Annotated in this window: 219 protein-coding genes, 1 tRNA gene and 4 pseudogenes (2 of these 224 only partly in view); 129 read left to right on the top strand and 95 right to left on the bottom strand. The window is 62.6% G+C overall.

The window, feature by feature from the left end; translation table 11 throughout:
* Window positions 1-474: the beginning of a phospholipase D-like domain-containing protein gene (locus tag AC0L26_RS14875; protein WP_473633188.1), read on the bottom strand. The gene continues 1233 nt to the left of window position 1, outside the view; the window shows 474 of its 1707 coding nt (coding positions 1-474); its start codon is at window positions 472-474; the stop codon falls past the left edge of the window.
* A 345-nt stretch (window positions 475-819) separates the two neighbouring features.
* On the opposite strand from AC0L26_RS14875, the gene AC0L26_RS14870 reads away from it, so the two are divergent.
* The gene (locus tag AC0L26_RS14870; protein ID WP_473633187.1) at window positions 820-1746 is read left to right on the top strand and encodes an ABC transporter ATP-binding protein; all 927 of its coding nucleotides are present in this window, start codon (window positions 820-822) and stop codon (window positions 1744-1746) included.
* Window positions 1743-2504 carry an ABC transporter permease gene (locus tag AC0L26_RS14865; protein ID WP_352927598.1) on the top strand — a complete coding sequence of 254 codons (762 nt, stop codon included), beginning with the start codon at window positions 1743-1745 and terminating at the stop codon, window positions 2502-2504. The genes AC0L26_RS14870 and AC0L26_RS14865 overlap by 4 nt, the downstream gene beginning before the upstream one ends.
* A gap of 100 nt (window positions 2505-2604) precedes the next feature.
* On the opposite strand, the gene AC0L26_RS14860 is transcribed toward AC0L26_RS14865, so the two are convergent.
* Together AC0L26_RS14860 and AC0L26_RS14855 are read right to left on the bottom strand one after the other, a co-directional pair.
* A complete protein-coding gene (locus AC0L26_RS14860) occupies window positions 2605-3642 on the bottom strand; it encodes a phosphatidylglycerol lysyltransferase domain-containing protein (protein WP_473633186.1) in 1038 nt (345 codons plus the stop codon).
* A 282-nt stretch (window positions 3643-3924) separates the two neighbouring features.
* Window positions 3925-5931: a PhoX family protein gene (locus AC0L26_RS14855; protein WP_473633185.1), complete on the bottom strand. Its 2007-nt coding sequence runs from the start codon at window positions 5929-5931 to the stop codon at window positions 3925-3927.
* Window positions 5932-6135: 204 nt separating this feature from the next.
* On the opposite strand from AC0L26_RS14855, the gene AC0L26_RS14850 reads away from it, so the two are divergent.
* From AC0L26_RS14850 to AC0L26_RS14830, 5 genes are all read left to right on the top strand, one after another.
* Window positions 6136-6474 (top strand): hypothetical protein, encoded by a 339-nt coding sequence (locus tag AC0L26_RS14850; RefSeq protein ID WP_473633184.1) that lies wholly within the window; start codon window positions 6136-6138, stop codon window positions 6472-6474.
* Window positions 6475-6486: 12 nt separating this feature from the next.
* Complete coding sequence (locus tag AC0L26_RS14845) at window positions 6487-7185, top strand: phosphatase PAP2 family protein (RefSeq protein WP_473633183.1); 699 nt, start codon at window positions 6487-6489, stop codon at window positions 7183-7185.
* 179 nt (window positions 7186-7364) lie between these two features.
* The gene (locus tag AC0L26_RS14840; protein WP_473633182.1) at window positions 7365-7634 is read left to right on the top strand and encodes a helix-turn-helix domain-containing protein; all 270 of its coding nucleotides are present in this window, start codon (window positions 7365-7367) and stop codon (window positions 7632-7634) included.
* A gap of 117 nt (window positions 7635-7751) precedes the next feature.
* The gene (locus AC0L26_RS14835) at window positions 7752-9482 is read left to right on the top strand and encodes a SulP family inorganic anion transporter (protein WP_473633181.1); all 1731 of its coding nucleotides are present in this window, start codon (window positions 7752-7754) and stop codon (window positions 9480-9482) included.
* Window positions 9483-9700: 218 nt separating this feature from the next.
* The gene (locus tag AC0L26_RS14830; RefSeq protein ID WP_352927576.1) at window positions 9701-11077 is read left to right on the top strand and encodes an adenylate/guanylate cyclase domain-containing protein; all 1377 of its coding nucleotides are present in this window, start codon (window positions 9701-9703) and stop codon (window positions 11075-11077) included.
* An 83-nt stretch (window positions 11078-11160) separates the two neighbouring features.
* On the opposite strand, the gene AC0L26_RS14825 is transcribed toward AC0L26_RS14830, so the two are convergent.
* The 3 genes from AC0L26_RS14825 to AC0L26_RS14815 form a co-directional block, all read right to left on the bottom strand.
* The gene (locus AC0L26_RS14825) at window positions 11161-11667 is read right to left on the bottom strand and encodes a hypothetical protein (protein WP_473633180.1); all 507 of its coding nucleotides are present in this window, start codon (window positions 11665-11667) and stop codon (window positions 11161-11163) included.
* 117 nt (window positions 11668-11784) lie between these two features.
* Window positions 11785-12732 (bottom strand): CHAD domain-containing protein, encoded by a 948-nt coding sequence (locus AC0L26_RS14820; RefSeq protein ID WP_473633179.1) that lies wholly within the window; start codon window positions 12730-12732, stop codon window positions 11785-11787.
* Window positions 12729-13202 (bottom strand): CYTH domain-containing protein, encoded by a 474-nt coding sequence (locus tag AC0L26_RS14815; protein ID WP_473633178.1) that lies wholly within the window; start codon window positions 13200-13202, stop codon window positions 12729-12731. The genes AC0L26_RS14820 and AC0L26_RS14815 overlap by 4 nt, the downstream gene beginning before the upstream one ends.
* Window positions 13203-13293: 91 nt before the next feature.
* On the opposite strand from AC0L26_RS14815, the gene AC0L26_RS14810 reads away from it, so the two are divergent.
* Genes AC0L26_RS14810 through AC0L26_RS14795 form a run of 4 tightly spaced genes read left to right on the top strand, consistent with a single transcriptional unit; the run spans window position 13294 to window position 16989 of the window.
* Window positions 13294-13977 carry a CerR family C-terminal domain-containing protein gene (locus tag AC0L26_RS14810; RefSeq protein ID WP_473633177.1) on the top strand — a complete coding sequence of 228 codons (684 nt, stop codon included), beginning with the start codon at window positions 13294-13296 and terminating at the stop codon, window positions 13975-13977.
* Window positions 13974-14927: an HlyD family secretion protein gene (locus AC0L26_RS14805; RefSeq protein ID WP_473633176.1), complete on the top strand. Its 954-nt coding sequence runs from the start codon at window positions 13974-13976 to the stop codon at window positions 14925-14927. The genes AC0L26_RS14810 and AC0L26_RS14805 overlap by 4 nt, the downstream gene beginning before the upstream one ends.
* A complete protein-coding gene (locus tag AC0L26_RS14800; RefSeq protein WP_473633175.1) occupies window positions 14924-15844 on the top strand; it encodes an ABC transporter ATP-binding protein in 921 nt (306 codons plus the stop codon). Before AC0L26_RS14805 ends, AC0L26_RS14800 begins: the two co-directional genes overlap by 4 nt.
* An 8-nt stretch (window positions 15845-15852) precedes the next feature.
* A complete protein-coding gene (locus tag AC0L26_RS14795; protein ID WP_473633221.1) occupies window positions 15853-16989 on the top strand; it encodes an ABC transporter permease in 1137 nt (378 codons plus the stop codon).
* Between the two features lie 75 nt (window positions 16990-17064).
* On the opposite strand, the gene AC0L26_RS14790 is transcribed toward AC0L26_RS14795, so the two are convergent.
* From AC0L26_RS14790 to AC0L26_RS14780, 3 genes are all read right to left on the bottom strand, one after another.
* On the bottom strand, window positions 17065-17718 hold the full coding sequence (locus AC0L26_RS14790; protein WP_473633174.1) for a glutathione S-transferase family protein: 654 nt from the start codon (window positions 17716-17718) through the stop codon (window positions 17065-17067).
* A 96-nt stretch (window positions 17719-17814) separates the two neighbouring features.
* The gene (locus AC0L26_RS14785) at window positions 17815-18792 is read right to left on the bottom strand and encodes a threonine ammonia-lyase (RefSeq protein WP_473633173.1); all 978 of its coding nucleotides are present in this window, start codon (window positions 18790-18792) and stop codon (window positions 17815-17817) included.
* Window positions 18793-19260: 468 nt separating this feature from the next.
* Window positions 19261-19584 (bottom strand): hypothetical protein, encoded by a 324-nt coding sequence (locus AC0L26_RS14780; RefSeq protein ID WP_352927550.1) that lies wholly within the window; start codon window positions 19582-19584, stop codon window positions 19261-19263.
* 191 nt (window positions 19585-19775) lie between these two features.
* Here AC0L26_RS14780 and mbfA point away from each other — a divergent pair, with 191 nt between their 5' ends.
* On the top strand, window positions 19776-20759 hold the full coding sequence (mbfA, locus tag AC0L26_RS14775) for an iron exporter MbfA (RefSeq protein ID WP_473633172.1): 984 nt from the start codon (window positions 19776-19778) through the stop codon (window positions 20757-20759).
* 5 nt (window positions 20760-20764) lie between these two features.
* Here mbfA and AC0L26_RS14770 read toward each other — a convergent pair whose 3' ends face one another.
* The 3 genes from AC0L26_RS14770 to AC0L26_RS14760 form a co-directional block, all read right to left on the bottom strand.
* Window positions 20765-21109: an antibiotic biosynthesis monooxygenase family protein gene (locus tag AC0L26_RS14770; RefSeq protein ID WP_473633171.1), complete on the bottom strand. Its 345-nt coding sequence runs from the start codon at window positions 21107-21109 to the stop codon at window positions 20765-20767.
* Window positions 21106-21438 (bottom strand): NIPSNAP family protein, encoded by a 333-nt coding sequence (locus AC0L26_RS14765; protein ID WP_473633170.1) that lies wholly within the window; start codon window positions 21436-21438, stop codon window positions 21106-21108. Before AC0L26_RS14765 ends, AC0L26_RS14770 begins: the two co-directional genes overlap by 4 nt.
* 98 nt (window positions 21439-21536) lie before the next feature.
* Complete coding sequence (locus AC0L26_RS14760; protein ID WP_473633169.1) at window positions 21537-21764, bottom strand: DUF1127 domain-containing protein; 228 nt, start codon at window positions 21762-21764, stop codon at window positions 21537-21539.
* 68 nt (window positions 21765-21832) lie between these two features.
* On the opposite strand from AC0L26_RS14760, the gene AC0L26_RS14755 reads away from it, so the two are divergent.
* The gene (locus tag AC0L26_RS14755; protein WP_473633168.1) at window positions 21833-22507 is read left to right on the top strand and encodes an ArsR/SmtB family transcription factor; all 675 of its coding nucleotides are present in this window, start codon (window positions 21833-21835) and stop codon (window positions 22505-22507) included.
* Between the two features lie 8 nt (window positions 22508-22515).
* Here AC0L26_RS14755 and ligD read toward each other — a convergent pair.
* A pseudogene (ligD, locus tag AC0L26_RS14750) lies at window positions 22516-23600 on the bottom strand (DNA ligase D); the annotation flags it as partial.
* 53 nt (window positions 23601-23653) lie between these two features.
* Complete coding sequence (locus AC0L26_RS14745) at window positions 23654-24160, bottom strand: YciE/YciF ferroxidase family protein (protein WP_126036350.1); 507 nt, start codon at window positions 24158-24160, stop codon at window positions 23654-23656.
* 406 nt (window positions 24161-24566) lie between these two features.
* Between AC0L26_RS14745 and AC0L26_RS14740 the strand changes: the two genes are divergently transcribed.
* Complete coding sequence (locus AC0L26_RS14740) at window positions 24567-24713, top strand: hypothetical protein (protein WP_473633167.1); 147 nt, start codon at window positions 24567-24569, stop codon at window positions 24711-24713.
* Between the two features lie 212 nt (window positions 24714-24925).
* Window positions 24926-25369: a thiol-disulfide oxidoreductase DCC family protein gene (locus AC0L26_RS14735; RefSeq protein WP_473633166.1), complete on the top strand. Its 444-nt coding sequence runs from the start codon at window positions 24926-24928 to the stop codon at window positions 25367-25369.
* Window positions 25370-25433: 64 nt separating this feature from the next.
* Here the strand turns inward: AC0L26_RS14735 and AC0L26_RS14730 are convergent, their stop codons facing one another.
* From AC0L26_RS14730 to AC0L26_RS14720, 3 genes are all read right to left on the bottom strand, one after another.
* On the bottom strand, window positions 25434-25811 hold the full coding sequence (locus tag AC0L26_RS14730) for a DUF1850 domain-containing protein (protein WP_473633165.1): 378 nt from the start codon (window positions 25809-25811) through the stop codon (window positions 25434-25436).
* Window positions 25808-27898, bottom strand: coding sequence for a TRAP transporter permease (locus tag AC0L26_RS14725; protein WP_473633164.1), 2091 nt, complete (start codon window positions 27896-27898; stop codon window positions 25808-25810). Before AC0L26_RS14725 ends, AC0L26_RS14730 begins: the two co-directional genes overlap by 4 nt.
* 187 nt (window positions 27899-28085) lie before the next feature.
* A complete protein-coding gene (locus AC0L26_RS14720; RefSeq protein WP_473633163.1) occupies window positions 28086-29045 on the bottom strand; it encodes a TAXI family TRAP transporter solute-binding subunit in 960 nt (319 codons plus the stop codon).
* A 254-nt stretch (window positions 29046-29299) separates the two neighbouring features.
* Between AC0L26_RS14720 and AC0L26_RS14715 the strand changes: the two genes are divergently transcribed.
* Window positions 29300-29653 carry a YciI family protein gene (locus AC0L26_RS14715; protein WP_473633162.1) on the top strand — a complete coding sequence of 118 codons (354 nt, stop codon included), beginning with the start codon at window positions 29300-29302 and terminating at the stop codon, window positions 29651-29653.
* Window positions 29653-30909 (top strand): RNA polymerase sigma factor, encoded by a 1257-nt coding sequence (locus AC0L26_RS14710; RefSeq protein ID WP_473633161.1) that lies wholly within the window; start codon window positions 29653-29655, stop codon window positions 30907-30909. Before AC0L26_RS14715 ends, AC0L26_RS14710 begins: the two co-directional genes overlap by 1 nt.
* Window positions 30910-30924: 15 nt before the next feature.
* On the opposite strand, the gene AC0L26_RS14705 is transcribed toward AC0L26_RS14710, so the two are convergent.
* The 6 genes from AC0L26_RS14705 to hrcA all read right to left on the bottom strand — a co-directional run bounded on the left by AC0L26_RS14705 (window position 30925) and on the right by hrcA (window position 36477).
* Window positions 30925-31551, bottom strand: coding sequence for a glutathione S-transferase family protein (locus tag AC0L26_RS14705; RefSeq protein WP_473633160.1), 627 nt, complete (start codon window positions 31549-31551; stop codon window positions 30925-30927).
* A gap of 167 nt (window positions 31552-31718) precedes the next feature.
* Window positions 31719-32699 (bottom strand): cysteine synthase A, encoded by a 981-nt coding sequence (cysK, locus tag AC0L26_RS14700; RefSeq protein ID WP_473633159.1) that lies wholly within the window; start codon window positions 32697-32699, stop codon window positions 31719-31721.
* Window positions 32700-32870: 171 nt separating this feature from the next.
* Window positions 32871-33488, bottom strand: coding sequence for a LysE family translocator (locus tag AC0L26_RS14695; RefSeq protein ID WP_352927511.1), 618 nt, complete (start codon window positions 33486-33488; stop codon window positions 32871-32873).
* 136 nt (window positions 33489-33624) lie between these two features.
* Window positions 33625-34980, bottom strand: a complete 1356-nt coding sequence (locus AC0L26_RS14690) for a PQQ-dependent sugar dehydrogenase (protein WP_473633158.1) — start codon at window positions 34978-34980, stop codon at window positions 33625-33627.
* 103 nt (window positions 34981-35083) lie between these two features.
* A complete protein-coding gene (locus AC0L26_RS14685; protein WP_029347942.1) occupies window positions 35084-35281 on the bottom strand; it encodes a hypothetical protein in 198 nt (65 codons plus the stop codon).
* Window positions 35282-35379: 98 nt separating this feature from the next.
* Window positions 35380-36477 carry a heat-inducible transcriptional repressor HrcA gene (gene hrcA / locus AC0L26_RS14680; RefSeq protein WP_352927502.1) on the bottom strand — a complete coding sequence of 366 codons (1098 nt, stop codon included), beginning with the start codon at window positions 36475-36477 and terminating at the stop codon, window positions 35380-35382.
* 134 nt (window positions 36478-36611) lie between these two features.
* On the opposite strand from hrcA, the gene rph reads away from it, so the two are divergent.
* From rph to hemW, 4 genes are read left to right on the top strand one after another with little or no spacing between them, the layout of a single operon-like run.
* A complete protein-coding gene (gene rph / locus AC0L26_RS14675; RefSeq protein ID WP_352927500.1) occupies window positions 36612-37328 on the top strand; it encodes a ribonuclease PH in 717 nt (238 codons plus the stop codon).
* Between the two features lie 13 nt (window positions 37329-37341).
* Window positions 37342-37752 (top strand): VOC family protein, encoded by a 411-nt coding sequence (locus AC0L26_RS14670; protein ID WP_473633157.1) that lies wholly within the window; start codon window positions 37342-37344, stop codon window positions 37750-37752.
* On the top strand, window positions 37752-38414 hold the full coding sequence (rdgB, locus tag AC0L26_RS14665) for an RdgB/HAM1 family non-canonical purine NTP pyrophosphatase (protein WP_473633156.1): 663 nt from the start codon (window positions 37752-37754) through the stop codon (window positions 38412-38414). Before AC0L26_RS14670 ends, rdgB begins: the two co-directional genes overlap by 1 nt.
* On the top strand, window positions 38411-39574 hold the full coding sequence (hemW, locus tag AC0L26_RS14660) for a radical SAM family heme chaperone HemW (protein ID WP_473633155.1): 1164 nt from the start codon (window positions 38411-38413) through the stop codon (window positions 39572-39574). The genes rdgB and hemW overlap by 4 nt, the downstream gene beginning before the upstream one ends.
* Window positions 39575-39848: 274 nt before the next feature.
* Here the strand turns inward: hemW and AC0L26_RS14655 are convergent, their stop codons facing one another.
* Entirely contained in the window at window positions 39849-40754 is a 906-nt protein-coding gene (locus tag AC0L26_RS14655) for an FHA domain-containing protein (protein ID WP_473633154.1), read from the bottom strand.
* A gap of 96 nt (window positions 40755-40850) precedes the next feature.
* Between AC0L26_RS14655 and AC0L26_RS14650 the strand changes: the two are divergent.
* Window positions 40851-41153 (top strand): annotated as a pseudogene (locus tag AC0L26_RS14650) (low molecular weight protein tyrosine phosphatase family protein).
* Window positions 41154-41474: 321 nt separating this feature from the next.
* Here AC0L26_RS14650 and AC0L26_RS14645 read toward each other — a convergent pair.
* Window positions 41475-41672 carry a hypothetical protein gene (locus AC0L26_RS14645; protein WP_473633153.1) on the bottom strand — a complete coding sequence of 66 codons (198 nt, stop codon included), beginning with the start codon at window positions 41670-41672 and terminating at the stop codon, window positions 41475-41477.
* 158 nt (window positions 41673-41830) lie between these two features.
* Here AC0L26_RS14645 and rsmI point away from each other — a divergent pair, with 158 nt between their 5' ends.
* Both rsmI and AC0L26_RS14635 read left to right on the top strand, forming a co-directional pair.
* Window positions 41831-42772 carry a 16S rRNA (cytidine(1402)-2'-O)-methyltransferase gene (gene rsmI, locus AC0L26_RS14640; RefSeq protein WP_473633152.1) on the top strand — a complete coding sequence of 314 codons (942 nt, stop codon included), beginning with the start codon at window positions 41831-41833 and terminating at the stop codon, window positions 42770-42772.
* Entirely contained in the window at window positions 42765-43142 is a 378-nt protein-coding gene (locus tag AC0L26_RS14635) for a YraN family protein (protein ID WP_095484733.1), read from the top strand. The genes rsmI and AC0L26_RS14635 overlap by 8 nt, the downstream gene beginning before the upstream one ends.
* Before the next feature lie 54 nt (window positions 43143-43196).
* On the opposite strand, the gene AC0L26_RS14630 is transcribed toward AC0L26_RS14635, so the two are convergent.
* Window positions 43197-44003, bottom strand: coding sequence for an undecaprenyl-diphosphate phosphatase (locus AC0L26_RS14630; RefSeq protein WP_473633151.1), 807 nt, complete (start codon window positions 44001-44003; stop codon window positions 43197-43199).
* Window positions 44004-44166: 163 nt separating this feature from the next.
* On the opposite strand from AC0L26_RS14630, the gene AC0L26_RS14625 reads away from it, so the two are divergent.
* From AC0L26_RS14625 to mepA, 4 genes are all read left to right on the top strand, one after another.
* Window positions 44167-44859 (top strand): glutathione S-transferase family protein, encoded by a 693-nt coding sequence (locus tag AC0L26_RS14625; RefSeq protein WP_352927473.1) that lies wholly within the window; start codon window positions 44167-44169, stop codon window positions 44857-44859.
* A complete protein-coding gene (gene queG / locus AC0L26_RS14620) occupies window positions 44840-46000 on the top strand; it encodes a tRNA epoxyqueuosine(34) reductase QueG (RefSeq protein ID WP_473633150.1) in 1161 nt (386 codons plus the stop codon). Before AC0L26_RS14625 ends, queG begins: the two co-directional genes overlap by 20 nt.
* Window positions 45997-46905: an SDR family oxidoreductase gene (locus tag AC0L26_RS14615; protein WP_473633149.1), complete on the top strand. Its 909-nt coding sequence runs from the start codon at window positions 45997-45999 to the stop codon at window positions 46903-46905. The genes queG and AC0L26_RS14615 overlap by 4 nt, the downstream gene beginning before the upstream one ends.
* A gap of 137 nt (window positions 46906-47042) precedes the next feature.
* A complete protein-coding gene (mepA, locus tag AC0L26_RS14610; RefSeq protein ID WP_473633148.1) occupies window positions 47043-48137 on the top strand; it encodes a penicillin-insensitive murein endopeptidase in 1095 nt (364 codons plus the stop codon).
* A 110-nt stretch (window positions 48138-48247) separates the two neighbouring features.
* Here the strand turns inward: mepA and gshB are convergent, their stop codons facing one another.
* The gene (gene gshB, locus AC0L26_RS14605) at window positions 48248-49189 is read right to left on the bottom strand and encodes a glutathione synthase (protein WP_473633147.1); all 942 of its coding nucleotides are present in this window, start codon (window positions 49187-49189) and stop codon (window positions 48248-48250) included.
* Between the two features lie 309 nt (window positions 49190-49498).
* On the opposite strand from gshB, the gene AC0L26_RS14600 reads away from it, so the two are divergent.
* The 12 genes from AC0L26_RS14600 (at window position 49499) to AC0L26_RS14545 (ending at window position 60383) form a co-directional block, all read left to right on the top strand.
* Complete coding sequence (locus tag AC0L26_RS14600) at window positions 49499-50266, top strand: SDR family NAD(P)-dependent oxidoreductase (RefSeq protein WP_473633146.1); 768 nt, start codon at window positions 49499-49501, stop codon at window positions 50264-50266.
* A complete protein-coding gene (locus tag AC0L26_RS14595) occupies window positions 50263-51222 on the top strand; it encodes a 2-dehydro-3-deoxygalactonokinase (protein ID WP_473633145.1) in 960 nt (319 codons plus the stop codon). The genes AC0L26_RS14600 and AC0L26_RS14595 overlap by 4 nt, the downstream gene beginning before the upstream one ends.
* On the top strand, window positions 51219-51860 hold the full coding sequence (locus AC0L26_RS14590) for a 2-dehydro-3-deoxy-6-phosphogalactonate aldolase (protein ID WP_473633144.1): 642 nt from the start codon (window positions 51219-51221) through the stop codon (window positions 51858-51860). Before AC0L26_RS14595 ends, AC0L26_RS14590 begins: the two co-directional genes overlap by 4 nt.
* The gene (locus AC0L26_RS14585; protein ID WP_473633143.1) at window positions 51857-52738 is read left to right on the top strand and encodes an SMP-30/gluconolactonase/LRE family protein; all 882 of its coding nucleotides are present in this window, start codon (window positions 51857-51859) and stop codon (window positions 52736-52738) included. Before AC0L26_RS14590 ends, AC0L26_RS14585 begins: the two co-directional genes overlap by 4 nt.
* A 108-nt stretch (window positions 52739-52846) precedes the next feature.
* On the top strand, window positions 52847-53917 hold the full coding sequence (locus AC0L26_RS14580; RefSeq protein WP_473633142.1) for a D-alanine--D-alanine ligase family protein: 1071 nt from the start codon (window positions 52847-52849) through the stop codon (window positions 53915-53917).
* A gap of 112 nt (window positions 53918-54029) precedes the next feature.
* A complete protein-coding gene (locus tag AC0L26_RS14575; protein WP_473633141.1) occupies window positions 54030-54698 on the top strand; it encodes a helix-turn-helix domain-containing protein in 669 nt (222 codons plus the stop codon).
* Between the two features lie 29 nt (window positions 54699-54727).
* Window positions 54728-55798, top strand: coding sequence for an extracellular solute-binding protein (locus tag AC0L26_RS14570; RefSeq protein WP_473633140.1), 1071 nt, complete (start codon window positions 54728-54730; stop codon window positions 55796-55798).
* A 10-nt stretch (window positions 55799-55808) separates the two neighbouring features.
* The gene (locus tag AC0L26_RS14565) at window positions 55809-56699 is read left to right on the top strand and encodes an ABC transporter permease (protein WP_354490057.1); all 891 of its coding nucleotides are present in this window, start codon (window positions 55809-55811) and stop codon (window positions 56697-56699) included.
* Window positions 56699-57484, top strand: coding sequence for an ABC transporter permease (locus AC0L26_RS14560; RefSeq protein WP_473633139.1), 786 nt, complete (start codon window positions 56699-56701; stop codon window positions 57482-57484). Before AC0L26_RS14565 ends, AC0L26_RS14560 begins: the two co-directional genes overlap by 1 nt.
* Before the next feature lies 1 nt (window position 57485).
* Window positions 57486-58595 carry an ABC transporter ATP-binding protein gene (locus tag AC0L26_RS14555; RefSeq protein ID WP_473633138.1) on the top strand — a complete coding sequence of 370 codons (1110 nt, stop codon included), beginning with the start codon at window positions 57486-57488 and terminating at the stop codon, window positions 58593-58595.
* 23 nt (window positions 58596-58618) lie between these two features.
* A complete protein-coding gene (locus AC0L26_RS14550) occupies window positions 58619-60004 on the top strand; it encodes an NAD(P)/FAD-dependent oxidoreductase (RefSeq protein ID WP_473633137.1) in 1386 nt (461 codons plus the stop codon).
* 25 nt (window positions 60005-60029) lie between these two features.
* Window positions 60030-60383 carry a cupin domain-containing protein gene (locus tag AC0L26_RS14545; RefSeq protein ID WP_473633136.1) on the top strand — a complete coding sequence of 118 codons (354 nt, stop codon included), beginning with the start codon at window positions 60030-60032 and terminating at the stop codon, window positions 60381-60383.
* Between the two features lie 67 nt (window positions 60384-60450).
* Here the strand turns inward: AC0L26_RS14545 and AC0L26_RS14540 are convergent, their stop codons facing one another.
* The 7 genes from AC0L26_RS14540 to AC0L26_RS14510 all read right to left on the bottom strand — a co-directional run bounded on the left by AC0L26_RS14540 (window position 60451) and on the right by AC0L26_RS14510 (window position 68119).
* Window positions 60451-60738 (bottom strand): DUF1330 domain-containing protein, encoded by a 288-nt coding sequence (locus tag AC0L26_RS14540; RefSeq protein ID WP_473633135.1) that lies wholly within the window; start codon window positions 60736-60738, stop codon window positions 60451-60453.
* 29 nt (window positions 60739-60767) lie between these two features.
* The gene (gene pyrF / locus AC0L26_RS14535) at window positions 60768-61451 is read right to left on the bottom strand and encodes an orotidine-5'-phosphate decarboxylase (RefSeq protein WP_473633220.1); all 684 of its coding nucleotides are present in this window, start codon (window positions 61449-61451) and stop codon (window positions 60768-60770) included.
* A gap of 20 nt (window positions 61452-61471) precedes the next feature.
* Complete coding sequence (locus AC0L26_RS14530; RefSeq protein WP_473633134.1) at window positions 61472-62068, bottom strand: NADPH-dependent FMN reductase; 597 nt, start codon at window positions 62066-62068, stop codon at window positions 61472-61474.
* A gap of 288 nt (window positions 62069-62356) precedes the next feature.
* Complete coding sequence (gene pmtA, locus AC0L26_RS14525) at window positions 62357-62962, bottom strand: phospholipid N-methyltransferase PmtA (protein WP_473633133.1); 606 nt, start codon at window positions 62960-62962, stop codon at window positions 62357-62359.
* A gap of 141 nt (window positions 62963-63103) precedes the next feature.
* Window positions 63104-64234, bottom strand: a complete 1131-nt coding sequence (dnaJ, locus tag AC0L26_RS14520) for a molecular chaperone DnaJ (protein ID WP_473633132.1) — start codon at window positions 64232-64234, stop codon at window positions 63104-63106.
* 212 nt (window positions 64235-64446) lie between these two features.
* Window positions 64447-66363 carry a molecular chaperone DnaK gene (dnaK, locus tag AC0L26_RS14515; protein ID WP_352927420.1) on the bottom strand — a complete coding sequence of 639 codons (1917 nt, stop codon included), beginning with the start codon at window positions 66361-66363 and terminating at the stop codon, window positions 64447-64449.
* Window positions 66364-66724: 361 nt separating this feature from the next.
* The gene (locus AC0L26_RS14510) at window positions 66725-68119 is read right to left on the bottom strand and encodes a GGDEF domain-containing protein (protein ID WP_473633131.1); all 1395 of its coding nucleotides are present in this window, start codon (window positions 68117-68119) and stop codon (window positions 66725-66727) included.
* 64 nt (window positions 68120-68183) lie between these two features.
* Between AC0L26_RS14510 and rpe the strand changes: the two genes are divergently transcribed.
* The 3 genes from rpe (at window position 68184) to AC0L26_RS14495 (ending at window position 71896) form a co-directional block, all read left to right on the top strand.
* Window positions 68184-68861 carry a ribulose-phosphate 3-epimerase gene (gene rpe, locus AC0L26_RS14505; RefSeq protein WP_473633130.1) on the top strand — a complete coding sequence of 226 codons (678 nt, stop codon included), beginning with the start codon at window positions 68184-68186 and terminating at the stop codon, window positions 68859-68861.
* 138 nt (window positions 68862-68999) lie between these two features.
* Window positions 69000-70373 (top strand): malonyl-CoA decarboxylase, encoded by a 1374-nt coding sequence (locus tag AC0L26_RS14500; protein WP_473633129.1) that lies wholly within the window; start codon window positions 69000-69002, stop codon window positions 70371-70373.
* Entirely contained in the window at window positions 70370-71896 is a 1527-nt protein-coding gene (locus AC0L26_RS14495; protein WP_473633128.1) for a malonate--CoA ligase, read from the top strand. The genes AC0L26_RS14500 and AC0L26_RS14495 overlap by 4 nt, the downstream gene beginning before the upstream one ends.
* Before the next feature lie 15 nt (window positions 71897-71911).
* Here the strand turns inward: AC0L26_RS14495 and nagA are convergent, their stop codons facing one another.
* Genes nagA through AC0L26_RS14475 form a run of 4 tightly spaced genes read right to left on the bottom strand, consistent with a single transcriptional unit; the run spans window position 71912 to window position 75766 of the window.
* Entirely contained in the window at window positions 71912-73081 is a 1170-nt protein-coding gene (nagA, locus tag AC0L26_RS14490; RefSeq protein WP_473633127.1) for an N-acetylglucosamine-6-phosphate deacetylase, read from the bottom strand.
* Window positions 73078-74109: an SIS domain-containing protein gene (locus AC0L26_RS14485; protein WP_473633126.1), complete on the bottom strand. Its 1032-nt coding sequence runs from the start codon at window positions 74107-74109 to the stop codon at window positions 73078-73080. Before AC0L26_RS14485 ends, nagA begins: the two co-directional genes overlap by 4 nt.
* Window positions 74106-74888: a GntR family transcriptional regulator gene (locus tag AC0L26_RS14480; RefSeq protein ID WP_473633125.1), complete on the bottom strand. Its 783-nt coding sequence runs from the start codon at window positions 74886-74888 to the stop codon at window positions 74106-74108. The genes AC0L26_RS14485 and AC0L26_RS14480 overlap by 4 nt, the downstream gene beginning before the upstream one ends.
* Window positions 74885-75766, bottom strand: coding sequence for a glucosamine kinase nucleotide-binding domain-containing protein (locus tag AC0L26_RS14475; RefSeq protein ID WP_473633124.1), 882 nt, complete (start codon window positions 75764-75766; stop codon window positions 74885-74887). Before AC0L26_RS14475 ends, AC0L26_RS14480 begins: the two co-directional genes overlap by 4 nt.
* 142 nt (window positions 75767-75908) lie before the next feature.
* On the opposite strand from AC0L26_RS14475, the gene AC0L26_RS14470 reads away from it, so the two are divergent.
* From AC0L26_RS14470 to AC0L26_RS14440, 7 genes are all read left to right on the top strand, one after another.
* Window positions 75909-76340: a hypothetical protein gene (locus AC0L26_RS14470; protein WP_473633123.1), complete on the top strand. Its 432-nt coding sequence runs from the start codon at window positions 75909-75911 to the stop codon at window positions 76338-76340.
* A 2-nt stretch (window positions 76341-76342) separates the two neighbouring features.
* Window positions 76343-77602 (top strand): ABC transporter substrate-binding protein, encoded by a 1260-nt coding sequence (locus AC0L26_RS14465; protein WP_473633122.1) that lies wholly within the window; start codon window positions 76343-76345, stop codon window positions 77600-77602.
* A gap of 241 nt (window positions 77603-77843) precedes the next feature.
* Complete coding sequence (locus tag AC0L26_RS14460) at window positions 77844-78767, top strand: carbohydrate ABC transporter permease (RefSeq protein ID WP_473633121.1); 924 nt, start codon at window positions 77844-77846, stop codon at window positions 78765-78767.
* Window positions 78768-78777: 10 nt separating this feature from the next.
* On the top strand, window positions 78778-79617 hold the full coding sequence (locus tag AC0L26_RS14455; RefSeq protein ID WP_354490026.1) for a carbohydrate ABC transporter permease: 840 nt from the start codon (window positions 78778-78780) through the stop codon (window positions 79615-79617).
* On the top strand, window positions 79614-80081 hold the full coding sequence (locus AC0L26_RS14450; protein WP_473633120.1) for a DUF4304 domain-containing protein: 468 nt from the start codon (window positions 79614-79616) through the stop codon (window positions 80079-80081). The genes AC0L26_RS14455 and AC0L26_RS14450 overlap by 4 nt, the downstream gene beginning before the upstream one ends.
* Window position 80082: 1 nt before the next feature.
* On the top strand, window positions 80083-81138 hold the full coding sequence (locus tag AC0L26_RS14445; protein WP_473633119.1) for a Gfo/Idh/MocA family protein: 1056 nt from the start codon (window positions 80083-80085) through the stop codon (window positions 81136-81138).
* Between the two features lie 31 nt (window positions 81139-81169).
* The gene (locus tag AC0L26_RS14440) at window positions 81170-82168 is read left to right on the top strand and encodes an ABC transporter ATP-binding protein (RefSeq protein ID WP_473633118.1); all 999 of its coding nucleotides are present in this window, start codon (window positions 81170-81172) and stop codon (window positions 82166-82168) included.
* 209 nt (window positions 82169-82377) lie between these two features.
* Here AC0L26_RS14440 and AC0L26_RS14435 read toward each other — a convergent pair whose 3' ends face one another.
* The 5 genes from AC0L26_RS14435 to AC0L26_RS14415 all read right to left on the bottom strand — a co-directional run bounded on the left by AC0L26_RS14435 (window position 82378) and on the right by AC0L26_RS14415 (window position 88600).
* The gene (locus AC0L26_RS14435) at window positions 82378-83223 is read right to left on the bottom strand and encodes a fumarylacetoacetate hydrolase family protein (RefSeq protein ID WP_473633117.1); all 846 of its coding nucleotides are present in this window, start codon (window positions 83221-83223) and stop codon (window positions 82378-82380) included.
* A 31-nt stretch (window positions 83224-83254) separates the two neighbouring features.
* The gene (locus AC0L26_RS14430) at window positions 83255-83986 is read right to left on the bottom strand and encodes an SDR family oxidoreductase (RefSeq protein WP_473633116.1); all 732 of its coding nucleotides are present in this window, start codon (window positions 83984-83986) and stop codon (window positions 83255-83257) included.
* A 187-nt stretch (window positions 83987-84173) separates the two neighbouring features.
* Window positions 84174-86546 carry an aldehyde dehydrogenase family protein gene (locus tag AC0L26_RS14425; RefSeq protein ID WP_473633115.1) on the bottom strand — a complete coding sequence of 791 codons (2373 nt, stop codon included), beginning with the start codon at window positions 86544-86546 and terminating at the stop codon, window positions 84174-84176.
* Window positions 86547-86560: 14 nt separating this feature from the next.
* Window positions 86561-87610, bottom strand: a complete 1050-nt coding sequence (gene deoC / locus AC0L26_RS14420; RefSeq protein WP_473633114.1) for a deoxyribose-phosphate aldolase — start codon at window positions 87608-87610, stop codon at window positions 86561-86563.
* 162 nt (window positions 87611-87772) lie between these two features.
* Window positions 87773-88600, bottom strand: coding sequence for a ferredoxin--NADP reductase (locus AC0L26_RS14415; protein WP_473633113.1), 828 nt, complete (start codon window positions 88598-88600; stop codon window positions 87773-87775).
* A 220-nt stretch (window positions 88601-88820) separates the two neighbouring features.
* Between AC0L26_RS14415 and AC0L26_RS14410 the strand changes: the two genes are divergently transcribed.
* The 4 genes from AC0L26_RS14410 to AC0L26_RS14395 all read left to right on the top strand — a co-directional run bounded on the left by AC0L26_RS14410 (window position 88821) and on the right by AC0L26_RS14395 (window position 94696).
* Entirely contained in the window at window positions 88821-90905 is a 2085-nt protein-coding gene (locus tag AC0L26_RS14410; protein ID WP_473633112.1) for a hydantoinase/oxoprolinase family protein, read from the top strand.
* 1 nt (window position 90906) lies between these two features.
* The gene (locus tag AC0L26_RS14405) at window positions 90907-92649 is read left to right on the top strand and encodes a hydantoinase B/oxoprolinase family protein (protein WP_473633111.1); all 1743 of its coding nucleotides are present in this window, start codon (window positions 90907-90909) and stop codon (window positions 92647-92649) included.
* 88 nt (window positions 92650-92737) lie between these two features.
* Window positions 92738-93514: an ABC transporter substrate-binding protein gene (locus tag AC0L26_RS14400; RefSeq protein ID WP_473633110.1), complete on the top strand. Its 777-nt coding sequence runs from the start codon at window positions 92738-92740 to the stop codon at window positions 93512-93514.
* Between the two features lie 66 nt (window positions 93515-93580).
* Entirely contained in the window at window positions 93581-94696 is a 1116-nt protein-coding gene (locus tag AC0L26_RS14395; protein WP_473633109.1) for an aminomethyl transferase family protein, read from the top strand.
* 261 nt (window positions 94697-94957) lie between these two features.
* Here the strand turns inward: AC0L26_RS14395 and AC0L26_RS14390 are convergent, their stop codons facing one another.
* The 3 genes from AC0L26_RS14390 to AC0L26_RS14380 form a co-directional block, all read right to left on the bottom strand.
* Window positions 94958-95614, bottom strand: a complete 657-nt coding sequence (locus AC0L26_RS14390; protein WP_473633108.1) for a methionine ABC transporter permease — start codon at window positions 95612-95614, stop codon at window positions 94958-94960.
* A complete protein-coding gene (locus AC0L26_RS14385; protein ID WP_473633107.1) occupies window positions 95595-96683 on the bottom strand; it encodes a methionine ABC transporter ATP-binding protein in 1089 nt (362 codons plus the stop codon). Before AC0L26_RS14385 ends, AC0L26_RS14390 begins: the two co-directional genes overlap by 20 nt.
* Before the next feature lie 97 nt (window positions 96684-96780).
* Window positions 96781-97635, bottom strand: a complete 855-nt coding sequence (locus tag AC0L26_RS14380; RefSeq protein WP_473633106.1) for a MetQ/NlpA family lipoprotein — start codon at window positions 97633-97635, stop codon at window positions 96781-96783.
* Between the two features lie 543 nt (window positions 97636-98178).
* Here AC0L26_RS14380 and AC0L26_RS14375 point away from each other — a divergent pair.
* Window positions 98179-98520 (top strand): hypothetical protein, encoded by a 342-nt coding sequence (locus AC0L26_RS14375; protein ID WP_473633105.1) that lies wholly within the window; start codon window positions 98179-98181, stop codon window positions 98518-98520.
* Window positions 98521-98681: 161 nt separating this feature from the next.
* Here AC0L26_RS14375 and AC0L26_RS14370 read toward each other — a convergent pair whose 3' ends face one another.
* Window positions 98682-98915, bottom strand: coding sequence for a hypothetical protein (locus tag AC0L26_RS14370; RefSeq protein WP_473633219.1), 234 nt, complete (start codon window positions 98913-98915; stop codon window positions 98682-98684).
* A 498-nt stretch (window positions 98916-99413) separates the two neighbouring features.
* On the opposite strand from AC0L26_RS14370, the gene AC0L26_RS14365 reads away from it, so the two are divergent.
* From AC0L26_RS14365 to AC0L26_RS14335, 7 genes are all read left to right on the top strand, one after another.
* Window positions 99414-101780, top strand: a complete 2367-nt coding sequence (locus AC0L26_RS14365) for a type I restriction-modification system subunit M (protein WP_473633104.1) — start codon at window positions 99414-99416, stop codon at window positions 101778-101780.
* Between the two features lie 80 nt (window positions 101781-101860).
* Complete coding sequence (locus AC0L26_RS14360) at window positions 101861-102676, top strand: restriction endonuclease subunit S domain-containing protein (RefSeq protein WP_473633103.1); 816 nt, start codon at window positions 101861-101863, stop codon at window positions 102674-102676.
* 293 nt (window positions 102677-102969) lie between these two features.
* Entirely contained in the window at window positions 102970-103158 is a 189-nt protein-coding gene (locus AC0L26_RS14355) for a restriction endonuclease subunit S (protein ID WP_473633102.1), read from the top strand.
* Window positions 103145-106552 (top strand): type I restriction endonuclease subunit R, encoded by a 3408-nt coding sequence (locus tag AC0L26_RS14350; RefSeq protein ID WP_473633101.1) that lies wholly within the window; start codon window positions 103145-103147, stop codon window positions 106550-106552. The genes AC0L26_RS14355 and AC0L26_RS14350 overlap by 14 nt, the downstream gene beginning before the upstream one ends.
* A complete protein-coding gene (locus AC0L26_RS14345; RefSeq protein ID WP_473633100.1) occupies window positions 106549-107241 on the top strand; it encodes a hypothetical protein in 693 nt (230 codons plus the stop codon). The genes AC0L26_RS14350 and AC0L26_RS14345 overlap by 4 nt, the downstream gene beginning before the upstream one ends.
* A 469-nt stretch (window positions 107242-107710) precedes the next feature.
* A complete protein-coding gene (locus tag AC0L26_RS14340) occupies window positions 107711-109006 on the top strand; it encodes a tyrosine-type recombinase/integrase (protein ID WP_473633099.1) in 1296 nt (431 codons plus the stop codon).
* Between the two features lie 245 nt (window positions 109007-109251).
* Window positions 109252-110994 carry a lipase family protein gene (locus tag AC0L26_RS14335; protein ID WP_473633098.1) on the top strand — a complete coding sequence of 581 codons (1743 nt, stop codon included), beginning with the start codon at window positions 109252-109254 and terminating at the stop codon, window positions 110992-110994.
* 4 nt (window positions 110995-110998) lie between these two features.
* On the opposite strand, the pseudogene AC0L26_RS14330 reads toward AC0L26_RS14335, so the two are convergent.
* Window positions 110999-111689: pseudogene (locus AC0L26_RS14330) on the bottom strand (IS110 family RNA-guided transposase); the annotation flags it as partial.
* Between the two features lie 489 nt (window positions 111690-112178).
* Here AC0L26_RS14330 and AC0L26_RS14325 point away from each other — a divergent pair.
* The 20 genes from AC0L26_RS14325 (at window position 112179) to AC0L26_RS14230 (ending at window position 138748) form a co-directional block, all read left to right on the top strand.
* Window positions 112179-112496, top strand: coding sequence for a hypothetical protein (locus AC0L26_RS14325; protein ID WP_473633097.1), 318 nt, complete (start codon window positions 112179-112181; stop codon window positions 112494-112496).
* Between the two features lie 30 nt (window positions 112497-112526).
* Window positions 112527-114098 carry a phage tail sheath family protein gene (locus AC0L26_RS14320; protein WP_473633096.1) on the top strand — a complete coding sequence of 524 codons (1572 nt, stop codon included), beginning with the start codon at window positions 112527-112529 and terminating at the stop codon, window positions 114096-114098.
* Between the two features lie 9 nt (window positions 114099-114107).
* Window positions 114108-114635 (top strand): phage tail protein, encoded by a 528-nt coding sequence (locus AC0L26_RS14315; RefSeq protein WP_473633095.1) that lies wholly within the window; start codon window positions 114108-114110, stop codon window positions 114633-114635.
* Window positions 114635-115333 carry a hypothetical protein gene (locus AC0L26_RS14310; RefSeq protein WP_473633094.1) on the top strand — a complete coding sequence of 233 codons (699 nt, stop codon included), beginning with the start codon at window positions 114635-114637 and terminating at the stop codon, window positions 115331-115333. Before AC0L26_RS14315 ends, AC0L26_RS14310 begins: the two co-directional genes overlap by 1 nt.
* 62 nt (window positions 115334-115395) lie before the next feature.
* Complete coding sequence (locus AC0L26_RS14305) at window positions 115396-116142, top strand: hypothetical protein (RefSeq protein ID WP_473633093.1); 747 nt, start codon at window positions 115396-115398, stop codon at window positions 116140-116142.
* Between the two features lie 7 nt (window positions 116143-116149).
* Window positions 116150-117385, top strand: a complete 1236-nt coding sequence (locus AC0L26_RS14300; RefSeq protein ID WP_473633092.1) for a Pvc16 family protein — start codon at window positions 116150-116152, stop codon at window positions 117383-117385.
* Window positions 117382-119307 (top strand): ATP-binding protein, encoded by a 1926-nt coding sequence (locus AC0L26_RS14295; RefSeq protein ID WP_473633091.1) that lies wholly within the window; start codon window positions 117382-117384, stop codon window positions 119305-119307. Before AC0L26_RS14300 ends, AC0L26_RS14295 begins: the two co-directional genes overlap by 4 nt.
* Window positions 119300-119497, top strand: coding sequence for a hypothetical protein (locus tag AC0L26_RS14290; protein WP_473633090.1), 198 nt, complete (start codon window positions 119300-119302; stop codon window positions 119495-119497). The genes AC0L26_RS14295 and AC0L26_RS14290 overlap by 8 nt, the downstream gene beginning before the upstream one ends.
* Window positions 119494-122700, top strand: a complete 3207-nt coding sequence (locus AC0L26_RS14285; protein ID WP_473633089.1) for an eCIS core domain-containing protein — start codon at window positions 119494-119496, stop codon at window positions 122698-122700. The genes AC0L26_RS14290 and AC0L26_RS14285 overlap by 4 nt, the downstream gene beginning before the upstream one ends.
* Before the next feature lie 48 nt (window positions 122701-122748).
* A complete protein-coding gene (locus tag AC0L26_RS14280; protein ID WP_473633088.1) occupies window positions 122749-123408 on the top strand; it encodes a hypothetical protein in 660 nt (219 codons plus the stop codon).
* Window positions 123409-123422: 14 nt separating this feature from the next.
* Window positions 123423-123728 (top strand): tail protein X, encoded by a 306-nt coding sequence (locus tag AC0L26_RS14275; protein ID WP_473633087.1) that lies wholly within the window; start codon window positions 123423-123425, stop codon window positions 123726-123728.
* Window positions 123725-124873: a hypothetical protein gene (locus AC0L26_RS14270; protein ID WP_473633086.1), complete on the top strand. Its 1149-nt coding sequence runs from the start codon at window positions 123725-123727 to the stop codon at window positions 124871-124873. Before AC0L26_RS14275 ends, AC0L26_RS14270 begins: the two co-directional genes overlap by 4 nt.
* 2 nt (window positions 124874-124875) lie before the next feature.
* On the top strand, window positions 124876-125385 hold the full coding sequence (locus AC0L26_RS14265) for a phage baseplate assembly protein V (protein WP_473633085.1): 510 nt from the start codon (window positions 124876-124878) through the stop codon (window positions 125383-125385).
* A 7-nt stretch (window positions 125386-125392) separates the two neighbouring features.
* Entirely contained in the window at window positions 125393-125728 is a 336-nt protein-coding gene (locus tag AC0L26_RS14260) for a hypothetical protein (protein ID WP_473633084.1), read from the top strand.
* Window positions 125725-126084, top strand: coding sequence for a GPW/gp25 family protein (locus AC0L26_RS14255; RefSeq protein WP_473633083.1), 360 nt, complete (start codon window positions 125725-125727; stop codon window positions 126082-126084). The genes AC0L26_RS14260 and AC0L26_RS14255 overlap by 4 nt, the downstream gene beginning before the upstream one ends.
* Window positions 126085-126086: 2 nt before the next feature.
* Entirely contained in the window at window positions 126087-128630 is a 2544-nt protein-coding gene (locus AC0L26_RS14250) for a putative baseplate assembly protein (RefSeq protein WP_473633082.1), read from the top strand.
* Window positions 128627-131662, top strand: a complete 3036-nt coding sequence (locus AC0L26_RS14245; protein WP_473633081.1) for a putative baseplate assembly protein — start codon at window positions 128627-128629, stop codon at window positions 131660-131662. Before AC0L26_RS14250 ends, AC0L26_RS14245 begins: the two co-directional genes overlap by 4 nt.
* Complete coding sequence (locus AC0L26_RS14240; protein ID WP_473633080.1) at window positions 131655-133913, top strand: hypothetical protein; 2259 nt, start codon at window positions 131655-131657, stop codon at window positions 133911-133913. The genes AC0L26_RS14245 and AC0L26_RS14240 overlap by 8 nt, the downstream gene beginning before the upstream one ends.
* A gap of 9 nt (window positions 133914-133922) precedes the next feature.
* The gene (locus tag AC0L26_RS14235; RefSeq protein WP_473633079.1) at window positions 133923-137834 is read left to right on the top strand and encodes a DUF6519 domain-containing protein; all 3912 of its coding nucleotides are present in this window, start codon (window positions 133923-133925) and stop codon (window positions 137832-137834) included.
* 26 nt (window positions 137835-137860) lie between these two features.
* On the top strand, window positions 137861-138748 hold the full coding sequence (locus tag AC0L26_RS14230) for a hypothetical protein (RefSeq protein ID WP_473633078.1): 888 nt from the start codon (window positions 137861-137863) through the stop codon (window positions 138746-138748).
* Window positions 138749-139104: 356 nt separating this feature from the next.
* On the opposite strand, the gene AC0L26_RS14225 is transcribed toward AC0L26_RS14230, so the two are convergent.
* Window positions 139105-139752 carry a hypothetical protein gene (locus AC0L26_RS14225; protein ID WP_473633077.1) on the bottom strand — a complete coding sequence of 216 codons (648 nt, stop codon included), beginning with the start codon at window positions 139750-139752 and terminating at the stop codon, window positions 139105-139107.
* Between the two features lie 350 nt (window positions 139753-140102).
* Window positions 140103-140225 carry a hypothetical protein gene (locus AC0L26_RS14220; RefSeq protein WP_473633076.1) on the bottom strand — a complete coding sequence of 41 codons (123 nt, stop codon included), beginning with the start codon at window positions 140223-140225 and terminating at the stop codon, window positions 140103-140105.
* An 886-nt stretch (window positions 140226-141111) separates the two neighbouring features.
* Between AC0L26_RS14220 and AC0L26_RS14215 the strand changes: the two genes are divergently transcribed.
* Window positions 141112-142359 carry a tyrosine-type recombinase/integrase gene (locus tag AC0L26_RS14215; RefSeq protein ID WP_473633075.1) on the top strand — a complete coding sequence of 416 codons (1248 nt, stop codon included), beginning with the start codon at window positions 141112-141114 and terminating at the stop codon, window positions 142357-142359.
* Window positions 142360-142764: 405 nt separating this feature from the next.
* On the opposite strand, the gene AC0L26_RS14210 is transcribed toward AC0L26_RS14215, so the two are convergent.
* The 20 genes from AC0L26_RS14210 to AC0L26_RS14115 form a co-directional block, all read right to left on the bottom strand.
* Window positions 142765-145299 carry an SPW repeat domain-containing protein gene (locus AC0L26_RS14210; RefSeq protein ID WP_473633074.1) on the bottom strand — a complete coding sequence of 845 codons (2535 nt, stop codon included), beginning with the start codon at window positions 145297-145299 and terminating at the stop codon, window positions 142765-142767.
* 37 nt (window positions 145300-145336) lie between these two features.
* Window positions 145337-145648, bottom strand: a complete 312-nt coding sequence (locus AC0L26_RS14205; protein ID WP_473633073.1) for a hypothetical protein — start codon at window positions 145646-145648, stop codon at window positions 145337-145339.
* A 50-nt stretch (window positions 145649-145698) separates the two neighbouring features.
* A complete protein-coding gene (locus tag AC0L26_RS14200; protein WP_473633072.1) occupies window positions 145699-146196 on the bottom strand; it encodes a hypothetical protein in 498 nt (165 codons plus the stop codon).
* Between the two features lie 100 nt (window positions 146197-146296).
* On the bottom strand, window positions 146297-147037 hold the full coding sequence (locus AC0L26_RS14195; protein ID WP_473633071.1) for a cytochrome c biogenesis CcdA family protein: 741 nt from the start codon (window positions 147035-147037) through the stop codon (window positions 146297-146299).
* Window positions 147038-147069: 32 nt separating this feature from the next.
* Entirely contained in the window at window positions 147070-147825 is a 756-nt protein-coding gene (locus AC0L26_RS14190) for a DsbA family protein (RefSeq protein WP_473633070.1), read from the bottom strand.
* Between the two features lie 67 nt (window positions 147826-147892).
* Entirely contained in the window at window positions 147893-148546 is a 654-nt protein-coding gene (locus AC0L26_RS14185) for an SCO family protein (RefSeq protein WP_473633218.1), read from the bottom strand.
* Between the two features lie 85 nt (window positions 148547-148631).
* Window positions 148632-148967 carry a hypothetical protein gene (locus AC0L26_RS14180; protein ID WP_473633069.1) on the bottom strand — a complete coding sequence of 112 codons (336 nt, stop codon included), beginning with the start codon at window positions 148965-148967 and terminating at the stop codon, window positions 148632-148634.
* A gap of 11 nt (window positions 148968-148978) precedes the next feature.
* Window positions 148979-149506, bottom strand: coding sequence for a TlpA family protein disulfide reductase (locus tag AC0L26_RS14175; protein WP_473633068.1), 528 nt, complete (start codon window positions 149504-149506; stop codon window positions 148979-148981).
* Complete coding sequence (locus AC0L26_RS14170; protein ID WP_473633067.1) at window positions 149503-150117, bottom strand: DsbE family thiol:disulfide interchange protein; 615 nt, start codon at window positions 150115-150117, stop codon at window positions 149503-149505. The genes AC0L26_RS14175 and AC0L26_RS14170 overlap by 4 nt, the downstream gene beginning before the upstream one ends.
* Window positions 150114-150281, bottom strand: coding sequence for a hypothetical protein (locus AC0L26_RS14165; RefSeq protein ID WP_473633066.1), 168 nt, complete (start codon window positions 150279-150281; stop codon window positions 150114-150116). Before AC0L26_RS14165 ends, AC0L26_RS14170 begins: the two co-directional genes overlap by 4 nt.
* 4 nt (window positions 150282-150285) lie before the next feature.
* Window positions 150286-150693, bottom strand: coding sequence for a DUF411 domain-containing protein (locus AC0L26_RS14160; RefSeq protein WP_473633217.1), 408 nt, complete (start codon window positions 150691-150693; stop codon window positions 150286-150288).
* Window positions 150694-150750: 57 nt separating this feature from the next.
* Window positions 150751-152211: a multicopper oxidase family protein gene (locus tag AC0L26_RS14155; RefSeq protein WP_473633065.1), complete on the bottom strand. Its 1461-nt coding sequence runs from the start codon at window positions 152209-152211 to the stop codon at window positions 150751-150753.
* A gap of 134 nt (window positions 152212-152345) precedes the next feature.
* Window positions 152346-152696: a hypothetical protein gene (locus tag AC0L26_RS14150; RefSeq protein ID WP_473633064.1), complete on the bottom strand. Its 351-nt coding sequence runs from the start codon at window positions 152694-152696 to the stop codon at window positions 152346-152348.
* A 159-nt stretch (window positions 152697-152855) separates the two neighbouring features.
* Entirely contained in the window at window positions 152856-156029 is a 3174-nt protein-coding gene (locus AC0L26_RS14145; RefSeq protein WP_473633063.1) for an efflux RND transporter permease subunit, read from the bottom strand.
* A complete protein-coding gene (locus AC0L26_RS14140; protein ID WP_473633062.1) occupies window positions 156026-157495 on the bottom strand; it encodes an efflux RND transporter periplasmic adaptor subunit in 1470 nt (489 codons plus the stop codon). Before AC0L26_RS14140 ends, AC0L26_RS14145 begins: the two co-directional genes overlap by 4 nt.
* Window positions 157492-157899, bottom strand: a complete 408-nt coding sequence (locus tag AC0L26_RS14135) for a FixH family protein (protein ID WP_473633061.1) — start codon at window positions 157897-157899, stop codon at window positions 157492-157494. The genes AC0L26_RS14140 and AC0L26_RS14135 overlap by 4 nt, the downstream gene beginning before the upstream one ends.
* A 1650-nt stretch (window positions 157900-159549) precedes the next feature.
* Window positions 159550-159750: an FAD-binding protein gene (locus tag AC0L26_RS14130; RefSeq protein WP_473633060.1), complete on the bottom strand. Its 201-nt coding sequence runs from the start codon at window positions 159748-159750 to the stop codon at window positions 159550-159552.
* A gap of 11 nt (window positions 159751-159761) precedes the next feature.
* On the bottom strand, window positions 159762-160325 hold the full coding sequence (locus tag AC0L26_RS14125) for a L,D-transpeptidase (protein ID WP_473633059.1): 564 nt from the start codon (window positions 160323-160325) through the stop codon (window positions 159762-159764).
* An 11-nt stretch (window positions 160326-160336) separates the two neighbouring features.
* A complete protein-coding gene (locus AC0L26_RS14120; RefSeq protein WP_473633058.1) occupies window positions 160337-161167 on the bottom strand; it encodes a peptidylprolyl isomerase in 831 nt (276 codons plus the stop codon).
* A gap of 91 nt (window positions 161168-161258) precedes the next feature.
* Window positions 161259-161885 carry a DsbA family protein gene (locus AC0L26_RS14115; protein WP_473633057.1) on the bottom strand — a complete coding sequence of 209 codons (627 nt, stop codon included), beginning with the start codon at window positions 161883-161885 and terminating at the stop codon, window positions 161259-161261.
* Window positions 161886-162046: 161 nt separating this feature from the next.
* Between AC0L26_RS14115 and AC0L26_RS14110 the strand changes: the two genes are divergently transcribed.
* The 4 genes from AC0L26_RS14110 to AC0L26_RS14095 all read left to right on the top strand — a co-directional run bounded on the left by AC0L26_RS14110 (window position 162047) and on the right by AC0L26_RS14095 (window position 164868).
* Window positions 162047-162778: a heparan-alpha-glucosaminide N-acetyltransferase gene (locus AC0L26_RS14110; protein ID WP_473633056.1), complete on the top strand. Its 732-nt coding sequence runs from the start codon at window positions 162047-162049 to the stop codon at window positions 162776-162778.
* A 236-nt stretch (window positions 162779-163014) separates the two neighbouring features.
* Entirely contained in the window at window positions 163015-163269 is a 255-nt protein-coding gene (locus AC0L26_RS14105; RefSeq protein ID WP_473633055.1) for a DUF6894 family protein, read from the top strand.
* A 143-nt stretch (window positions 163270-163412) separates the two neighbouring features.
* Entirely contained in the window at window positions 163413-164333 is a 921-nt protein-coding gene (locus tag AC0L26_RS14100; RefSeq protein WP_473633054.1) for a cation diffusion facilitator family transporter, read from the top strand.
* Between the two features lie 10 nt (window positions 164334-164343).
* The gene (locus AC0L26_RS14095; RefSeq protein WP_473633053.1) at window positions 164344-164868 is read left to right on the top strand and encodes a hypothetical protein; all 525 of its coding nucleotides are present in this window, start codon (window positions 164344-164346) and stop codon (window positions 164866-164868) included.
* A 52-nt stretch (window positions 164869-164920) separates the two neighbouring features.
* Here the strand turns inward: AC0L26_RS14095 and AC0L26_RS14090 are convergent, their stop codons facing one another.
* From AC0L26_RS14090 to AC0L26_RS14080, 3 genes are read right to left on the bottom strand one after another with little or no spacing between them, the layout of a single operon-like run.
* Complete coding sequence (locus AC0L26_RS14090) at window positions 164921-165370, bottom strand: c-type cytochrome (RefSeq protein WP_473633052.1); 450 nt, start codon at window positions 165368-165370, stop codon at window positions 164921-164923.
* Window positions 165371-165406: 36 nt separating this feature from the next.
* Window positions 165407-166582, bottom strand: coding sequence for a ZIP family metal transporter (locus tag AC0L26_RS14085; protein WP_473633216.1), 1176 nt, complete (start codon window positions 166580-166582; stop codon window positions 165407-165409).
* A 35-nt stretch (window positions 166583-166617) separates the two neighbouring features.
* Window positions 166618-167742, bottom strand: a complete 1125-nt coding sequence (locus AC0L26_RS14080) for a multicopper oxidase domain-containing protein (protein WP_473633215.1) — start codon at window positions 167740-167742, stop codon at window positions 166618-166620.
* A 189-nt stretch (window positions 167743-167931) separates the two neighbouring features.
* On the opposite strand from AC0L26_RS14080, the pseudogene mntR reads away from it, so the two are divergent.
* Window positions 167932-168404, top strand: a pseudogene (gene mntR / locus AC0L26_RS14075) (manganese-binding transcriptional regulator MntR).
* A 206-nt stretch (window positions 168405-168610) separates the two neighbouring features.
* Here mntR and AC0L26_RS14070 read toward each other — a convergent pair.
* Window positions 168611-169024, bottom strand: a complete 414-nt coding sequence (locus tag AC0L26_RS14070) for a MerR family transcriptional regulator (protein ID WP_473633051.1) — start codon at window positions 169022-169024, stop codon at window positions 168611-168613.
* Between the two features lie 280 nt (window positions 169025-169304).
* On the opposite strand from AC0L26_RS14070, the gene AC0L26_RS14065 reads away from it, so the two are divergent.
* The 3 genes from AC0L26_RS14065 to AC0L26_RS14055 all read left to right on the top strand — a co-directional run bounded on the left by AC0L26_RS14065 (window position 169305) and on the right by AC0L26_RS14055 (window position 170671).
* The gene (locus AC0L26_RS14065) at window positions 169305-169829 is read left to right on the top strand and encodes a copper chaperone PCu(A)C (RefSeq protein ID WP_473633049.1); all 525 of its coding nucleotides are present in this window, start codon (window positions 169305-169307) and stop codon (window positions 169827-169829) included.
* Window positions 169826-170281, top strand: coding sequence for an SCO family protein (locus AC0L26_RS14060; RefSeq protein ID WP_473633048.1), 456 nt, complete (start codon window positions 169826-169828; stop codon window positions 170279-170281). Before AC0L26_RS14065 ends, AC0L26_RS14060 begins: the two co-directional genes overlap by 4 nt.
* A gap of 153 nt (window positions 170282-170434) precedes the next feature.
* The gene (locus AC0L26_RS14055; protein WP_473633047.1) at window positions 170435-170671 is read left to right on the top strand and encodes a transglutaminase-like cysteine peptidase; all 237 of its coding nucleotides are present in this window, start codon (window positions 170435-170437) and stop codon (window positions 170669-170671) included.
* 279 nt (window positions 170672-170950) lie between these two features.
* Here the strand turns inward: AC0L26_RS14055 and AC0L26_RS14050 are convergent, their stop codons facing one another.
* Together AC0L26_RS14050 and lspA are read right to left on the bottom strand one after the other, a co-directional pair.
* Window positions 170951-171133, bottom strand: a complete 183-nt coding sequence (locus AC0L26_RS14050) for a hypothetical protein (protein ID WP_473633046.1) — start codon at window positions 171131-171133, stop codon at window positions 170951-170953.
* A 45-nt stretch (window positions 171134-171178) separates the two neighbouring features.
* Window positions 171179-171688, bottom strand: coding sequence for a signal peptidase II (gene lspA, locus AC0L26_RS14045; RefSeq protein ID WP_473633045.1), 510 nt, complete (start codon window positions 171686-171688; stop codon window positions 171179-171181).
* Between the two features lie 205 nt (window positions 171689-171893).
* Between lspA and AC0L26_RS14040 the strand changes: the two genes are divergently transcribed.
* The 3 genes from AC0L26_RS14040 to AC0L26_RS14030 all read left to right on the top strand — a co-directional run bounded on the left by AC0L26_RS14040 (window position 171894) and on the right by AC0L26_RS14030 (window position 174398).
* Window positions 171894-172886, top strand: a complete 993-nt coding sequence (locus tag AC0L26_RS14040) for a L,D-transpeptidase family protein (protein ID WP_473633214.1) — start codon at window positions 171894-171896, stop codon at window positions 172884-172886.
* A gap of 116 nt (window positions 172887-173002) precedes the next feature.
* Window positions 173003-173542 (top strand): hypothetical protein, encoded by a 540-nt coding sequence (locus AC0L26_RS14035; RefSeq protein ID WP_473633044.1) that lies wholly within the window; start codon window positions 173003-173005, stop codon window positions 173540-173542.
* Between the two features lie 238 nt (window positions 173543-173780).
* Entirely contained in the window at window positions 173781-174398 is a 618-nt protein-coding gene (locus tag AC0L26_RS14030) for a transglutaminase-like cysteine peptidase (RefSeq protein ID WP_425294139.1), read from the top strand.
* 15 nt (window positions 174399-174413) lie between these two features.
* On the opposite strand, the gene AC0L26_RS14025 is transcribed toward AC0L26_RS14030, so the two are convergent.
* From AC0L26_RS14025 to AC0L26_RS14015, 3 genes are all read right to left on the bottom strand, one after another.
* Entirely contained in the window at window positions 174414-175142 is a 729-nt protein-coding gene (locus tag AC0L26_RS14025; RefSeq protein ID WP_473633043.1) for a cytochrome c biogenesis CcdA family protein, read from the bottom strand.
* An 85-nt stretch (window positions 175143-175227) separates the two neighbouring features.
* On the bottom strand, window positions 175228-177483 hold the full coding sequence (locus tag AC0L26_RS14020) for a heavy metal translocating P-type ATPase (RefSeq protein WP_473633042.1): 2256 nt from the start codon (window positions 177481-177483) through the stop codon (window positions 175228-175230).
* A 492-nt stretch (window positions 177484-177975) separates the two neighbouring features.
* Window positions 177976-179001 (bottom strand): TraB/GumN family protein, encoded by a 1026-nt coding sequence (locus AC0L26_RS14015; RefSeq protein ID WP_473633041.1) that lies wholly within the window; start codon window positions 178999-179001, stop codon window positions 177976-177978.
* Window positions 179002-179137: 136 nt separating this feature from the next.
* Between AC0L26_RS14015 and AC0L26_RS14010 the strand changes: the two genes are divergently transcribed.
* Both AC0L26_RS14010 and AC0L26_RS14005 read left to right on the top strand, forming a co-directional pair.
* On the top strand, window positions 179138-179719 hold the full coding sequence (locus AC0L26_RS14010) for a Fur family transcriptional regulator (protein WP_473633213.1): 582 nt from the start codon (window positions 179138-179140) through the stop codon (window positions 179717-179719).
* A gap of 5 nt (window positions 179720-179724) precedes the next feature.
* Window positions 179725-180087, top strand: coding sequence for a hypothetical protein (locus tag AC0L26_RS14005; RefSeq protein ID WP_473633040.1), 363 nt, complete (start codon window positions 179725-179727; stop codon window positions 180085-180087).
* Window positions 180088-180107: 20 nt separating this feature from the next.
* Here the strand turns inward: AC0L26_RS14005 and AC0L26_RS14000 are convergent, their stop codons facing one another.
* A complete protein-coding gene (locus tag AC0L26_RS14000; RefSeq protein WP_473633039.1) occupies window positions 180108-182153 on the bottom strand; it encodes an NAD(+) synthase in 2046 nt (681 codons plus the stop codon).
* 363 nt (window positions 182154-182516) lie between these two features.
* Between AC0L26_RS14000 and AC0L26_RS13995 the strand changes: the two genes are divergently transcribed.
* Window positions 182517-184031, top strand: a complete 1515-nt coding sequence (locus tag AC0L26_RS13995; RefSeq protein WP_473633038.1) for an alkaline phosphatase family protein — start codon at window positions 182517-182519, stop codon at window positions 184029-184031.
* 144 nt (window positions 184032-184175) lie between these two features.
* Here the strand turns inward: AC0L26_RS13995 and AC0L26_RS13990 are convergent, their stop codons facing one another.
* Window positions 184176-185087, bottom strand: a complete 912-nt coding sequence (locus tag AC0L26_RS13990) for a LysR substrate-binding domain-containing protein (RefSeq protein ID WP_473633037.1) — start codon at window positions 185085-185087, stop codon at window positions 184176-184178.
* A gap of 98 nt (window positions 185088-185185) precedes the next feature.
* Between AC0L26_RS13990 and AC0L26_RS13985 the strand changes: the two genes are divergently transcribed.
* From AC0L26_RS13985 to AC0L26_RS13970, 4 genes are all read left to right on the top strand, one after another.
* On the top strand, window positions 185186-186418 hold the full coding sequence (locus AC0L26_RS13985; RefSeq protein ID WP_473633036.1) for a trans-sulfuration enzyme family protein: 1233 nt from the start codon (window positions 185186-185188) through the stop codon (window positions 186416-186418).
* Between the two features lies 1 nt (window position 186419).
* Window positions 186420-187442 carry an amino acid ABC transporter substrate-binding protein gene (locus tag AC0L26_RS13980; protein WP_473633035.1) on the top strand — a complete coding sequence of 341 codons (1023 nt, stop codon included), beginning with the start codon at window positions 186420-186422 and terminating at the stop codon, window positions 187440-187442.
* Between the two features lie 121 nt (window positions 187443-187563).
* Entirely contained in the window at window positions 187564-188616 is a 1053-nt protein-coding gene (locus AC0L26_RS13975) for an amino acid ABC transporter permease (protein ID WP_473633034.1), read from the top strand.
* Window positions 188613-189722 carry an amino acid ABC transporter permease gene (locus tag AC0L26_RS13970; protein ID WP_473633033.1) on the top strand — a complete coding sequence of 370 codons (1110 nt, stop codon included), beginning with the start codon at window positions 188613-188615 and terminating at the stop codon, window positions 189720-189722. Before AC0L26_RS13975 ends, AC0L26_RS13970 begins: the two co-directional genes overlap by 4 nt.
* A gap of 26 nt (window positions 189723-189748) precedes the next feature.
* Here AC0L26_RS13970 and AC0L26_RS13965 read toward each other — a convergent pair whose 3' ends face one another.
* Together AC0L26_RS13965 and AC0L26_RS13960 are read right to left on the bottom strand one after the other, a co-directional pair.
* On the bottom strand, window positions 189749-190645 hold the full coding sequence (locus AC0L26_RS13965; RefSeq protein ID WP_473633032.1) for a cation diffusion facilitator family transporter: 897 nt from the start codon (window positions 190643-190645) through the stop codon (window positions 189749-189751).
* Between the two features lie 220 nt (window positions 190646-190865).
* Window positions 190866-191813 (bottom strand): cytochrome c oxidase assembly protein, encoded by a 948-nt coding sequence (locus tag AC0L26_RS13960; RefSeq protein ID WP_473633031.1) that lies wholly within the window; start codon window positions 191811-191813, stop codon window positions 190866-190868.
* Window positions 191814-192410: 597 nt separating this feature from the next.
* Here AC0L26_RS13960 and AC0L26_RS13955 point away from each other — a divergent pair.
* Entirely contained in the window at window positions 192411-192764 is a 354-nt protein-coding gene (locus tag AC0L26_RS13955; protein ID WP_473633030.1) for a hypothetical protein, read from the top strand.
* A 344-nt stretch (window positions 192765-193108) separates the two neighbouring features.
* Here the strand turns inward: AC0L26_RS13955 and AC0L26_RS13950 are convergent.
* The 3 genes from AC0L26_RS13950 to AC0L26_RS13940 form a co-directional block, all read right to left on the bottom strand.
* A tRNA-Arg gene (locus tag AC0L26_RS13950) sits at window positions 193109-193185 on the bottom strand.
* A 202-nt stretch (window positions 193186-193387) separates the two neighbouring features.
* A complete protein-coding gene (locus tag AC0L26_RS13945; protein WP_473633029.1) occupies window positions 193388-194311 on the bottom strand; it encodes an HNH endonuclease in 924 nt (307 codons plus the stop codon).
* Between the two features lie 158 nt (window positions 194312-194469).
* Window positions 194470-195354 (bottom strand): D-alanyl-D-alanine carboxypeptidase family protein, encoded by an 885-nt coding sequence (locus AC0L26_RS13940; RefSeq protein WP_473633028.1) that lies wholly within the window; start codon window positions 195352-195354, stop codon window positions 194470-194472.
* Between the two features lie 238 nt (window positions 195355-195592).
* Here AC0L26_RS13940 and AC0L26_RS13935 point away from each other — a divergent pair, with 238 nt between their 5' ends.
* The 3 genes from AC0L26_RS13935 (at window position 195593) to AC0L26_RS13925 (ending at window position 199372) form a co-directional block, all read left to right on the top strand.
* Window positions 195593-197431 carry a methyl-accepting chemotaxis protein gene (locus AC0L26_RS13935; protein WP_473633027.1) on the top strand — a complete coding sequence of 613 codons (1839 nt, stop codon included), beginning with the start codon at window positions 195593-195595 and terminating at the stop codon, window positions 197429-197431.
* A 112-nt stretch (window positions 197432-197543) separates the two neighbouring features.
* Complete coding sequence (locus AC0L26_RS13930; protein ID WP_473633026.1) at window positions 197544-198653, top strand: hypothetical protein; 1110 nt, start codon at window positions 197544-197546, stop codon at window positions 198651-198653.
* Between the two features lie 98 nt (window positions 198654-198751).
* Window positions 198752-199372, top strand: coding sequence for a nucleoside triphosphate hydrolase (locus AC0L26_RS13925; RefSeq protein WP_473633025.1), 621 nt, complete (start codon window positions 198752-198754; stop codon window positions 199370-199372).
* Window positions 199373-199522: 150 nt separating this feature from the next.
* Here the strand turns inward: AC0L26_RS13925 and AC0L26_RS13920 are convergent, their stop codons facing one another.
* The 4 genes from AC0L26_RS13920 to AC0L26_RS13905 form a co-directional block, all read right to left on the bottom strand.
* Window positions 199523-199786: a hypothetical protein gene (locus tag AC0L26_RS13920; protein WP_473633024.1), complete on the bottom strand. Its 264-nt coding sequence runs from the start codon at window positions 199784-199786 to the stop codon at window positions 199523-199525.
* 94 nt (window positions 199787-199880) lie between these two features.
* A complete protein-coding gene (locus tag AC0L26_RS13915) occupies window positions 199881-200585 on the bottom strand; it encodes a glutathione S-transferase family protein (protein WP_473633023.1) in 705 nt (234 codons plus the stop codon).
* Between the two features lie 140 nt (window positions 200586-200725).
* Complete coding sequence (locus tag AC0L26_RS13910; protein ID WP_473633022.1) at window positions 200726-201934, bottom strand: beta-ketoacyl-[acyl-carrier-protein] synthase family protein; 1209 nt, start codon at window positions 201932-201934, stop codon at window positions 200726-200728.
* Window positions 201935-202192 (bottom strand): acyl carrier protein, encoded by a 258-nt coding sequence (locus AC0L26_RS13905; RefSeq protein WP_352927295.1) that lies wholly within the window; start codon window positions 202190-202192, stop codon window positions 201935-201937.
* Window positions 202193-202392: 200 nt separating this feature from the next.
* Here AC0L26_RS13905 and AC0L26_RS13900 point away from each other — a divergent pair, with 200 nt between their 5' ends.
* The 5 genes from AC0L26_RS13900 to AC0L26_RS13880 are packed head-to-tail and all read left to right on the top strand — an operon-like array spanning window position 202393 to window position 204816.
* Window positions 202393-203235, top strand: coding sequence for an urease accessory protein UreD (locus tag AC0L26_RS13900; RefSeq protein WP_473633212.1), 843 nt, complete (start codon window positions 202393-202395; stop codon window positions 203233-203235).
* Window positions 203236-203293: 58 nt separating this feature from the next.
* Complete coding sequence (locus AC0L26_RS13895) at window positions 203294-203596, top strand: urease subunit gamma (protein ID WP_473633021.1); 303 nt, start codon at window positions 203294-203296, stop codon at window positions 203594-203596.
* Window positions 203597-203619: 23 nt separating this feature from the next.
* Window positions 203620-203877 (top strand): DUF1272 domain-containing protein, encoded by a 258-nt coding sequence (locus AC0L26_RS13890; protein ID WP_473633020.1) that lies wholly within the window; start codon window positions 203620-203622, stop codon window positions 203875-203877.
* Window positions 203878-203908: 31 nt separating this feature from the next.
* Window positions 203909-204502, top strand: coding sequence for a HupE/UreJ family protein (locus AC0L26_RS13885; RefSeq protein WP_473633019.1), 594 nt, complete (start codon window positions 203909-203911; stop codon window positions 204500-204502).
* Between the two features lie 8 nt (window positions 204503-204510).
* Window positions 204511-204816, top strand: coding sequence for an urease subunit beta (locus AC0L26_RS13880; RefSeq protein WP_065011660.1), 306 nt, complete (start codon window positions 204511-204513; stop codon window positions 204814-204816).
* 26 nt (window positions 204817-204842) lie between these two features.
* Here AC0L26_RS13880 and AC0L26_RS13875 read toward each other — a convergent pair whose 3' ends face one another.
* Together AC0L26_RS13875 and AC0L26_RS13870 are read right to left on the bottom strand one after the other, a co-directional pair.
* A complete protein-coding gene (locus AC0L26_RS13875) occupies window positions 204843-205346 on the bottom strand; it encodes a hypothetical protein (protein WP_352927284.1) in 504 nt (167 codons plus the stop codon).
* Window positions 205347-205472: 126 nt separating this feature from the next.
* Entirely contained in the window at window positions 205473-205856 is a 384-nt protein-coding gene (locus AC0L26_RS13870) for a hypothetical protein (protein ID WP_473633018.1), read from the bottom strand.
* A 178-nt stretch (window positions 205857-206034) separates the two neighbouring features.
* On the opposite strand from AC0L26_RS13870, the gene ureC reads away from it, so the two are divergent.
* From ureC to AC0L26_RS13830, 8 genes are all read left to right on the top strand, one after another.
* On the top strand, window positions 206035-207744 hold the full coding sequence (gene ureC, locus AC0L26_RS13865; RefSeq protein WP_473633017.1) for an urease subunit alpha: 1710 nt from the start codon (window positions 206035-206037) through the stop codon (window positions 207742-207744).
* Between the two features lie 195 nt (window positions 207745-207939).
* On the top strand, window positions 207940-208428 hold the full coding sequence (locus tag AC0L26_RS13860) for a DUF29 domain-containing protein (RefSeq protein WP_473633016.1): 489 nt from the start codon (window positions 207940-207942) through the stop codon (window positions 208426-208428).
* Between the two features lie 58 nt (window positions 208429-208486).
* Entirely contained in the window at window positions 208487-209080 is a 594-nt protein-coding gene (locus AC0L26_RS13855) for a hypothetical protein (protein ID WP_473633015.1), read from the top strand.
* Window positions 209081-209235: 155 nt separating this feature from the next.
* Window positions 209236-209802, top strand: coding sequence for an urease accessory protein UreE (locus AC0L26_RS13850; protein WP_473633014.1), 567 nt, complete (start codon window positions 209236-209238; stop codon window positions 209800-209802).
* Window positions 209795-210466 carry an urease accessory protein UreF gene (locus AC0L26_RS13845; RefSeq protein ID WP_473633211.1) on the top strand — a complete coding sequence of 224 codons (672 nt, stop codon included), beginning with the start codon at window positions 209795-209797 and terminating at the stop codon, window positions 210464-210466. Before AC0L26_RS13850 ends, AC0L26_RS13845 begins: the two co-directional genes overlap by 8 nt.
* Window positions 210463-210903: a DUF3995 domain-containing protein gene (locus tag AC0L26_RS13840; RefSeq protein ID WP_473633013.1), complete on the top strand. Its 441-nt coding sequence runs from the start codon at window positions 210463-210465 to the stop codon at window positions 210901-210903. Before AC0L26_RS13845 ends, AC0L26_RS13840 begins: the two co-directional genes overlap by 4 nt.
* Window positions 210900-211541 carry an urease accessory protein UreG gene (gene ureG / locus AC0L26_RS13835; protein WP_473633012.1) on the top strand — a complete coding sequence of 214 codons (642 nt, stop codon included), beginning with the start codon at window positions 210900-210902 and terminating at the stop codon, window positions 211539-211541. The genes AC0L26_RS13840 and ureG overlap by 4 nt, the downstream gene beginning before the upstream one ends.
* An 85-nt stretch (window positions 211542-211626) precedes the next feature.
* Window positions 211627-212394, top strand: coding sequence for a class II aldolase and adducin N-terminal domain-containing protein (locus AC0L26_RS13830; RefSeq protein ID WP_473633011.1), 768 nt, complete (start codon window positions 211627-211629; stop codon window positions 212392-212394).
* A gap of 96 nt (window positions 212395-212490) precedes the next feature.
* On the opposite strand, the gene AC0L26_RS13825 is transcribed toward AC0L26_RS13830, so the two are convergent.
* On the bottom strand, window positions 212491-213123 hold the full coding sequence (locus AC0L26_RS13825; RefSeq protein WP_473633010.1) for an HAD family hydrolase: 633 nt from the start codon (window positions 213121-213123) through the stop codon (window positions 212491-212493).
* A gap of 209 nt (window positions 213124-213332) precedes the next feature.
* On the opposite strand from AC0L26_RS13825, the gene AC0L26_RS13820 reads away from it, so the two are divergent.
* Window positions 213333-214289, top strand: a complete 957-nt coding sequence (locus tag AC0L26_RS13820) for a sugar-binding transcriptional regulator (RefSeq protein ID WP_473633009.1) — start codon at window positions 213333-213335, stop codon at window positions 214287-214289.
* Between the two features lie 48 nt (window positions 214290-214337).
* Here the strand turns inward: AC0L26_RS13820 and AC0L26_RS13815 are convergent, their stop codons facing one another.
* Complete coding sequence (locus AC0L26_RS13815; RefSeq protein WP_473633008.1) at window positions 214338-214523, bottom strand: hypothetical protein; 186 nt, start codon at window positions 214521-214523, stop codon at window positions 214338-214340.
* Window positions 214524-214736: 213 nt separating this feature from the next.
* On the opposite strand from AC0L26_RS13815, the gene gcvA reads away from it, so the two are divergent.
* The 9 genes from gcvA to AC0L26_RS13770 all read left to right on the top strand — a co-directional run bounded on the left by gcvA (window position 214737) and on the right by AC0L26_RS13770 (window position 224632).
* Window positions 214737-215645, top strand: coding sequence for a transcriptional regulator GcvA (gcvA, locus tag AC0L26_RS13810; protein WP_473633007.1), 909 nt, complete (start codon window positions 214737-214739; stop codon window positions 215643-215645).
* 211 nt (window positions 215646-215856) lie between these two features.
* Window positions 215857-217167: an ABC transporter substrate-binding protein gene (locus AC0L26_RS13805; protein WP_473633006.1), complete on the top strand. Its 1311-nt coding sequence runs from the start codon at window positions 215857-215859 to the stop codon at window positions 217165-217167.
* Window positions 217168-217283: 116 nt separating this feature from the next.
* A complete protein-coding gene (locus tag AC0L26_RS13800; RefSeq protein WP_354489930.1) occupies window positions 217284-218156 on the top strand; it encodes a carbohydrate ABC transporter permease in 873 nt (290 codons plus the stop codon).
* Window positions 218157-218167: 11 nt separating this feature from the next.
* Window positions 218168-218992, top strand: a complete 825-nt coding sequence (locus AC0L26_RS13795; protein ID WP_354489928.1) for a carbohydrate ABC transporter permease — start codon at window positions 218168-218170, stop codon at window positions 218990-218992.
* A 50-nt stretch (window positions 218993-219042) separates the two neighbouring features.
* Entirely contained in the window at window positions 219043-220047 is a 1005-nt protein-coding gene (locus AC0L26_RS13790) for an ABC transporter ATP-binding protein (RefSeq protein ID WP_354489926.1), read from the top strand.
* Window positions 220044-220814 (top strand): L-iditol 2-dehydrogenase, encoded by a 771-nt coding sequence (locus AC0L26_RS13785; protein WP_473633005.1) that lies wholly within the window; start codon window positions 220044-220046, stop codon window positions 220812-220814. Before AC0L26_RS13790 ends, AC0L26_RS13785 begins: the two co-directional genes overlap by 4 nt.
* A gap of 72 nt (window positions 220815-220886) precedes the next feature.
* The gene (locus AC0L26_RS13780; protein WP_473633004.1) at window positions 220887-222365 is read left to right on the top strand and encodes a mannitol dehydrogenase family protein; all 1479 of its coding nucleotides are present in this window, start codon (window positions 220887-220889) and stop codon (window positions 222363-222365) included.
* On the top strand, window positions 222366-223049 hold the full coding sequence (locus tag AC0L26_RS13775; protein WP_354489920.1) for an HAD family hydrolase: 684 nt from the start codon (window positions 222366-222368) through the stop codon (window positions 223047-223049).
* Window positions 223046-224632, top strand: a complete 1587-nt coding sequence (locus AC0L26_RS13770; RefSeq protein ID WP_473633003.1) for an FGGY-family carbohydrate kinase — start codon at window positions 223046-223048, stop codon at window positions 224630-224632. Before AC0L26_RS13775 ends, AC0L26_RS13770 begins: the two co-directional genes overlap by 4 nt.
* A gap of 25 nt (window positions 224633-224657) precedes the next feature.
* Here the strand turns inward: AC0L26_RS13770 and AC0L26_RS13765 are convergent, their stop codons facing one another.
* Window positions 224658-225236: a histidine phosphatase family protein gene (locus AC0L26_RS13765; RefSeq protein WP_473633210.1), complete on the bottom strand. Its 579-nt coding sequence runs from the start codon at window positions 225234-225236 to the stop codon at window positions 224658-224660.
* 274 nt (window positions 225237-225510) lie between these two features.
* Between AC0L26_RS13765 and AC0L26_RS13760 the strand changes: the two genes are divergently transcribed.
* Window positions 225511-226726: the 5' portion of an MATE family efflux transporter gene (locus tag AC0L26_RS13760; RefSeq protein WP_352927222.1), read on the top strand. It continues 188 nt past the right edge of the window; only the first 1216 of its 1404 coding nucleotides appear in the window; it begins with the start codon at window positions 225511-225513; its stop codon lies beyond the right edge, outside the window.

Genomic DNA, 226726 nt, shown 5'->3' with positions numbered 1-226726 from the left:
CCCAAGCAGCGTATCGCCGGCTTGCGCGCTGTCTATGAAGCGGATCAGGGCCTCGTCGAGATCGCGGCTCAGCCAGTCGAGCGCCGCCTGGCGCTTGACCGGGTCGGTGATCTTGTCCGGCGCCTTGTTGTCGAACTGGCGCGCATAGGCCTGACTGCTTGCGACGCCACGATTGAAGAAGATGTCATGCTCGCCCTTGGTAAACAGCGGCTCGGTGCGGATGCCGATCTCCACCGGCGCTGCGCTGCGGTCGATATTCCGCGGTTTTCCCTTCAGCGGATGAAAAAAATAGCGATACTCGCGACCTGGTTTGGCGGTGAAGTCATCCCAGACGAAGCTCTGGATAGGCTGGTCATATGTACTGACGATCATATCCTGGCTGGGAAAGGGAATTACGGACGGAAACACCTTGAAACCGTACATGAAATAGCGCTCGTCTTCCCGCGGGTCGAAGCGCTCAACCGCAAAACCCAACAGGCCGGCCGTATCGGCCTGTCGGTAGTCGACAGCAAAAGAGACAGTGTTTGTGCCCGAGACAGCATATATTACATAGCCGTCTACTGAATTTGACCTGAAATGCACGAGAACCCCCTCTTGTTCATCGTTTTTACGGAACGCAGTGAAGTAGATACTACTATAGCATGGAATATGCTTTTATGGCGAAACGAGGCGTGCGACTGCGCGATTGCGGCAGGGGGAGATGCGTCTTCGCATGCCAATGTCCAGAACTGTCAGGAGTGCCATTGACTTCCGGCTGCGCGCACCGACATTCAGCGGATTAAAATCGACAATCCCCCTTTCAAGCAGCCGTTTTCAGCCATGCCATCCATCATTTCCATTTCCGGGGTCACCAAGACCTACGCCACCGGTTTCAAGGCGCTGAAGGAAATCAACCTCGATATCGAGCGCGGCGAGATTTTTGCGCTGCTCGGGCCGAACGGCGCTGGCAAGACGACGCTGATCTCGATCGTCTGCGGTATCGTCAACCGCTCGTCGGGCACGGTCACCGTGGACGGCCACGATATCGGCCGGGATTATCGGGCAGCGCGTAGCCTGATCGGGCTGGTGCCGCAGGAACTGACCATCGACGCGTTCGAGAGCGTATGGGCAACTGTCAGTTACAGCCGTGGCCTGTTCGGCAAGCCGGCCAACCCCGCCTTCGTCGAGAAGGTGCTGCGCGACCTGTCGTTGTGGGACAAGAAGGACGCCAAGGCGATCACCCTGTCCGGCGGCATGAAGCGGCGGCTAATGATCGCCAAAGCGCTATCGCACGAACCGAGGGTGCTATTTCTCGACGAGCCGACAGCCGGCGTCGACGTCGAGCTGCGCCAGGACATGTGGGCGATGGTGCGTCGGCTGCGCGAGGATGGCGTCACCATCATCCTGACCACGCACTATATCGAGGAAGCCGAGGCGATGGCCGACCGCGTCGGCGTCATCAACCGCGGCGAGATCGTGCTGGTCGAAGACAAGGCCGAACTGATGCGCACGCTTGGCCGCAAACGGCTGTTGCTGGAGCTGCGCAGCCCGCTTGCCACCATACCCGAAACGTTTTCGCGCTATGCGCTGGAGCTTTCGCCGAACGGTGACCAACTGACTTATACCTATGACAACCAGAGCGAACGGCCGGGCGTGGCCTCGTTGCTCCGCGACCTTGAGACTGCCGGCATCCAGTTCCGCGATATCGACACGCAAAACAGCTCGCTCGAGGAGATCTTCGTCAATCTGGTGAGGAAGGACGCATGAACCTGCGAGCAGTCTGGGCGATCTACAAGATGGAGATGGCGCGCGCCTTTCGGACCGTGCTGCAGAGCATCGTCTCGCCTGTCATCTCGACGTCGCTCTATTTCGTCGTCTTCGGCTCGGCCATCGGCTCGCGCATCACAGAGATCGACGGCATCAGCTACGGCGCTTTCATCGTGCCGGGGCTGATCATGTTGTCGCTGCTGACGCAGTCGATCTCCAACGCCTCCTTCGCCATCTACTTCCCGAAATTCGTCGGCTCGATCTACGAATTGCTGTCGGCGCCGGTATCCTATCTGGAAATCATCATTGCCTATGTCGGGGGTGCGGCGACCAAGTCGATCATACTCGGCCTGATCATCCTGGCGACCGCGGCGCTGTTCGTGCCGCTGACCATCGAGCATCCGTTCTGGATGCTCGCTTTCCTGGTGCTGACGGCGGTGACGTTCAGCCTGTTCGGGTTCATTATCGGCATCTGGGCGAAGAGCTTCGAGCAGCTGCAGCTGGTACCGCTGCTGATCATCACGCCGCTGACCTTTCTTGGCGGCAGCTTCTATTCGATCGATATGCTGCCCGGCATCTGGCGCACGGTGACGCTGTTCAATCCTGTCCTTTATCTGGTCAGCGGCTTTCGCTGGAGTTTCTACGGCAAGTCCGACGTCTCGATCGGCATCAGTCTCGGCATGACCGTCGTTTTCCTGCTTATCTGCATAGCGGTGGTCGCGTGGATATTCAGGACCGGCTACCGGCTGCGGAACTGACGGTCCCAACTTCGTCATCCCAGGTCTCCGCGGCGTTGCTTCGCTCCGCCCCAGGATGACGAAGGGAAAAGGCTTCGGTCAAGCCCGCTGTGTCGAGGACCTAGAGTGCCTTGATCAGGCGGAGCAATCCCAGCATCTCGATGAAAGTGCCCTTGCGGAAGGCGATGTAGGTCGGCTCCTCGATGCCGTGGAAGCGGCGTTTGAAAGCTGCCTGCCCCTGCAGGTTGAACTTGCTGCGGTTGATCCATGGCGAACCATAGGCGCGCTGGAAGGTGGTGCGCCAGAAGTCGCTTTCGGCAAATCCGCTGGGTCCGATGTCGACGAGCGGCGACAGGCCGAGCGTGACGACGGAGACGCCTTGCTCACGGAAGCGGTCGACTGCGAATTTGGTCAGGCCGATCTCGGCATGCGGCGTGGCGTCGACATGCTTGCGCTTGAACGAGGTGGTGTAGCCGATCACCTTACCGCCGCTGAACAGGGGATCGAAGTCGAGCAAGGCAACGAGATCGCCATCAGGGCCATGCAGGACGAAGCGGCGCATGTCGACGCCGAGATGATCATTGAAGGGGCGGTTGAGGAAGGCCATCTCCCATCGTTTGACGATGCGGTCCGCCCGCCAGTTCTGCGATAGCCGCTGGATCTCGTCGAGAAAGATGGTCCGCTTGTCCTCGGCAAAGGAAAATCCCTTTTTCAATAGCCAACGCTCGGAATAGCGCACGGTTTCGTTGCGCTTTCCGGAAAAATCATGGGCGGGCAGGACCAGCCGCGTATCCACGCCGAGACGGTTGACCTGATATCCGAGCCCGGCCAGCACGCACGCCGTCTGTTCGCCGATCTGCACGAACCACGGGTTATCGGCGGCCTCAACGAAACGCTTGATATAGTCGGGCCGATCGGGCGGATGGACCACTGGGTCGCCGAGCGCGAAATGGTGTTTCATTTTGGTGCCGAAGGCGATGTAGCCGTCAGCGTCACCGAAATAGGAAAGGTTGCGCTGGACGGCGGTCGAATAGGCGAGCGAAAAATTGCCGTGCTGGCGGACCAGCGCCAGGCGCTGGACATGCGTCAGCTCCCGCCGCTCTACCTTCGGCGCTGCGCCCTCGAGCAGGCGGTCGAAATGAATGCGCAAGGAGGCCATTGTCGAGATTCCGCGTCCCGCGCTTCACTACTGGGAGTACCCGCCAGCTCGCGGGCTTCGAATCAATCGCATTGGGCGGTCTGATTATCGATCATATCGCGCATGTGCCCTATAGAGCGCAACTGGGGTGGTGAACACCATGAAATGGTAGCAGCGAGAATTGAACGAAAGCCCAGAAATTGGGTATAAACTGGCAATTGGTCATAAAAATGAGGGGCTTCGGCCGAACCGAAACCCCTCCTTCACGATTTATCAGCGTGGACCCTTGGAGCGAGATGATCTCTAGACCGCGATCTTGCCACCGCCCTGCTTGGTGATGGCGACGACCGACGGCCGCACCGGCATATCGGGCTTGAAGTCGGGCCAGCGGGTCGACAGGTCCTCATAGTAAGAGGGGCGGCCAAACGGCTCCCAGTCTTCGCCGCCATCGGCCGGATGCTGAACTGCAACGAAGGCGGTCTGGTCGTCGGGCGTGAATAGCGGGCCGCACATTTCGGCGCCGATCGGCACGCGGAAGAACAGCTTTGACGTCGCCCGCGCCTCGCCTTCGGTGTCGACGGCCCACAGGCCGTCGGTGCGACCGGTCGCCTTCGGGCCCTGGCCGTCGGTCGAGACCCAGAGCCGGCCGGCCGCATCGATAGCGCAATTATCTGGCATGCCGAACCAGCCATTGGCGGTCGTTGCGGTCGAGAAGGTGGCACCGACTTCGGCCACCGAGGGATCGCCGCATTTCAACAGCACTTCCCACTTGCCCTTGGCAGCAGCGAAATCGCCACCGTCCTCGACGATCTCGATGATGTGGCCGAAGGCGTTTTCGGCGCGCGGGTTGGCGGCGTCGACCTGCTCGGCCTTGCGCTTCGAATTGTTGGTCAGCATGACGTAGACCTTGCCGGTCGTCGGGTTGGGCTGGATGTCTTCAGGGCGATCCATCTTGGTGGCGCCGAGAAGATCGGCGGCAAGCCTTGTCCCGATCAGCACGTCGGCCTGGCTGGCAAAACCGTTTTCGGCGGTCAACGGGCCCTGACCGTGAACCAGCGGCAGCCACTCAAGCGTGCCGTCCTCGGCGAATTTGGCAACGTAGAGCGTGCCGTCGTCGAGAAGATCCATGTTGGCGGCACGGTCCTCGGCGTTGAACGTGCCTGTGGTGACGAATTTGTAGACATAATCGAAGCGCTCGTCGTCGCCGAGATAGAAAACGACGCGGCCGTCCTTGGCGACGATCGATTCGGCACCCTCATGCTTGAAGCGGCCCATGGCAGTGCGCTTCTTCGGCACCGAATTTGGATCGTTGACGTCGACCTCAACGATCCAGCCAAAGCGGTTCGGCTCATTCGGCTCCTTGCCAAGGTCGAAACGGTCGTAATGCGCCGCCCACTCATAGGAGCCCTCGGGAATGCCCAGGCGCTTGTAGTTGGCTGCCTCCGGATGATCGGCCGGCAGTTCGCCGGAGAAATAGCCGTGGATGTTTTCCTCGGCCATGACATAGGTGCCCCAGGGCGTGACACCGCCGGCGCAATTGTTGACGGTGCCGATGACCTTGGTGCCGGTCGGGTCGGCATTGGTCTTGACGCGGTCGTGGCCGGCGACGGGACCTGACAGTGCGATCTCGGTCTTGGAGGTGATGCGGCGGTTGAGCTTGCCGTCGCGCACCACTTGCCATTTGCCCGATACCTTGCGGATCTCGACGACGGTGCCGCCATGCGCGGCCATCTCGACATCGACCTGTTCCTTGCTCAGCGGCGCCTGCTTGGCCTCGCCCTCGACGATGGTGACGAGACCCGGAAACATCAGATGCGGGTTGGTGTATTCGTGGTTGACCACCAGCAGGCCATGCTCGGCCGAACCGTCGAGCGGGATATAGCCGACATAGTCGTTGTTGTAGCCGAACTGTCTTTCCTGGGCCTGCGCCGACTGCTTTGTCGGATCGAATTCCGGCGAATCGGCAAACAGCGGATCGCCCCAGCGCAGCAGCACGTCGGCGTCATAACCCGGCGCGACATGATGCTTGTCGTCGACGCCTGCCTCGACCTCGTCGAACGTGAAGGCCGAGCCGGCGGCGGCGCGGGCATCGTCGGCAAGCATCAGTGCCAGCGGGCTGAGGGTGACGGCAATGGCGGTCGCCGCGAGCGATCCCTGCAGGAACCCACGGCGCGAGAAACGCGCGGCGATGATTTCGCCCATCGTCCCGTTGTCGGTGGGATTGGTTCCTGGCCCATCGTTTTCCTCGAGCAGGCTGGTGCGGAACTGGGCGTCGGTGGCGCGATGTTCAGTCGAGCGATGTTCGTTCATGGGGGCTTGCCTCTGGCTTCTTTGGGATGGCTGGAGCGTCTTGCTTGACTGACCGCTATCGCCAGCAGATCACAGTTTGATGACGTTGCCGGCCAATTCCAGTCCCGATTCCGTGTCGATGATCGGCCCCGCTTGACCGCGACCGACGCTTCGGAAACAAGATCTGCCGCAGGCACGGAAGCACCGCTTCGAGAGGGACAGAAAGTGAGTTTTTGGGGACTGGGGCAGCTCGGCATTTCGACGGTGATCTTCCTGCTGGCGGCGACGGCGGCCAAACAATGGGGGCTGGCGCCGAGCCTCGGCAAGATCATTCTGACCTTGGCGCTCTATTCGCTGGGCAATCTGATCATGCTGAGGCTGATCCGTGAATTCGGCATGTCGGTGTCGTTCAGCCTGTCGGCGGTGATCCAACTGGTATCGGTGAACGTGGTGGCACTGGTCTTCTTCGGCGAGCGCGTCAATGCGTTGCAGGCGACCGGGATCGTGCTCGCCGTCGCAGCGGTGGCGCTGATCACGCTCGGACCCTATCTGCAAAAATTGTAATTGCGAGGGCCGATGAAGAACACCACAACCAAGTTGCTCGGCTGGATCGAATTCCCGGTGCTGCTGGCCGGACTGGTCATTGCCGGTGGACTATGGGGGTTCGAGGAACTGATGGAGGTGGCGCGAGACACCACGCCGCACGCCTTCGACACGGAAATCCTGCTTGCCTTCCGTGAAGCGGGCCAACCCGACGATCCGATCGGACCGCCATGGCTGGAAGGGGCGATGCGCGACATCACCAGCCTCGGCAGCGCCAGTGTGCTCGTACTGATCACGGCTGCGGTGATCGTCTATCTGCTGCTGATCCACAGGCCGGGGCCGGCATTTCTCGTTTTCGTAGCGGTGGCGGGCGGGCAGGCCTTGTCGAGCACGCTGAAGCTCGGAATCGACCGGCCTCGCCCCGAGTTGGTCTCGCATCTCGCCGACGTGGCGACGCTTTCGTTTCCGAGTGGCCATGCGATGTTGTCGGCGGTGACATATTTGACGCTGGGCAGCATGGCGTCGCGCTTCCTGCCCGGGCGAACGACGAAGATCTATGTGCTGTCGCTGGCAGTGCTGACGACGGTGCTGGTCGGCATCAGCCGCGTCTATCTCGGCGTTCATTGGCCGTCCGACGTGCTGGCCGGCTGGTGCGCCGGCTTCGCCTGGGCGATGCTGTGCTGGCTGGCCGCATGGGCGCTACAGCGATGGCGCGGGCAGACCGACGCCTGAACGACGCTGCGGCTAATACTCCTCGAAATTTGCGACAGCCGAGGGCCTGCTTTCCCAGTTAGCGCGCAGGCTCCATGACCTGGGTGCGTGCATGTCTTACATATACATTTTGATGCTTGAAACATGACAATAACGGTATTATACGTAGAAATGCAGACTCAGGCGGGGGTTGTTAGCCGATGATCACTGCCGCGCAGATGCGCGCCGCAAGGGCGCTGGCCGGCATCGATCAGAAGACGCTTGCCGAGCGCGCCGGGGTTTCGCTTCCAACCATCCAGCGCATGGAAGCGAGCGACGGCGTGGTCAGGGGCGTGGTCGACACGCTGATGAAGGTCATCCAGGCCCTCGATGAGGCCGGCGTGGAACTGATCGGCGAGAATCAGGCCAGCGAGCGCGGCGGCAGGGGCGTGCGCCTCAAGCCGGTCGTGCCGAAGGGCCCGCCGGGCTGAGTCGGTAAAAGTCGCGACGGCGACCGCCGACAGTCCTGCCGACGATCTCGCCGCCTTGGTTTTTATGCATGTCGTTGCCCAGTTTGAGCGACCTGCATCAGGAGCGAAAGGCAGTCCATGGATCGAACCCGGCGGGCAATTCATCAACCGGCCCGAGGTCCGGCAAAGCCGACTTTTTCCGAACTGTTCACGCCGAAGCTGGTGACAGTGCTGCGCGAGGGCTACACAGCAGAGCACTTCAAGGCCGATGCCATTGCCGGGCTGACCGTGGCCATCGTGGCGCTGCCGCTGTCGATGGCGATCGCGGTCGCATCCGGCGTGACGCCGGAGCGCGGGCTCTACACGTCCATCATCGGCGGCTTCCTCGTCTCGGCGCTCGGCGGCAGCCGCTTCCAGATCGGCGGGCCGGCCGGTGCCTTCATCGTGCTGGTAGCGGCAACGGTGGCGCGGGTCGGTGTCGACGGATTGCTGCTGGCGACGATGATGGCCGGCATCTTCCTGCTCGCCATCGGCTATCTCAGGCTTGGCACCTACATCAAGTTCATTCCCTATCCGGTGACCGTTGGCTTCACCGCCGGCATCGCCATCACCATCTTCTCCGGCCAGATCGTCGAGCTGTTCGGGCTGAAGCTCGCCGGCAAAGAACCCGGACCGCTGGTGCCGAAGCTGATGGCGCTCAGTGAGGCGGCCGGTACGATCAATCTCGCCGCCACCTCCGTGGCCGTACTGACCATCGTCGCTATTGTCCTGATGAAGCGATGGCGGCCGAAATGGCCCGCCATGTTGATTGCCATCGGCCTTGCGTCGCTCGTCGTGGCGCTGTTTTCCCTGCCTGCCGAAACCATCGGCACGCGCTTCGGCGGCATCCCGCGCAGCCTGCAAATGCCGGCCTTTCCGCCGATCAGCGTCGACAAGGTAATCGACGTCCTGCCGGACGCCGTAGCCTTTGCGCTGCTCGGCGCGATCGAATCGCTGCTGTCGGCGGTTGTCGCCGATGGCATGACAGGAAGGCGGCACCGCTCCAATTGCGAACTCGTGGCGCAGGGCTTTGCCAACATCGCGTCGGCCCTGTTCGGCGGCATCTGCACCACCGGCACCATCGCTCGAACGGCGACCAACGTGCGGGCCGGCGCGCATGGACCGGTTTCGGGCATGATCCACTCGGTCCTCCTGCTTGCGCTGATGCTGGTGGCAGCGCCGCTGGCCAGCTACATCCCGCTTGCAGCCCTTGCCGGCGTGCTGGCGGTGGTGTGCTGGAACATGTTCGAGAAGCAGGCCTTCGCCACGTTGCTGCGCGCTTCGCGCGGCGACGCGCTGGTGCTGATGGCGACCTTCCTGATCGTCGTCTTCCGCGACCTCACCGAAGGCATCGTCGTCGGTTTCGCCCTGGGCTCGATCCTGTTCATCGATCGCATGGCCAAGAGCATTGCGGTCGAGCCGGACCAGAGATTGGTGCAGGACGATGTCGCCGACAAAACCGGTGCCGCCAACGCATATGATTCCAGTGAAGCCAGCGATACCGACACCGTCGTCTACCGTATTTCGGGCGCCTTTTTCTTTGGCGCCGCCTCGACCGTCGCCACGGTGCTGGACCGGATCGCCGACCAGCGCAAGAACTTCATCCTCGATTGCTCGGCCGTGCCGTTCTTCGATTCGACGGCAGCCAACGTCATCGAGGGCGCGGCCCACAAGGCGAGGGGCGCCGGCGTGCGCTTCATCATATCAGGCGCTTCGCCGCAGACACGTCGCATGCTGATCAACCACGGCGTCAAGCGGCCGCTGGTGACATACGCCGCCTCGATCAAGGACGCGCAGGCGCAACTGGCAGGGAAGCTGAAGACGGAGTAGCGACCAGGATTTTGCCGGTCAGTGGGTCATTTGTCAGTGCAAGGATGTCCGTCCGTTGCTTCAGTTTCCATCATGATCTTTTGTCCGGACATTTTTGCTCTTTGCAGCCACGCTCCAAAAATGAAACCACATTCATGGTAGAGTTCGCGCACTGATTTGCCAGTAGAGGGCGGGTTTGCCGAATGCGTGACACGTCCCCGTGAAATCGAAGTGATCCTATGCCGACCGCGCCAACACTTGAACTTCGCCGCTATTCGCGCCTGAAAAATTTGCGGGAGCGCGCAGAACGCCAGGGTGCTGCATTGCAGTTCTGGGCGCGTACGGCATCGCTCGCCGTGATCTCCTGCTTCTTTTCATCGATCAGCCGCTGGGATGCCTCGCTGCTCTTCGTGCTGGCGGGCCTCGTGCTGTTCCAGCTCGTCGGCCTGATCCAGTTTCTCTTCGCGCGCCGTCGCAACGCGCCATGGTGGATCGGTTACCTCGTGGGTACGCTGGACATCATTCTGTTGACCGTTCTGCTGGTAACGCCCAACCCGTTTTCCCTGGAGGTCGCGCCGGCCGCGATGCAACTGCGCGAGGGCAGCTTCAAATTCCTGCTGATTTTCGTATGCCTTGGCGCGCTGACCCTTTCGACACGATTGGCGCTCTATCTCGGCGCGCTCGCGGCCTTGACGTGGGCGATCGGGGTGGGGTGGGTGATTTTTCATGCGGGAACCGTCATTCCGGCGACGAACCTCTATTCGCTGCCGATGACAGAGCGACTGAACCTCTATCTCAATCCCAATTTCGTCGATACATTCGCGCAGGCGACCAACGTGTTGGTTGTGCTGATTATCGGCGCGATCATGGCGCTGGTCGTCTCTCGTTCCCGACATCTGTCGGAAGACTACGTCAAGGCAGAGCGCGCCCGCGCCAATCTTGCCCGGCATTTTTCGCCCAATGTCGTCGACCAGCTCGCCACGGATGACGAGCCCTTCGGCCCGGTCCGCCGGCAGGATATCGCGGTGCTGTTCGCCGACATCGTCGGCTTCACACACTATTCCGAGGATCATCCGGCCGAAGCAGTGTTCGAACTTCTGCGTCAGTTCCACCGTCGCATGGAGCAGGTCGTTTTCGACCACCACGGCACAGTCGATAACTATATCGGCGATTGCATCATGGCGACATTCGGGGTTCCGCAAGCCAGCCATGACGACGCGACTCGGGCCATCCAGTGCGCTGAAGCGATGATCGCCGCTCTCAAAGACTGGAATGTGCAGCGGGTGTCCAGGGGATACCCGCCGCTGGACGTTCGGATCGGTGCACAATATGGCGCAGTCGTCATCGGCGCGGTCGGCAGCGAGCGCAATCTGTCCTTCGCGGTGGTGGGCGACACCGTCAACGTCGCCAGCCGTTTGCAAGCGCTCTGCCGTGAGCTTCAGGCGAATATTTGCTTTGGGTCACGACTGATTGAGGCCGCGCAGGCGGAATCGCCCACGACACGGTTGAATGCGCGCGATCATGGACCGGTGAGCATCCGCGGCCGGGACGAGCCGGTCCATGTTTGGGTCGAACACAGAGCCGAAAACCAGGGCGCTGTTGCGGTCTCGGCGTGATATAGGCCGCCAGTGAAACGCCTGCACTTCGGCCGGATAGCGGCCGCGCCATAGGGGTATGTCATGACCCAGGCCGAAAGCCATCACGTGCCTGAGGTGATTGCTCCAGCCTTCGCGGCTGCGGCGTCTGTGCCTGCCTTGTCCTCCCAGGCCATCGCCCGGTAGTCGAAACCGTATTCCAGCGTCGGTTTGACGATGCGGAAGAAGGGCGACAGGTCGAAGTCGCGCGGCGTGTAGAGCGAGTGGTGGCGGATGTGCAGGATTTCCTTGCACGAATAGTTCGACTGGGCCGAGGCACGGCCGGGCGCCCGGGTGATCTCGGGCAGGATCGGATAGCGGATCTGGCCATAGGCCTCGGCGATCAGCGAGGAGCAGATGGCCCGGGTCGGGTCGCCGGAACCGAAAGCCAGCATGCGGCGGCGCCAGCGCACCGGTACCGGCGGTGTCGTCGACTGGGTCAGGTATTTGATCGCTGCCGAGATCTTCTGATTGCCCTCGATGAGCAGGATGTCGCCGGGCTCGAGCGTTCGGCGCAGCGTTTCGGCATCGGACGGCGTGTAAGGCTCGTAGCCCGACGATTCCTCCTGCAACCGGCCGACAAGCCAGCGGCCAAGTCGGTCCAGAGCGTGTCACCGGTCTCGATCATGCCAGACGGCGATTATCACAGGCCGGCGGCCTAGACCATGATCCCGAACTGAAGGACTGCGTCAGCCGGCGGCGCCGGGCGCGGTGGCGTCTTCGCGCGGCGCGGCCGCCAGATCGTCGCGCGCCTTGCGTGCGAGTTTCCTTGTCGAGCGCCTGGGGCTATCACCGAACAGATCGGCCGCCGCGGCGAGGCAGGTCTTTTTCAGGCTCTTCTCCGAGCGCTTCAACAGTTTGCCCAGGAGCCGGGTCTCTTGAGGAGAGCCGAGCGGCCGGTCGTCGGCATCGAGAAGTTCGCGCAGGACGAACAAATCATGCAGCTCGCCCAGTCTTTCACCCAATTCGTCGACTGCTTTACGCCGGGCCTTGATCGGCGTCGGCCACAGCCTTCCGAGCAGCGACAGATGCATACCGTGGGTCTTTGCCGCCTTGCGCAGATCATGGAAATCGTCGGCCTCACCGCGGGAGCCCGCCTTGTCCAGCGCCTTTCTGGCGCGACGCAGCGTGGTGCGGGCGCCTTCGGCAAGCACATCGGCGGCCTGTTCAGGCCGGTCGGGCAAGGCCAGCATATCGATCCGGTTGATTCCCTCCTCGCAAGCGGCAATCGCGGCAGCTACCGCAGCGTCGAGGCCGACACCGCCATGCAATTCGTTCTGGCGCGCGACGAGCGTCTCGCGCACGGCATCGAGGCCGCCGCCGGCGCTCTGCTCGGGAAAGCTTGCCGCCAGCCGGTCGATGGTTTCAACCAGCGCGGTCGCCTCGCGCGGACCGGCAAGCAGGGCCGCCACCTGTCGGTAGCACTGGTTCTCGGTCACGCAAAATGTTTCGTCTCCGGAACGGACCAGGCGTAGCAAAGCGCGTGCGTTCTTCAGCCGCTTGCGGCATTTGTGCAGCGCCTGCTCCGGCCGGTCATGCGCCGCGTCCAGATGGACGAGCGCCTTGCCGATCTCCTCGGCGAGAATGCGCCTGACCTCATCGGTCAGGGGCAGGCGCGGGTCGATGCGATAGCTCATGCGGCGATCTCCGGAATCCCCCCGAGGGCGAGCGACGCGTTATAGAACCTCTGCTCGCCGGTGACTTCGCGGCCGAGCCAGTCTGGCAGCATTTCATCCGGTACGTCCTCCGGCGTCTCGAGCTCGGCGACTACAAGACCGCTAAGCATCCCGCCGAAGACATCGACTTCGTAGAGATGGCCGCGATGCCTAACATGGTGGCGTGTCTTCTCGATGACATGTCCGATGGCGAAGGCCAGCATCTCTTCCGCCTCCGCCAGAGGGATTGGATATTCGAATTCGTCGCGTTCGCGGGCCTTGCTGCCGAATTTAAGCGTCAGCTTCGCCGAGGCGCCGTCGCTAATGCGCACGCGCACCGAGCGGTCAGGTGCGGCGGCGAGGTAGAACTGGCGAATGCGGATATCCGCCTCGGCCAGGTCCCGCCACTCATTGCCGGAGACCAGGAACTTGCGCTCAATTTCCTTGACCATGGCTTCGCACTAAAGCGCGTGCGGCAGGAGAAGGCAAGGTCGAGACAGTCAAAGGTTGACTTTAATCATTCGATTGATTAAACAGCTGATCATGAGCAAATCAACGAACTCCAAAAATCCGCGACGAGAGGCATCCCCCGCCGACATGACGCGTGCGGCACTTGTCCGCGCGGCGCTGAAACTGTTCGGACGCCAGGGCTTCGACGGCACCTCGACGCGCGAGATCGCGGCTGAGGCGAAGGCCAATATCGGCTCGATCGCCTATCATTTCGGCGGCAAGGAAGGGCTTCGTGCGGCAGCGGCCGATTATATCGTCGACACCATCCAGACCATTGCTGGTCAGGCGATCGGCAATCTGCAGGCACCAAACGACCCCGAAGCGGCGCGGGCACAACTCTTCACCGCGTTGGAGCGGATGGTGGCCTTCATCGTGGCAAGGCCGGAGGCCGGCGAGATCGTACAGTTCGTCCTGCGTGAGCTGTCGCATCCGACAGCGGCACTCGACCGCATCTATGACGGCGTGTTCGAGCCGACGCATCGCCGGCTCTGCCTGATCTGGGAGCAGGCAACGGGCGAGGCGGCCGAAAGCGAGCGCACCAAGCTCACGGTATTCACACTGATCGGCCAAGTCATCTACTTCCGCATCGGCCGCGAAGCGGTGATGCGCCGCATGGGCTGGCGCGGGATCGGCGACGCCGAGGCCGCTAAGGTGGTGACAGTGGTGACGGATAACCTTGGGGCCATATTGGCCGCCCGGAAGGATCGTAGGTCATGAGTTTCCTCTGCTCTCTGCCGCTCGCCGCCCTGCTTTTCAGCGCCTGCGCACCGGCGGCACCACTTGCCGTCGGCTATGTCGAGGGCGACTATGTGTTGCTCGCGCCGATCGAGGTGGCGCAGGTCGAGACGATTTCGGTCAAGCGCGGCGACCGCGTCACGCCGGGCACGCCGGTGGTGACGCTGGAAAGCGCCGACGCAAAGATCGCCGTCGCGCAGGCCGAAGCGGCACTTGCCCAGGCCCAGGCGCAACTTGCCGACTTGCAGGTCGGCAAGCGACCGGAAGAGATTGAGGTGCTCAAGGCGCAGGTCGACATGGCCAGGGCGCAGGCCGCCGACGCCAAACGCAGATACACCCGCGCCAACGATCTGTTCAAACGCGGCACCGGCACGCAGGCCGATTTCGACACCGCCTCGGCCACGCTGGAGACGGCCAACGCACAGGTCGGCCAGGCGGAAGCAAATCTCGCTGTCGGCGGCCTGCCGGCGCGGCCGGAGACGATCAAGGCCGCCGACAATCAGGTCAGGCAGGCGCAATCGGCGCTGGAGCAAGCGCGATGGCGGCTTTCGAAGCGCGTGCTGGCGGCGCCTTCGCCCGGCCGCGTCAACGATGTGATCCGCAATCCGGGCGACACGGCCGGCCCGACCGCGCCTGTCATTTCGATGCTTCCGGATGGCGCGGTGAAGCTCAGCGTCTATGTGCCGGAAAGCGCGTTCTCGTCGGTGAAAGTCGGTACGCTGCTTAATGTTCATTGCGATGGCTGCGGGCCGGACGTGAAGGCTCGCGTCAGATACGTGTCGCCGGACCCGGAATTCACGCCACCAGTGATCTACTCGCTGGAGACCCGGCAGAAGCTGGTCTATCTGTTCGAGGCGCGGCCGGAGGGCGACGCCAGCGCGCTGCAGCCGGGGCAGATCGTCGACGTCGATCTGGCGGATATCGGCAAATGAACGTCATCGACGTCCATGGCCTGGTCAAGCGCTTCGGCGACAAGACCGTCGTCGACCATGTAACGATGACGGTGGCAGAAGGAGAGATCGTCGGCTTCCTCGGCCCGAACGGCTCGGGCAAGACGACAACGATCCGTATCATGTGCGGCCTGCTGACGCCGGATGAGGGCGACGGCACGGTGCTCGGTTTCGACATCCGCACCGACAGTTTGAGTATCAAGCGCGAAGTCGGCTACATGACGCAGAAATTCTCGTTCTACGAGGATCTGACCATCGCCGAAAATCTCGAATTCGTAGCGCGGCTCTACCAGTTGAAACCGCTCGACGAGCATGTGGCTAGGACGCTTGCAGAACTCGGCCTGACCTCGCGCAAAGACCAGCTGGCCGGCACGCTCTCCGGCGGCTGGAAGCAGCGACTGGCGCTGGCCGCCTGCATCATGCACAAGCCCAGATTGCTGCTGCTCGACGAGCCGACGGCGGGCGTCGATCCGAAGGCGCGGCGCGAATTCTGGGACGAGATCCATCGGCTGGCGAGCGGCGGGCTGACCGTACTGGTCTCCACCCATTACATGGACGAGGCCGAGCGCTGCCACCGCATCAGCTACATCTCCTACGGCAAGATGCTGGCGTCAGGCACGGTCGAAGAGGTGGTCAGGAATGCTGGGCTGACGACCTTCGTCGTGCATGGCCCGCGGCTTGATCAGGTTGCTGCCGCACTCGGCGGCCGCTCCGGCGTCGACCAGGTGGCGCCGTTCGGCGCGACTCTGCATGTCGTCGGTTCCGACAAGAACGCGCTTCAGGCAGCCCTCGCCGACGTCGAGAAAGAGTACAAGGGCGTGACGGTGACGCCGGGCGAGACCAGCCTGGAGGATGTCTTCATCCAGTTCATGTCCGGCTCGAAGGACAATATGGGATGAAAAATGGGATAAACAGCGTCTTCTCCTTCGCCAGGCTCGGCGCGCTGCTGATCAAGGAATTCATCCAGATGCGGCGCGACCGCATTACCTTCGCCATGATGCTGGGCGTGCCGCTGATGCAGCTGGTGCTGTTCGGCTATGCCATCAACAACGATCCGAAGAGCCTGCCGGCGGCCTTGGTTACGATGAGCAGCGATCCTTACACGAGGGCGATGGTTTCGGCGCTGCAGACCACCGGCTACTACCGCTTCGACCATGTCGCGCAAAGTGCCGCCGAGGCGGAATTCCTGATGGCGCGTGGCGACGTCGCCTTCGTCGTCACCATCCCCGCCGATTTTGCCCGGAGGGTCGAGCGCGGCGACAGTCCGCAGATCCTGATCGAAGCGGACGCGACTGACCCGGCCGTCGCCAGCGGCGCCATCTCGACGCTCGGCACGGTCGCCAACCAGGCGCTGCTTCGGGCGCGCGGCATGCAGGAAACGGCAGCCGAGAACGCCAAGGGCCAGCTCGAAGTGGTGGTGCACCGGCGTTACAATCCGGAAGGCATCTCGCAATACAACATCGTGCCCGGCCTGCTCGGCGTCATCCTGCAGATGACGATGGTGATGATGACCTCGATCGCGCTGACGCGCGAGACCGAGCGCGGCACGATGGAGAACCTTCTGGCGATGCCGTCGAGCCCGCTTGAGATCATGCTGGGCAAGGTGCTGCCCTATCTGGTGGTCGGTGCCGTCCAAGTGGTGGTCGTGCTGGCGGCGGCCAAGCTTTTGTTTGGCGTTCCGTTCACCGGATCGATGTCGCTGCTGCTGACAGCGGTCCTGATCTTCGTGCTGGCGTTAGTGCTGCTCGGCTATACGATTTCGACGATCGCCCGCACGCAGATGCAGGCGCTGCAGCTTACCTTCTTCTTCTTCCTGCCGTCGATCCTGTTGTCCGGCTTCATGTTTCCCTATCGCGGCATGCCGGGCTGGGCCCAAATCTTCGGCGAGGTCCTGCCGTTGACGCATTTCCTGCGCATCATCCGCGCGGTGATGCTGAAAGGCGCCGACCTGCCGGCGATCGCAACAGAGATCGGCTGGCTGGTGGTGTTCGTGGCGCTGTTTGCCGGCGTGGCGCTGGTACGGTTCCGCCGGACGCTGGACTAACTCACGCAAAATGGCCGAGATGAGCGGAGTGAGGAGCTCCAACGCGAACGCGCAACGGCCGCGGGGATGCTCGGTTCATGCAGACTTGGCCTGAGCCGGAAACGGCGGCAATTCAGGCGCATCCAGTCCTTTGAAAGGATCGCGCCAGGCGTCGATTTCTTCGAACTGACGATACCAGCGGCTGACAGACGGATAATCAGCGAGCGGTAACCGGGCGACATCGTTGAAGGGCAGAAACGTCGCCATTCGAAAGTCGGCATAGGAAACCGAATTTTCGACCAGCCATTCTCGCTCGGAAAGCGCGGCCTCGAGTGTCGCAGCGGCCGTGCGGAAGTCCCTCAGCCCCTCCTCAACCCGCTCCTGATCGATCGGGCCGATCCCATACCGCTGTTTGGTCCCGCGTTCGAAATGCACGACGTCGCAAGCTCTTGCGAAATTCTCTTTGCCCCAACTGAGCCATCGGATCATCTCTGGCTCGTCGTCACCGGTGCGCCAGAAATCTGAATGCGCGTCGCGTGAAAGCCGGCAGGCTATGGCGTCGGCCTCCCAGAGGCTTTTTCCCGAGCCCACAAGTATGGGCAATGAAAGATTGGGATTTAGCGGGCGAAATCGCTCAGCTTGCCCTGGAGCGAAGGGGGAGGCGAATTCAAACTCGACCTTTGCGTTGAGATAACGTGCCACCGCGACCGCGAGGCGAGGATTGGGATTGCGGCTGAAGAACAGTTTCATTCCATGTCAGCCTTCGGATGGTACCGGTTCGACTGGACGCGCCAGGGGTGCGCTTTGAGACTTCGAATCGGCGCGTGACCCGGAATCGGCCGCCATCTAAGCTGCCGCCATGATCTCGGCATAGGTGCCGAAATCGACATTGCCGCCGGAGAGCACCACGACAACGCATTTGCCGGCAACGTCGATCCTGCCCGACGATAGCGCGGCCAGCCCGACGCAGCCGCCGGGCTCGACCACCAATTTGAGATGGGCCATGGCGTCGCGCATCGCCTGTGCCGCCGCTCTGTCGGAAACGGCAATGCCGCCGGCAAGATTCCTGCGGTTGATCTCGAAGGTGATCGCGCCCGGCTCGGTGGTGAGGAGCGCGTCGCAGATCGAAGTGTGGCCAGGTTCGATCGAAACCCGCGTACCTCTGGCCAGTGAACGACAGGTGTCGTCGAAATGCTCGGGTTCCACCGCCCAGACGGCCGTATCAGGCGAGGCATCCTTGACCGCAATGGAGATGCCGCTGCTCAAGCCACCGCCGCCGCAGGGAATGACGACGGCATCGAGGCTCACCCCAAGCGCTTTCGCCTGCGCCATCAGTTCGAGGCCGATCGTGCCTTGGCCGGCGATGATGGCCGGATCGTCGAATGGCGGGACCAGGACCATGCCCCGTTCCATGTAGGGGCGAACGACCGCCATGCGATCGTCGCGGAAGCGGTCGAACGGAACCACTTCCGCTCCCATTTTCCTGACATTGCCGACCTTCATTGCCGGGGCATCAGCAGGCATGGCGATGACCGCCTTGACGCCGAACATCGCCGCCGACGCGGCGACGCCTTGCGCGTGATTGCCCGACGAGAAGGCGACGACGCCACGGCCGCGTTCTTCCTCGGTGAGCGAAGACAATTTGTTGTAGGCGCCGCGAAACTTGAACGAGCCGGTGCGCTGCAGCGTCTCCGGCTTGAACAGGATCCTGGCGCCGAAGCGCTTGTTCAGTTCCGGCGATTCGATCAGCGTCGTTTCGACGATCAGGCCGGAAAGCCGCGTTGCTGCGGCGTGGATATCGGCGATGCCGGGAGGGGTGGTCATGGGTGAGGTCCTGCAGAAATGAATCACCTATGGTGCACGGAAAACCAGGCCGCGCACCACTGTAAAAATGTGACCGTTACAATTCGTGGATTGCGAGAAGAGCGTGGTGCCTTCATCAGCGCCCCCGACCTTTGCGATTTGCCTAAGCCTCCCCACCTTCGTCATCCCAGGGCGGAGCAGGAGCGAAGCGACGTCGCGGAGACCCTGGAATCCATGCCGCGACCTTTGTGGCGCGCTAAGCCGGACCAGAATCGAGCTTCTTCGCACCCGGCTGACAGCACGGGGCGATGACATGTTCCGCTGGGATGAAGGTGCACGCTTGGTGGATGGCAACGTCTCGTCGACAAGCGCCATTCTGAGCAGCCGCATTCTTCGGCTGATGCCACGGCATGGATCCTAGGGTCTGCGCTCCGCTTCGCGTTCGCTCCGCCCTAGGATGACGAAGGCATGGAGATCTTCGCCGACCGATCATCCCAAAAGCGTTCGTTGCCGTTTGGCGCCGCCCATCTTGCGCCAGTTGTTGAAGCGATGGGTGGCGGCGGCGAATGAGATCTTCATCTGCTGGGCAACCGAATAGCGCGATTTGCCCTCGTCGAACATACGGTAGCAGCACTCGACGCCCTCCTCGGTCAGCTTGCCGTCGGGAGCCTTGTTGTGCGGATTGGCCGGATCGAATTTTTCGACCTGCTGCTCGACTAGGCCTTTCAGCCGCTGCAGGTCGGCCTCGATATTGGCTATGAGGTCGAGAACGGGTTTCGGGTCAAATGCATGGGTGGGCTGCTTTGCCGGCATCAACGGTTTCCTTTTTTGGCTTAGATTCAGCTATATAGGTGAACATTCGCCAATAATGAAGAGGCACCAATAATGAAGAAGCGCAGGAGGATTCCCGGAACCAATAATTTGAGCGTTCAGCAGCGAACGAGATTGACCAAGCGCGCGCTGGACCCTAGTTTAGAATTATTCTAAACTAGGGTGATTTTCTCATGCTTTCGCGTGTTTTCGGTTTTGGCCGCCGTCCCTTCGAATCGCTCTCAGAGCAAGAGATCCTGGCGCTCGCCATCTCTTCGGAGGAAGATGACGGGCGTATCTATCGCGCCTATGCCGACGGGCTGGCGGAGAGCTTTCCGCATTCGGCCAAGGTGTTCGGGGAAATGGCCGAGGAGGAGGACGGCCATCGCGACTCGCTGATCGAGCTTCACCGCGAGCGTTTCGGCGAGCGAATTCCGCTGATTCGGCGTGAGCATGTGAAGGGCTATTACGAGCGCAAGCCCGACTGGCTGGTCAGGCCGCTCGGCATCGAGCATGTGCGCCAACAGGCCGAGTCGATGGAGCGGCAGGCGTACCTGTTCTACCTTGAGGCATCCAAACGTACCAGCGATGCCTCGACGCGAAAGCTGCTCGACGACCTGGCGGTGGCCGAACAGGGTCACGAGACGCTGGCGCAGCGGCTGGAGAAAAAGCATGTGCCGGGCGCCGTGAAGGACGAGGAAGCCGCAGCCGAGCAGCGCCAGTTCATCCTGACCTATGTGCAGCCGGGACTGGCCGGCCTGATGGACGGATCGGTGTCGACGCTGGCGCCGATCTTCGCCGCCGCCTTTGCCACCCACGACACGTTCCAGACCTTTCTGGTCGGGCTTGCTGCCTCGATCGGCGCCGGCATCTCGATGGGTTTCACCGAGGTGGCCTCCGACGACGGCAAATTATCGGGCCGTGGCTCGCCGGTGAAACGCGGATTGACCGTCGGCATCATGACGATGCTAGGCGGCCTCGGCCACGCGCTGCCCTACCTCATCCCGTTTTTCTGGACGGCGACGATTGTCGCTGCGGTCGTGGTGTTCTTCGAACTGTGGGCGATCGCCTTCGTGCAGAACCGCTACATGCAGACGCCGTTCTGGCGCGCCGCCTTCCAGGTGGTGCTGGGCGGCGCGCTGGTGTTTGCGGCTGGCGTGCTGATCGGGAATGCATAGCAACCCTACCCATTCACCACGCGGCTGTCCTGTGGCGCCTCTGCTCGTTCGGTCAGGCCATAGTCGCGCACGACATGGGCGATGCGCAAACGATAGTCGGCAAAGATGCCGCCTCGACCGGCTCTCTGCGCCCGCCTATGTTCCTCCGTGTTTCGCCAGGCCTTCACCGCCTCCTCGTCGCGCCAGAACGACAGCGACAGGATGCGGTTCGGATCGACAAGGCTCTGGAAGCGCTCGATCGACAGGAACCCGTCGATGCCATCGAGCAGCGGGCGCAGGTCGGCGGCGATAGCGAGATAGGCATCACGCTTGTCCGCTGCCGGCTCGACCTCGAAGATCACGGCAATCATAGTTTCACCAAAGGAGCGTGCGGCCCGGAAGCGAGCTTCAGGAACATGCGATCCTCCTTCAGTATGAATCTCTCACGCCGGGCGAACTCATAGTTCGCCTTGCCGGAGGGATCGGCGGCCAGCCTACTGCGGTAGCCTTCGTAAGCCGCCAGGCTGTCGATGTTGTAGGCGGCGTAGGCGGTAGTGGCCGAGCCCTCATGCGGCGCAAAATAGCCGATCAGGTCGGCGCCGCAGCGCGGAATCGCCTGGCCCCAGTTGCGGGCATATTCCTCGAACGCCGCCTTGCCGAATGGGTCGATCTCGTAACGGATGAAGCAGGTGATGGTCATCTTTTGTCTCCTTGCTGAATTTTGGTTTTGTTGCGGCGACAGTTCGAGCGGGTTCGAAACGTTCGGCGGATCGACGTGCTAGGCAAGTTCTCCGCTGGTCATGCTTCCCAGAAGGATTTCGCGCATTCGCGGCGAACGTCTTCCGGCGTCAGGCCAAGGTCGCGCAAAAGGTGCTCGTCAATCTCGGCGAGGTCGAGGCGTTGTAGATGGCGGTCATACCACTGCGCCAACAGCCGCAGGCGCAGCCGGCGTAAGGTCACGAACGGGAACGGCCGGCGGCCAAACCGGCCAGCGGATGCGGCGTCGGGAACGGTTCTTGCAGTCATCGTCGTCTCCTTGATCTCAGCGAAGGATAGTGGTTATCTGACGACAACGCTTCGATGAGGAACGAACTATGCGTGAAGGACCAGATATAGCCCGGATCGCCAGCCTGGTCGGCGATCCGGCGCGGGCAAACATGCTGACCGCGCTGATGGGCGGCACGGCATTGACGGCCAGCGAACTGGCGCTCGAGGCCGGCGTATCGCTGCCGACCGCCAGCTCGCATCTGTCGAAACTGATGGAGGGCGGTCTGCTGACACTGGCAAGCCAGGGGCGGCATCGCTATTACGGCCTCGCCGGGCCGCAGGTCGCAGGCATGATCGAGGCTATTACCGGCGTCGCCGCTGCGGTCGGGCCGCAGCGGGTGCGGCCGGGTCCGCGTGATGCGGCCATGCGCGTGGCGCGGATCTGCTACGACCACCTCGCCGGCGAGCAGGCGGTGGCGATGCTGGATCGTCTTGTCGCTCGACAAGTGCTCCTGCGCGATGACAAGGAGATCAGGCTTGGGCCGCCAGCCGCCTCGTTTTTTGCCGCGATTGGCATCGGCGTCGAGAGCAAGGCGCGGCGACCGGTGTGCCGGGCCTGCCTCGACTGGAGCGTGCGGCGCTCACACCTTGCCGGCACGCTGGGTGCGGCCATTCTCGACAAGATCCTGCTGGAAAAATGGGCGCGGCGCGAGAAAGACAGCCGCGCGGTGGTGTTTTCGCCGACGGGCAAGCAGGCGTTCGAGAAGGTGTTCCTCGGTTGAAAAACTGATCAGTCGCGCTTGAGCGGCTTGCCCTGCCTGAAAAAATCCGCCCAGGGATCGGCTTTCGCCAGCTGCTTCAGCGTCGTCTTGTCGCCGATCGGGAAAGCGTTCGGCGCCAGTCCGGCCTCGATCTCCGCCCAGGTCGCCGGCATTGATACGGTAGCGCCCTTTTTGGCTCGCGACGAATAGGGCGCCACTGTGGTCGAGCCACGACCGTTGCGCAGATAGTCGACGAAGACCTTGCCGGTGCGCGCCTTCTTCGACAGCGTCGCCGTGTAACGCTCGGGTGCCGCCTGCTCGAGGGCGAGGGCGAAATCATGGGCGAAGCCCTTCACCTCATCCCAATCGGCCGATGGTTTCAGCGGCACGACGACATGATAACCCTTGCCGCCCGATGTCTTGACGAAATTCGGCAAGGACAGCTCATCGAGCCGGCCGCGAATTTCGAGCGCCGCCGCGCGCACCGCTTTTACGTCGACACCTTCATCAGGGTCGAGATCGAAGATGATCTGGTCCGGCTTGTCCAGTTCGTCGATGGTGCAGCCCCAGATATGGATCTCGACCACGCCGAGCTGGACCAAGGCAGCGACACCGTCGAAATCGCGGATGAACAAGATCTCCTCGCCGTCGGTCGGATCCTTCATTCTGGCGATCTTGTCATGCATGCCGGCCGAGGCATGTTTCTGGAAAAAGCGTTGGCCGCCGACGCCGTCCGGCGCGCGCACCAGGCTGAGCGGCCGATCGACGACGAATTGTTGCATACGCGGCCAGACCAAAGCGTAGTGATCCAGTAGGCCCTGCTTCGAGATCGTCTCCTGCGGCCACAGAAGCTTGTCGGGATGAGAAAGCTTTACGACGGTTTTTGCCGCCCCCGTGGATTTGGCAGAGGTGAATTTCTCGCCCTTGCCGTCAGAAGACTTTGCATTGGTGTCGGCAGGCTTTGCCTTGGTGTCGGCCTTGCCTGCGGGCGCCTTCGGCTTTTGCTGCACGACTTCCTCCGCCGGTTTTTCCTCGCGCAATTCTGGAGCGAGGCGTGGCGTATTATACGGTTGGACGTCCAGCTACGGAACTCCACTTCGTCGACAAGGTCTGGCACCGCGAAAGCGAGGCACGCCGGATCGTCCGACGTTGCCTCGATCGAGAGGACTATTCGGCGGCCTGAAGGTTGACCTTGGCTTCCGCGATCTCGGTAAGCTTGCGGTCGGTCGCCTGCTCTTCCTTGATGTTGTTGGCCAGGACATTGGCGCAGTCGCTGCGGCCAAGCTGCTTGGCCCAGGCGATCAACGTGCCGTAACGGGTTATCTCATAGTGCTCGACCGCTTGCGCGGATGCGATCAGGGCGGCGTCTAGTACGTCCTTGTCGTCGATGTCGCCGCTGACTTCATCGGCTTCCTCGAGAATGCCGTCGATGGCCGGACAGTTGACCGTCTTGGCCTTCACGCCATGCAGTTCGAACACCTTCTCGACCCGCTCGATATGGCCTTTCGTCTGACCGAGGTGCTTCTCCAGCCCGGCTTTCAATTGCGGATCGGTCGCCTTGTCGATCATCTTCGGCAGCGATTTCTCGATCTGCTTTTCGGCGTAATAGATGTCGCGCAGCGTGTGGACGAAGAGATCGTCCAGCGTCTTGATGTCTTTCGAAAAGAAACCCATGGCTTTGCCTTTCCATTGTTCTTGCTGTGTTGGGGTTCCGGCGGCGGTTCCGCACGGAAGCCGCTGTCTGCTGGAGCCGAGTTGGTGCGGCTCTTGGCGTCAACGTGCGGCTATCGGACGGGTTCCTGACTTTCCCTGGCAAGCACGGAAATTTCGCGGCGCCGGCCAAGGTTGAAACAGAACCGCGTCGGAGCGACATCCAAACGAAACATATGTGATGCAAAAGTCACATCGACCGAAATGCCGACGAACTGCATGGAAAGACCCCGAATCAGCCGCATTCCGGCCATGAACCAAGGCATTTTCGACCAGATATTAACATCGTGTTCACCGACTATTCACGCCTCGACGCTATGATCCCCGCAATTCGGAAGGGACATCCGAAATCGGGACAGGGACAGGTAAAATGAACTTCTTGACGCACCTCTTCGGCTATGCTGCCGCCATCCGCGAATTCGTCGCGCCGACCTACCGGCCGGAGCGCTATTACATGCGCGGCCCAGGGCCCGCCTGCGCACGCCGCGGGAACACGCTCGGCATCAGTGCGCACTGATGACGACCATGGAAAGCCGTCATGACAGCCGGATCTGCAGGCCGGCCGCCGATCACCGTGCGACCACCTATCGCGCGGAGCGCCCTGCGCTCGCCGACAGGCGGCGTGCGACAACGCCAACGTCCTGAGATTCTGGGTTTTGAGATTCTGGGGCTTTGACCTCGCTGACGGCAAGCCTATGTGTCCTTTGACACCAAGCAGCCGGGACTCGCGTGATCACCCAGCCAGACCATCCTCCTGAAAAGCCAGCCTTCGACGCAAGCCATCCGTTGATCGTGTTCGACGGCGTTTGCGTGCTGTGCTCCGGCTTCGTGCGCATGGTTGTGAGGCTCGACCGCAAGCGCCGCTACCGCTTCGCCACGGCACAGTCGCCGCTTGGCGAAGCGCTGTTTCGAAAATACGGGCTGCGGACGGACAGCTACGAGACGAATCTGGCCCTCATCGAGGGCGCCGCCTTCACCCGCCTGGACAGTTTCATTGCCGTCATGGCCGAATTGGGCTGGCCGTGGCGGGCGGCGAGTTTTTTGCTCCTGCTGCCGCGACCGATCCGCGACTGGCTTTATGATCGCATCGCAAAGAACCGCTACGCGCTGTTCGGCAGGAAAGAGAGCTGCGAGATCCCCTCCGCCGAACTGAAAGAGCGGCTGATTGGCTAGCCCTCCAGGAATGCCCATCCTGCCCACGAGCGGGTTTGCACCCCTTCATCGGAACGATCATGCGCTATCGCGGCTGGCTCGAACCCTCGCACGGTTCCAGCACAATCGTGCCGCCTGCCGCCTTGCCCAGTTCGCGGCAGTCTTCAACCGTGCACAGTGTCCAGCCCTCGCCTGTGGCGCCGGATGCGGCGAGCACGAGGCGCGGCTGAGGGCCGGTCCGGGGTGCATAGGCCCACCAACCATTTCTCAGCACCGAGCCTTCCGGCGGCTCCATGCCGGCGCCCGATCCCTTGACCCGCGCCTCGGCTATTTGCAGGCCGGAAGGCAGCACGCTCCAGTCTTCCTGCCAATGCGTCTTTTCCACCGAATGCGTCCAGGACAGCGTGAAAGCGGCCACAGCGAGCGTCACCGCCTTGCCGGCGGCCAGAATACAGAGGCTCATGCGGACCCGATGGCCGACGCCTGCCGCGCGCGCCAATAGTGCCAGCCGATCCATATGAGAGCGAGCGCCCAACCGGCTTCGTCGGTGAGCGGCAGTGCGGCAACCAGTAGCGCGCCGGCCGCGAAGGCGACGAGACGTTCCCACCAGGCCATGCGCCGGGCGAGAAACCCGACAGCGGCCGCGCCCCACAGGACGATGCCCATGCAGGCCTTGGCGACGATATAGGCGACCTCGACGGGATAGCCGAACTGGGCGGCGATCGGACCGGCGTCCTGCAACATCAATGCCGGGGTGTAGACCGCCATGAACGGCACGACGAAACCGGCGATGGCAAGCTTGGTCGCCTGGATGCCGATCTTGAGGCCGCTCTCCTTAGCCATGGGCGCGGCAGCGAAGGCGGCCAGGGCCACCGGCGGTGTGAGATCGGCCATGATGCCGAAATAGAAAACGAACATGTGGCTGACCACCAGCGGCACGTCGAGCGCCAACAGGGCCGGTCCGGCCAGCGACGAGGTGATGATGTAGTTGGGAATCGTCGGGATGCCCATGCCGAGCACCAGGCAGGTCAGCATGGTCAGCAGCAGCGACAGGAACAGGTTGTTCTCGCCTATGGAGATGATCCAGCCGATGAAGGTGGAGGCGATACCGGTGAGCGTCAGCGTGCCGATGACGATGCCGACGATGGCACAGGCGATGCCGACCGGCAGCGCGTTCTTTGCGCCCTCGGCAAGCGAGTCTATGCATATCTGCAGCGTCTCGCGTCCGCCCTTGAAGGTGAAGCAGGCGACAACGAGCGCCGCGATCACAAGACTGAGGATATTGACGCCGAACTTCATGAAAGAGGCGGCGGCGAGCCCCAGCGCCAGCCAGAAGACGATGCGGAAGGCAAGCGGCCCGATCAGCGCCGCCAGCGGCGTGCCGAGGATGAGCACGATGGTCAGCGCCAGGCCCATGGTGCCGGCAAAGATCGGCGTATAGCCGGCAAACAGCAGATAGATGAGTGCCGCGAGCGGCAGCACCAGCGGCCAGTGTCTTCTCACCGCGTCCCAGGGATTGGGTAGGTCCGCCTTGGCCATGCCGTGCAAGTCGGCCTTGCCGGCTTCCAGATGCACCTGCCAGAAACAGGCGCCGAAATAGAGCAGCGCCGGGATGATCGCCGCCTTGACCACCTCGGCATAGGGGATGTTCAGCGTCTCGGCCATGATGAAGGCGACCGCGCCCATCACCGGCGGCATGATCTGGCCGCCCATCGACGAGGTCGCCTCGACGGCGCCGGCGAAAGCCGGGCGGAAGCCGAAGCGCTTCATCAGCGGGATGGTGAACTGGCCGCTGGCGACCACATTGGCGACGCCGGAGCCGGAAATGGTGCCCATCAGCGCCGAGGACAGAACACAGACCTGGGCCGGGCCGCCGCGCCACGAGCCGACCAGGCCAAGAGCGAAATCGTTGAACAGCGCGATCATGCCGGCGCGTTCGAGAAAGGCGGCGAAGACGACGAAGATGAAGATGTAGGCGGCCGAGACGTAGACCGGTGTGCCGTATATGCCTTCGGTGCCAAAGGCGAAGGTGTCGACGAGCTGGGCGAAGTCATAACCGCGATGGATGAAGGGCGGCGGCAGATGATTGCCGGCAAATGCGTAGGCGAGGAAGATCAAGGCGATCAGGGCAAGCGGCAGCCCCATCAGCCGCCGCGCCGCCTCGAAGACCAGCACGACCAGCACCGTGCCGACGATCAGGTCCGGCGTGGTGAGGAAGCCGGAGCGCCGGATGAGGTCGGCATAGAACACCCAATTGTAGAGGCCGGTGCCGAAGCCGAGCACGCCGAGCGCCCAGAACGCTGCTTTCGCCGGAACGCTTGTGGCGCGCAGATTGGCGATCAGGGCAAAGCCGAGCAGCAGCAAGAAACCGACATGCATGGCACGCACCACCTGGCTCGGCAGGCTGCCATAGGCGGCGATGTAGATCTGGAAGATGGAAAAGGCGATGGCGATGAGAAAGGCGGCCTTGCCAGCGAGCCCTTCGCCGAAGCCCGGCGGCAGTCCTTCGACCGGGGTTTCGGCGGTGGGGGAAGCTTCGGGATGGGTCATTGACGGGGCTCCTGGCGGGGCGCTCCCCTCCCCCTCGAGGGGAGGGTGCCGAGCGAAGCGAGGCGGATGGGGTCGCCTCAACTGCCTCGACCTTGACTGAGAAAGTTGGAGCGCGTCGCCGAGGACCCCACCCGTCCATCCGCCTTCGGCGGCTGTCCACCCTCCCCTCAAGGGGGAGGGGGACGGCTTACTTGATGAGCCCCTTCTCCTTGTAATACCGCTCGGCGCCTGGATGCAGCGGCACCGGCATGCCGTCGAGCGCCTTGGCCGGATCGATCGCCTTGGCTGCCGCGTGAGCCGCAGTGAGCTGGTCGAGATTTTCGAACAGCAGTTTGGTCATCTGATAGGCGGCCTCGTCGGAGACGTCGGCGCTGGTGATGAGGAAATTGCCGACGGCGGCGGTCGCGACGTCCTCGGCCTGGCCCTCGTAGGTGCCCTTGGGAATGGTCACCGAAAGATAGGGCGAACCGATCTTGGCGACGTCCGACGCCGGCACGGCAACGACGTTGATCGGCACCGAGGTCGCGAGGTCGCGGATCGAGGCGACGCCGAGGCCAGCCGATTGCAGCGTCGCGTCGAGCTGGCGGTTCTTGATCAGCTCGACCGATTCAGCGAAGGGCAGATACTCCACCCGTCCGAGGTCTTCATATTTCAGCCCGGCGGCGGCGAAGATGGCGCGGGCGTTGAGCTCGGTGCCGGAGGCCGGCGCGCCGACCGACAGGCTCTTGCCCTTGAGGTCGGCGAGCGTCTTAATGCCGGACTCCTTGCTGGCAACGATCTGGATGTAGTTGGGATAGATGGCGGCGATACCGCGCAGCTTGTCGAGCTTGCCGGGGTAGCCGGCTTCGGTGTTGCCCTCGGCGGCCAGCTTGACGGAATCGCCGAGCGCGAAGGCGATCTCGCCCTTGCCCTGCTGCAACAAATTTAGGTTCTCGACTGAAGCTTTCGTCGCCTGCACCTGGGTGCGGGCGCCTTCGATGCCCTTCCCATAGATTTCCGACAGCGCGACGCCGAGCGGATAATAGACGCCCGAAGTGCCACCGGTCAGCACGTTGATGAATTCCTGCGCCTTGGCCGACATCGCGCCTAGGCCAAGCGACAGCGCCAGCGCGCCGGCGGCAACAAACTTCGTCCTGAAATTGAGCATGTGATTTCCTCCCTGAAATATCTGCCGTACCGCCCTCTCCAGCACGAGCCGAAGCGAGTTTAGACAGCGGGCGGGAAATGCCAACCCGGTATTGTGCTGATTAGACGAACGGCTGAGTGATGCCGCAACGCATGGCCGCTTGCGCGGCATGCGATCGGAGCCGAAAGATTTTCGCAGAGCCTGTCGAAATCGCGCGAGGCCGCGCGACATACGTTCGGCTCGCAACGATGCGGCCTTCGAAAATGGAGAAGACCATGCGATACATGCTTTTGATCTACGTCAACGAAGCCGCGATGGCGGCAGCGCCGACCGACAAGAACTACGAGATCAGCGCGGCCTATGGCGCTTATACCGAGGCGTTGAAGAAGTCCGGCGCCTGGCTCGCCGGCGACCGGCTGAAGCCGACCCAGGCCGCCACTTCGGTGCGCATGGCCAACGGCAAGACCAACGTGCTCGACGGCCCGTATGCCGACACCAAGGAGCAGCTCGCCGGCTTCTACATGATCGAGGCTGAGGACGCCGATGCCGCGATCGCCTGGGCGGCGCGCTGCCCCGCCGCCAGCGCCGGCACGGTCGAGCTACGGCCGATCTGGGAACAGACCATGTGATGGAAAATGGCCTGGAGATGGCGCGGGCGGCGGCGGAAGCGGCCGCCCGGCAAAGCTACGGCAAGCTGGTCGCCTGGCTGGCCGCCCGCACGCGCGACGTCGCCAGCGCCGAGGACGCGCTGGCCGATGCCTTCGCGGCGGCTTTGGAGCGCTGGCCGCAGACCGGCGTGCCGAACCGGCCGGAAGCCTGGCTGCTGGGGGTGGCACGCCGGCGCCGGGTCGACGCGGTCAGACGACGGCTGACCGGGGAGGCCAGCCGCGACCATCTCAGGTTGATCGCCGAGGAGATGGAGGCACGCATGACCGACGACGACCTGCCCGACGAGCGGCTCAGGCTGATGTTTGCCTGCGCCCATCCGGCGATCGAGGCGAGCGTGCGCGCGCCGCTGATCCTGCAGACCATTTTGGGCTTCGATGCGGCGACGATCGCCTCGGCCTTCCTGGTGTCACCGGCAACGATGGGCCAGCGCTTGGTGCGCGCCAAAAGCCGCATCCGCGAGACCGGCATTCCGTTCCGGGTGCCTGAGAGAACCGAGCTTGGCGAGCGGCTGGACGCGGTGCTGGAAGCGATCTACGCCGCGTTCGCCGAAGGCTGGTCCGACCCGGCCGGCACCGAAACCCGACGCCGCAATCTCGCGACCGAAGGTATCTGGCTCGGCCGGCTGATAGCGTCGCTGATACCGGACGAGCCGGAAGCGCTCGGCCTGCTGGCGCTGATGCTGTTTGCCGAGGCGCGGCGGGGAGCCAGGCGCAGTACCAAAGGCGATTTCGTGCCGCTTGCAGAGCAGGATTGCCAGCTGTGGGATCGCACCCTCATCAATGAGGCGGAGACGCTGCTTTCCCACGCCGCCACCAAGGCGGTGATCGGCCGCTACCAGCTCGAAGCAGCGGTGCAGTCCGCCCATGCGGCGCGACGGCTGACCGGCCGCACCGACTGGATGGCGATCCGCGAACTCTACGACGCATTGCATTCGATCGCAGGCTCGCCGGTGGTTTCGATCAACCGCGCGGTGGCCATTGCCGAGGCCGACGGCGCCGCGGCGGGATTGAGCGCACTTGATGGGCTTGGCGACGACAAACGGCTGCATGACTATCAGCCTTATTGGGCCGCCCGTGCGGGCCTACTGGGCAGGCTCGGCAAAACCCGGGAAGCGACCGAAGCCTACGACCAGGCGATCGGCCTCGAACGCGATCCTGCCGTGCGCCGGTTCCTGCAGGAACGACGGGCTGGGCTCGGCCGCGTGGAAAAAGCCTGAGACGTGGCGGTCCGTTCAGGCAGGCCACATGGCGTGGGAGGCGTTCAGCTTCTTCATCACCGGATGCTCCCGCAACCCGGCCCACAGGCGTTCGATGTTTGGCCAGGCGCTGGGGACCTTTTCAATTTCGGGATGCCAGGCCACCAGCATGATGAGATAGATGTCGGCCAGCGAGAGCCGGTCGCCGACCAGCCAGTCACGGCGTTCGAGGGCAGCATCGAGAATGGCCAAGCCGCGATCCATTTCCGAGATCGCCGCCTGCTTGACGGCGTCCACCCCGTCTGGATCGGCCGTGTAGCGATGAGCATAGAAGAACCGCAGGTCAGCTTGATAGATGACCGACGACATGAACGTCATCCAGCGCAGGAAGTCGGCGCGATCAGGCGAGTTCGCTGCCGGCGCCAAGTTCGCTTCCGGGTGGCGCTCGGCAAGCAGGATGCAGATCGCCGCCGATTCGGTCATCGAGCTTCCGTCCGGCAAGACCAGGACCGGCACCTGGTTCAACGGGCTGATGTCGAGAAAGGCCTGGTCGGGCGAGGTCGACTTCGGAACGCCGATCTGGTCGAAAGGCACGCCCGCCAGTATCAGCGCCGCCTCGACGACAAAGCCGCCGGTGTTGGCACGGGTATAGAGTCTGTACATGAATTCCTCCGCCAGCCGGTGCAAAGCCGGCGACGATCTGAACGGAAGCGCCGCTTTACTCAAGCGCGCGGCAGCCGCCACAGGTATTTTTTCAGCGGTCCAGCGAACTGCGATGTAAACCCTGGGCGTTATCGTTGGAAGCTGTCGACACACGAAGTGTCGAGGACCTAAGCCCCCAGCCCCTCGAACAAGATCGTCGACAGATAGCGTTCGGCGAAGGATGGAATAACGACCACCAGGTTCTTGCCCTTGTTCTCCGGCCGCGAGCCGACGACGATCGCCGCCTGCAGGGCAGCACCCGAGGAGATGCCGACCGGGACGCCTTCGAGGCGGGCGACGAGCCGCGCATTGGCGACCGAATCCTCGTTGGAGACCTTGACGATCTCGTCATAGATCGTCGTGTCGAGGATCTTCGGCGCGAAGCCGGCGCCGATCCCCTGGATCTTGTGCGGGCCGGGCTGGCCGCCCGACAGCACCGGCGAGGCTTCCGGCTCGACGGCGACGACGTGCACGGAGGGCTTGCGCTGCTTCAGCACCTGGCCAACGCCGGTGATGGTACCGCCGGTGCCGATGCCGGCGACGAAGATGTCGACCTCGCCTTGGGTGTCGTTCCAGATTTCCTCGGCCGTGGTGCGGCGGTGGATTTCCGGATTGGCCGGATTTTCGAACTGCTGCGGAATGATGGCATCGGGCAGCGTCGCGGCCAGCTCGTCGGCCTTGGCGATAGCGCCCTTCATGCCTTTCGGCCCTTCGGTCAGCACCAGCTCGGCGCCGAGCAGCGCCAGCATCTTTCTGCGTTCGACCGACATCGTCTCCGGCATGGTCAGGATCAGCTTGTAGCCCTTGGCGGCAGCGGCAAAGGCGAGCGCGATGCCGGTGTTGCCCGAGGTTGGCTCGATCAGCGTGGTCCTGCCGGGCGCAATCCTGCCCGATGCCTCAAGCGCCTCGATCATCGAGACGCCGATGCGGTCCTTGACGGAGGCGATCGGGTTGAAGAATTCGAGCTTGGCCAGCAGATTGGCGACGACGCCCTTTTCATTGGCGAATTTGTCGAGCCGCACCAGCGGCGTGTCGCCGATCGTCTCGGTGATCGAATTGTAGATGCGGCCTCGGCCGGGCGCGTGCGCGGTGGTGGCGGGCTTGTTCATTGGTTTCGCTCCCAAGAGTTAGGCGGGCAAGAGTGAGGCAATTAAGTCTCGACCAGGCAGGATAAAGCCTTCGGCCGCGCAAGATAGTCTGCCGTTTGAAAATATCCGAGTAAGCCGCATGCCGAAAGCATCCTCGCCCCGGAAGAGCATTTCAGACGTGACCAAAGTGGGCTATTGCCGGGCGGCGATGGCAGCGGCCGCTCCGACCATGAAGCCGGCGGCGGTGCGGTTGAGCGCCCTCAGCGCGCGCGGCGACTTCAGGAGCCCACGCGCCTTGGCTGCCAGCGCCAGATAAGGCACCAGCACCACCAGCAGCACGACAACCGTCAGTGCGACGAGGATGGCGTAATCGGCCAGCGTGATGGTCTTCAGATCGACGATGGTCGGCGTGATGGCGAGATAGAAGATCATCGTCTTCGGATTGCCAAGCGTGACGGCGAGGCCGGCGATAAAGCTCGACACCAACCCGCCTCTGCCTTTCTTCGCCTCTACCGTTTCGGGCGTGATGCCGCTCGTCCAGAAGCGCCAGCCAAGGAAGGCGAGATAGGCTACGCCCAGCCATTTGATGGCCAGGAAGGCCACGCCGAAGGTCTGCGCGATGATGGCGAGGCCGAGCACCACGGCGGTCAGATAGGTGAGATCGCCGAGCATCAGCCCGAAAGACATGGCGAGCGCCGAGCGAAAGCCGGAACCAAGTGCACGCGCAATAAGCGCGGTGAGTCCAGGGCCAGGAATGGCGGCGGCAATGCCGAGAGCCGCGCTATAGGCAAGGAATCCGGTGAGAGTCATGATTTCGGCCCTAGCGCATGACCCCGAAAATCGGAATCGATTTCAAGTCGTGCCTTGTCGCACAAAGGCAGGCAGGCATGAATTCCCTGAGAGACGGATTCGATTGCACCAGCGGAGTGCCGGGCGACCTCGCCGATCAAGACGGACTTTTGCCGTAAGTGACGCGCCAGATGGAACCGCTGCCGTCCTCGGTGACAATCAGTGCGCCGTCCTTGGCCACTGCGACGCCGACCGGGCGGCCCCAAACCGCGTCATTGGAGACGACGAAGCCGGTCATGAAATCCTCATACTCGCCGGTCGGCTTGCCGTCCTTGAACATGAGCCGCACCACCTTGTAGCCTGTCCTAGTGCCGCGGTTCCACGAACCATGCAGGGTCACGAATGCGTCGCCCCGATAGTCGACCGGAAAGTTCTTGCCGTCGTAAAAGGCGATGTTGAGCGGCGCCGAATGCGCCTGCATCAGCACGTCGGGGATAGCGACCTTGCCGGCAAGGTCGGGGCGTTTGCCTCTGTGGCGCGGATCCTCATTGTCGCCGATATAATACCAGGGCCAGCCGTAGAAGGCGCCGCCCTTTATTTCAGTCGCAAATTCGAACGGCACGTTGTCGCCGAGCCCATCGCGCTCGTTGACGACGCACCAGAGCGCACCCGTCGCCGGCTGTACGGTCATGCCGGAGCAGTTACGCAGGCCGGTGGCGACGATCCCCCTGTTTTTGCCGTCGGGGTCGAACGCCAGCACATTGGCACGGCCTTCCTCCGAGCCCCAGATCGCTCCGAGCGGCTTTGCCTCAATCCACGCGTCGAGACCGCCATCCGGCTCAGCTCCGATCTTCTCGGCAGCATTCGAACCGGAACCGACCGACAGATAGAGCGTCTTGCCGTCCGCAGAGAAGGCGATGTCGCGGGTCAAGTGACCGTTCGAGGGAATGTTGGCGACGATGGTTTCCGGCTCGCCGGAGGCCTTCAGGTCGCCGTCCCGATAGGGGAAACGAACGATGCTGTTGCTGTTGGCGATGTAGACCCATTGCGGCTTGTCACCCGGCGGATAGAAGGCGATGCCGTAGGGGCGAGTGAGTTTCGTGGCGTAGGTCGATTTCTCGGCCGGTTTTGCGCTGTCCTCGGCGAGACGGTAAACCCGTATCTGGCCGGCTTTGCTGTTGGCGACGAACAGATCGCCATTCGGCGCAACACGGACGGCGCGCGGATTGTAGATGCCGGAGGCGATCATCTCGGCCGAGAAGCCCGGTGGCAGCAGTGGCCTGGCACCTTCGGGTATTTCGGCCCGGCCGGCGCCGTTCTTTACGGATTGGCTGACATTGGGCGCCGGCAGATCGTCTGGCCGGATCAGGCGTCGCACGCCCGGCCTGTCACCTTTCCAGCCGCCGAACGCGGCTTCGCCTTTCAGCACCTGTTGATCCGCTTGCTGGGCGAACGCTGCTGTCGCAAGAAACAAGGCGGCTGCAATGGCCGCAAAACCGCCAAATCGGATCAACCTGTCCTCCTAAACTTGGCTCCGATCCTGAGAAACCGGCTAGCTCGACGGTCGTTCCGGGTTGAGTGGTTCAGCACAAGCAAATCGCCGTTGGCTTTCGGGCTCAGTTTCCGGCCGCGTAGAAATCATCGTCGAGGCGTTTTTCCAACGCGACGAGATCGGCCGGCAGCGGCAGGCCCATGGCGCGCATTTCCCTCAGCTTTTCGCGCAGTTGCTCCTGCACTTCATGCTGATCCTCGGGCTGGTTGATCATTTGCTCGAGCAACAGGCTGATCTGGGCCTTGAATGATTCCAGCGCCATTTTTTCTCCTTGAGGTCCGGCCTAAGCGCATGCTGCGACGCGCCTGGGTTTTGTTTTATGCACGTCCCAAAACCGCTGCACTTTTGGGACGATATGCATTATCGCAGCATGCGGGAAATAAGCTGCGCGGTATAGTCGACCATCGGCACGATGCGGGCGTAGTTCAGACGGGTCGGGCCGATAACGCCGAGCGCCCCGATGACGCGGGCGTCCTTGTCGCGATAGGGCGCAACGACCAGCGACGAACCCGACAGCGAAAACAGCTTGTTCTCCGAGCCGATGAAGATGCGCACGCCCGACCCTTCTTCGGCAAGGTCGAGAAGCTGGATCAACCCGTCCTGTGTCTCCAGATCTTCGAACAAGTGCCGCAACAGCTCGATGTCGGCCTGGGCGGTGACGTTTTCCAGCAGATTGGCGCGGCCGCGCACGATGAGACGCGCCGGCAGGCCGCTCTCGGTGCCCGCCCAGACCGCGAGGCCCTTTTCGACCAGATCCTGCGACAGCGTGTCGAGGGCGGCCTTGGTCTCTTCCTTGAGGCGGGCGATCTCGATCCGCGCCTCGGCCAGCGTGCGGCCGCGGATGTGGGCATTGAGGAAGTTCGAGGCTTCATGCAATTGCGAGACGGTGACGCCGGCGGGCAGGTCGACGACGCGATTTTCGACGTCGCCGTTCTGCGACACCAGCACGGCCAGCGCCTTGGTCGGCTCGAGCTGGATGAATTCGATGTGCTTGAGCGCCACCTCGTTCTTGGCGGCAAGCACCAGGCCGGCGCCGCGCGACATGCCGGACAGCATCTGGCTGGCTTCGGTGAGCATGTGCTCCAGCGTCGCGCCCGAGCCGGAGGCGCGCACCTGCGCCTCGATGGTGCGGCGTTCCTCGTCGGAAAGATCGCCAAGCTCCATGAACGCATCGACGAAGAAGCGCAGGCCGGCCTGGGTCGGCAGCCGGCCGGCCGAGATATGCGGCGCGTAAATCAGGCCGAGATGCTCGAGATCGCTCATCACGTTGCGGATCGTGGCCGGCGACAGCGACGACGGCAGGATACGCGACAGGCTGCGTGAGCCGACCGGCTCTCCGTCCTTCAGATAGGAATCGACGATGCGCCGAAAGATGTCGCGCGAACGCATGTCGAGCGACTGGAGTGCGGGCGATTGAAGCAGGGGCGACTGCGAACTGGGATCGACTGCCTTGGTCATTCGGGCCAAAATCCTCCGGCCCAAAGATATAGACTTCGGCCGCGCCCGCGCAACCGGCCATTTTCCTTTGCGCCTTGCGCACCATGCGGCTACAAGCCGGCCACGATTCCGAAAAAGATAGGAAAAAAGCCTGAATGCGCCCTTCCAAACGCCAATTCGACGAAATGCGCGCCATCTCCTTCGAGCGCGGCGTCTCCAAGCACGCGGAAGGTTCGTGCCTGGTGAAGTTCGGCGACACGCATGTGCTGTGTACGGCCAGCCTTGAGGAAAAGGTGCCGGGCTGGATGCGCAATTCCGGCAAGGGCTGGGTGACGGCGGAATATGGCATGCTGCCGCGCTCGACCGGCGAACGCATGCGCCGCGAAGCTTCGTCCGGCAAGCAAGGCGGCCGCACGCTGGAAATCCAGCGGCTGATCGGCCGTTCCCTGCGTGCCGTGGTCGATCTGCAGGCGCTCGGCGAACAGCAGATCACCGTCGACTGCGACGTGATCCAAGCCGATGGCGGCACCCGCACCGCCTCGATCACCGGCGGCTGGGTGGCGCTTTATGACTGCCTGCGCTGGATGGAAGCCCGGCAGATGGCCAGCGTCGCCAAGGTGCTGAAGGACCATGTCGCGGCTATCTCCTGCGGCATCCATGACGGCCAGCCAGTCATCGACCTCGACTACCTCGAGGATTCCTCGGCCGGCACCGACGCCAATTTCGTCATGACCGGCAAGGGCGGCATCGTCGAGATCCAAGGCACCGCCGAGGGCGAGCCTTTCTCGGAAGAGCAATTCACGGCGCTGATGGAACTGGCCAAGAAGGGCATTGCGCGACTGGTCAGCCTGCAGCAGATGGCTGTAGCCTAGCGTCGGTTCCGTCATGACCCCTTCCGCCATCCTCGAATCAGCCCTCTACGTGACCGACCTCGATGCCGCGGAAAACTTCTATTCCGGCGTGCTCGGGCTCGATCTGCTCGGCAAGGTCGACGGCAGGCATCTTTTCTTCCGGTGCGGGGACGGCGTGCTGCTCATCTTCAACGCCGAGGCGACCAAGGTGCCGCCGGCGCCCGATGCCAGGCTGAAAGTGCCGCCGCACGGCGCTGTCGGCGACGGCCATCTGTGCTTTGCGGCAAGCGCGGACGAGATTCTCCGCTGGAAGGCGCATCTCGAGCAGAAGAAAATCGCTATCGAAAGCGAGTTCGAATGGCCGCAGGGCGGCCGCTCGATCTATATTCGCGACCCCTCCGGCAATTCAATCGAATTCGCCGAACCAAGAATCTGGGGCATTTGATGCAATCGTTTGATGGACATGAGATCGTCGTTGCCAGCCACAATGCCGGCAAGCTGCGCGAATTCGCCGATCTGATGGCGCCATTCGGCATAGATGCGAAGTCGGCCAAGGAGTACGGCCTGCCGGAGCCGGACGAGACCGGCACTACCTTCGAGGAGAACGCCTATATCAAGGCATTTGCCGCCGCCAAAGCGACAGGTCTGCCGGCATTGTCGGACGATTCCGGCCTGTGTGTCGATGCACTGGGCGGAGCGCCCGGCGTCTACACCGCCAACTGGGCCGAGGCGCCGGACGGGTCCCGCGACTTCGGCATGGCGATGCAGCGGGCGGAAGTGGCGTTGCAGGACGTCGGCGCGGTCGCGCCTGCGCAGCGCAAGGGTCGCTTCGTCGCCGTCATCTGCCTGGCCTTTCCCGACGGCGCGGCCGAATATTTCCGCGGCGAGGTCGAGGGCACGCTGGTGTGGCCGCCCCGCGGCGAACTCGGCTTCGGCTACGACCCGGTGTTCGTGCCGGACGGTTTCGAAAAGACCTTCGGCGAGATGACCGCAGAGGAAAAACATGGCTGGAAGCCCGGCCAGCCGACGGCGTTGTCGCACCGCGCCCGCGCTTTCCAGAAATTCGCGCAAGCCAGGCTGGATTTGGCACGATCGGGCGTGAAATGACCATGCTGCTCGACCGCAGCCCGGGCTTCGGCGTCTACATCCACTGGCCGTTCTGCGCAGCCAAGTGCCCCTATTGCGACTTCAACAGCCATGTCCGCCACCAGCCGATCGACCAGGAGCGTTTTGCGCACGCATTCGAGACCGAGCTTGCGACCATGCGCGACCGCACCGGACCACGCGAGGTGACCAGCATTTTTCTCGGCGGCGGCACGCCATCGCTGATGAAGCCGGAAACCGTGGCGGCCGTGCTGGACGCGGTGGCGAAGAACTGGACGGTGCCTGCCGGCATCGAGGTGACGCTGGAGGCCAACCCCTCCTCGGTCGAGGCCGAGCGCTTCCGCGGTTACCGGGCGGCGGGCGTCAACCGGGTGTCGCTCGGCGTGCAGGCGCTGAACGACAAGGATTTGCGCTTCCTCGGCCGGCTGCACAATGTCGACGAAGCGCTGCATGCGATCGGCCTGGCGCGTGACATCTTTCCGCGGCTGTCCTTCGACCTGATCTACGCGCGGCCCGGCCAGACACCGGAAGCGTGGCAGGCTGAGCTCGAGCAGGCGATCGGCCACGCCGCCGACCATCTGTCGCTCTATCAGCTGACCATCGAGGAAGGCACGCCGTTCCACGCGCTGCATGCGGCCAGGAAATTCGCCATTCCTGACAACGACCTTGCCGCCGACCTCTATGCGCTGACGCAGGAGATCACTGCCGCGCATGGGCTGCCTGCCTACGAGATTTCCAACCACGCCAGATCAGGTGCCGAAAGCCGGCACAATCTCACCTATTGGCGCTATGGCGAATATGTCGGCGTCGGTCCCGGCGCGCACGGCCGCTTCGTCGAAAACGGCCGCCGCGTGGTGACGATAGCCGAAAAGATGCCGGAGACCTGGGCCAATCTGGTCGAGGCCAAGGGCCATGGCGTCACCGGCGGCGAGATCCTGACGCGCTCGGAAGAGGCCGACGAGTTCCTGCTGATGGGGCTAAGGCTGGCCGAGGGCATCGATCTCTCGCGCTACGAAGCGTTTTCCGGCCGCGGCCTGTCGACCGCAAGGCTGTCGATGTTGCAGGGGGAAGGGCTGGTGGCGCCGATCGGCAATGCTCGCCTGCGTGCCACGCCAGCCGGCATGATCGTGCTTGATGCGGTGGTGGCGGACCTGGCGCGGTAGAGCATAGGCCAGGAGCTGTACTGTCATAGACAATTTATCGCTCACGCAAGGATGCTAGAAATTCGGCTTGCCCGACTACCAACGCAAGGCGCTTACCTTCCGCAGCGCTTAGCGGCGTTGAAACGCCCAGCGCCATCAGAAGCAGAAAAATGTCTGAAGATTTCTGAGCCCCATGGCTGCCCCTCTGTCCTAGCAAAAGCCTGGGCAGGAAAAGCATTGGTGTCAACATGTGTTAGGCGTGTGAGCGCGTTCGAAAATCTTACTGCTGGCGTGCCTATTTTAGGCTGAATACCTCGATCATCTCGGCGCGCCCTTTGACCTCGTGATAGCCGCAGGACTTGAAATAATGTCTACCTTCAGGCCAGTGCTCGACGAATTGGGCGCTGACCAACAGCGGTTTGTCCAGTTTTCGCGTCAATCCCTCAATACGAAAGGCCAAATTCACGGCATCGCCCAGCGCGGTGCTGATGCCTTTGCCCATAGCGCCGATAGCAACTTCACCCACATGAAGGCCAATGCGGCAGTCGAGTACGATATCTTGTTGTTCCCTGACCAGTACTCGGGTTGGCGACGTAGCCGCGTCTTCCGCAGCGCGGAGCGCCTGGGCAGCCTCAACCGCAGAGGCACAGACATCCGCTGCGGTCCCGTGCCAATAAGCAAATACACAATCACCGATGAATTTGTCGATCGAGGCACCGTAGTGCTTCAAAATCACATTGCAGTCCATATACCACTCGGCCAAGAGGGCCGCCACCTGTTCCGGGGATAGCCTTGCGCTAATTCCGGTAAACTCCTTCAAATCAGCAACGAACAGGGTGGCCGGCCGGCTCTTAAGGGCTGCCGGCTTGCCCCATTGAGTTTTTGTGTTCGCCGCTTGCGAATCTAGAACGGGGGCAGTCGTGCCCTGTTCGAAAAGAAAAATCGATTTGCCGAACTGGACGCGATCGCCGGTGTGCAGCACACGCGCGGTTGTGAGCGCCACGTCATTCACATAACTGCCATTGGCACTGCCGACATCAACAACCCAGTAGTTCGCGCCGTCGCGCCGGATCGTTGCATGCTGGCGCGAAACTTCCCCGTCTGCCAAGCGTATGGTGGCATTTTCGCCACGACCAATCAGGTTGAAATCTCCCAGCCTATAGGCCTCTCTGTTGCTCAGTGCGGTTAAAGTTGCTGACATAATCCTCTCCCGTACGCTCAAACGCGCACGCAGGTCCAATATTAACACGGAGCGTTACGAAACAGAGACTGGCGGCCCATCATACAAAAGGAGCTGGTGAAGAACGTCCTCTTCGTCTGCAGCCAGAACCGCTTGCGCAGCCCGACCGCGGAGCAGGTGTTTACTAGTCGAAGGATATCGAAATCGCATCGGCCGGCACCAGCCACGATGCTGACACCGTTGACGCACGAACTCGTTTCGTGGGCCGATATCATCTTCGTCATGGAAAGGCGCACCGCGCCAAAGGCCAGCCTGAGGAAGGCTCGCGTGATCTGCCTCGATATTCCGGACGACTATGAGTTTATGGGTCGGGGCCTGGTGCGTCTGCGGGAGGCGCGCGTCTCGAAATACCTCGGTTGAATAATGTGGTTGAGCGTTTCAACCCGCGCTTTCGTCATCCTCGGGTCTGCGCCGCGCCGCTTCGCTCCTCGCTTCACCCAGGATGACGAGGAGAGAAGTGTCTCGGCCACTCGAGGTTGCGATAGTCAAGCGTCGTGCTTGTGGCGGCGCTTGGCGTGCTCTTTCTCAGCGTCCGCTTCACCAGAGCGAGCCGGCTTGGCGTCGCCCTTGTCCCGGCGGGCGCGGTTTTGATCGCTTAGGGGATGTGACGGTGCTCCATTGCGGGAGCTTTTCGTTTCAAGGCGGGTGATGAAAATGTCGAAGCGATTGGGCATCGTCTGGTCAGTGCTCCATCGTGCTGCCGGTACCGGTCGAGGGCTCGATTTCCAGGCTGGTTGCCTTTGAAGGACGACGCTTTCGCGGCTTTTTGGCCAAGCTAACGCCTGCCTTGCCAGGCTGGCCCTTGTCCTTTCGCGCGGCAAAGCGCTTACGCCCTGCATAGTAGGGTTCGAAAACGTCCTGTATTTTGAGGCTGTCCATCCTGCTCCTCCCGAGATCAGGGGTAAATACGCCGGACACGGTTTCGTTCCGTACTATGGCAAAGGCATGGCGGCCGCTTCACTTCGGCACGGGTTTTGCAACTGCGCGACAGCCGTGCCAAACAGATCCAAATGCATGCAAGCAGCTTGAGGGCAGCGGTGACCGGCGACAAACGCAGCTATGTGATCGGCCAGACTGAGATGTCAGCCCGGCCGCTCGAGCCGGCGCTTTATCTGGTGGCGACGCCGATCGGCAATCTGGCCGACATCACGCTGCGGGCGCTGGAAACGCTGGCCGCCGCCGACATCGTCGCCTGCGAGGATACGCGGGTCAGCCGTGTGCTGCTCGACCGCTACGGCATCCGCCGCCGGACCACGGCCTATCACGAGCACAATGCCGGCGAGGCCGGGCCGAAGTTGATTGCAGCACTCGAAGCCGGGCAGAGCGTCGCGCTGATTTCGGACGCCGGCACGCCGCTGATTTCCGATCCCGGCTACCGGCTGGTCGGCGAGGCCCTCGACCAGGGCATTCGCGTCGTGCCGATCCCCGGCCCGTCGGCGCCGCTTGCGGCGCTGACGGCCTCCGGGCTGCCCTCCGACGCGTTTCTGTTTGCCGGCTTCCTGCCGGTGAAGACCGGGCAGCGGCTGACGCGGCTGGAAGCGCTGAAAACCGTGCCGGCGACGCTGATCTTCTTCGAATCGCCACGCCGGCTGGCCGATACGCTCAGCGCCATGGTCGAGGCGCTGGGTGGCACCCGCAAGGTTGCGATCGGCCGCGAACTGACCAAGACCTTCGAGGAAATGCGGACCGGCACCTTGCAGTCGCTTGCCGATCACTACGCGGCTGCCGACACGCCGAAGGGCGAAATCGTCATCTGCGTCGGCCCCTCGGAAGCAACGGCCGACGAGCCTGAAGACATCGACCGGCTTCTGCTTTCGCTTGCCGCCGAGATGCCGGCCTCCAAGGCGGCGGCGGAAGCCGCCAGGATGACCGGCGGTCAGAAACAGGCGCTTTACCGGCGGCTGCTCGAGCTCAAGGATGCCGGGGAGAACGGAGAGATCGGGAAAGAGGGTGACACCGGGAAAGACGGGGATGGCTGAACGCCCGGTCGCCAGCCGCCGGCAGGCCTATCGGCGCGGCCACCGCAGTGAGTGGCTGGCGGCGGCAGCATTGATGGTGAAAGGCTACCGGATCCTGGCGCGCCGCCACCGCACGCGGTTCGGCGAGATCGACCTGATCGCGCGCCGCGGCGATCTGGTGCTGTTCGTCGAAGTCAAGGCGCGCCGCACGCTGATGGAAGCGATGGAGGCTGTTCGCTACGAATCGGAGCGCCGCATCGAAAGCGCAGCCGACCTCTGGCTTTCGCGCCAATCCGATTATGGGAGATTATCGGCGCGCTTCGATATGGTGGCGGTGCTGCCCTGGCGATGGCCGGTGCATGTCGAGAATGTTTTTTACGGACGAAATTGACTGCTTTTCCCCCTTGTGGGGCGGGTCGACCCGCCGACAAGGGGCGGTAAGCGCTCACCCCCAGATAAACAGTGCAATCAGGCCGACGGTGCCGATGACCAGCCGCCACCAGCCGAACAGCGAGTAGCCGTGGCGCGAGACGTAGTTGAGCAGGAAGCGCACGACGATAAGCGCTGCGATGAAGGCCGCGATGAAACCGGTGGCGATGACCGGCAGGTCGGCGCTGGTCAGCACATTGCGGTTCTTGAAGAGGTCGAAGGCGAAGGCGCCGACCATAGTCGGCATGGCGAGGAAGAAGGAGAATTCCGCAGCCGCCCGCTTGTCGACGCCCAGAAGCAGCGCGCCGACGATCGTCGAGCCGGAGCGCGATGTGCCTGGGATCAGCGAAAGGCACTGGAACAACCCGATCTGCAGATAGAGCCTGAGCGGAAACCGTTCGACGTCATGGTAGAGCGGCTTCGGCTTGAGGCGATCCACCCACAGCAGGACCACGCCGCCGATGATCAGCATGATGCAGATCAGCCTCGGCGATTCAAACAGCACCGTCTTGATGAAGCCATGCGCCAGCGCGCCGATGACGGCCGCCGGCAGAAAAGCGACGAGGATGCCGAGGACGAAATGCCGCGTCGGCCGGTCACGCGGCAGATCGACCAACATCTGCCACAGACGATGGAAATAGACGCTGAGAATCGCCAGTATGGCGCCAAGCTGGATCAGGATCTCAAAGGCCTTGCCGGTCGAGTGGAAGCCAAGAAAATGGCCGGCAAGCAGGATATGGCCGGTCGACGAGACCGGAATGAACTCAGTCAGGCCCTCGATCATGCCGAGCAGCAGCGCTTCGACGATGGTCTGGCTTTCCATGGAAACCTCGGTGTTCGAGTGAGGGCTTGCAAAAGGGCTTGCTTGTCATGGCGCGGAACTCCTCCTATAGGTCGCAGCACCCTGACGGCCCTTTTGAATCGGGGCGGCCAAGACTTACCGGCGCAGCCGGCGATTTGCCAGTGCGCTCTATTATCGCGGGACCATGCTGACGCTTTTCCACCACCCGATGTTCGCCTCCTGCCGGTTCGTACGCCTCGCTTTCGGCGAATATGGCGAAGAGCTGGCGCTGATCGAGGAAAAGCCGTGGACGCGGCGCAAGGAGTTCTTGGCGCTGAACCCGGCCGGCACGCTGCCGATCCTGCTTGCCGAGGGCGACGTGCCGATCGTCGGCGCCATGGTCATCGGCGAATATCTCGACGAGACGCGCGGCGTGCTCAAGCGCGACAAGCGGCTGTTCGCCGAGGATCCGATGGGGCGCGCCGAAATCCGCCGACTGACCGACTGGTATCTCAACAAGGCCGATAGCGAGGTGACGCGGCATCTCGTGCGCGAGCGCGTGCTGAAGCCGGTCATGCCGGAAACGGCGGGCGGCGGTTCGCCCGATTCGGCGGCGATCCGTGCCGCGCGCGCCAATATCCGCCAGCACATGAAATATACCAACTGGCTGGCCGGCACACGCCATTGGCTGGCCGGCAGCAAAGTCACCTATGCCGACCTCGCTGCGGCGGCGGCGCTGTCTGTGCTCGACTATCTCGGCGAGATCGACTGGCGCGAACATGCTGCTGCGCGCGAATGGTATGCACGGGTGAAATCACGGCCATCGTTCCGGCCGCTTTTGTCCGACCGGGTGCGCGGCCTGTCGCCGGTGTCACATTATGCGGACCTCGATTTCTAAAGCGGAAAAACTGCGCGCGCTGATCGACCGCGAGGCACGGCGCGCCGGTTTCGATGCCGTTGCCGTTACCACTCCCGATGCCATCCCGCAGGCGCCGGCCCGACTTGCCGCATTCGTCGCCGACGGCTTTCACGGCTCGATGGGCTGGATCGCCGAGACGCTCGAACGCAGGGGCGAGCCGACAGCACTTTGGCCCGAGGTTCGCTCCATCATTGTGCTGGCCATGAACTATGGCCCCGACCACGACCCGCGCGCGGTCCTGGTGAAGCGTGACCGCGGCGCGATTTCCGTCTATGCGCAGAACCGCGATTACCACGACGTGATGAAGGGCCGGCTGAAAGAGATCGCCGGCAAGATCGTGGCCCGCACCGGCGGCGACGTAAAAGTGTTCGTCGACACCGCCCCGGTGATGGAAAAGCCGCTGGCAGAAGCCGCCGGCCTCGGCTGGCAAGGCAAGCACACCAATCTGGTCAGCCGCGAGCACGGCTCCTGGCTGTTCCTCGGCACCATCTTCATGACGGCCGAGCTTGCGGCCGATACGCCCGAGGACGACCATTGCGGCTCGTGCCGTGCCTGTCTCGACGTTTGCCCGACCGACGCTTTTCCCGCACCCTACCGGCTCGATGCGCGACGCTGTATCTCCTACCTCACTATCGAGAACAAGGGGCCGATCCCGCACGAGTTCCGGGAAAAGATCGGCAACCGCATCTATGGCTGCGACGACTGCCTCGCCGCCTGCCCGTGGAACAAGTTTGCCCGAACGGCGTCGGAGGCAAAGCTCGTCGCCCGCGCGGATCTGCGCGAGCCGGCGCTTGTCGATCTTTTGGCGCTCGACGACTCGGCTTTCCGGTCCTTCTTCACCGGTTCGCCGATCAAGCGCATCGGTCGCGACCGCTTCGTCCGCAATGTGCTGATTGCGGCCGGCAATTCCGGCGATGCCTCGCTCGGCAACGCCGTGCGTGCGCTGCTGGGCGATGCCTCGCCCCTCGTGCGCGGGGCGGCGGTATGGGCGCTGTCACGGCTTGTGCCTAAGATCGAATTAGCCAAACGTGCCACCGCTGCAGTGAAAGCGGAAAGCGACGAGGCCGTGCAACGCGAATGGCGCCTGGCGCTGGCAGATCAAATCGAGGCGCATGCATGAGCGAGAAGCAGATTTTCATTTTCGGCGCCGGTTATTCGGGGAGGGCATTCGCCCGCGCCAGCAAGGATGCCGCGACAACGGTCTTCGGCACGACGCGCTCGCCGGAGAAATTCGAAGCGTTGCGGCAAGCCGGAACCCAGCCGCTGCTTTTCGATGGCGCGCTGACGCCAGAAATTGGCGACGCGCTGGAGAAAACAACCCATCTCGTCGTCTCGGTGGCACCGGAGGAGGCCGGCGACCCGGTGCTGAATGCGGCGCGTGAGACGATCACGAGGAAGACGCCGGCTCTGAAATGGATCGCCTATCTCTCCACCGTTGGCGTCTATGGCGACCATGGCGGTGGCTGGGTGGATGAGACCGCCGAATGCCGGCCGGTGTCGAAGCGCTCGATGATGCGTGTCGCGGCCGAGCAAGATTGGCTGAAACTGGGTCGGGACATCGGCCGGCCGGTGGCGGTCCTGCGCCTTTCCGGCATTTACGGGCCGGGCCGCAATGCCCTGGTTAATCTGGAAAACGGCACTGCGCGGCGGCTGGTCAAGCCGGGCCAGGTGTTCAACCGCATTCATTGCGACGACATTGCCGGGGCGCTCTGGCAACTGATCGGAGACGATCGCGGCGGCATCTTCAACATCACCGACGATCTGCCGGCGCCGCCACAGGACGTCGTCGCCTACGCCGCGGGGCTGATGGGAATCGAGCCGCCACCCGAAATTCCGTTCGAGACCGCCCAACTTTCGCCCATGGCGCGGTCCTTCTATGGCGAGAACAAGCGTGTCGCCAACACAGCGATCAAGGCGGCCGGCTATCGCTTCGGCTTTCCCGACTACCGCTCGGCCTTCGACCAAATGTGGGCTGACGGCAACTGGCGCGACGGCGAGGCGCGCAGCCCGATGAAGCGGTCGTGATCGAAACTGCACGCTGGGCGTGATATGATTCGACTTAATTCGCAGAGGGGTTCTGCTTCATGAAAACGTTGAGGCAATCACTGCCCGGTGGAACGCTGCTGCTAAAGCGCGTCGCAACGCGCTTTAGATCTCTGTTTATGCATGTCGTTGTCCCAAAACCGCTGCGCACTTTTGGGCGACATGCACTAGCAGCGCTCGCCATTCTCGCCCTGGGGGGGCTTGCAGCGCGACCAGCAGCGGCCGAGGAGCTGGCAAAAAACCTGTTCGGCGCCAAAAAGTTGCCCGCCGTGGCTGCGCCGCAGTCGATCGGCTTTTATTCCAAGGGCTGCTTTGCAGGCGGCGTTGCTATTCCCCTAGACGGCCCGAAATGGGAGGTGATGCGGCCTTCGCGCAATCGCCGCTGGGGCCATCCGACGATGATCGCGCTGATCGAGAAACTGTCCCGCGACGCCGCGGCCGACGGCTGGCCTGGCCTGTTGGTCGGCGACATTTCGCAGCCGCGCGGCGGCCCGATGCTGACCGGCCATGCCTCGCACCAGATCGGCCTCGACGCCGACATCTGGCTGACGCCGATGCCCGACCGCAAGCTTTCGATCGACCAGCGCGAGAACATGAGCGCCACCTTGCTTGTCGATGAAAAAACGCACTTGGTGAAGGATGCGCTCTGGTTGCCGGCGCATGCCCGGCTCCTGAAGCGCGCGGCAAGCTACCCTGAAGTCGAGCGCATCCTGGTCAATCCCGGCATCAAGAAAAAGCTCTGCGACACGGTGAAAGGCGACCGCGCATGGCTGCGCAAGGTCAGGCCGTTCTGGGGGCATGACTATCATTTCCACATCCGCATCGGCTGCCAGCCCGGCTCGCCCAATTGCAAAGCGCAGGAAAACACGGCGCCCGGCGACGGCTGCGACCAGTCGCTGGCATGGTGGTTCACCGAGGAACCATGGCGCCCCAACAAGAACCCGGACAGGCCGAAAGCGCGCGACCTGATGACGATGGCGAGCCTGCCCGCGGCATGCCAGGCCGTGCTCGATGGGCCAGATCCGGCTTCGGCTGAAGCTGTCACCTATTATGGCGACGGCGTGCCGGTCGCGGCTGCGCCCGCTCTTACTGTGGCACCGGCACCGGCGCGGGCGTCCGCAACCGGCGCGGCAGCGCTTCCGGCCTCGATCAACGCCTTCGCGGCAACGCCCGAGATCGGCATTCCATTGCCACGGCCGCGGCCGGGGAACTGATCCGTCGAAGGCGCTCTCAACGCAGCAGGCGAAGGCAAGGACATTACGGGAAAGGTTGAAACGGCGGATGCAATGGTCCTGAACGCGGCCGTTTCCACAAGGAATGCACGCTACTTGCGCTTTCCCTCCACGCAATCCCAGAACAAGCTCGCTATATCAGCGCCCCCAAAACGCTGCACCTCGCGCACGCCGGTCGGCGAGGTCACGTTGATCTCGGTCATATAGTCGCCGATGACGTCGATGCCGACCAGGATAAAACCGCGCTCTTTCAGTGACGGGCCGATGCGGTCGCAGATCTCGCGCTCGCGCGCCGTCAGTTCGGTTTTTTCGGCGCGGCCGCCGACATGCATGTTGGAGCGTGAATCATGCTCGGCCGGCACCCTGTTGATGGCGCCGACCGGCTCGCCATCGATCAGGATGATGCGCTTGTCGCCCTTGCGCACGTCCTTCAGGTAGCGCTGCACGATGTAGGGCTCACGGAACATCTGGCCGAACATCTCGAGCAGCGAGGCGAGGTTGCGGTCGGCTTCGTGCAGGTGGAAGATGCCGGCACCGCCATTGCCGTAGAGCGGCTTGACGATGATGTCGCCGAACTCCTTGCGGAAGGCGGCGACCTCTTGGCTGTCCTTGGTGATCAGCGTCTCGGGCATCAGGTCGGGGAATTCAGTGACGAAGATCTTCTCCGGGCTGTTGCGCACCCAGGCCGGGTCGTTGACGACCAATGTCTTGGGATGGATGCGCTCGAGGATATGCGTGGTGGTGATGTAGTTCATATCGAACGGCGGATCCTGCCTGAGGAGGATGACGTCCATCTCCGACAGGTCGGTGCGCACCTTTTCGCCGAGCGAGTAGTGATTTCCCTTCTCGTCGCGGACCTGCATTTCCTCGATGCGGGCAAACACCTTGCCGTCGCGCAGCGACAGTCGGTCGGGCGTATAGTGGAACAACTGGTGGCTGCGGCGCTGCGCTTCCAGCGACAGCGCAAAAGTCGTGTCGCCGGCAATCGAGACGGTGGAGATATGATCCATCTGGACAGCGATTTTCAGAGGCATGGCGGATCTCCGGCGGGTCGGATGGCAGCTTTGCTTGCCTGTACAGGTTCCCCGGGCATCTGCCAATCGCAACGTTTGCATGCGCGGCAGCGTGTCGGAACGGTTCCTAAACGCTGCGGGCAGAATTGCGCAAATAGCCAGGCGTGGCGCCCCTCCGCCTCGGCGATCTGACGACCGGTCGCACTGCGGTTGCTGCGCAGCGTCTTTTTGTCAGACATAAGCCTGCCAAGTTGCTTTTCACCCTTGCTCCTCCGATCTGGCTGGATAGGATGCGCGCCGGTCGGACAGGGCCAGATCTGGAGAGAGAAAATGATGCCATCGGCGCGCTTTGCCGACCTTGAAGACGCTTCGGTGCTGATCACCGGCGGCGGTTCCGGCATTGGCGCCGCACTGACCGAAGGCTTTGTCCGCCAGGGGGCCAAAGTCGCCTTCATCGACATCGCCGACGGCCCGAGCCTGGCGCTGGCCGACCGTATCGAGAAGGATCTCGGCCGCCGGCCCCTCTATCTCAACACAGACATACGCGACATCGAGGCGCTGCGGGCTTCAGCCGCCAAGGCGGCCGAAGCGCATGGTGACGTCACCGTGCTGGTCAACAATGCAGCGCTTGACGATCGCCACGCGGTGGAAGACGTCACGGTGGAGTTCTGGGACAACAATCAGGCGATCAATCTGCGTCCGCATTTCTTCTCCGCCCAGGCGGTGGCGCCGGGAATGAAGCGCGCCGGCGGCGGTTCGATCATCAATTTCACGTCGACGTCGTTTCTGATCAACCATCCCGACATGCCGGCCTATACCGCCGCCAAGGCCGGTATCCTCGGCCTGACCAAGGGCCTTGCCGGCAAGCTCGGCGCCGACGGCATCCGCGTCAATGCGATCGCCCCCGGCTGGGTGATCACCGAACGGCAGAAGCAGCTCTGGGTTAGCGAACAGGCGCTCGCCGCCCACGTTGCCAAGCAATGCATCAAGCAGGTGATGCAGCCGGAAGACATTGTCGGCACGGTGCTGTTCCTGGCGTCGGACGCTTCGCGCATGCTGACGGCGCAGATGCTGATCGTCGACGGGGGCTTCCTGTGAGCCCAGGAATTCCGAGCAAGGCGCCTTCCGTCGCCGCTGTCGACTGGGGCACAACCCGTCTCCGGGTCTGGCTGGTCGATGACGCCGGAAAAGTCCTTGCCGAGCGTCGCGGTGACGATGGGCTGATCACCGCGCAAGCCGCCGGTTTCTCGACCGTTCTCGAAGGGCACCTGGCGGCGATGGGCGCGCCGGAAGCGATGCCCGTCATCATCTGCGGCATGGCCGGCTCGCGCCAGGGCTGGCTCGAGGCGCCCTATGTCACAGTGCCGGCGCCGATCGGCGCCATTCTGGCCGTTGCTACGCGCATTCCGGGCCAGCGCCGCGACATCCGCATCGTGCCGGGCCTTGCCCAGCGCCAGGCCGAGGCGCCCGACGTCATGCGCGGCGAGGAAACGCAGCTTGCCGGCGCTGGTTTGCCGGCAAAAGGTCGCCATCTCGTCTGCATGCCTGGTACCCACTCGAAATGGGTGCTGGTCGAGGACGGCGCCGTTGCAGGTTTTGGCACGTGGCCGACCGGCGAGCTGTTTTCGGTGCTGGCGGCGCATTCGATCCTGCGCCATACGCTGGGCGAGCAGCCTCAGCCGGTCGCATCGGGAAATCCGTTTTTCCGGCGCTGGTGCGAGCAAGCGCTTGCTGACGGCGGCGATGTCACATCGAGGCTGTTCTCGATCCGCGCCGCTGGCCTGCTGCAAGACTTGGAACCAGACGATGCCGCTGCTTGCCTGTCCGGCCTGCTGATCGGCGGCGAGATCGCCTCTGCCAGTCGCCGCTACGGGAAGGGCGCGGCGCCGGTCGTGCTGATCGCGTCTGGCGCGCTCGGCGCGCTCTATACTGAGGCGCTCGGCCTTGGTGGACTTGCGGTTCGGACTGTTGACGCCGACGAGGCAGTGCGTGCCGGCTTGATCGAGGCCGCGCGCGAAAATGGCATGATTGCCGGAAGCGGAGTTGCCGCGTGACCCAGACCGCACCGTTTCCGAAGCTTGGGCGCGGCCTTGTCGCCATCCTGCGCGGCCTCAAGCCAAGCGAGGCGGTGGCAATCGGCCAGGCGATCTTCGAGACCGGCATTGAAGCCATCGAAGTGCCGCTCAATTCGCCGGACCCGTTTGCCTCTATCGCCAGCATCGTCGAGGCGCTTCCATCGACAGCTCTGGTCGGAGCCGGGACTGTGCTGACAGCTACCGATGTTGACGGATTGCACAAAGCCGGCGGGCGGCTGCTGGTCAGCCCCAACATCGATGCCGATGTCATGGGCCGCGCGATGAGTTATGGCATGGTGACGATGCCCGGCGTGTTCACGCCGACCGAGGCTTTCCAGGCGATCAGGCTCGGCGCCTCGGCGCTGAAATTCTTCCCGGCCAGCGTGCTTGGCGCGGCCGGCATCGCAGCGATGCGTGCCGTCTTGCCTGATAAGACGCTGGTCGGCGCGGTCGGCGGCGTCTCGGAAAAGGACTTTGCCGGCTACAAGGCGGCCGGCGTCAGCGTTTTCGGCTTGGGATCCAGCCTGTTCAAGCCTGGTATGAGTGTCGATGAGGTGGCCGCGAACGCGCGGGCTGCCACAGTAGCCTGGGATGCGGCGTTTGGAGCGGCAGGATGAGGCAAGCCATCGTTTCGGTTTTTTCCGACCATGTCTGCCAGCTCGGCGAGGGACCGAGCTATGATGCAGCTACCGATACGCTCTACTGGTTCGACATCGTCAACGGCCAGCTTCTGGAAAAGCGCCTTTCCGGCGGCGCGGTCAAAATCCATGAGCTTGGCCAGATGGCCAGCGCGATCGCCATCATCGATGACAACAGACAGTTGATCGCCACCGAAACCGGCCTGCACGTCCGCGACGTGGCGACCGGCAAGATGACGCTGCACACGGCGATCGAGGCCGACAATCCGATCACCCGCTCGAACGATTCGCGCGTCCACCCCTGCGGCGCCTTCTGGGTTGGCACGATGGGCAAGGGCGAGGAAAAGGCCGCCGGCTCAATCTACTGGTTCTTCAAGGGGGAATTGCGCCGGCTTTATTCGGATATCACCGTGTCGAACTCGATCTGCTTTTCCGAGGATGGTACGGTCGCCCATTACACCGACACCAGCACCGGCCTTTTGATGCGTGTCGGTTGCGATCCGGCAACCGGGCTGCCGGTCGGCGAACCGAAGGTCTTCGTCGATCACCGCAAGGCCAAGGGTTACATCGACGGCTCGGTGCTTGATCGCGACGGCGTCCTATGGAACGCCTGCTGGGGCGGCGGCGTCATCGAAGCTTACGGACCTGACGGCAAGCTCGTCCGATCGGTCGCGATGCCGGTAACGCAGCCGTCTTGCCCGGCCTTTGTCGGCAGGAATGCCGACCGGCTGGCGGTCACCTCCGCCTGGTCGGGCAAAGATGAGAAACAGCGCCTGCTGGATCCGCAAGCCGGCATGACGTTTCTGCTCGACGTCGAGGTCAACGGCCGCTTCGAGCCGCGCGTGCTTATTGCTTGAGTACGTTTCCACTGTCGTGGAGGCGTCTGGCTGACGTCGGTTCAGCGAAAGCCTGATACACTGGCCATGCGATGGTAGGTGATCGCGCCGCTAGGAATTACCCATCCCATGCCAAGCCGCAAACCGAAGCTGATCCTCGTCTATGAGCCGGAAAAGGTCTGCATCGAGCGGCTGATCGCCGATGGCCACATGCCGGAGCGCGCCGCCGAAATCGCCTCCTATCTGGCGCAATCGAGCGACATCGCCCCTGAGTTCGATGCGCTGGCCGCAGCCTGCCTGACGCGCGGCCTGTCCTTCGCGCAGGTGCCGCTTGACGATGCCGCAGGTGCGCTCGCCGGCGAAGATCAGCAGGCCACGCTGGTGTGGACGCTGACCGACGGCGTCGCCTACTTCCGCGGTGGTGCGGCTCCGGCCCTGGCAAGGCTGAACGGCCTGAAGACGGTCGGCGCCGATGATGCGCTGTTTGCGCTCTGCCAGGACAAGTTCCGATCCGGTGCCGTGCTTGGCGCGCTCGGCCTGCCGGTACCGCAAGCCGGGCTGGCCCGCGACGGCCGCTGGCTGGTCGAACCGCCGCCTTCGCCAACCGGCTGGTTCGTTAAGCCGAACCGGCTCGGCGCCAAGATCGGCATCTGGCCGGATTCGCGCAGCAGCGATCTCGGCCATGCGCTGGAACTTAGCCGACGCGTCTTCGCCGACTATCGCGACGATGTCGTCGTGCAGCCCTATGTCGCCGGGCGCAATGCGCGCGCAAGTTTTCTGGGCCTTAAGCCGGACACTGGCGTCGAGGCGCTCGGCATCGCCTTTGTCGATTCGGGCGGCGATTTCCAAACCATGGCCGACAGCCTTGCGCTCTACGGCGACACCGGCGAGGCTGCGAGGGCCGCGGGAACATACACGGAGCCGGTGTTGCTGCCGATCGCCGCCAGTCAGCCGCGAGCCGACGCAGGCATCCGACGGATAGCGCAAAGGCTGATGGCCGGGCTCGGCTTGCGGGATGTATTTTCCATCGATTTCAGGGTCGAAGCCGACGACAGCGTCCATCTCATCGAGTTCGAGGTCTGCCCCGGCCTGCCCTGCTTCGATTTTCGCGCCTATTGCCGAACGCAATGGGAGATGGATCTCGCCGATGCGATGGCCGAGACCGCCGCGAGCCGTTTTAGCGGAATGGCCACGTCTTAAGCAGAAATCCTGCCTAACGCTGCCCCAGGGCTCCAGGATCGTATCGTATCTCGACAAATGGCTTGCGTTCCGCCATCTCACTTAATAGGGTGTTAAGTGAAGGAGGAGCTCGGTGAAAGTCGACTCTGCGACATCCCCGGACATGGCCGTGCTGGCAGCGGCGGATGCGGATAAGACAAAGCATGTCGGTGGGCGGATCAAGGCCATTCGCACGGCCCGACGCATTTCGCTTCGTCAGCTGGCTGACATGATCGGCACGACGGCGAGCTTCATCAGCCAGCTCGAGCGCAATCTGAGTGGAGCCAGCGCCAGCACCCTGATGCGGATCGCGGCTGCCCTGGACCTCGGCATCAACGACTTGTTTGAGCAGACCGAAGGTGGGTTCCACAAGGTGCTCACCAGAGCCGACCGGCCCCTGCTGCCGATCAGCCACGGCTGCCGAAAGACGTTGCTGTCGCGGCGGCCGATCCATGAATTCGAGGTTTATTCGGGTGATTTCGACGTCGGCGGCTCGACCGGCAATGACGCTTACACCCATGGCGGCAAGCACGAGATGTTCGTCGTCCTGAAGGGAACGGTCGAGCTGACGCTGGCGGACGAGCGCTTCGTCATGAACGAGGGCGACAGCATCGAGTACGCAACCTCGACGCCGCATCGCACGGTGAACATCGGCAAGACGCCGGCGCAGGTGCTCTGGATCATCGCGCCGCCGACCAGTGGCGCGGCGGAACTCAATCAATACACGTCCGGACAAGGCTCGCAGCCGGGCGCACAGAAGTAATGCGGGTGCACGTAAATGGGAGATAAAACATGAAGACCAAGATCGGACAGGCGGCCGCGCTCGGGCTGCTGATGATCACGACCGCAGCGCTTGCACAGAGCAAGCCTGTGGCGGGCGAGGTGGCCGAGGGCTCGCTGAAGGGCAAGACGCTTACCTTCGTCTCGTATGGAGGCATTTATCAGGACGGCCAGATCGCGGCGCTGAAAGAGTTCGTCGACAAATCAGGTGTGACGCTGCTCAGCGACGGACCAACCGAGATCTCGAAACTGCAGGCGCAGGTCGAGTCCGGCAATGTCACCTGGGACGTTGTCGATACCGGCGATTTCCCGCCCTACGTCTATTGCGGCAAGCTGTTCCAGAAGCTGGACTTCTCGAAGATCGATACGTCCAACATTCCACAGGGCCAGATCAGCGATTGCAGCGTGCCGGCCATGAACTATGGCGTGGTGCTGATGTACAACACCGAAAAGTACAAGGATAATCCGCCTAAGAGCTGGAAGGATTTCTTCGATATCGAGAAGTTCCCGGGCTCGCGCGCTCTGGAGGGCAGCGGCGATCTGTCCGGCGGCATGATCGAGCAGGCGCTGCTCGCAGCCGGTGGGTCGGTGGAAAGCATGACGGTTGCCGACATCGACAAGGCTATCGAGAAGGTGAAGTCGCTCGGTCCGGACACGATCTTCTGGAAGACCGGCGCCGATTCCCAGCAACTCGCCGAATCCGGCGAAGCCGACATGATCGCGATGTGGACCGGACGCGCCATGACCGCGGTGAAGAACGGCGCGGCGTACACGCCGGTGTGGCAGGACTGGCTGGTCGTGATGGACCAGATGACCATTCCGATGGGCGTCAAGGATCCCGACGCGGCGCATGCGCTGATCAACGCCTATGTCGGCAAGAGCGCGCAGGAGACGCTTGCAAAAACCACCTCGTATACCCCGATCCACAAGGACGCGAAGCCCGAAGTAGACGAGGTCACCGCGGCGTTCATGACCAACACGCCGGACAAGCTTAAGCTTGGCTATCAGCAGAACATCAAGTTCTGGGTGGAGAACTTCGAGGTCGCGAACGAAAAGTGGAACGCGTTGATGGCGGGCAACTAGGCCCATCCCTGTGGCAACGATAACAACAGACAGCCGGAACACTGGTCCGGCTGTCGCGGCAGGTGACCGGCGGCGCTGGTTTCGCGGACAGGCTTTTTGGCTCGTCGCGCCGGCGCTGCTGCTGCTCGTTGTCTGCCTGGGCCTGCCGCTCGCCATCGTGACCTTGCGGAGCTTTTCCGAGCCGCAATGGGGATGGCAGAACTACGCCTGGTTCTTCGGCACACCGGTCAACCTGACCGTCCTCCAGCGGACCTTCGCGATCTCCGCCTGGGTGACGCTGGTATGTCTCATCGCCGGCTATCCCTATGCCTATGTGATGACCGCAGTCGGACCCAAGATGCGGCTTATCCTGATCCTGTGCGTGCTGGTGCCGTTCTGGGTAAGCGGCGTGGTGCGCACCCTGGCATGGGTCATCCTTTTACAGGATTCCGGCGTGATCAACTCCGTCATCCGGGCAGTCGGCCTCAGCCCGGTCAAGCTGATCCGCACGCAGACCGGCGTGGTGATCGGCATGGCGCAGGTGCTGCTGCCGTTCATGATCCTGCCGCTCTATTCGGTGATGAAGACGATCGACCTGCGGCTCATGCAGGCGGCACGAAGCCTCGGCGCGAGCCCGGCGCGCGCCTTTGCCCAGGTTTACCTGCCGCTCTCGCTTCCAGGCGTCTATGCTGGCGCCATCATCGTGTTCATTCTGGCGCTCGGCTTCTACATCACCCCCGCGCTGCTCGGCGGTCCGCGTTCGACCATGCTTTCGACCCTGATCCAGAACCAGGTGCTCAGCCTGCTCAACTGGGGTCGCGGCGGTGCTATGGGGGTGGTGTTGCTGATCGCGACCTTCGTCCTGCTCGCGCTTGCAGCGCCGCTGTCGCGCCAACCGTACAAGACGGGATCGAGACGCTGATGAAACAGCCCGGTCGAATCCTGCTCGGTCTGTTCTGCCTGCTGGTCGCGGTCTGGCTGGTCGCGCCGACAATCGTCGTCGTGCCGATGTCGTTCAACGACAAGAAGTCGCTGGCCTTTCCACCATCCGGCTTTTCCTGGCAGTGGTACCAGAACTTTTTCACCAATCCCGAATGGTCGGCGAGCCTGATCGGTTCGCTCAAGGTTGCCGTCGTCACTGCGGTGTTCGCCACCGTCATCGGCACGCTGGCTGCATTCGGCCTCGATCGCATGAAAAGTCGCGTCAGCGGCGTGCTGCGTGCACTGCTGATCACGCCGATGGTCGTGCCGGGAGTGGTACTCGCTGTCGGAATCTATGCGGTCTATCTCGATACGCAACTGGTCGGCACCATGACCGGCTTCGTGCTGGCCCACACGATGCTCGCCGTCCCTTTCGTCATCATCGCCGTCTCCGCCAGCCTGGAAGTCTTCGACAAACGGCTGGAGACGGCTGCGGCCAGCCTCGGTGCGACCCGGCTGACGGCGTTCAGGACGGTGACCTTGCCGCTGATCGCGCCGGGCATCTTGTCGGGGCTGCTGTTTGCCTTCGTAACCTCGTTCGACGAGATCATCGTCGCGCTGTTCATCACCAGCCCTTACCTGAAGACACTGCCGGTCCAGATCTTCTCCAGCATCACCCGGGACGCCGACCCCACCGTAGCGGCGGTGGGCACGCTGCTCTTCATCGTGACGTCGCTGGTTATCGGGGCGGGGCTGCTGATCGGCTCGAGACAGGGAAAACGCTGACATGGCCTCACCATCGACACGCGGCGCAGCCATCGATCTCAAAGCCGTCTGCAAAAAATACGGCAGCTTCACCGCTCTCGACAGCGTTTCGCTGCACATCGAGCCGGGGGAGTTCATGACGCTGCTCGGGCCCAGCGGTTCGGGCAAGACGACCACGCTCAACGTCATCGCCGGCTTCACCGAGGTCAGCTCGGGTTCGCTTGATGTCGGCGGCAAGAGCGTCATCGGCGTACCGGCGCACAAACGCAATATCGGCGTGGTCTTCCAGCACTACGCGCTGTTTCCGCATATGACCGTGAGCAGGAACGTCGCATATCCGCTGACCTTGCGCGGCATCGCCAATCCCGATCGCGAGGCGCGGGTGCGCAAGGCGCTGGACATGGTGAAGATGGCGGATTTCGGCCACCGCTTCCCCAGCGAGCTCTCCGGCGGGCAGCAGCAGCGCGTCGCGCTGGCGCGCGCCATCGTATTCGACCCGCCGCTGCTGCTGATGGACGAGCCGCTCGGCGCGCTCGACAAGAAGCTGCGTGAATGGCTGCAGCTCGAGATCAAGCGGATCCACCGGGAATTGGGCACCACCTTCGTCTACGTCACGCACGACCAGGAGGAGGCCTTGGTGCTCTCGGACCGCATCGCCGTGTTCAACCAGGGACGCATCGAGCAGATCGGCAGCGGTCGCCAACTCTACGATGAGCCCGAGACCCTGTTCGTCGGCAAGTTCGTCGGCGACTCGACGATACTGCGTGGTGCAGCCTCCACCTCCGGCGGCGAGACCGCCATCGAAATAGCCGGACGGAAAGTGGCCGCCGCCAAACGCCTTCCAGACGGCGCCAAACCAGTGATGCTGCTGCGGCCGGAGAAGCTGAGCCTCGCCAGACGGGGGAAGGGCGGACAGGATCGAAACGTCCTGCCCGGTCGCATTGGCGAAGCCATCTATCTCGGCTCGGGCTCCAAATACGAGGTTGTGCTGGCAGATGCCTCCAAGGCGATCGTGCGCTCGACGCTGGATGCCGAGACCTTTGCCATCGGCGACGAGGTCGACCTGATATTTGCGGGCAGCGACGTGAAGCTGTTGGCGGACGACGAAAAGGCCGATTTCACGCTGACCTGAATCTTATCCTGGGAATAGCAATAATGGACGTGAAGAAGAACGGCGACGTGTCATTCTGGTATGCCGACATCGGCGGCGTGCCCGGCTACCGACCGCCGCTGCAAGGCGATATCGTGGCCGACATCTGCATCGTCGGGGCCGGCTACACCGGGCTTTGGACCGCTTACTATCTGAAGCAGGCAGCTCCGCACCTCAACATCGTCATCGTCGAGAAGGAGTTCGCCGGCTTCGGTGCTTCGGGACGCAATGGCGGCTGGCTGTCCGGCGGGTTCTCATGGTCGCGCGAAAAATACGAGGAGGCATCCTCGCGCCAAGGGGTAATCGCCATGCAGGCGGCAATGATGGGCACGGTGAACGAGGTCATATCGGTCGCGGAAGCCGAAGGTATCGACGCCGACATTCGCCGTACCGACGAACTGCTGGTCGCAACCAATGAGGCGCAGGAGCAGCGCGCCAAGGCGATGTATGCCCATGCCAGATCCTGGGAGCTGACCGACGAACGCGTCGGGTATATCGATGCAGCGGAGATGCGCCGGCGCATAGCGGTGCACAATGCCCGCGGCGCTTTCGTCATCAAGAAAGTTGCGCGGGTTCAGCCCGCAAAGCTGGTGCAGGGGCTCGCCAGGGCAGTGGAGCGCCTCGGTATCCAGATCTGTGAACAGACGACCGTGCTGTCGATCGAGAAAGGCAAGGTCGTAACCAATCGTGGCGTGGTGCGGGCCGAAAAGATCGTGCGGGCGACCGAAGGTTTCACCGCGGGCATTGCCGGCCACGAGAGACTTTGGCTGGCGCTCAACAGCGCCATCGTTGTCACCGAGCCTTTGTCCGAAAAGCTATGGAGCGAAATCGGCTGGGACGGCTACGAGGTGCTCGGCGACGCCGCGCACACATACTGCTACGCGCAGCGCACCCGGGAAGGACGCATTGCCATGGGCGGACGCGGGGTACCCTATCGTTTCGGCTCTAAGACCGACATTCGAGGCGTCACCCAGCAGGCGACGATCGACAAGCTGCACAAGACCCTGACGACGCTTCTGCCGCAGACCAAGGGGTTAAAGCTCGACCATGCGTGGTGTGGAACACTGGGCGTGCCGCGCGACTGGTGCACGACGGTGGGCTTCGACCGGCAGAGCGGAATAGGCTGGGCCGGCGGCTATGTCGGCCTCGGCGTCTCCACATCGAACCTCTCGGGACGCACATTGAGGGATCTGCTGCTGGGCAACGACACCGAGCTGACGCGGCTTCCCTGGGTCAATCGAACGGTGCGCAAATGGGAGCCGGAGCCGCTGCGCTGGTTGGGCGTTCATTCGATGTATCAGCTCTATCGCATTGCCGACGAGCGGGAAGCGAAGGGGCTGCCGCGGACATCGCGGCTGGCCGCCCTGGCCGATCGCATCACCGGCCACTGAACCGCATCACCTCAAGGACTCAGGAATGATCGACTTCAAGACCTTCGCCCACCTTGCGCATATCGACCTCGGCGAGCCCCAGCCGAAACCCACCTCGTTGGAAGGCGATCAGCTGGAAGCAGCCAACACCCTCTGGGCTTCGGATGACGGCAAGATCGAAGTTGGTGTCTGGGAATGTTCGCAGGGCCGGTTCACCGCACGCCGAGATACGAATTCCGAGATTTGCCACATCGTCTCAGGCCGCGTAACGCTGCACGGTCCCGACGGCGCGGCCAAGGATGTCGGACCCGGCGAATTGCTTGTCCTGCCGCTTGGCTGGGCTGGCGAATGGACCATCCACGAGAGGACGCGCAAGCTTTACATCCTGCATTCGGTCTGACCGCCGCGGGTGCACGCTCGCGTTCGTTTCTGATAAGACCACGCATACCACGGTGGTTGCCGCTTAACTAAACCCCTTCGACCAGCACGATCTCGCCGTCGGCCACTTTCTGGCGGATCGCGACGGCGCGCTGGTATTCGGGCGAGTGGTAGCAATCGTGCGCCGCAGCCAATGATGGAAACTCGATGATCACGTTGCGGTCGCGACCCGGCCCCTCGGCCTTTTCATGCGCGCCGCCACGTGCGAGAAATTTCGCGCCGAAGCGATCGAAGGCCGGTTTGGCGGCAGTGACATAGTCCTTGTAGCCTTCCGCATCGCGCACATCGACGCGGGCGATCCAGTATCCCTTGGGCATGCTTTTTCTCCGAAGTTGTTCTTGGGCCGCTATGCCGAGCGCATTTCGTCAAGAATTGCTTCCGCCACTGCCCGCCTGTCGGCGGCGCCGACGATCGGCCGGCCGACGACGAGATGGCTGGAGCCGTTGCGGATCGCTTGCGTCGGCGTGACGACGCGTTTCTGGTCGCCATGGTCGCTGCCCTTGGGCCGTATTCCCGGCGTGACGACGGCCATGTTGGGACCGACGATCCGGCGCACCGCTTCCGCTTCTTCGGCCGAGCAGACGATGCCGCCCATGCCGGCATGCAGCGCCTGCTCGGAGCGCCTTAGCACCAGCGTATGCGGGTCGTATTCATAGCCGGCGTCGATCACGTCCTGCTCGTCCATCGACGTCAACACGGTGACGCCAAGCAGGCAGAGATCGCTGCCCCTGGCGGCCTCGACGGCTGCCAACATCGTCTTCGGATAGGCATGGAGCGTCAGCATGGTCATGCCCATCCTGGCGATGGCCTCGACACCCTTGGCTACCGTGTTGTCGATGTCGAGCAGCTTCATGTCGAGGAAGATCCTGGTGCCGCCGCTGGCGAGCTCGCGGGCGAAATCGAGGCCGCCGGCGAAGGCGAGCTGATAGCCAATCTTGTAGAAGGAGACGATCCCGTCGAGCTCTCGCACCGTTCTCTCGGCTTCTTTCAGCGTCGGCACGTCGAGGCCGACGATCAGCCTGTCCTGCATGGTTTCGGCGCGTTCCTGGATCACGCCTCGATCCGGGTGGACAGCATGCGCGAGGTTTCGATCAGCGTGCGGCATAGGTGCTCCATCGCTCTGTGCAGTCTCTCGTCCCTGAAATTTCCGTCCTCGTCGAAGGCGTTGCCGCCCTCCGGCACCGAGCACTCCGGCGTCACCACCTCCATCTGGCAGCGCACCAAAACGGCGCGCAGATGGTTGATGCAGCGTACCCCGGCGAAGTGTCCTTTGGAAGATGAACAAAGGCCGGCGGGCTTGCCGGTGAACGGCCTGAACGACCGCCCGCCATCCTTGCGCACCCGGCTCACCCAGTCGATGCTGTTCTTGAGCAGCGGCGGGATGGAGCCGTTATATTCGGGCGTCGCGATCAGCAGCCCGTCATGAGCGGCGATCTGCCGGGCAAGCTTGATGGCGTTTTCGGGAACGCCCTTCTCCCTTTCCAGGTCCTCGTCCAGGATCGGCAGCGGATAGTCGGCAAGGGAGATGCGGGTCACCTCGGCGCCCTGCATGGCGAGTTCCTTCTGCGCCACATCGGCGGTTCTGCCGCTGTAGGCGCCAGCGCGGATCGAGCCCGCGAAGACGAGAATTTTCGGGATCACTGCCATTGGCCAACCTTGTCCCCGGACAGGTACAGCCAAGGATCGCTCAAATCAACGCCAACTTCGTCATCCCTGGGCGGAGCAGGAGCGAAGCTCCGTCGCGGAGACCCTGGGATCCATTCCGTGACCTTGGCCGTGGAGTGCCGCAGAGCAGAATTCTGCACCGCTGGGGTGCTCAGATGTCCCGGCATGGATCCTCGGGTCTGCGCTGCGTCGCTACGCTCCTTGCTCCGCCCGTGGATGACGAAGTGACGTGCGTTTCCACTAATCGCTGAACGGTCGTGCGCCGAGAAGCTAATGCGCCCCGCGCCGATAGATCCAAAGCTGCGTTGGCGGGATATTGCGGATGACGAAATGGAAATGCTCGACCGTGTAGTCGCCGCGGCCGGGCGGGATCGGCGACAGCGGGCCGTAGGTCAGCTGAACGATCGGGCGGCCTGTCGGGATGCGGTCGAGAAGGCTTTCGACATAGGCGATGCGCTGGGCGACCGGGAAATTGAGCAACGGCACGCCGGAGACGACCGAATCGAAGGTCAGGCCGCCCTTGTCGCCGAGCGTCGCGTCGAGATTGAAGGCGTCGCCCTCGATGACGTTGACGCCGGGATAGAGCCGGCGCAGATGGTGCACGAAATCGGTGGAATATTCGACCGCGTAGAGATTTTCAGGCCTTACGCCCCGGGCGAGGATGGCTCGGGTGATGACGCCGGTGCCGGGCCCAACTTCGAGCACTGGCAGGCCTGACGTCGGGTCGACGACGGAGGCCATCTTGCGGGCCGTGATGGAACTGGTTGGCACGATCGAACCGACCGCCTTCGGCTTGTCGATCCAGCCCTTGAAGAACTTCAGTTCGTCATCGAACTTTTCCGCCAGCGCTTTTCGCAGTCCGGGACCATGTGCCATGCAAGTTCTCCTGAACGCTCCCCCGAGAGGCTACTTAGCAGCTACAGGGTCCAAGGCAAGGCGGATGCCGGTATAAGATGTTGATGACGCTAGGGGAGCTTCCCCTAGATTGTACTCCACACTGATTGGCAAGAATAGGCGTCAGCGCTCGCCGAAGGTTTCGAAGAAGTCCTTCATGCGGGCGAAAAAGCCGCTCGACTGGGGCGAATTGTCCTTCGAGGAAAGCTGTTCGAACTCCTCCAGCAGCTCGCGCTGACGGCGGGACAGGTTCTGCGGCGTCTCGACCGCGGTCTGGATATAGAGGTCGCCGACATTGTGCTGGCGCAGCACCGGCATGCCCTTGCCCTTAAGGCGGAATTGGCGGCCGTTCTGGGTGCCTTCCGGTACCTTCACCTTCGTCTGGGTGCCGTCCAGTGTCGCCACCTCGAACGAACCGCCAAGCGCGGCGGTTGTCATCGAGATCGGCACCTTGCAGTAGAGATCGGCTCCGTCGCGCTGGAAGAATTCGTGCGGCTTGACCGCCAGGAAAATATAGAGATCGCCCGACGGACCGCCGCGCAGGCCGGCCTCGCCCTCATTGGCGAGGCGGATGCGGGTGCCGTCCTCGATACCGGCCGGGATGTTGACCGAGAGCGACCGCTCCTCGGTGACGCGGCCCTGACCGGCGCATTTCGGGCATGGCTCCTTAATGGTCTGGCCACGCCCCTGGCATTGCGGGCAGGTGCGCTCGATCGAGAAGAATCCTTGCGTGGCGCGCACCTTGCCGTGGCCGTTGCACATCGAGCAGGTGACGGGCTGAGTGCCGGGCTTGGCGCCGGTGCCGGAGCATTCCGTGCAGGAGATCGACGCCGGCACGTGAATCTGCGCCGTCTTGCCGGCGAATGCCTCCTCCAGCGTGATTTCCATATTGTAGCGCAGGTCGGCGCCGCGCTCGCGGCCACCTGAGGAGCGGCGCTGGCGCCCGCCCATCATATCGCCGAAAATATCCTCGAAGATATCGGCGAAGCCGCCGGCGCCGAAGCCTTGCGCGCCGCCATTCATCCCGCCCTGCTCGAAGGCGGCGTGGCCGAAACGGTCGTAGGCCGCGCGCTTCTGCGGATCCTTCAGCGTCTCGTAGGCCTCGTTGATTTCCTTGAACTTGTGCTCGCAGGAATGATCGCCGGGATTGCGATCGGGATGGAACTGCATGGCGAGCTTGCGGAAAGCGCTCTTGAGCTCCTTCTCGTCTGCCCCCTTTTGCACGCCCAACGTTTCGTAGAAATCAGCTTTCATCTTTTCCTGCAGTCCGGATATTCAACGTCTTGAAGCCTTGTTGCGTCGTTTGCCGGCACGCTGTTCCGATTTAGGTGCGATGAGGCCGCGATGCCAGTGTCGGCACGGGCTTGCTCGCATTTTTTCGATCAAGCCCGCACTTTTTCGGCCAGAGTTGCAAAAAAGCCCGGCTTTGCGCCGGGCTTTTCTGCCTCAACCTGCCGTCAGGCGGTTCAGGCCGACTTCTTCTTGTCGTCGTCCTCGTCGATTTCTTCGAAATCGGCGTCGACCACGTCGCTGTCCTTGGCGGCATCCGCCTTGGCGTCAGCCTCCGCGGCTTCCTTCTGCGAAGCTTCGTACATGGCCTGGCCGAGCTTCATCGAGGTTTCGGCGAGCGCCTGCGTCTTGGCCTCGATCTCGGTCGCGTCGTCGCCTTCGGCAGCGGTCTTCAGCGCCGCGATCGCATCTGATATCGCCGTGCGGTCGGCCTCGGAAACCTTCTCGCCATATTCCTTCAGCGACTTCTCCGAGGAATGGACCAGCGCCTCGGCCTGGTTGCGGGCCTCGACCAGCGCGCGCCGCTTCTTATCGGCCTCTGCATTGGCTTCGGCGTCCTTCACCATCTTCTCGATGTCGGCGTCCGAAAGGCCGCCAGACGCCTGGATGCGGATCTGGTGCTCCTTGCCGGTGCCCTTGTCCTTGGCCGAGACGTTGACGATGCCGTTGGCGTCGATGTCGAAAGTGACCTCGATCTGCGGCACGCCGCGCGGCGCCGGCGGAATGCCGACCAGGTCGAACTGGCCGAGCGCCTTGTTGTCGGCGGCCATTTCACGCTCGCCCTGGAAGACGCGGATGGTCACAGCCGACTGCGAATCCTCGGCCGTCGAGAACACCTGGCTCTTCTTAGTCGGGATCGTCGTGTTGCGCTCGATCAGGCGCGTGAACACGCCACCCAGCGTCTCGATACCGAGCGACAGCGGCGTCACGTCGAGCAACAGCACGTCCTTGACGTCGCCCTGCAGCACGCCGGCCTGGATGGCGGCGCCCAATGCGACGACCTCATCCGGATTGACGCCTTTATGCGGCTCCTTGCCGAAGAACTGCTTCACGATCTCCTGGATCTTAGGCATGCGGGTCATGCCGCCGACCAGGACGACCTCGTCGATTTCGCCGGCCTTCAGGCTGGCATCCTTGAGCGCGGCCTTACAGGGCTCGATCGTGCGCTGGACCAGATCCTCGACCAGGCTCTCGAACTTCGCACGCGTCAGCTTCAGCGTCAGGTGTTTGGGGCCGCTGGCATCGGCGGTGATGAAGGGCAGGTTGATCTCGGTCTGCGTGGTGGACGACAGCTCGATCTTGGCCTTTTCGGCCGCCTCCTTGAGGCGCTGAAGGGCGAGCTTGTCGTTGCGCAGGTCGATGCCCTGTTCCTTCTTGAACTCGGCCGCCAGATACTCGACCAGACGCATGTCGAAATCCTCGCCGCCGAGGAAGGTGTCGCCATTGGTCGACTTCACCTCGAAGACGCCGTCGCCGATCTCTAGCACCGAAATGTCGAACGTGCCGCCGCCAAGGTCATAGACGGCAATGGTCTTGCCTTCCTTCTTGTCGAGGCCGTAGGCAAGTGCGGCCGCGGTCGGCTCGTTGATGATGCGCAGCACTTCAAGGCCGGCGATCTTGCCGGCATCCTTGGTGGCCTGACGCTGGGCGTCGTTGAAATAGGCCGGAACGGTGATGACCGCCTTCTCGACCTTCTCGCCGAGATAGGCTTCCGCCGTTTCCTTCATCTTCTGCAGGATCATCGCCGAGATCTGGCTGGGCGACTGCTTCTTGCCGCCGGCCTCGACCCAGGCGTCGCCATTGTCGCCCTTGACGATCTTGTAGGGAACAAGCTTCTTGTCCTTGTCCGTCACCGGGTCGTCATAGCGGCGGCCGATCAGGCGCTTGACCGCGAAGATGGTGTTTTCAGGGTTGGTGACCGCCTGGCGCTTGGCCGGCTGGCCGACGAGGCGCTCGCCATCGCTGTTGATGGCGACGATGGAAGGGGTCGTGCGCGCGCCTTCCGCATTCTCGATGACCTTCGACTCCTTGCCGTCCATGATGGCGACGCAGGAATTGGTGGTCCCCAGATCGATACCGATTACTTTTGCCATTTTTCTAGTCTCTCCGCTAAGCAGGCTTCTCTGGACCCGTACAGGCGTTCCGACGAAAGCCCCTGTTCACAAGAAATTCCGCTTCGGCAACCGGCATTCCGGCGTCGAACGGCTTGGCGCGTATATAAGAACAGGCTGCGCGGCGCGCAAGCATTCTGCGCAAGGCGTCCAACATCCTTTTCTCGGGCCGGGCCGGGTGCTCTCCGGCGACGGCATGGCGAGTTCAGGCCGTGCAGCGTTTCCCGATGGACCTTTTCGCGTCCGTTCGCGGGCCGCGAACCCTCCAGTAGGGTTGGTGCGCAATAAGCCGCAACCTGCATGGCGGCACCCGAGACCCCGCCGGAGCGCTCCGGCGGGTTGTTCATCGCGCGTGATCGTCGAGTGCGGGTCGGCCGCCTTCGACCTTCAAACCCGAGAACTCATGGGCAATCGTTCGATTGCGTCCAGTCCGCTTCGCCTCGTAAAGCCTTGCATCGACCCGCTTGTACAGGTTCGCCCAGGCTTCGCTGGGTTTAAACGTTCCGACGCCGAAACTCGCGGTGAGCTGACCCACCCCCTTCAGCCCGGCAAAACTGTTCTCCTCTATGGCGATCCTTAGCCGTTCGGAGCATTCATAGGCTTCCTCGGAACTGGTATCTGGAAGGAACACCGCGAATTCCTCACCGCCCAGCCGGCCGACGATATCCCCTTTGCGCGCTGATTTGCGCAGCACGCGTCCGACCTCTCGCAGGACGCTGTCGCCGACGTCATGACCGTGGGTGTCGTTGATGCTCTTGAAATGGTCCAGGTCGCACAGGACGAGCGATGCGGCGCCTTTTCCGCTCTTTCGCTGATAGGCCGAGGCGCGCTCTTCGAACCCGCGCCGGTTCAGAACGCCGGTCAGCGGATCGACATCGCGCTCCCGTCGAAGATCGTCGATCACGTCGGCAACGGCGGCGGCGAGGATCGCCAGAGCGAGAGCCGCGCCGAGCACGGCAAGAGAAAGCTGAAGTGCCTGCCAAAACATCGAGTTCGCGAAGGCTGTTTTATCGGCGGGCGCCGAAAGCCCGATCGTCAACAAGGTCCGCGGAAAGAAATGCAGCGCAAAGGCCAGGAGAATCCAGAACAGCACCCTGTCGACGTACCGGCCTTCCGCAAGCGGCGAGAGTCGCACTGCGGCAATGAGCAGGATCATCCCGTACCCGAAATTCTGGATGTAGACGCGGGCAAGAAGGTTGCGATCGACGTAGAAGAAATACGCCAGCAGAAGCGTGAATCCGATCAGGATCGCCGCGTCCATTCTCAGGCCGAGCCTGGTCCCCGAGCGGAGCAGGATACCCTCGACCGCCGCGAGAACAGCCGATGTATAGAGAGCGCCGGACACGATTGCATTGGGTCCGGCCCCTGACGGCCAACCGAGAATTTGGGATATGGCGCCAAGAGCAAATAAAGCGCAGGCGCCCGCCAACACAAGGAGATAGCTTCGCTTTCGTTCGATGAGCCAGGCGCAGACGAAGGCAATCCCAAAGACAAACAATATTCCAGGGCTTATCAATGCGAGTGCGGTCCTGACGATCGCCCCGTCCATCAAATCAATGCTCCTGTTGCGCCGAGACGCGGCCCTTTGCATGGGTCTAGATCGCTGCCGGGGATACTCCGAAACCTTTATCCAATCTGATAAGAAAAGCCTCGGATTAGAATCGTCCGATTTCGTCGAGCTGGACGCCACGCTACGCCTTCGGCTGAACGTGGGGCAGCAACAGCGCCTTTCCGCCACGACGACTGGCCATTTTCGGGCCGATACGGTAGGGCGGGAACTGGCTCAAGAGCGGGAAGCGGACATGGCTCAAAAAACCCTGATCGCGCCATCGGTGCTGGCGTCGGATTTTTCGAAGCTAGGCGACGAGGTTGAGGCGGTGGCGGCGGCCGGCGCCGACTGGATCCACCTCGACGTCATGGACGGGCATTTTGTGCCCAACATCACCTTTGGCCCGCCGGTGATCAAGGCGATCCGCAACCGCACCAAAGCCTTCTTCGACTGCCATCTGATGATCGCGCCGGCCGATCCTTATCTGGAGGCTTTCGCCGAAGCTGGCTGCGACGGCATGACAGTACATGCCGAAGCTGGGCCGCATCTCGACCGTTCGCTGCAGACGATCAGGAGCCTCGGCAAAAAGGCGGGCGTGTCGCTCAATCCGGCGACGCCGGAAACGGCGATCGAATATGTGCTCGACCGGCTCGACCTGATCTTGATCATGACCGTCAATCCGGGTTTTGGCGGCCAGGCCTTCATTCCGGCGATTGTCGATAAGGTGAAGCGGGTGAAGGCGCTGATTGGCAACCGGCTGATCCGGATCGAGATCGACGGCGGTATCTCGCCGCAAACAGCACCTTTGGTCACCGCCGCCGGCGCCAGCGTATTGGTCGCCGGTGCGGCCATCTTCAAGGGCGACAGCGTCGAAGCCTATCGTGCGAATATCGAGGCGATCAGGACGGCGGCCGACCGGGCGGCCGGCTGACGCTGCTGGTGCCACGCGCTGTCCCTTCGGCCGGCCCGACGCCGGTGCGCTTGTGCTCACGACATGCGGTCCCATATTCTCTGTCTCCATCCTTTTGCCTCGGACCCTCCCGCAGGCGCCTCTTCGACGGTCGGATCGATGAACCGCAGCCCTTTCTTCGCTGATCTGCTGAACACCATCGCCGATCGCGGCCGGATGATGCTGAATCTCGTTCGAGGCGACGAGCCCGTCTCGGCCGACAGCCTGGCGCGTCTGTGCGCCCGCCTGCTTTCCAGCCAGGGCGAGGCATCGGGCGTCGCCTATGCCCGCGAAATCCTGGAGCGCTGGCGCACCCTCGATGCCGATGGAAGGCTGGCGTTCCTGCATGTGCTGCGCGACCGTTTCGGCACCGATCATGGCAGGCTTGCCGCCGCGGTGGATGCTTATCGCGACGCGCCTGACGATCGCTCGGCACTTGCCCTGCACGACGCCGCCGAGCCGGCCAGGCAGGAGCTGCTGCGCCGCCTGAACCTTTCGCCCGGCGGTATCGAGACGCTGGTGCGCATGCGCCAGGATCTGCTTGCCCGGCTGCCAACATCTCCCGACCTCGCCATCGTCGACGCCGACTTCACGCATCTCTTGTCGTCATGGTTCAATCGCGGCTTCCTGGTGCTGCGGCGGATCGACTGGTCGACGCCGGCCAACATCCTGGAAAAGATCATCCGCTACGAGGCTGTGCACGCGATCCACACCTGGGACGATCTGCGCCGCCGTATCGAGCCCGAGGACCGGCTCTGCTATGCGTTTTTCCATCCGCAACTCGGCGACGAGCCGCTGATCTTCGTCGAGGTCGCGCTCACCCGGGTGATGCCGACGACGATCGCCGAGCTGCTGGCCGACGAGCGGCCGCTGGTGCAACCACGGCAAGCCACGACGGCGGTGTTCTATTCCATCTCCAACTGCCAGGAGGGTTTGCGCGGCATCTCCTTCGGCAATTTTTTGATCAAGCAGGTGGTCGAGGATCTGCGCCGCGACCTTCCCGGCCTGACCGATTTCGTCACGCTGTCCCCGGTGCCGGGCTTTGCCCGCTGGCTGGCCGAGCAGACCGGTCCCTCCGCCACTGAGGCGAAGGACCTCGTCGCCAACGAGGGCTGGCATGCGGACGCTGCCGTGCACGAGCGCGTGGGGCACGCCCTGCTTCCTCTTGCGGCACAGTATTTCCTCGAGGCCCGCACCGCCTCCGGCAAGGTGATCGATCCGGTCGCCCGGTTTCATCTCGGCAATGGCGCACGGCTGGAACGCATCGACCTTTTCGGCGACCTGTCGCCCCGAGCCCTGCGTCAGGCGCATGGGCTGATGGTCAATTATCGCTACAAGCTCGACGACATCGAGAAGAACCACGAGCTGTTCGCCGCCAGGAACGATGTGGCGGCCGCGCCCGCCGTGCGCCGTCTGCTGCCGAAACCGGCGAGGCCGGCGGCGCCGCGGCTGCCGGTGCAACCTCAAGGGGATGGGGACGTGAGGGACATATGAGCAACCATTTGTTCGACGCTTTCCGCGCCCGCATGCCGGCGCCCGAGCATCTCCTGATGGAAACGGATGACGGGCGCTCGATCACCTATGGCGATATGCTGGCGCGGTCGGCGCAACTGGCCCACGCGCTGCTGCAACTAGGCGTCGAACCCGGCGACCGCGTCGCCGTCCAGGTCAAGAAGAGCCCGCAGGCGGTCCTGCTCTATCTCGCCTGCCTGCGCGCCGGTGCGGTCTTCCTACCGCTCAACACGGCCTACACACTGACCGAGCTTGAATACTTCTTCGGCGATGCCGAGCCGCGGCTGGTCGTCTGCGATCCGGCACGGGCAGCCGATATCGAGACCTTGGCGGGGGCATCGGGCGCTATCACAGTCACGCTCGGCGGCAATGGCGAAGGGTCGCTGATGGATCAGGCCTCGCAGCAGTCTTCGGACTTCCACGACGTGGCGCGCGGAGCGGACGATCTGGCGGCGATCCTCTATACGTCGGGAACGACTGGCCGCTCGAAGGGCGCCATGCTCAGCCATGAGAACCTCGCCTCAAATGCGCGCGTGCTGGTCGACCGCTGGCGCTTCACTGCCGCAGACGTCCTGATCCACGCGCTGCCGATCTTCCACACGCATGGCCTCTTCGTCGCTACCAACGTCGTGCTGATGGCCGGCGCCTCGATGCTGTTCGAAACCAAATTCGACCCCGCCCGCATCGTCTCGCTGCTGCCGCGCGCCACCGCGCTGATGGGCGTGCCGACCTTCTACGTGCGCCTGCTGCAGCAGGACGGCTTGAACCGCCAAGCGGCCAAAAACATCCGCCTGTTCGTTTCCGGCTCGGCGCCGCTGCTGGCTGAGACGCACAAGGCCTGGCGCGAGCGCGCCGGCCATTCGATCCTCGAGCGCTACGGCATGACCGAGACCAACATGAACACTTCGAATCCCTATGATGGCGAGCGGCGCGCCGGCACGGTCGGCTTTCCCTTGCCTGGCGTAGCGCTTCGTATCGCCGACCCCGAGAACGGCGAAACGCTTGCCAAGGGCGAGGTCGGCATGATCGAGGTGAAGGGCCCCAACGTCTTTGCCGGCTATTGGCGCATGCCGGAAAAGACCAAGGCGGAATTCCGTGACGACGGCTTCTTCATCACCGGGGATCTTGGCCTGATCGACACCGACGGCTATCTCCATATCGTCGGGCGCGGCAAGGATCTGATCATCTCCGGCGGCTACAACATCTATCCGAAGGAGGTCGAGAGTGAGATCGATGCGCTGCCCGGCATCGCCGAAAGCGCTGTGATCGGCGTTGCCCATCCGGATTTCGGCGAAGGCGTCACGGCGATCGTGGTGCGGACGCCGGCCTCGGCCGTCACCGCGGCCGATATTATCGGCGCTATCGCGGGGCGGATTGCCAAATACAAGCATCCAAAGCGGGTGATCTTCGTCGACGAGCTGCCGCGCAATACGATGGGCAAGGTGCAGAAGAACCTGCTGCGCGAAACCTACAAGGATCTCTACGCGCCGGCCAAAGCCGGCTGACGCAAGAGGTTGCACTCAGTTGGCGACGGCTCCGAAAACCTTGTCGCCTTCTATCCAGACGCCCTTGACGTCCAGTTCATCCGACAGCGCAACGATATCGGCGGCGGTGCCGTTGGCGAAGCGCCCAAGCCGATGCGCCTGGCCGATCGCCTGTGCCGGATAGAGCGAGGCCATACGCAGCGCTTCCGAAAGCTCCAACCCGACAATGCGGTGGACGAAGCGCACGGCGGCGATCATGTCGAGATCGGCGCCTGCCAACGTCCCGTCGGCAAGCGTCAGCCTGCCGTCCTTGCGGTAGATGGTGCGGCCGTTCAGCGTGAACGAGGTCATGTCGGTGCCGATCGTCGCCATGGCGTCGGTGACCAGGAAAATTTTTGCCGGACCCTGTTTGGCCCGTAAAGCGATGGCCATGGTGGCGGGATCGACATGGAAGCCGTCGGCGATGATGCCTGCAGACAATGTGCCCATATCGATGGCCGCGCCCGCCAACCCCGGCTCACGATTGCCGATCTGGCTCATGGCATTGAACAGATGGGTGACCATTGTTGCGCCGGCCTTAGTGAACGCGCGCGCCGTGGCATAGCCGGCATCGGAATGGCCGAGGCTGACGACGATCCCGGCCTCGACCAGCGCCGAAACGCGCGTAGGGTCGACGGATTCCGGCGCTATGGTTGTCAGCAGCACCGGCAGAGCTTTCCGCGCCGCGACCAGCATGGCCTGGTCGATATCCAGCATCGGACGGATCAATGCCGGATCGTGCGCGCCTTTGCGGGCGATCGACAGATGCGGGCCTTCGAGGTGCAGGCCCAGAAAGCCCGGCATCTTTTGCCGCGCGGCCTCAGTCCCCGCGGCAACCGTCGCGGCGGTGATGTCGGGCGTGTCGGTGATCAGCGTCGGCAGCAGCGCCGTCGTGCCGAACGGCGCGTGCGCCCGGCAAATGGTTTCGATCGAGGCGACATCGGGATGATCGTTCAGCATGACACCGCCGCCGCCATTGACCTGCAGGTCGACGAAGCCGGGAGCCAGCATGCCGCCGTCGGTCTCGATACGCTCAATACCGGACGGAATGGCGCCTGCCGGAACGATGGCTTCGACGAGACCGTCACGCACGACAAGGGCCGCATCGTCATGCCAGTCGTCGCCGTCGAATATACGGGCGCCAGTCAGGGCAAAACGGTCGCTCATAGGGTTTCCGTCACCTTGCGAAGATTGGGCGGCGTGTCCGGATCGAGGCCGCGATGGCGGGCAAAGGCCTCGACGAAGCCATAGAAGGACACGATCAGCGCCAGTGGGTCGGTCAGCGGATGGCCGGTGGCGACATGCGGCAGGTGCGCAGCATTTGTCGCTTTGTCCGAAGTCACAAAAACCGCTGCCCCCTTGGCCGCCAGGCTGTCGGCGGCTTCGGCAACCGAGGGCTCGGAAGCATCGCGGGCGGCCAGCGCCAGCACCGGAAAATCAGGTCCGACCAGCGCCAGCGGGCCATGCATGACTTCCGCAGCACTATAGGCCTCGGCGTGCATGGCGCAGGTTTCCTTGAATTTCAGCGCCGCCTCATTGGCGATCGCCGCGGACGGACCGCGGCCGAGGATGAACAGCGATTTCGGTGTCTCAAGGGCGCCGGCCAGCGCCATCCAGTCGCAGGCGATCGCCTTGCGGAAATGCTCCGGCAAGCGGGCGAGTGCCGCCAGAAGCGCATCGTCACCGGTGCAATGCGCCATCAACGCGAGGCCGGCGACCGCCGAATTGACGAAGGTCTTGGTCGCTGCGACGCTGCGCTCCGGCCCGGCCAGAATGTCGATCGCATAATCGGAGGCCCGAGCGAGCGGGGAATCGGCGGTGTTGGTGATAGCGACGGTCAGCGAACCGCCGGCTCTCGCGGCTTGCGCCATGGCGACGATGTCAGGGCTCTTGCCCGATTGCGAGATGGCGAGGCAGGCCGAGCCGCCCAGCTTGAGCTTGGCGCCATAGATCGAGGCGATCGATGGGCCGACGGAAGCAACGGCAAGGCCGGCGGTCAGCTCCACGGCGTATTTCATGAAGGTAGCAGCATGGTCGGACGAGCCGCGGGCGACGGTGACGATAAAATGCGGGTCGCGCTCGCGAATGCCGCGCCCGGCCTCGGTCAGCACGGCTGCCGAACCATCGAGCAGGCGCGCGGTCGCCTCCGGGATCTCCTCGATCTCGCGCCGCATATGAGTTTTGGTTGCGCTCATGGCCGGCCCTCTTCGCCCGGCCCGCTCAGCCGGAGTTCGGCGACGAAATCATAGGCGTCGCCCCTGTAGATGGAGCGGGTGAATTCGATCACCTTGCCGCTCGCCAGATAGGAAATACGCTCGATGTGCAGCCCGGCAATGCCCGGCGGCACTTCGAGCAGCTGCGCGTCTTCGCCACCGAGATTAGTGGCGGAAATACGCTGCACCGCACGCACCGGCCGTTTACCGGTCGCTTCCAGCGCCGCGTAGAGCGACGAACCGATCGCCGCCGGGTCCGGCAGCACGCTGGCAGACAGTGCCGCGCGTTCGATCGCCAGCGGCGTGTCGTTGGCGATGCGCAGGCGCGCCACGCGCGCCACCATCTCGTTTGACGACAGGCCGAGCACCATCATCTCGTCCGGCGAGGGCGCATAGAGGCCGCGGTCGAGCCAAGCCGAACGAACAGCCATGCCGCGCCGCGCCATGTCCTCGGTGAAGGATGTCAGCCGCGACAGCGACTGCTCGACACGTTCCATACGCGGCGCGACGAAGGTGCCGGAGCCATGGCGCTGGACGAGGATGCCGCCCTTGACCAGATCCTGCACCGCCTTGCGCACGGTGACGCGCGAAATGTCTGCCTTGCTGGCGATATCGCGCTCGGACGGCAACGCGTCGCCCGGTCCGATCAGGCCGCGATTGACCGCATCCTCGATGCTCTTCCTGAGCTGCAGATAGAGCGGTGCGCCGCTTTGCGAGGACTGTTTCAGCGTGGCGAAAATCTGGTCGGCCGCCTCGCTCATCGCGCTGCCTCCGCCGCGTTCGCGAAGATACGGACTGCCATCTGCACCGCGCCGCCCAGCGCGTCGTCGAGGGGCGGCTTCAACAGCGCCCGATAGCGCGCCGACAGGCGTGGTGCATAGAGCGGCGCCAGCCCGCCGAGCAGGCAGAGCGGATCGTCGCCGTGGAGATCCAGAACACCAAGTGCGGCCTCGACATCGGCGACTGCCTTGTCGAGGATCCAGTTGGCGACGGTGTCGCCTTTTTCGGCATGGTCGAAGACCTTGGGTGCGAAGCCGCCGAAATCGCCGGGTTTGGCATTGGTGGTGAACTCGACCACATCCTCGGGATTGTCGCGGAAGGTGGCGAGCATCGCCTGCGTCAGCGGCGAACCCTGACGGATGCCGTCATAGGCAAGCAGTGTCTGTTCGAGCAGGTCGCGGCCGATGCGGGCACCGCTGCCTTGGTCGCCGACCTGGAAACCCCAGCCGCCGATGGCGCGCGACTTGCCCTGCCTGCGTGCCATATAGGCGGTGCCGGTGCCGAGGATGGCCATGGCGCCGTCACCGGAGCCGACCGCGCCTTCGAGCGCGATCTCGGCATCGGTCTCGACACGGCTTTGGCTGAACGGCAGGATGGCTTCGAGCTGCTGCCTGTAGGTGCCGACATTGGCGCCGGCGAGGCCTAGGATGGCCGGGGTTTGCGGAATCAGTTCGGGATCTTGCCCGGCGTCGACAAAGGCCTGCCGCGCCGCGTCCACGATGTTGGTCCTGGCGCCGGTGAGATCAGTGCGAATATTGGCGGCGCCGCTCTTGGCGCGGCCGACGACGATGCCGTCCGCTGTCGCAAGGGCCGCCCTGCAGCTGGTGCCGCCGCCATCGATGCCAAGCACGAAATTCACGCGATTTCTCCTCGGGGTGGATAATACCAATAAAGTACCAATAGCCAAGGATTAATTTCCGTTTCAAAAAGATTGAGGCGTATTCTATTGAAAAATCAACGAATTCCGCTGGGGAAACGGTTCCAAAGGAAGGAACTCGTTAATGCATGTGGACAAGTGGTATTTTTTTGGTATTGTTTTACGGATTGGAGGAAAGTGGATGGCCGAAACGCGCACCGAAGCGCTTCACCAGAATGCCGAGGGGCTGGACATCCAAGCCCCGAACGTCATCCTTTCCTCTCTGGCCAACGCCCAGGTCGAGGCCGCCAAGGCCGCGCGGGGCGCCATTCCCGCCCTTGCCAAGGCAGCCGAGATCATCGCCATCCGGCTGAAGAGCGGCGGCAAGTTCGCCTATACACCAATGGTCAGCTCGGGCCTGATGGCGCTCATCGCCGCCGGTGCCGATGCGGCCGAGAAGATACTGGAAGGGACCAGCCAGAAGCTGCGCCCGGCCCTTTCCGCGATCGAGGGGAGCATGGGGCGCAATGCCTCTGTTCTCAAAACCGAACCTGAAAAAGGTCAACAGGGAGACTGAGCATGACAACGAAATTACTGGCGGCACTTCTTCTCGGCACCAGCATTCTCGGCTCAGCCGGAATGGCTTATGCCCAGGACGTAACGCTCAACATCGAAAGCTGGCGTGGCGACGACCTTGCCATCTGGAAGGACAAATTGATCCCGGCCTTCGAAGCCAAGAACCCGGGTATCAAGGTGGTGTTCGCGCCGTCGGCGCCGACCGAGTATGACGCCGCACTCGGTGCCAAGCTTGCCGCCGGCTCGGCGGGTGACCTGATCACCTGCCGCCCGTTTGACAAGTCGCTGGAGCTCTTCAAGAAGGGCAACCTCGCCGACATCTCGACGCTGCCTGGCATGGAGAATTTCTCCGACGTCGCCAAGGCCGCCTGGCAGACCGACGACGGCAAGTCGAGCTTCTGCGTGCCGATGGCTTCCGTCATCCACGGCTTCATCTACAACAAGGACGCCTTCGACCAGCTCGGCATCAAGGTGCCGACGACAAATGAGGAATTCTACGCCGCGCTCGACAAGATCAAGGCCGACGGCACCTACATCCCGATGGCGATGGGCACCAAGGATCTCTGGGAAGCCGCAACCATGGGCTACCAGAACATCGGCCCGAACTACTGGAAGGGCGAGGAAGGCCGTCTGGCGCTGATCAAGGGCGAGCAGAAGCTGACCGACCCCGAATGGGTCGCGCCCTTTGCCGAACTTGCCAAGTGGAAGCCTTATCTTGGTGACGGCTTCGAGGCACAGACCTATCCGGACAGCCAGAACCTGTTCACGCTCGGCCGCGCCGCCATCTACCCTGCCGGCTCGTGGGAAATCGGCCTGTTCAACACCCAGGCGCAGTTCAAGATGGGCGCATTCCCGCCGCCGGTGCAGAAGGCCGGCGACACCTGCTACATATCCGACCACACCGACATCGGCATGGGCCTCAATGCGGCGTCGAAGAATGCGGACGCCGCCAAGACCTTCCTGACCTGGGTCGCCTCGCCCGATTTCGCCACCATCTACGCCAACGCGCTGCCGGGCTTCTTCAGCCTGAACAACACCCCGGTGAAGATGGAAGACCCGCTGGCGCAGGAATTCGTCTCCTGGCGCGACAAGTGCAAGCCGACGATCCGCTCGACTTACCAGATCCTGTCGCGCGGCACGCCGAATCTCGAGAACGAGACCTGGGTCGAATCGGCCAACGTCATCAACGGCACCGTCACGCCGGAAGCTGCGGCCAAGAAGCTGCAGGACGGCCTCGACAGCTGGTATAAGCCGGCGAAGTAAGAGCCAAGGCGGAGCGCTGCGATCTCCCCCCTCGAGGGGGGAGATGTCGCCGAAGGCGACAGAGGGGGTTGGTGGAGGCAGGCTGCGACCTGATCGTTGCTGGAAAGCACGGTCGGGATCATGATGGCGCGCTGCCTTGGCCGACCCCATTCGCTTCGCGAGGCACCCTCCCCTTGAAGGAGGGAGGCGCCGCGCCTTTTGGCGGCAATTGCAAGAAACCTGATCGGCGGGGACCGAATTCATGGCCGCAGCACCGAAACGACCGTTCCGCTGGCATATCGTCGTCTTCCTGGCGCCGGCGCTACTGGTCTATACGGCGATCATGATCCTGCCGCTGGCCGGCACGCTGCAGCTCTCGCTGTTCCGCAACATCGATCAGGCTCAGGTCTTCGTTGGGTTCGAAAACTTCCGCAGGCTGTTCGGCGATCCGAACTGGTCGGTCAATTTCTGGAATGCACTGCGCAACAACGTCTGGTTCTTCGTCATCCACATGGTTGTGCAGAACCCGATCGGCGTCCTGCTGGCCGCACTTCTGTCCAGCCCGAGGCTGAGATTCTCCGCCTTCTACCGTACGGCGATCTTCGTGCCGACGATCCTGTCCTTCGTCATCGTCGGCTTCGCCTGGAAGCTGATCCTGTCGCCGCTATGGGGCGTGGCACCGAACCTGATGGATCTTGTCGGCCTCAAAAGCCTGTTCACGCCGTGGCTGGGCAAGGAGCAATATGCGCTGACGACGCTCAGCCTGATCTCGGTGTGGCAGTTCGTCGGCATTCCGATGATGCTGATCTATGCGGCATTGCTGTCCATCCCCGATGAGGTGATCGAGGCTGCCGAATGCGACGGCATATCCGGCATGTCGCAATTCTGGAAGATCAAGCTGCCGCTGATCCTGCCGTCGATCGGTATCATCTCGATCCTGACTTTTGTCGGCAATTTCAACGCCTTCGACCTGATCTACACCGCGCAAGGCGCACTTGCCGGACCGAACTATTCGACCGATATTCTCGGCACCTTCCTCTACCGCGCCTTCTTCGGCTTCCAGTTACAGGTCGGCGATCCCAACATGGGCGCGGCGATCGCCACGATGATGTTCCTGATCATCCTTGGCGGCGTCTGCATCTATCTCTTCCTCGTCCAGACGCGCCTGCGTCGCTACCAGTTCTGAGGCGCCAGACATGAGCACGGCAACCCGCTCCCTGCCCCGCACCATCGGCGCCCATGCGGTGCTGTTGACCTATACGGTGATTGCGCTGTTTCCGGTGATCATCGTCATCATGAATTCATTTAAATCCCGCGCCGGCATCTTTGGCGCGCCGCTAACGCCGCCGACGCCAAAAACCTTCGACCTGATCGGCTACACCACCGTGATCGGGCAGGGCGACTTCATCCACTATTTCCAGAACAGCCTCGTCGTCACCGTCGCCTCGCTGTTCTTCGTGCTGTTGTTCGGCGCCATGGCCGCTTTCGCGCTGTCGGAATACCGCTTTCGCGGTAACACGATGATGGGGCTTTATCTCGCGCTCGGCATCATGATCCCGATTCGCCTCGGCACCGTCGCCATCCTGCAATTGATGGTGGCGAGCGGGCTGGTCAATACGCTGACGGCGCTGATCCTGGTCTACACCGCACAAGGCCTGCCACTGGCGGTGTTCATCCTGTCGGAGTTCATGAAACAGGTGTCCGACGATTTGAAGAATGCCGGCCGCATCGATGGGCTGTCCGAATACACCATCTTCTTCCGGCTGGTGCTGCCGCTGGTACGGCCATCGATGGCAACCGTCGCCGTCTTCACCATGATCCCGATCTGGAACGATCTTTGGTTCCCGCTGATCCTGGCGCCGTCGGAAGAGACCAAGACGGTGACGCTCGGCGCCCAGCTGTTCCTTGGCCAGTTCGTCACCAACTGGAACGCGATCCTGGCGGCATTGTCGCTGGCGATCATGCCGGTGCTGATCCTCTACGTCATCTTCTCGCGGCAACTGATCCGCGGCATTACTTCGGGAGCGGTCAAGTGAACGAGGGGCGAGACATTGTCGTCCAGAGCCTTGCCGAGACGGCAAGCCGCTATGGATTTCGAGGAGTCCGCGCCACGAATTTCTACCGAGAGTGGCCAGAGACGATCTGCTTGCTCAACCTTCAGAAATCGTCCTGGGGACCACAGTTCTATCTCAACGCCGCCGTCTGGTTTACGAGGCTCGGGCCGGAGCGCCGGCCGAAAGAGCACAATTGTCACATCCGCTGGCGTGTCAATTCGGTGATGGAAGACGAGCAATCAAAGATGCTCACGCAGGCACTCAATCTTGAGTATCCGCTGCCGGTCGAACAACGGCTTTCGATCATCAAGGGCGGAGTCGACGCCTATGGCTTCCGGCTTTTGTCCCTCTGTGACAGCGAGGACGCAGCTTTGCGGGTCGCGCGAGAATGCGGGTCACACGTAATGGTGGCGCTCGCAGCCCGCAGGCAAGAAAAGGCAGATTGAAATGGCTGAACCCCTTCGCGTCGTCGTCGCCGGCCTCGGCAATATGGGCCGCAGCCACGCGCTGGCCTATCATACCAATCCGGGCTTCGACATCGCGGCGCTGATCAACCGCTCCGACGTGCCGCTGCCGGCCGGCCTTTCCGGCTATGATATCAGGCGCTCCTTCGACGAGGCGCTGCGCGACGAAAGACCCGATGTCGCCTGCATCGCCACCTATTCCGACAGCCATTCCGACTATGCGGTGAGGGCGTTCGAAGCAGGCTGCGATGTCTTCGTCGAAAAGCCGCTGGCGACGACGGTGGCGGATGCGAAACGTGTCGTCGCGGCGGCCAAGGCCAACGGCAAGAAACTGGTGATCGGCTACATCCTGCGCCATCATCCGTCCTGGATCAGGCTGATCGCCGAGGCGCGCAAGCTGGGCGGCCCTTACGTGTTCCGCATGAATCTCAACCAGCAATCCTCCGGCCATAGCTGGGAGACGCACAAGCAATTGATGCAGACGACGTCGCCGATCGTCGATTGCGGTGTCCACTATCTCGACGTGATGCTGCAGATCACCGACGCCAGACCGGTCGAGGTGCGCGGCATGGGGCTGCGGCTGACCGATGAGATCGCGCCCTCGATGTACAATTACGGCCATCTGCAAGTGCTGTTCGACGACGGGTCCGTCGGCTGGTACGAGGCCGGTTGGGGGCCGATGATTTCGGAGACCGCTTTCTTCGTGAAGGACGTGATCTCGCCCAAGGGCTGCGTGTCGATCGTCATGAAGGAAGGTGTTCGATCCGACGACATCGACACCCACACCAAGACCTCGACCATCCGCCTGCACAGTGCGGCAACCGGCGCGGACGGTAAGTTCGTCAAAGCGGATGAGATGCTGTCGATGGAGGGTGAGCCCGGCCATCAGGATCTTTGCGATCTCGAACAGGCTTTTCTGCTCAAGGCGATCCGCGAGGATCTCGACTTGACCCGCCATATGGACGACGCGGTGAAGTCGCTCGCCGTCTGCCTTGCCGCCGACGAGAGCGTTCGCAGCGGCGCCCCGATCAGACTCTAGACCAGTCAAACTCTAGAACAGGGACGAAGCCGTGGGCTCGCTGAACATCGAGAATGTGAAGAAGGCCTTTGGGCCGGTCGAGGTGCTGAAAGGCATCAACCTCGAAGTGACCGATGGCGAATTCGTCGTCTTCGTCGGCCCCTCCGGCTGCGGCAAGTCGACCCTGCTCAGGGTCATCGCCGGATTGGAAGATTCGACCTCGGGGCGTGTGGTGATTGACGGCGCGGACGTCTCCGCAACGCCGCCGGCCAAACGCGGCATCGCCATGGTCTTCCAGACCTATGCGCTCTACCCGCATCTGACGGTGAAGAACAATATGGGCCTCGGCCTCAAGCAGGCGGGCACGCCGGCGGCCGAGATCGACCGCCGCATCGGCATCGCCTCGTCGATGCTGTCGCTGGAGCCTTATCTCCAGAGGCGGCCGGCCGAGCTGTCCGGCGGCCAGCGCCAGCGCGTCGCCATCGGCCGAGCCGTGGTGCGCGAGCCCAAGCTTTTTCTGTTCGACGAGCCGCTGTCCAACCTTGATGCAGCACTCCGCGTCAACACCAGGCTGGAGATTGCGCAACTGCATCGTCGGCTGAAGGCGACGATGATCTATGTCACCCACGACCAGGTCGAGGCGATGACGCTGGCCGACAAGATCGTCGTGCTCAACGCCGGGAAGATCGAGCAGATCGGCGGACCGATGGAACTCTACAATTCGCCGGCAAATGAGTTCGTCGCCGGCTTCATCGGCTCGCCGAAGATGAATTTCGTCGATGGTGCCAGGCTTGGTGAGACGGCCAAGACCATCGGCGTCCGGCCTGAGCATCTGACTGTCGATCCGAAATCCGGCGCCTGGAAAGGCACGGTCGTCCATGCCGAGCATCTCGGTGCCGACACCAATCTTTATCTCGATTGCGAAAAAGCCGGGCTGATCACCGTGCGCATCTTCGGCGTCTATAATGCCGAACCCGGTGCTACGCTTTATGCGACGCCGGATCCGGCAAGGACGTACCGGTTCGGGGCGGATGGCAGGGTGCTGAAGTAGCTTCGCGGCAAAGGTCGGTACTGCCCCTCATTGCCCTGCTGGGCATTCTCCCCGTTTACGGGGAGAAAGAGCTGGCCCCCGGCCTCGGAGCTCTTCCTGCACCGTTGGCGATTGGCGAAATAGTTGATGACGGCGTCCTTCTCCCCGTTCACGGGGAGAAGATGGCGGTAGCCAGATGAGGGGCTGCGCGAACCGTCGAGAATGAACTCTTATACGTCAGCCTTGAACGTCTGCTTCTGCTGACCGAGTCCCTCGATGCCGAGTTCGACGATATCGCCGGCCTTCAGGAACACTGGCGGCTTCATGCCCAGGCCGACGCCGGGCGGCGTGCCGGTCGAGATGATGTCGCCCGGATGCAGCGACATGAACTGGCTGAGATAGGAAACGAGATAGGCGACACCATAGACCATGGTCTTGGTCGAGCCGTTCTGCATCGTCTTGCCGTTGACCTTCAGCCACATCGGGATGTTCTGCGGGTCCTTCACCTCGTCCTTGGTCACCAACCATGGGCCGATCGGCCCGAACGTGTCGCAGGACTTGCCCTTGGTCCACTGGCCCTGTCGCTCGGCCTGGAAGGCGCGCTCGGAGACGTCATGCGCGACGCAGTAGCCGGCGACATAGTCCAGCGCCTCGGCCTCGGTGACATATTTCGCGGTCTTGCCGATGACCACGCCAAGCTCGACTTCCCAGTCGGTTTTGACCGAGCCGCGTGGAATCAGCACGTCGTCATCAGGTCCAACAATGGCCGAGCTTGCCTTCATGAAGATGATCGGCTCCGGCGGCACGGTGGCGCCGGTTTCGGCGGCATGATCGGAATAGTTCAGGCCGATGCAGATGAATTTGCCGGTGCCGGCGACGCAGGCGCCGATGCGCGGCTTGCCGGAAACCGCCGGAAGCGATTTCGGATCGAGCTTCGACAATGTCTCGAGCGATGCCGGATCGAGCGCCTTGCCGGCAATGTCGGTGACATGGGCGGAGAGATCACGGATCGTCCCGTCCGCGTCGAGCATGCCGGGGCGTTCGCTCCCCACTTCGCCATAGCGCAGCAGTTTCATTCATTTTCTCCTGATTGCGGCCGGAGGCCTCTTAAATCGACCAGCCACCGTCGATATTATAAGCCTGCCCCGACGTATAGGTGGCGCCGGCCAGATAGACGGCGAGATCGGCGATTTCCTCGGGTGTGCCGAGGCGGCCCATCGGCTGGCGGGCGATGAAGGCGGCGCGGGCCGCCTCGTAGTCGCCCTGCGCATGCATGCGGTCCTGCAGCGACGGGCTTTCGACCGTGCCGGGGCAGATGGCATTGCAGCGTATGCCCTTGCCGACATAGTCGGCGGCAACCGATTTGGTCAGGCCGATGACGGCAGCCTTGGTCACCCCGTAGACGAAACGGTTCGGCACGCCCTTGGTCGAACTGGCCAGCGACGCCATGTTGATGATCGAGCCGTCGCCGCGCTCAAGCATGCCGGGCAGCACGGCGCGGATGGTGCGGATCATAGAGCGGACATTGAGATCGTACGCAAAGTCGAGATCGCCGTCCTTCATCTCGAGGATCGAGCCGGAATGGACGAAGCCGGCGCAGTTGAACAGCACGTCGACGGCGCCGATCTCGGCGAAGCCGGCTTTCACCGCGTCGTCGTTCAGCACGTCGAGCTTGCGGGCCTTGATCCCGGGCGTCTTGCCAAGTTCGGCGAGCATCACCTCGTTGATGTCGGTGGCATGAACGACGGCGCCTGCCTTGGCGAAAGCCAGAGCGCTCGCTCGGCCGATGCCTTGTGCCGCCGCCGTGACGACAACGATCTTGCCTGCCAGATCCGCCATGCTTTTCTCCTCTGTGGCCGCCCGGTTTTTACCGGCACGCGGCCAGGGCGCAATGTGCCAGATAGGCACTACCATGCCGCCTGTATCGCCGTTCGCTTAGGGGCAAATGTTTTTTCTCGGTAAAGAACATCATTTCTGCCGTCAAGCCCGAACGCGTCTCGTCCGACACCGCGCCAAAGGCGACCGTTCAATCGCCGTAGGGCACCCAGACGTTCTTGACCTCCACGGCGCGGCGCAGGAAGGCATCGCCGGCGGCCTCGACCGACGCCCAGTCGAGGCTGCGGCCGTTGCCGGTCCAGACGCGCTTGAGATTGCCGATCGAGTCAGCTTCGGCCTTGGCGCAGGTCTCGGCATCGGCGAACACCCAGAGCCCGTCGACGTCGTCATGCTTTGCCAGCACGCCGGTGAGTTCGGCGCTGCGGCCGGTGACGATGTTGATGGCGCCAGCCGGAACGTCGGAATATTCGATGACCTGATAGAGATCGGTGGCGAGCAGGGGGTACCGTTCCGAAGCCACCGCGACCACGGTGTTGCCCATGGCGAGAGCCGGCGCCACCAGCGAGATCAGGCCGAGCAGGGGCGCATTGTCGGATGCCACGATGCCGACGACGCCGACGGGCTCGTGCAGCGCCAGCGTGACTGCGCGGGCCGGCGGCTGATGCACGCGTCCCTCGAATTTGTCGGCTAGGCCGGCATAGAGAAACAGCCGCTCGATCGACAGCTCGACCTCTTCGCGCGCGGCCTTGGCGGTGGCGCCGGTCAGCTCAGTGATGCGCGCGGCAAACCCGTCGGAACGGCCTGACAGATTTTCGGCCAGATAATAAAGCACCTGGCTGCGGTTGTAGGCGGTCGCCTCCGGCCAGCCCTTGCAGGCGCGTGCAGCCGAGACGGCGTCGCGGATATCCTTGCGGCTGCCGAGACCGACCTCACCGGCAAGCTTGCCCTTGGCGGTGGCCACAGCGATCGAATAATTGCCGTCCGGCCTGACCTGCTTGCCGCCAATGAACAGCTTTGCCGTGCGGTCAATGCCATCGCTTTCGACCTGCTCGATCAGCTGGGCCGATGACGTTGCCGCCTTGATGACGGGGCCGAGCGGCAGTTTTGCCGAGAGATATTCGAACATGCCCTCGCGCCCGCCTTCGCGGCCAAAACCGCTTTCGCGGTAGCCACCAAAGCCGCAGGCGGCATCGAACATGTTGGTGCCGTTGATCCAGACCACGCCGGCCTTCAATTGCGGTGCGACGTGCAGCGCAAGATTGACGTTCTCGCTCCACACCGAGGCTGCCAGCCCGTAGCGCGTGTTGTTGGCAAGCTCGACCGCTTCCTCAGTGTTGCGGAAACTCATGGTCGCCAGCACCGGCCCGAACACCTCTTCCTGCGCCAGGATGTTAGCCGGCGAAACGCCTGTCGCCAGTGTCGGCAGGTGATAATAGCCGGAGGACGGCAGCGCCACGTCAGGTTGCCAGCAGACGGCGCCCTGCTTGGCGCCTTCGGCGACCAGACCCTTGACCCGATCGAGCTGGGTCGAGTCGACCAATGGCCCGATATCGGTGTTCTTGTCGAGTGGACTACCGACGCGCAACCGGCTCATCCGCGTCTTGACCTTGGCGATGAAGGCGTCGGCGATGCCTTCCTGCACCAAAAGGCGCGAGCCGGCACAGCAGACCTGGCCCTGGTTGAACCAGATGCCGTCGACCAGTCCTTCGACGGCGCTGTCGAGATCGGCATCCTCGAACACGACGAAGGCCGACTTGCCGCCAAGTTCCAGCGATAGTTTCTTGCCCGACCCGACAGTGGCCTTGCGGATGATCTTGCCGACCTCGGACGAACCGGTGAAGGCGATCTTCTGGATGCCGGGATGGTTGACGATTGCCGCGCCGGCCTCCGGCCCGCCCTGGACGATGTTGACGACGCCCTTCGGCACGCCCGATCGTTCACAGATCTCGGCGAACAGGATGGCGGTGAGCGGCGTGAACTCCGCCGGCTTAAGCACCACAGTACAGCCGGCGGCGAGCGCCGGCGCGATCTTCCATGCCAGCATCAAAAGCGGGAAGTTCCACGGGATGATCTGGCCGACGACGCCGACGCCCTTTTGGCCGGGGAAATCCCTGTCCAGCGCCTGCGCCCAGCCGGCATGGTGGATGAAATGGCGGATGGCCAGCGGCACGTCGATGTCGCGGCTTTCGCGGATCGGCTTGCCGTTGTCGATTGTCTCAAGCACCGCGAACAGGCGCTGGTGGCGCTGCATGGCACGGCCGATGGCGTAGAGCACTTTGGCTCGGCTATAGCCTGATCTGGCGCTCCATTTCGGCAGCGCTTTGGCCGCGGCCGAAACCGCTGCGTCGATATCGGCGGCACTCGCATCCGAGACCTTGGCCAGCAATTTTCCCGAAGACGGGTCGCTGGTGTCGAAAGTCTTGCCGCCTGCTGCTGCCTTCCAGTCGCCGCCGATGAACAGGGCTTTGGAGAAGTCGCGCGCGGCAAGCCAGGCATCGGCCTCGTTGCGGGCTTCCGGCGCCGGACCGTAGTCCATGGCGTGATAGCGTTCGAGAATATTCATGGAGCGCTCCGAAATCACGCCATCGCGTGGCGATGATTGGCCGAATAGTGGCCGGTCAGATGGTGCTCGAGCTGGCGCTCTATGTCGGTCAACAGGCTCGACGCGCCGAAGCGGAACAGTTCCGGCTCCAGCCATGGCCGGCCAAGCTCTTCCTTCATCAGCACCAGCCAGTCGAGCGAAGCCTTGGCGGTGGAAATGCCGCCGGCCGGCTTGAAACCGATGAGATAGCCGGTTTCCTCGAAATAGGCGCGGATGGCGCGTACCATGGCAAGGCCGACGGGCAATGTCGCGTTGACGCTTTCCTTGCCGGTCGAGGTCTTGATGAAGTCCGCGCCCGCCATCATCGCCACCATCGAGGCGAGCATGACGTTGCGCAGCGTGGCGAGGTCACCGGTGCCGAGGATGACCTTCAGATGCGCCTCGCCGCAGGCAGCGCGCATTGAGACGATCTCGTTATAGAGTTCCTGCCATTTCGCCGCGAAGACCAGCCCGCGCGGAATGACGACGTCGATCTCGTCGGCGCCGTCGCTCACCGAGGCTTCGATCTCCTGCAGGCGCGTCGAAAGCGGGGTGAGGCCGTGCGGAAACGCGGTGGATACGGCGGCGACATGGATGCCGGTGCCGCGCAGCGCCTCGACGGCGGTGGCGATGAAGGGGTGATAGACGCAGACCGCCGCCGGGCGGATCTTTTCACCAGCAATGCCGAGGCCTTCGACGATATCGCGGCGGAACGGATTGACCGCCTTGGCGCAGAGCCGGCGCACGCGCTCTTCGGTGTCGTTCGAGTTCAGCGTGGTCAGATCCATGCAGGCGACGGCGCGCAGCAGCCAGGCGGCCTGGTTATCGGCCTTGATCGAGCGTCGTTTGGTCAGACTGGCGACGCGCCGTTCCAGCGCCGAGCGGTTGACGCTGCGCATCGATTCCATGAAGCCGAGATCAAGCTTCATGCCGGGATTGCGGGCAATGCCGTGTGCTTGCGACGCCGGCGCGTTGGCGGCGGTGCGCGCCGGCAGCGGCGTGATCTTGGAAGGTCCGAGATCGGCTTCGCGGATTGTGCTGCTCATCTCCTGCCCTTTCACTCTATGACTTGTGCCGAAGATAGACCGTGAAGCAGCGCTTCACGAGTCCTTCAGGCGGTCATAGCGGAAAAAGGCTGCGAAAGCAGCTGATTTTGACCGCATGGTCAAAATCATGTTTGAATGCAGCGAACGCTGATTGTGGGCGCCTCAGCCGACGAAGGCGCGCTCGACGACGAAACTCGACGGATGGCTCAGCGAGCCTTCGTGGAAGCCGAGGCTTTCGGCCAGTTCCTTGACGTCCTTGAGCATATGCATCGAGCCGCAGATCATGATGCGGTCGGTCTCCGGGTCGAGCTTGTCGATGCCGAGATCGGTATAGAATTTGCCCGAGCCGATCAGCGCGGTGATGCGGCCCATGCGCTCGGAAGTTTCGCGCGTCGTCGAATTGTAGAGGGTGACGCGTCCACCGGTCAGCTCGCCGATCAGCGGATCGTTCTCCAGCGCCGCGACCAGCTCCTGGCCGTAGGTGAGTTCGGCGATGTCGCGGCAGGTGTGGGTCAGGATCACCTGCTCGAACTTCTCATAGGTATCGGGATCGCGCAGCAGGCTGGCGAAGGGCGCGATGCCGGTGCCGGTCGAGATCATGAACAGACGCTTGGCCGGGGTCAGCGCGTCGACCACCAGCGTGCCGGTCGACTTCTGCCGCATGATGACGGTGTCGCCGATCTGGATTTTCTGCAGCTGCGAGGTCAGCGGGCCGTCCGGCACCTTGATCGAGAAGAATTCCAGTTCGTCGTCCCAGGACGGGCTGGCGATCGAATAGGCGCGAAACACTGGCTTCTCGGCATTGGGCAGGCCGATCATGACGAACTCGCCGGAGCGGAAACGCAGCGACTGCGGCCGGGTGATGCGGAACGAGAACAGCCGGTCGGTGTAGTGCTTCACCGAGACCACGGTTTCGGCGTAAACATTGGCCGGTATCGGGAACTGCAACGGCCGGGCGCCAGCGGTGTTGAGCGCGGATGTGGTGTTCATCAAACCTAACCTTCTGGCCCAACCCGAGGTGCTGACGCCAAACCTTCTCCTGCGCGCCCGAACCGATCAGGTTCCGGCGTGCCGTTTGCACACTGCGAAGCGGTAAGCTCTTGTGTCCGGAATTTATTAGTATACAAATGATATTTGCGTCAAGACGCTGGCGTAAAACGCCTTTCCAAACTGAGACATGTAAGCAGTCCTGGCATTTCGGGTTTCGGCAATGAAAGAGAATTTTTCGGCGCAGGCGCAGGATTCCCTGGGCAGCGTCGTCGCCGGCATCGATGTCGGCGGAACCTTTACCGACCTGCTTCTGATCGACGGCCGAGACGGTGGCCGGGTGCATATCGCCAAGACCCCGACCACTATCGACAACCAGGCCTTCGGCGTCGTTTCGGCGCTTGGCGCCACCGGCTTTCCCATCGACGGCATCGACCTCATCGTGCATGGCACGACGACCACCACCAACGCGGTGCTGGAGCGCCGGCTGGCCAAAACCGGCATGATCACCACGCGCGGCTTTCGCGATGTCATCGAGCTTGGCCGGCGGACACGGCCGCAAGCCTATGGCATGACGGGCAGCTTCGTCCCGATTATTCCACGCAATTTGCGGCTCGAAGTATCGGAGCGCGTCGAAGCCTCGGGCGCGGTGCGCATTCCGCTCGACGAAGCCGAGATGCGCGCAGCGGTTTCGCAGTTGATCGCCGCCGGCTGCGAATCCCTCGTCATCCATTTCCTGCATTCCTACGCCAATCCGGGGCATGAGCGGCGCGCCGCCGAGATCGCCGCCGAGCTTTGGCCGAACGGTTACATCACGACGGGGCACGCGCTGCTGTCGGAAGCGCGCGAATTCGAGCGCGGCGTCACCGCCTCGGTCAACGCCTCGGTGCAGCCGATCCTCGAGCGCTATGTCGAGCGGCTGCGCAAGGAACTGGCGGCCAAGGGTTACGCCCGCGACTTCCTGATCATGAACGGCAATGGCGGCATGATCTCGGCGCGTTTCGTCACGCGTGAGTCGGCCAAGACCGTCATGTCCGGTCCCGCGTCCGGCGTCATCGCCGCGGCCTATACGGGAAAACGCGCCGGCTTCGAAAACCTAGTCACCTACGATATGGGCGGCACCTCGACCGACGTCGCGCTGATCCGCAATGCCGAACCGGCGGTGTCGAACGAGATCGAGATCGAATATGCAATGCCGATCCATGTGCCGATGGTGGCGGTGCATACGGTCGGCGCCGGCGGCGGCTCGATCGCCCGCGTCGATGCGGCAGGCCTGATCCAGATCGGCCCGGAAAGTGCCGGCGCCAATCCCGGCCCGATCTGCTACGGGCGCGACGGCGGCGAGCCGACCATCACCGACGCCAATCTGGTGCTGGGCCGGCTGGCGCCGAAAAAGCTGCTGGCGGTCGAAAATCCCGTCACCGTCGAGCACGTTACCGGCATATTCGAGGACCGGATCGGCCGACCTACCGGCCTGTCCGGCGTCGAGGCGGCGGGAGCGGTGCTGCGACTAGGCAACCTGAAGATGGCCGGCGCCATCCGCATGGTCTCGGTGTCGCGCGGCCACGACCCGCGCGATTTCGCGCTGTTCGCCTTCGGCGGCGCCGGGCCGCTGCATGCGACCGCACTGGCGCGCGAGCTCGGCCTGCCCAAAGTGCTGGTGCCGGCGCGGCCCGGCATCACCAATGCGCTCGGCTGCGTCGTCGCCGATCTCAGGCACGATTTCGTAAACACGGTCAACCAGCCGGTAGCGAGGCTCGACGAATCCCAGCTTCACGCTATATTGGAACGGCACCGAAACGAAGGCGAGGAACTGATTGGCAAGGAAGCGGTGAAGCCGGAGACGATCCGCGTCACGCATTCGGCCGACATGCAGTTCGTCGGCCAAACCCACATCATCAACGTGCCGCTGCCGTCGTCCGCGGTGACACGCGACGTGCTGCAGCAACTGTTCGAAAAGGCCTATTTCGCCCGCTTCAAGGTCGAACTGCCGGAAATCCGCGCCAATCTGGTCAACCTCAACACCTCGGTGACCGGCGTGCGACCGGCGATCGATCTGTCCCGGCTGATCGACCCGGCTGGCCGCGCCAAGACGCTCGATGAGGCACGGCGCGAGATCCGGCCAGTATGGTACGCCGGTACGTGGCACGACACGCCGGTCTACGTCAGGGAAGAACTGCCGCTCGGCGCCGTCATCGAAGGGCCGGCGATCCTCGAACAGATGGATGCCACCACCGTGCTGGAACCCGGCGATCGGGCGCGATCGGACGCCGACGGCAACATCATCATCGACATCGGTGAGGCCTGAGATGGAAAAGCTCGACGCCATCACGCTCTCGGTCATCCAGGCGGCGCTGCAGCAGGTCTGCGACGAGATGGACCTGACCTTCTCGCGCGCTGCCTTCTCGCCTGTCATTGCCGAGGCCAACGACCGCTCCGACGGCATCTATTCGGCGGTCGATGGCTCGCTGATCGCGCAGGGCAGCCAGGGCCTGCCGGTGTTCGTCGGCGTCATGCAGTATTCGACCAGGACGGTGATCGAGATGATCGCCGACGGACGCTGCCTGCCGCCCGAGCCGGGCGACATCTACATCGTCAACGACCCCTATCTCGGCGGCACCCATCTGATGGATGTACGCTTCGCCATGCCGGTCTACCGGGACGGAAGGATCTTCTGCTGGCTGTCGAACACCGGCCACTGGCCCGACATCGGCGGCTCGGTGCCAGGCGGCTTTTCCGCCTCGGCGACGGCAGTCGAACAGGAAGGGCTGCGGCTGCCGCCGGTGAAACTGTTCAAGAAGGGCGTTCTCGATCCCGAGATCTACGCCATCATCTGCTCGAACATCCGTGTCGCCGACCAGCGCATCGGCGACATCAGGGCGCAGGCGGCAGCACTGCTGATCGGGCAGGACCGTCTCAACGGAATCCTGGATCGTTACGGTAACGAAACGGCTGTCGAAGCGATCGCTGAGCTGCGCCGTCGCGCCGCCGAACAGATGCGCGCAAACATCGCGGCCATCCCCGATGGCGTCTACCACTCCAAGGCCTTCGTCGATTCCGACGGGGTGGTGAACGAACCACTGACCATCGCGCTTGCTGTGGAGAAACAGGGCGACACGCTCAGTTTCGATTTCTCAGGCTCGTCAAAGCCCTGCGCCGGGCCGATGAACAGCGTGCTGGCGACGACCTTGTCCTCGGTCTATCTCGCCATGCGCCATATTTTCCCCGACGTGCCGATCAGCGCCGGCGCCTTCGAGCCGCTTGATGTCAAGCGGCCGGTAGGCACCTTCCTCGACGCAAAATATCCGCGACCGGTGTCGGGCTGCGCGGCCGAGGTTTCGCAGCGCATCGCCGAGGCGGTGTTCGCGGCGATGGTGCAGGCCCTGCCGGACAAGGTGACGGCGGCTCCCGCCGGCTCAAGCGGCAATTTCGCGCTGGGCGGCAACGATCCGGCGCGCGGCCGCGATTACGTCATGTACCAGATCTCCGGCGGCGGCTATGGCGGCAATGCCGACCATGACGGCTTGACCAATGGCTGCTCGACTATCGGTATCTCCAAGTCGCCGCCGGTCGAGATCATGGAGCAGGCGTTCCCGGTGCTCTACCGGCATTATGCCTTGCGCGAAGGCTCGGGCGGCGCCGGCAAGCATCGCGGCGGCTTTGGCCTCGCCTATGAGGTCGAGATCCTGCGCGGCGATGCCCGCGCCTCCTTCGTCATGGATCATGGCCGCTTCGGCCCGCAAGGCGCACTCGGCGGCAAGGACGGCGCAGTCAACACGGTGACCGTGTTCCGCGACGGCGAGGAACATGTGCCTGCGCATCTCTCCAAGGAGCAGGACATCGCGCTGAAGGCCGGCGACCGTGTGCGCGTCGGCACGCCTGGCGGTGGCGGCTATGGCGATCCCTTGCAGCGCGACCCGGAACTGGTGCTGAGGGATGTCGCCCTGGGCTATTACACGCCCGAGGAAGCCAGCGAGAAATTCGGTGTCGCCCTGTCGGCAGACGGGCGGGCGATCGACCGGCCAGCCACGACAAGGACGCGCGCCGGCTAACGCCGTGATCGCCGCAGCGCATGTCGTTTCCGTCTCCGCGGGGGGTGCAAAACCCCGTAGACTTGCCCCTATCAACGGAGATTGGATCATGCGCCTTTTCGGTCGTTTCGTGCTTGCCGCGTCCGTCGCCATAATTGCCGCCACGGGTGCTGCCTCTGCCCAGGACAAGAAACTCAGGCTCGGCACTGAAGGCGCCTATCCGCCCTTCAACTATGCCAATGCCGACGGCACGCTGGGCGGCTTCGACATCGATCTCGGTACAGCGCTTTGTGCCGAGATGAAGACCGAATGCGAGTTCGTCGTGCAGGATTTCGACGGCTCGATCCCGGCACTGCAGGCCGGCAAGTTCGACGCCATCATCAACATCACCATAACGCCGGAGCGGGCCGAGAAGGTCGATTTCACCCACAAATACTACCAGACGCCGCCGGCCATCGCGGTGCCGAAGGATTCGACCGTCACAGGCACTTCGCCCGAGGATCTGAAAGGCAAGGCGCTGGGCGTGCAAAGCGCTACGATCCACCAGAATTTCGCCGAGCAGAAATACGCGGGCTCGACCATCAAGCCCTATCCGACCGGCGACGACGCCCGCACCGACATGGTCAACGGCCGCCTCGACGCGGTGATGGACGGCTCTATCCTGCTGACCGAATGGCTCAAGAAGCCCGAAGGCGCCTGCTGCAAATTGCTCGGCACCTTGGCTCCCGACCCGGCCATCCATGGCCCGGGCGTCGGCATCGCGCTGCAGAAGGGCAACAAGGAGCTGGCCGACAAACTCGATGCGGCGATCGACGCGCTGCGCGCCAACGGCAAATACAAGGAAATCAACGACAAGTATTTCGCCTTCGACGTCTACGGCAGCTGAGACCGACGACAAACGCCTTCGGCAGCGCTGTCCGGCGCTGCCGTTTTCGTGAAGATGGAGACTTTCTTGGCCGAACGGCGTTCCCCTTTTTATAGCAGCATCATCGGATTGGGTGCGACGATGGGCCGGGTCGGCGGCGATTTCATTTCGGCCAAATATTACTCCGGCATTGCCGACGAGCATCTGAACACCCGCGAAAGTGTCGGTGTCCAGGACCTCAGCACCATGGGCAAGATGGACATCAAGGGGCCGGACGCCGAGGCCCTGGTCAACCACGTCATCGTCAACGATGCCGCTGCCATGCGACCGGGCCAGGTGCGCTATTCGACCATCTGCCGCGAGGACGGCGGCATCATGGACGACCTCACGGTGTTCAGGCTCGGGCCCGAGCATTTCATGCTGGTGACCGGATCGGTCAATCGCCAGAAGATGCTGCCCTGGCTGCTGCATCACGCCGAGGGCCGAAACGCCTATGTCACCGACATCACCGCGGCCATCGCCTTCCCGACGATACAGGGGCCGCGCTCGCGCGAGTTTTTGAAGGTGCTGGTGCAGGACGCCGATCTGGATGGCTTGAAACGCTGGTCGTTCACCACAGCGCGCATCGGCGAGACGAAGCTGCTGATCTCACGCACCGGCGTGACCGGCGAGCTCGGTTTCGAGCTGTTCGTGCCGGCCGACGAGGCGACCTCCGTCTGGGATGCGCTGATGCGGACGGGGGCGGACTTCGGCCTGAAACCCTATGGCGTGCTGGCGATGTTCACGCTTGGTCTGGAAAAAGCCTATCCCGCGCATGGCATCGACATGGATGAAAGCCGCACACCGTTCCATGTCGGGCTCGACCGCTGGATCAAGTTCGACAAGGGCGACTTCGTCGGCCGCGAGGCGCTGCTCAAGGTCCGCGACACAGGCGTCGGCGAGCGCTGGACCGGGCTGATCGTCGAAGGCGGCACGCCGGCCGCTGCGAATGCGCGGGTTCTGGCCGATGGCGAAGACGCCGGCGTCGTCACCTACAGCGACCACGGCTATTCCCTGGGCAAGGTGCTGGCGACCGCGCATCTGCGGCTGCCATTCACGCAGATCGGAACGGAACTCAGCATCGACATCGACGGCACGCCGACACGCGCGGTGGTGTCGACGATGCCGTTCTTCGATCCGGAAGGGGTAAGATTGCGAGCCTAGACGCTTCGACCATTGGCGATTTGCTGAAGCACCCGTCACTTCGTCATCCACGGGCGGAGCAAGGAGCGAAGCGACGCAGCGCAGACCCGAGGATCCATGCCGCGACTCTAACGCGTCACCACCATGCAGAATTCTGCTCCGCTGCGCACGTCACCCCGCGTCACGGCATGGATACCAGGGTCTCCGCGACGCCGCTTCGCGGCTGCTCCGCCCTGGTATGACGAAATTCGGGAGGCCTCCGATCCCATATGTTCAGCCGGCTCACCCCCTGTGATCCAGCCTGGCCACCAGCCGGTCGCCGGCCCACTGGATGCCGCAGACCAGGATGATCAGCACGATGACCACGGCGACCATGACTGACGTCTCGAAGCGCTGGTAGCCGTAGCGGATTGCGAGGTCGCCTAGCCCGCCAGCACCGATGGCACCGGCCATTGCCGAGGCGCCGATCAGCGTCACCAGCGTCACCGTGAAGCCGGCGACGATGCCGGGCAGGGCTTCCGGTACCAGCACCTCGCGGATGATCGTCCAGCGGTTGCCGCCCATGGCGCGCGCCGCTTCGATCAGCCCGTGGTCGACCTCGCGCAGCGACACTTCGGCGATGCGTGCATAGTAGGGCGTGGCCGCGATCGACAGCGGCACGATGGCAGCCCAGGTGCCGATCGAGGTGCCGACGATCAGCCGCGTCACCGGGATCAGCGCCACCAGCAGGATGATGAACGGCACCGAGCGGAAGCCGTTGATGACAGCGCCGAGGATGCGATTCACCCAAAGGCTTTCGGCGATGCCGCCACGGTCGGTGGCAACCAGCGCCAGGCCGAGCGGCAGGCCGAACACCAGCGAAATGAATCCGGACGCGCCGGTCATCAGGATCGTCTCCCAGATCGAACGAAGCAAGAGCTCAAACAGAATTGGCGACATGGCCAAGCACCTCCACCCGCGCCTCGCGAGCCTTCAGACACGCGATCACTTGTTCAAGATGATTTACATCGGCAGCCGGCACGGCCAGGAACAGCGTGCCGACAGGCTGCCGCTGGACATGGTCGATGCCGCCATGAACGAGGCGGAATGAGCCGGGAACCGCTGCGGCAAGGTCGGACAGCAGCGGGCCGCGCGCCGCCTCACCCGCCACGTCGATTTTCAGGATCGCCTCCGTGCCGGCGCCCTGCGTTAGCCGGCTTGCGATCTCCGCAGGCAATTGCGGCCGGATGCCGCTAAGCAGGCTCTGTGTGATCGCCGACTTCGGATCGGCAAAAACCGACCACACCGGTCCTTCCTCGACGATGCGGCCGGCATCGATCACCGCGACGCGGTCGGCGATCGAGCGGATCACCTCCATCTCATGGGTGATCAGCAGAATGGTCAGGCCGAGCTGCCGGTTAATGTCCTTCAAAAGCGCAAGGATCGAGCGGGTCGTCTCCGGGTCCAGCGCCGAGGTGGCTTCGTCCGAGAGCAGCAGCGCGGGACGGGAGGCAAGCGCCCTGGCAATGCCGACGCGCTGCTTCTGGCCGCCCGACAGCGATGCCGGATAGGCTTTGGCCTTCTCCGACAGGCCGACGAGCTCGAGCAGCTCGGTCGCGCGCGCCAGGCGTTCGGCCCTGGGGCGGCCTTCGATCTTGAGCGGCAGCGCCACATTGTCCTCGACGGTCTTGGCCGAAAGCAGGTTGAAATGCTGGAAGATCATGCCGATGCGCCGCCTGAGCGGCTGCAATTCGCGCTCGCCGAGCCGGCTGATCTCGCGGCCTTCGATGAAGACCTGGCCGGAATCCGGCCGCTCCAGACCGTTAAGGCAGCGGATCAGCGTCGACTTGCCGGCGCCGCTGCGGCCGATGATGCCGAGGATTTCGCCCTTGCGCACAGCGAGCGACACGCCGTCGAGCGCCGGCGTCGCGCCGAAGCGGCGCTTCAGCGCGGTGATCTGCACGACATCGTCCGGCCGCTCCGGGGTGCCGACCGGTAGCTCGGCAGTTGCGGGGAAATGCTGGTTCATGGCCTTCCTGTTTCGGCGGTCCGTAAAATAGGATTGCGGCCCGCGCGTTGGGCGCGGACCGCTTTTCATATCCGGGACGCCCCGGATCCATATCTTATCAATAGGCGCTGGTGCCGGTGCCCTTGTAGACCTTGTCGAACTCGGCCTTTACCGCCTCGTTCTGATAGGAAGCCACCAGCGTCTTCACCCAGGGCTCGTTCTCGCTGCCGGCCTTCACCGCGATGAAGTTGCGATACGGATTGTCGGCGATCGGCTCCTGCGCGATGCGGTTTTCGGGGGTCAGGCCGCTTTTCAGCGCCCAATCCGTGTTGACCACCGCCGCGTCGAGGTCTTCCACCGAACGTCCGACGATGCCGGCGTCGAGCTCCTTGATGACCAGTTTCTTCGGGTTGGCGGCGATGTCGGCCGTTGTCGTCAGGATGCCGGTGCCGTCGTTCAGCTTGATCAGGCCTTCGTTCTGCAGGACGCGCAGCGCCCGGCCTTCATTGGACGGGTCGTTCGGCACGCCGATGACGGCGCCCTCGGGCAGGTCGGCGACCGCACTGTGTTTCTTGGAATAAAGGCCGATCGGCCAGACGCCGGTATAGCCGACGGGGACGATGTGATAGCCCTGCGTCTTGATCTGACTGTCGAGATAGGGCTTGTGCTGGAAGGCGTTGGCGTCGATTTCGCCACGCTGCAGCGCCTCGTTGGGCTGGGTGTAGTCGTTGAACACCACGGTCTCGATCGTCAGCCCCTTCTCTGCCGCCTGCGCGGTGACGACGCGCCATACGTCTTCATCCTCGCCGCTGATGATGCCGACCTTGATCGCCTTCTTGTCCTCGGCAAAGGCCGAACTGGGGGCAGCCAAACCGGCAATTGCGACAGCGGAAGCGAAAAGTAATGCAAGACCTGTGCGGCGATTTATAGTTGCCGAAAAGGACGATAGCAAAGTGTTGGTATTCCCGATCATGATGAATCCCGTCCATTGTTTAATCATGCTGGCTAGGCGAAGTGCGAAGCCTTGTTCACAGCATCGGGGATGCTGGCCGTCGGATCAAAGAACCGCGTTTCTCGCCTGATGCGAAGCCGGGAATATTCTCTCAAAGATTCTGCCATTGCGAGCACAGCGGCGCTTACCGCGTGCATCGTCTAGGCGCGGCACGCCATCCGCCGAGCTCGCAGCCATGGAAGCTTGGTTCCTCGCCCCCATGAAATGGGGGAGAGGTGGCTCGGCGAAGCCGAGACGGAGAGGGGGAGCGCCATATGCGATTGCCCTGCCCATCCCTCCATGACCGGACCGAGACGTTCGGACGCCCGCGTTTGACGTTGATCGTGCGAGCAAACTCTCCCGCGCATCCCGAATTTCGGCGGCACCCTCTGATCTCGTGCCGTTTCAGCCTGGATGCACTGGCTGTTTGCCACTTTTCGTCCGCGCCGGCGGCGGACAGTTGCCAACGGAACCTCTGCACAGTTGAGGCGTTCGAACCGCAAGAGCTGCACAGGGTCACAGGCAATGGCTCAGAAAGCAAAGATAACGACAGGCACCACCGACAGGCCGCGCAACGAAACCATAGGCCAATCCGGCGAAGGCCTGCCCGACGACAGCAGCACGCCGCTTGAAGCCGACGAGGCGGCGGTCGCCCGGTTGCGAGACAAGCTGCAAGGCAAACCCGAGCAAGTTGGCGAAGCCCCCGAGCAATTCGGCGAACTCAATGCCGACGAAGTCCCGCCAGGCACTGCTGGCGCGGGCGAGAATATCTGTCGCCGCTGCGCCGGGTCAGGCATGATCGACGGCCGCACCTGCCCCGAATGCGGCGGAACCGGAAAGGTGATCACACCGATCGGCGGCGGCTGAGGCGATCAGGGCAGCGATCGCGTTTCCTGGCAATTTCGGTCACTGAAGCGTCAAGCGGTCTGCGCCGATGGCCGAAAAAAGCAAAACCCGCAAATGTATGACTCAAGCCCCGACTGACCCGCTACCGCCTGCCCGTTTCCATCCAGGCTCCCCTGTCAGGATTAGATCGCCGGCACCCACTTCCAGAACACGCCCTCCATCCGTTCGGGGTAGTGCTTGAACTCGCATTCGAAGCGCCACCCGTAAGCCTTGGCCGCCGCCAGCGCTGCCGGGCTGACCGGGTTCATGCCCGTTCCCGGCGCGAACCAGTCTTCCAGCAAGTCGTCGGGCACGTAGGCGCCGATCCTCAAAGGCAGCTTTTCGAGGACGACATCCATTTCCTCAGGTACGGACAGTGGGGGTCTCCCTTCGAGTACTAGCCAAGAAAAAGTCATTCATAGCCGATTGGGTTCCAGACAAGGGCTGAGTGGAAGGGTGCCTTGGGGGCCGGGACTGGATTCGACGTCCGGCTTTATGGGATGTGGTCTAAAATGGAGGATCGGCAGCAAGGTCACGAGCTGCATATGAGCTAGCGGCACTAAACGACCGATGTGAGCCGTTTGCTGCCTGTCCGCTGTTGGCCTAATCGCCCTCATAACATGGGCCCCAATGTCGAAGATCGACTGCCGCATTTCAGGCAAAGCATCTGCACCTTGGGGCGCGGTCCCGCGGCACTCTGACGTCGAGACGGTTGAGTCGTTACAGCTAGCTGCGGCCGCTACCTCTGTCGGCGAAGCGGGTTGCGCCCGGTTGCGTAATCGGATGTGTCTGGACCAGAATTTTGAATGAGTCGCGCGCACGTATGTCGGATCGGCTGATGACATCGGCGCAGTCGATGGACTAGTAAGGCAACTATGAATGTAAGCAGCTTTATCTGGAACATCGCGGACGATGTGCTTCGCGGTGTCTATACTCGCGGTAAGTACCGAGACATTATCCTGCCCATGACGGTGATCCGCCGTTTGGACGCGGTATTGGAGCCGACAAAGGCTGCCGTTCTTGCCAAGAAAGCTGAGTTGGATGCTCTTAGCTTGCCGCGGGAAGCGCAGGAGCCAGCGCTAAGCCGAGCGGCCGCACAGGCATTCCACAACGGATCGCCGTTCACGCTGAAGCAACTGCTATCGCGGCCGAACCCGGCCACACAGCGCGCCGACTTCGAAAGCTATTTAGACGGGTTCTCGGGGAACGTCCGAGAAATCATCGAGCAGTTTGGCTTCCGCAAGCAGCTCGACAAGCTGGAGCAGGCGGGCATCCTTCACGCCCTGCTGGAAAAGTTCTGCGACGAACGGGTGAACTTGTCGCCGTTACCCGTCCGCGACCACGATGGCCGCATTCGCCTGCCCGCGATGGACAACCACGCCATGGGCACGCTGTTCGAGGAACTGCTACGCAAGTTCAACGAAGAGAACAACGAAGAAGCCGGCGAGCACTTCACGCCCCGCGACATCATCGAGCTGATGGCCGAATTGGTCTTCCGGCCAGTGGCTGACAGGGTCGGCGACAGCACCTACCTGCTGTATGATGACGCCTGCGGAACCGGCGGGATGCTGACCGTTGGCGAGGCGAAGTTGGCCCGCCTAGCTGCCAAAGCCGGCAAGTCGGCGGAAATCCATCTCTACGGCCAGGAAAGCAATCCTGAGACCTACGCCATCTGTAAGGCCGACCTGCTGATCAAGGGAGAGGGTGCAGAGGCGCGCAACATAGCGCCTAACTCCACTCTGTCCGCCGACGCGCACGGCCGCCAGGGGCTTCGCTTTGATTTCATGATGGCCAACCCGCCCTTCGGAAAAACATGGAAGGTCGACCTCGCCGCGATGGGCGGTAAGGCCGGCGCGCTCGATCCGCGCTTCGTGGTCAAGCATCCCGGTCTCGAAGGCGATGACAAACGCCTGCGCCTGTTCCCGCGGGTGTCTGACGGGCAATTACTGTTTCTGGTCAACAAGCTCAGCAAGATGAAGGACACGCCGCTGGGCAGCCGCATCGCCGACATTCACAATGGCTCGGCGCTATTCACCGGCGAGGCGGGATCGGGCGAAAGCAATGTCCGCCGCTGGATCATCGAAAATGACTGGCTAGAGGCGATCGTCGCTCTGCCGCTCAACATCTTCTACAACACCGGCATCGCCACCTACATCTGGGTATTGAGCAACCGCAAGGGCGACCATCGCAAGGGCAAGGTACAGCTGATCGACGCCACCAAACTGTTCCGGCCGCTTCGCCGCAATCTCGGCAAGCGCAATTGCGAGATGACCACTGGGCATATCCAGGCGGTGCTCGACGCCTATGAGGCGATGGAGCCGAGCGATACGTCGATCGTGCTGCCCAATTCGTCCTTCGGCTATTGGAAGATCGTGGTCGAACGGCCGCTGCGGCTGCGCGCGCGATTTACGCGCGAATCGGTGGAAGCGCTGCGCTTCCAGAGCGGGCACCGTGCCGTGCGCGAGGCGCTGTATGCTGAGTTCGGCGACGCGCTGCTTGATAATTTCGCTAGCGTTGCGGACCGGCTGAAGGTCCATCTCGATCCGCCGGAGGCTGAGATCGAGGAGGTCGCCGAGGATGAGGAACAGGCGAGCGCGGACGGCGAGGACGCCGCCCCCGAGGCGGAGGATGCGACGCCCAAGCTGCCGCGCAAGACGGTGAAGAAGCTGCTCGACGCCGGAACCTGGGTGCGCGATCGCCGCCTGCACCGCGCCGCCGAGCGGTTGATGGCGGTCATTGGCGATGCCGAGTATGACGACTACGCCGCGTTCGAGTTGAAAGTGGTGGCGGCAATCAGGGCGGAGAAGCTCGCGCTGAAACCTGCCGAGGCGCGGCTGATCGCGCGGACGATGAGCTGGCGCGCGCCCGACGCCAAGCCGATCGTCAAAACGGTGTCGAAAAGGGCTGCCGATCCGCGCGGCGGGCTGTTCGAGGCCACCATTAGGGGCAAGGCGGCGGTCGTCGCCTATGAGCCCGACAAGGCGCTGTCGGATACCGAAATCGTCGCGTTTGATGAGCCCAGCGGGATCGAGGCGTTCTTCGAGCGTGAGGTGCTGCCGCACGCGCCCGACGCCTGGATCGATCGGGACAAGACAAAGATCGGCTATGAAATCTCGTTCTCGCGGCATTTCTACAAACCAAAGCCCCCGCGCCCGCTCGCGGAGATCAAGTCCGAGATCGACGCACTGGAGCGCCAGACCCAGGCGCTGCTCGACGCCGTGCTTGTCGAGACCCACGTATGAGCGCGGCGCTAAGGCCTTACCCGGAGTATCGGGATAGTGGCGCCGATTGGCTGGGGCGAGTGCCGGCGCATTGGGAGGTGGTGCGTTCCAAGCGCGTCTTTCGTGAGGTCGATGACCGGGGAGGCGACGGGACGCAACCTCACCTTGCAATGAGCCAAAAGTTCGGCCTGGTCCCGAGCGCTGACCTCACCACTAAACACCTGCGATCCGCCTCTTATGCAGGCGCAAAGCAGTGCCTTCCCGGCGACATCGTTCTGAACCGGCTCAAAGCGCATCTTGGCGTGTTCGCGCGGGCTAACCATAGGGGTGTCGTCAGTCCAGACTACACGGTGCTGCGATCAGACGGCGACGTGGAACCGCGCTACTTCGAGTACACCTACCGCTCCACGGCGTTCCGAGGGGAGTTGCGTAAGTCCGTAAAAGGAATCGTGGAAGGCTTCTGGCGCCTCTACTCCGCCGATCTTGGCCGACTAATGGTGCCCGCGCCCCCGCCCGACGAGCAGCGGAGGATCGCGGATTTCCTCGACGCCTACACCGCCCAGGTCCACCGCCTCGTCGCCACCAAGCGCCGCATTGTCGCGGCGCTGATCGAGCGGAAGCAAGCGATCATCGAAGAGCTCTTAGGAGCCGGTGTGAGCCAAAGTTCGGCAACCGTCCGCCATCCTGTTGTCGGTGACATGCCAGCGCATTGGCGTGTGGCACGATTGAAAGACTGGTGCGAAGTCAACGCGCACACGCTGCCTGAGAGCACGGCGGGCGATTACACTTTCGATTATTTCGACATCTCCGTCGTCGGAACTGGCGTGTTGACCGGCGAGCCGCAGCCGATGACATTCGCCGTCGCGCCGTCGCGCCGTCGCGAGCGCGTCGACGGCTTGCTCCGAACGACATTCTGATCTCGACCGTCCGTACATACCTCAAAGCCATCTACTTCTTTCAGGGCTGGCCTCGTGGTGCGATTGCGTCGACCGGGTTTGCGGTCCTGACGTCCAAAGCCGGAGTTGTTCCCGAACTTATGGCTTATGCGTTGATGACGCCGCGATTTATTAATGTTGTCATTTCGCGGTCTGTCGGGGTGGCATACCCAGCGATTGCTGAAACTCGACTATCGGCGCTTCACCTTCCGCTTCCGCTTGAGGAGTCCGAACAATACTTGATCCTGAATGCGATCAAATCAGATACAAGACTAGTGGACGAAGCTATTGACAAGGAGCGCAGCCAGATCGACCTCATCCTCGAATACCGCGATAGCCTTATTTCTGCCGTCGTGACGGGGCGGCTCGATGTGTGCGAAGCCGCAATCCCCACCGTCGAGGGCTACGATCTGCCCGACGACGACGACGACGACATGGAGGACGTGCTCGATGCGCTCGACTAACGTGAGCGAGGGTGGGCTGGAAGCGCTGATCGTAGCCGCGCTGACGGGCAAGGAGGTCCCAGTCGCCACCGCCCTGACGGGTGTGGCGGAGGAGCCCGCGCCATTCACTGGCCCCGACGACTATATCGAGGGCCATCGCGACGACTATGACCGAGTCCATGCTCTCGACCTTGTTCAGCTCATCGCCTTCATTCGCGCCACCCAGGCGGCGCTGGTTGGCCCGCTGTCTCTCGATGTCAACAGTCCGAACCGCCGCGCCTTCCTCGCCCGCATCCGTGACGAGATCAGCAATCGCGGCGTCATCGATGTGCTGCGATCGGGCATTCGCCATGGCCCGCATGCAATAACACTTTATTTCCCGCTGCCCTCACCCGGCAACCCACAGGCCGCCACGCGATTTGCGCAGAACCACTTTTCGATCACGCGCCAGCTCGGCTATTCGCTCGACGCCGCGCGCCGCGCGCTCGACCTTGCCCTGTTCGTCAACGGGCTACCGCTCGCCACCTTCGAGCTGAAGAACACACTGACCGGCCAGACCGCCGCCCACGCCGAGGCGCAATACAAGACTGACCGTGATCCAAGGGAACTGATCTTCCGCCCCACCCGCTGTGCAGTCCACTTCGCGATGGACGACCGCGAGGTGCGGATGTGCACCGCGCTCGCCGGCCAGAAAAGCTGGTTCCTGCCGTTCAACAAGGGTTGCAACGATGGTGCTGGCAACCCGCCCAATCTGGACGGCATCCGCACCGACTATCTTTGGCGCGAGATACTAGCCAAGCGCAGCCTATCCGACATTATCGAAAACTTCGCTGGGATTGTCGAGGAGCGCGACGCGCGTGGCCGGATCACTGCTCGCAAGCCGATCTTCCCGCGCTACCATCAGCTAGACGTGGTGCGCGCGCTCTGCGCCGACGCTACGACGAACGGCGCGGGGCGGCATTACCTGATTCAGCATTCGGCTGGGTCAGGCAAGTCGAACTCGATCGCCTGGACAGTGCACAAGCTTGTCGGGCTGGAGGTGGATGGGACCTCGGTGTTCGACACGGTGATCGTTGTCACCGATCGCCAGGTGCTCGACAAAAATCTCAAGGACACCATAGGGGGGTTCGCCCAGACAGCCCGGCTGATGGGCCATGCCGAACGATCGGGGGACCTGCGCGGTTTCATCGAGAGCGGGAAGAAGGTCGTCGTCACCACCGTCCAGAAGTTCCCCTTCATTCTCGACGACATCGGCTCGGTCCATCGCGGCAGGCGCTTCGCCATCGTCATTGACGAGGCGCATTCGAGCCAGGGCGGGCGCGCGGCAGGTGCGCTGAACACCGCGCTTGGCGGCGCCGAAATCGATGACCAGGCGACGACAGAGGACCGCATCCTCGCTGTCATCGAAGGCCGCAGGATGCTCGATAATGCGAGCTATCTCGCTTTCACCGCCACGCCAAAAAACAAGACGCTGGAGTTGTTCGGCGAACGCCATGAGCAGGACGGCGAGGTGAAGCATCGCCCGTTCCACCTCTACTCGATGAAGCAGGCCATTGATGAAGGCTTCATCCTCGACGTGCTGACACATTACACACCGGTTTCGAGCTGGTATCGCCTCGCCAAGACAGCGGAGGACGATCCCGACGTCGATGTTTCGCGCACGCTGAAAACGCTGCGTCGCTACGTGGAAGGCCACGACCACGCCATCGCCACCAAGGTGGGGATCATTATCGATCATTTTCTCGACCAGGTGATTGCGCGCAAGAAAGTCAGCGGAGAGGCGCGCGCAATGGTGGCCACCGATGGCATCGAACGGGCGATAGATTATTGGCGAGCGATCAACGCCGCGCTCGCAAAACGCGGCTCGCCCTACAAGGCGATCATCGCCTTTTCCGGCGCCGTCGACGACGCCGGCGAACAGCGGACCGAGGCGTCATTCAACGGCTTTCCGAGTAGCGAGCTGGAGGACAAGTTCGACGCCGACCCGTATCGCTTCCTCGTCGTCGCCGACAAATATCTGACCGGGTTCGACCAGCCCAAGCTGTTCGCGATGTATGTCGACAAAGCGCTGGCGGGCGTAAAAGCGGTGCAGGCCTTGTCGCGACTGAACCGCGCCCGACCCGGCAAGAGCGAGCCAGTGGTGCTCGACTTCCGCAATGATCTGGCTGTGATTGAGGCCGCGTTCTCCGACTTCTATCGTGCCACGATTCTTTCGGGCGAAACTAATCCTAATAAGCTGCATGATCTAAAACGCATGCTCGACGATGCCGGAGTCTATACCGTCCAGGATATTGAAACAGTCGTCTCGCTGTTCCTTGCCGCCGCGCCGCGTGATCGGCTGGACCCCGTTCTCGATGCCTGTTCCGCGCAATACGACGTGCTGACCGAGGACGAGCAGATAGCCTTCAAGGGTGCGGCCAAAACCTTCGTCCGCACTTACGCGTTTCTCGGCGCGATCCTTCCCTATGCAGTTCCGGATTGGGAAAAACTCTCGACGTTTCTGTCGTTGCTTATCCCGAAGCTGCCCAGCCCGAAGAGTGACGACACGCCGCTCGATGTACTCGAAACGATCGACATGGACAGCTACCGAGTCGAGATCGAGGCAGCGATGGAGATAGCCCTGAATGACGCCGACGCTGAGATTGAACCTGTGCCGACCGGTGCGGCCGGCGGTCGTCTTGAACCGGAAATGGATCAACTGAGCTCTGTCGTCCGTGAGTTCAACGAACGCTTCGGTGCGACTGAGTTTCGCGACCAGGATCGTGTCACCCGCTTCCTCTTTGAGCAGCTTCCCGAGAAGATCGGCGCAAACGGCCGCGTGCAGAACGCGTTGCGCAATAGCGACACCCAGAATGCGCGCATCGAGCACGATCGTGCTGTCGACGATGAGCTGCTCGGTAGCCTCGCCGACCATACGGATCTCTATGCCTTGTATAACACGGACAGAGCATTCAAAGCTTGGCTGCAAGAACGCCTGTTCACTGCGGCGAGATCTGCACAAGTTAAGCCTTCGCTGACGATCGATGATATCAGGCGGCAGATCGCCGGAGGGTGGCCGGGAGCACCAGCAGGCCGAATCTCGCAGGACATTCTCGATCAGATGAGCCGGATGCCCGAGGTAGCATTACATCGTTTCACTATCGCGGACCTTCTGTCAGTGGCGCGGCATGACAAAGCCGATGAAGACTTTCTCGCTGCACTCGCGATTCTGACGAGCACCAATGTCGGCGCGCTGAATGCAAAGGCGCAGTTTCGTGACGGTGGCAGAATGATACCGCTGGGTGCAAGCGAAATTTCAGAGGCACTACGCGGAAGATTTAGGCACCCTCGCACCGGCGCGCTGCTAAGTGAGGCCGGCGAAATGATATATCCCTACTTCGAACCCTCAAGCCGCTTACTGGAGGCTCTTCAGTGATGGAGCCGTCCTATACACTTCGAGAGCTACAGTTGCTGGCGAGTGGCAGCGTTCCCTTACAGATTTCGCTTGCGCTAATTTTCGCGGAGAAAGCCGAGGACATCCTCGCTCAGGTTGACACTGCGATCGATCATATCGCTCAAGATTTCGCCCGGACGCCCAAAGAGAGGCAAGGGCGCTCGGAGGACAGTCTTACGATGGACGTTGTTACCTCGCTTCGTAACATGGGGTTCCAAGCCTCCCATGATACCACCGTTGGCGGTCACTGTGATATTGTCGTCGAGGGACGCAACAATTTCCTTTGGCTTGGCGAAGCCAAGATTCACAGTAGCTATGACTGGTTACTTCAGGGCTTCAACCAACTCGATAGTCGCTATGCCACAGCATCTAAATATCAAGATCATGGCGGTTTGATAGTCTACTGCTACCACGGCAGAGTGGACAGAATCATGGACGAGTGGGCGGTTCGACTCAAGCAGGCACGCCCAGACGTGGATGTGAAAGATCGTGCACACGAGGAGCTTTTCTTTACCTCAGCGCATCGCCATAGCCGAACGGGAAGGCCTTATCGCGTGAGGCACGTTCCAATCGCGCTTCAATGGACGCCGGCCTCCAAAGACCCAGCGGTGAGAAACGTCAGCCCGGTACGCTATCCATCCTCACGGCGGGGCGTCAGGCAATCTTCGTGAATGAAGGGCAGCTCTCAGGGACGCCAACTGACACGCTGATTGTCCGAGTCCGGCGCTTAGCGGTCGTCCAACGACGAACATGCGAGCTCTGCCTTGGGTCCAAATACGTCATTCGACCGTAAGCGATTCGGACTTTTTCACCGCCGATCGCCGCCGTAGGCTTTTTTCGCCTTCTGGTTATTTCCCGCCCTTCGCACAGGTGTAGTTCCGGCGGCGACTGGCGGCAATTTTCGGTGTTGGCGTGGTGGAATGTGGCAGAACTGGCGCACCCGACAGGATTCGAACCTGTGACCTCTGCCTTCGGAGTGCAAATTCCTCGCACCGAAGTGAGCCGCCGAAAACTCGCTATGGCGCTAAAACATCTATTTTAACAATAACTTGTTGAAGTTTTGGCTGATCGGTTGTACGCTACATTGCTCCATCATCAGCTTCGATCTGGTGAGTATGTGGTGAGCAAAGGATCGGGGCTGTGCCGAAGCTGACCAAGACCGTCGTCGATAAGGCTGTCCCACGGGAGAAGCAGTTCACCATCTGGTGCAGCGAACTCAAGGGCTTCGGCATCTTCGTCCAGTCGAGTGGGACGCGAACCTATTTCGTCGACTATCGCAACGTCCACGGTGTCCGCAAACGCATGACCATTGGGCGGCATGGACCGCTCACCGTCGAGCAGGCGCGCAAGCTGGCCATGGCAGAGCTCGGCGGTGTCGTGAGAGGCAGGGATCCTGCTGACGATCGAGCAACACGGCGTCGATCGATCACAATCAGCGAGCTGTGTGAAGACTATCTTGCAGCAGCCGAGAAAGGTTTGGTGCTCGGCAAGGGAAATCGCCCAAAAAAAGTGAGCACCCTTTACACTGACCGGGGACGGATCAACCGGCACATCGTTCCGCTGCTTGGCTCGATGCGCGTTGTCGATCTCAGCAAGGCCGATATCAACCGCTTCCTGAGAGACGTCGCGGGCGGCAAAACCGCCAAGGTCGAGAAGACCGGCAAGCGCGGCAAGTCGATCGTGAAGGGCGGGGCAGGTACCGCGGCACGCACGACCGGCTTGCTCAGCGGCATCATCTCCTTCGCTGTCGACCAAGGCATCATCGAGACCAATCCGGTGCATGGCGTAAAGCGCCCTGCGGATGCGCGTCGCCGTCGTCGGCTTGCACCCGAAGATTATGGACGGCTCGGCCGTGCGCTAGCAGAAGCCCGAGCGGAGGAAGAGACACCGCAACTGATCGATGCGGTCTGGCTACTTGCCCTCACCGGCTGCCGGTTGGGGGAGATCATCCACCTCAAGCACGCCGAAGTGGATCGGGCAGGCGGGTGTTTCCGACTGGAAGACAGCAAGGAGGGAGCATCGCTGCGGCCGATCGGACGAACGGTCTTGGACTATCTCGCAACCATTGAGACAGTGGAAGACTGCCCGACCGTGCTCGCCCCTGCGCGCGGCGGGCAGGTGTTTGGCGGAATGGCAAGAGGCTGGAAGCGGATTGTAAAGAAGGCGAAACTCAAGGACGTGACGCCGCATACCCTGCGGCATTCCTTCGCCTCGGTAGCCGGAGAGCTCGGGTATACCGAACCGACAATCGCAGCGATGTTGGGTCACGCAGCGGGCTCAATCACCAGCCGGTACATTCATCATCTCGACAGGGTCTTGATCTCGGCGGCCGACAACGTCGCAGCAACAATCCATGCGATGATGGTCGTTCAGTCGGAAGAGGCGCAACCAGATTCAGGCGCTTTGGGTTCCAGGACGGTAGCCGAAGGTCTTTGAAGGCAATCGACTGATCGCGGCCGAGAGTCGATGTTACTATCGACACGACAGAGGTCAGCCGTGCGCCAGTTCCTGACATTTGGCTGGACGCAGACAAACGTAGTGCGTCACTGCAAAGCCGACTTTCTCCCCAGACTTGATGCATGACGTGGCCTAGGAGATCACCTACAATCGGAAGGCAGACCTAATGCAACTGCTCGGTGGCCCTCACCTGGATCGAAGGTAACGGATTTCTAGGCAAATAGATGAGCGAGAAAATAACCGGTCCACGCGTAAGGCATGTGGTCACGCTGGTACATGGCATCCGCGACCATGCACTTTGGCACGATGAGATCCGCACTGAACTTGAGAAGAATGGGTATCAAGTCGAGCTGACGAACTATGGACGCTTCGGGCCGTTTGCGTTTCTGTCGCCATTCAAAAGTGCTCGCCGACGGGCCCGCGAAGAGGTCGAAAGACAACTTAACGTCGTCTTTCGAGATAATCCCGGGGCACAGATAAGCGTGATCGCGCACAGCTTCGGGACGTACTTAATTTCGGAAATCCTGCGATTGCGCTCCGATCTCAGTTTTCATCGGATCATCTTTGCAGGCAGTGTGTTAAAGAGGCAGGTGCCATTTGAGGACTACAGCACACGATTTACGCCCAAAATCCTCAATGAGGTAGGCGACCGAGATCCATGGCCTGCCTTTGCCCAGAGCCTATCCTGGACATATGGTGCCGGCGGTACGGTTGGAATCCGGACTCCCCTCGTTAGAGACAGATTCCACGCGAACGCGGGACATAATTTCTATCTCAACAGATTGTTCTGCCGACAGTACTGGCTCCCCTTTCTCAGTGAGGGCAAGATCAAGTCGCCGAAGGAAGTGGCGGAAGGCCCCACCTTCTGGGTCAGGCTACTGTTAATATTTCAGCTGAAATATCTCGTTCCGTTGTTGGTCGCGAGTATCGCTTTCCTCGAGCCGATAGGGGCAATCTGGGCGGGAGCAACCCAGAGAATATCACAGTATCTAGGCGAAGATGATCGGGACCACACAGAACAGCAAGCGAATATCAGTGAACCAACTGCTTCAAGGCAATTAGCACATTTTGCTGGCACGATTGCGCTAAAGTCCCCGCGGGAATCCGTCGTCGCCACTCTTGGACCGCCGAAGGTTCGTGTGACGCCACAAACCTATTGGGCGCCCATGAATGATGGCCGCGAACCGACTGAAGAAGACCACGAGTTCTTTAGAATAGAAGCACAGAAGGTCGGAGTGGTTGCTGAACTATACGCTTTTCCAGATTTTATCGCAGAGATAGACTACATTAACAATGTCGTCGTCCAGTACGCAGTTATGCTAAGAAAGCCGATCGAAATTGATTTAACCATCTTTCCCGATCTGCATTGGTTTCCGCTTGAGACCGGACAGCCGGCGGCTAAGATAGGCTCTGGATACTTCTCTGATTTCTGGCCGAATCAATGCTGGAGGATTGATGGCACTAGCTCGACGTCGGACGCCTGGATTACCGTCTCGTGCGAAGCATCCAAATTCTCGGATTGGACGGAATTGCGCTTGGGCTGGCAACTCGGAGGCGCAGAACTTTCCTCTCCTGCCAATACTCTTTTCGAATCGGAGGCAAACCTCGGAAAATATGAGGGGCGCATCGGGATAAATTTGCTTGACCAGACTGAAAGTGTAGTCGTTGATTGCGACGGTTCTGCGATTGCGCCTCTTTACTCTATTGAACAGGCTGCCGCCGAACTCGACAAGTTGCTCAAGTCATCTGCTGCAATAGAGGACGACGCTACCAATTCCGCGCTTCTCTGCTTTAGCATGCGGATAACGAAGCCCAACGGATTCATCGTTACGGAGCGGGACTTTGGCAATTACCCTGTTATAACGATGCCATCCGGCTATGAGGTTGAATTGCACCCGGGCCTTCTTTCGGAAGGTCTTATATCCGGTCTCACCTTCGGATCTCGTCGAAATCCATATATGAGATAATCAGAATCAATGGGCCAACGCCGGGAACGCTCATCAGGTGCCGGCAATTCGCTTCGTTCCGGCTGATCTCCTCGATCTCGCACGTGATCGTCTCGATGCGGTCGTCGAGCCACAGCCAGTCCTCGTAGAGGCCGAGGATCAGATCGCCCTGCGCGGCGAGATCCCGTCCTCGCGGGTCTTCAACATCTGGAACAACGAGTTGCGCAGCGCACGCGCGCCCGGTCGCACGACAATGCCCTGCTCGATGAGGAAGGCATGAATCTGGTTGATCGTCGCCGTCCGCCGCTACACCAGGCGTGACCGCACACGATGGCAGGCCTGCAGATCGATCCTGGGTCTTCTCCCGCACGGTGCGCAGGTTCGGCCGCAGCGCCGCTTCGGCGATTGCCTTGGCGTTGTTGTACCCGTTCTTCTGCCCTTTCGCGAAAGGCTTCACCTAATCGCCGGAATGATCCTTGGCTCGTGCCCGAGTTGCCGCAGCGTGCGGCTGACAAAGCGTGCGCTCAGACACGCTTCCATGCCGACGATGCACCGGTGGCAGCTTCTTGAACGTGGGTAAGGGCTAGCCGCTTGATCTTGCGACGGAAGGCGATCTTTCCGTCAGCATCGAAGCCGACAAGTTGGAAGACGTCCTTGCCAATATCGATTCCGATCGTCGTCAGGGCCGGCGCTGTGTTCTCGGCTTGGATTTCCATGGGCTGCTTCTCCTTCTCCTCGCGGGCAACAGTCTTTGCAGACTAACCCGCCTAGGAAGCAGCCGGTCCATCCCATTAGCGGACGTTCAAACAGCTCAGCCGTCAGTGATCGTCAGGTGGTCCAACGGCTGGGTCCTTACCGGTGAGCAAAGTGATCGATGACCTGCCTTGGTGCATGTTATGGGTTCGGTAAGCAGAGCAGGGGGGAGCCCCACGTGGTCACCATCCTCGGTGGTGCCCGATGGAAGGGTGCCGCTGCGACAAGGCGCCGAGAACGTCACATATTTATCTCGCAATCGGAGTAAAACCGCGACCGACCGGCATTGTATCGCAATCGATGCTAAATGCTTACTGGACGTTTGCGGAAATCGACGCTAGCGTGTTCGTATTATTTCAGGTATTGCTTTGACTAACCGTATCACGTGGGAGGCAGGGGGCGTGCCCAAACCCATTGCATGGTCGTTCAATGCTGGCTCACCGGCTGCGAGCGTGGGTTCTACAGGAACCATCGATGTCGACGCGGTAACGGGCGCATCAATAGCCGTTGCCAAGGGGGCGAAGGTCGATCTGGCCTTGCAGCTCGAGCACATCGACAAGTTGAAGTTCGTCTACATTTCGGCCGACAGCTATAGCGGCAAGATCAAGCTCAAGGCCGGCGCGGCGGGCGAGATCGCGCTTGAGGGGCCGGTGATCCTGTTCGGCGCCGGTATCGGCCTGCTCGGGCCGTCGTTTGCGACGCTCACCGTCACCAATGGCGGCGCCGTGGCGGCCAATGTCGAAATCATGATCGGCGGCCAACTCTCATAGACTCTGGTTTTGCGGCACGGAGTAGCGACTATGGCAGTCCAGACTTCCTATCCCGGCGTATATGTCCAAGAAGTTTCCAGCGGCGTTCGGACGGTTACGGGCGTTTCGACCTCGGTCACCGGCATCGTCGGCCGCTTCCTGCGCGGCCCGGTGAACGAGCCGATCAGCTGCTTCAGCTTCGGCGAGTTTTCCCGCCGCTTCGGCGGGCTGGCGCTCAACACGCCGGCGGCCTATGCCGTCGACGATTTCTATGCCAATGGCGGTTCGGAGGCGCTGATCGTCCGGCTGTTCAAGGCCGGCGACGACGATGACGGCATGGCCCGCTTGTCGCTGGGTGGGCTCAAACTCGTGGCGGCCAATCCGGGCGCCTGGGGCAATAAGCTCGAGGCGCAGATCACCTACCCCAATGCCGTCGCGGCCAAGACCTATGTCGACCTCCACCCGGAGCTGGGCCTCGATGTCGCGGACCTCTTCGATCTGCTGGTGAGCGATCCGGCCACCCGGGCGCAGGAACAGTTCCGCAATCTTACGGTCAAGGATGCCGGGTCACGGCGCGTCGATCGGGTGCTGAAGGCAGAGTCGAACCTGGTGCGGGTGGCGCTGCTCGGCAACGCCACGCCCGATATTCCCGCGGCGCGTCCGGCCGCGGGCAACCTGACGGCGTTCGCCGGGGGCAATGACGGGGCGGCGCTGACTCCGACCGAGTACCTGGGCGACGAGGTGGCCAAGACCGGCATCTATGCCTTGCTCAAGGCCGATATCTTCAACCTGCTGGTCATCCCGCCCGATACGCGGGACGGCGATGTCGATCCCGCCGTGTGGGCAAAGGCGGCCGAGTTATGCGCCAAGCGTCGCGCTTTCCTGATCGTCGATCCGCCGGTGGGGTGGGATGCCAATCCGGACAGCTTCATCCAGACGACGGTGGCGGCCACCAACAACCAGCTGTTTCCGCTGACCAATGGCGGCAATGCGGGGCTGTTCTTTCCGCGCCTGCAGCGGCGCGATCCGCTGCGCGGTGGCCAGGTCGACCATTTCGTGCCGGGCGGCGCCATTGCCGGCATCATGGCGCGCACCGATGCGAGCCGCGGGGTGTGGAAGGCGCCAGCCGGCATCGAGGCGACGATTTCGGGCGCTGACGGGCTGACGGTGCGGATGACCGACGACGAAAACGGCAAGCTCAACCCGCTGGCGGTCAATTGCCTGAGGAGCTTTCCCAATATCGGCCGGGTGGTGTGGGGCGCCCGCACCATGCGCGGCGGCGACCAGCTGGCCGACGACTACAAGTATATCCCGGTCCGGCGTCTCGCACTGTTCGTTGAGGAGAGTTTGTTCCGTGGCACCAAATGGGTGGTGTTTTCACCCAATGACGAGCCGCTGTGGTCGCAGATCCGGCTGAACGTCGGCGCCTTCATGCAGCGGCTGTTCCGGCAGGGGGCGTTCCAGGGGTCCAGTCCGCGACAGGCCTACTTCGTCAAATGCGACCGCGAAACGACGACCCAGGACGATATCAACCGCGGCATCGTCAACATTGCCGTCGGGTTCGCGCCGCTGCTGCCGGCCGAGTTCGTCATCATCAACATCCAGCAGATCCGGGAGGCTTAGGGTTAGCCGATGGCTCAGTTTTCGACCAATCCGGAACGGTTCGATCCGTACAAGAACTTCAAGTTTCGCGTCCGCAACGAAGACGGAAATTATCTGGCGGGCATCAGCAAGGTTAGCGCGCTGAAGCGGACCACCCAAGTGGTCAGCCACCGCGAAGGGGGCGATCCGTCCTCGTCGCGGAAATCGCCGGGCCAGACCGAGTATGAGGCCATCACCCTCGAACGCGGGGTGACGCACGATACCGAGTTCGAGCAATGGGCCAACAAGATCTGGAACTATGGTTCGGGGCTGGGCAGCGAGTCCTCGCTCAAGGACTTTCGCCGCAACCTGATCCTTGAGCTCTACAACGAGGCGGGGCAGATCGTCTTGGCCTATAAGCTCTATCGCTGCTGGCCGTCCGAGTATCAGTCATTGCCCGAACTCGATGCGAGCGCCAATGCCGTCGCCATCCAGATGCTCAAACTCGAGAACGAAGGCTGGGAGCGCGATTACGACGTGGCCGAGCCGACCGAGCCGAGTTACGTCGAGCCCAGCTGATGCGTGCGCTGGCGGCCGCGGACATCGTCGAACTCGCCGAAGCGGGGCAAGGGCGCGGACCATCGTCGCTGGCGCTCAAGATTCTGGGCCGAGCCGACCCGGGGGTCGATGCCGCAGCGCTGACGCTGGGGCAGCGCGATGCCATGCTGCTGGCGGTGAGGGCACAGTTGAGCGGTCCGCGCATCGAGTTCGTTTCGCAATGCCCGGCCTGCGGCACGGTGCTCGAAATGGCGCTGCGGGCCGAGCAGATCGGGCTCGGCCTTGAGGCCCAGTCGCCCCCGCAGACCCGGGAAATCCGCGCCGGTGCGACGGTGATCCGGGTTGTGCCACTGACGGCGGGGGCGCTCGCCGCGGCCGAGGCGCTCGACGATCCCGAGAACGCGAGGCGGCTGCTACTGCGGGCCGCGGCCCCCGCCGCGCCTGAGGACGATACGGCGCTGGCCGCCGTGGAAGACGCCGTCGAGGCGATGGATCCGGGTGTCGATACCGGGCTCGACTGGTCTTGCCCGGTATGCGCGGCAAGCTGGTCGGAAGCGGTCGACGTGGCGGCGCTGCTCGCCAGCGAGATTGCGCTGCGCTCGCGCGCGGTGTTGGCGGATGTGGCGACGCTGGCGCGCAGCTTTCACTGGTCGGAGCGCGATATCCTTGCCTTGCCGGCCGAGCGGCGGCGCTTCTACCTCGACGCGGCGCAAGGATGAGCGGCGTGCTGTCGCGGCTCACCAACCGCCTTTTCGGCCTCGCGCCGGTGGCGCGCGTGCGCTTGCCAACCCGATTCGAACAGTCTGGCACGGCATTGGCGGGTGGCGCCGACCCTGCCGAGATCGTGGCCGATAGGCCGGCCTTGCCGTCAGCGCCCCTGCGCCCGGGCGTCGAGCAGGCAGTCGAGCCATGGGCGACACCGACCCCGCCGCAGCGCCAGGTCGCCCCGCCCGCGGCGGCCGATGCGGCAAAAGCCGATTGGCGGGCCGCAGCCCTCCCGACGCTGCAACCGCCGCCGCCTCAGACGCCGGTCGACCGCGAGCGGCCGCGTGCCCCCGCGGTTTCAGCCGGGCCCGGGAACGACGATGGTCCTCGACCACCGGCCAGCCCGTCGCGGCCGCAACCCGTCACCGCCGATCCCAGGGTCGCCGCGGGCGATCCCGCGGTCGCCGCAGGTAATCTGCCGCGCCGGTCTGCCGCCGCGATCGAGGACAGTTCGCCTCCCGCTCCCATCGTGCCAGCAGTTGTTCCAGCCCCCGTCGCGAGGCGACCGAGCCCTGACGCGCCGGTCGCGGCGCGCCCATCGCCGGCAGCAAGCGCGCCACGCGGAGGCCCGCTCGCCTCGGCGCAGCCGGTGCTTCCTGCGGTGGCCCCGGCCGCCGATGCTCCGGCGGTCGAACCGCTCGAAATCATCATCGGGCGGATCGATGTGCGTGCTCCGGCGCCCAGGGCGCCGGTGGCCCCCAGCGTCTCGGCGGGGCTGCAGCGCATACCGAGCCTTGCCGCCTATCTCGCCAGCAAGCGTTGAGGCAACGATGGGCAACAACCTGTCAGTTGCTGCCGTCACCGCTTCGATCCAATTGATGATCCAGGAGGTGATCGGCACGGCGACCGTCAAAGTCGGCCGGCCGACCACGGTGAACGAGGCCGAGGCCGACCCGGTGGTGAACCTTTTTCTGTTCCAGGTGACGCCGAATGCCGCCCGGCGCAACGCGCACCACCCGGCCCGCAGCGGCAGCGGCCAGCAGGTCGCCAATTCGCTGGTCGCGTTCGACCTCCACTACCTCGTCTCCTTCATCGGCCGGCCGGACCTGTTCCAGCCGGAACTGCTGCTGGGCACGGTTTCGCGAACGCTGGAGCATCGCAGCAGCATCTCGCGCCGCACCATCGAAAAGGTGGCGCAGGATTATGCGACGCTCTCCGACGTCAACCTGCAGCACGAACCCGAGCCGGTCCGCATTCATCCGGCTCCTATGAGCTTTGAGGAAATGTCCAAGCTCTGGTCGGTGCTGTTTCAGACGCCCTACCTCCTGTCCCTCGCTTACACCTGCTCGCCAGTTCTCATCGAGACCAGCACCCCGGTGAACTCGGGACCGCCAGTGACGACGGTCAACACTGCGGTGTTCCTGCTCGGGGGGCCGGTCGTGCTGGCCGTCGAGGCGGCAGCGGGCGCCACCGCGCCACTGGTGTGGAACAGCACGCTGGTAGTGCGGGGCCACTCGCTCGACCGCCATGGCATGACGCTGCGGATCGGCGGCCATGATACGGATCTCAGCACGGCGCGGGTGACGGCCGATCGCATCGAGCTGGCGCTGGCTCCTGCAAGCTTCGATGGAGAAGAGCTGGCCGCCGGACCCGTCGTGCTCGAGACGGTGCTGCCGCCGCCCGCCGGTGTCCCCGGGCATCTCGAGCGGGTCAGCGATCGGGCCACGTTTCTGCTGCGGCCGCATATAGCGCTCGCTGCAAACGCCGCTGTAAACGGCAATCTCACGGTCACTGTCACACCCCGTATCCGGCACGGCCAGAATGCGCGATTGGTGTTCAACGGCCAGAACCCTGCGGCTTCAACCACCGTCCAGCTCAATCACGAACCCATCGAGGATGCCGGATTTCCGGCCGCTGTCCTGAAATTTCCGCTCAAAAGCGTGCCCAAGGGCAGCTATTACGCGCAGTTGCTGGTCGATGGGACGGCAAGCGCACCTTACGTCGAAACCGATCGAGCGAGCCCGGCCTTTGGTCAAATCGTTGGTCCAATGGTGCAGATCACATGAGCGGCCCGAGCTTCGCCAGCGTCCTCGCCGATCTCAAGGCCCGCGTCGCCGGGACGGCGCCGTCACCCGCCGGCACGCCGCGGAGCGAAATGCCGGAGCGGCTTGCGCGGCTTGCCGTTGCGGCCGGACTCACCCGCTTCGACTGCGAGGTGCTGCTGCTTGCTGCATTGCCGGCACTGGAGCCGGACGGCGCCGCCGTGCTCGCCGGCGCGCAGGGCGACGCAAGGCTGCGCCTTCCCACTGTCGCTTTCGCGCTCTCGATGCTGGCCGAAGCGAACTGGCAGGCCTTCGCGCCGGAGGCGCCGCTACGGCGCTTCGCGCTGATCGGCTTGAGCGAGGAAAGCATCGCCAGCCTCGCGGGGATCGTGCTCCCGGAGCGGCTGCTGCATCACCTCGTGGGTCTCGACAGCATCGATGCCGAACTGCTGCTCGGCTCGACGCGATTGGAACTGCGGTTTGAACTGGCCGGCTCGCACCGGGACCTGGCGCGCCGGTTTGGCGCGCAATTGGGGGCCGATAGCAAAGGATCCGCGCCAGTCTTTGAACTGGTCGGCCCGGACCGAACCGCGGCAATGGCGATTGCCGCTGCCGGCGCGCGCGAGGCCGGCCGTCGGGCCTACCACATCGCCGCGGACGCGCTGCCCGCGGCCGCGAGCGAGCGTGCGCGGCTGGCCCAGCTCTGGTCGAGAGAAGCCATTCTGGCCGGGGCGCTGCCGGTGCTCGATCTGCACGATGTGACGTTGCCTGGCGACGTTCGTAACGCCCTGCGTTTTGCGGCGGCGATCGCCGGGCCGCTGGTCCTCATCGCGGCCGAGCCCGTGCCGGTGCCCGGCCGCGACAGCCTGCGGCTCGTCGTCCCGCGTTCGTCGGCGGCCGACCAGCATCGTCTGTGGGCGACGGCCCTGGGACCAGCGATCGGCGCCGACGTGCCGGCGGTCGACCGGCTGGTCGGGACGTTCACCGCGTCGCCCGAAATCATCGCCGACGTGACGGCCAATGTGAGCGCCGACCTGGCTCCGGCGGATGGCAGCGGCTCGGCAGTTCCGCTGGCGGACCGGCTCTGGGCGGAAACCCGCATTCGCCTCAGACCGAAGCTGGACGAGTTGGCGCAGCGGATCGACGTCCGCAGCCAATGGGACGACCTGATCCTGCCCAGGCGCCAGCTCGACATGCTGAAATCCATCGCGGCCCAGGTCAGGCAACGTGGACAAGTGCACCAGAACTGGGGGTTCGGCGGCAGCAACGGCCGCGGCCTTGGCATCACGGCGCTGTTTTCAGGCCCGAGCGGCACCGGCAAGACGCTCGCCGCGGAAGTGATCGGCGCGACGCTGCAGCTCGACGTCTACCGCGTCGATCTTTCGGCGGCGGTCAGCAAATGGATCGGCGAGACCGAGAAGAACCTGCGGCGCTTGTTCGATGCCGCCGAAGACAGCTCTGCCATCCTGTTGTTCGACGAGGCGGACCAGCTGTTCGCCAAACGCACCGAAATAAAGGACAGCCACGACCGCTATGCCAATCTGGAGGTGAGCTATCTCCTGCAGCGAATGGAGAGCTATCGAGGCCTCGCCATCCTCACCAGTAACTTCCGTTCGAATATCGACAACGCGTTTCTCCGCCGCATCCGCTTCCTCGTCGACTTTCCTTTGCCCGAGGAAGCCGAACGGCGGCGGATCTGGCGGCTCGCCTTCCCGTCCGAGGCGCCGCTCGACGGCATCGAGGTGGAGCGGCTCGCCCAACTCACCGTGCCTGGCGGTAACATCAAAAACATCGCTCTCAATGCGGCATTCATTGCCGCCGACGAGGGCTCGCCGATCCGCATGCGGCACCTGCAGCGCGCCGCGCGAGCCGAGTACGACAAGCTCAGCAAACCATTGACCGAGGGCGAGTTGCGCGGCTGGATGAACGAGGCGCCGCATGGTTGAGGTTCGCCGCGTCCATATCCGCAGCATCGGTTTGGAGGGCATGTCGCCGGCTCAGCGCGTGGTCGCCCTTGAGCAGATCCGTCGTGCCGTCGCCGACGCCGTCACCGCGGCGCCGACGGCATCGCCCGCTGCGCTAAGCAAAAGCATCGGTCAATCGCTGCTGCCGGTGGCCAAGGGAGGCGGCAAATGATTCCGGCGCGGCTTCGCGGCAACAAAGCGCAGAGCCCGGCAATCGAGCAGAACGGGCGTCCGGCCCCGAAGCCCGCGAGCCAGCTGGAGCAGGAGACGCCGCGCCCGGTCGCGAGGTTCGGCGGCTCACTCGCGGCGCTCCCGGCGGCGCCGCCCGCTGCCGGCGGCAACGGCCTCGAGCCCGGTTTGCGGGGACAAATGGAGCATTCGTTCGCCGCCGATTTCTCCGACGTGCGCCTGCATCGCGATGCGCCTGCGGCGCGTGCCGCCAACCGCTTCTCGGCCAAGGCGTATACGGTTGGACAGGACATCTATTTCGGCGGCGATCGGTTCTCGCCGCCGAGCGCCGACGGCCGGCATCTCATCGCGCATGAACTCGCCCATGTCGTGCAGCAGCGCCGCGGTGGTGGCGAACAGCCGCGCATCGACGGCAGCGGCGGGCTCGAGCGTGAGGCGGGCCGCGCTGCCGATCAGGCGATGGGCGGGGGCAGGGCAACCGTTCGGCTCGGTTCGGCAGCCGGGCCGGCCGCCGAGCCCGAGGAGGAGCCCTGGTACAAGCGCGCCATCAACAAGGCCAAGGATGTGGGCTCGAGCGTCAAGGACAAGGCGACGAGCTTCGTCCAGGAGGTGGCCAAGGACCCCAAGGTGCTGATCGACCACGCCGAAAAGCTGCAGCCGGCGGTGCTGCTGGCCGAGGCGACGCAGAAGCTGGCCGACAAGGCCGAGGGCAAGCCAGTGCTGGGCGGGTTGACCAGGAACATCGCCAGCATCGCCAAGGCAAACTCGAACCTGGTGACGAAACCGGCAAAGGCCTTCGGCGAGAAACTGGTCAGCAAGGACAAGGATGGCTGGCACGTCCATCCGCTCCACGCCACCAAGGCCTGGAAAGCCAGCGTCGATTCCGGTTTCAAGGGCGTGCACGACGCGACCTTCAAGGCGATCGACGATTTCGAGGATCTCGAGCCGGCCAAGCCGACGGTCGACGAGAAGGCGCACCCGACGCTGGAGCGCGGCAGCCTCGCGGTCTCCAACAACACGTCGAAATACTCCCGTCAGTTCGTCGGCGGCGTCGCCAAGGCGGCCTTCGGCATGGTCGAAGGCATCGGCAAGATGGCGGTGCATCCGTTCGATACGGTCAAGGGCCTCGGACAGCTGCCGGGGCCCAGTCTCGTCAACCCGCTGAAGTTCATCGGTACCTTCGTCCAACTGGAGGAAGACCTTTACGACGCGACCTTTCCCGACCTTGAGGAGGAGGCCCGCCAACAGGCCGCCTACGCCGAGGAGGCCCGCAAGCAGGTCAGCGAGGGCGGCCAACCCTCCGGCAAGCCGCCTGAGCGAATGTCGCACGGCCAGGCACTGCGCAAGTTCGGCGGTGCCATGCTGCCGGACCAGGAGCGCGATCGTAGGCAGACCGTCGGTCTCGCCGAGGCGCTGGGCGAAAACTACATCGACGCCTGGGAATCGAAGCGCTATGCCGAGCTGCCGGGGCTGGCGCTGGTCGATATCGGCAGCTTCTTCGTCGGCGGCGGGGTGGCCGGCGCCGCCAGCAAGGGCGGCAAGGTGGCCGAGGCGGCTTCCGCGGCAACCAAGATGGGCGAGCTCGCCAAGACCGGCGAAGTCGCGGGGTCGCTGGCCAAGGCCGAGGAACTGGCCAGCGCCGGCGGCAAGGTCGCCGATGTCGCCAAGGCCACCGAAGCCGCCAAGACCGCCGAAGTGGCCAAGGCTGCCGAAGTGGTCGATGTGGGTAAGGGCGGCGCCGTGGGCGAGGCCACCGAAGCCGCGAAAGCCGGCGACGGCGCCAAAGCCGGTGAGGTCGCCGATGCCACCAAGGCCGCCGAAGTGCACCCGCCGGCAACAGAGGCCCACCCACCAACAGCAGAGGCGCCGAAGCCGGTCGAGCCTGCACCCGAGGGGGTCAAGGCCGAGCCGACCAACGAGGCCAAAGTCGATCCACTGAAGCATACCGAACCCCTGCCCGAGGGGTTGAAGGGCGAACCGGTCAACGATGTGAAAGTCGATCCGCTGGAGCACGCCGAACCGCTGGCTGAGGGGCTGCAGGGCGAGGCGGCCAACAATGTGCGGCCGGAAAAGGACCCCAAGGTCAGCTCGCTCGATGAGGCGCGGCAGAAAAAGCTCGAGCGGGAAGCCGCGGCGGAAGCCATGCCGCTGGAGCAGAAGGGCACCGGAACCTACGGTCCGGGCGATGGCCATGTGGGGCAACCGGCCGAGGTGCCGGGGAACGCGCTCAAGGGCGAGCGCCCGCCAGAAATCAGCGCCGCGCTCGATCGGCCGAAAGCGGCTCCCCTGACCAAGCCGACGCCGCCCCGGCAGGGCCGTGTCACGCGCGGCACCGGCGGTTCGAAACCGACCCGGGGGGGCGGCGGCCGCCCGCGTCCGAGGCAGCTGCCCGAGCGGATCACTCCCGAGCTGCCGGCGCCCGCCAAGAGTGCCGTTGGACCGAAGAACACTCCGGCAAAGCCGTCGAGCGGGTACTCGAAACCCAAGATGAAGCCGATCGCTCCCGAGCTGCCCGCTCACGCAAACAGCGTCACCAGGGTTCCGGTCCGCGACGCCATGCGGTTCTTCCAGCAGAACCTCAGGAAGTACCCCAAGAACATCCGTGATGCCATCACCAGAGCCTTTGAGAAACCGAGGATGCTGCGCAAGGACGTTGTCGAGATCGACCAGTTGATCCGCAAGGAACAGGCCATGCGGGAGAATGTGAGGCTTGGATATCCGGCCGAGAGCCAACGGACGGTGGTGACGTATGATCATGCCGGCAGGCCAGTCGTCGAGCCGTCGTCGCCCTTCACCAACACGACCAAGGGGCACGGCATGGGGGTGGAAGGAACCGAGTTCGAGCGCGGCTGGACCGTCGACGAGCACGGCAACCCCAAGAACCTCACCTATGAGGGGCAGACCAAAACCGGCGAGCGCATCCAGGTCGACGACTACGACCCGAAGCTTCGCACGCCCAAGGAGGTCAAGATGCCGGGAGCGCTCACCGACGAGCGCTTCATAAAGCAGACCATCGAGAAGACTGCCGACCAGATGCGGCGGCAGGCGCAATTCGCCAAGGACTGGGACATGCTCGAATACCTGTGGGAACTGCACAGCGAAGCAGATGCGGCAGTCGCTCGAACGGCGCTTGAGCGGTTGCCGCCGTACCTGGCCGAAAAGATCCGCATCACCGTCATCTACTGAGATGCCACATGCCCGCAACGATACTCGCTTCAATGTTGGGAACCGCAGATGACTGATTTCCCGCGCTCGCCAAAAATCCTCAAGGGTGCCATTGTCGGTATCGACATCTTCAACCCGCTCGCCTCTGTGGTGGTGTTTCAATACAACCCCGAGCAGCTTTCGCGCTCGCTCGAGCCGCAATATGGCGAGGCCGGCGGTGCCCGGGTGGAGGCTCTGCGGCTCAACGGGCCGCCGCGCGAGACGATCTCGGCCACCATCAATATCGACGCCGTCGACCAGCTCGAAAGCGATGATGGCAAGACCAGGAAGCTGGGGATCAACCCGCAGCTCGCCGCGCTCGAAATGCTGGCCTATCCAAAGAGCACGCTGGTGATCGCCAATACGGTGCTGCTCGCAACCGGCACCATCGAAGTAGTGCCGCCCATGGGGCCGTTGACGCTGTTCATCTACGGCTGGCAGCGCGTTGTGCCGGTCAAGCTCACGCACCTGTCGGTGTCCGAGGTGATGCACGATCCTGGTCTCAATCCGACCCGGGCGACGGCCGACCTGTCGCTGCAGGTCCTCACCTACAACGATTTTCCATTGACCCATCCCGGTTACGCGACCTTCCTCGCCCACCAGTTGGTCAAGGAGACGATGGCGACCATCGGGACCGTCAACAACCTCGGCGCCGTGCTGGGACATGACGCCAATATCTTCACGCTATAAGAGGCTGAGCAGGAATGTTCGAGCAAACCAGCCGCTATGCAGGTCTTTCGACCCGGACCACCACCACACCCGAGGGCCGGCTGATCACCTATGTGGCGCGCCGTACGGTGCCGCCTGCTGCGTCCTATGTCGCAGCGGGCGGGGTGACCACCACCGATTCCGACCGGCTCGACAACATCGCCCACCGCTATCTCGGCGATCCCCAGGGGCTCTATCAGGTTGCCGACGCCAACGAAGCGATGCATCCGCTGGACCTGACGGCGCAGCCCGGGCGGCGGCTGGTCATTCCGCTGCCCCGGCTGCCGGGGACCGGGTCATGAACATCCTCGGGGTACGGCTCAACCTGCTGATCGGACCCGATCCGGTGGCTATGCCGGCCCCGATCCGTATGCTCGAGGCGCTGGCCGAGGTCGAGGTCAGCCACTCCGATCGCGAGCGCTCCGGCTTTCGCCTGACCTTTACCGTGGGACGGTCGGGTCCGTTCGACCTCATCGACTACGAGCTCATCCTCAATCCACTGCTGCAGGTGCATAGCCGGGTGGTGCTGACGGCGATCTTCGACATCCGCCCGCGCGTCATCATGGATGGGCTGGTGACACGGCGCGACCTGGTGCCCGGCGATCGTCCGGGGGAGGGCAAGCTGGTGCTGAGCGGCTACGATCTCAGCATTGCGCTCGATCGCAAGTACAACCCCGCCGAGCACCCCAATCAGCCCGAGCCAATAATCGCGGCCAAGATCGCGGCGAGCTACCCGCAATATGCGATGCTGCCGGACATCCGGCAGCCGACGCTCAGCACACCCCCGCTCAGCATCGAGCATGTGCCGCAGCAGACGGCGACCGACTGGGACTATCTCGAGGAGATGGCGGCGCGGTTCGGTTTCGTCACCTATGTGAAATCGGGTCCGGTTCCGCTGCAGAATTCGCTCTATTGGGGACCGCCCATCGCCCCGCTGCTGCCGCAGCCGGCGCTCAGCGCCAATATGGGGCCATCGACCAATGTCTCGGGCCTCAGCTTCACGCAGGACGGGCTCGCCATCACCACGGTCAAGAGCAGCGTCAAGGACGCGCTCACCGGCCAGACCATGCCGGTGTTCTCGATCGTGCCGACGCGGCCGCCGCTGGGGCTGCTGCCGGCCTTCCTGACCGGCTTTCCGAGCCTGCGCGAGGTGGGCATGGAAACCACCGGCCTCAACAGTATCGAGGCGCTCGCGCGGGCCCAGGCCAAGCTCGACAGCTCGTCCGACAATGTCCTCACCGTCAGCGGCACGCTCGACAGCACGCGCTACAACGATGTGCTGCAAGCCCGCGAACTGGTCGATCTGCGCGGCGCCGGGGCTACTCATGACGGCACATATCTGGTGCGCAGCGTCATCCACAAGATCGCCCGCGGCGGCTATAACCAGGATTTTACGCTGTCGCGCGCCGAACTGGGGGCCAAGCTTCCGCTGGTCCGGGTGGCGTGAACATGACCCAGCGGCACTACGGCAAATTCCGCGGAACGGTCGAAGACAATGTCGATCTGACGGGACGCGGCAGGATCAAGGTGAGCGTGCCGGGCATCACCGTCGGCGACAGCGGCTGGGCCTGGCCATGCGTGCCCTATGCCGGGCCGGGCGTCGGGTTCTTCGCCATGCCGCCAAAAGGCGCAGGCGTCTGGGTCGAGTTCGAACAGGGCGATCCGAGCCACGCCATCTATTCGGGCTTCTTCTGGGCGCAGCCGCTCGACGCACCGGTGCCGCCCGGGCCGCTGGCGAGCGGCGTCACCATGCTGAAGACCGACAAGTTCACGCTCGAGATCGACAACAATCCGGCGCTGCCGACGCTCAAGATCGAGATCGCGGCGGGCGGCGTCGCGGGCAAGGCGGCCATCAGCGTCGACCAGATGGGCCTGACGCTCAGCGCCGCGGGCAACAAGATCGAGCTCCAGGCCGGCTTCGTGACGATCAACGGCACCAGTCTCAAGGTCATGCAGTGAGGCGATAATGGTCCTTCCGATCCTGACGCAACTGACGCAACTGCAATGCACGCACGGCATTCCGGCGATCATGCAGGCCAGCGGTACCAAGGTGCTGATCGACAATGGGTTATCGCTGCTGGCGGGGGACCTCGCCAGCATTGCCGGCTGCCCCTTCACCGTGCCCCCCGGAAAACCCCAGCCCTGCACAACGGCCAAGTTCGCCAGCCTCTCCAGCAAGGTGTTCATCGAAGGCAAGCCCGTCATCCTCCAGGGCGTCGCGGACCTGGGCGTGTCGCCCGAGCAGATCCCGGGCGGACCGCTGATCTATTCGCTGGTGCAGACCAAGGTGATCGCCTCATGACGCAGTTCGGGTTCCCCTACAGGGTGGCGGCGACCGGCGGCACGGCGACAGCCACGGCTGACGAGCATGTGCGCGACCTCATCGCGATGGTGCTGTTCACCGGCCAGGGCGAGCGGGTCAACCGTCCGGATTTCGGTTCGGGCGCGAGGCAACTGGTGCATTCGCAGAATGCCCCCGAACTGGCCATGGCGCTGCAGCACCTGGTGCTGTCGAGCCTGCAGCGCTGGCTCTCCGAGGTCATTGAGGTGCGCGGCGTCGAGGTTGAGGCGAGCGACGCCACGCTCACGGTGGACGTCCGCTTCAGGCCGCTCGACAGCGACCAGGAGCGGTCGGTGCAAGTGGCAAGGCAGGCCTGAACATGGACCGGCGACAGCCTTGCGGAAGCAGCGAGAGACGGCAAAAGCTCCTGGGCTCGGACGTCGTGGTCGGCGGGCTCCGCCTCAACGGCCTCGATTATCTGGAAGTGCTCGACAACGATGCGCCCACCGAGGCCATGCGCCAGCGGCTGCTCGACGTGGTGTTCCTCAGGCCCGACGGCGTTGCGGGGCTGAGCGCGGAGAACTTCGCCATCGAGGGCGGCGTGCGGATTGTCGGCATCCGCATCGTTTCGGCCGGTTTGGGCGCTGATGCCCACACCGTGCGCCTGACGCTGGACCAGGCCGGCGACTTTTCGCGCTACAAGCTGCGGTTGCGCGGCAGCCATCTCGACGCGCCCGCCAATTTCGACCCCGCGCTGGCGGTGATCGAGTTCTCCTTCAAGGCCGATTGCCCGACCGATTTCGATGCCCTGCCACCTGAGGCGGAGCAGCCCGAGCTGCCGCCATCGCCCGCCATCGACTATCTCGCCAAGGACTATGAGAGCTTCAGGCGGCTGATGATCGACCGCATGGCAGTGACCATGCCGGGCTGGACCGAACGCAGCGCCGCCGACCTCGGGGTCACCCTGGTCGAAACTCTCGCCTTCGGCGCCGACATGGCGAGCTACTACCAGGATGCGGTTGGCACCGAGGCCTATTTGTCGCGCGCCCGGCTGCGCGCCTCGGCGCGGCGCCATGCGCGGCTGCTCGGCTATCGGGCGGGCGAGAGCTGCAACGCCCGCACCTTGGTCGCCATCGCGGTCAGCGAGGATCGCGAGCGGATCGACCCGCCGCTGGTGCCATCAGGCACCATGCTGCTGACGCGGCCCGACAGCCGGAGCGGCCTGGGCGCGCTTCCCAAGGCGTTGCCCCGCGATCCGCAGCAGATCGACGAGGTGCTCAATGCCGGCGTTCGGGTGTTCGAGACAATGGCCGATGTGACCGCGCTCTATTTCTCGCAGAACGAGCTGCGCTTTCACACCTGGAGCGCCACCGGCGGCCGGCTGCCGCTCGGCGCGACGGCGGCGCATCTCGTTGGCACGCTGGCCGCGACCCATCTCGAGGTGGGCGATGTGCTGATCCTCGAGGAACGCTTTCCAATCGGAGGCACGGCCGCCGATCCGCCGGATCCGGCGCATCGGCATGCGGTGCGGCTCGATCGCAAGCCGCGCGAGTTGACCGATCCGCTCGAGGGCAAGACGGTGCTCGAAATCCATTGGGCATTGGCCGACGCCCTGCCGTTCGCGCTCAACCTGAGCGTCGATGGCGCAAATCCGGGCGCGGTCGCCCGGGGGAACATCGTCGTCGCCGATGACGGCCGCACTCTCGACTACGCCTATGCCAACCTCGCGCCGCTGGCCGAAGCCCGGCAATCGCTGCACGCCGGCCTGGTCGGACGCAACGCGCTCGATCCCGATACACCGCCGGAGCCGGATCCCCGGGGCTATGGCGCGCCGCTTTACCGGCCACGAGTGACCATCGGCCCGCTCACCCGCGCCGTGCCCTTCGATGCCGCAGCGGCCCGGCAACGTCCGGCGGTCGACGCGCTGACGCAGGACGCAGCCGCGGCCCTACCGGTGATCGAGCTCAGCGCCGGCGAAAGATGGGTGGCGAGCAACGACCTGCTTAACAGCGATCGTTTCGCCACCGAGTTCGTGGTCGAGACCGGCAATGACGGCAGCGCCGAGCTGCGCTTCGGCGACAACCGGTTCGGGGCGGTGCCGCAACCCGGTGTCCGTTATCTGGCGCGGCTACGGGTCGGCACCGGCTCGGCCGGCCGGATTGGCGCGGACGCGCTGGGGCACATCGTGCTGGATGATGCGAAGTTCGTCACCGGCATCCGCAATCCGCTGCCGGCGGTGGGCGGCACCGACCCCGAAACGCTGACCGCCATCAAGCTCGCGGCGCCACGGGCCTTCCACCGGCAGCGCCGCGCGGTGACTGCCGAGGATTACGCTGGGTTTGCCGAGCGGCACCCGGACGTGCAGCGCGCCATAGCGGAGCGGCGCTGGACGGGCAGCTGGCAGACAATGTTCATCGCGGTGGACCAGCGCGGCGGGCGGCCGGTCGACGCGGCTTTCGAGCAGGAACTCATCGGCTTTCTCGAGCCGTTCCGGCTGGCCGGCCACGATCTCGAAATCGAGCCGCCGGTCTTCGTGCCGCTCGATGTCGCGCTGGTCGTCTGCGCCGCCGATGGACACTATGCCGAGCATGTCGAGGCGGCGCTCCTCAGCTGGTTCACTTCCGGTCTCAGGCAAGATCGCACCAAGGGGTTCTTTCACGCCGACGCCTTCACGTTCGGACAGGACGTGATGCTGAGCAGCATTATCGCCGACGCCATGTCGGTGCCGGGCGTTCGCTGGGTCGGAATGCAGCTTCCCGGCTCGGCGGCCACCGGCCGCTTTCGTCGGTTCTACGATCAGGGCGTGGACTATGCCGAGCACGGCGTCATCGCCATCGGCCGCCGGGAGGTGGCGCGGCTCGATAACGACCCCGACGCACCCGAGCATGGCCGCCTGCGCTTTTACGTGGAGGGCGGTCGATGAGCAGCGACAGCGACGACGTGCCTGCCGCCTTTGCCCCCCGGCGACCGGGCAATCGATCCGGTCTCGATGCTATCGAGAATCGCGTCGGGCGCCACGGCGATTTTCTTTCGCGCGTGCTCCACAATCTGCCGCGCGAGCGGATCATCGATCCGGCCACGCTCGAGGGCAAGCTGCCGCTCGCCGGCCTCACCGCCCGCGCGACCGACGATCCCACTATTGCGTTGGCCGACGCCTTTTCAGTCACGCTCGATGTCCTGACTTTCTATCAGGAGCGGATCGCCAACGAGGGGTATCTCAGAACTGCCCTCGAACGCGACTCCGTCGTCGAGCTGGCGCGCGAGATCGGCTACGAGCTCAGGCCCGGCGTCGCCGCTTCGGCGAGCCTCGCATTCACGGTGGAGGATCGCGACGATCCGTTCCGCGTCGTCGGGGTGCCTCTGGGCACGCAGGTGCTGAGCGTTCCGCAGAAGCCAGATGAACGGCCCCAGACCTTCGAGACCGTGGCGCCGATCACCGCCCGGGCTGAATGGAACGATATTGCGCTGCGTACGCAACGGCCGCAGAACCTTGCGATGTTCTGGCGCAGCGAGGCCGAGCCACGGCATGGCGAGCTCTGCCTGCTCGATCTCGACTCTGCCTTCGACCTCAGCGAGGTCGATGCCGCCGACCGCATCGAGATTACCGAGGCCAATGTCGGCGACTACCTGCCGGTGGCGCCCGGACTCGATATCGCCCAAGCGTTGCGCGACCTGATCGAAGACGCCAAGCTCAACGCCGATATCGTGCCTGTCATCAAAGGGGTGTTTGTCGATCGGATCCAGCTGCGCGGGCTCGGGCTCGCCCTCAAGCCCGGCATGCGGATGATCGCGGCGGGCGTCGGAAAAACCGCGCAGACGCGCGCCTTTCGCATCGTCGAGGTCAGCGAGGATATCGGCCACCAGCTGACGGAAGTCGCCCTGGCGCCGCTCAAGCCCAAGCCCAAGACCAAGCCGACACCGCCCAAGCCGCTGAAACTCAAGTTCATGACGGCGCTGCTGCCGGAGGCCAAGCTCGATATCCGGCCGATCGCCTTCAACGTGACGACCGCCGCCAAGGTCATCAAGCGGGCCACCTGGTCGGGCAACACGCTGTCGAGCTTCGTGAAGTTTCAATCCTGGCCCCGCATCAAGCTGATGCTGCTGTTCCGCGTGCCCAGGGAAATCGAGGCACCGCCGCTGGAGCAGGTCAGTCCGGGCCTGTTTGTGCTGCGGCAGAGCATGGGGTTTTTCGGCAATGCCGCTCCGAAATGGAAGTCGCTGGGAAAGGCGCGATATGCGCAGGGTGAGGCCTATCCGAAAGACTGGGAGGAGGGTGACGTCCCGGTAAAAATCTGGACCGACTCGCAGGGCGTCTCGCTCACCGGTGAAGGCAACGACGATGACGAAAACCCGGTCGATGTCTTCCTTGAGCGCGAGATCGCGGAGATCGTTCCCGGCGATTGGGTGCTGTTCGAGAATCCCAGTGGGTCGATCGTCAGGGCGCTGCGCGTGGCGCAAGTCGCGACGCAGTCCCGCGCCGACTTTGCCCTGAGCGGCAAGGCCACCGGCCTCCTCCTCCGGACCGAAAGTGACGACCTCAAACAGGAAGACAAGAACGGCCTGAACCTCAACTTCCGCACCGCGATCGCCCGCGTCGCGTGCCAGCATCTGCCGCTGGGCGGGCTACCGATCGTCGATCCCCTCGAAGCGGAGACGAGGAGCCTGACGCTTGATGGGCTCTATCTCGATGTGCTGCCGGGCAGCGCTGTCTCGATCGTCGGCGAGAGGGCCGATGCGCCCGGCCTCACAGACGGCGAAACGCTGGTGATCTCTGACGTAACGCATGTCGGCGGCTTTACCACGCTGGGGTTCGAGGTCGGCGTTTCGCGCAGCTATGTGCGGACCAGCCTGCGCGCCAATGCCAATGTGGCGCCCGCGACCCATGGCGAGTTCGGCGAGGAAGTGCTGGGAAGCGGCGACGCGCTGCTCGCCCATCAGGCGTTCAAGCTGTCGCGTCCGCTGCTGACCTTCGTTCCGGCCGCCACGGACCGCGGCACGGCGACCACGCTGCTGGTGCGCGTCGATGGCATCGCCTGGTCGGAAGTCGATGCCCTCTATGATGCCGGGCCTGACGATGCGGTCTACGCCGTGCGGATCGACGACGACGGCACGACCCGGGTGGTGTTCGGCGATGGCGTGCATGGCAAGCGACTGCCGACCGGCAGTCTCAACGTCACGGCGAGCTATCGCAGCGGCATGGGGGTTGAGGGACAGGTGGTCGAGGACAGCCTGACGCTGCTGAAGTCGCGACCCTTGGGCATTCGGGCCGCGGTCAACCGCAGCCCGGCGCGCGGCGCTGCGCCGGCCGAGACGCTCGAGGACGCGCGGATCAGTGCGCCGCAGAGCGTCAGAACCCTCGGCCGCATCGTGTCGCTCACCGATTACGAGGATTTCGCCCGCGCCTTTGCCGGCATCGGCAAGGCGAGGGTCGCAGCGCTCCGGCTTGGCCGCCGGCAGGTGGTGCACCTGACCGTGGCGCCGCAGATCGAGGGGGTGTTCGATGCAGCGGACAGCACGTTGCGCAGCCTCGCCGAAGCGATCGAACGCCGCCGCGATCCCGGGCAGCGGCTGTTCGTTGCCCCGCATCTGCAGCGCTATTTTCAGATCGCCGCCAAGGTGGCCTACGATCCGCGCCACCGCCCCGAAGACGTTCGCCTGGCGCTCGAGGACCAGCTGCTGCGCCGCTTCGGCTATGCCGAGCGCGCACTGGCCACCCCAATCAGCGCGGCTGAGATCACCGCGGCGATGCAGCGGGTGCCGGGCGTCGTCTATACCGACCTCGACCAGCTCACGACCTATGGCGCGGCCGCCGGGGGCCCCACGACACTGCAATCGGTCATGCCGGCACGCTCGGCGCGGGTCGTCGATGCCAATGCGCTGGCCATCGATGCCGCCGAACTGCTGGTCGCCATTCCCACCGGCATCGCCCTGACGCTGGAGGTTGCCGATGCGTAACAGTGCGACCGATCGGCTGTACCAGCTGCTGCCGGGCTACATCACGGCGCGCGACGCCGACGAGGGGCGCCCGCTCTTGGCCCTGATGCAGATCCTGACGCGGGAGCTGGAACTCGTCGAACGCGACATCGATGCGCTCTACGACAACTGGTTCATCGAAACCTGTGAGGATTGGGCCGTCTCCTATATCGGCGATCTGGTGGGCGCCCGGACGCTGCGCGAGTTCGGCGAGGGGAGCCTCCGCGCCTATGTCGCCAACACCCTGACCTATCGGCAGGCCAAGGGCACGAGGGTGATCCTCGAACAGCTCGCCCGCGATGTGTCAGGTTGGCCGGCGGTAGCGGTGGAGTTCTTCAGCCTGTTGACCCAGACGCGGAACGTCAACCGGCAGAAGAGCGGGGCTTTTGCAACCGTGTCGTTACGCGACGCCGATGCCGCTTCGCTCACCGGCGGGCCGTTCGAAAGCGCCGCGCATTCCATCGACGTGCGCACCATCGGCGGCGAGTCCGGCCGCTACAACATCCCCAATGTCGGGCTGTTCGTCTGGCGCCTGCAGAACAACGATTTGCCGTTCCTTATCGACGAACGCGAGGGCGGCTATCTCGGCGGGGTGGTGCCACTGATGTCCCAGCATGGCGCTGGCTATCGTTTCCTTGATCCGGTGGGCCGGTCGCTCAGGCTGTTCAACCGGCCGCGCACCGAGCAGAGTACCGACCAGTCGACCACCGAGGCGTCTGTCCGCGCCCCCTTGCGCCGCCGCCGGATCGCGGCCGACCTCGAAGCACTGCGCTGCGGCAAGCCCGGGGGAGGGCTCTATTTCCGCACGCGACCGGTGTTTGCGGCGCGGCTCGACGGCGCGAGCCTCAGACCGGAACAGCTCTATTGCTGCAACCTCGAGGACCGGCAGCAGGCGGGCGGCGCGAGCTGGACCCGCCCGGCGGTCGCCGGGACGATCAATTTCGACCCCGAGCTCGGTCGCCTGTCGCTGCATCCCGACGATGAAGACAAGGCCGTCGAGGTGACTTACGCGTTCGGAGCCGCCGGCGATTTCGGCGCCGGTCCCGGCGACCGCCGCGCTTCCGTGGCCGACTGGATCGGGCCGTTCGCCGAAACCGACGCGCCGTCGCCCTTGTGGCAGATCGGCGTGACGCGCCGCACCGAAGAGCAGAGCGCCGACCCGCACCAGACCATCGTGGCAACGCTCGCCGAGGCCATCACGCTCTGGAACGACAGTGCGACACCCGGCCGACGGGGCATCATCGCGCTGCTCGACAGCGCCAGCTATGACGAGGATCTGACGGCGCAGGCTATTGTCATCCCCGAGAGCGCGAGGCTGGCCATCGTCGCGGCCGGCTGGCCAGTGCGCGGCGCCGCGGGGGCCGGTCAGCGCCAGGCCGGGGATCTGATCCCGGCCGGGAGGCGGCCGCATGTCGCGAGCGATCTTCACGTGCATGGTACGGCGACGGCGGACGAGGACGCCGGCACGCTCATCCTCGATGGGTTGCTGCTGGAGGGGTGCGTGCAGGTCGAGGATGGCCAACTGGGGCGGCTCGAGCTGCGCTGCGGCACGTTCGGCGCCGGCGCGTCGGCGCTGGGAGACGGCTTGACTGTCGCAGCCGGCAATGCCGGCCTCAGCCTCAGGGTTGAGCGGAGCGTCTGCGGGCGCATCGGGCTCGCCGATGCCGCGGGGGCGCTCAGGATTACCGACAGCATCGTGGGCGAGGATCGGGTGGCCGATGGCGATCCGGCTGCCGCTCCCGTGGTGATCGACGCCCGGTCGGCCGATCTCCTGGTCGAGCGTTCGACGGTGTTTGGCCGCACCGCTGGCCGCACCCTCGTAGCAACCGACAGCATCTTCACCGCACCGCTCGCGATCGCGCGCCGCCAGGCCGGGTATGTGCGGTTCAGCTACCTGCCCACTGGGTCCCGCGCCCCCCGGCGCTTCCATTGTGCTCCGGATCTGCAGGTCAGCGAGGCGAGGGAGCGTCTGGGCGCCGCGTTCACCGCCGCGGCGGAGATGGCCATCCGCCAGCGCATCCGTCCGGTGTTCACCTCGACGCTGGGCGAGGAGGCCGCCTTCGGCCAGCTTGCGCAACGCTGCCCGCCTGAAATCGCCGAGGGGGGCGAGGCCCATACCGAGATGGGAGCCCTGAACCACCTCCGCAATCCGCAGCGGCTCGCCAATTTGCGAGACGCCCTGAGGGAATATCTGCCGTTCGGCCTCGCGGCCGACGTCATTTTTGAGAGTTGAGGATCGGTCATGGCTGACTATACGCGCGATACCTTTCGGCCCTCCCGGCATTTCTCCGGTGTCCGGCAGCAACAGGGCCGGGTGCATCTGGATGCCGACTGGAACGAAGCGTTCGACATCGGCAGGCATGTCGAGCGGACGACCGCCGGCGACGTCATCGGCCGCACCGGCATGCCGGGCGCGGCGCCAGGCTTCGCGCTGTCGGTGGTGCCCGTAGCGCCCGGAGCCGACCTGCTGATCGGCACCGGACGGGCCTATGTCGGCGGTATCCTGGTGGAACACGAGACCGGCCCGGTCAGCGTGCTGCAGCGCGTCTCGGGCGCCGATGCGGCCACTGTGTGGGAGGTGATTGCCGGTCCCCCGCTGCGGGTCGACCAGTGGATCGAAACCGTCGCAGCAGGGGCGCTGACACGCGCCAGGGTGGCCGAGGAACTGGAGGAGGAGGGCGATGGCGGCCCCCAGCGCCTGCGCTTCTCCGCTGTCATAGGCATCAACGACACGGTGGAAGTCTCGGGCCTCGCCTCGCTGCGCGTACAGCCGGACCTCCGCGACCCGAACCCGGAGGGTGATCCCGGGCTCTATCTCGCCTATCTCGATGTGTGGGAGCGCGAGATCACTGTACTGGACGATCCGCTGATTGCCGAGACCGCGCTCAACGGACCGGACACCGCGGTGCGCAGCCAGGTCGTCTGGCAGGTCAAGACCCTACCACTAAAGCCATTGATCGATACCGGCGCCATCGCGTCGCCGCCGAGCTGCAGCACGTTTCCTCCTGGATGGACGCCCGAGCGGGATGAGCCGATGCGGCTCAGCGCTGCTGCCCGGGCCGCCGCGGCCGATCAGAGCCCGTGCGAACTGCCGGTCGATGGTGGCTATCGCAGCCTCAACAACCAGCTCTACCGCGTCGAAATCCACACCGGGGGGCAGGCCGGGGCCGCAGGCATCACGCTCAAATGGTCACGCGACAACGCGATCCATCGCCACCGGCTGCTGAATGTCGCCAATGGCAGCCTGGTGCTGGAGGAGATCGGCCCCGACAGCCCGGCCAGCATCGCCGCCGCCGACTGGCTCGAACTGTGCGACGAGGAGGGGGCGCTCGGCGGCGAGCCCGGCTACTTCGTCGAGGTCGATGAGGTGGTGGGCACGCGGCTCGGCATCAGGACCATCCTTCATCCGCTGACGCTCGAACCGCAGGTGCAGAACGGCAAACCCAACGCCGACGTGCTGCCCAAGTCCGGCACGGTGCGACGCTGGGAGGGAGGACGACCGGTGGCCATCCCCGCCGATGGCAAGCTGTCGCTTGAAGACGGCATCGAGGTCACGGTCACCGCGGGCCGCGCCGCCACCGGCATGTACTGGCTGATCCCGGCCCGGACGCTGACCGCCGCGATCGAATGGCCGGCGGATGCGACGTCCGGCGCGCCGCTGGCGCTGCCGCCGCACGGCGTTCGTCATGCCTATTGCGCGCTTGCCATCATCGACAAGGCCGCGGCCGGCCTCAGCGTTATCAGCGATTGCCGGCCGATCTTCGAGCCGCTGAGCGAACTCGAGGTGTTTTCCTATCTGGGTGGCGACGGGCAGGAGGCGACGACCGACCTGACGGCGCCGGCGAACCTTGTGACGCTCAATTCGCCGCTCCGGGTCGGGGTGACGCGCGGCCGCCACCCCGTTGCCGGGCGGGCCGTGAGGTTCACGCTGCGCGAGGCCGGCTCGGGCGCCAGCCTCGGGCTGCTGCCGGGCGGCTCCGAGATCGGGCATCAGTCGACCGGCACCGCCATCACTACACTGGTGCTGCGCACCGATGCTGGCGGCGTTGCCGAGGCAAGCCTCAGCATTCCAGGCGTCGCGCGGCAGTATCACGTCACCGCGGAGCTGCTCGATTCCACCGTGCCGGCGCAGGCGTCGCCGTCGCACCTGCCGATCAGCTTCACGGCCAGCGCTTCGGTCGCTGCGGCCGTAGCGTTCGACCCGAGCAAATGTGCCTATCAATCCAGCGACAGGATCGCGCCGACGCCAGCGAAAACCGTGCAGGAAGCGATCGACCGGCTCTGCCCGCGGATCGAGTTGCGGATGGTCGGCGGCGACAGCCAGCTGCTCCACAGCCAGCAGCAGTCGCAGCGTCCGCTGCGCGTCGGGGTCTATTGGGGGAAGCAACCTCTCAAGGATGTGCGCGTGGATTTCGCGGTGGTCAGCGGCGACGCCGAGGTGACCGACGCCAGCACGCTCACCAATGCCGACGGCATCGCCGAGACCTCGATCCTCGCCGGCAGCGACCCGATCCAGAACAATGGCCTGGTTGAAATCACCGCCACGGTCGCGGGGACGCCGGAGCCCAACCCGGCGCCGCTCACCTTCGGGGCGCGGTTTTTCAAGGCCGATGCAGCCGGCGGGCCGAGCTGCAGCGTCACCATCGGACCGGATGAGCTCGCCGCGGCCAATACCACGCTGGAGGAATTCGCCCGCGACCTGGTTGGGGCCGATCTGTCGCGGCGCATCAGCATCTCGCTGCTTCCCGGCAGTTACGTGCTGCACGAAACGCTGGACCTCAGCCGCTTCCACAATCTTGTGCTTGCGGGATGCCGGGACGGCGCCTGGCTAGAGCCAAAGAAGGGCGACCCGGGCGCATTCAAGCGCGGGCTGGTGCTGGTCGAAGGGACCTCGAACCTCACGCTGCGGCGGCTGGGACTGGTGCTTCCGAGTGGGGGCGAAGGACCTGCCCAGGGTGTGTGGGTGGCGAAATCCAGCGACATCAGGATCGAGGACTGCGTGTTCCGCCTGCCGCAGCACGAAAGCTCGACGATCCAGATCGCGCTCAGGATCAGCAGCGAGTGTTCCAACCTCAGGATACTCGGTAATCGCATCGCCGGTGAAACGCCGCTCGATTCCGGGTCCGAAAGCGGTGCGATCCTCGGCATCGTGGGAGGCATCGACCCTCGCGACGGCAGCGCCAAGGCCGAGGCCCCCGCTCTCACCGGACTGCAGATCAGCCGCAACGAATTCCAGAACCTGACCGCGGCCATCTATCTGCGTGCGCTGTTCGGCGTCGTCCGCTGCGAGGACAACCTGGTCAGCGGGTGCGAGAACGGCTGCTTCTTCGTTGCGGCGACGGTGATGGATCGCGAGGTGCTGTTCGATGCGCTCGAGCGAGGGGCAGGCGCGCCGTCCGACGGCCGCTTGATCCTCGCCGCGTTTCAGGGGGCGCATCTCGGCCTGATGCAGAGTGTGCAGCAGGCGCTATCGGCCACGCCGCTGCCCGCCGAACTCGAACCCAGCAATGTTGCGACGTTCGGCGAGCCGCGTTTGTCGGCGCGTGCCCTCAGAGCGAAGCTGTCGCAGGCGAAAGCGCTCAACTCCGCGCTGCTGGAGGGGTTCAACGCCGACCCGGCGCTCAGCCCCGAGGCACAGGAACGCGTGCTCTCGGAAGTTGCGGCGCTGCCGTCGAGGGACAGGCTGGAGGCCGCGTTCAAGGCGCTGGCGGTGTCAGCGTTCCGCGTATTGAACGAGAAGTTTCCCGCTGCGGCCACGCTGCGGATCACCGGCAACCACATCGCAACCCTGCCTGCGCCGCAGGACGGGGGGGAAGTGCAGAGCAACAGCAATCTGCTGGTTCACCTCGACGAGTCCACCGAACCCACTTTGACGGTTGCAGGCAACAATATCAGGGGGCAGCGGTTGCAGTTTCTCGTCTGGATCAAGGGCGGATCGTTCGGCACCGTCACCGGCAACACGATCATCAATCGGCAGGGAACAGCGACCGCGGGTCGACTGGCGCTTTACTATATGCTCGAGGCGGAGTCGCCCGTCAAAGTCGTCAGCATCGCCGGAAATGCCATCGTCGGCTCCGTCAAGGCGCTGGACCCGCAGCAAGCCAACAGTTCGGCGCCCAGCTGGCGCCATCTCAACAGCAATGCATTCGTCTGATCGGCTGATACAGAGGAGAATGACACATGCCCGATAGCGACAAGTCCGGCCCCCGTTTCTTCATTCCGTATTCCGACGCCGATATCGCGGAGAAGGGACACCGCCCGATCGAGCCCCCGGAGATCAACTACATCTGCGCCGGCATCGAGCACAGCGACTACGAGCCGGGAGAGGATCTCGACGTCAGGGTCTGGGTCGGCAATTTCGCGGAGTTCGGACGGGCCATCGTCGATGTCTGGCTGATCAAACCAAGCACCGGACTCAGCATGGCGGGGCGTGACCCAGTGATCTCGAACCTGCCGGTCGATGTCGGACCGCCGACCGACGACAGCGTGCCTGAAACCATCAGTGACCGCGCGGTGGCGACCGCGCAGACCACGATAAAGATTCCTCCGGACGCCGATAACCACCAGTGCCTGATTGCCCGCGTCCGCAGCGAGCTCGACGAAGCGCTGTACCTCGAACAGGCGAGCCCGGGCATATACCGGCACTGGGCGCAGGAAAACCTCAGCTTCCAGCCGGCGCAGGCATCGGTGATTCACTCGATCGGATTCGACGCGGGCAATCCATTTCCCGATTTCGTGGAATTCGAGATCTTCGTGTCGCCCCCGGAAGACGCCGTTATCGATCGCCTGATCCGGCGCGTCGATCGCGGTGACTACGTGCCGCTCGACGTCGAGGCCAAGCTGGCCGAGCAACCCGATGAACTTTCCAGCACCTCGCTGGTTTTCGCCCTCGAGGAACAGCAGATCCGCCCGCTGTTCCTCAATTTCATGCTGAACACTGACCTCAAGCCCAACACCTTCGGCGTGCTGCAGGTGATCCAGCGCCGCATTCCCAAGGGCAAAGAAGACCCCGCGGACCCCGCCTTGATCATCGGTGGTATCGCTGTAGTCGTCCTACCAGCAGAATGAATCCGAAATCAGCGCGGCCCGTAAGGGCCGCCTATATCCGCCGGCATAAATCACGCACGCGGTGAGCAGATTGTACCCCGTGCGCGACGAGTGAGTTGTCCCCTTCCCTTCTGTTAGGACCGGCGCTCAGGTTCGGCTACGAGCGCTGGTTTTAGCTGAGGGCCGCTTCGCGGCGGAGAACGCAAGGACTTTCCTGACCCGCGCGAATTTAACGTTGGTGGTTGTGTGCGGCACGGGATCTCCGCTTCGTCGGGAGTTGGGTAGATGAAGCCTTGCGGCGAAGTGCGGCGTGGCGGAAACGTCCAAGGTTCTAGTCGCCGCTGGATGAGTGGCAGGTCACAGCCTGAAAATCGGGGTCAGAGAAAGCACAGCAGCGCGCCGAGAACCAGACCGAGAAGGCGGTCAGTGATGGTTGCTGTTGAGAGTTGGAAGTATGGCAAAATCTGGAGGAACAGTGAGCCTGTGACCGCCAGCGCTGGTAAGAAGACAAGCAAACGCCGGGTGATGGATTGAATGCGGAGATGGCGCGTGTAGCCGTCGGCAGCTAGGGCGAACTTGCCCATCTTTCCAAAGACCAAGGGAGCTGCCAGGACGCACATGATGGCGTTACCGAGGTCCCGGCTCGTGACAAAACTAAGCACGAACGCTATCACCGCGACGATGATCGCGGCGAAGAACCCGTCTGCAAAATCCTCCATTTTGCCGATGTACCATCTGGTAATCGCATTTCCGCCGCGCACAAGGGTGTATAAGGAAAATGCCGGCCCCAGAGCCAATCCATATGCGAAATCGGCCAAAACCGATGCGGCGAATGGGTGTCCGGTCAGTGTGTAGCCACGCGCTAGGAGCAATACGGCAAATATCTTCACGGCGTATTTGAACGCCGCACCGACGCCAGGGAGCTTTTGTTCGTATGGGTTGATGAGAATGGCGAAAGCCAGGAAGAAGCTGCTTACAGCGACGACAAGCGTGGCGAAGCTGACAAAGCTTACATCGTTTGGCAAATACGAATCTCCCGATGAGAGGTCGAAAGGAGACGGACGGTCCTTTGGAGCGCACCGCAATGAAAGTGGATCTGCGTTCTCGCTAGAAACAGGTAGCCCGCAGTCTTGCGCCCGAACCACATCATAGGCAACAAGAGCGGGGAACTGATGGACGGGACATCAAAGGAAGAGACGGCGCTGTCGAAACACCCGACATATCTGCAGCGTTGGAAGGGCCTGAACAACCGGCTTCACGCACTAAGCAAAGCTCGCAATCGATTGGCTCACGCCCAGATGGTAGGTTACCCAAATAAGAAGGGTGAAGAGGCGGTCGCCATGGTAACGGCCGTCTAGGGCTCGAGTTCAAAGGATCAGATACCCGCAATCTGGATGCGAAACTCGTGCTTGGAACGGTGACCGCCTCCGTGGGTCAGATCCCAGATATAGATGCGGACAACCTCGCGCGCACCGTAGCGCTCCAGCGCAAGGCGCATCGGATGAATTCCGATCGAGGACAGAAGTTTGACGGACCCGCCGGCGGATTTGATCGCTGGCGAGCGACGATTTCGGCCGATGAGCGGTCTTGCAGGCGGCGAGCTTGGGATCGATCGGCAGCCGCCAGGACTCGCCTGCGCCAGCACCTGCCGCTTGCGGCGTTCGGCAGCGGCACTCGCGCCCCCCGCAATTACGGTATGTCGAGTTGCGAGGGAGTGCGGCGGGGTCGGTGAAAATCTGGATTATGAAGGTTCGTCTTGGGTGCCGCGCTGCTCGAATAAATAGGGCGGCCGCCGAGTCCTGCGTGCAAGTGTCTGCCTTTGACGCAATCGCGACCTCAGCGTCGGCACCAGAAACTTTTGGTAGGCGGCCAAGTCGGCCGGAATGATCTACATGAGGCGCAAAGCTGTCATGCACGGCTCCGGTTGCGAGGGTCTGCTTCGGGTCAAACTCTCACCTTCCGAGTGCGTACTCTCGTCGTCCGGCAGGTTTGGCTGACTGGTGCAGGGCTGCCATAGACAATCAGATCAACTGCGGCGTAGAGCCGGTCTCCTGCTGGCGTTCCCTTCACCAGAATCAAAGCTCCATCTTCGCCAATCTACGCCAGAGCGTGCGAGCGATTGGTGAGCAGCCTTCGCACAATCGCGGGTGTGCCTGAGGCTAACTTATTGAAACTATTGGCGCACCCGACAGGATTCGAACCTGTGACCTCTGCCTTCGGAGTGCCAATTCCCCACACCGAAGCGTGCCGCCGAAACCTCGCTAGCGTGCGAAAACGCCCATATTAACAATAACTTGTTGAATTTGATACCGACCGTCTGTACGCTAAGCCGCACTAACACCAGCTTCGATCTGGTGAGTACATGGTGAGCAAAGGATCGGGCTGTGCCGAAGTTGACTAAGACCATCGTCGATAAGGCCGTCCCACGTGAGAAGCAGTTCACCATCTGGTGCAGTGAACTCAAGGGCTTCGGCATCTTCATCCAGGCGAGTGGGACGCGCACCTATTTCGTCGATTATCGCAACGTCCACGGCGTCCGTAAACGCATGACCATTGGGCGGCATGGACCGCTCACCGTGGAGCAGGCGCGCAAGCTGGCTATGGCAGAGCTTGGCGGTGTCGTGAGAGGCAGGGATCCTGCCGACGATCGGGCAACACGCCGTCGATCGATCACAGTCAGCGAGCTGTGTGAAGACTATCTTGCAGCAGCCGAGAAAGGCTTGGTGCTCGGCAAGGGAAACCGCTCCAAAAAGGTGAGCACCCTTTACACTGACCGGGGACGGATCAACCGGCACATCATTCCGCTGCTCGGCTCGATGCGCGTTGTCGATCTCAGCAAGGCTGACATTAACCGCTTCCTGAGGGATGTGGCGAGTGGCAAGACCGCCAAGGTGGAGAAGACCGTCAAACGCGGCAAATCGATTGTGAAGGGCGGGGCAGGCACCGCGGCACGAACGACCGGCTTGCTGAGCGGCATCATCTCTTTCGCGGTCGACCAGGGCATCATCGAGACTAATCCGGTGCACGGCGTGAAGCGCCCCGCGGATGGGCGTCGCCGCCGTCGGCTTTCACCCGAAGACTATGGACGGCTCGGCCAAGCGCTGGCGGAAGCACGAGCGGAGGAAGAGACGCCGCAACTGATCGATGCAGTCTGGCTGCTCGCCCTCACGGGCTGCCGGTTGGGGGAGATCATCCACCTGAGGCACGTCGAGGTGGATCGGGCAGGTGGCTGTCTCCGGCTGGAGGACAGCAAGGAGGGAGCATCGCTGCGGCCGATCGGACGGACGGTCTTGGACTATCTCGCAACCATTGAGGCAGTGGAAGACTGCCCGACCGTGCTCGCACCCGTGCGCGACGGGCAGGTGTTTGGCGGAATGGCAAGGGGCTGGAAGCGGATTGCAAAGAAGGCGAAACTCGAGGGCGTGACGCCCCATACCCTGCGGCATTCCTTCGCCTCGGTAGCCGGAGAGCTCGGCTATACTGAACCGACGATTGCAGCGATGTTGGGTCATGCAGCGGGCTCAATCACCAGCCGATACATTCATCATCTTGACAGCGTCCTGATCTCGGCAGCCGACAGGGTCGCCGCCGCAATCCATGCGATGATGGTCGTACAGCCGAAAGAGGCGTAGCTGGCTTCACCCGGTTTGGCCGCGGTGCTGCGCGCGAAGCGACCGGCCGGCTCAGTTCCGCAGGAATTTGATGAGTGCTGCAATTCCGAGCACGAGGATGACGACAGTCAGGATCCAGACCGGGACCATGCCGCCCATCATCCACATACCGCCGGTACCTTCCATCATGGTCGAACTCCTCGATTGTGAGCACGGTCATTAGCGAACGCAGCGACGCTGCCGGACATCACTGCTGTAGAGCCAACTCGTCATAAGCCTCCATCAAGGCGCGTCGACAGCGTGCGTGTTATCGAATGCCGGGCTCCTGTTCCAAAGTCTCGAGTGCACGCAGAAAATGCGCGGCGATATCCAGCCGGTTCTGCCGACATGCAGTCAAAGGAAGGATGAGCAAAGGCAATCTCTCGTTCAGACAACATACTGATCCCACGATCCATAGTGTTCTTTGCCTCTCCGGCCACGCGGCAGGCTGAAGCCGGTCACGGCAAGCCCGATGACGATGTCGTTCCAGGCTGAACCTGCCGTTCCACCCACAAGCAGCCACGGAGCTGCGATCAGCCACAGCCCCAACAGCAGGTTAAGGAACCGCAACGGCCGCGCCACCTCGGCCATGGCGAAGACCGCTATCGTGATGATCATGGCGCCCACGAGATGATCGCTGTCGGCGATGGCGCCATACGTGCCGAAGACCAGCGGCGAAAACATCAGCCACGCGCCAAGGATGCAACTCGCCAGCAAGGTCCAGGGGACCGTAACGCCGCGTGCTGCGGCCGCGGTCTGTACGGCAAGAGGTGCTGAGAAGCCGGGATCGTTCTCGTCTGCTCCACCGCTCGGATCAGGTCCGCCCTGGAAGAAAGTGCGCCAGAAAGGCCGGCCTTCCCGCAAGCTGCGAAGCATGTACTGGCCCATCGCGACCACCTCGTCGAGCGTGAGCGGGATCATGATCAGCATGGCGACGGCTGCGATCAGGCACAGCGTGCAGTAGGTGCCGATCATTATCGGCTGGATGATAATGAAGAAGATCGACACACCGCCGAGCGGCACCACAAGGATGAAGAAGAACGTCACCATCCACGGCATGGTCCGCCAGCGCGAGGCCGTGCCCATGGCACCCATCAACGCCTCGATCATGTAGGTAGTGGCGCCCAGCCCGGCGTCGGCGATCGGCCATGCCTGCGAGACGTCGGATGTGATGATGAACTCCGTTCCATTCTTGCCGTCTCCACCGGAGAAGAACGGCTCCCAAACCGCGCTCACCTGCCCGAGCTGATAGGCAGTGAGATAGCGGGCGATGAGGAAGCCGAACAAGCCGAGCGCAATGATCGGCCAGCGTTGCAGCCAGGAAGAAGGCGAGTAGGTCCAGCCAGGCGGCACCGTACTCTCGTCCATCATACCTTCGTGGCTCATTCCCGGCATCATCGGGACGAGCACCGAAAAGACGATCGCCAGGGCTCCGACGATCGTGTCGTTCATGTAAGCAGCCGCGCTTGGCGTCCAGAAGAACAGTGATGCGAATAACAGCCAGAGGCCGACAACGGTCGTCCCCCATTGCGCCCAGGAGAAGTGCGGCGACAGCGAGAGTGAGCCGAACAGCATCAGCAGCAGGCCGGAGACAATGTCGCTCCATCCCGTCAGCGCGTTGCGCTGAGCCGGCTCCCACAATCCGCGCTCTTGGGTTACGTCCCGAACTGTTCCTGCAGCAGCCGGATCGAACAGCGCGAACTGAAATGGACTCGTGAGCAGCCAGACGCCGAGCGCGATGACCAAAAAATGCGCCCAGAGCATCTGCTGGCCTATCCCCGCCATCTCGGCCACGTGCCCGTGCTTCATTCCCTGGTGTTCTGCGTGGGCCTCTTCAGCCCGCTTGCGCGCTTGCCTCCCCTTGCCAGCTACCTTGGCCGCATTCAGTTTGTTTGTCTGGTACCAACTGGCCGGATCTGCCTTGAGCGCGTCGATCATCCGCGGAAGCGTCGCGCGTAATGAATGCTTCGGTTTCCACCCCAGGAGCTTGCGAGCACGACTGATGTCGACCGCATAGTGGTCGTCGGCAATATCGACCATCCAGGATCGAATGAAGGAATCTTCGCCAAGCACTTCCTGTTGAACCCATGCGCCAGCCTTGGCGACAGCCTTTGGAATTTCCCGCGTCTCCCAGATCTCGCCATGAATTGACCGACTGATCCCGGCTTGCAGCTCGCCGTAGCCAATTGCCTCCGGCTCACCGAGAAGCAGCGCCAGTTCGGAGGGGAGCTTCTTGCGCCGCTCGATCAGACGCGCGATTGCGTCTGTGAGATCGTCCAGGTGAAGGAACGACTGCCCGGTACGCAGGTCGCCTGGATAGACACGCACTGTCGGATTCTTCTCGTAAATCCGCGCAATCTGATTGGCGAGAAAGGCGTTGTGGCAGAGGTCGTCATAGACGCCGGCTGGTCGCAGATAGACGACAGGGATAGGCCCGTGCTGCTTGTGTATCAGGCGCTCGGCCTCGATTTTGGAAGCACGGTAAGGGAGGTCCGATTCCAGCGGTGAATCCTCTGTGATCAAATCACCCGTTCGACCTGCCTTGTGTGCCAGCATCGAACTGCCAAAGACGAACTGCTCGACTTGGAACGACTGAAGGGCGCGCAGGAGCTTTTCGGTGCCGTGGACGGTGATCTCGTCATAAAGCGGGTTCGGTTTGCCAGTGAGATCGAAGTAAGCGGCAAGGTGGATCACCGAGACTATGCGGGTGCCGTAGGCCGCCCGAACGCGCTGCAGGCCGGCAGGAATTGCTTCTTCGGACGTCAGGTCGATACAGATACACTCCGCAGCGGGCGGTGGCTGGCGTGTTGCTGCCCTGTCCAGGCCGACAAGGGAGAACGGCCCCGCGAAGTTGTTGATGAGCGCAGAACCGATGAAGCCGGTGCTGCCCGTCACGATCACTGTGCCTTTGTGTTCCGCCATTCGTGCTCGCCTCTATTCACCGGCAGCCGGCAGCAAGCTATTTTTCAGTCGCTAGATCCAAACAAAAATAGGTCGTCGCCGCGAAGTGACGAGCAATTTTCGGCTTGACCTTCCATTGGCTGGAAGCCGTAGCGTCGATGCGTTGCCGGTCGAAGGAAGCCGTACAATGACTCCGCACCAACCGCTGCTCGCTGAGACCATTGCCCTGACTTTCAAACAGGCCCTGCGCGAACGAGAGTTCGAAGTGGCAGAGCTGATCCTGCAAGCCCTGGAACGTCTGAATGCCAGCTGCCCTTGCGAAGGGGTACTCACAGAGGCCGTTCTCCTGATCGACGACGACTCGCGACATCGGCCGAAGCGCTCGGCACATTGACCGCTGGGGGTACGAAGGACGGCTCCTCAGCCGTGATGGTGCTCCGCGCCTCCGCCACAGCCGCTCGACAGGTTCCATATATCGACGACCTGCTCGCCAGTGAGGTGATGCTCGCGGATCAGGAACTTGCCGAGGCCGCCATAGACCCGCCAGCGCCAGCATTGGCAGCAGCACGGCCCCTTCTCGTCTGAGTTGTCCATCGCATATTGGTAGGCCTTCTGCTCGTCGGGCGAGAGAGCCAGGTCGAAATAGCTCATCGCCTTTTGCGCGGCACCCGCCGCGATATCGTATGGGTCCGGCGGGATCTCGGGGATGGAAGCATAATTCTTCAGCGCCTCCACCTGCTCGCCATAACGATGCCTGTCCATCGGCGAGCAGCAGGATCCCTGCAGTCGCGCGACAGTCGACATCTTGGCGATCGAATCGGTGAATGCCGGCGAGCAGGTGCTATTGCCATGCGTGCTCAGGAACTCGAAGCGCTTGTCGAGGGTCTGCTGCCCGGCAGCCTCCGCAAGCCGGGGCATGCCCAAGTTCAGTGCGAAAAGACCCACCGCGATCGAAAAGTCTCGACGGGAGAGATTGCATCGACATTCCACGTGCCTGATCATTTTCGTGCTCCTTTCTTCAGCCGATGCGCGCAAACATCGGGAAGTTCTCCAGCAGCCAGAACGAAAAAGCCGACATCTGCCCGGTGATCATGGCGAGGCCCATGACGACCATGATCCCGCCGGCGGCGAGCTGGAGCATCCAGCCCGCTCGGCGCAGCGCTTTCAGCCGCCTGGCAAGACCGTCGGTGAACAGGGCGGCGAGCAGGAACGGTATGCCGAGGCCGAGCGAATAGATCGCGAGCAGCGCAATGCCCTGGCCGACAGTGGCAGATGCTGCGCCGACCGTCAGGATCGCGCCGAGGATCGGTCCAATGCACGGCGTCCAGCCAAAGGCAAAGGCAAGCCCCAGAACATAGGCCGATGCTGCACGTCCGCCCGGCATGTCGGAATGAAACCGCGCCTCGCGCATCATCCAGGACGGACGAAGGAGGCCGGTGAGGAACAGCCCGAACAGGATGACGATCGCGCTGCCGACGAGGTTGAGCTCGACGCGGTAGCTGAGAAGCATTTGACCCAGTGCCGTCGCGCTAGCTCCGAGGGCAATGAATACCGTCGAGAATCCGAGCACGAAACAGAGGCTGAGACCCATTGCCGGCAAGCTGGGTGAAAACGCGCTGTCGGGCGCCACGGCCGTCGGCTTCCGGCCGGCGACATAGGAGACGTATCCCGGCACGAGCGGCAGCACGCAGGGCGACAGGAACGAGAGGATGCCTGCCACGAAGGCCGTCAGCACGCCGATGTTGGAAATCTCGAGCACCGGTCAGAGCCTTTCGTTTTTCGGCGACTGCGTCATTCTTCTTTCCTTGCCTGCTCGATGGCTTGCATCAACGTCGCTAGGTCGGTCGCACCCTGCAAAACCTGCTTGCCGGCGACAAATCCCGGCGTGCCGTTGATGTTGAGCGCCTGAGCGAGCTGCAGGTTGCGACCGATCGAAGCCTTGATCTCGGGGCTCTCCATGTCGGTCTTCAGGCGCTCGACATCGAGGCCGGCTTCGGCTGCGGCCTTGAGCACGACCGCCTCTGTCACTCTGCTCTTCACCTGATACAGTGCTCTGTGGAATTTCACGTAGCCTCCCCGCCGATGAGCGGCGAGCGCCGCTTTGGCCGCGAAGGTGGAGTCCGGACCAAGGATCGGAAATTCCTTGTAGACGATCCGCAACTCGGGATCCGCAGCCTCGGCCTGCGCCATGATCGGCATCATCTGCCGGCAGTACGAACAATTATAGTCGAAGAACTCGACCAGGGTGACGTTTCCCTGGGCGTTGCCGCCGACCGGGCTCACCGGGTCGCGCAAGATTTCGTCGGCCCGCTCGGCCAGGATGGCGCGTATCTGGTCTTCTTGGGCTTGTCTCTGGCGAGCGTCATATGCCTGCAAGGCCTCTACGACGACTTCCGGGTGGGCCAGAAGATAGTCGCGGACGCGTTGTTCAAACTCCGCCTGGGGCATGCTGTCGGCGCGGACCGGCGCCTGAAACACGATGGCACTCAGCAGAAGGGCGGGTGCGAACCAAATGATGACTCGTAGATACGTGCCGATGCTTGTCATGAAAGCCTCCCCTGTTCCGTGTTGCCGCCCAGCTGTGGGCGGATCGGCTTGCCTATGTCGGTCCTCATCACCAATCCCACATCCAGCTCCGCCAGCTCTTCTTCTCGTGACCATGCGGGACGCCGACATCGTTGGTGAGCGCGTTGACGAAGGTGACGAGGTTGACGGGATCGAAGTTGAGACCGTGGAAATTCGCCTTCCATCGGCCGCCTTTGTCGATGGCGTGCGTGACGATGCCGTGCATCTGCATACCGTCGTCGGTCTTGCTGAACTTGTGGCCGAAGGCTTCCGCCAGCTTGCGGGTTGTGTCCTCCGGCTGATCCGGGGTCGTGGTCAGGAACAGCCAGTTCGCGGTGTCGAGCCCACGCGCGGCGGCGTAGTCACGCAGCACCTCGGGCGTGTCCTTCGATGGGTCGGTGGTGATGGTGACGAACCTGACGCGGTCCTTCATCGGCGTCGAGTTCACCATCGCCTGGATCTGTGCGAGCCGCTCGGTGTGCAGTGGACAGACGTCGGGGCAGGACGTGTAGATGAAATGCAAGATCAAGACCTTGCCGCGAAGGTCCGCAAGCTGGACCGCGCGGCCATCGGATGATTGCAGCTTGAAATCCGGCGCCGGCTTGTCGATGACCTGGAAATACTTCTCCTTGTCGCCGAGCATAGCATCGACTTCGTCAAGCGAGTGGGTCTGCGCTGTGGGCGCGAACGCCAAGACCCACACCAGGACCGCGATCCACAGTGTAAAGAAGCGCGTCAAACCTCCGGAAGTGGCAGGTCTGCAGAGGACGCTCTGGACCGATTTTGCTTCAATCACGGCTTGATCGCAGCTCCGTGGGATCGGACTCAGCCCCGGCCTGCTCGACGGCCTTTTGCGACATGGCATCGGTCGAGCATTGCCGACCAGTCAGCCGGCTCATGCAGAGGCCGAGCGCGCACATCGCGACGCAGGGAAGGACGCTGAGAATGAGCGGCGCAACTCCGGCGGCCACCAGCCAACCCCAGCCGAATGCAATCCCGATGACGGCGACGACGGCAGTCAGTGCGACCGGGCCGCGCCAGCCGCCGAGGTAGTAGCGAACGGCATGAAAAGTATCGCTGCCGAGCGAAGCGTCGGACGGCTGGGAGGATTCGGTCGTGGTCATGTCTGGCTCCTTCATTTGGCTGCGATGCGATCACGGATGAACCCCAGCATCTCGGGGGAATCCCATTCGGCCGGGCCGACGACTCGGCCGACTTCGCGGCCCTGGCGGTCGATCAGGAGCGTCAGCGGGAGGCCGAACGCGCCGAGGGTGAACATCGCCTTGCTCGACGTGTCGATGTTGAGCGCGAGGTGCTTGATGCCGATCTCGTCGAAGAACTTCCTCACGGCTTCGTGTCCCTTGCGATCGACCGACAGCGCGACGACCTCGAAATCCGGTCCGCCGAGCTCAGCCTGGAGGCGATCGAGAGTCGGCATCTCCTTTCGGCAAGGGGCGCACCACGTCGCCCAGATGTTCAGCAGCACGACCTTTCCGGAGAAATCGGCGAGCGTCTTGGACTGGCCGTCCGCATTCTGGAACGAGATTTCCGGCACTGGCTGCGGTGTCTCATGGATGGCAAAGTTGGCTGGCGGTTCGGTGGCCAATGTCGCTTGGGTTAGAGCGAGCAACATGCCGAGCAAAGCGAGAGCGAGCGTCTTCATGGCTGCCGTTCCTTCGCTTCGGTCTGCAGGCGCTCGACGAGCGGCAAGATGGTTTCGGTGAGCGCCTGCTCCGTCACCGCGCCGATGTGCTTGTAGGCGATGTGTCCGTCGGCGCTGACCACGAAGGTCTCCGGCACGCCGTAGACGCCCCAGTCGATGGCGACGCGGCCATTCAGGTCTGCGCCGGTCCGCGTGTAGGGGTCGCCCATCGTGTCGAGCCACTGCGCCGCATCGTCAGGCCGGTCCTTGTAGTTGAGTCCATGCAGCGGCACCTTCTTGCTTGCTGCCAATTGCATGAACACGGGATGTTCTTCGCGGCATGCCACACACCAGGAAGCGAAGACGTTGACCAGCGAGACCTCGTGGCGAAGGTCGCTGCTCGACAGCCCAAGGGTGCGGCCCTTGACCGGCGGCAGGCTGAACTCCGGCACGGCCTTGCCGATCAGCGCCGAGGGAATGTCGGTTGCGTTGCGCGTAAGCCCCCACGCGAGCAGGCCTGCAAGCATGGCGAAAAGCGTCACCGGCAAGAGTACGACCAGCCGGCGCGGCAGCATGCGCCGCCCGACTGCGGGCGGACCTGCAGTGGCTCGGATGTCATCACCGGCGGTCATGGCGCGCTCGGGCGGTTGGTCCGGCGCCCGGTCAGTGCGTACCGACCAAGTGCCGCGATCGCGAGCAGCAGAACCAGCAGGCCGAGCGTGCCGCCGGCCGAAATGAATGCCATAGCAAGCAAGCCGTTGAAACTGCATTCGAGGATGTCGGTTCCCATCGCCATGGCCTCATTCGGTTGAGTAGACCGTGGGCGGCTTGCCGTCCTTGGTGACTGCGTAAATCGTGAACGGCTCGGTCTTCCCGCCGCCCATGCCGGGAGAGCCCATCGGCATGCCGGGCAGAGTGATACCTGCAAAGTCGGGCCGCTCGGAGAGCAGCTTCCTGACGGTCTTCACGGGAACGTGCCCGTCAACGACATAGCCGTCGACGAACATCGTATGGCAGCCTTGGAGGTTCGCGGGGACGCCCGCCTTGCTGCTGATCGAGGCGAGGTCGTTCGTCGGCTTGACGTCGACTTCGAAGCCGTTCTTTCGGAGGTAGTCGGCGTAACCTTCGCAGCAGCTGCATTGCGGGTTCTTGTAGAGCGTCGCCTTGAGCGTCTCTTCGGCCTGGGCGGAGGAGAGCCCTGCGACCATAAGCGCGGTCAGGACAAGGATGCGTAGCATATTCGTTTCCTTTCTCGGTTCGGATCTCTAGACAACGCGGAGCACCGTCATCAGGCCCGCCGTCTGGTGGTCGGTGACATGGCAGTGGAACATCCAGTCTCCGGGATTGTCCGCGACGAAGGCGATTTCGACGACGTCCTCGGGGGCAAGCAGCACCGTGTCGGCCCACTGGCTGTGCGGCACGGCGGACCCGTTGCGCGTCAACACCTTGAAGCTGAAGCCGTGCAGGTGCATCGGGTGCCACCACGCGGTCCTATTGCGGATCGTGACGAGGTGGCTCTTCCCGTGCGCCAGGTTGAACAGCGGCGCCATGCCCGTGTGACTGTCGCCGGTCATGGATGTGCCGTTGATCGACCAGACGGCTTGCCCCATGCCGGACATCCCGCCCATGCCGTGCATCATGCCGCCGCCTTGCATCATGCCTCCGCCACCCATCATGCCACGCCCACTCATCATGCCGCCCTCCAGGGTCAGCTCACGGCGCTCGGCAGCCGCCAAGTCCGGCTCGGGCAGAGGATTCGGCGGGAGCCGGAACAAGTCCGGCGTCGTGGTCCGGAGCGGAACCTCGCTGGAATAGGTGAACCGCGTCAGGTCGTATCCGAGCCCTTCGTAGAAGTCGTCGGTGATCCGGTAGCGCCCGCCGGGCTCAGCCTTCATGTCGACCAGAAGATCGACACGCATGGCAGGGCCGAGAAGCAAGCGGCCGTCCTCGACCGGGTGCGGATCGCAGGGCTGCCCGTCGCGGGCGATGATCACCGGGTCATGCTCCTCGAAACGCAGAGCCATGATCCGCGCCAGCGAGGAATTCAGCAGCCTCAGGCGGATGCGCTCGCCGGCGCGGGCTGGCTGGTCGGATGGGACAGCGCCGTTCAGCGTAACCGTGTTGCCGACCCTTCCCGACATTCCGGCTTCCATCATGTTGCCGAAACCGGGCGCGATCTGGCCCTGTTCGTCAATGCGCCAGTCCGCCAACACCCAGAGAACGTCGCGGTCGACGGGAACAGGCTCCGGTTCTTCGACGATCAAAGCGCCGGCAAGGCCGCGGCCGAGCTGCTCCAGGCTGTTGGCGTGCGGGTGGTACCAGAAGGTTCCAGCGTCGAGCGGCGTGAATTCGTAGAGGAAGGATTCTCCCGGTCGGATCGGCGGTTGCGTAAGGCCCGGCACGCCGTCCATGGCGTTCGGCAGCCTGATGCCGTGCCAGTGTACGGTCGTGTCCTGGTCGAGGCGGTTCTCGACCAGGAAGCGGACCGGCTCACCCTGGCGAAGGCGAAGCGTCGGGCCGGGAATGCTGCCGTCATAGGCCCAAACATCAGTTGGGGGGTGGTCTGCGCCGGCAAGCTGCGCGCGGGCCGGCTCAGCGGCGAGGCGGAGTTCCTTGGACCCTGCGGCTCGCACAAGTGGCGGCTGCAGCGGCGCCGCAAGAGCGAGTCCAGCTCCCGCCAGGAGCAGTCCCCGGCGCGATATGGGATGACTGAAATCGATACTCACGTTCGACCCTTCCGATCATCGTGGATGTGGGAACGCGCCGCCGGCCTTTGACCGTAGGGAACACCCCTCCGATCAGACGATTGCATAGACGCGTCCTTTCGCTCGGCTAGCGGCGTTAGGCAGCAGCCGGAGCGTCAGACGATGTCGGTGGTTCGGGGAGGACTGGGATTGGGAAGCGGATCTGTGCCGTGGAGCAACGGATGAAGCACCGTGAAGGAGATTGGCACTTCACCGATCGCCATGGGCTCTGCCTGCGGAAGTACAGCAAGAACCGGAGTTACGCAGCCGCTGATGCAGATCATGGCTTTGCCATTGCCATCGCCCGTCGGCAGACACGCTTTGCAGTCGCCATTGTCCATCGCGCCCATATCGGACGCCATTTTTGCCGCCATGTCGGAAGCCTGGACATAAGACGAAGTGATGCCCGCCGTCACAAAGACGGCGAGGAAAAAAACGAAGACCTGTCGAACCGACCAGTGCCTCATAGCGGACCAAAGATCGCCTTAAACTGTGCCGAAAACAAGACTGCTTGAGTGCATTGCTACTTCACGTCATCGTCATCGGATGATTGTGAGAATGACGTTCATCCTGACGCATGTTTGCAGGTTCCCCTGGTTTGGATGAGTCACTATGAATGGAGTTCGCTATTCTGCCGCGAGCTTAAGTTCGGCCAGCATCGTCCGAGGTTGGCTCTCGGCTACAGTCCGTTCGGGCAGGCGCCAACCCTTCACAATGCCGTACACCGCAGGGATGACGATCAGCGTCAGCAGCGTCGAGGAGATCATGCCGCCGATCATCGGCACTGCGATACGCTGCATGACTTCCGAGCCGGTACCGGTGCTCCACAGGATCGGCAGCAGGCCCGCCATGATGGCCACCACGGTCATCATCTTCGGTCGAACGCGCTCGACTGCTCCGACCATGATCGCCTTGTGAAGGTCGGCTTTGGTCAGATGCCTTCGATGATGCTCGGCTTGCTCCTTCGCCTCGTTCCATGCGTTCTCGAGATAGATCAGCATGATGACTCCGGTCTCCGCCGCAACCCCGGCCAGCGCGATGAAGCCGACCGCGACCGCGACCGATGTGTTGAAGCCAAGCCACCACATCATCCAGATGCCGCCGACCAGCGCGAAGGGCAGCGACAGCATAACGATGAGTGTCTCGGTGAGCGCCCGGAAGTTGAGGTAGAGCAGCAGGAAGATCAGCGCCAGCGTCAGCGGCACGACGATCTTGAGGCGCGCCTCGGCGCGCTGCAGATACTCGAACTGACCGCTCCACTCGATGGAATAGCCCGCAGGCAATTTGACCTCGGCGGCGACGGCCTGTTGCGCCTCGCTGACATAGCCACCAAGGTCTCGTCCGGCGATGTCGACGAAGATGTAAACCGCGAGTTGCCCGTTCTCGGTGCGGATCGAGGTCGCGCCGCGTGTCAGTTCGACCTTGGCGACCTCGCCGAGCGGGACGAAGCCGCCATCCGGCAGGGCGATCTGCACCTCTCGCGCGATCGCGTCGGGATCGCTACGGGAGGCCCGTGGATAGCGGATTGCGACGCCGTACCTTTCGCGGCCCTCGACCGTCGAGGTGATCGTTTCGGCGCCGAGCGCCATCGAGATAACGTCCTGGACGTCACCGATGGACAGGCCGTAGCGGCCAAGCGCCATGCGATCGGGCACGATGTCGAGGTAATAGCCGCCGATCACCCGCTCGGCATAGGCGCTGGACGTACCCGGCACCGCCCTGAGCACCGCCTCGATCTGACGCGCGACCTTTTCCATCTCGGAAAGATCGGTGCCGTAGACCTTGACGCCGACCGGCGTCCGAATGCCGGTCGAGAGCATATCGATGCGTGCGCGGATAGGCATCGTCCAGGCATTCGAGACGCCGGGAAACTGCAGCGCCGCGTCCATCTCAGCTTTCAGGCTGTCCGTCGTCACGCCCGGCCGCCATTCGGACTTCGGCTTGAGATTGATGATCGTCTCGAACATCTCCGTCGGCGCCGGGTCCGTCGCGGTCTGTGCGCGTCCCGCCTTGCCGAACACGGATTCGACCTCCGGAAACGACTTGATGATGCGGTCCTGCATCTGCATCAGTTCGGCGGCCTTGGTCACCGACAGACCCGGCAGCGTCGTCGGCATATACATCAGCGTGCCCTCATCGAGGTTCGGCATGAACTCGCTGCCGAGCTGGCGCGCCGGCCAGACGGTCGCGACCAAAGCGGCGATGGCGAGCAGGATCGTGAAGGTCTTGGCTTTCAGCACACCTGATATGATCGGCCGATACAGACCGATCAGCAGCCGGTTGAGCGGGTTCTTGTGCTCCGGGATGATGCGGCCGCGTACGAACACGACCATCAAAGCCGGCACCAGCGTCACCGACAGAAGTGCCGCCGCCGCCATGGCGAAGGTCTTGGTGAAGGCGAGCGGACCGAACAGACGACCTTCCTGGCTTTCCAGCGTGAAGATCGGCAGGAACGAGACCGTGATAATCAGCAGGCTGAAGAACAGCGCTGGCCCGACCTCGGCTGCAGCCTTGATCAACACCTCAATGCGGGGCTTGCCCGGAGGCGCGCGTTCCAGGTGTTTGTGGGCATTCTCGATCATGACGATCGTGGCGTCGATCATCGCGCCGATGGCGATCGCGATGCCGCCGAGGCTCATAATGGTGGACCCCAGCCCGAGCACCTTCATGGCGGCGAAGGCCATGAGGATGCCGACCGGCAGCATGATGATGGCGACCAGCGCGCTGCGCACATGCAGCAGGAACACGATGGTGACCAACGCCACGACAATGCTCTCCTCGACCAGCGTCGACTTGAGCGTTTCGATCGCAGCGTCGATGAGCTTCGAGCGATCGTAGACCGGAACGATCTCGGTGCCGCCGGGCAGGCTTTTGCCGATCTCGGCGAGCTTCTCTTTGGCATTGTCGATGACGGTCAGCGCATTGGCGCCGACACGCTGCAGTACGATGCCGCTTGCGACCTCGCCCTCGCCGTTGAGCTCGGCGATGCCGCGCCGCTCGTCTGCCACGATCTCGACTGAGGCGACGTCGCCCAATCGCAACGGCACGCCGCCGATCGACTTGAGCGCGATGGCCTCGATGTCGGCGGTGCTTTTTAGATAGCCGCGCCCGCGCACCATGAACTCGAACTCGGAAATCTCGACCGTGCGCCCGCCGGTGTCCATGTTGCTCGCGCGCACCGCCTCGCCGACATCGGCAAGCGTCACGCCCTGGGCGCGCATCCGCGACGGATCTACGACGATCGAGTACTGCTTCACGAAACCGCCGACGCTCGCGACCTCGGACACCCCTTCTGCCTTCGAGACGGCAAAGCGGATGACCCAATCCTGCAGGGATCTGAGTTCGGCGAGTGAGAGCTCCTTGGCGACCACTGCATACTGGTAAACCCAGCCGACGCCGGTCGCATCCGGCCCGAGCGCCGGCGTAACGCCGTCCGGCAGGCGGCTGGCAGCGGCATTCAGATATTCGAGCACGCGGCTGCGCGCCCAGTAAGGATCGGTGCCGTCCTCGAAGATCACGTAGACGAAGGAGACGCCGAAGAAGGAAAAGCCGCGTACGACCTTCGACTTCGGTACCGTCAGCATCGATGTCGTCAGCGGATAGGTAACCTGATCCTCGACGACCTGCGGTGCCTGGCCCGGATAGTCGGTGAGCACGATCACTTGGACATCGGAAAGGTCCGGTATGGCGTCGAGCGGCAGGGTGCGTACCGCGTAGACACCGGCGGCGGAGGCCAGCACAGTGGCGAAGAAGATCAGGACCAGGTTGCGCGCCGACCACGCGATGAGCTTGCTGATCATGGCTGCGCTTCCGGCGTGAGTGCGGATAGCGCGGCTTTCAGATTGCTTTCGGCGTCGATCAGGAAATTGGCTGAAACGACGACCCGGTCACCTTCGGCGATGCCCTCCGTGATTTCGCGCATGCCGTCGCCGCGCACGCCGATCTTGACATCGCGCGGCTCAAAGCGGCCTTCACCCTTGTCGACGATCACGATCTGGCGGGCACCCGTGTCGATGACGGCGCCGTCAGGCACCGTCACGACCGGCTCGGCCCCGCCGGTGGCGATCTCGACCTCGGCATACATGTTCGCCATGAGCAGCCTATCGGGATTGGGCAGTTCGATGCGCAGCCGCGCGGTGCGCGTCTGCCCCTGGATTTCGGGATAGATCAGGCCAACCGTGCCCTCGAACGTCTTGCCCGGCAGGCTGCGGATGCGCACGGCTGCCTTGTCCCCGACCCGAACCGAGCTCAACTCGTATTCCGGCACGTCCGCCACCGCCCAAACGACGGAGACATCGGCGAGCCGAAACAGCGTTTCTCCTGCTTCGGCCATCATCCCGTCGACGGCCATCCTTTCGAGGACGACGCCGCTTCGCGGGGCCGTCAGCGTAACCGATATCGGCACTTTCTTCGTCTTCTCGATTTCCTCGATCGCCTCCGCCGGGACTGCGAGATTTTCGAGGCGCTGGAAACTGCCGCTAGCGGCCTTGCGTCCGCCGCCGCTTTTCAGGTCGGCAGCGTAGAGCGCTCCAGCAGCCGCAATTTCTTTGGCATAGAAGCGTACGAGTGGCTGACCCTGCTCGATTACGTCTCCAGTTGTGATGGCAGCCACCTCCTCAAGGAAGGCCTCGGTGCGGATCGACACGACGCTGACACGGCGTTCATCTAGGACGATTGTGCCCGGCACCCGGACGGGGCGCGAGATCGCGCTTTTCGCCGCCAGCGCGGTCTTGACGCCGGAGCGCTGAAGCTTCCCGGCCGAAACCTTCACGACAGACGCATCGTCGGCCTCGCCCTCGTACACGGGGATGTAGTCCATCCCCATCGAGTCCTTCTTCGGGACCGGAGATGTATCCGGCAGCCCCATCGGGTTGCGATAGTAGAGGATGCGCCGCTCGCCCGAGGTGATGCTCGCAGCATCATTCTTCGCACCGTTGTCTTCCGTGCCTTCCGGCACGGACACGGCGTCAAAACTCACGTCCTCGCTGGCGTGGACGGCGACGAATTCACGTCCATCGCCGGTGCGCTTCGGCGTTACCGAATAGGCTGGCTCGCCGTCTGGATGCCGGTAATAGACAATCGAACCGCTGACGGCAGGTGGAGTCGCTGTCGGCTCCGGCTCGCCGCCCAGTGCGCGCTCCACGAAAGTCTCCGTCATCCGGGAAATGTCCGTCGCCGAGAGGCCGTGCTGCCCAACCCAGTACCCGCCGGCGCCCGCGGCCGAAAGGGCCGCAAGGACGGTGATGCGTGCGATCGCCCCCATCATTCCACCGCCTTCAACACCAGCTTGCTTTGTACCGTCTCGGCTTCGCCCTGGACCTTGGCCGCGACCGAGAAGCGCCAGCCGCCCGCCATCATCAGGTTGGTCTTGAAGCGATAGACACCAGGCTGGTCCGAAGGCATCGCCTCGACCGTCGTCGTCATCGCCTCCATGCCGTCCGGGGCCATGTCCATGCGGGTGGCGAAGATGACCGCGTCGCTGACAGGTGTGCCGTTTCTCTTGTCGACGAGCCGCACCGCGACCGTGGCGGTTTCGCCCTGCTTGACCTCGTTCTCGAGGAGTTCGAATGCATAGTCCGCGCTTCCGGCATTCGCTGGACCGTAAGCGGTCGCGGCAACGACTGCGGCGAGCGCTCCCGCCAGAGCGCGCCGATTGATCTGAATTCGCATGATTTCCAAATTCCTGTGTTCTCGCCGGATCACAGCCGGCGCATGCCATCTCGTGGCGAAAAGCCACGCCCCATCGCCGCGCGAATCTTCGCACGGTGTTAGACGGCCGCTGGCCGTCTCGGATGGCTCAGGCTTTGGGAGGTCTGGGGTGAGGTTCGTGGTGAAGCGAGGCGCCGGGAGAATATCCATGCGGCGGAATCTTGCTTCCGATGACCGAGGGACCGAGAAGCGACTCGTCGGCGGACGCCATCGCCGAAGTGAATGCCGTCAGGCACAGCGCCACCAGCGGGCAGTCCTTGCCACAATCCGGGAGCGCGGGCGGACTTTCGGGACACGGCATGCCGTCGGCCATTTCCATTGGCGCGGCCCCGGCCATTACTGGGTCAGTCATAGGAGTCGCGAGCGGCCCGAGCAGGAGCCCAAGGACCGCAAGAAAAGCCAGCATTCGACCGATGGATGGCAGCGACGTCATCATGGAAAGTCTGGCATAACGCGCTCCGATTGAAAAGGCGCTCACCAAAATGTCACAGCTCCGCGATCGACAGGGCCTGCCCGACACCAACGATCTTGACGAATTGCTGCCGTAGCGTGATGCGCCAATGCTACCTTCAGGGGCAAAGCCTCGGATTATCGGGCATTCCGGCATCATTTCGCTGGAGCCTTGTGCAGCCAGGTGGAGATGCGTTCATACTTTTTACCGATGCCGAGCTAAGAGCCCGACTTCGATTTCACTCCTCGCGGCAGAACCGTGAGCTGAATGACATCGGAAACCGCAGGGTAGGCAAATCTGTCGTCTGTCGCTCGAACAACCCCATGCTCATCGGGACCCCGGCGCTTCGTCCTTTTCCGTTCCAGCGTCCCACAGAACTACCTTGGACGTCAGATCGCCCGCTATAGGATATTGACCCTCAAACAGGTCGATGCCTGCCGAATCTGTCGCGAGGAATTTGTTATTCGACTGGCGAACATCGACGCGAACACGAGGCGGTCGCCCGGTTCGGCTTTGATCGTTAGGGGCAGCCCAGGGGCGAACATGTCAGCGGCCACGACGCCATCCATCTACTTGACAGTGGCCAGCAGTGCCGCCGCATACAGGTGGCGCAAGCAGCATGAGCAGCCTGCGCTGTCGCAGCAGATGCAGCAATTCCTGCTCGGTCTCGTCCGGGCGAGCGCTGTCCGTCGCTGACCAAGACATCGGTCGGCATTTATGAAGCCACCCAAATCGCTCGATAATTTCGGTCTCCTGATCCCGCCCCGCGGGAAGTCCGAATACGTCCGCCGGCGATCTATTCGCCAATATGCGGGTCCGCTAGCATGCACAGGAGGTGGCATAATCGAGCCAATTCACCATAATAGTTCATGCTCATAACACCGGCGAAGAGCCTGACCTTGGGAAGCAGCGTAATCGTTCGCTCCTACGGGTGATCGGCAAGCGCTGCGCGAACCAGTTCCTCGCCGATCTCGGCCAGCATCACCGTGGCTGAGATCGGCACATCGAGCGTCATGGATCGCGCGTCACGGCGCGCAGGCCGGCGAACCGCACGCGCACTATGACCGTGCTGCCGCGAGAGACTTCGCGCGCAGGCGTGTGGCGACCCTATCGGCAAGGTGCAGCAGCGTTTGATGACACGCTCGACAGTCGGCGTCTGCTTATCCTGGCGGCAGATGGCCATGACCGGTTGATCGCCCGCTCACAGACCTGCTGGAGAAACACCAGGACTCGCTGAGGCCGAAGCGTTCGTCGCCGCCCAACACAGATCTTCCCGCACTAAGGAACGTCAATCCGGCGTTCCGCAGGTGATATCCTGCAGCGAGCCCGGCCTGGCCACCACCGATCACCAGCACGTCCATGTGCTGGACCGTCACAACACAAACACTTCGGCGCCGATCGGCACACGTTCATAGAGCTCTTTCACGTGCTCGTTAAGCATACGAATGCAACCGTTCGAAACCGCCCTGCCGATCGTCCAGGGCTCCGTCGTCCCATGGATGCGGTAAAAGGTGTCGCGGCCGGCGCGGTAGAGATAGAGGGCGCGCGAGCCGAGCGGGTTTCGAGGTCCGCCCTTCATCCCGCCGGCATACCTGGCGTACTTGGAGGGATTGCGCCGGATCATATTGTCCGTCGGGCGCCAGGACGGCCATTTCGCCTTCCGACCTACAACCGCCCTCCCCTTGAATGCCAGCCCTGCCTTGCCGACGCCGACGCCGTAGCGCCGGGCGGCACCCAGATCCTCCACGAGGTAGAGAAATCTCGCCGCCGGATCGACCACGATGGCACCGGGCTTGAATTGACCCGGAAACGCGACCAACTGCGGTTGAAAGACCGGATCAAGCACGAAGGGCTTGCGCCGCTTGTGCGCCCACGCCAGGCCCGGCGCTGCGATCGCGCCGAAAATGCCGAGCAGGAAGGCACGACGTGTCGCCATGGCCGTCCGCCTCACTCGGCGCCGTGATCATGTCCATCGTCCGCGGCCGGCGGAGCGACATCCGGCACCAGCTTCTCGACGGTCGCGGCTGCTCGCAGGTCGGCCATGATGGACTGTGTGGCGGCGGCTTCCAGAGAGTCCCTGATCTGCCCGGACAACGCCTCGAACGAGGGCGCAGGCCGGGTGCGGCGGTCCTCGAGCTTTACAATGTGGAAGCCGAAGGCGCTGGCGACGGGCTCGCGCGTGTACTGGCCGGGCTCAAGTCCGACTGCCGCCGCATCGATTTCAGCCATGGTCAGGCCGGGCGTCAAATAGCCCAGGTCACCTCCACTTGCCTTCGAAGCTTCGTCCTTCGAACGCTCGCCGGAAAGCGTCGCAAAGTCCTTGCCTGCGTCTAGCTCTGCGATTACGTCGCGTGCTTCGGCTTCTGTGGAAAGCAGCATATGTCGCAGACGGGACTCTTGGGCAGAAGGCATCCGCCCAATCTGGTCGTCGTAAGCCTTGCGGACCGCCTCCTCGTCCACGCGCTTGGCGACCTCGCGGGCCACGAACACGGAGCGGAGCGTCTGTGCCTCGAAGAACGCCATCTGCCGCTTGTAGGCTTCGTCATTGGTAACGTTCGCCGCCTTGGCGGCATCGGCGGCGAGCCGCAGCCCGATCAGCTCATCCACCACCGCCGAGAGCCGCGCATCTTCCGGCATGTCTCCAAGGCGGTTCGCATACATTCCCGTGGCGAAGGCAACATCCGCCGCGGTGATGTCGACGCCGTTTACTCGTGCGAGGACTTTATCGTTCTGGGCAGCCGCAGGGGTAGCGGCTGAAATGCAGGAAGCAATCAGCAACGCCTTGAGGATCGATCTCGAGGCAAGGCGCCTAAGGAGTTGCATTTGCGCGTGACATGCACCGTGCGTCGTGTGTCTCATGTTCATCGGGCTACTCCGCCGCCGCGATCATCGGATCGACGATCGCGCTGAATTGTTCGATGGTGAGAGCGCCCTTGCGCATCTCGCCATTGATGAAGAAGGTCGGCGTTGACGCGACGCCATGGACCTGGCCCGCCAGCATCACTTGCGTGATTTTGTCCAGGAGCCCCTGGTCGCTGAGGCAGGCCTCGACTGCCGAACCGCTCATTCCGGTCATACCCATGATCGACTTCAAGGCGGAGGTCGCATCCTGGACCCGCGCCCATTTGTCCTGGGTGCGGTAGAGAAGATCGACCGTGGGATACCATCTGTCCTCGCCCGCACATCGGGCGAGCATGAAGCCGCCGGAGGCGCGGGGATCGAATGGAAACTCCCGCATGATGAAGCGCACTTTTCCGGTGTCGACGTACTTCTCCTTCACTGCTGGCCAGGTCTCGACGTGGAAGGTCCGGCAATGCGGACACGTCAGCGAGGCATACTCGATAACGGTGACCGGAGCATCCGCGGCACCGAAGGCTTGTTCGGGTAATGGCCCAGGCTTCAGAAGTTGCTCGGGCGTGGACGCGGCGAGGGCCGCATGCGGTTTGGAAAGGATTGCCAGCGCGGACGCCCCGGCAATGAAATGGCGGCGGTTCATGATCACTCCTCTTTTCGTGTGTCGAAGTGTAAGACCTCTAGCAGGTTGAGGTGCAAGGGCGCTGAGGGCGAACGTTGGAATTGCTGCCGTATGGGGTTGAACCTCAAGCAGGTTGAGGTTCAAGAATCCTGCCAACGCTTGTCGACTTGTTTGGGATTGTCTTGGTCCACCTCACCCGTAAACGGCTCGCCGGTTTGGACGCGATACGCGGAACGGCCATTCTGGGTGTTGTGGTCTTTCACCTGATCTGGGACCTGGAGTATGCAGGTCTTGTCGACGGAATCGCTCGTCATCCCGCGTGGCTCGCGTTCGGACGCACCCTTGCCGGCACGTTCATGGCTCTTGTGGGCGTCAGCCTCGTTCTTGCCCATCCCGATGGGGTTCGGTGGCGGCCGTTCGCGCGCAGGCTGGGAATAATCGTACTGTCGGCCGTCGCGATCACAACAATTACGTGGCTGATATTTCCATCCACATTTGTCTATTTCGGAATCCTCCACGCGATCGCAGCTGCGACCCTGATAGGCTGTGCCTTCTTAAGGCTCCCTCCGGCCGCTGCAGTTGCAGCGGGGACAGCAATGCTCATTCTGCCTTTCGCCGTTTCTTACTCCGCTTTCGATACGCGATGGTTGGCATGGATCGGGTTTGCCGCAGATACTCCGGCGAGTAACGACTACGTGCCAATTTTCCCCTGGGCTGGTTTGACGCTTGTTGCAATCTCGGCGACGAAATTCTTGCGTTTGCACAAGTTCTCGATGCCGGTGTGCGAACCCCTGCGCCGGACCTACGTTTTCACGCCGCTGGTCTGGATGGGTCGACACAGCCTCGCAATCTATCTTTTGCACCAACCCCTTCTGCTCGCCTTGATCCTTCCGCTGGCGCGGAGTTTTGCGTAGTCGTTCGTGTCGCCTACCGCTCCTACTTCGGATCGCGCGGATCGACTAAGGCGCAGCGACGCACCATAGGCCGGATACTGGCGGCGTCCGATCGCGGACATACGGCTGATGCTGCCACGTTCGGCAACCCCGATTTCCTCCGTTGGACCCAGTGCTATCGCGCCAAGATTCCGCGGTGTCTTCGCGATCGACCGTTTCCTCCTTGAACCTTTAGGCTGCAGCCTCGTTGGAATGGAATGCCTCGCTACTATTTCGATTATCGGGCCGGCGGTGAGCTCTATACCGACGACCAAGGTTTGGAACTGGAGGAGTTGGCCTCAGCCAAAGACCAGGCCCTGAAGATATTGGCAGAAATCAGCCAAGACACACTGCCACACTCTGACCGCGCGGAACTGTCGATTTCGGTTCGAGACGAGGCTCGGCGTCTGCTTTTAACGGCGACGCTGGTGCTCGAAGCAAGAAACAGTGTCGTTCAAAGCGAAACGGGCTAGCTTGTTCGGATGAGTTGTCAGCCGGGCGAGCGGCATCGATGCTCTTCTGGTCAAACGGTGCTGGTCGCCTGGCTTGATCAGCCGAAACCAGTTTTCAGACACTCTCCCGGATCGGATTGTGGAAAGAAACGAAGTAGGAGCCCATGCAACAAGGTCATAGTCACGGCACAACCGCGGTCACGGGCAAAACGGCCAGCGGGCGCTACCAGCGCAACCTTACCTGGGCGCTCGGGCTGACACTGACTTACTTGGTCGCCGAGACGATTGGCGCTTTCGTGACCGGCAGTCTGGCTTTGCTCGCCGACGCAGCGCATATGCTGACCGATGTCGGTGGATTGGCGCTCGCGCTCCTGGCCATCCGTTTTGCGATGCGCCCCGCTACGCCAAAGAAGACTTACGGCTATCTGCGTGCGGAAATCCTTTCCGCTCTTTTGAACGCGGCCGTATTGCTAGCGCTCACCGGATACATTCTTTTCGAGGCTTATCAGCGTTTCCAAAATCCGCCCGAAGTGCTGAGCTTGCCGATGTTGATCGTGGCTGTGATCGGCCTCGTCGTGAACCTCATCAGCATGCGCCTGCTCTCTGGAGGATCGTCCGAAAGCCTTAACGTTCAGGGCGCCTATTTCGAAGTCCTCAGCGACATGCTCGGCTCTCTCGGCGTTATCGTAGCCGCACTCGTCATCATGTGGACGGGGTGGACGCTGGCGGACCCAATCATCGGCGCCCTGATTGGCCTGTTCATTGTACCGCGAACCTGGAGGTTGATCAGCCAGGCGGTTCACATACTGCTGGAGGGGGTTCCGCCGAATGTGGATCTGGGGCTGCTGGAAAACGCCCTGAAGGAAATTCCGGGGGTCGAAGCCGTTCACGACCTTCACGTGTGGACGATCACCTCAGGGCTGGATTCGATGAGCGGACATATCGTCGTGACGGATATGAGCGAAGCGCCCAACGTCCTTCGAGCAGTGCGGGCCGCCATGAAGGAGAAATTTGGTCTCGAACATGTCACAGTTCAAATCGAAGATGAGGAATTGCGCGCCGAAGAGGCGCCGTCCCAAATCTAGAGGGCGAGACGTGTTTAGGTGCATCGCAGCTTCGCTCATCGCCGCGACCTCGTCATTCCAGTCGCATGCGGATGCGTTGCTTTCGGCGTCGTCCGAAGAGGCGCCGATCGGAATATTTCTTTGGTTTCCCGGTCCCGGAGCACCCAAATCCGACGCCGACTGTCAAGCCCTAGTGGAGAGGGTAAAGCCTTCAAAGAAGCAGGTCGAACAATGGCTTTGGGGCAGGATGCCGGATATCGATCCAGGCATGGGATCGTATTATCTTGTTCTCTCGGATACCCGAATGGAGCCGACTTTCTCCGCCGAAGGCGATTATGACAGCGGCGATGTGAAACTCGGACCGACGAAGAACGGCGAAACTCTGGTCACTCTCATTCCCGACGATCATCCTGACACAACGATCACGGGAACGATTGTTGCAAAGCCAGCCAGCCAAGTGTTAGCGGTGACGCTTCACGATATCCCCGTTGACGACGCCGGCGAAGATCGGACTGTTTACTACTGTCGTTTCGAAGAGCCCGCGACAGAAACCTGACGGTCAGCAAAAGGCGGCTGCTGGCCAATTCCTCATGCCGATCCAGACCAAGCTATTCAGGTACTCGATATGCCCCATGGCAGCTTGAGCACGCGTGCCCGACTTTTTTGAACGGAACCCTTATTGCATCAAGATCCCCAGCCTCTGAAGCGGCCAGAAGCGCTTTGACGGCGGCGTCGAACCGCTCCATTTCAGCCTTGAATTCGTCCGGCTTTTCCCAGACTGCTGGCGCCGCACGACTGGCGTGGTCGCTTGTTCCAGACGTGAACTGTTCGCTGGCTTGATGGCATTTCTCATGCAGGGCAGCGATGCTGGCACGCGAAAGGCGTGCATCGAATTCCCGGCGGCCGTTCAGCATCTCGCCTAGCGTCTTCATGGTTTGCGCCATTTCCTTCATCACCGTCATGCGTTCGGCGATGACCCCCATGGCGCCCTCATGGGCCAATGAACTGGTGGCAACCAGCGCAGAGACGGCAACCACGGTCAGACGATATTTGTACATTTCAGAACGGCGGTTTGTCGGAAAACGCGATTGCGATCAGATTTTCACGAGCATCGCCGTAGCATACATGAAGCCGACTCCGGCCGCCAGACCCGCAAGCACGGACGGAGAAAAGATGGCAGCCGATCCTCGCCGCTCGGAGTGCATCAGATAGAGGCTCACCTCAACGATCACCTGCAAGATAGCTCCGGCTCCGACAGCGAGCGCCAGCGCCGACCAATGGGGGGCGTAAGCAAGGCTGCCGATCCACATTCCGATCACAGCTGGACCACCGGCGAGCAGTGCGAGACCCGCGAACGTCCATAGCGGCGGTCTCACCTTCAACATCGGTGCAGCGATGCCGATTCCTTCGGTAACGTTGTGAAGTGTGAAGCCCATCACGAGGAATGTGCCCAGCCCCGCAGCCCCGGCGGCGAAAGCAGCGCCGATCGCCAACCCTTCGCCGAGATTGTGAAGGCCGATGCCGAAAGCGATATAGGTGGCAAGCGCAAGGCCGCTCGGTCGACCCTCACGTCGCGAAACGCCCATCAGGAGAAGGAAGCTTGCCACTGAGGCCAAAACGACCATCGTGGGACCTTGGAAGATCGCCGCTGACTCGCCGGCGAACTCCAATGCGTCCTCGAAGGTGTCCACGAGCAGGAAACCAAGCAGGCCGATGGTCATCGCCAGCAGGAAGTTCATAGTTGCGGGGCCGGCCCCGCGCAGTGCCGGATAGAACATCAAGCCGACCGCGACCGGAAGAATGCCGACGAATGCGCCGAGCAGCGCCTGCGGGACCAAGTTCCCGGACGTAGGCACGGGCGTTGGCACCGCGACAGGAATTTCATGGTCGAATGTCGCACCTGTATTCGTGACGAACGTGACCTTGTGAGCCTCGCCAAGAACCCAAGGGAATGGAACGCTCACCCAGGCCGTGTCCCCTCGCGCGATCGCACCCGCAGGATCTTGCGTGAACTCCCAATATGCCGCGTCGACCTGGACCTGGGCGATCGACATCGCTTCCGAGCCGCCGGCCCTCACATGCAGACGAAGCCCGTTTGAATCAAGGATCGTCCGCTCGACCGTCAAGTTTTCGACGGGCGGTGCGCCATTGTTGAAGCTGGACAATGGATTGGCGGAATACAGCCATGCGATGGCAATCGCCAAGACGACCAGTGGCGCCAGAAGCCAAAGCAGGTTCACTCGACCCTTTTCGACCGGGGCGGCGGTCATCAACTCTTCGCTTTTTTGGAGAGAAATGTGTTCGTTCACGACACCGCCTCCACCACATCGAACATGCCCATCCAGCCAAGTTCAGTGAATTCCGATTGATGGGCGTGAAACATGTACAGGCCGGGCTCGTGGTCCTTGAAGGTAAATTCCAGGATGCCGCGCTGCGCCTGGCATTGCGTGATGAGGTCGACCGTCTTCAGCGTTGGCGTCAGCGTGGTCCCCTGGTCGTAATAATCGAAGAAATTGCCATGCAGGTGGAAAGAGTTGATCGGGTCGAATTCGGTGACATTGACCAGATAAATCCGTACCGGCCGGTCGCGAACGAGCTTGATCGGCTTTTTCGCATAGCAATGAGCAATCGTATTGCAGGCGTAAAATTCGTTTTCGCCGTCGAAAGTCGTATCGAAGGCATTCATCACCATCGCCATTTCCTGCCATTCGGCATTCTCCGGCGAACCGAAAAGACGAGCGCGCGCCATGTCTGCCTGGTCAGGATGACGTTGCGGATCAGGGTCGATGACGAACAGCCCGTACATTCCCTTGTGGATATGGCGGGCGAGCGGAAGCGCATGGCAGTGATAGAGGTGACAGCCGAATGGCTTCGCGTCGAACTCGTAGACGAACTCGTCGCCCGGATTGGTCAGCCCGGCGCCAGGGACACCATCCATGCGTGCGGCGTGGATGCCATGAAAGTGCATTGAGTGCGGATGCGAGCCGTTGTTCCTGAAGACGATCCTGAGCCTCTCGCCTTCTACCGCGCGGAGCGCCGGTCCAGGCACGCGGCCGTTGTAGGTCCAGGCCGGGAACATGACCCCTGGCGCAATCTCGATTTCCTTGTCCTCGGCGGTGACTTCAAACGTACGAAGTTTGCGACCATCCGGCATCGTTGAGACCGTGCCGGTATACCATTCCGTCAGCATCGCGGTCGGATCAAATCCGTTGCGTTCGTTATCGACATCTCCGACCGTGATCATCGCGCCGTGGGCGGACCGATGGTCGGGCTTCGCGTTCGTCCCCGTCGCCGGCGGGGCCTGGTGCCCGGCTCCATGGCTGGACTGACCGGACGCACGGCCGGCGCTCAATGCGGCACCACCCGCTGCAAGGAGTCCCGCGCCCAAGAAGCCGCGTCGAGCCGGATTGAATGATAACCGTTGTCGCATGGCCGGGAGCTCCAAATAGCAATTTCGATTAATAAAAGCACAGCGCCTCAATTATAGCAATAGCTATATTGAGGCGATGGGGACCGCCAGCGATTCTCGTGGGTATGGAAAGAATTGAAAGTTGATATCAAAACCAATAGCCTTGGCTATGATTGTTGGTTAAGGTGAGGATATCCAAGGAGATGAGGCATGGTCGATAATGCGGTTTCCGGCGAAAACCCTGGCGCTTTGGTTGACGCTGGCACGCAAGTCGAGAGTTTCCGCCAAACCAGAAGCAACCGGCGCAGCGAACTGGTGGAAGACTACGTCGAATTGATCGCCGACCTCATCAACCACGACGGCGAGGCGCGCCAGGTCGATATCGCCCAGCGGCTGGGGGTAGCGCAACCGACCGTTGCGAAGATGCTGAAGCGGTTGGCGGCCGATGGCCTGATCCAGCAGCGTCGCTATCGTGGCGTGTTCCTTTCGACGGAAGGAAGATTGCTCGCCGAACGAAGCCGGGCCCGACACCAAATTGTCGAAGCGTTCCTTTGCGCACTCGGGATCAGCACGGAAACTGCGCGGATTGATGCTGAAGGATCGAGCATCACGTGAGCGCTGAAACTTTGGAAGCTTTCCGGGCATTTCTTCAGCAGAGATCGCGAGCCAAGACAAAGCTATGAGCGCTGCGCGGGCAAGGGGTGGCTCGGAGAGCAACTAGCAAGCCGCGTCGCCACGAGGCGTGCGCGCTTCCGCGGGCATTGACGCCGGTGCGACTATCCGGTGCAGGGGCCCTCTCTCGCGAGGCCGCCGATTTTTGCTTATTTGCTAACGAGTTGCAAAAGCGTTTGATGTCCCCCTTGGATCAGCAAACAGATTCCCTGGCGGGCTAGTGGTCGCCTTCGCAAAGCTCATGGTTTGCCAGCGCCCTGATGACGTAACAATCTTTAACCTGCTCGCCGGCGCAATGCGTCGCGATACGCTCCAGCTCGTTTTCCAATCGCCGAAGCTTCTCGATCTTCTCCCGGACAGCGATAAGCTGTTCGGCCGCGATACGGTCGGCCTGCGAGCAAGGCCGTTCTGGATGGGCACTGAGATCGATCAGTTCCCGGATTGCTTCGATTGTCAGGCCGAGTTCGCGGGCGTGCTTGATGAATGAAAGCCGCTCGCGTTCCTGGCGCGTATAGCGGCGCTGATTACCCTCCGACCGCTCGGCGGGGTTCATAAGGCCCATCTGCTCGTAATAGCGGATCGTTGGAATTTTCACCCCGGTCCTTCGGGAAAGGTCGCCGATTGTGAGCATATCCGTCTCCAATTCCTATGGTGACTAGAGAAATGGCGGCTGCCTTGAATTTCGTCAATCGATAGCAGACGCTTGGGAGGATTTGCCGCAGTCAAAGCGGACGGTCACCGATGGACACCGGCGGCCGCCAATGCGGCCGGCATTCTTCGTTGAATGCTCGGAAATACCGATACGGCCGCGCGGTTTGCCACGTTGACGCCAGCCCGCCGGCATCGTCATTAGGGCGATAGGTCGGCGTTGCGGCATCGCGACTGCCCGTCAGACAGGGAAGATCTTGAAAATGTTTCGACGTGCCTTTGCAATTTTCGCCTGTGCTGCGGTGGCCCCGACTTTGGTCGTTCCGGATGCTATTGGCCAAGAACCCAAGAGCCATGCGTCTACAGAAAACAAGCTCGTAGTCGAGCACGCTGAGATCATCCTTGCCCCTCCCGGCGCGGGCATGATGGCAGGATATGTTACGGTATGGAACGGCACGCAGCAGCAGGCAGACCTTGCCTCCGTCCAAAGCGCTGCGTTTGGCAGCGTCTCCCTTCATCGAACCGAGATCGTTTTCGGCGTAGCGAAGATGCGGCCGATAAATGAGGGCTTGACGATACCAGGACATACCGAGCTCCTTATGAAGCCGGGCGGAATTCACATGATGCTCATGGAGCCTCGAGTCGAGCTGAAGCCTGGCGAGGGAGTTGATTTGCTGCTGAAATTTCTAAATGGAACGACCGTGTCGACGACGGCTACAACTCGGCAAATAGGGCGGAAACCGACCAAGCATCGCCACGGAGAAGACGATCCGGACGACATCGAATGAACATCGCTGTGATACGGAAGATCGTTTGGGCTCTGATCGCGGCAACCGTGGTGCTGTGGGGCTATCTCATCTTTGTCGTCGGAACGGATGCCTGGAATAGCGCGCCAACTCTCGCGAGCGCCGAGACTGGCGGATCCGCGCTCGGCGGACCCTTCACCATGGTCTCGCATACAGGGGAAACCGTCACCGAAAAGACCTATGCCGGCAAAGGCTGGTTGATGTTCATGGGCTTTACCAATTGCCCCGACGTTTGCCCAACCACCCTTGCGGAAATGACGTCCTGGTTTGCTGCCCTTGGCGCCGAGGCAGACGATCTGCGCGGTTTCCTGGTGACGGTCGACCCGGACCGCGACACGGTCGACGTTCTTGGGCAGTACATCTCATTGTTCGACAGACGCATCATTGCGTTGAGGCCGGAGTCTGCGGAACTCGCCAGGTTCGCGAAGGCTTAAAGATTTATTATGCGAAGGTTCCGACGCAAGACGGCGCCTACACGATGGACCACACCGCCAGTTTCTCCGAAGCGGCAGGTTTTCCGGAACGATCGATCGCGAGGAACCTGCGGAGATGGCCTTGCAAAAAATCCGGCGCCTGCTCACAGAGCAATGAAGCGCAAGCTCCTCGACGAGAAAGGCTTCCCGTTAGCCGCGCTTTTGTTGACCTTAGGGCGCGACGCAAAGGGAGGTGGACATGCAGTGCTCACCGTCGTAACTGACATGGGAGATTTCGTGTTGGACAATGTCGAGCAGAAGATCCTGCTGTTGCGCGACGCAGAAATTTACTTCTTGAAGCGGCAAGGTCAGACGGACCCGAACAATTGGGTCAGCCTTGCGAGCGGCTGACTGACCCGTCATTTGCCAGCGGAACTCCGGTCTGGCGCCAACCATGCGAACGTCACACCGGCTGCCAACGCGAGGAGAACAGTGGCGGTTCCGCCGTAGAACATTTCCATGAGATTGTGTCCGCCGATCACGCAATTGAGCCAAAATACGAACGCCAATCCGATATAGGCCATGGCTCCAACGGCGGCAAAAATTCCAAGTCTGTTCAGGACGGGCATCTCGATCCGGCGGTAAGCTTCTTTTGCCGGAATTATGACCCGCTCGCCAGCGACAAGCCACTCACTGATTGGTGATCGATGGGGCCGAAAGGCGGCTTTCCTTTTGCAAATGCAGGAAACTACCCGCGAACATGCCGGTAACAAAAAGCAGGAGTGCGATCATCAGAATCGCATTGTTTCTTTTTCGCTTGCGAACAAGCTCACGCATTTCAGGCTCCGACAAGTTGAGCACCGCCATTTCCATATCCTCATCCTTTGCCGGCGCTATAGCTTCGCGCAAACCGGTTCATCATCGCAGCGTGTGTTCACCGGATGGCGATCCCGAAACAAACGACGCCTTTGCCAACAAAGCGGCTCCGCCGACGATTGCTACATCCGCCAGGTTGAACGCCGGCCAATGCCACCCAGCGAGATGCAAATCGATAAAATCTGTAACCGCACCCCGCTGGAAACGATCGACGATATTGCCAATCGCCCCGCCAGAAATAAGGCCGAGTGCTGCGACCTCGGTGCGGTTCTTTGCCGCTGCTGCCCATAGGATCAGAATAAGAGCAACAATGGATGTGGCGACAATGATCACTTGCGGCCGCGTTTTGAAGAAGTCCGCGAACAGCCCAAAACTCACCCCTTCATTGTAGCTGAGCGTGAGATTGAAAAAGCTCGTTACCGGGATGCTCCGGGGCGGCTGCATCACCAGTTCGACCATGACTGTTTTTGCGAATTGATCCGCCGAAACTGCGGAGATCATGAAAAGCAAGGCGAACATCAAATTCGCTGGTTCGATTCGATATGCAGCCATCGCGATCACCTTTTATTGTCATAGAATTTGGCGATCTATTCGGTGAGGCCTCTAGCAGGGTGAGGTGCAAGCGTTCCGGCATCAATTTTCTGTTAATCATGCTGACGAAGAATGAGGTCCTTGGTATGAGGGGTCAGTATACGCAAAACTCCCTTCGGCTCGTCCATCGGTCCGCGAAACAGGTTGGTGTTGTTTGCTGCAGAGATTGTTCGGACTATTGGCATTCATCGCGCTTTCGGCGGTGATCTCAGGATGCGTTTCCACCGTCTTAGAGGTCGACAACAAATCCGCCCAGCCCATTCCTGCAAAGCTGGTCGGCGAGATGAGCAAGAGGAAGATGTCGCCCGCCGACCCGATTCTCGTCCGGATATTTAAGCAAGAAAGCGAACTGGAGATCTGGAAGCGCGATCGGAGGGGCCGTTATGCGCTCCTAAAGACCTATCCAATGTGCCGTTGGTCGGGCAAACTTGGGCCGAAGAAGAAAGACGGGGACCGCCAAGCGCCGGAAGGCTTCTATCACGTCTCGGCAAGCATGCTGAACCCGAAGTCGCAATACTACCTCTCCTTCAATCTCGGCTATCCCAACAGACTGGAAAGCGCGCTCGGCTATGACGGCGAAGCGCTGATGGTCCACGGCGCCTGTTCATCGTCCGGGTGTTACGCTCTGACCGACCAAGGTGTGGCCGAAATATATGCGGTCGCGCGTGAAGCTCTACGGGGCGGCCAGGCCGCGTTTCAGGTTCAAGCCTTTCCATTTCGGATGACGGCTGAGAATATGGCAAAGAACCGTAACGATCCCAATTTCAGCTTCTGGGCCGACCTCAAGCGGGGCAATGATATTTTTGAAGCCAACAAACGTCAGCCGAAGGTCTCATATTGCGACGGGCGTTATGTGTTCGACGCCGAGTTCGGCCCCGACGAGCCAAGCGATCCCCTGGCCGCCTGCCCGCCTCAACTCAACGCCGAAGGATTGGCAGTCGCCACCAGCCACGGAATCGATATAGGCGGTGCTGAAAAACCGGTCGGTAGCCGAGCGATGTCCGCGCACGCTTATTCGGACGGCGGAATGCATCCGAGTTTCCGCAAGCTTCTCAGAAATCGCGGTGCGAAGGATTTGGCGAAGATGACCTCCGTCACATCAGTGCCGGTCAGCAGGCCGGAGGCCGCTTTAGCGGATCCACACAGCGAGGATGAATGAGCAGCGCGCCTAATCTCCAGGAGTGTATCCAGCATTTGCCTTGCCTACCGTAATCATTTTGATCGGACCACGAGAATAAGCCGAAGAAGGCGCTGAACCTGGAGCCGTCAATTTCCATGATCTGGGTGGCTGCCCGCGCTTCAATCCTGGCCGGCAGCAAGATGAAGGCGATGGCTACTATTTGCAGATCAATCGTGTTGGACGCAGACGCTGACCGGGTCTGGATGGAGGTCAACAAACCGCTCCTGCTGATCGAGGTCGCCAGACCCTTGATGCGCTTCATCCCCTCGAAAACGTTGGCAATCGACTCGGCCTGGGAAGCGAATGACCATCACGTCCGGATGCTGCTTTTCGGCTTCATTCCGATCGGCCGGCAGGTCATCGATATCGATCGGCCGCCCGAGACGGATCGGATCAGATTCCTGCACGACAACGGGAGCAGCGACTTTATCAGACGGTGGGACCACTTGATTTCCGTAGAAAGGCTCGCGGATGGCAAAACGCGGTACACCGACCGGGTCGAGATCGATGCAGGCTCGATAACGCTCTTTATCTCGCTCTTTGCTCGGATCTTCCTTTGGCATCGGCAGCACCGGTTGCTGCGCCTGGCGCGACGTGAATTTATCTATAACGCCGGTTACGCCGGAAACAGATGATGCGGCATCGCTCACGTTCGGGCGAATGGTCACAAAATGAACGCGACCCTGTTCGGGCACTGCCCCCGCAATTCGGGAAGAAGCGCGGCTGTCGAGTCGGGTTCTAATTTCCCGCTGGTCCCAACAAATCGCCGTCGGCGTTTCCACAGAAAGTGTGACTTTCCTGCAATTGACCAGGCACCGCGTGAACTATTAACGTTCCCTTAATGAGAAAAATACATGGGCACGGGGGTTCACGATGATCGGCATCGGGGCACAAGGCCGCCTTTTTGCGAGCCTGCTGTTAGGCCTTGCCTTAGCGAACGCTGAGGCGGACTACGCGTACGCGGGCTCCGGCCCAATGCCGACGGGCGATCTGACGTCGCAACCGATAGGCCACCTGGAGTTCTGCAAGCGGTTTCCGCGGGAGTGCGCAATTCGTTCGGTCGATCCTGAGCCAGAGCGCATGACGGACGCATTTCGCATGAGGCTTGCGGCCGTATCATTGGCTGTCAACAAGGCCGTCAGGCCGATGAGCGACAGCGACATTTTCGGCAAGGATGAATATTGGACTTACCCGAAGAACACGGGAGATTGCGAAGACTACGTGCTTCTGAAGCGTCGCATACTGATGCAAGAAGGGACACCTGCGTCCAATCTCCTGATCACGGTGGTTCGCCAACGCAATGGCGAAGGCCACGCGGTTCTTACTGTCCGAACGGATCGCGGTGACTTTATCCTCGATAATCTGAACGATGACGTCCGTCCTTGGGACGAGACAGGCTACCTATACCTGAAACGGCAGGCGAGCGAGCATACAGGACGCTGGATCGCGATACGCGAAGGTCAGGAGCAGCACGTTGCTGCTGTGAAGTAGGGCTTGGGCGGCGCATTAGCCGATCGATCCCAATCGAGGAAACCGCTCGAGCAACCAAAAAGCAATCAGCTGTAGGCGTCCGGTCATCATCAGCACGCCCATCGTGATCATCACTGCGCCGGCCACCAAGTTCAGAATCCGCCCGGTATAGCGCAGGCGCTTCAGCCCCGCCGCGGCATTGCCAAAGAGCAATGCCGCCAACAGGAACGGTACGCCCAGGCCAAGACCATAGGCCGCGAGCAAGACGGCGCCGCTGCTTGCCGACATCGCCGACACGGTCAGTATGGAACCCAGCACAGGTCCGATGCAGGGCGTCCATCCAAACGCGAAGGCGAGACCGAGCACGTATGCGCTGCCTGGACCTGCTACCGAACGTGGTCCGAGCGATCGAAATTCGCGCATCAGGATGGGGATTTTGAACAAGCCCGTCATCATCAGTCCAAAGACGACCACCAGCAGCCCACCGACGAGGTTTGCTTCTGCACTGTAGCGAAGCAGGAGTCCGCCTAGGGCCTGTGCGCCCAGACCAAGGAGCACGAATACCGTAGTGAAGCCGGTGACAAAGCAGAGCGCAGGCCACGTCACCCGAAAGCGATCGATCAAGCGACTCGAAGCCGGATCAACACCGTTGGAGACAAACGACAGATAGCCCGGAACGAGAGGCAGGACGCAAGGGGAAACGAAGGAAATTGCGCCGGCCAGCGCCGCCGTTACCAATCCAATTGCCGATACTTCGATTGACACGAGTTTTCCTTACACGGTTGCGTGGCTTTGGAGAGAGCACGTCATGCAAGGATCCAGCAACCTCGTTCGGGAACGAACGCTGGAATCACTTGAGCCCGCGCCAGGCAAGCAACCTCATGGCGTTGGCCGTGACGAGCACCGTGGCGCCGGTATCCGCGAGAATTGCCGGCCAAAGCCCGGTGATTCCCACGACAGTGGTGACCAAAAAGACCGCCTTCAGGCCAAGGGAAATCACTATGTTCTGAGTGATGTTTGTCATCGTGGCTCGGGACAGCGCGATCATGGCGGCGATGTCTTTTACCCTGCCGTGAAGAACTGCGGCATCCGCAGTTTCCAGCGCTACGTCGGTGCCACCACCCATTGCGATGCCGACGTCGGCTGCAGCGAGCGCCGGCGCATCATTGATGCCGTCGCCCACCTTGCCCACGAAATGACCGGCCTTCTTCAGCTCGCCGACGATCCGCTGCTTGTCTTCGGGCAACAGTTCGGCTCGAGGCTCGAGGCCAAGACTCTTTGCTATGGCTGCGGCGGTGCGCTTGTTGTCTCCGGTCAGCATCACAGCGTCAACGCCGAGCTGTTTTAGCGCGGCAATGCCTTCCTTTGCGTCCTCGCGCGGTTCGTCGCGCATGGCGATGATGCCCGCCACCTCCGTGCGGACAAGCAGAACCGAGACCGATTTTCCATCGTCGTTGAGCGTCGCGATTCGATCCCGAAGCTCCTGAGTGAGCGGCGTCCGCTTTTCCACCGCTTGCGGAGAGCCGAGGAAAAGCTCAACGCCGTTGACAGTTCCGACGACGCCCTCGCCGCCGATCGCCCGTGCGTCGCTAGCCGAGGTCGGATTGATGCCCTGCTCTCGCGCTTTTGCTAAGATGGCCGTCGCAAGCGGGTGACTGGACCCAATTTCCAGGTCGGCGGCCAGCGTCAGCGTTTCCGCTTCGGATCGCGCCGCGGCAATAACATCGGTGACTTTCGGCTTGCCCTCGGTAAGCGTACCCGTCTTGTCGAGGGCAACCTTGGTGATCTTGCCCAGGGACTCGAGCACCGCGCCGCCTTTCATCAGCAGTCCCCTGCGGGCGCCCGCCGAAAGACTTGCCGCGATAGCGGCCGGCGTGGAGATGACAAGAGCGCAGGGGCAGCCGATCAGCAATATCGCGAGACCCTTATAGATCCATTCCGACCAGCCCCCGCCAAACCCCAGCGGCGGCACGACCGCAATCAGGGCGGCGACGACCATGACCCCGGGCGTATAGTATGTCGAGAAGCGATCGATGAACCTCTCGGTAGGCGCCTTTGATTCCTGCGCCTTCTCGACCAGTTGAATGATGCGCGCGATCGTATTGTCGGCCGCGGCGGCCGTAACCTTGACCCGGATCGGCGCGTCCTGGTTGATCGTTCCGGCAAAGACCTGATCCTCGGGGGCCTTCGGTTTCGGCACGGACTCGCCGGTCACCGGCGACTCGTCAATCGAGCTTGACCCCGAGATAATCGTCCCATCCGCCGGAACACGGTCTCCCGGCCGCACGAGAATGGTCGCGCCCACGGCAAGGCTTTCGGCGGGAACCTCCGACGTTTTTCCGTCAATTTCCAAGAGCGCTGTCTTGGGTACCAGATTGGCGAGAGCCTTGATGCTGGCACGAGCCCGGCCGGCTGCTACACCCTCCAGCAGTTCACCGACAAGAAACAGGAAGACGACGACTGCGGCTTCCTCGCTGGCGTTGATGATCACGGCGCCGACTGCTGCGATCGTCATCAACGTTTCAATGGTGAACGGCGAACCGTTAAGGGCCGCCATCACGGCCCGTCGAGCGATTGGTATGAGTCCAACCGCCATTGCGGCGATGAACGCCCAGGGCGCGGTATCAGGAACCAGTTTTGCGAGGACGAAGGCTGCGCCGAGTGCCATGCCACAAAGGATGGTCAGCCTCGCCTTCGCTGTCCTCCACCATGGGCCCTCTTCGCTTCCGTGATCGTGGCCATGAAGGCCAGCGGCCCCGTGGTCGTGACGATCGGCCTTTTCTTCCTCGTGACGGTCTGTGCCGTGCGCGGGCTTGGAATGATCGCGGTGATCATGGTCCGTTGTGTCGATCTCGAGCTGGGGGCCGGTTTTTGTTTGCGCCAAGCCGAGGGGCGCAACCTTGTAGCCAAGGCTCCTCACCAGCTTTGCAACCTTTGCGACATCAGCCTCGGGACGATGTTCGATCGTCATGGTGCCGGCCGTGACCGAAACCGAAACGTCCTTGACGCCGTCGACCCGTCTCGCTGCGACATCGACTTTTTTGGCGCAGCTAGCACAGTCCATGCCCTCGACCTTGAACCGACTTTTGAGCACAGTTTCATCCATTGCGTCGCGCCTTCCGATTGCCTTCCGGATCCATCATCAACCCACACGCTAATCCCTCTAGCAACTAGAGGGACAAGGGTTTTTTTGCGCCAAGATACAAATCTCATTGTCGCCAGCTTAGCGGCTGCGTTCGTGTTGGAAGGCTTGTCGGATCAGCTCGTTTCGACTGATTCTACTCTCCGCCTTCGCCGGAGCATGGCTTCTTGTCCGGTACCTCGTGGGACGTGGGTATCAAATTTGCCATTATCTCGCGTGCACGTTTTTCACCCCCAGCGGGATCACCGAGCTCGCATACCTGGTCTTTCCATTCTTCATGGCGAATCCATATGGGTACGTTCCGGGCATGGCGAGCGTTGTTCCCCGCGCGCCAAGCGTATGGCTTGGCATGTGGCGGCCCGCCGCTGAAATTGTCATGGGGCGTTTGGCAGCTACGGCCTAAGGTCCAAAGGCCGCCAACTTCGCTCTTGAGGCGGTCCGGCTCAAAACGGCAAGCTAATTCACGGCAGAAACCGTGTAACCGTTCTTGCGAAGCAGTTCGATGAGCCCGTCTGGACCAGGCAGATGAAGGGCGCCAATGGCGATAAACGCGCTGCCTTTGCCAAGGATCGGCGCCGCCCTGTCCATCATGGTTTTGTTGCGGGTTGTCACCATTGTTTCCTCGAACGCCGCATAGCCGGACTCGCTGGCGCTTCCGCTCGGCATCACCGCGCGAAACAGCGGCCAGAATGTTCCGATCTCCCCTTCCTGATAGAGGACGATCATCGTTTCCGTGACGTCATCGATGCGATCGCCCAGCCCGGCCGTATCCACGAGGCCTTTCATATGGAATTCCATCGGCAGGGACGCCATCGCCTCAAATTGATCCGAGACTGTCTCCAGACCTTCAAGGTTTTTGCCATTCGCTTTGGATGCCTCGGCGAGCTTCACATCGAGGATCGCTGCTCCGCCGGCCTTCCGCACCATTTCGCATGCCGGCAGTGCAAGCATGGCTGACAACATCCAGGGCTTCATCTTGGAAACGCTGGCGGGGGAAATGCCGCGCGCTTCTAGCGCCTTGTTCAACGTAGCCGCATCTTCGGACGAAAGCAGTGATGTGAGGGTCGTGCCGTCGGTGAACATCATCAACTCCGGCTTCCGCATCAAATTAGCCAACATTTTTGCCTGATCCAGAACCTCCGTCGTTTCGATCACAACGGTCTTCGAGGCGTCGAAGGCCGATTGAGCATTCGGCTTTAGACTGACGACGCGCGGGTCGGTCACGTGCATCGTGCCGTAGAGGTACGATGGCTCTTGCCCGTCTCTCTCAACTTTCCATAGCAGCCCCTTGCCATTCGGAGTGCCCGCGGCCTCCGCTTTTATCTTCTCGAGAAGCGCCGGATCGCTTTTTTCTAGAGCTGCCATCAGGTCACCACCGGTGCATTCGGCGGCCTTCGCAAAGGCTCGTTCAGTCGCCGGCGCAACGACGAAGGCAACCGAAATCAGAAAGAACACGCATCGTAAAAAGACTGGTGCTGGCATGAAACCCGATCCGTCGGACGTTATTCGTTAGGCGGTCACTCACTAGTCGAAAGAAGCCGAGAAATCGTTAATCGGCCAAGCCGCAGGACGATTTGGGATGGGAATCCGCCGCCAGGAGGAGTGCCGCTTGTCCTCTGTGGCCACCTGTTTCCAAAACAAGAGCATCAGAACGCTCACCGTGGGCGGGTCATCAGTTCGCACCGTTCTGCTCAGGCGTGAAACTGAGCTCTTGAATCATAGCGGCAAGTGCGCGCCAATACCTCTCATGGAACCAAACCAGCCCGCGCCGGAACAAAGGGAAATAGTCGAAGCGATGTGCCGCTCGAAAGGGCTCCGGATCACCGGGCCACGACGGATCATCATCAGCGTCATTTCCGAAATGGCGGATTATCCCGATATGGTGGAGTTGCACCGGCGCATCCAGGCAGTAAACAGACGCATCTCTCTTTCCACGGTCTATCGCAACCTACGGCAGCTCGTCGAGGCTGGAATGGTCATCCGTCACACGTTTGAGCATGGTCGCTCGCGTTATGAACTGGCAGGTCGCCTGCATCATGATCATTTAGTCGACCACAAAACTGGAAAGCTCATCGAATTCCACTCCCCCGAACTTGAGACGCTGCTGGACAATTTGGCCGCTCAACACGGTTATAAAGTCGTAGGCCATCGCCTGCAGGTTTACGTCGAAGCCTCAACGGCGGCCGATCCGCAGGATTGACTGACGTGCGCTCAACAAAGGGCTCAAAAGATATTCGAGGTCGAACGAAAAAGAGGCACGAGGCTGTCTCCGAGTTGCGCGGGCATGGAAGCAAGGGCTCAGACCGTCAAATCCTCGCACAATTCGTCGCCGGCTGGCGTCGACATCTGGGGAAAATAGAACGCAAAGACCGGAATGCGCTTATTGCCTCAGCGTGCATCATGGCCGTCTTCGCGACGGCGCCACTTTATCTATCTACCGTAATGATCGCGATCGGCAGCTTTTCGACCGGCGCCGCAGGGGGATTTGCCATCCTTTTCGTGGCGGCCTTTTTCCTTCTGTTCTGGCTGAGGGCGCTATACCAGAAAAAGCGCGACGGCGAAAAATAGCTCTGTAGCCCCTTCGCATACTATGTTGGAACGTTGCACTCCAGTTCGTCCAGCCACACCCCGGCCGAGGAATCCGAGGGCGCGCGCCAATCGCCGCGCGGCGAGAGTGCCCCACCGGAGGAGATTTTTGGGCCATTTGGCATAGCCGACCGCTTGAACTGGCTGATCGTGAAAAAGCGGTATAGGAAAAGCTTCAGCCATTTCCGGATCTCGGCAAGATCGTAGGCGCGCCGCGCCTCATCCGGGATATTGGCTGGCCACGCTCCCCGCTCCGCGTCGCTCCAAGCATTCCATGAAAGGTAAGCGATCTTGGACGGCACGAAGCCGTACCGGGTGACATAGTAGAGATTGAAATCCTGGAGCGCATACGGACCCACCGCCGCCTCCGTCGACTGCGGGCGGGTGCCCTCAGCGACAGGGACAAGTTCCGGCGATATTTCGGTGGCGAGAATTGCGTGAAGAAGTGAGGCGGTCGCGTTCTGTACGTCGCCGGATGCCGCCACGAAGCGGATCAGATGCTGGATCAGGGTCTTCGGCACTGACGCGTTCACATTGTAATGGGACATGTGGTCGCCGACCCCGTAGGTGGACCAGCCGAGTGCGATTTCGGAAAGGTCGCCCGTCCCGACCACCAGCGCGTTGTGATAGTTGGCGAGGCGGAACAGGTAGTCGGTCCGCAGGCCCGACTGCACGTTCTCGAAGGTTACGTCGTGGACCGGGTCTCCAGCGGCGAAGGGGTGATGGAGATCGGCTAGCAACTGCCGCGCGGCGGGACGGATGTCGATCTCCTCAGCCGACGCGCCTACTGCCTTCATCAATGCCCATGCGTTGCTCTTGGTGGTCTCTCCCGTGGCGAAGCCCGGCAAGGTATAGGCGAGGATGTTTGTGCGCGGGAGCTCGAGCCGATCCATGACGCGACCGCAGACAAGCAGCGCCTGCGTGGAGTCGAGGCCGCCCGAAACGCCAATGACGACCTTCTCGATCTTGGTCGCCTCCAGCCGCTTTGCCAGTCCCTGGACTTGGATGTTGTATGCCTCGTGGCAATTCTCGGCGAGCTTCTCAGGATCAGACGGCACGTACGGGAACCGCTCAACACCGCGCCGGAGCAGCAATGGGTCTTCGGGAGCATTCAATTCGAGGATCACTGTCCGAAAATCATCGGGCCGTACGCCCATGGCGCGGCTGCAGTCGCCAAAGCTGCCACGCCGGATTCTCTCTTGCCGAAGCAGGCCCAGGTCGACGTCGCTCACCGCAATCGTCGACCGGGTGGAGAACCGTTCCGTTTCTGCGAGCCGAACGCCGTTCTCAAAAACTGCCGCGTGACCATCCCAAGCCAGATCGGTCGTCGATTCGCCTGGTCCGGCGGCCGAGTACGCATAGGCGGCGATACAACGCATCGACTGCGAGCCACACAGGAGGCGCCGGTCTTCGGCCTTGCCGATGGTGATATTGCTTGCCGACAGATTGAGCAGGATTTCGGCTCCCGCAAGCGCAGCGGCCGTACTTGGCGGTTGAGGCACCCACACGTCCTCGCAGATCTCGACGTGGAAGGTGAACGGACAAGTGCCGTTGGAGCGGAAGAGCACGTCCACGCCAAACGGAACCGTGGCGCCGAGTAGTTCGACATTCCCGCCGCGAACGTGCGCGCCCGGCGTGAAATGCCGCTTCTCATAGAACTCGCGATAATTGGGCAAATAGGCTTTAGGGACCACGCCGAGAATGCGGCCTGCGTGGATGATTACCGCGGTGTTGTACAGCCTACCTTGGAGACGCAGCGGCGCGCCGACAACAAAAGCGGGGAACAGTTCCGAACTGTCGGCGACAAGCTGCGCGATAGCGGCCTCGACCGCATCCAGCAGCGCATCCTGCTGCAGGAGGTCGTCTATTGCATAAGCCGATAGGCCGAGCTCGGGAAAGACCATCAATGCGATCCGTTCTTCTTGACCTTGCTGGAGCAATTCCCTTGTGCGCTCGATATTGAACACGGGATTCGCGACGTCGATACGCGGCACGCAGGCGGCAATGCGGACGAACCCATGTCGATATGGCGAGTGAAACGGGATCATGCTGCATACCTCGTGCCGGGCCTTGTCGCGTCCGCAATCGGCGCGGACATCATGCGGCATCGAGAATTCAGGAAAGGAATGCCGGGGTCAACGCCATATCTCTGCGCGTCTCTTGGTCGAGCACTGAGGTCTTGTCGCACGGACAAAATACCGGACGCAGTGAGGCCGTCAGGCACGGCAGTCTCCGCGCCCTGCTGGCCGGATGCTATCCGAGACACAAGTTGATCTGGTTGTAAGCCGACTTCTGTATGGAAAAATCAGAGGCTACACACCACTGTTACATCGACCTTCTAAATGGATGAGACCGGCCGCAGTTCAACGCAGACAGGCCGTTCATTGATCCTCGGGAAAGGGACCATTTCGATGAGCAGGCTCTTCAAGGCACTCCTATTCGGCACAGCTTCCGCGGGGTTGCCCGCAGCCGCTCTAGCGCAGCAGGCGGAGCTGCCGCAGGCAACCGACAGCTACTTCATGGCGGCCCAGCAGGAGTTGTTCTCCAAGCTTGCCGAGCAGCCAAATACCGGTCGCGCCAAGAACGTCATTCTGTTCGTCGTTGATGGCCTCAGCATTCCGACGATCACTGCCGCGCGCATCTATGAAGGCCAGCGGCGCGGTGTCGACGGTGAATCCAATTCCCTCGCCTACGAACGGCTCTTGCCCTACACCGCTCTCGCGAAGACCTACACCCACGATTCTCAGGTGGCCGACTCCGCACCGACCGCGACCGCGATGACGGCAGGCGTCAAATCGCTGAACGGCACGATCGGAGTGACGCAGAAGGCTAAGCTCGAAAACTGCGCCAGCCAGAAAGGCGCGGAGACCGAGACGATTTTCGAACTCGCTGAAAAGGCCGGCATGGCGACCGGCGTCATCTCGACGGCACGCATCACGCACGCGACTCCGGCTGCGACCTATGCCCACACTGTGGCGCGCGACTGGGAAAGCGACGCCAACCTGACCGACGAGGCCAAGCAGAACGGCTGCAAGGATATCGCGACGCAGCTGATCGAATGGAACGCCGGCAACGGCTTCGAGGTCATGCTCGGCGGCGGCCGCAGCAATTTCTTGCCGGCCGAACTCGCCGACCCTGAAGCGGCGGACAAGACGGGCTCGCGCAAAGACGGCCGCAATCTCGTCGAGGAGTGGAAGGCGAAGTACAATGACGGCGCCTATGTCTGGAACAAGGCGGATTTCGACGCAATCGATCCGGAAAATACCGGCCGTATCTTCGGGTTATTCGAACGCTCCCACATGCAATACGAAGCCGATCGCGCCAATGATAAGGGTGGAGAACCTTCGATCGCCGAAATGACATCGAAGGCCATCGACGTCCTCTCGAAGAACGACCAAGGCTTCGTTTTGATGGTGGAGGCTGGTCGCGTCGATCACGCCCACCATGCCGGCAATGCTGCTCGTGCGCTGACCGACACGATTGCTGTTGCCGATGCGGTCCAAGCCGCGTTCGACAAGGTCAATCCCGAGGAAACCCTGATAATCCTGACGGCCGATCATAGCCATACAATGACGATCAATGGCTACCCGCAGCGCAACAATCCGATCCTAGGCGTTGCCGGCGAAGGCGACGACAAGAAGCCGTACACGACGCTGAGCTACGCCAACGGGCCTGGCGCCAAGGCTGAACCGCGCGCGGACCTTAGTGGCGTCGACACGACCGAGGTTGACTATCTTCAGCAAGCGCTGGTTCCACTGGAAGAGAGCGAAACACATGCGGGCGATGACGTCGCAATTTTCGCGGCTGGCCCGTGGGCACACCTGTTCCGCGGCGTGGTCGAGCAGAACCTGATTTATCACGTTATCGCCTACGCTTCGCAAATCCCTTCCAAGACCAAACACATGCCGACCGGATCGGTAAAATAGGCAAGATCCAGTACCCGTTCTGGCCGCGAGAGCGTCTCGCGGCCAGCGTTCTAACGAAACAGCATCCGATCGGCGTGGCCGTTTCGAGGAACTCGGGAAAGTGACGATGGCGGCCGCAGTTTTCGCGAGCCTATTGCCTCCCAGTCACGTGACTTCACCTGATGTAAGTGGGCGAAATGCATTCCGCGCGTCGTACAGCATTCCCACGAAGGCGCTCACGAGGCGCGAGGCGGCATCGCCGGGTGGACGCAGAATAAGGGCCCGGAAGTTGAGCTGCGGCTCGAACGGAATGATCGCGAGTTGGCTCCGCCTTGCCGGGTCGATGGAAAACGGATTGGCGATTCCGATCCCCGCACCTTCGGCGACCAGTGTGATGACCGTCGCCGAAAACGGCGTGTCGACCACAATATGAGGCTCGACGTTGTTCGCAGCGAGCATCCGGTCCAGTGTGTGGCGGACCGTATCCTCCGGCGACAGCGCGACAAATCTCTCGTGGTGCAGGTCGGATAATCGAACCACCGCGCGAGAAGCAAGCCGATGATGTTTCGGCACCACACACATCGCGCGTGGCGTTGCAAAGACGCTGGAATGAAGGCCGCTGGTATCTATCTCATCGGCCGCCAGGCCGATATCCACCTGTGCGGATAATACGAGATCGCGGACGATTGACGACGTTCGGACCTGAAGCGAGACATGCACGTTGGGATGCTGTTGCAGAAATTGAGCGACGGCACGGGGAACCAGGCTGGTTCCGAGCGCAGCGAGCGAGGCGACACGAACGGTACCTTCGCCGACCTCACGGATTCTCAGCGCTGCTTGCCGCAAAGCGTCCAAGCCGACGAAGTTCCGCACGACCTCCTCGTGAAAGAGCCGCCCCTCTCTCGTAACGGCGAGCCTTCCTTTGACGCGCTGAAACAAGGAAAAACCGACTGAGCGCTCGAGCTTCGCCAGCGACCGGCTCACTGACGGCTGCGACATCCCCATCAGCTCGGCGGCGCTGCTGGCGCCGCCGCTGATCATGATGGCATGGAATACTTCAACATCTCTCAGGTTCATTCGGCCGTCCATGTCAAATTTGAATGGAGTCGTACTACTGCGGTCATGGCTTGAATAGGCCAATTATGGTTTCGTAGCTGCCGGAAAGCAGGAACCGCATGCAAAACGAAACGCTACATGTCCATCCCCCCTCCGCTGAAGACAGCGAGTTCTGGGGGTTATCCCTTCCGATACATCGGGCTTCCACGGTCGTATTCGAAACAGCTGAGGCATTCGAATCGCGTCACGAGCGGATCTATGACGGCTATTCCTACGGGCTCTACGGCACGCCCACCTCAAGAGCGCTCGAACGGCAGATCGCAGCGCTTGAGGGCGCGACACGCGCGCTGCTGACGCCCTCAGGCCTCTCGGCAATCGCCCTGGTATGCCTGGCCGTGGCCAAAACCGGCGACCGAATCCTGATGCCGTTCTCGATGTACGGGCCAGCGCGTTTGCTGGCCAGCAGATTGCTTCAGGCGCTGGGCATAGAGACCGTCGGCTACGACCCGATGATCGGGAGCGGCATCGCCGAGTTGCTTGACGCGCGGACCAGCCTGGTTTGGCTCGAATCACCGGGCTCGGTGACCTTTGAAGTCCAAGACGTGCCTGCCGTTGTAGCGGCCGCACGCGAGGTCGGTGCTGTGGTAGCTGCCGATAACACCTGGGCGACGCCGATCCTCTTCAATCCGCTTATCCATGGTGCGGATATCTCGATGCAGTCGCTGTCGAAGTATGCGAGCGGCCATTCCGACCTTCTGATGGGCTCGCTCGCTGTACGGGACGAAAAGCTGTTCAGAAAGCTTAAGGACACAGCCCGCCTGCTCGGTCTGGGTGTGAATCCAGACGATTGCTTTCTATGCGCCCGTGGCTTGAAGACATTGCCGCTCCGCCTGCGCCAGTCAGAGCGCTCGGCAATTCAGATCCTCGAGGCAATTCGTTCTCATGATGCCATCGCCCGGGTGCTCCATCCCTCTGTTCAAAGCCATCCCGGGCATGAGATTTGGAAACGAGACTTCGACGGCTCCAACGGCGTGTTTTCGCTTGTATTTGCGCCAGCGCCTAAAGAAGCCCTGCAGCGAGCATTCGGGTCGCTGCGGTATTTCAAGATTGGGGCGAGTTGGGGCGGGGCAACCAGTCTGATGGCTCCGAGCGATCCCCGTGACAGCCGGCCCGACCTTGACTGGCTACCGGATGGACAGGTGGTGCGCCTCTCGATCGGACTCGAAAATGTCATTGACCTGATCGAGGATCTGAACGGTTTTCTCTCCGTAATCGCCGGCGCAAAGCAGGCGCGGCCCGGTCGCATTGCCGGCACCGGGCTGGAAACAACATGGCAATCCAGAGGTGACTGAAATGAAATGGAGTATATCTGCCTATGTGGCATTGCTCGCGGCTTCCGTGTTGGCTCCCGAACAATCGTTTGCCCAGCAGACCGTCGAGCAAATCAAAAAGCGTGACTACGTCATCTGCGGCGCAAGCCAGGGAAACCAGGGCTTCTCCGCACCGGATGAAAAAGGGGTCTGGCGAGGGCTCGACGTAGACACCTGCCGTGCGATCGCGGTTGCTATTCTCAGGGACAAGGAGAAGGCCCGTTTCGTTCCACTCAACGGTGCACAACGCCTCATCGCTCTGCAAACCGGCGAAATCGACGTGCTTCCACGGACGACCACCTGGACGCTGCGGCGAGACGCCAACGGCGTGAACTTCACGTTCGCCAACTATTACGAGTATGACGCCTTCATACTCCCCAAAAGCTTGGGCATTACCGAAGCCAAGGACATGAAGGGGGCGTCCGTCTGTCTCCAGTCGGGCTCGACGACGGAGGTGACACTCGCTGACCTCGACCGAAAATATAGCCTCGGTTTAAAACCCATTCTGTTCGACAACGTGCCGGCGACGCGCCAGGCCTTCTTCGGGGGACGCTGCGATGCCCTCATCTCCGATGCTTCTGCGCTTGCATCCTCCCGCGCCACCCAGGCGAAAAATCCGGATGACTACGCCATCATTCCCGCAAGCGGCCATTATGAAGCGCTGGCGCCGGCGGTCAGACATGGCGACGAACAGTTCTTCGACATCGTCAAGTGGTCGTTCCAGGCACTGATCGCCGCCGAGGATCTGGGCATAACCCAGGCGAATGTGGATCAGTTGGTGGAATCCGACGATCCGAAGGTTCAGCGCTTCCTTGGGGTCGAGCCGGGCAATGGCAAGGCGCTCGGGCTCGATGAAAAATGGGCCTATAACATCATCAAGCAGATCGGCAACTATGGCGAGATTTTCGACCGCAACGTCGGCAAAGATAGCCCCATCAAGTTGGAGCGCGGCTACAATCGCTTGGCGCGTGATGGCGGTCTGATGTTCCCGCTGGTCTTCAACTGACGGGCAAGGGACAGGGATGTCAAACGTGATGGGCCGGATTTGGTACGATGTCCGTGTTCGCGCCGGGCTCATCCAGATCGTCATCCTCGCCGGGTTCGTAGGCACGATCTCCTGGCTAGCGGTGAACACCGCCGAAAACCTCGCGCGGCGAGGCATCCGGACTGGTTTCGAGTTCTTGTCCGGCGCCGCGCGCTTCCCGATTGCCGAGAGCCTGATCGCCTATGATCCGACGTCTTCCTACCTGCGGGCCTTTACGGTAGGGCTGATCAATACGCTCCACGTCTCGATCCTGGCGATCGCAATCGCCACGATCCTCGGCGCCGTTATCGGCATGGGCCGCCGCTCGGCGAATCCAGTCGTGGCAAATATGGCCGGGGTCTATGTCGAGGTCTTCCGTAACACACCCCTCGTCGTGCAGCTTCTCTTCTGGTACGGGCTTCTCACGCTGGCCATGCCAGCCTCCCGCGCGGCCCTGGAACCGGTTCCGGGTGTCTTTCTGTCATTGCGCGGCCTCTTCTTTCCCTGGCCGGTGTGGAACGAAACAATCGCACTTCTCTTGATGATTGGGATCGCCGGAATTGCGGCGAGCATCTCAATTGCGGCGATTTCCCGACGGGACGGCCGCCTTTTCAAGCGAAGATCTATGGTCCACAAAACCATCTTGGCTGCGTCGGCAGTCGGTATTGCTGCTGCCATTGCCACGGGCACCGTCCGTTTCGACTGGCCAGCGCTGTCCGGGTTCAACTTCGAAGGCGGTGCTACCCTGACGCCGGAATTCACGGCGCTGATGGTCGGCCTGGTATTGTACACGGCCGCCTTTGTTGCCGAAATCGTTCGCGGCGCCATTGCCGCGGTCCCGAAGGGCCAATGGGAGGCCGGACGGGCAGTCGGCCTTCGGAAGCGACAAATCCTGCGGCTGGTTGTTTTGCCCCAGGCGCTACGGTTGATGGTTCCCCCCATGACCAGCCAATATCTCAATGTCGTGAAGAACACGACCCTCGCTCTGGCGGTCGGCTATCCGGATTTCGCCGCAGTGGTCGCCACGACCATCAATCAGACAAACCAGGCAATAGAGGGCGTGGCAATCCTGATGGCGGTCTACCTCTCTATCAGCTTGTCGATCTCTCTGTTCATGAACTGGTATAACGCCAGCGTGGCACTGGTGCAGCGATGACTATGATCGCCGAGCAATTCAACACGGTTTCGGTCAATGCGACCGTTGTCGAGCGCCCGGTGGAAGCCAAGAAACCCCTCTGGCACGTCCTCTTCGGCGACATCGTAAGCGCCGCGCTGACGCTGGCGGCCCTTGCCTTTCTTCTCCTCACGCTTCCGAACCTCATCCGGTGGGGCATTCTGGATGCAATCTGGTCACCCTCGGAAGGAACGGCATGCCGCGAGGCGGACGGCGCCTGCTGGGCGTTTTTGCGCGCCAAATACCGCCAGATCCTGTTCGGCATCTATCCGCCAGAACAGCAATGGCGTCCGCTGTTGGGATCGATTGTGGTCATGATCCTTGTCGTGGTGAGCCTTCAGCCCGCCGCTTGGCGGCGCTCGCTCCTGGTCGGCTGGATTGTCGGCACCGCCGCATTCTTGACGCTCATGTCTGGAGGTGTTTTTGGACTCGCCCCAGTCCCGACGGCCTATTGGGGCGGGCTGCCGGTAACTCTGCTCCTGGCTATCTCAGCGCTAGGTATTGGGTTTCCCTTCGGTGTCGTTCTGGCCCTCGGGCGCCGGTCGGTCTTGCCCGTGCCAAGACTTCTCTCGATAGGCCTGATCGAGATCATCCGCGGTCTCCCTCTCGTTAGCCTTCTTTTCATGGCCTCGATCATGCTGCCAGTCATGCTGCCCGATGGAATGACCATGGACAAGCTGGCACGCGCTTGCGTGGCCCTAACTGTTTTTTCCGCAGCTTACATCGCGGAAGTGGTGCGTGGAGGTCTTCAATCGATCCCGGCTGGCCAGCCGGAAGCAGCTCGCGCGCTGGGGCTCTCCTGGCTCCAGACGACGCGTCTCATTGTGCTTCCGCAGGCGTTGCGCAATGTGATCCCACCACTTACCAATACCGTCATCGTCATGGTCAAGAACACCGCGCTCGTGTTGGTCGTCGGACTCTTCGATCTTTTAAGCGCTGGAAAGGCTGCCCTCACCGACCCGGATTGGCCGAGTCCTTTCGCTGAGACCTACTTGTTTATCGCGGCGATCTATTTCGTGATCTGCTTCGGCATCTCGAAATACAGCATCTTTTTGGAAGCTCGCTTCGCCAACGCGACGCGTTCATAAGGCGCACGATTGGCTGCAACTGATCGTTACTCTCGACGGATTACAGCCCGATCGTGATCGACGGTTGGCGCGTATTCGGCTTCCAGCATGACGTGGTCCAGTCCGAATCGATCGCGGAGCCGGGCCTTTATTTCTCGCTTCAGGATATCGGCTTTCATCAGGTCTCGCTCTGAAACCATCAGATGCGCTTCCATTGCCAGCCTTTCTTCATCCGGTCGCCAAACATGGACGTGATGGATGTCTTCCACGCCTTCGAAACCTCGCACCTCGGCTACCATGCCCTGGAGATCGAAATCGGCAGGCGCGCTCTCCATTAGAATGTCGATTGCTTTCCGAATTTCGTGATAGCCATGGACGAAGATATACAAGGCAATGACGGCCGTTATCACCGGATCGACCCATATGACGTCGAACAGCAGAATGAGAACGCCCCCGATCACCACACCAACCGTGGCCAGCGTGTCGGCAATCATGTGCAGGTACGCACTTCTTATATTGAGGCCGCGATCCTTCGAAAGGACCCAGACAGATAGCGCGTCCTCAACCGCCGCGATCGCTCCGACGATGATCATGACCCACCCTCCGACCTCCTGAGGATTGAGGAACCGGTCTACAGCCTCATAGAGCAAATAAAGAGCAATCAAGAACAAGGTCGTGAGGTTGATAAGCGCGCCGATCGTTTCGGCGCGATGATAACCAAATGTCCGGCGCTCGTCGGCTTTGCGTCGCGATAGCCGCCATGCCGCCCACGAGATGCCAAGCGAGGCCGCATCGCTGGCGTTGTGGGCGGCGTCCGCGAGCACAGCCAAGCTGCCCGAGAGCAGGCCACCGACGATTTGCGCCACCGTAATTCCGACGTTCAGCGCAAGCGCTATGACAAGCCGAGTGCCTTTTTCCATCTCAATGTGCGAATGGCGGCCCATATGCATTCCACGTCCTGAATTGCTTGGAACGGATGGCGATGGCGACAATGGCGGTTGCAAGCCACATCACGCAATCCTTGCGCGTAGTGTCTTCCGGACGGCCGTCTCCTCGGTTATAGGTGCTACAGCCGCTGGCGATGAGGCGATCCCGTGTCGTTGCGTCCGCCTTTCGCCTGTTGCGGACGAAACCCGCTCCATCCGCCTTGCCGTCCACGCAGAGTCAAGCGTCCCAGCCTCGAACTCGGCTTGGCCGGTCCAATGCGCTTAGCCAGGATCCGACAACAGCCAGCCCCGCAGCAAGATAGATCATTCCCATGGGCACCCACATGATGAGGCCAGCGAGCTGCTGGTCCTGAAGTGGGGACATTTCCCAAGCCATCGCCCTCGTTGCGATCAACGGATACCAGATCGCTTGCGAGAACGTCAGAAGCGCGCCGAGCAGACCTGTGTGCAGAATCGTTCCGAAGAGGCTGAAAGCCACGACGCCGGAGCGCTCGCCAGGTGCCCGTACTGCGTCGATCACTGCCTTCCAAAAGGTGAAGCTGACAGTCAGCAGAGTGCCGTACATGAGAAGATGAACACTGTCATTGAGCAGCGCAGCCTCGTAAAAAAGTGGAACATGCCAGAACCATATCGCCGCACCGTAGGCGCCACTGACGAAAAGGAAATGATTGCTCAGGATAGGTCGTGGGGCGCGTGATCGACCCCAGCCCAACGACAGCGCCCTGCTTAGTACCCTTCCCGGATTGCTTAGTAAAAGCAGTGGCGGAGCGACGGCAACGAGCGCAACGTGCTGCAACATGTGAGCCCATGCCAGCGTTGATGCCATTCGGCAAAGGGGCGAGAGCACGGCAGCCCCGAGCACCAACATCCCCCCGGTGAAGAAAACCCTCTCAGCAATCGTGGGCCGCTCACTTGAAACCGCAAGCCGCCTGAAACCAAACACGTATAGGAGGATGGCAAAGGCCATAGGGAACGCGACTGCGGGGGCGAAACTCCACTCGCGCCAGAGGTTCGCCGGATCCGCCGCGGGAAAACGCGCGAGGCACAATGTGAAAAGCCCGGACGATCCACCTTCATCTATTAAGGACCTGACCACTACCGCGAGCAGTGCCGTGCCCAAGCTGATGAAGGTGAATGTTCGGCGCTGAATGGTTCTGGAGATCATATTATTCAAATTCCAGCCGATCGACTCTCGCCCCCGCGCTCAGAGGTGTCGGCAGTGCTCATTCGCATTCACCCAGGGGTCTATTCAAAATGGGTCGCAATACCGGCCCGGCAAGGCCATTCTGCTGGGGCTGAAACCACAGGTTTCTCTATGGACAAGCCCGCGCCGGGAGCGGCACGGGCTTGTCCTGTCGGAAGGTAAAGAAAGCCGCGGCGGCGACCGTGGCGCGAAAGCTCTCCGAGCTTCCTTTTGCAAACGCCTCAATGTCGCCGACGCCGAGCTGCTGAGCGCGGAATTTACACGGTCGACTTTAGCGGGAGTCATTTGCCGGCTGCTGCGGCCGAGCGCGATGCTCTGCGGAGCGCGATCTTGATTCTGTACGCGCTACAGGATGCATGCTCCTCGAATCAAGAAAGGATCGCCATGCCGCCTGATTACACACCCGCCGCCGGGTATCATTGGCTCACACCGTTCTACGACTTCGGGGTCGCGGTGCTTACACAGCGAGCATCGGTGGCGGAGCGCTCTCATCGCGCAGATCCGGCCGAGGACCTAGACTAGGCTCTCGCGCTGGCACTCGGCCTTGCGGTCCTGTTCATGACCGCACCTTCCATCCCGGGCGCAATCGTGTTCGCGATTTTATTCGGGCTGGGCTCAGGCTTCATGAGCATTGTTGGCGGCACGCTGCCGCTCGAACTGTTCGGCCGCGCCGGCTACGGCGCGCATGTAGGTTGGAGCACGGCAGCGCGGCAATTCAGTTCGGCGTTCGCGCCATTCGGTCTTACTTTCATGATGGCGGGAGTCGGGGTGTTTCCGGCACTATGGATCAACACTCTGGTTGGATTGTTTGGCATTGCGGCGTTCGCGGGCATTGCACTCACGCAGCAGCGAGCGCGTAAAACAACTTCGACAGAAGAAATCCCTCCCGCGCTTGGTGCTGAGATTGCCTGAGAGAAGCCGCGGCATCGCCTGCGGTACTGCATTTAGTACTGCATCGCAAATTGAAGTCCCCTTAAGCCTTGATTTTTATTGTCTTTTCGGCCTAAGTCCGTCCAATCCATCATGGGACGGTGACGGAGGGTGCGCTGCTCGCAGTCCAGGTTGAGCTGCGTGGTGCAGGGCTGCCATAGACACTCAGATTGAAACAACTGCGATGTATAGCCGATCGCCTGCTGGCCATCCTCGCACCAGAATTTAAGCTCCATTTTCGCCAAACTACGCCAGAGCTTGCGAGCGATTGGTGAGCAGCCTTTGCATAAACGCTCGTGTGTCTGCGGCTAACTTATTGAAATCATTGGCGCACCCGACAGGATTCGAACCTGTGACCTCTGCCTTCGGAGGGCAGCGCTCTATCCAGCTGAGCTACGGGTGCCTTCAGGATCGACGATCCGGAAAACGAACTAGCCGGTAACCGGCCAGCCACGGCTTCTTATCTGATGCGGGGGCAGGCTTCAACGGTCAAGTGGGAGGTTGTGCGAATTCCGGGAAGCAGAGGTCGCAGGCCCGTTTTCTCCTACGCGCATCGGCCATGCCGAGACGGAATGTAGCAACCCATTTGTTCGAGTGTGAGCGAGCTATCCGGAGTATCGGTTGTTATTGTGCCAAACCAAGGCATTTGCGTCGGGCTGCTGGCTGATCATGGAAGGAACGGCAATTGCCGATCCATGCAGCTCGTAGTAATGCCGACCGTTCTCAAACTCCTCGCGGATTCGTCGGCTCACTTCAAAACGATGATCTGGTGTGACCGTTACATACCCTTGATCGAACAGGCTATGAATGTCCCGCCGCATCAGAATCCCGTTGCTTGGCGCATGTTCCCCGCCTTCCGCATACGGACGAATATGGGCGGCCTCCAAAGCTGGTAAGGTACGTTCTTTCGTGATGGCGCAGCGCCTGTCATAAAGGTCGGTCACCAATAGCCTGAATGCGCCCTGGCCGAGACGCGGCCGAATAAGTACGGGCTCGCCAAATCGCGACTTTCCTTCCGAAAACCCTGTGCCGGAAGCAGCCGGAGCCATTGCATCTTGCACCGTGTTCCACAGCGCCGCTCCTTCGGGGTCGTCAGTCCCGTAAGTCGTGAACGAAACAATGTTCTTTGACCAAGACGACGGCGGCGAAAACCAGCGGCTCTCATCAAGAAAGAAGGGCTGCGTGAGAACGCGACAGCCGATTTCGACAGGCCCAGGCGTGTTCGGATCGAGCTTCCGATAACGGAGGATACGGGATCGCATTTCCGGTAAGCTTGTAACGCCATTGCTCGTTCCGAACGCCTCCCACGCCAACGATAGCGGCATGATGGTAGAGGACGCAAAGACCCCGCCCCCCACAATCATGTTGATCGGTGAATGCAGCTTAAACAGAAAGAGCTCACCAGGTTGCAAGGCGCGAAACGCCTTTGGTGACGGCGACCAGAAATTAACCTCGGTCAAATCAGGCTGGCGGCGGAGCTGTTTAAACCAATCCCCATCCGTCACCGCGACCACAATCTTGACAGCCACGCTGGATTTGCCTCCGTGCGGCTATCCCAATATGGAGAAAACCGCTGCCCCAATAGGCAAACTAAACTACGAACACTTGTTTACCAACGGCTTTTATTCGCTCACTTGTGTGCCTGAAGACAATCCTGCAGAGCGCTTCCGGAGTTTCCTACCCTCCCTCACTCCTGCGCATACAGCAGCCTTGTCGTCGTGTTCGATGCCGTCGACAGGCTGCGCTGGATCAGCGCTTCGACGTGGTCGTTGCGCTGGCGCGCGCTGTCGGCGCCCATCACCACCAGGATCAGCCGGCGGCCGTCGGCATCGTAGGAGGTGACGATGTTGAAGCCTGAGGCCCTGATATAGCCTGTCTTGATGCCGTTGACGCCGCGGACGCGGCCGAGCATGTCGTTGTGGCCGCGCACCAGCCGGCCCCGGAACATGAAGTCGCTTTCGGAGAAATAGTGGAAATGCTGCGGGAAGCGGGCGCGCAGCGCCATGCCGAGCACCGCCATGTCGCGCGCCGTCGTCTGCTGGACGCCGTCCGGCAGGCCCGAGGCGTTGCGGAAGACGGTGCTGCGCATGCCGATCTGGCGCGCTTTGGCCGTCATCATTGCGGCGAACGCCTCTTCGCTGCCGCCGAGATATTCGGCGACGGCAACCGCCACGTCGTTGGCCGATTTGACGGTGATCGCCCGGATCGCCGATTCGACGTCGATCGCCTCGCCGCGCCTGAAGCGCAGCTTGGTCGGCGGCTGCCTGGCGGCGTTGGCCGAAACCGGGATCAGCGTCGTCTTGGTTAGGCGGCCCTGGTCCAGCGCCTCGAACAGCAAATAGAGCGTCATCATCTTGGTCAGCGACGCCGGATAGCGCGGCGCCGTCGAGTTGACCTCGAACAGCGTCTTGCCGGTGCTGCCATCGATGACGATGGCCGCATATTTCTGCGGCGCCGCCGGCACCGCCAGCATGGTCTCCGGCGGCGTCGTCGTGCAGCCGGCGACGAGCGCCAGCAGCGCAAACGCCGCGACAAATCTTTGGATGAGCGGAAAGAGGCGCGGTTTGGACAAGATGGGTCTGTTCTGAAGGTAAGCAGTTGCTGAAACGAGTGGGAAACTAGCCTAACCCGATTGCCCCGTCCATTTGGTTAATGCCGGTCTTGCCCAGGGTTATCCCCGGATAAACGCATTTTCGCGACCGCGCCGTCGATGGCCACTGGGCCGCGCAATCGCCTGTTTCCGCCCTGACCTTTCCACGCGGTCGCGCTCCGGCTAGAAAGAACGCGGCATTGGGTATTGGGGGGATTGCATGGCGGGCGGTATCGGCATGGGCGGCGCTGCGCCGTCGCTTATCAGGGCATCTCTTGGCCGCACCGGCAGATGGGCCACGGGCGTGGCCTTCGTCGGCGGCTTCATTTCCGACATCCTCACGCCGCTGGCGCCGTTCGCCGCCTATATCGCGCTGGTCGCCGCGATCGCCGCGGCGATCATCGCCATCGCTATCGTGCTGCGGCTGGTGCTGGCGGCCAAGGCGCTGCCGGCGCTGGTGTTCGCCAGCACCGCCGCGGCGGTCGCCGGCGGCGTCTTTGCCATTCAGCAGCAGACAAGTTCCCAGAACGGGCTGATCGCCGGCCTGGTGCCGGCGGTGGCCGAGCTGCAGCGCTCGATGGGCATTGTCTCGGCCAAGGTGGCGAAGATCGAGCAGACCGTCACCGAGACGCAAAAGACGGTCGAGACGGTCAAGCAATCGACCGACAAGGTCGTGCAAAAGACCGACGAGATCGCCTCGGTCCAGCAGCAGCAGACCGAGCAGGGTGCCGAGACGCAAAAGACCGTCGAAGCGGTCAAGCAGACGACTGACGCCCTGGCCGACACGCTGGCCGACACCGTGGCTGCCGGCCAGCAGCAGCAGGCCCAGGCCGAAAAGCTGCAGGCGACGACCGAGCAGATCGCCGTTTCGATCGACGCCATCGCCAAGGGCTTTGCCGCACTTGCCGCACAGGGCGGGGCGATCGCCGAGCCCAAGCGGCCGGACGAGTTTTATCACAATGCCCGCGTCTACGAATTGTCGGGCGACATGCTCAATGCCCGGCGTTCCTACCTCGCCTTCGCCGGCTTCGATGTCGACGCCATCGACCCCTATACGCGCTTCGCCACTCTGCTTCGGGTGCAGGACGGCAAGGCCGGCGCCCGCGAGGTGTTCGGCGCATTGGCCGACAAGGGCAAGGCGCTGTCGATCAAGCTCGTCCATGCCTTGCAGTTCGACGATGCCCAGCGTCTCCAAAAACTCAATGCGTTCGTCGCCGCCAATGCCGATTTCGCGCCGGCCTATTTCCTGCTGTCGCAGGAGTTTTCGGAAGATCGTCTCGGCTTCCAGGCGCTGTCCGACAAGCGCAGCGAGGCGACGGCGCTGACCAGGTTCATGTCCTATGAGAAGGACGGCGGGCTGCTCAAATATTTCGTCGATCAGACCCAGCTCGCCGATTGGCTGGACCGCAGCCGCAGCCGGCTGGCAGCGCTTGGCGACGTGCTCGATGCCGGGCGCTTTGCCCCGACGCTGACGCCGATGCGCTCGAACCAGGGCTGGTCGATGACCATTTCCATTCCGGAAGCGGCGACCGGCATTTCATGGCGCATAGGCGACAGCGGTCCGTTCACCGAGACGGGTTTCCTGGCGCTCAACGACCAGACCACCGGCAAGCCGATGCCCAATCCGAGTTTCGAACTGCCCGACAGCACCGCCGCCGGCAGCATCGCGATCAAATATCTCGATGTCAGGGGTCGCGAGACCGGGCCGTTCGACATCCGCTTCGATCCCGAGGCGGCACTTCAGCAAGGCAATAAGCAGATCCTCGACCAGTTCTGGACGTCGTGGATCGCCTTCGACGCCAGCGGCAACCGCGGCCTGGTCTATTTCACCCAGATGCTATCCTACCGCTGCGCCATCAAGGCGGTGCATTACGGCCTGAACGGTGCTGCGCTCGACAAAGCGATCGAGATGCCGCCCTGCGACCCCAAGGACCCCTACGCCATCCCTTACGAATACCAGCCCTATTTCAAGGTCGCCGACGACGTGACGTCGATGTCGGTCCAGGTTACCTACACCGACGGCACCCAGTCGCCGGTGCGGGAGTACATCAGGCAGTAAGGCGATCTGCTGCGCCGACGCCAGTGCTGTCTGACGTAAAATGCCGGCCACGCGGCTTGCGCAACCGGCACATGCAGGTTTTGCTGGCGCCGATAGAATCACGAGGTGCGCCATGGAAACGCTGACGATAAAGGCAAAAGGCATTTCGGTGACGGTCGATCTCACCGTCGGCCATCTCGCCGACATGGCAGTCGACATCGATGGGCGCCGGTTGCGGCCGCTGCATCGCGCGCCGTGGATCGACGAGCCGCGCGAGACGCTGCCGCAGGACCTGCCGGCCGGCACTGTTCGCCTGTCCGGCGACTTTCTCTGCGCGCCGTTTTCGCGAAGCGATGTCGAAGAAGCACCCCTGCACGGCTGGCCGGCCAACAGCCCGTGGGACGTCATCGACTCCAAGGCCACCGCTGATGGCTGGCGCGCTGTTTTCAGGCTGCAGCGCAAAGTCATGGGCGCGACGGTCGACAAAATACTTACTGTGCGCGACGACCATCCCTTTCTCTACCAGGAGCATGTTTTTTCCGGCGGTTCCGGCGCGATTTCGGTCGCCCATCATCCGATGACGGTGATGAAGGACGGCGGCAGGCTCGCCTTTTCGCCGAAGCGGTTTGCCGCAACGCCGGACGACTCGCTCGAGCCCGATCCGGCCCGCGGCCGTTCTCTCCTGGCCTATCCCTCGCGTTCCACCGACCTGACGCGCTTTCCCACCGCCGGTGGCGGCACGCTCGACCTGACCGACTATCGCATGGACCAGAGCCGAGAGGATTTCGTCACGCTGGTCGAGGCCGATCATGACGGGCCGGGCTGGACCGCGCTGGCGCGAAAGGCCGAAGCCGATCTCGTTCTGGTGCTGAAGAACCCGGCCGAACTGCCGGTCACCATGCTGTGGGTCAGCAATGGCGGACGCGACTACGCGCCGTGGAGCGGCCGCCATCGCGGCGTGCTCGGCATCGAGGACGGCCGCACGGCGCTCGGCCATGCCGCCTCGCTCGGCGACAACTGGCTGAAGCGGGAAGGGGTGGCGACCGCCTTTGCTCTTGGCGAAGGCCGCAGCGTCTCGTTCCGCCACGTCATCGGCTCCCTGCCCCAAGAAGCCGGCGGCGAGCCGCCGCGCGACGTTGCGACCGCGCAGGGACGTATGCACATCGCGGCTGCCGATGGTTCGGTGAGGGATGTCGCTTTCGACAGCGATTTCTTGCGGATTGGCAGGTCGGTCCCAGGTTGAGCGCTCTCCTCCCCGCCTTCGTGTCGAGGAACCAATCCGGGGTTTGAAATTTCCGCGAACTATCGCCAAGATGCGGTCGACCAGCCAGAAAGGCACCGATGTCCGAGACCGCTCATCTCGCCGCTACCATCTTCAAACGCGCCGGCAAGGCGCAGCGTTTTGTCGTTGCCATCGCCGGTCCTCCGGGCGCCGGCAAGTCGACGCTGTCGGCCCGCTTGCATGAACTGCTGCCGGAGGGTGCGGCCGAAATCGTGCCGATGGATGGCTTCCATTACGACGACGTCGTGCTCGATCGGCTCGGCCTGCGCACGCGAAAGGGCGCTCCGGAAACGTTTGACTTTGCCGGCTTCGAAACCCTGCTGAAGCGCATCCGCGCGGGCGAGCCCGACATCGCCATTCCGGTGTTCGACCGCAGCATGGAATTGTCGCGCGCCGCCGCCTCGATCATCGCTGCCGATACCAAGTTCATCCTGGTCGAAGGCAATTATCTCCTGCTCGACGAGGAACCCTGGTCACGACTGGCGCCGCTGTTCGATTTCTCGATCTTCATCGGCGTGCCGCGCGCCGAGCTCGAGCGCCGGCTGCTTGAGCGATGGCACGAGCATGGCCGCTCCGACGAGGACGCCCGCGCCTGGATCGCCTCCAACGACATGCCGAATATCGACCGCGTGCTTGCCCGCCGCCGGCCCGCCGATCTGGTGATCGGCGATCAAGCCTGATCGGCGCAGGGCGGCCCTGCCGGAACCTTAGGACTTTCCGGCCGTTGTGTCGGATACGGCAATGATGCTGACATGAGGGAAACGTCCAATGGCAACCATGGCAAGAAAGCCTGCGCCCGCCAAGGGCAGGGCGACTCGATCAAAGGCAACTCAATCAAAGACGGGCGCTGGCCCGGCAGTGGCCGCTCGCTCCAAGGATGGGGCAAAGCCCGCCTTTGGCAAGGCGACACCGAAGAAAGTGAGCCAGGCCACAGCTAAGTCAACGGCAAAAGCCGCCAAGCCGAGGAAATCGGCAAGCGGCGGCAGCTCGATGGCAGACAGCGCCATGCGCACGGTCAAAACGACGGCCAATGTGGCGGCCGGTGCGGTTGTCGCCACCGCCAGGGGCGCCGCATCGCTGGCCGCTTCGGTCATGGGCAAGGGCGGCTCGAAACCCAAACCCAAGGCAAAATAAGACCGCCGCCGAAATAAACCGCCGCTTTGTGCGGCTCGACCGGTTAGCCGCCAGTCAGCCCCGCGCGGGAATGTCGAGGCCCGTTTGCACTGCCGGCCGGGCAAGGCCGCGTTCCAGCCATGCCGCGACATTGGGAAAATCGTCGAAACCGACAAGGTCCCGCGCCTCGTAGAAGCCGATCAAATTGCGCACCCAGCCCAGCATCGAGATGTCGGCGATGGTGTAGTCGTCGTCCATGATCCAGCTGCGGCCCTTCAGCCGCGTCTCAAGCACGCCGATCAGCCGCCGCGATTCGTCGCGATAGCGCTCCAGCGGCCGCTTGTCGGCGATCTCGCGCCCGGCGAATTTGTGGAAGAAGCCGACCTGGCCGAACATCGGGCCGATCGCGGCCATCTGGAAGAACACCCACTGGATCGTTTCGTAACGCCGCACCGGGTCGGCCGGGATCAGCTTGCCGGTCTTGTCGCTGAGATAGAGCAGTATGGCGCCGGATTCGAACAGCCCGATCGGCCTGCCGCCCGGACCGTTCGGATCGATCATCGCCGGTATCTTGCCGTTGGGGTTCAGTGACAGGAATTCCGGCGTCCAGCTTTCGTTCTTGCCGATGTTCACCGCATGCGCCTCGTATGGCAGGCCGAGTTCCTCCAGCGCGATCGACACCTTCACGCCGTTCGGCGTTGGATACGAATAGAGCTGGATGCGGTCGGGTTGGCTGGCCGGCCAGCGCGAGGCGATCGGAAAGACGGACAGGTCGGTCATTGAAAAACTCCTTGGCGGGGATTTTTGCGCGCAAGCGGGAGGGGCGGCTCGCCGAGAATTAAGCGCGACGGGCGGCCCGATCAATATGACGGGTGAAAAGTCTCGCCGTGTCCGGGCAACCAGCCGTGAGCCACCTGCGGTCAGATCGCCTTGACCGCCAGCACCGCGTTGGTGCCGCCGAAGGCGAAGCTGTTGCTCATCGCAACGCGTACCTTGCGCTCGCGCGCTTCGTTCGGCGTGATGTCGAGATCGCAATCGGCGTCGGCCTCGCGAAAATTGGCCGTCGGCGGCACGATGCCGTCGCGGATCGCCATGATGCAGGCGATCAGCTCCAGGGCGCCCGATGCGCCGAGACAGTGGGCGTGCATCGATTTGGTCGACGAGATCGAAAGCCTGTGGGCATGATCGCCGAAGACGCGCTTGATCGCCGCCGTCTCGATCTGATCGTTGGCCTTGGTGCCGGTGCCATGCGCATTGAGATAATCGATGTCTTCCGGATTGAGTCCGCCGTCGACGAGGCAGAAGCGCATCGCCGCTTCCGGCCCTTCGATGGTCGGCGCGACGATGTCGGAGGCATCGCCGGAAACGCCGACCCCGGCGATTTCAGCGAGAATTGTGGCGCCGCGCGCCACCGCATGCTCATAGGTTTCCAAAACCGCCATGCCGGCGCCTTCGCCGAGCACCAGGCCCTGGCGATCGGCCGAAAACGGCCGGCACGTGTCGGGTGCCAGCACCCGCAGCGCCTCCCAGCCTTTCAGGATGCCCCAGACCAGCGGCGCATCGGTGCCGCCGGCGACCATGATATCGGCGCGGCCGAGCCTGATCTGGTCGACCGCCGAGGCGATCGCGTGATTGGACGAAGAGCAGGCCGAGGTGATACCGAAAACCGGTCCACGCAAGCCGAGATTCATGCTGACATGGCCGGCCGCCGCCCCGGGCATGACTTTCGGCACGGTGAAGATGCCGGCGCGGTTCTTGCCTTCGAGCAGGATGGCGCGATAGCTCTCTTCGATTGCTTCCCAGCCGCAGACGCCGACGCCCACGATGGTTCCCATCCTATAGGTGTTGGCTGCGTGCGAGGTCAGCCCGGCTTGTTGCGCGGCCTCCCGTGCGGCGATCGTCGCCAAAAGGCTGAAGCGGTCCATCGACACGACCTGCTTGCGGTCGATACCGTGATCGGGAAGCGCCTTGATTTCGCAGCCGACCCTGACTTTCAGGTCATACAGTTCCGAATTGACGATCGGACCGATGGCCGAACGGCCGGCGCGCATCTCGCCCCAGATCTCAGGTGCATTGGCGCCGAGCCCGCATATGCCGCCGATGCCGGTAATGACGACGCGCTTGTGCATTCAGTCAGGCTTTTTCGCGATCAGCGCGCGAACCGCCTCGACCATGTCGCCGACGTTCTTCAGGTTGCTCCAGGCATCGACCGTGTTCATCTCGATCTCGATGCCGTACTGTTCCTCGAGGTCGAAGATGATCTCCGTCAGTTCCAGCGAATGGATGCCAAGCGAGGTCAGTTCGGTATTGGTGGTGATTTCTTCGCCACCGGGCTCGGCATGAGCCTTGATCTTCGCGATGATGTCTGTTGCCAGCTGGTCAGCCATTCGGTTCCTTCCCCAACCTTATCGTTTCTCGACGCCGACTGATCAGCGCCCCTTTTTCCGGATTCAAATCGTCATCGCGCCTTTTACCCCGTCAGGCGCTGCGTGACAGTACCAAGGTGGCTCCCTCTATAGAAACCGAAACGTTGTCAAGCAACAAGCTATATATCGACAAAGCCGCCGCTGTGCTTAACGTTGGCGCTGTGGATATGATCGAACATGGCCTGATCTCGGCGCTGCCGGCCCAGCGCGTCGCCGGAATGGCGCAGCTTGCCTGCGACAGGACCGGCGGCCGCACGCGTCTTCGGCGCCTCTATCAGGATGGTTCCGCCAAGATCCGCATGCCGGCCGTATCGGCTGATCCGCTCGAAGCCGTCTTGATCAACACGGCCGGCGGGCTGACCGGCGGCGACCGCCTGGGCTGGGAAGTCGATGTGGGCGCCGGCGCCTCCGCCTCCATCACGACCCAGGCCTGCGAGAAGGTCTACCGCGCCGCGTCCGATCGCGCCGAGGTGCGGGTGAAGCTGACTGTCGGCGCGGACGGCCGAATAGCCTGGCTGCCGCAGGAAACGATCGTCTTTGATCGATCGGCCTTTGCCCGCAGGCTCGACCTGGAGCTTGCCGCCGGCGCCGAGGCGCTGGTGCTTGAGGCAACCGTTTTCGGCCGCCTTGCCATGGGCGAACGCGCCGCGCAGGGCAGTTTCCACGACCGCTGGCGCGTCAGCCAGGACGGAGCGCTCGTTCATGCCGAGGATTTCCGCATCGGGCCCGGTATTGCGGCCACTTTGGGCCGTTCAGCGGTGGCCGGCGGCGCCATCGCCCTGGCGACGGTGCTGATGATCTCGCCGCGGGTGGAGGCTTTGCTCGATCCGGCCCGGCACATCATCGGCGACCAGGGCGACGCCAGCGTCTGGAATGTGAAAAAATCTGGCAAGCTTCTTGCGAGGCTGTTTGCCGAGGACGGCTACCAGCTCCGCAAGCGGCTGGTTCCGCTTGTCGAATTGCTCAACGGACGGGCGGGTCTGCCCAAATTATGGTCACTCTGATTCCGACTACGCCACTGGTGACTACGCCAATCTTGTTTACGCCATCCTAGGGAAACGCATGAACCTCACGCCAAGGGAAAAGGATAAGCTGCTCATCGCCGTGGCGGCGATTGTGGCGCGCAAGCGGCTCGAACGCGGCGTCAAGCTCAATCACCCGGAAGCGATCGCGCTGATCAGTGACTTCGTCGTCGAGGGCGCCCGCGACGGCCGCCCGGTCGCCGAGCTGATGGAGGCCGGCGCCCACGTCGTCACCCGCGCGCAGGTGATGGAGGGCATCGCCGAGATGATCCATGACGTCCAGGTCGAAGCGACGTTTCCCGATGGCACCAAGCTGGTAACCGTGCACCAGCCGATAAGGTGAGGTCGATAAGGTGAGGAGAGGAAATGCTTGAGCTGCGCCCCAATTGTGAATGCTGCGACAAGGACCTGCCGCCCGAGACGACGGATGCGCTGATCTGCACCTTCGAATGCACCTTCTGCGCCGATTGCGTGGAACATGTGCTGGGCGGCGTCTGCCCGAATTGCGGCGGCGATTTCTCGGTGCGCCCGATCCGGCCGGCAGCGATGCTGAAGAAATATCCCGCCTCGACAAAGCGCGTCCTCAAGGCCGAAGGCTGTGGCCCGGCCCGCAATGCCGCGTGACGGCTCGATCCTGACAACGGAAGGCATATCGATGATCCCCGCAACCATCAAACGCACGTCTCTCCCAGCGATCCTGCTTCTCGCCGCCGCAATGCCCGCCTATGCCCATGTCGGTATCGGCACGGCCTCGTCCTTGTCAGCCGGCTTCATGCATCCGCTTTCCGGCCTCGACCACATGGCGGTGATGATCGCGGTCGGGTTGTGGGCAGCGCTCAAGGGCGGCAAGGCGGTTGTTGCCTGGCCGCTCGCCTTCGTCGGCGTCATGCTGGCGGGCGGTGCGCTCGGCATGCTGCAGGTGCCGCTGCCGTTCGTCGAACCGGGCATATTGGCGTCCGTCGTGGCGCTGGGGCTGCTGGTCGCGCTCGCGGTCGACCTTCCGGTTTTGGCCGGCGTTGCCATCCTCGGCCTGTTTGCGCTGTTCCACGGTCACGCCCATGGCACCGAGGTGCCTGAAAACGCCGGCGGGCTCGAATACATGGCCGGCTTTGCCGTCGCCACCGCGCTGTTCCATGCCGCCGGCCTCGCTGCCGGCCTTGGGCTTGGCAAGCGGTTCCGCGGTCTCGCCCGCGCCGCTGGCGGCGCCTGTGCCGCCGTCGGTGCCGGCCTCGCCTTCGGCGTCTTGTGAGGCGGGCGATGATCCCGGGCGAAATCATCACGGCAGGCGGCGAGATCGAACTGAACAAGGGCCAGCCCACCGTCACCATGAAAGTGGCCAACAGCGGCGACCGGCCGATCCAGGTCGGCAGCCACTATCACTTCTTCGAGACCAATGAGGGGTTGAAATTCGATCGCGACAAGGCGCGGGGCATGCGCCTCGATATCGCTGCCGGCACGGCGATGCGCTTCGAGCCCGGCCAGGAGCGCGACGTCACTTTGGTGCCGCTCGGCGGCAAGCGCGAGGTCTATGGGTTTCAGCAGAAGATCATGGGCGCGCTGTGATATCCAGGACGCCAAGCAGTTTCGGCTCAGCCGGGCGGCTTGGCCGCCGCGTAGATGACGACCTTTCCGGGATCGTCGAATTCCACAGCAAGGACGTCTTCGGTCAGCACGCGTCGAGAGTCGATAGCGTTGAACAGCAATGCGTTCGCCTCGATCTCCTTGCGCAGTTCCGCAATGTCTTCCTGATGTTCCTTAACCTTGGTCTCGATCTCCGGCGGCGGACCGCCTTCCGTGCGCGCCGCATCGGTGAGGAACACGATGTCGACCTTGTCGAGCTTGGATGTCTTGCGCACCGCGCCGATGTTTTCACGCGTCCGGTCTATCGCCGTGGCGACTTTGCCGGCTTCCACGGTCGTATTGGTCTCTTCCTGGCCGACCTCCGAGCCGATGATCCTGTTGACGGTATCAGGGCCATCAGGGCCTTCAAGCCCCTGCGCATTCAGCGCGGCATGGGGAACACTCGCCGCGAGAAAGGCAGTTGCGGCAATCATATGCAGCCATCTGGTATCGGGGAAGGTGGTGATCGCCATCGCTTGCTCTCAGAGCCTCTTTCGAAACTCGTTTCTACGCCAAAAAGTCGAAACGTATTCTGTCCTGCGAAGGTTCCCTCCCCGATGCGGCAGGCCGGCCTTGTGCCGGCCCGCCATAGCGCATCGTCAGCTTGCTTTCTTGGTGATCAAGGTCAGCGCGCCATTGGTGTCCATGCTGGCGGCGATCACTTGCGCCGAGGTCAAACCCTTGGCTTCGAGCGCGGACTTGACCTGGGGCGTCGCGTCGATCGAGCTGCGCAATTTCTGCAGGCCGTCCTCGCCGCGCTTGGCGATCACGTCGTTGACCTTCGTCTGCGTTTCCTTGGGCAGTTCTTCGATGTCGACGACGTTGACGGACTGAATCGCCGGCGTTTGCGGTTGAGCGCCGGGCGCCGCAGGAGCGGGCGAAGCCGGCGGCTCACTGGGTTGCGGCGCAGGCTGTTGCTGGGCGCTGGCAGCGGTGGCGAACAGCAGGGTGGCGGCGGCTGCGAGACTTATCGTTTTGCGCATGGATCTTCCTTTCCATCGAGTGGCAAACGGTCGTTTTGGGGTGACCCGGCCACCTCAAACGCTAAATGGGATCGGAAAGTGTCGCCCAGCGGGTCATTGCGTGACCATAGGATGGCGACAATGTGGGGCCGGGCTTCGACAGGCTGTATTTTGGGTCGTATTTCAGGAGCAATTGCCGATGGCTAGAATCACCCGCGCCGCCTATGCCCAGATGTACGGCCCGACCGTCGGCGACAAGGTGCGGCTTGCCGACACCGAGCTGTTCATCGAGGTCGAAAAGGATTTCACCCTCCGTGGCGAAGAGGTGAAATTCGGCGGCGGCAAGGTCATCCGCGACGGCATGGGCCAGAGCCAGGTGTCCCGCGCCCAGGGCGCGGTCGACACCGTCATCACCAATGCGCTGGTCGTCGACGCCTCAGGCATCTTCAAGGCCGATATCGGCCTCAAGGACGGCCGCATCGCCGCGATCGGCAAGGCCGGCAATCCGGATATGCAGAACGGCGTCACCATCATCATCGGCCCCGGCACCGAGATCATCGCCGGCGAAGGCAAGATCCTCACCGCCGGCGGCTTCGACGCGCATATCCACTTCATTTGCCCGCAGCAGATCGAGGAAGCGTTGATGTCCGGCATCACCACCATGCTCGGCGGCGGCACGGGGCCGGCGCATGGCACGCTGGCGACCACCTGCACGCCGGGGCCGTGGCACATGGCGCGCATGATCCAGTCCTTCGACGCCTTCCCGATGAACATCGGCCTGTCGGGCAAGGGCAACGCGTCCTTGCCGGCTGCGCTTGAAGAAATGGTGCTGGGCGGTGCCTGCTCGCTCAAACTGCACGAGGATTGGGGCACGACGCCTGCGGCGATCGATTGCTGCCTGTCGGTAGCCGACGATTACGACGTGCAGGTGATGATCCACACCGACACGCTGAACGAGTCCGGCTTTGTCGAGAACACGGTCGCGGCGATCAAGGGCCGCACCATCCACGCCTTCCACACCGAAGGTGCCGGCGGTGGCCATGCGCCTGACATCATCAAGGTTTGCGGCCTGCCCAATGTCATCCCGTCCTCGACCAATCCAACCCGGCCCTACACCGTCAACACGCTGGCCGAGCATCTCGACATGCTGATGGTCTGCCATCATCTGTCGCCGTCGATCCCGGAAGACATCGCCTTTGCCGAAAGCCGCATCCGCAAGGAGACCATCGCCGCCGAGGACATTTTGCACGATATCGGCGCCTTCTCGATCATCTCGTCGGACAGCCAGGCCATGGGCCGCGTCGGCGAGGTGGCGATCCGCACCTGGCAGACCGCCGACAAGATGAAGCGCCAGCGCGGTTCGCTGCCGCAGGAAACCGGCGACAACGACAATTTCCGCGTCCGCCGCTACATCGCCAAATACACGATCAACCCGGCCATCGCGCATGGTCTGTCGAACGAGATCGGCTCGGTGGCGGTCGGCAAGCGCGCCGACCTTGTGCTGTGGAACCCGGCCTTCTTTGGCGTCAAGCCTGACATGGTGCTGATCGGCGGCATGATCGCCGCCGCCCCGATGGGCGACCCCAACGCCTCGATCCCGACGCCGCAGCCGATGCACTACCGGCCGATGTTCGGCGCCTATGGCAAGGCGATGACCAATTCGTCGGTAACCTTCGTTTCCAAGGCGGCGCTCGATGCCGGCCTGCGCGGCAGGCTCGGCGTCGACAAGCAGATGGTCGCGGTCGAGAACACCCGCGGCGGCATCGGCAAGCATTCTATGGTGCTCAACGACACTACCCCGCATGTCGAGGTCGACCCTGAAACCTATGAGGTTCGCGCCGACGGCGAACTACTCACCTGCGAGCCGGCCACCGTGCTGCCGATGGCGCAGAGGTACTTTTTGTTCTAACCAATCAACTTCGCCAAAGTTCATGAATTTGGTCAGATGTCTCTGACGGCAAAGCGCGCGCGTGTCGACTGCTCGCCCATAACTGTGCACGAATTGTCAACCGCCGCGCTGAAAACGCTTCGGAGAAGAACCTGATCGGCTCCATCTTTTGCTTCCAACTTGGAAATCTAGACCCTTTGGAGCAATATACGCTGGATGAACAAGATTTTTCGAAAACAGCAATTGACGCCCTACGAGGCCGACTATGCTCAGTGGTGCGCCGAACAAGGCGCACTGCTGCGCGAAGGTCGTCTGTCCGACCTCGATCGACAAAATCTGGCGGAGGAGATCGAGAGTTTGGGGCGTAGCGACAAAAGAGAGATCAGAAGCAGGCTGGGCACCTTGCTACTGCACCTCCTCAAATGGCAATTTCAAGCCGAGAAGCGTAAAGCCGGATGGTTGATGACAATTCGCGAGCAGCGATATCAGATCGAAAACCTGCTCGACGAAAGCCCGGGCCTGAAAGCTTATCCTGGGCAACAGCTCGGACGAGAATTCAGGATGGCGAGGCTAAAGACGGCGGACGAGACGGGTCTGAACGAGCGTGATTTTCCTGTCGACTGCCCGTATTCGATCAGTGACATTCTCCACCACGATTTTTTCCCGGGCGCTCCCTGGTCGTCGGATCAACTTATCCGCGATTAAGCCTTTAGACCGCGACGCTTTGAACAGCCCTTCGCACCGGTATCCTCCTTGGGCGGTTATGAACCAGCAACTCCCCTACGCCCACGACATCTTCCCGCACATCCGCATCATCTTGGGCATGGTGATCGGGCTTGGCGTCACGCGGCTGCTGTCCGGGGTGGCCCGCATTGTCCAGCATCCAGGCCAATACCGGCTCTATCCCGTGCATCTGGCCTGGGTTGCGTCGGTGCTTTTGATGCTGGTGCATTTCTGGTGGTGGGAGTTCGGTCTGTTCCAGATCGAGACTTGGACCTTCGGCAAGTACCTGTTCATCATCTTCTACGCGGTCACGCTGTTCCTGCTCTGCGCGCTGCTGTTTCCGGACTCGATGCTGGACTACACCAGCTACGAGGATTTTTTCTACTCGCGCCGCGCCTGGTTCTTCGGCCTGCTGGCGGCGACTTATCTGCTCGACGTGATCGATACGTTGCTGAAAGGGCCCGAGCATTTTGCTCGCTTCGGCGTCGAATATTTGTTCCGCACCCCGGTGTTCGTTGCGCTTTGCATCATCGCGATCCTCGTCAGCGACCGTCGCTTCCACATCGCCTTTGTCGCCGCCGCGCTGGTCTATCAAATATCGTTTATCCTGCGGCTCTTCGACACGATCGTTTGACTACGGCGCCGTGCGTCCTTTCGGACGCGTAAAGGACGCTGTAGAAACTTGATTTGGCACATGATCCTTCCCGAAATCGAATTCGATTTCGGGGTCATGCGCTGGCATTGGGTCGATGCCTGGAATGGACTAAGCTTTTACGAGGCAGGTTTTACATGAAGCTCGATATCCGCACCGACTTCACTAAATTCCCGCGTGCCGTTTCGGTGCTCGCCGCCGGCGAAGCGGGAGCGGTCACGCCATATGATCGGGCCGTGCTTGCCCATGACGAGCGGCACCTGCGCCGTCGCGCCATCGAGACTTCAGGCGGCGACAAGATACTGGTAGATCTGCCCGAGCCGGTTGCTTTGGGCGACCGCGACCGGCTGGTGCTTGAGGATGGCCGCCATGTCGAGATCATCGCCGCGGAGGAGCCGCTCTATGATATCCGCGCCTTAAGCCCGGTTCATCTCACGGAACTCGCCTGGCATATCGGCAATCGTCATCTTGCAGCAAGCATCGAGGCGGACCGCATCCTCATCCTGCGCGACCATGTCATCAGGGCGATGCTGGAAGGGCTTGGCGCTACCGTCATCGATGTCTCCGAACCGTTCGTGCCGGTGCGCGGCGCCTATTCCGGTCATGCCGAGGCACACAGCCATGCCGAAGCGCATTCCCACGCCCATGGCGAATCGCATTCCCATTCGCACAGCCACCACAGCCATCATCATGACCATGACTGACCAGCCTTCCGGCATCGCCCTGCTGCGGCTGATGGCGTGGCTGTCGCCTTCTTTCCCGGTCGGCGGCTTTTCCTACAGCCATGGTCTCGAACAAGCCGTGCATGCCGGGCTGGTCGCTAACAGCAAAGATCTCGCCGCATGGCTGGAGACGCTGGTCGAGCTAGGCTCGGGCTGGAACGACGCGGTGCTGTTCGCCGAGAGCTGGCGGCGCGCCCGCGAGGGCGGCGATCTCGATGAGATAGCGGCCCTCGCCGAGGCATTGGCCGGCTCACGCGAGCGCCACACTGAAACCATCCTGCAAGGGGCGGCCTTCCTGAAGGCGGCTTCGGCCTGGCCTTGCCAGGTGCTGGAACGCCTGCCGGCCGAATGCGCCTATTGCGTCGCCGTCGGCGCGGTGGCCGGCGGCAACGGCATCGCGCTGCAGGACGCGCTCTCCGCCTTCTTGCAGACCTTCTTTTCCAATCTCGTCCAAGCCGCAATCAGGCTCGGCGTCGTCGGCCAGACCGGGGCCACCGCGCTGCTCGCCGGCTTCGAGCCGCTGGCGTTGGAAACTGCCGCTCGCGCTTCCCGCTCGACGCTTGACGATCTCGGCGGCTGCGCGTTCGTCTCGGATGTCATGGCGATGAAGCACGAAACCCAGTATTCGCGATTGTTCCGCTCATGATCATTCTCGCCTTCGCGCTCTCGCTCGTCCTGCTGCTAATCACCACGCTGCATGTCTATTGGGGCATTGGCGGCATCTGGCCGGGCAGGGACGGCGTCTCCTGCGCCCACGCAGTGGTCGGCTTTCGCGGCGTCGACGAGATGCCGGCGCCCTTCGCCTGTTTTGCCGTCGCCGCTTGCCTCGGCCTGGCAACACTGTGGCCGATGGCCCTCGAGGGTGTTTTTGCCACGCCCTTTCCCAAGGCCGGGCTCGCCGCCACGGCGCTGCTCATCGCGCTGGTCTTCCTAGCGCGCGGCGTTGTCGGTTTCACGCCCTGGTGGCGCCGGCTGACGCCGGAACAGCCTTTCGCGCGGCTCGATATCAGCTATTATTCGCCGCTCTGCTTGGTTGTAGGGTTCGGCTTCGCCATTCTTGCCATCACGGAGTTCCCTGCATGACCCAAGCCAACGGTCCTCTTCGCATCGGTATCGGCGGTCCCGTCGGGTCGGGCAAGACGACGCTCACCGAAAAGCTTTGCAAGGCGCTGCGCGAGGAATTCTCGATCGCCGTCGTCACCAATGATATCTACACCAGGGAAGACGCCATGATGCTGGCCAGGCTTCAGGCGCTGCCCGAGGATCGCATTGTCGGTGTCGAAACCGGCGGTTGCCCGCATACGGCCATCCGCGAGGATGCCTCGATCAATCTGCAGGCGATCGCCGAGATGAACAAAAAGTTTCCGGATCTCGACATCATCTTCATCGAATCCGGCGGCGACAACCTTGCCGCTACCTTCTCGCCTGATCTCGCCGATCTGACGCTCTATGTCATCTCGGTGTGCCAGGGCGAGGAGATCCCGCGCAAGGGAGGACCGGCGATCACCCGATCCGACTTCCTGGTCATCAACAAGAGCGATCTCGCGCCCTATGTGAACGTCAATCTCGATGTCATGGAGGCAGATGCCGCCCGCATGCGCGGCAAGCGGCCGTTCGGCTTCACCGATCTGTCGCGCGGCAAAGGCCTGCAGGAGGTGATCGATTTTATCGTCGAGCATGGCGGGCTCAGGGTCGACGCCGCCAGAAGCACTGCGGCGTAAGCCAACGGCACTCGCCTGCACCAAACGAAACTGGTTGCGCGCGTCGGCAGTGCGCGGCATCCTTGCTTCTTCACGGAGGTTTTCGATGAGCATCGCCCGCCTGCAGAAAGAACCGCTGACCAACCTGCCCTTCTACGAAGAGCGCGTCGATCTGGCTTGCGCCTTCCGCTGGACGGCGCGGCTCAACATGCATGAGGCGGTGGCCAATCATTTCTCGCTGGCCGTCAACGATGACGGTTCGCAATTCCTGATGAATCCCAACCAGGTGCATTTCTCGCGCATCAAGGCGAGCGACCTGCTGCTGATCGACGCCAACGATCCCGATACGCTCTCCGGCCCGAATGCGCCCGACCCGACGGCATGGGGCTTGCATGGCGCCATTCATCGCAATGTGCGCCATGCGCGCTGCGTCATGCACGTGCACTCGATCCATGCCACGGTGCTCGCTTCGCTTGCCGATTCGACGTTGCCGCCGATCGACCAAAACTCGGCGATCTTCTTCAATCGCCACGTCGTCGACGGCCATTATGGCGGGCTCGCCTTCGAGGAGGAGGGCGAACGCTGCTCCCAATTGCTCACCGATCCCAAGGTCAAGGTGATGGTCATGGGCAACCATGGCGTTCTGGTCATCGGCGATACCGTCGCCGACACCTTCAACCGCATGTTCTATTTCGAACGCGCCGCCGAAACCTACATCAAGGCGCTGTGGACCGGCCGGCCGCTGCGGGTCCTGTCGGACGAAATCGCTGAGAAGGCGGCAAAGGAACAGGAAGACTATCCCGGCCAGGCCGAAAGGCACCTGTCCGAATTGAAGGCGATCCTCGACGAGCAGGAGCCCATTTACCGGAACTGAGAGAGCCCGGCTCCCGGTATAGCGGCGGGGAGAAGGACACTCTCATCCCGGTTCGCCAATCATCAGCGTTGCAGGAAGAGCGTCCGGGTTGCCAGCTCAGAGCCCCAGTTCGGCCCGCAATTCGTCGGCGCTGTTGATGTTTATCGCGCCCAGCGGTCCTTCCATAGGCGCTTCCGGCCAGAACATCGTTCTCATTCCCGCCGCCAGCCCCGCCGTGGCGCCGGTCACGCTGTCGTCAACGGCCACGGCATCGGCCGGATCGACCCCCGCCAGCCAGGCGGCACGCAGGAACGGTTCGGCATGTGGCTTGCCTTCGCGCACGTCGTTGCGGCTGACCGTCTTCATGCCGGGATAGAAAAGACCGACCATACGCAGATTGGCGTCGACGATCAGCCGGTCGGAATTGGACACCACCGCTTGCGCCACGCCAAGCCCGCGCAGTTCGTTGTAGATCTCGATCGCGCCGGGGCGCGGCTTCAGCGTCTCGGCCATCGGCAGATAATGGTCGTATTTGCGCACGATCCAGTCATCGAAAGGCAGGTCGAGGCCGAACTCGTCGCGCAGCATCTCGTAAACCGGCCATGCGGCAATGCCGAGCACGCGCTCATGCAGATTGGCCGGCGCCGCAATGCCGACGCTGTGCAGCGCCGCCACCAGCGCAGCCTCGTGCAACGGCTCGCTGTCGACCAGCGTACCGTCCATGTCCCAGAAAACTGCTTTCGGCGTCATGCAAGAATCCTTTCTCGATCCCCATACGGCGTTTGTGTTCCGAGATAAACCTTCGGGTCGCGGTCAGCGATGCCGGCACGGGCGAATCTTCTCTCGTCTTGTCAAAAACATGCAAGCAATTGCTCTGATGATAGGCAATTGCGCACAGCCGCGTTCCCTGCAAGACTATACAATCCGTTTCAAACGGTCGACGGGCTGGGAGGCAAGACGTGAATTCCCGACAGGACAGCGGCAGCAACAGGTTGGACGACGCAGCGCGCGCCGGCTGGCTTTATTATGTTGCCGGCAACACCCAGGACCAGATCGCCTCGACGCTCGGCATCTCGCGGCAGACGGCGCAGCGGCTGGTGTCGCTGGCCGTTTCGGAGGGGCTGATCAAAGTGCGTGTCGACCATCCGATCGCCAATTGCCTCGACCTCGCCGCGCGGCTGAAATTGCGCTTTGCGCTCGACCTGGTCGAGGTGGCGCCGAGCGATCCCGCTTCCTCCTCCACCATCGGCGTCGCCGTGGCGGCGGCTGCCGAAATCGAGCGGCGGCTGCGGTCGCCGACGCCGATCGTCATGGCGATCGGCACCGGCCGCACGCTGAAGGCGGCGATCGAGCAACTGCCGCCGATGGAATGTCCGCAGCACAGGGTCGTGTCGCTGACCGGCAACATCTCGCCGGACGGTTCGGCCGCTTTCTACAACGTCATCTTCACCATGGCCGACAGGGTCAAGGCGCGGTCCTTCCCGATGCCGCTGCCGGTCATCGCCTCCTCGCCGGAGGAGCGCGAGATGCTGCTCAGCCAACCGATGATCCAACCGACGCTGGCACTTGCCGCGGAGGCCGACGTCACCTTCGTCGGCATCGGCGATCTCGGCCCGAAAGCGCCGCTTTATGAGGACGGCTTCATTTCGGAAAGTGAACTGAAAGCGCTGCAGAAGGCGGGCGGCGTCGCCGAAATCGTTGGCTGGGTGTTCGATCGCGAAGGCCGGATGATCGAGGGCATCACCAATGACAGGGTGTCGTCGGCATCGTTGCCATCGCGCGAAAAGTCGCTGGTGATCGCGCTCGCCATGGGCGAGCGGAAACTGCCAGGCATCCTTGCGGCGGTGAACCGGCGTTTGGTCAATGGCCTCATCACCGACGAGCGGACCGCCGCCGCTTTGCTGGCCGGCGCATAGCCCGAAAGGACGCGCGGCGCATCTGAGTTGGCGATAAATCCCGCAAGGCTATTTGCGCCGGCCGGAAGGATCGTTGCCGTCGAGAAAACCCATGTCGCGCTGGAGGTGCGGCGGCAATTCCCTGATGTCGAGATAAGCCCGTTTCCTGGGTAGGTGTCGTACCAATCCACGCGCCACCCGCAAAAACCAGCCTTGGCCCGGCGTCCAAAATAGCTTTTCCTGTACCGTGGTCATGATCCTCAGCCTTCGTTATGGCTACGCATGACCCCGAAAATCGATATCGATTTTCGGAAAGGATCATGCGCAAAATCAAAAGTGCTACAGCGTCCTTTGCGCATCCAAAAGGACGCGCGGCGCTGTAGACGAGAGTGATCGTCGATCTCAAATATCGGCTGGACGGCGCCTTGCCGCCAATCAAACGTCGATCACCGCCCATAAGGAGACCTTATGCCCGAACTCAATGCGCGACAGATTTCGCAGCTCCCGCCGCTCGCCGCGATCCGCGTGTTCGAGGCGGTGGCGCGGCATCTCTCCTTCACCAAGGCCGCCGGCGAGCTCGGCATGACGCAGGCGGCGGCGAGCTACCAGATCAAGCTCCTGGAGGAGCGCGTCGGCGCGCCTTTGTTCCTGCGCCGTCCCAAGCAGATCGTGTTGACCGAGGCGGGGCAGCGTCTGGCGCCGGCGGTCAGCGAGGCCTTTGCCCTGTTAAGCGGAGCCTATGCCGCTGCGCGCAGCGGCGCCGATGGCGTGCTGTGCGTTTCGACGCTGCTGACGTTTGCGTCCAACTGGCTGGCCCGGCATCTTGGCTCCTTCCAGGTCGCGCATCCGTCGCTGGCAGTTCGCCTCGATACGTCGAACAGGGTCGTCGACTTTACCCGTGAGGATATCGACATCGCCATCCGCTCCGGCGGCGGCACCTGGCCGGGCGTCGAGGTGCACAAGCTTTTCAACGCGGATTTCACACCGGTTCTAAGCCCGCAGCTTGCGGCCAGCATCGGTGGCGTCAAGGAGCCGGCCGACCTGCTGCGCTTGCCGATCCTCGATCCTGGCGACCCATGGTGGCGGGACTGGTTCATCGCCGCCGGCCTGCCGGTCGAGGAATTGGCAAGGCGCCCCGGCACGAGCATGGGCGCGCAGGCATATGAGGCGAACGCCGCCATCGCCGGACAGGGCGTGGCGATCGTGACCAAGGCGCTGTTCAGCGCCGAACTTGCCGATGGCCGCCTGATCCAGCCTTTCGACCTGGTCGGCGACGATGGCCACGCCTATTGGCTGGTCTATCCCGAGGCGCGGCGCAACGTGCCGAAAATCCGCGCCTTCCGCGACTGGATCCTGGCCGAGATTGCCGGCCGATAGGTCGATCCAGCCGCGCCGAAGCCTGACCTTCTGACGCGCTGGCAAGCTCATTCAACCTGGCCTCAAATATCGCCGCAAGCGTCTGGAACCGGATGCCGCGGGAGCCAGCGTGCTGCGCTGCAGCAACGAATCCGGCTTGACATAATTCACGGAGAGTGAGTAATTGCCCATAGCCAAAGCAAATGCTCAGCTTGGTCTATGGGAGGAATTGATGACATTTCGCACGCTAACCCTGGGTCTGTTGTCGGCCAGCGCATTTGCGTTCGCCGCGCATGCCGAATCCATCACCATCGCCACCGTCAACAATGGTGATATGGTCCGCATGCAGACGCTGACCGACGACTTCACCGCCAAGAACCCCGATATCCAGCTCCAGTGGGTCACGCTCGAGGAGAACGTGCTGCGCGAGCGCGTCACCACTGACATCGCCACCAAGGGTGGCCAGTATGACGTGATGACAATCGGCACCTATGAGGTTCCGATCTGGGCCAAGCAGAGCTGGCTGCTGCCGCTCGACAAGCTCGGCGACGACTATGACGTCAAGGACATCATCCCGGCGATAGCAGGCGGGCTGTCGGTCGATGGCACCCTTTATGCCGCACCGTTTTACGGCGAAAGCTCCTTCGTCATGTACCGCAAGGATCTGATGGAGAAGGCTGGGCTGACCATGCCCGACGCGCCGACCTGGGACTTCATCAAGCAGGCCGCCGAAAAGATGACCGATCGCGCCAACGGCGTGAACGGCGTCTGCCTGCGCGGCAAGGCCGGCTGGGGCGAGAACATGGCCTTCCTAACCGCCATGTCGAACTCCTTTGGCGCACGCTGGTTCGATGAGAACTGGAAGCCGCAGTTCGACCAGCCCGAATGGAAGAACACGCTGCAGTTCTATGTCGACCTGATGAAGGCCAATGGCCCGGAGGGCGCGTCTTCGAACGGCTTCAACGAAAATCTGGCGCTGTTCCAGCAGGGCAAGTGCGGCATGTGGATCGATGCCACCGTCGCTGCCTCGTTCGTCTCCGACCCGAAGAACTCGACGGTTGCCGACAAGGTCGGCTATGCGCTGGCGCCCGACAATGGCTTGGGTAAGCGCGGCAACTGGCTGTGGGCCTGGTCGCTGGCCATTCCCGCCGGCACCCAGAAGGCAGATGCCGCTCAGAAGTTCGTCTCCTGGGCGACCAGCAAGGCCTATGCCGAGCTCGTCGCTTCGAAGGAAGGCTGGGCCAATGTTCCGCCCGGAACGCGTTCTTCACTCTACGCCAACCCCGAATACCAGAAGGCGGCGCCCTTCGCCAAGATGACGCTGGACTCGATCAATGCCGCTGATCCGACGCATCCGACCGTCAAGCCGGTGCCCTATGTCGGCGTTCAGTTCGTCGCCATTCCCGAGTTCCAGGGCCTTGGCACCACCGTCGGCCAGCTCTTCTCGGCCGCACTCGCCGGCCAGACGAGCGTCGACGACGCTTTGAAGCAGGCGCAGGACGCCGCCACGGCGACGATGACCGAGGGCGGTTACATCCAGTAAGGCTCCTCCCGGTGCCGGTTGCCCATCATGGCCGGCAGCAGAGGCCGCCCGAATCCCAGTTCGGGCGGCCACTTCCACTCTCTTGAAAATTGGCTGACCTTTGAAGGGTGACCGTCATGGCTACTCAGCAGACCCGTTCGCTTGCCCGCTTTATGATGGCGCCATCCGTGGTGCTGCTGCTGGTTTGGATGATTGTTCCGCTGGCATTCACCCTGTGGTTTTCCTTCCAGCAGTATAATCCGCTCAACCCGATCCGCGATGGTTTCGTCGGCTTCTCGAACTACGCGCTTTTCTATTCCAACCCGGCGTTCCTGCAGTCGATCCTCAACACGTTGACCATCGTCGTGGCCGTGCTTTTGATCACAGTGGTCGGCGGCATCCTGCTGGCTCTCCTGCTCGATCAGCCGATATGGGGACAGGGCATCGTCCGCATCCTCGTCATCTCGCCGTTCTTCGTCATGCCGCCGGTGGCCGCACTGGTCTGGAAGAACATGATCATGCATCCGCAATACGGCGTCTTTGCCGATATTGCGCGCTTCTTCGGCGGGCAGCCGATCGACTGGTTCGGGCAGTATCCGCTCACCGCGATCATCATCATCGTCGCCTGGCAGTGGCTGCCATTTGCGACATTGATCCTTTTGACCTCGCTGCAGTCGCTCGACGGCGAGCAGAAGGAAGCCGCCGAGATGGATGGCGCCGGCTTCATCAGCCGCTTCATCTATCTGACGCTGCCGCACATGTCGCGCGCCATCACCGTCGTCATCCTGATCCAGACCATCTTCCTTTTGTCGGTCTATGCGGAGATCCTCGTCACCACCAATGGCGGTCCGGGCTACGCCTCCACCAACCTGCCCTTCCTCGTCTACCAGAAGGCGCTGCTGGAGTTCAAAATCGGCCAGGCATCGGCCGGCGGTATCATCGCCGTCATTCTCGCCAACATCGTCGCCTTCTTCGCCATGCGCGCGGTCGGCAAGAACCTGGACAAATAAGGGAGGAAACAATGGCACGTGCAGTCAGCACCCAGCACAAGACGATCGCGACCGCGGCCGCCTGGATCGTCGCCCTGCTGATCTTCTTCCCGATCCTCTATACGATCATCACGTCGTTCAAGTCGGAGCAGGAGGCCATCCAGGGCTTCAACCTGTTCCCGTCGGGAACCACCGAGAGCTATACCGCGGTCGAGGCGCAGAACGGCTACTTCAAGTTCTTCCTCAATTCGGTGTTCCTGGCGGTCGGTTCGACCATCCTGGCTTTGCTTGTCGCCATACCGGCGGCATGGTCGATGGCTTTCTCGCCGGGCAAGTGGACCAAGGACATCCTGATGTGGATGCTTTCCACCAAGATGATGCCGGCAGTTGCCGTGCTGTTCCCGATCTATCTGATCTTCCGCGATACCGGATTGCTCGACAGCCGCATCGGACTGATGATCATGCTGATGCTGATCAACCTGCCGATCGTGGTATGGATGCTTTACACCTACTTCCGCGAGATCCCAGGCGAGATCCTGGAAGCAGCGCGCATGGATGGCGCATCGCTCTGGAACGAGATCGTCTATGTACTGACGCCGATGGCGGTGCCGGGCATCGCCTCGACGATGCTGCTCAACATCATCTTGGCATGGAACGAGGCGTTCTGGACGATCCGGCTGACCACCACCGAGGCAGCACCCCTAACCGCCTTCATCAGTTCCTTCTCCAGCCCGCAAGGCCTGTTCTGGGCCAAGCTGTCGGCGGCCTCGACCCTGGCGATCGCGCCGATCCTGATCATGGGCTGGTTCAGCCAGAAGCAGCTGGTGCGCGGCCTGACATTTGGCGCCGTGAAGTAGGGACGTTGCTCGAAGCATCTGTCGAAAAACAACCCCTCGGGGAGGAAACCATGGGAAACATCACGCTCAAGAACGTCTCCAAGTCCTTCGGGGCGACGACCATCATCCCGAACATCGACCTGGTGATCGAAGATGGCGAGTTCGTCGTCTTCGTCGGCCCGTCGGGCTGCGGCAAGTCCACCCTGCTGCGGCTGATCGCCGGACTGGAGGATACCAGCGGCGGCACCATCAACATCGATGGCCGTGACGTCACCGGCGAGGCGCCGGCCAAGCGCAAGCTGGCCATGGTGTTCCAGTCCTATGCGCTCTACCCGCATATGACGGTGGCCAAGAACATCGCCTTCCCGCTGAAGATGGCCGGCGAAGATCAGGCGACGATCGACAGGAAGGTGAAGGACGCGGCGCGCGTCCTGAACCTCACCAACTATCTCGAGCGCCGTCCAGGCCAGCTCTCCGGCGGCCAGCGCCAGCGCGTCGCCATCGGCCGCGCCATCGTGCGCCAGCCTTCGGCCTTCCTGTTCGACGAACCTTTGTCCAACCTCGACGCGGCGCTGCGCGGCACCATGCGGCTGGAAATCAGCGAGCTGCATCATCAGCTCAAGACGACGATGGTCTACGTTACCCACGACCAGGTCGAGGCGATGACCATGGCCGACAAGATCGTCGTGCTCAATGCCGGCAATGTCGAGCAGGTCGGCTCGCCGATGGAGCTCTACAAGACGCCGAAGAACCTGTTCGTCGCCGGCTTCATCGGCTCGCCGAAGATGAACCTGATCGAAGGCGCGCCGGCAGCCAAGTACGGCGCCAGGACCGTTGGTATCCGTCCGGAGCACATGAACATCTCGAAGACATCAGGCGACTGGAAGGCCACTGTCGGCGTCGCCGAGCACCTTGGCTCCGACACGTTCTTGCACGTGCAGGCCGACGGCGTCGGCCCGCTGACGGTGCGTGCCGACGGCGAACTGGCCGCCGATCACGGCGACACGATCTATCTGACCCCCGACAAGGCGAAGCTGCACCGTTTCGGCGCCGACGGAAAGGCAATGATGCAATGAGGCTTGAGGGTAAATCGGCGCTGATCACCGGGTCGGCGCGCGGTATCGGCAGGGCGTTCGCCGAAGCCTATGTGCGCGAGGGCGCCACGGTGGCGATTGCCGACATCAACCTCGAAGCGGCCGAAAAGACGGCTTCGGAAATCGGCAGCGCGGCTTATGCCGTGAAACTCGATGTCACCGACCTCACTTCGATCGAGGCGGCTGTCAAGGCGGTAGAGACAAGGACCGGCGGATTGGACATTTTGATCAACAACGCCGCTTTGTTCGACCTGGCGCCGATCGTCGAAATATCGAAGGCAAGCTACGACAGGCTGTTTTCGGTCAATGTCGCCGGCACGCTGTTCATGCTGCAGGCAGCAAGCCGCTCGATGATCGCGCGCGGCAAGGGCGGCAAGATCATCAACATGGCGAGCCAGGCCGGGCGCCGTGGCGAGGCGCTGGTTGGCGTCTATTGCGCCACCAAGGCCGCCGTCATATCGCTCACCCAGTCGGCGGGTCTCGACCTGATCAAGCACCGCATCAACGTCAACGCCATTGCGCCGGGCGTCGTCGACGGCGAGCATTGGGATCACGTCGATTCACTGTTCGCCAAATATGAAAACCGGCCGAAGGGCGAGAAGAAGAGACTGGTCGGCCAAGCGGTTCCCTATGGCCGCATGGGCACCGCGCAAGACCTTACCGGCATGGCGGTGTTCCTGGCCAGCGAAGACGCCGAATATATCGTCGCCCAGACCTACAATGTCGATGGCGGCCAGTGGATGAGTTGAGGGGGCGAAGGCGCTCTTCTCCCCGTTTCCTCCACGGGGAGAAGAGCCGTCCCGCCCAAGGATAAAAAGCAAATGACCGTGAAACTCTCGTCTTCCATCCTCGCCAAGCTTCCGCCCAAGGTTGCCGGCCCGAAATATGATCGCGCCGCGCTCAAAGCCGGCATCGTGCATTTTGGCGTCGGCAATTTCCACCGCTCGCACCAGGCAGTCTATCTCGACGATCTGTTCAATTCGAGCGTCGGCCACGAGTGGGCGATCATCGGCGCCGGCGTCTTCGAGGGCGAAAAGCTCGGCCGCGGCAAGCTGCAGGAACAGGACTGGCTGACCACCGTGGTCGAGCAGGACAGCGGCCACATGAGCGCCCGCGTCACCGGTGTCATGATCGACTTCCTGATGCCGGGCGATGCGGCAGCGATCATCGAGCGCATGGCCGATCCTGCTATAAAGATCGTCTCGCTGACCATCACCGAAGGTGGCTACTTCATCGATCCGGCGTCGGGGCTGTTTAACCCGACCCATCCCGACATCGTCGCCGATGCGCAGCCGGGCGCTACGCCGAAAACCGTTTTCGGCATCATCCTGGCTGGGCTGTTGCGCCGACGCGAAGACGGCATCGTGCCGTTCACGATCATGTCCTGCGACAACATCCCCCACAACGGCCATGTCACCGCCGATGGCGTCATTGGCCTCGCCCGCCTGATCGACGAGGATCTGGCAAACTGGGTGAGCGAGGAAGTCGCCTTTCCCAACGGCATGGTCGACCGCATCACGCCGGCCACCACCGACCGTGAGCGCGGCATTCTGTCGAGCGAATTCGGCCTCGACGACAATTGGCCGGTATTCTGCGAACCGTTCAAGCAATGGGTCCTGGAAGATCGATTCACCGACGGGCGCCCGCCGCTGGAAAAGGTCGGCGTGCAGTTCGTCAGCGATGTCGCGCCCTACGAACTGATGAAGATCCGCATCCTCAACGGCGGCCATGCGACTATCGCCTATCCGGCCGGGCTGATGGACATCCATTTTGTCCACGAGGCGATGCAGGAGCCGTTGGTGCGCGGCTTTCTCGACAGGCTGGAGCATGACGAGATCATCCCGACCGTGCCGCCGGTGCCGGACACCGTGCTGGAGGATTACTATCAGCTCATCGAGCACCGCTTCTCCAATCCGAAGATCGGCGACACGATTCGCAGGCTCTGTCTCGATGGCTCCAACCGGCAGCCGAAATTCATCATCCCGACCATCGCCGACCGGCTGAAAGCCGGCAAGGGCGTCGCCGGCCTGGCGCTGGAATCGGCGCTCTGGTGCCGCTACTGCTTCGGCACGACCGATAGCGGCGCCGTCATCGAACCCAACGATCCGAGCTGGGACCGGCTGCAGACGACTGCCAAAGCGGCAAAGGACGCGCCTGCCGCCTGGCTTGCCATGGAAGACATCTATGGCGATGTCGGCCGCTCGGCGGCGTTCGCCGAAGCCTTTGCCAATGCGCTCAAGGCACTCTGGGCGGATGGCGCGCGTACGACGCTGACGCGCTACCTCGCCGGCCAGCTCTGAATGGCGCCTGAGCTGGTCATTTTCGACTGCGACGGCGTGCTGGTCGACAGCGAGACGCTGTCTGTCGCGGCGCTGCTTGGAATGATCACGATTGCCGGCGGCACGATCAGCGAGGAGATCGCTTATGAGCATTTCCTCGGCAAGAGCATGAAAAGCGTTCGCGAAATTCTTCTTCGCGACTTCGAGCTTGATATCACCGACCGGCATCTGAGCGAGATGCGTGTTGAGCTGATGCGCAAGTTTAGCAAGGAGCTGAAGCCGATCCCCGGCGTCGGGCAGGTTCTGCCGAGCCTTGGCATGCCATGCTGCGTTGCCTCTTCCGGCACGCTTGAGCGCATCCGCCATGCGCTCGAGGTCACCGGGCTGCTCGGACTGCTCGAGCCGCATCTGTTCAGCGCCGCCATGGTGGCGCGGGGCAAGCCGGCGCCGGATCTCTTTCTCCACGCCGCCGCCGAAATGGGAGCGATCCCGCAAAATTGTCTCGTCGTCGAGGACAGCCCGGCCGGCGTCGAAGCGGCACGGGCCGCGGGCATGCGCGTGCTTGCCTTCACTGGCGGCTCGCATGCCGGCAACCCGGCATTGAAAGCGCGGCTTGCGTCGAGTGAACCGGACTTTATATTCGCCGACATGCTGCAATTGCCCGATCTGATTGCAGGCCTGGGAGCGAGAGCAAGAACACCTTGACGAACAATTTCGTTTGCGCGGTCGATGTCGGTACCGGGAGCGCCCGTGCGGGCATTCTCGACACCGGAGGCACCTTGCTCGGCCGCGCCGAGCATCCGATCGCCATGAACCGGCCGAAGGCCGATCACGCCGAACACGATTCGCAGGATATCTGGTCGGCGGTCTGCACCGCCGTGCAGGCAGCCCGCGAAAAGGCCGGCGTGGCGGCGGAGGACATCGTCGGCATCTCCTTCGACGCCACCTGCTCGCTGGTGGTACGGGACAGGAAAGGCGGCCAGCTCAGCGTCTCGGTGTCAGGCGAAACGCGTTGGGACACCGTCGTCTGGCTCGACCACCGCGCCATTGCCGAGGCCGATGAATGCACCGAAAGCGGCCACGCCGTGCTCGACTATATCGGCGGCGTCATGTCGCCGGAAATGGCCACGCCGAAGCTGATGTGGCTGAAGCGCAATCTGCCCGGGACATGGAATGAAGCCGGCTTTCTATTCGACCTTACCGACTTCCTCACCTGGAAGGCGACCGGCTCGCTCGCCCGTTCGCAATGCACGCTGACCGCCAAATGGACCTATCTGGCGCATGAGGAAACCGGCTGGCAGCGCAGCTTCTTCGAAACGGTAGGCCTTGCCGACCTGTTCGAGCATGGCAATCTGCCGGCCAAGGCCAGCCCGGTTGGGACCGACATCGGCCGGCTGAGCGCGCAAGCGGCGGCCGAGCTTGGCCTTACCGAAAAATGCCGGGTCGGCGCCGGCGTCATCGATGCCTATGCCGGCGCTCTTGGCGTGCTCGGCGGCTTTGCCGGCGACGAAACCAACATTGGCCGGCATCTGGCTCTGATCGCCGGCACGTCGAGCTGCGTCATGGCGATGTCGCCCGATCCGCAGCCCTTTGCCGGCGTCTGGGGTCCCTATTATGGCGCGGGCCTACCCAGGCTTTGGCTGTCGGAAGGCGGCCAGTCGGCCACCGGCGCGCTGCTCGATCACATCATCCGCTGGCATGGCGCCGGCGGTGAGCCGGATGCCGCCATGCACGCCAGGATCGCCCGCCGCGTCGCCGAACTGCGCGCCATAGAGGGCGAGAACCTCGCGGCAAGGCTGCATGTGCTGCCGGATTTCCACGGCAACCGCTCGCCGCTGGCCGACCCGCATGCCGTCGGCGTCATCAGCGGGCTGACGCTGGATTCGTCCTTCGACAGCCTGTGCAAGCTCTATTGGCGCACCGCCGTCGCCATCGCGCTTGGCGTGCGCCATGTGCTGGAGGCACTGAACGAGAACGGCTATCTGATCGACACGCTGCATGTCACCGGCGGGCACACCAAGAACCCGCTGCTGATGGAGCTTTACGCCGACGCCACCGGCTGCACCGTGGTCGAGCCGCTCGCCGACGAGGCGGTGCTGCTCGGCACCGGCATGGTTGCGGCCACCGCCGCCGGGCTTTTCCCTGATCTGAACGCCGCTTGCGTCGCCATGCAGCAGGGCGGCAAGAAGCGGGCGTCGAATCCGGCTGCCGCTGGCCGGTTCGATCGCGACTACCGCGTGTTTTTGGAGATGCATCGGCAGAGGCAGGCGCTGGACGCGATCAGATAGGATCGAACAGCCTGCAATGCGCCCGCTATCTCTGGTTCCAGCGCCGGATAATTGGTTCGCCGAGGTCGTGCTCGTAGCCGAGCACGCTTATGCTGGCGGTATCCAGGACGAGGAGGGCGCCGTCTTGCGGCGGCAGGCCGAGCCAGCGTGCGGCCAGCACCCGCAGGAAATGAGCGCTTGAAAACACCAGGACATTGCCGCTGACCTCGCGCAGTTGATTGACGATCCGGTCCGCCCTCGCGCCGACATCCTCTGCCGCCTCGCCGTCGGGGCAGCCGTCGCGAAAGAGACGCCAGCCTGGACGCTCGATGAGGATCTGCTTGGTGGTCAGGCCCTCGTAGGCGCCGTAATCCCATTCGGCCAGATCGGCCTTCTTCACGCCGGCCGAGCCGAAGCCGGCCAGCGTGCAAGTCTTGAAGGCACGCTGCGACGGGCTCGACCAGACGGCCTGGAACGAAAGCCCCTGCAGCCGCTCGGTGATCCGTCCGGCGGCCGCCTCGCCGGCAGGCGTCAGCGGTATATCGGTCAGGCCGGTATGCTTGCCGGAAGCGCTCCATTCCGTCTCGCCATGCCGAACCAGGTAGATTTCGGGAAACGCGCTCATCTGCATGCCTTTCGATGGACTCTGTACGCCGCCCCTTGTCGGATTGGCCACGGCGCAAACCATAGCGGCTTCCATGCTCTCTCCAAATAGGCGGGATTGAGACAAACTCGGCCTTTGCTGGCTTAATCCTTGCCTGCGTCAGCCTCTTGCCATCCTTACCAATTTCGTAGACAAGCCGTGCCGTTGATGCGGAATCCGGGCCAGTCGGCCATTTTTCGCGTTGAGACGCGGCTTCCGGTGTTTGCCGACGCGCCGCAATCGGATAGGCGAAAAAATGTCTGCGATCGAAGCCGGCGCTCGCGCGCCGGAAAACCTTTGGCGTCAGGAAATCAGGGCGACGCTGGCGCTCGCCTGGCCGATGGTGCTCACCAATCTCGGCCAGACCGCGATGACCGCCACCGATGTCATGATGATGGGGCGGCTGGGTCCGGACACGCTGGCCAGCGGCGCGCTCGGCGCCAACCTCTATTTCATGCCGCTGATCTTCGGGCTTGGCCTGATGCTGGCGACTTCGCCGATGATCGCTACGGAACTCGGCCGCCGCCGCCACTCGGTGCGCGACCTGCGCCGCACCGTGCGGCAGGGCCTTTGGCTGGCGATCCTCATCTGCATTCCAATCTGGATCTTTCTCTGGCACGGCGAGGCCGTGTTGCTGGCCATGGGCCAGGAGCCGGCGCTCGCGCACCAGGCCGGCATCTACCTGCGCTGGCTCGAATGGGCGGTCCTGCCCTTCTACGGCTATATCGTCCTGCGCTCGTTCATCTCGGCGCTGGAGCGGCCGGGCTGGGCGCTGGTCATCGTCTTCGTCGCCGTCGCCTGTAATGTCTTCTTCAACTGGGTGCTCATGTTCGGCAATCTCGGCGCCCCTGCGATGGGTATTGCCGGCTCCGGTCTCGCCACGACGCTGTCCAGCACGCTGATGTTCGTCGGCATGGCGGCTGTGGTGATGCTTGAGCCGAAATTTCGGCGTTATCGGCTGTTTGGGCGCTTCTGGCGAGCCGACTGGCCACGCTTCAAGGGGTTGCTGCGGCTCGGCCTGCCGATCGCCGGCCTCCTCGCCTTCGAGGTGACGATCTTCAACGCGGCAGCCCTTCTCATGGGCCTGATCGACGCGGCCTCGCTCGCGGCGCATGCCATCGCCATCCAGATCGCCTCGATCAGTTTCATGGTGCCGCTCGGCCTCAATCAGGCAGCGACGGTTCGCGTCGGGCTCGCCCATGGCGCCGGCAATGCGGAAGGCGTTTCCCGCGCCGGCTGGACCGCCTTTGTCATTGGCGTCTCGTTCATGGCGCTGATGGGGCTGGTGATGATCCTGTGGCCGCAGCTGCTGATCAGCGCCTTTATCGACCTTGGCGATCCGGCCAATGCCAGGGTGATCGGGCTTGCCGTGTCGTTCCTTGCCTTTGCCGCGCTGTTCCAGATTTTCGACGGCGCGCAGGCCGTGGCCGCAGGCATGCTGCGCGGCTTGCACGACACCACGGTGCCGATGA

It is taken from the genome of Mesorhizobium sp. WSM4823 (assembly GCF_055811195.1).
Note: the sequence above shows the minus strand (reverse complement) of the source record. Positions and strands in the feature narration are given on the sequence as shown.

What these genes read in the sequence shown, in the direction of transcription:
- AC0L26_RS14870 (WP_473633187.1), top strand. Translation starts at nt 820, where the DNA reads ATGCCATCCATCATTTCCATTTCCGGGGTCACCAAGACCTACGCCACC.
- AC0L26_RS14865 (WP_352927598.1), top strand. Translation starts at nt 1,743, where the DNA reads ATGAACCTGCGAGCAGTCTGGGCGATCTACAAGATGGAGATGGCGCGC.
- AC0L26_RS14860 (WP_473633186.1), bottom strand. Translation starts at nt 3,642, where the DNA reads ATGGCCTCCTTGCGCATTCATTTCGACCGCCTGCTCGAGGGCGCAGCG.
- AC0L26_RS14855 (WP_473633185.1), bottom strand. Translation starts at nt 5,931, where the DNA reads ATGAACGAACATCGCTCGACTGAACATCGCGCCACCGACGCCCAGTTC.
- AC0L26_RS14845 (WP_473633183.1), top strand. Translation starts at nt 6,487, where the DNA reads ATGAAGAACACCACAACCAAGTTGCTCGGCTGGATCGAATTCCCGGTG.
- AC0L26_RS14840 (WP_473633182.1), top strand. Translation starts at nt 7,365, where the DNA reads ATGATCACTGCCGCGCAGATGCGCGCCGCAAGGGCGCTGGCCGGCATC.
- AC0L26_RS14835 (WP_473633181.1), top strand. Translation starts at nt 7,752, where the DNA reads ATGGATCGAACCCGGCGGGCAATTCATCAACCGGCCCGAGGTCCGGCA.
- AC0L26_RS14830 (WP_352927576.1), top strand. Translation starts at nt 9,701, where the DNA reads ATGCCGACCGCGCCAACACTTGAACTTCGCCGCTATTCGCGCCTGAAA.
- AC0L26_RS14820 (WP_473633179.1), bottom strand. Translation starts at nt 12,732, where the DNA reads ATGAGCTATCGCATCGACCCGCGCCTGCCCCTGACCGATGAGGTCAGG.
- AC0L26_RS14815 (WP_473633178.1), bottom strand. Translation starts at nt 13,202, where the DNA reads ATGGTCAAGGAAATTGAGCGCAAGTTCCTGGTCTCCGGCAATGAGTGG.
- AC0L26_RS14810 (WP_473633177.1), top strand. Translation starts at nt 13,294, where the DNA reads ATGAGCAAATCAACGAACTCCAAAAATCCGCGACGAGAGGCATCCCCC.
- AC0L26_RS14805 (WP_473633176.1), top strand. Translation starts at nt 13,974, where the DNA reads ATGAGTTTCCTCTGCTCTCTGCCGCTCGCCGCCCTGCTTTTCAGCGCC.
- AC0L26_RS14800 (WP_473633175.1), top strand. Translation starts at nt 14,924, where the DNA reads ATGAACGTCATCGACGTCCATGGCCTGGTCAAGCGCTTCGGCGACAAG.
- AC0L26_RS14790 (WP_473633174.1), bottom strand. Translation starts at nt 17,718, where the DNA reads ATGAAACTGTTCTTCAGCCGCAATCCCAATCCTCGCCTCGCGGTCGCG.
- AC0L26_RS14785 (WP_473633173.1), bottom strand. Translation starts at nt 18,792, where the DNA reads ATGACCACCCCTCCCGGCATCGCCGATATCCACGCCGCAGCAACGCGG.
- AC0L26_RS14780 (WP_352927550.1), bottom strand. Translation starts at nt 19,584, where the DNA reads ATGCCGGCAAAGCAGCCCACCCATGCATTTGACCCGAAACCCGTTCTC.
- mbfA (WP_473633172.1), top strand. Translation starts at nt 19,776, where the DNA reads ATGCTTTCGCGTGTTTTCGGTTTTGGCCGCCGTCCCTTCGAATCGCTC.
- AC0L26_RS14770 (WP_473633171.1), bottom strand. Translation starts at nt 21,109, where the DNA reads ATGATTGCCGTGATCTTCGAGGTCGAGCCGGCAGCGGACAAGCGTGAT.
- AC0L26_RS14765 (WP_473633170.1), bottom strand. Translation starts at nt 21,438, where the DNA reads ATGACCATCACCTGCTTCATCCGTTACGAGATCGACCCATTCGGCAAG.
- AC0L26_RS14760 (WP_473633169.1), bottom strand. Translation starts at nt 21,764, where the DNA reads ATGACTGCAAGAACCGTTCCCGACGCCGCATCCGCTGGCCGGTTTGGC.
- AC0L26_RS14755 (WP_473633168.1), top strand. Translation starts at nt 21,833, where the DNA reads ATGCGTGAAGGACCAGATATAGCCCGGATCGCCAGCCTGGTCGGCGAT.
- AC0L26_RS14745 (WP_126036350.1), bottom strand. Translation starts at nt 24,160, where the DNA reads ATGGGTTTCTTTTCGAAAGACATCAAGACGCTGGACGATCTCTTCGTC.
- AC0L26_RS14740 (WP_473633167.1), top strand. Translation starts at nt 24,567, where the DNA reads ATGAACTTCTTGACGCACCTCTTCGGCTATGCTGCCGCCATCCGCGAA.
- AC0L26_RS14730 (WP_473633165.1), bottom strand. Translation starts at nt 25,811, where the DNA reads ATGAGCCTCTGTATTCTGGCCGCCGGCAAGGCGGTGACGCTCGCTGTG.
- AC0L26_RS14725 (WP_473633164.1), bottom strand. Translation starts at nt 27,898, where the DNA reads ATGACCCATCCCGAAGCTTCCCCCACCGCCGAAACCCCGGTCGAAGGA.
- AC0L26_RS14720 (WP_473633163.1), bottom strand. Translation starts at nt 29,045, where the DNA reads ATGCTCAATTTCAGGACGAAGTTTGTTGCCGCCGGCGCGCTGGCGCTG.
- AC0L26_RS14715 (WP_473633162.1), top strand. Translation starts at nt 29,300, where the DNA reads ATGCGATACATGCTTTTGATCTACGTCAACGAAGCCGCGATGGCGGCA.
- AC0L26_RS14710 (WP_473633161.1), top strand. Translation starts at nt 29,653, where the DNA reads ATGGAAAATGGCCTGGAGATGGCGCGGGCGGCGGCGGAAGCGGCCGCC.
- AC0L26_RS14705 (WP_473633160.1), bottom strand. Translation starts at nt 31,551, where the DNA reads ATGTACAGACTCTATACCCGTGCCAACACCGGCGGCTTTGTCGTCGAG.
- cysK (WP_473633159.1), bottom strand. Translation starts at nt 32,699, where the DNA reads ATGAACAAGCCCGCCACCACCGCGCACGCGCCCGGCCGAGGCCGCATC.
- AC0L26_RS14695 (WP_352927511.1), bottom strand. Translation starts at nt 33,488, where the DNA reads ATGACTCTCACCGGATTCCTTGCCTATAGCGCGGCTCTCGGCATTGCC.
- AC0L26_RS14685 (WP_029347942.1), bottom strand. Translation starts at nt 35,281, where the DNA reads ATGGCGCTGGAATCATTCAAGGCCCAGATCAGCCTGTTGCTCGAGCAA.
- hrcA (WP_352927502.1), bottom strand. Translation starts at nt 36,477, where the DNA reads ATGACCAAGGCAGTCGATCCCAGTTCGCAGTCGCCCCTGCTTCAATCG.
- rph (WP_352927500.1), top strand. Translation starts at nt 36,612, where the DNA reads ATGCGCCCTTCCAAACGCCAATTCGACGAAATGCGCGCCATCTCCTTC.
- AC0L26_RS14670 (WP_473633157.1), top strand. Translation starts at nt 37,342, where the DNA reads ATGACCCCTTCCGCCATCCTCGAATCAGCCCTCTACGTGACCGACCTC.
- rdgB (WP_473633156.1), top strand. Translation starts at nt 37,752, where the DNA reads ATGCAATCGTTTGATGGACATGAGATCGTCGTTGCCAGCCACAATGCC.
- hemW (WP_473633155.1), top strand. Translation starts at nt 38,411, where the DNA reads ATGACCATGCTGCTCGACCGCAGCCCGGGCTTCGGCGTCTACATCCAC.
- AC0L26_RS14655 (WP_473633154.1), bottom strand. Translation starts at nt 40,754, where the DNA reads ATGTCAGCAACTTTAACCGCACTGAGCAACAGAGAGGCCTATAGGCTG.
- AC0L26_RS14645 (WP_473633153.1), bottom strand. Translation starts at nt 41,672, where the DNA reads ATGGACAGCCTCAAAATACAGGACGTTTTCGAACCCTACTATGCAGGG.
- AC0L26_RS14635 (WP_095484733.1), top strand. Translation starts at nt 42,765, where the DNA reads ATGGCTGAACGCCCGGTCGCCAGCCGCCGGCAGGCCTATCGGCGCGGC.
- AC0L26_RS14630 (WP_473633151.1), bottom strand. Translation starts at nt 44,003, where the DNA reads ATGGAAAGCCAGACCATCGTCGAAGCGCTGCTGCTCGGCATGATCGAG.
- AC0L26_RS14625 (WP_352927473.1), top strand. Translation starts at nt 44,167, where the DNA reads ATGCTGACGCTTTTCCACCACCCGATGTTCGCCTCCTGCCGGTTCGTA.
- queG (WP_473633150.1), top strand. Translation starts at nt 44,840, where the DNA reads ATGCGGACCTCGATTTCTAAAGCGGAAAAACTGCGCGCGCTGATCGAC.
- AC0L26_RS14615 (WP_473633149.1), top strand. Translation starts at nt 45,997, where the DNA reads ATGAGCGAGAAGCAGATTTTCATTTTCGGCGCCGGTTATTCGGGGAGG.
- mepA (WP_473633148.1), top strand. Translation starts at nt 47,043, where the DNA reads ATGCATGTCGTTGTCCCAAAACCGCTGCGCACTTTTGGGCGACATGCA.
- gshB (WP_473633147.1), bottom strand. Translation starts at nt 49,189, where the DNA reads ATGCCTCTGAAAATCGCTGTCCAGATGGATCATATCTCCACCGTCTCG.
- AC0L26_RS14600 (WP_473633146.1), top strand. Translation starts at nt 49,499, where the DNA reads ATGATGCCATCGGCGCGCTTTGCCGACCTTGAAGACGCTTCGGTGCTG.
- AC0L26_RS14585 (WP_473633143.1), top strand. Translation starts at nt 51,857, where the DNA reads ATGAGGCAAGCCATCGTTTCGGTTTTTTCCGACCATGTCTGCCAGCTC.
- AC0L26_RS14580 (WP_473633142.1), top strand. Translation starts at nt 52,847, where the DNA reads ATGCCAAGCCGCAAACCGAAGCTGATCCTCGTCTATGAGCCGGAAAAG.
- AC0L26_RS14570 (WP_473633140.1), top strand. Translation starts at nt 54,728, where the DNA reads ATGAAGACCAAGATCGGACAGGCGGCCGCGCTCGGGCTGCTGATGATC.
- AC0L26_RS14560 (WP_473633139.1), top strand. Translation starts at nt 56,699, where the DNA reads ATGAAACAGCCCGGTCGAATCCTGCTCGGTCTGTTCTGCCTGCTGGTC.
- AC0L26_RS14555 (WP_473633138.1), top strand. Translation starts at nt 57,486, where the DNA reads ATGGCCTCACCATCGACACGCGGCGCAGCCATCGATCTCAAAGCCGTC.
- AC0L26_RS14550 (WP_473633137.1), top strand. Translation starts at nt 58,619, where the DNA reads ATGGACGTGAAGAAGAACGGCGACGTGTCATTCTGGTATGCCGACATC.
- AC0L26_RS14545 (WP_473633136.1), top strand. Translation starts at nt 60,030, where the DNA reads ATGATCGACTTCAAGACCTTCGCCCACCTTGCGCATATCGACCTCGGC.
- AC0L26_RS14540 (WP_473633135.1), bottom strand. Translation starts at nt 60,738, where the DNA reads ATGCCCAAGGGATACTGGATCGCCCGCGTCGATGTGCGCGATGCGGAA.
- pyrF (WP_473633220.1), bottom strand. Translation starts at nt 61,451, where the DNA reads ATGCAGGACAGGCTGATCGTCGGCCTCGACGTGCCGACGCTGAAAGAA.
- AC0L26_RS14530 (WP_473633134.1), bottom strand. Translation starts at nt 62,068, where the DNA reads ATGGCAGTGATCCCGAAAATTCTCGTCTTCGCGGGCTCGATCCGCGCT.
- pmtA (WP_473633133.1), bottom strand. Translation starts at nt 62,962, where the DNA reads ATGGCACATGGTCCCGGACTGCGAAAAGCGCTGGCGGAAAAGTTCGAT.
- dnaJ (WP_473633132.1), bottom strand. Translation starts at nt 64,234, where the DNA reads ATGAAAGCTGATTTCTACGAAACGTTGGGCGTGCAAAAGGGGGCAGAC.
- dnaK (WP_352927420.1), bottom strand. Translation starts at nt 66,363, where the DNA reads ATGGCAAAAGTAATCGGTATCGATCTGGGGACCACCAATTCCTGCGTC.
- rpe (WP_473633130.1), top strand. Translation starts at nt 68,184, where the DNA reads ATGGCTCAAAAAACCCTGATCGCGCCATCGGTGCTGGCGTCGGATTTT.
- AC0L26_RS14500 (WP_473633129.1), top strand. Translation starts at nt 69,000, where the DNA reads ATGAACCGCAGCCCTTTCTTCGCTGATCTGCTGAACACCATCGCCGAT.
- AC0L26_RS14495 (WP_473633128.1), top strand. Translation starts at nt 70,370, where the DNA reads ATGAGCAACCATTTGTTCGACGCTTTCCGCGCCCGCATGCCGGCGCCC.
- nagA (WP_473633127.1), bottom strand. Translation starts at nt 73,081, where the DNA reads ATGAGCGACCGTTTTGCCCTGACTGGCGCCCGTATATTCGACGGCGAC.
- AC0L26_RS14485 (WP_473633126.1), bottom strand. Translation starts at nt 74,109, where the DNA reads ATGAGCGCAACCAAAACTCATATGCGGCGCGAGATCGAGGAGATCCCG.
- AC0L26_RS14480 (WP_473633125.1), bottom strand. Translation starts at nt 74,888, where the DNA reads ATGAGCGAGGCGGCCGACCAGATTTTCGCCACGCTGAAACAGTCCTCG.
- AC0L26_RS14470 (WP_473633123.1), top strand. Translation starts at nt 75,909, where the DNA reads ATGCATGTGGACAAGTGGTATTTTTTTGGTATTGTTTTACGGATTGGA.
- AC0L26_RS14465 (WP_473633122.1), top strand. Translation starts at nt 76,343, where the DNA reads ATGACAACGAAATTACTGGCGGCACTTCTTCTCGGCACCAGCATTCTC.
- AC0L26_RS14460 (WP_473633121.1), top strand. Translation starts at nt 77,844, where the DNA reads ATGGCCGCAGCACCGAAACGACCGTTCCGCTGGCATATCGTCGTCTTC.
- AC0L26_RS14455 (WP_354490026.1), top strand. Translation starts at nt 78,778, where the DNA reads ATGAGCACGGCAACCCGCTCCCTGCCCCGCACCATCGGCGCCCATGCG.
- AC0L26_RS14445 (WP_473633119.1), top strand. Translation starts at nt 80,083, where the DNA reads ATGGCTGAACCCCTTCGCGTCGTCGTCGCCGGCCTCGGCAATATGGGC.
- AC0L26_RS14435 (WP_473633117.1), bottom strand. Translation starts at nt 83,223, where the DNA reads ATGAAACTGCTGCGCTATGGCGAAGTGGGGAGCGAACGCCCCGGCATG.
- AC0L26_RS14430 (WP_473633116.1), bottom strand. Translation starts at nt 83,986, where the DNA reads ATGGCGGATCTGGCAGGCAAGATCGTTGTCGTCACGGCGGCGGCACAA.
- AC0L26_RS14425 (WP_473633115.1), bottom strand. Translation starts at nt 86,546, where the DNA reads ATGAATATTCTCGAACGCTATCACGCCATGGACTACGGTCCGGCGCCG.
- deoC (WP_473633114.1), bottom strand. Translation starts at nt 87,610, where the DNA reads ATGAGCAGCACAATCCGCGAAGCCGATCTCGGACCTTCCAAGATCACG.
- AC0L26_RS14415 (WP_473633113.1), bottom strand. Translation starts at nt 88,600, where the DNA reads ATGAACACCACATCCGCGCTCAACACCGCTGGCGCCCGGCCGTTGCAG.
- AC0L26_RS14410 (WP_473633112.1), top strand. Translation starts at nt 88,821, where the DNA reads ATGAAAGAGAATTTTTCGGCGCAGGCGCAGGATTCCCTGGGCAGCGTC.
- AC0L26_RS14405 (WP_473633111.1), top strand. Translation starts at nt 90,907, where the DNA reads ATGGAAAAGCTCGACGCCATCACGCTCTCGGTCATCCAGGCGGCGCTG.
- AC0L26_RS14400 (WP_473633110.1), top strand. Translation starts at nt 92,738, where the DNA reads ATGCGCCTTTTCGGTCGTTTCGTGCTTGCCGCGTCCGTCGCCATAATT.
- AC0L26_RS14390 (WP_473633108.1), bottom strand. Translation starts at nt 95,614, where the DNA reads ATGTCGCCAATTCTGTTTGAGCTCTTGCTTCGTTCGATCTGGGAGACG.
- AC0L26_RS14385 (WP_473633107.1), bottom strand. Translation starts at nt 96,683, where the DNA reads ATGAACCAGCATTTCCCCGCAACTGCCGAGCTACCGGTCGGCACCCCG.
- AC0L26_RS14380 (WP_473633106.1), bottom strand. Translation starts at nt 97,635, where the DNA reads ATGATCGGGAATACCAACACTTTGCTATCGTCCTTTTCGGCAACTATA.
- AC0L26_RS14375 (WP_473633105.1), top strand. Translation starts at nt 98,179, where the DNA reads ATGGCTCAGAAAGCAAAGATAACGACAGGCACCACCGACAGGCCGCGC.
- AC0L26_RS14365 (WP_473633104.1), top strand. Translation starts at nt 99,414, where the DNA reads ATGAATGTAAGCAGCTTTATCTGGAACATCGCGGACGATGTGCTTCGC.
- AC0L26_RS14350 (WP_473633101.1), top strand. Translation starts at nt 103,145, where the DNA reads ATGCGCTCGACTAACGTGAGCGAGGGTGGGCTGGAAGCGCTGATCGTA.
- AC0L26_RS14335 (WP_473633098.1), top strand. Translation starts at nt 109,252, where the DNA reads ATGAGCGAGAAAATAACCGGTCCACGCGTAAGGCATGTGGTCACGCTG.
- AC0L26_RS14320 (WP_473633096.1), top strand. Translation starts at nt 112,527, where the DNA reads ATGGCAGTCCAGACTTCCTATCCCGGCGTATATGTCCAAGAAGTTTCC.
- AC0L26_RS14315 (WP_473633095.1), top strand. Translation starts at nt 114,108, where the DNA reads ATGGCTCAGTTTTCGACCAATCCGGAACGGTTCGATCCGTACAAGAAC.
- AC0L26_RS14310 (WP_473633094.1), top strand. Translation starts at nt 114,635, where the DNA reads ATGCGTGCGCTGGCGGCCGCGGACATCGTCGAACTCGCCGAAGCGGGG.
- AC0L26_RS14300 (WP_473633092.1), top strand. Translation starts at nt 116,150, where the DNA reads ATGGGCAACAACCTGTCAGTTGCTGCCGTCACCGCTTCGATCCAATTG.
- AC0L26_RS14295 (WP_473633091.1), top strand. Translation starts at nt 117,382, where the DNA reads ATGAGCGGCCCGAGCTTCGCCAGCGTCCTCGCCGATCTCAAGGCCCGC.
- AC0L26_RS14290 (WP_473633090.1), top strand. Translation starts at nt 119,300, where the DNA reads ATGGTTGAGGTTCGCCGCGTCCATATCCGCAGCATCGGTTTGGAGGGC.
- AC0L26_RS14285 (WP_473633089.1), top strand. Translation starts at nt 119,494, where the DNA reads ATGATTCCGGCGCGGCTTCGCGGCAACAAAGCGCAGAGCCCGGCAATC.
- AC0L26_RS14280 (WP_473633088.1), top strand. Translation starts at nt 122,749, where the DNA reads ATGACTGATTTCCCGCGCTCGCCAAAAATCCTCAAGGGTGCCATTGTC.
- AC0L26_RS14275 (WP_473633087.1), top strand. Translation starts at nt 123,423, where the DNA reads ATGTTCGAGCAAACCAGCCGCTATGCAGGTCTTTCGACCCGGACCACC.
- AC0L26_RS14270 (WP_473633086.1), top strand. Translation starts at nt 123,725, where the DNA reads ATGAACATCCTCGGGGTACGGCTCAACCTGCTGATCGGACCCGATCCG.
- AC0L26_RS14265 (WP_473633085.1), top strand. Translation starts at nt 124,876, where the DNA reads ATGACCCAGCGGCACTACGGCAAATTCCGCGGAACGGTCGAAGACAAT.
- AC0L26_RS14260 (WP_473633084.1), top strand. Translation starts at nt 125,393, where the DNA reads ATGGTCCTTCCGATCCTGACGCAACTGACGCAACTGCAATGCACGCAC.
- AC0L26_RS14255 (WP_473633083.1), top strand. Translation starts at nt 125,725, where the DNA reads ATGACGCAGTTCGGGTTCCCCTACAGGGTGGCGGCGACCGGCGGCACG.
- AC0L26_RS14250 (WP_473633082.1), top strand. Translation starts at nt 126,087, where the DNA reads ATGGACCGGCGACAGCCTTGCGGAAGCAGCGAGAGACGGCAAAAGCTC.
- AC0L26_RS14245 (WP_473633081.1), top strand. Translation starts at nt 128,627, where the DNA reads ATGAGCAGCGACAGCGACGACGTGCCTGCCGCCTTTGCCCCCCGGCGA.
- AC0L26_RS14240 (WP_473633080.1), top strand. Translation starts at nt 131,655, where the DNA reads ATGCGTAACAGTGCGACCGATCGGCTGTACCAGCTGCTGCCGGGCTAC.
- AC0L26_RS14235 (WP_473633079.1), top strand. Translation starts at nt 133,923, where the DNA reads ATGGCTGACTATACGCGCGATACCTTTCGGCCCTCCCGGCATTTCTCC.
- AC0L26_RS14230 (WP_473633078.1), top strand. Translation starts at nt 137,861, where the DNA reads ATGCCCGATAGCGACAAGTCCGGCCCCCGTTTCTTCATTCCGTATTCC.
- AC0L26_RS14220 (WP_473633076.1), bottom strand. Translation starts at nt 140,225, where the DNA reads ATGCGCCTTGCGCTGGAGCGCTACGGTGCGCGCGAGGTTGTCCGCATC.
- AC0L26_RS14210 (WP_473633074.1), bottom strand. Translation starts at nt 145,299, where the DNA reads ATGGCGGAACACAAAGGCACAGTGATCGTGACGGGCAGCACCGGCTTC.
- AC0L26_RS14205 (WP_473633073.1), bottom strand. Translation starts at nt 145,648, where the DNA reads ATGTCGCGAGTCGTCGTCGATCAGGAGAACGGCCTCTGTGAGTACCCC.
- AC0L26_RS14200 (WP_473633072.1), bottom strand. Translation starts at nt 146,196, where the DNA reads ATGCCCCGGCTTGCGGAGGCTGCCGGGCAGCAGACCCTCGACAAGCGC.
- AC0L26_RS14190 (WP_473633070.1), bottom strand. Translation starts at nt 147,825, where the DNA reads ATGACAAGCATCGGCACGTATCTACGAGTCATCATTTGGTTCGCACCC.
- AC0L26_RS14180 (WP_473633069.1), bottom strand. Translation starts at nt 148,967, where the DNA reads ATGACCACGACCGAATCCTCCCAGCCGTCCGACGCTTCGCTCGGCAGC.
- AC0L26_RS14175 (WP_473633068.1), bottom strand. Translation starts at nt 149,506, where the DNA reads ATGAAGACGCTCGCTCTCGCTTTGCTCGGCATGTTGCTCGCTCTAACC.
- AC0L26_RS14170 (WP_473633067.1), bottom strand. Translation starts at nt 150,117, where the DNA reads ATGACCGCCGGTGATGACATCCGAGCCACTGCAGGTCCGCCCGCAGTC.
- AC0L26_RS14165 (WP_473633066.1), bottom strand. Translation starts at nt 150,281, where the DNA reads ATGGCGATGGGAACCGACATCCTCGAATGCAGTTTCAACGGCTTGCTT.
- AC0L26_RS14160 (WP_473633217.1), bottom strand. Translation starts at nt 150,693, where the DNA reads ATGGTCGCAGGGCTCTCCTCCGCCCAGGCCGAAGAGACGCTCAAGGCG.
- AC0L26_RS14150 (WP_473633064.1), bottom strand. Translation starts at nt 152,696, where the DNA reads ATGAGGCACTGGTCGGTTCGACAGGTCTTCGTTTTTTTCCTCGCCGTC.
- AC0L26_RS14145 (WP_473633063.1), bottom strand. Translation starts at nt 156,029, where the DNA reads ATGATCAGCAAGCTCATCGCGTGGTCGGCGCGCAACCTGGTCCTGATC.
- AC0L26_RS14140 (WP_473633062.1), bottom strand. Translation starts at nt 157,495, where the DNA reads ATGATGGGGGCGATCGCACGCATCACCGTCCTTGCGGCCCTTTCGGCC.
- AC0L26_RS14135 (WP_473633061.1), bottom strand. Translation starts at nt 157,899, where the DNA reads ATGCGAATTCAGATCAATCGGCGCGCTCTGGCGGGAGCGCTCGCCGCA.
- AC0L26_RS14130 (WP_473633060.1), bottom strand. Translation starts at nt 159,750, where the DNA reads ATGGACGTGCTGGTGATCGGTGGTGGCCAGGCCGGGCTCGCTGCAGGA.
- AC0L26_RS14125 (WP_473633059.1), bottom strand. Translation starts at nt 160,325, where the DNA reads ATGGCGACACGTCGTGCCTTCCTGCTCGGCATTTTCGGCGCGATCGCA.
- AC0L26_RS14115 (WP_473633057.1), bottom strand. Translation starts at nt 161,885, where the DNA reads ATGAACCGCCGCCATTTCATTGCCGGGGCGTCCGCGCTGGCAATCCTT.
- AC0L26_RS14105 (WP_473633055.1), top strand. Translation starts at nt 163,015, where the DNA reads ATGCCTCGCTACTATTTCGATTATCGGGCCGGCGGTGAGCTCTATACC.
- AC0L26_RS14100 (WP_473633054.1), top strand. Translation starts at nt 163,413, where the DNA reads ATGCAACAAGGTCATAGTCACGGCACAACCGCGGTCACGGGCAAAACG.
- AC0L26_RS14090 (WP_473633052.1), bottom strand. Translation starts at nt 165,370, where the DNA reads ATGTACAAATATCGTCTGACCGTGGTTGCCGTCTCTGCGCTGGTTGCC.
- AC0L26_RS14085 (WP_473633216.1), bottom strand. Translation starts at nt 166,582, where the DNA reads ATGACCGCCGCCCCGGTCGAAAAGGGTCGAGTGAACCTGCTTTGGCTT.
- AC0L26_RS14080 (WP_473633215.1), bottom strand. Translation starts at nt 167,742, where the DNA reads ATGCGACAACGGTTATCATTCAATCCGGCTCGACGCGGCTTCTTGGGC.
- AC0L26_RS14070 (WP_473633051.1), bottom strand. Translation starts at nt 169,024, where the DNA reads ATGCTCACAATCGGCGACCTTTCCCGAAGGACCGGGGTGAAAATTCCA.
- AC0L26_RS14065 (WP_473633049.1), top strand. Translation starts at nt 169,305, where the DNA reads ATGTTTCGACGTGCCTTTGCAATTTTCGCCTGTGCTGCGGTGGCCCCG.
- AC0L26_RS14060 (WP_473633048.1), top strand. Translation starts at nt 169,826, where the DNA reads ATGAACATCGCTGTGATACGGAAGATCGTTTGGGCTCTGATCGCGGCA.
- AC0L26_RS14055 (WP_473633047.1), top strand. Translation starts at nt 170,435, where the DNA reads ATGAAGCGCAAGCTCCTCGACGAGAAAGGCTTCCCGTTAGCCGCGCTT.
- AC0L26_RS14050 (WP_473633046.1), bottom strand. Translation starts at nt 171,133, where the DNA reads ATGGAAATGGCGGTGCTCAACTTGTCGGAGCCTGAAATGCGTGAGCTT.
- lspA (WP_473633045.1), bottom strand. Translation starts at nt 171,688, where the DNA reads ATGGCTGCATATCGAATCGAACCAGCGAATTTGATGTTCGCCTTGCTT.
- AC0L26_RS14035 (WP_473633044.1), top strand. Translation starts at nt 173,003, where the DNA reads ATGATCTGGGTGGCTGCCCGCGCTTCAATCCTGGCCGGCAGCAAGATG.
- AC0L26_RS14030 (WP_425294139.1), top strand. Translation starts at nt 173,781, where the DNA reads ATGATCGGCATCGGGGCACAAGGCCGCCTTTTTGCGAGCCTGCTGTTA.
- AC0L26_RS14020 (WP_473633042.1), bottom strand. Translation starts at nt 177,483, where the DNA reads ATGGATGAAACTGTGCTCAAAAGTCGGTTCAAGGTCGAGGGCATGGAC.
- AC0L26_RS14015 (WP_473633041.1), bottom strand. Translation starts at nt 179,001, where the DNA reads ATGCCAGCACCAGTCTTTTTACGATGCGTGTTCTTTCTGATTTCGGTT.
- AC0L26_RS14000 (WP_473633039.1), bottom strand. Translation starts at nt 182,153, where the DNA reads ATGATCCCGTTTCACTCGCCATATCGACATGGGTTCGTCCGCATTGCC.
- AC0L26_RS13995 (WP_473633038.1), top strand. Translation starts at nt 182,517, where the DNA reads ATGAGCAGGCTCTTCAAGGCACTCCTATTCGGCACAGCTTCCGCGGGG.
- AC0L26_RS13990 (WP_473633037.1), bottom strand. Translation starts at nt 185,087, where the DNA reads ATGAACCTGAGAGATGTTGAAGTATTCCATGCCATCATGATCAGCGGC.
- AC0L26_RS13985 (WP_473633036.1), top strand. Translation starts at nt 185,186, where the DNA reads ATGCAAAACGAAACGCTACATGTCCATCCCCCCTCCGCTGAAGACAGC.
- AC0L26_RS13980 (WP_473633035.1), top strand. Translation starts at nt 186,420, where the DNA reads ATGAAATGGAGTATATCTGCCTATGTGGCATTGCTCGCGGCTTCCGTG.
- AC0L26_RS13970 (WP_473633033.1), top strand. Translation starts at nt 188,613, where the DNA reads ATGACTATGATCGCCGAGCAATTCAACACGGTTTCGGTCAATGCGACC.
- AC0L26_RS13965 (WP_473633032.1), bottom strand. Translation starts at nt 190,645, where the DNA reads ATGGGCCGCCATTCGCACATTGAGATGGAAAAAGGCACTCGGCTTGTC.
- AC0L26_RS13960 (WP_473633031.1), bottom strand. Translation starts at nt 191,813, where the DNA reads ATGATCTCCAGAACCATTCAGCGCCGAACATTCACCTTCATCAGCTTG.
- AC0L26_RS13955 (WP_473633030.1), top strand. Translation starts at nt 192,411, where the DNA reads ATGACCGCACCTTCCATCCCGGGCGCAATCGTGTTCGCGATTTTATTC.
- AC0L26_RS13935 (WP_473633027.1), top strand. Translation starts at nt 195,593, where the DNA reads ATGGCGGGCGGTATCGGCATGGGCGGCGCTGCGCCGTCGCTTATCAGG.
- AC0L26_RS13930 (WP_473633026.1), top strand. Translation starts at nt 197,544, where the DNA reads ATGGAAACGCTGACGATAAAGGCAAAAGGCATTTCGGTGACGGTCGAT.
- AC0L26_RS13925 (WP_473633025.1), top strand. Translation starts at nt 198,752, where the DNA reads ATGTCCGAGACCGCTCATCTCGCCGCTACCATCTTCAAACGCGCCGGC.
- AC0L26_RS13920 (WP_473633024.1), bottom strand. Translation starts at nt 199,786, where the DNA reads ATGACCGAAGCGGCCAGCGATGCGGCGCCCCTGGCGGTGGCGACAACC.
- AC0L26_RS13915 (WP_473633023.1), bottom strand. Translation starts at nt 200,585, where the DNA reads ATGACCGACCTGTCCGTCTTTCCGATCGCCTCGCGCTGGCCGGCCAGC.
- AC0L26_RS13910 (WP_473633022.1), bottom strand. Translation starts at nt 201,934, where the DNA reads ATGCACAAGCGCGTCGTCATTACCGGCATCGGCGGCATATGCGGGCTC.
- AC0L26_RS13905 (WP_352927295.1), bottom strand. Translation starts at nt 202,192, where the DNA reads ATGGCTGACCAGCTGGCAACAGACATCATCGCGAAGATCAAGGCTCAT.
- AC0L26_RS13895 (WP_473633021.1), top strand. Translation starts at nt 203,294, where the DNA reads ATGAACCTCACGCCAAGGGAAAAGGATAAGCTGCTCATCGCCGTGGCG.
- AC0L26_RS13890 (WP_473633020.1), top strand. Translation starts at nt 203,620, where the DNA reads ATGCTTGAGCTGCGCCCCAATTGTGAATGCTGCGACAAGGACCTGCCG.
- AC0L26_RS13885 (WP_473633019.1), top strand. Translation starts at nt 203,909, where the DNA reads ATGATCCCCGCAACCATCAAACGCACGTCTCTCCCAGCGATCCTGCTT.
- AC0L26_RS13880 (WP_065011660.1), top strand. Translation starts at nt 204,511, where the DNA reads ATGATCCCGGGCGAAATCATCACGGCAGGCGGCGAGATCGAACTGAAC.
- AC0L26_RS13875 (WP_352927284.1), bottom strand. Translation starts at nt 205,346, where the DNA reads ATGGCGATCACCACCTTCCCCGATACCAGATGGCTGCATATGATTGCC.
- AC0L26_RS13870 (WP_473633018.1), bottom strand. Translation starts at nt 205,856, where the DNA reads ATGCGCAAAACGATAAGTCTCGCAGCCGCCGCCACCCTGCTGTTCGCC.
- ureC (WP_473633017.1), top strand. Translation starts at nt 206,035, where the DNA reads ATGGCTAGAATCACCCGCGCCGCCTATGCCCAGATGTACGGCCCGACC.
- AC0L26_RS13860 (WP_473633016.1), top strand. Translation starts at nt 207,940, where the DNA reads ATGAACAAGATTTTTCGAAAACAGCAATTGACGCCCTACGAGGCCGAC.
- AC0L26_RS13855 (WP_473633015.1), top strand. Translation starts at nt 208,487, where the DNA reads ATGAACCAGCAACTCCCCTACGCCCACGACATCTTCCCGCACATCCGC.
- AC0L26_RS13850 (WP_473633014.1), top strand. Translation starts at nt 209,236, where the DNA reads ATGAAGCTCGATATCCGCACCGACTTCACTAAATTCCCGCGTGCCGTT.
- AC0L26_RS13845 (WP_473633211.1), top strand. Translation starts at nt 209,795, where the DNA reads ATGACTGACCAGCCTTCCGGCATCGCCCTGCTGCGGCTGATGGCGTGG.
- AC0L26_RS13840 (WP_473633013.1), top strand. Translation starts at nt 210,463, where the DNA reads ATGATCATTCTCGCCTTCGCGCTCTCGCTCGTCCTGCTGCTAATCACC.
- ureG (WP_473633012.1), top strand. Translation starts at nt 210,900, where the DNA reads ATGACCCAAGCCAACGGTCCTCTTCGCATCGGTATCGGCGGTCCCGTC.
- AC0L26_RS13830 (WP_473633011.1), top strand. Translation starts at nt 211,627, where the DNA reads ATGAGCATCGCCCGCCTGCAGAAAGAACCGCTGACCAACCTGCCCTTC.
- AC0L26_RS13825 (WP_473633010.1), bottom strand. Translation starts at nt 213,123, where the DNA reads ATGACGCCGAAAGCAGTTTTCTGGGACATGGACGGTACGCTGGTCGAC.
- AC0L26_RS13815 (WP_473633008.1), bottom strand. Translation starts at nt 214,523, where the DNA reads ATGACCACGGTACAGGAAAAGCTATTTTGGACGCCGGGCCAAGGCTGG.
- gcvA (WP_473633007.1), top strand. Translation starts at nt 214,737, where the DNA reads ATGCCCGAACTCAATGCGCGACAGATTTCGCAGCTCCCGCCGCTCGCC.
- AC0L26_RS13805 (WP_473633006.1), top strand. Translation starts at nt 215,857, where the DNA reads ATGACATTTCGCACGCTAACCCTGGGTCTGTTGTCGGCCAGCGCATTT.
- AC0L26_RS13800 (WP_354489930.1), top strand. Translation starts at nt 217,284, where the DNA reads ATGGCTACTCAGCAGACCCGTTCGCTTGCCCGCTTTATGATGGCGCCA.
- AC0L26_RS13795 (WP_354489928.1), top strand. Translation starts at nt 218,168, where the DNA reads ATGGCACGTGCAGTCAGCACCCAGCACAAGACGATCGCGACCGCGGCC.
- AC0L26_RS13790 (WP_354489926.1), top strand. Translation starts at nt 219,043, where the DNA reads ATGGGAAACATCACGCTCAAGAACGTCTCCAAGTCCTTCGGGGCGACG.
- AC0L26_RS13785 (WP_473633005.1), top strand. Translation starts at nt 220,044, where the DNA reads ATGAGGCTTGAGGGTAAATCGGCGCTGATCACCGGGTCGGCGCGCGGT.
- AC0L26_RS13780 (WP_473633004.1), top strand. Translation starts at nt 220,887, where the DNA reads ATGACCGTGAAACTCTCGTCTTCCATCCTCGCCAAGCTTCCGCCCAAG.
- AC0L26_RS13775 (WP_354489920.1), top strand. Translation starts at nt 222,366, where the DNA reads ATGGCGCCTGAGCTGGTCATTTTCGACTGCGACGGCGTGCTGGTCGAC.
- AC0L26_RS13765 (WP_473633210.1), bottom strand. Translation starts at nt 225,236, where the DNA reads ATGAGCGCGTTTCCCGAAATCTACCTGGTTCGGCATGGCGAGACGGAA.